Source organism: Thioalkalivibrio sulfidiphilus HL-EbGr7, from assembly GCF_000021985.1.
GTDB classification, from domain to species: domain Bacteria; phylum Pseudomonadota; class Gammaproteobacteria; order Ectothiorhodospirales; family Ectothiorhodospiraceae; genus Thioalkalivibrio_A; species Thioalkalivibrio_A sulfidiphilus.
This window is the reverse complement of the sequence record NC_011901.1, coordinates 397,314-621,171: the sequence shown is the minus strand read 5'-3', so window position 1 is coordinate 621,171 and position 223,858 is coordinate 397,314. Positions and strand designations below refer to the sequence as shown.

Here is a 223,858-nt window from a genome sequence, read left to right as displayed (position 1 = left end):
GGAGACGTGCCAGGATCAGGCCGAGCGCGGTGTAGCCGGCCAGGGTGTGCAGGTCCAGCCAGGCATCGCCGGAGAGGTAGGCGATGAAGAAGGCAGCCGCCAGGCCCCAGTGGAAGACGCGCACGAAGGGGTCCCAGACGCGGATTTCAGTGTGCTTGTTCATGACCGTGGCGCTCCCGTGATGTCGAACATGGACGCAGTGTGCACGGCCAAGCTGAAATGAAACTGAAAGGGGATCGGTGTAGAACTTCCCTCAGGTAGAGAGACTCTCAAGACCCATGAACCGCATCCTGCGACTGCTGGTGCTCGCCGTCCTGCTGCTGGGCCTGTCCGGCTGCACGGTGCGTTTCGTCTACAACCAGCTGGACTGGCTGGCCCCCTGGTATCTGCGCAACTACGTGACACTCGACGACGCCCAGCGGGCCATGCTGGACGAGCGCCTGGCTGTGCGCCTGGACTGGCATTGCAGCAGCGAACTGCCCCGCTATGCCCAGTGGCTGCGCAGCGTCGAGGCCGACCTGCGCGCCGGCGAGGTGAGCGCACAACGCCTGTCCGCGCACCTGGAGGTGGCCGAGATCTTCCTGAGAAGCCTGGGCAGCCGTCTGCCGCCGGACGCCGCCGCCCTGCTGGTCACCTTCTCGGACGTGCAGATCGAGGAGCTGTTCGAGAACCTGGAAGACCGCCTGGCGGACAACCGCAAGGAGTTCGTGGACAAGCCCGCCGAGGTGCTGCAGCAGGAGCGGGCCGAGCGCATCGAACGCCGCCTGCGCCGCTGGCTGGGGCGCCTGAACACCGCCCAGCAGGCGCGCCTGGAGGCCTGGAGTGTGGGCCTGGCACCCTTCGGGGAGCCCTGGCTTGAGAACCGCGCCCGCTGGCAGGCTGATCTGCGCGAGGCCATCGAGGGCCTGCGCCACGACCCGCTCGCCCTGGAGGCACGGCTGGAGACCCTCCTGGTCTACCCGGAACGGGGCTGGTCGGAGGAATACCGCACGCGCATGGACTTCAACCGGGAACAGACCCTGGCCCTGCTGGTGGATCTCTACCGGCTTTCATCGGAGCGCCAGCGGGAACGGCTCATCAGCCGCATCGGCAGCCTGGCCCGGGACTTCGAGCGCCTGAGCTGCGCGGTTGAGACAGCGGCTTGATTCAGAGTGGGAAAGATCATTTTCTCGCGGAGGCGCGGAGGCGCGGAGATTTCAGAAAGTTGATGATTCGTTTTCCCCGTGTCCCCGTGGCTCCGTGAGAGGACAGGTTTTCTTGCCAGCAGAAAACCATCCTCTCACGGAGCCACAGAGGCACGGAGGAAGTTCAACAATAAGTTCAGTTTTCCCCGCGCCTCCGCGCCTCCGCGAGAGAACATGGTTTTGACTCTCCCCAAGCCATGACAGCGCCACACCGCAAGCGGGTGTACAATCCGCAACCCGCCATTGCCTGATCACGAAGTGCCATGAAGACCCCGGAACTGCTCGCCCCCGCAGGTACCCTGCGCAACCTGCACTACGCCCTGGCCTACGGCGCCGATGCCGTCTATGCCGGCATGCCCCGCTACAGCCTGCGGGTGAGGAACAACGACTTCAGCCGCCTGGAACAGCTGGCGAAAGGCATCGAGGCGACCCACGCGGCGGGCAAGCGCTTCTTCCTGGCCACCAACGTGCTGCCCCACAACAGCAAGGTGAGGAGCTTCCTCGCGGACATCGAGGCGGTGGTTGAGCTGGGGCCCGACGCGCTGATCATGGCCGACCCGGGACTGATCATGCTGGTGCGTGAACGCTGGCCGGAGATGCCCGTGCATCTCTCGGTGCAGGCCAACACCATGAACTACGCCAGCGTCAGATTCTGGCAGCAGCTGGGACTGACCCGCATCATCCTGTCCCGGGAACTGTCCCTGGACCAGGTGGAGGAGATCCGCCAGGAATGCCCGGACATGGAGCTGGAGGTGTTCGTACACGGCGCCCTGTGCATTGCCTATTCCGGGCGCTGCCTGCTGTCGGGCTATTTCAATCACCGGGACGCCAACCAGGGCACCTGCACCAATTCCTGCCGCTGGGATTACACCGTGCATGAGGCCACGACCGATGCCAGCGGCGATGTGCAGCTCTGGCGCCCGGACGAGGACGAACCCGAACGCGACATCCGCGCGCAACAGCCTTACCTGATCGAGGAACGTGAGCGCCCCGGCGAGCTGATGCCCGTGGAGGAGGACGAGCACGGCACCTACATCATGAACTCCAAGGACCTGCGTGCCGTGGAGCACGTGGAGCGCCTGGTGCGCATGGGCATCGACAGCCTGAAGATCGAGGGCCGCACCAAGTCCCACTACTACGTGGCCCGCACCGCCCAGGTCTACCGGCGCGCAATCGACGATGCCGTGGCCGGGCGCCGCTTCGATCCCAGCCTGCTGGGGGTGCTGGAGAACCTGGCCAACCGGGGCTACACCGACGGCTTCTACCAGCGCCACCACGACAGCGAATACCAGAACTACCTCACCCAGCATTCCGACAGCCTCAAGCAGCGCTTCGTGGGCGAGGTGCTCAGCTACGAGCCGGCCAGTGGTCTGGCGGAGGTGGAGGTGAAGAACAAGTTCGCGGTGGGAGACACCCTGGAGCTGATCCTGCCCGAGGGCAACCGGCGCTTCACCCTGGAACGCATGGAAGGCCCGGAGGGCGAGGCCATGGCCGAGGCGCCCGGGGCCGGTTACCGGGTGCGCATCCCATTGGAAGCGCAGTCCTGCGAGATGGGTCTGCTGGCGCGGGATCTATGCTGAGCCTGATATCCGGTGGTGTGGCGGGAATGCGCCAAGGTCAGCAGATTTAATCACGCCAAGCGCGCGGAGGCGCAGAGGACGCAAAGTTTGTTGATCATCAATCCTTTGCGCCCTCTGCGTCTTTGCGATCTCTGCGTGATCAGCGTTGCTCACCCAAACCTACTCATCATCGGGAAAGCTTGAGGCCCACCCGGGTGATGCGTGCGCCTTCCATCTCGCGCACCACCAGCTCCACGCCGGCCAGGGACGCGCGGTCGCCGACCACCGGCGCGGTGTGCAGTTTCTTGCGGATGTACTCCTCCACCGTCTGCTCCGCCACGCCCTCCGGCAGCGTGAGCCCGTAGGCCAGGGACAGGTCGCCCAGCTGCGCATCGCCGTTGAGCACGAACTCGCCGAAGAAGGTCTGCTCCGAAAGACGCTTGGGCGCGGCCCGAGGCACGAACAGGCGGTCCAGGTCCGGCAGGTCATCCGGCGCCGCCATCAGGTAGAGATAGTCGCCGGCGCGCAGGTCCAGCAGTTCCAGGGACTCCAGCAACTGCTTGTCCCGCAGGTGGGCCACCACGCGCACGCTCTTCGGCAGCACGAAGCTGGTCCACTTCTCCTGCACCACCGGGGTGTTGTCCGCCAGGCGATAACCCACCAGCTCCATCTCCTGCTGACCGGGGATGTCCAGCTCCACGCGCTGCACCACGTGGGTGGTGGGCGGCACCTCCAGGCGCAGCAGCCGCGCGGCGGGCGCCACGGTCCAGCCCTGTACGACCAGGGAGATCAGCACCACGAAGAACACGATGTTGAACAGCATGGTTGCCTGTTCCAGACCGGCCAGCATGGGGAACAGGGCCAGGATGATGGGCACCGCGCCGCGCAGGCCCACCCAGGCGATGAAGCCCTGCTCGCGCCAGGGGAAGTGGAAGGGCAGCAGGGAGATCCACACCGCCAGGGGGCGGGCCAGCAGGATCAGCACGGCGGCGATCAGCAGGGCATCCACGGCCACGTCCACCAGCGCCGAGGGCGTCACCAGCAGGCCCAGCATGAGGAACATGCCGATCTGGGACAGGCGCGCAATGCCGTCGTGGAAGCGGTTGATGTTCTGGCTGGCCTGCAGCGGCCGGTTGCCCAGCACCAGGCCCGCCAGGTAGATGGCGAGAAAGCCGGAGCCGTTGACCTGGCTGGCGATGCCGAACACGGTGAGTCCACCGGCCAGGGCCGCCAGGGGATAGAGGCCGGGGGCGAGGTCCAGGCGGTTGATGATCCACACCAGGGCGAAGCCGCCGGCGATGCCGATCAGCGCGCCCAGGCCCATCTGCTGAATGAACTCCCAGAGCACCACCAGGCCCATGTTCTGCGGCCCGGTGATGAGCAGCTCGATGAACACGATGGTGAGGAAAATGGCCATGGGGTCGTTGCTGCCCGACTCGATCTCGAGCGTCGCGCCCACGCGCTGCTTGAGCTCAAGACCGCGCCCGTGCAGCAGGGAGAACACTGCGGCCGCGTCGGTGGAGCCGACGATGGCCCCCAGCAGCAGGCCCTCCATCCAGTGCAGACCCAGCCACCAGGCGGCGAAGATGCCGGTGATCCCGGCGGTGAGCACCACCCCCAGGGTGGCCAGCACCACTGCGGGCTTGAGCCCCACCCGGAAGTTTTTCACCGGCGTGCGCAGTCCGCCGTCGAACAGGATGATGGCCAGCGCCAGGCTCCCGAACAGGTGCGCCAGCTGCACGTCGTGGAACATGACGCCGCCGGGACCTTCCTCGCCCAGCAGCATGCCGATGACCAGGAACACCAGCAGGATGGGCGCGCCGACGCGGGCGCTGATCACGCTGGAGAGCACGCTCAGCAGCAGCACCGCGCTGCCCAGCAGGATGATCTGGTTGGTGAGTTCCACTGAAGGATCGGTTCCGATTGGCTGGATTCACGCCTTACGACGTGTCCGGCGTGAGCTGCTTCAGCGTTCCATTATGCCAGATGGGCCGGGGCATTCGGTGCGCGTTGTGCCGGCTGGCGCCCTGTTTGCCACTCGGAGAGACAGTCCGGCGAGGCGCAGCGCATGCGCCTGCCTTGCGCTCATGCCTGGCACATCCCCTCAGAACGCCGCCGCCTCCACTTCCGTGTACATGTGCGCCACCGAGCGGCCCACCTTGTCCTCGAAGCCCGGATACTCGGCCGCGATCTCCGCCATGCGTTCGCGCACCAGGGGCACGGTCTCGAAATCCGGCAGTCCCTGCAGCACGCCGTCCTCCACCGCTGCCCACAACGTGGTGAGATAGGTCTTGAGACGGGTCAGGGTCTCCGCAGCCTCGATGCGCCCGTGACCGGGGATGACCACGGCGGGTTCGAGGGCGATGAGTTCGTGCATGAAGGCGATCCACTGGCCCACGCGCCCGTCCCACACGGAGGGCGCGCGGTCGGTGTAGACCACGTCACCGGCGATCAGCACCCGGGTCTGCGGCAGCCAGATCACCAGGTCGCCGGGGGAGTGGCTGCCACCGGAGGGCAGCAAGGTCACTTCCGTGCCCCCCAGGACCAGGGTGGTGGGCGCGTCGACCAGGCGGTTCGGGAACAGGGTGCGCGACTGCCCGGTGGCGCCGCCGGTCATCTCGTCGAAGCTGCGGATCCAGCCATCCGCCTGGGCCTGCATGCGCGCGGCGGCCTCGCTGCCGGCCAGGATCTCCGGGGACTCCCCGGCAAAGGCATGGTTGCCCAGCCAGTGATCTCCGTGGGCATGGGTGTTGACGATCCAGCGCACCGGCTGCTCAGTGACCCCTCGGATGGCCTCGCGCAGGGCCACGCCCATGGTCTCCGAGGAACCCGTGTCCACCACCAGCACGCCGTCACCGGTGACTACAAAGGCCATGTTGGCATTCCAGCCCAGGTTCTCCGGGTTGGGGAAATCCCGCGCCGGGGTGATCACCGCGTACACGCCGGGGGCCACCTGTTGCGGCGCCATGGGGTAGTCGCCGGGGCGGGCCGTTCCCGTCGGCTGGCCGTCGGCCAACACGGTGAAGGGCGCACACAGGCACAGCAGGATGGTCAGGACGAGACGTTTCACGGGGCCTCCGGGCGGGCATGAACCTGCGGGTCCAGTACACTACACAGACCCTCCGGCTGTGCAAAGGTGCCCATGACCCGCTTCCTGATGACCCTCCCGACCCTGCTGCTCGCCCTGCTCCTGGTAGCGCCCGCCGCCGCCCGCGACCTGCCCGCCTGGCTGCCGGAGATCCCCGAGCCGCCCAAAGAGCCCGAGCGGGGCATTCTGGTGCTGGAATACGAGAACGACCTGTTCGCCGGCGAGGACCGCTATTACACCAGCGGCGTGCGCGCCAGCTGGATCACGCCCGGCTCCGGCGTACCGGGTCTGCTCAGGGACGTGGGAGAACTGATCCCCTTCTTCCCGGGCCAGGGCGAGCTCAAGGCGTCCTGGTCCATCGGCCAGAGCATGTACACCCCCAAGGACATCGAGGAAGCCAACCCCAGCCCGGACGACCGTCCCTACGCCGGCTGGCTGTACGTGAGCGGCGGCCTGGCGGAGGAGACCGGCGACCGGCTGGACCGCCTGCAACTGACCCTGGGGGTGGTGGGGCCCGCCTCCCTGGCGGAGCAGACCCAGAAGACCATTCACGAATTCATGGGCTCACCGATCCCCCAGGGCTGGGATCACCAGCTGGGCAATGAGCTGACCCTGATGGTCAGCTACGAGCGCCAGTGGCGCTCCCGGGTGCGCGCGGCGGATGAGGGCTGGCGCATCGATCTCACCCCCCACTGGGGCGGCACGCTGGGCACGCCCTTCACCCTGGTGAACACAGGCCTGACCCTGCGTGCCGGCCGCGACCTGCCCCACGACTACGGCCCGCCGCGCATCCAGCCCGCCCTGCCCGGCTCCGGACTGTTCGTGCCCCGCAGCCGTTGGGGCTGGTATCTGTTCGCCGGGGTGGACGCCCGGGCCGTGGCCTGGAACACGTTTCTGGACGGCAACCTCTGGCGCGACAGCCCCAGCGTGGACCGGGAGGTGTTCGTGGGCGACGCCCAGCTGGGCGCCGTCCTGGCCCTGGGCCGGGCACGGCTGGCCTACACCCACGTGTTCCGCACCCCTGAATTCAGGAACCAGGAAGAGCGCGAGGACTTCGGTGCCCTGAGCCTGTCCTGGATATTCTGAAAGCCCCCTCCTAAGCCGAATCATCCACAAAAATCCCAGGAAGCCGCCACTGTCGGCTCTCCAGCCGTTCGCCTTCTTTCCCGAATATCCGCCCCTCTGGCCTCAAGAATTCCCTCGAACGCCCGATAAAGGTGCATACGCACCAAAATAAACCTTATATTAAGTGTGCATATCACCCAATTGTTCGCCCGCTCGAGGACTCGTCCATGGAAACCCTGCTGAAACCCGCCACCTGGCTGATGGATCGCTTCCGCTACCCGGTGAAGTTCGCCCTGATCTTCGTGCTGGTGCTGTTGCCCCTGCTGCTCCTGAGCAGCCTCACCATCAGCAACATCAACAGCACCATTGGATTTCTGCACAGCGAGCGCCAGGGGCTGAGCTACATCCAGTCCGTCCGCCAGCCGATCGAATTCATGCAGCAGCATCGCGGCATCATGGCCACGGTGCTGGCTGGCAACACCGGCGCCCGCACCCAGGCGCAGGAGATTCGCGACCGGGTTGACCGCGCCCTGGCGGAACTCTCGGAGGTGGATGCCCGCCTGGGTGGACAGCTTGAGACAGGCAACCGTCTGGCCGAGATCCAGCGCGCCTGGGGCGAGATCAAGTCCGCCAGTGAGAACCTCGCGCCTGCGGAAAGCGTCCGGCGCCATACGGACCTGATTGCCATGACCATGGCCCTGATCAGCCACGTGGCCGACACTTCCAACATCACCCTGGACCCGGACCTGGACAGTTATTACCTGGGTGACGCCCTGGTCAATCGCCTGCTGGGCCTCACCGAGACCATGGGACAGGCCCGCGCCCTGGGTTCCGGCGCCGCCGCCGCAGGACAACTCAGCCCAGAACAGCGTGTGCGGCTAGCGGTGCTGAGCAGCAACATGCGCAGCCTCGACCGCGATCTGCGCTCGGGTCTGGAGGCGGCATTCAACGCCAATCCGACCCTGTCCAGCAGCCTCGGCCGACTGGTCGAGGCTAACAACCAGGCGGTGGCTGATTTTTCGCGCATGCTTCAGGAGCAACTCCTGGATGTGCAGAACATCACCGTGAGTGGTCCCCAGGTGTTCGATGCGGGCACCCGTTCCATCACCGAGACCTATCGCCTCTATGACGCCATGGTGCCGGTACTCGACAACCTGTTCACCACCCGCATCCGAAACCAGACCGCGACCCGCAACCTGGCACTCGTGGTGGTGGCCGGCGTCCTGTTGCTGGTCGCCTATCTGTTCATCGGCCTATACCTGTCCATCCACACCAGCGTACAGCGCATTGGTGATGCCACCCGGCGCATGGCGGGCGGCGATCTGACCACCCGGGTGAGCCTGAACGCCCGCGACGAGATGGGGCAGGTGGCACAACGCTTCAATGACATGGCCGAGCAGTTCGAGGCGTTGATCCAGCAGATCGTCAGCGCCACCAGCCAGCTGGCCTCCGCCTCGGAGGAAGTGGCCGCGGTGTCCAAGGACAGCGCCCGCAACGTGGACCGTCAGCGCCAGGAGACCGATCAGGTGGCCACGGCCATGAACGAGATGACCGCCACGGTGCAGGAGGTCGCCAGCAACGCCGCCGGTGCCGCCGGTGCCGCCAGCAACACCGACAACGAGGCCAAGGGCGGACTGCAGGTGGTCAAATCCACCTCCCAGGCCATCACCGGTCTCGCCAGCGAGGTGGAAAAGGCCGCCGAGGTCATCAGACGCGTGTCTGCTGACAGTGAGACGATCGGCGCGGTGCTGGACGTCATCAAGGGCATCGCCGAGCAGACCAATCTGCTGGCGCTGAATGCCGCCATCGAGGCGGCCCGCGCAGGGGAACAGGGCCGGGGTTTCGCCGTGGTCGCCGACGAGGTGCGTACACTCGCCTCGCGCACCCAGCAGTCCACCCAGGAGATCGAGGAGATGATCGAGCGTCTGCAAAGCGGCGCCCGGGAGGCGGTCAAGGCGATGGGCGCGAGCCGGGAACGCGCCCAGCAGGGTGTCGAGCAGGCCAACGAGGCGGCCGAGGCCCTGGAGGCCATCACCCGCGCCGTGGCCACCATCAACGAGATGAACACCCAGATCGCCTCGGCGGCGGAGCAGCAGAGTGCCACCACGGAGCAGATGAACCGCAGCATCATCAGCATCAGGGAGATCGCTGAGCAGACCGCCAGCGGCGCCGAGCAGACCACCTCAGCCAGCGATGAGCTGGCCCGGCTGGCCGCCGAGCTTCAGTCCCGGGCGGGCAACTTCACCATCTCTCACCGCCCATCCTGACGGCGGGCCACATCCATGCCGGCGCCCCTGGCAGGCGCCGGCATGCCATACTCAGGACACACCACGGAGGATTCACGCACCGAGCCCCCGTCCATGCCACGCACGACAACGCCACTGCTGTTGTTACTCCAGGCGAGCCTGGCCCTTACCTTGTACTGGCTGGCGTCACCGGCACAGGCCGCACACCCTCCCGAACGCCAGAACCTCTGGGTGCTCGACATCGAAAACGACTGGTTCGCCGGCACCGACCGCTACTACACGGGCGGACTGCGGGTGACCCGGATTCGTGCCCCGGGCAAGGCAACACCCTGGGCACGCACGCTGGCCGATGCCCTGCCTATGTTCACCGCAGAGACCCGTCTGGGCACCACCACCGCCCTGGGCCAGAACGCCTATACCCCAGCGGACAAGGACGCGCTGCCCCCGAACCCGGAAGACCGGCCCTATGCCGGCTGGCTGCACTTCACGGCTGGCCTGGACGGCATCACGGACCATCGGCTGGACCGGCTGCACCTGACCGTGGGCGTGGTGGGTCCCGCCTCTCTGGTGGACCGTACCCAGCGGCTGATTCACGAGGTCACAGGCCCGGCGTGGCCCCGGGGCTGGGAGTACCAGCTGCACAACGAACCCACCCTGATGCTGAGTTACGAGCGCCAGTGGCATGCGCTGGACCGGGGCATCGGCCAGGGTGGCTGGGAGGCGGACTTCACGCCCCACGCCGGCGGCAGTCTCGGCACGCCCTTCACCTTCCTCAACGCCGGCTTCACGATCCGCGCAGGCCGGGACCTGCCCTGGGACTACGGCCCGCCCCGCATCCAGCCTGGCCTGGCGGGCTCCGGCATCTTCCAGTCACGGCCGGGGCTGCATGGCTACGGATTCGCGGGGGTGGACGTGCGCCTGGTCGGCGTGGACCTGTTCCTGGACGGCAACACCTGGAGGGACAGTCCAAGCGTGGACAAGGATCCCTGGGTGGGGGATCTGTTCCTGGGTTTTGCCCTGGGCATGGAACACGTGCGTGTCTCCTACACCCACGTGGTGCGCACCCGGGAGTTCAGGAGCCAGGAGAGCCGGCAGAATTTCGGCGCCCTGTCGATTTCGTGGATTCATTGATGGGGCGTGAGATGGGAGCGTGATCGGTACTACTGAGCGCTGCTGGCCATCTCTTTTCACTAACACTCGACCAAAGACCTTTTTGCCACAGAGGGCACAGAGGTCACAGAGAAAAAGCGATTCGGGTGTTCTTTGCGTTGGTCGGGCTTAAGCCCGACAGCGGTGCCTCTCGAAGCATGGACAGGTCGGGCTTCAGCCCGACCTACGCATGCCATGCCATGATTTTCCTCTGTGACCTCTGTGTCCTCTGTGGCAAATCGCCTTCCCCTACCGTTTTCTCTCAAGCTGAGACACATCCCGCACCGCGCCCCGCGAGGCGGAGGTGGTCATGGCGGCGTAGGCCTTCAGGGCGTTCGACACCACCCGCTCGCGGCCGATCGGCTTCCAGGCATCGCTACCCTTGGCCTCCATGGCCCTGCGGCGCTCGGCCAGCACTTCGTCGGAGACCGCCACGTTGATGTTCCGGCCCGGGATGTCGATCTCGATCAGGTCGCCCTCCTCCACCAGACCGATGGGGCCGCCCTCGGCCGCCTCAGGCGAGACATGGCCGATGGACAGGCCGGAGGTGCCGCCGGAGAAGCGCCCGTCGGTGATCAGCGCGCACTCCTTGCCCAGGCCCTTGGACTTGAGATAGCTGGTGGGGTAGAGCATCTCCTGCATACCCGGTCCGCCGCGCGGCCCCTCGTAGCGGATGATGACCACATCGCCGGACTTGATCCGGTCGCCCAGGATCGCCTCCACGGCCGCGTCCTGGCTTTCGAAGATGCGCGCCGGACCCACGAAGCCGCGCAACGTGGAAGTGGGCACGCTGGTGGTGTAGCGCAGCTCGTGGGCCTCGAACATGCTCATGTCCACGCCCGCGGTCTTCACCACGCAGCCCTCGGGGGCGATGTTGCCGTAGAGCACGGCCAGGCCGCCGTCCCGGCTGTAGGCGTGCTCGATGTCGCGGATGCAGCCGTTCTCCCGGTCCAGGTCAAGACTCGGCCAGCGCTTGTCCTGGCTGAAGGCCTCGGTGGTGCGCACGTTGCCGGGGCCGGCGCGGAAGAAGGTCTTCACCGCCTCGTCGCCGGTACGCATCACGTCGTAGGTCTCCAGGGCCTCACCCAGGGTCCGGCTGTGCACGGTGGGCACGTCGCGGTGCAGCAGGCCGCCGCGGTCCAGCTCGCCCAGGATGCCCATCACGCCGCCGGCCCGGTGCACGTCCTCCATGTGGTATTTCTGGGTGGCCGGCGCGACCTTGCAGATATTCGGCACCTTGCGTGACAGGCGGTCGATGTCGGCCATGGTGAAATCCACCCCCGCCTCCTGGGCCGCGGCCAGCAGATGCAGCACGGTGTTGGTGGAACCGCCCATGGCGATGTCCAGGCACATGGCGTTCTCGAAGGCCTCGAAGCTGGCGATGGATCGGGGCAGGACCGATGCGTCGTCCTGCTCGTAATAGCGTTTGGCCAGCTCCACCACCAGCCGCCCGGCCCTCAGGAACAGTTCCCGGCGATCGGCGTGGGTGGCCAGGGTCGAGCCGTTGCCCGGCAGGGACAGGCCCAGGGCCTCGGTCAGGCAGTTCATGGAGTTGGCGGTGAACATGCCCGAGCAGGAGCCGCAGGTGGGGCAGGCCGAGCGTTCCATTTCCATCACGTCCGCATCGGACTCTTTCGGATTGGCGGCGGAGACCATGGCGTCCACCAGGTCCAGGTGCACCTCCTTGCCACCGATGATCGCCTTGCCGGATTCCATCGGGCCGCCGGAGACGAACACAACGGGGATGTTCAGGCGCAGCGCGGCATTGAGCATCCCGGGGGTGATCTTGTCGCAGTTGGAGATGCACACCAGGGCGTCGGCGCAGTGGGCGTTGACCATGTACTCCACGGCGTCGGCGATGATCTCCCGGGAAGGCAGGGAATAGAGCATGCCGCCGTGACCCATGGCGATACCATCGTCCACGGCGATGGTGTTGAACTCCTTGGCCACGCCGCCGGCCTTCTCGATCTCCCGGGCCACCATCTGGCCCAGGTCCTTCAGGTGCACGTGGCCGGGCACGAACTGGGTGAAGGAGTTGGCGATGGCGATGATGGGCTTGTCGAAGTCGCCGTCCTTCATGCCCGTGGCGCGCCACAGGGCCCGGGCGCCGGCCATGTTGCGGCCATGGGTGGTGGTGCGGGAACGATACTGGGGCATGGGAAACTCCGGGTCTTGAATTCGGCTGCTGAGCCATACATTTTACACCGGCAGGACACCGGGCCACACCATGCCCTCGCTCCCGGGAGGGAATCGCCCTAACATGGACGACATAGGGCGCCCCGTGGGCGCCGCCTTAGCCATCGAGATGGCGCCCACGGGGCGCCCTATGCGTACCCAGCCACTTACACGGGAGCAGAAACCATGCAACTGACCATCGACGTGGAAAACATCAAGTGCGGCGGCTGCGCCGGCAGCATCAAAAAAGGCCTGTCGGAGGATCCGCGGGTGCAGTCCGTCGAGGTGGACGTGGCCGAGGGCCGGGTGAGCGTGGAGGCCGGCGAGGACATCCGCGCCGAGCTGGTGGCCCGCCTGACCAAACTGGGCTACCCGGAGAAGGGCTCCGTGGAAGGGATGCAGGCGCTGAAGGCCAAGGCCAAGTCCTTCGTGAGCTGCGCCGTGGGGCGCATGGGCGACGACAAGTAGCCCGCCCCATGCGGACCGCCCTGCCCACCCGGCTCGCCTGGCTGACAGCTGCGCTGCTGGTCTTCGGCCTGCTCGCGACCCTGGCGGACGCGCGCCAGCCCCAGGGCCTGCCCCAGACCGGACTCCCGGTCATCGAGCTTCGCATCGGCGAGCAGGTGATCACGGCCGAGGTGGCGGACACGGAATCCGCCCGACGCCACGGGCTCATGTTCCGCGAATCCCTGGCGGAGAACCACGGCATGCTGTTCGTCTGGGAGGAACCGGCGCGCTATGCCATGTGGATGTTCAACACCCCCCTGCCCCTGTCGGTGGCCTTCATCGATGCCGAGGGACGCATCGCCAACATTGCCCACATGCAGCCCCACAGCACCCGTGTGCACGAGGCCGTGCGCGAGGTGCGCTACGCGCTGGAAATGGAACAGGGCTGGTTCGAACGCCGGGGCATCGGCGCCGGGGATCGCGTGCTGGGGTTGCCTTGAGGAAAACCCAACGCAAAGACGCGCGTCTTTCGTTGAACGCTTTTCAACCTGTCCAATTCACCGCTTGCGCTTACGATCCAAACGGCGCACGAAGTCTTCCAGGATGCGCTTGTAGAGTTCGTCCTTGAGCACCGCATCCTCCACGCCCGCGTCCAGGTTGGGGTTGTCGTTGACCTCGATCACCACCACGCCCTTCTGGGTCTGTTTCAGATCCACGCCGTAGAGACCGTCGCCGATCAGGTTGGCGGCGCGCAGGGCGGTCTTGACCACCTCGGGCGGGGCATCCTCCACGGCCAGGGTGCGGAATCCGCCATGGCGGGGATTGCCCTTGGCCTGGTGGTTGACGATCTGCCAGTGCTTGCGGGACATGAAGTACTGGCATACGTAGATGGGCTGCTTGTTCATGATCCCCACCCGCCAGTCGAATTCCGTGTAGGCAAATTCCTGGGCCAGGATCAGGTCGGAATCCTTGAACAGGTTCTTGCCGATGCTTTCCAGCTCCTGGCGGTTGTCCGCCTTGAACACGCCCCGGGAAAACGAGCCGTCGGGGATCTTCAGCACCACCGGAAAGCCGATGCTCTCTTCGGCGGCCAGCAGGTTGTCCTTGCTCAGGATCAGGGTGCGCGGCGTGGCCACCTTGTGGGCGGCCAGCAACTCGGCCAGGTACACCTTATTGGTGCACTTGAGGATGGAGTCCGGGTCATCGATCACCACCATGCCCTCGCTGTCGGCCTTGCGGGCGAAGCGGTAGGTGTAGTGGTCGATGCGGGTGGTCTCGCGGATGAACAGGGCGTCGTACTCCGCCAGGCGTGAAAAATCCTTGCGGTCGATGAGATCCACTTCCAGGCCCAGGGATCGCCCGACGCGCATGAAATTGTTCAGCGCCGAGCGATTGGAGGGGGGCAGGTCCTCGTCGGGGTTGTGCAGGATGGCCAGGTCGTATTTATAGGTACGCGACTCCCGGGGCTTGCGCCAGGGACGCTTGAGATAGGACTCCAGCGCGGCGAAGAAGTCCGTCTCCTGCTCCGGCGTCAGGGATTGCAGGGACAGGGGCTTCAAGGCGTCGATGCGCCACTGGCCCGAGAGCTTGAACTCCACCTTGAACAGCGGCGCGCGGAAGATGGAGAACAGCTGCTGGGCGATCTCCTGCATCTCCTTGGGCGCGCAATGCCCGAAGAACACGGTCATCTCGAAGGCGGTGGGCTGCAGACCTGCGCGCTTGCGCCCCAGCACCTTGGCCACCTTGCGGTCGATGTCCTCGGTGTCCAGGCTGTAGATGGCCTTGCGGGAGAGGTCCTGCAGGGTGCGTACCGTGGGTACCACCTTGTGGTTGCGCGCCTCGGCCAGCAGTGAGCAGTAGTAGCCCACGCTCAAATAACGGCTGCTGCGGCACAGGTTGATCACCCGCAGCTGCCGGCCGCCGGTCTCGGGGGCCTTGGTGAGGTAATCCCGGGCCAGCATCACCGGGTACTCGGGGAAGTGGGGTTTCCAGTCCCCGGGCTGCTCGATCAGAAGAACGTGGTCGGACATTGGCTGCTCTTTTCGGCCTCGCGTCAGGGCAGGGTATCGGTCTTGGGATAGATCACCAGCACGGCCTTGAGCCCGGCTTTGCCGTAGCGGGCCATGCGCTCGAAGTCGCGTTTGGGGATGGGCATGTTGATGGAGTCCATGGGCGTCTCGCCGGTCTCATAATCCACGAACGGGTCGTGCACGTATATGAAGTGTTCGTCAAAACCGGTCACCACAACCCAGTGGGGAAACTTCTCGCCGTAGATGCGGTAGGAGCTGATCAGCACCACCGGCACGCCGCCGGCGTCGAAGCGGGCGCGCAGGTCGTCCACGCTGAGCGAGCCGTAGTGCACCGGGATGCCCAGGGTCTGGATCTCGTCCAGCATGTCCTCCTGGACCAGGCGCATGACCTCCTTCTTCTCCTCGCTGCGCACCGAGTCCACCAGGGGCATGCGCTCGTCGTTGATCACCAGCTCCACGCCGAAGCCCCGGTGCGCCGCCGACAGCGCCAGGCCGTAGGGGCCGCAGCCGCCATGGCCGGCGGTCATGAAGATGGTGGTGGCCTCGCGCCAGATGCGCAGCTCCAGCTTGCGATCCAGGTCCAGGTTCGGGTCCAGGGCCTTCATGGCCATCATCACCGAGGACGGGCCGCAGGTGAAATCGAGGGTCTGCTCGTAGTAGGGCACCCGCACCAGGTCGGGGCTCAGATGGGGCGCCAGGGACTTCTCGTAGCGCCAGGCGTCCATGTGGTCTTCGTAGTAGTCACCGTACTCGCCGAAAGGTTCATAGCCAAGGCGGGTGAACAGGGCGATGGAGGCGGCGTTGTCCTTGCGGATCTCCAGGCGCAGGTAGGCGCAGTCCCGGTCCCGGGCCTCGGCCTCGGCCGCCTCCACCAGGGCCTGGCCGATGCCCTGCCCCCGGGTGCTCTCGTCCACGGCGATGGAATACAGCCGCGCCATGGAGGTGCCCCGGCTGAACAGCAGCAGCACGTAGCCGTTGATCACCCCATCCTGCTCGTTGACCAGCACGTGGGCATTGGCCTTGGTGAGCATATAGCGGAACTGGCGACGGGACAGGCGATCGGTCTGGAAACAGCGCTGTTCCAGGTCGACCAGGGCGGGGATGTCGGTGACTTCGGCGGGGCGGATCATTCAGCAAGTCTCTAGAGACAAGAGGCAAGATACAAGAGGCAAGATTCGCACGATTACACGGCTGGTTTTCTCTTGTATCTTGTATCTTGCCTCTTGTCTCTCGGCCACACCACCATGAAACAACTCCCCAGCCTCACCCACATGCTCACCCGGCTCATCGCGCAACCGTCGGTGAGCAGCGTCTCCCCGGAATTCGACATGGGCAACCGGGCGCTCATCGACGAGCTGGCCGGCTGGTGCGAGGCGGCGGGCTTCGCCGTGGAGATCACCCCCATCGAGGGCCACCCGGACAAGGCCAACCTGGTGGCCACCCTGGGCCGTGGACCCGGCGGGCTGGTGCTGGCCGGGCACACGGACACCGTGCCCTGCGACCCCGGCCTATGGCGCCAGGATCCCTTCAGGCTTACGGAGCGGGACGGGCGCCTCTACGGCCTGGGCACCTCGGACATGAAGAGTTTCCTGGCCCTGGCCCTGGAGGCGGCCCGGGGTCTTGAAGCCGATCAGTTCCACCAGCCCCTGGTGATCCTCGCCACCGCGGACGAGGAAAGCTCCATGGCCGGCGCCAAGGCCATCCGCGCCGCCGGCCGCCCCCTGGGACGCCACGCCATCATCGGCGAGCCCACGGGCATGCGCCCGGTGCGCATGCACAAGGGTATCATCATGGAGGCGGTGCGCATCACCGGGCGTTCCGGCCATTCCAGCGACCCGCGCCTCGGCAACAACGCCCTGGAAGGCATGCACAAGGCCATCGCCGAGATCCTCGCCTGGCGCCACGAACTGCAGCAGCGCTACAGCAACCCCCTGTTCAAGGTGGCCACGCCGACGCTCAACCTGGGCCACATCCACGGCGGCGACAACCCCAACCGCATCTGCGGCCACTGCGAACTGCACATCGACCTGCGCCCCCTGCCGGGCATGGACCTGGACGAACTGCGCGAGACCATGGAGACCCGCCTCGCACGCACCCTGGCCGACACCGGCCTGGGGCTCGAGGTGTTCCGCCTGTTCGACGGCACACCGGCCATGGAGACACCGGCGGATGCGCCCATCGTGCGCGCCGCGGAGATGCTCACCGGCCACCCCGCCGAGGCGGTGGCCTTCGGCACCGAAGGGCCCTACCTGCGCGACCTGGACATGGACGTGGTGGTGCTCGGCCCCGGCGACATCGAGCAGGCCCATCAGCCCGACGAATACCTGGCCCTGGACCGCATCCCGCCGACCCTGGACATGCTGCGCTCGCTGATCACCAGCTTCTGTCTCAAGCCCGCACGCTGACGTTACGTGCAGGCTTCCGGTATGCTCGACCACTGAGACAGGCACCCGGGTAATCCCTTGATGAAGAAGAACAACCGGCCCGAACTTTCCCAGATCAACTGGTTTCGCAACGCCGCCCCCTACATCAACGCCCACCGGGGGCGCACCTTCGTCATCGCCTTCGGCGGCGAGGCGGTGCAGGACGCGAGCTTTCCCCAGCTGATCCACGACATCGCCATGCTGCACAGCCTGGGCGTGCGCCTGGTCCTGGTGCACGGCGCGCGCCCGCAGATCGAGCAGCGCCTGCGCGCCCGAGGCCTGGAGTTTCGCTACGAGCATGGCCTGCGGGTCACCGACGGCGACGCCCTGGCCGTGGTCAAGGAAGCGGCCGGCTGCCTGCGGGTGGAGATCGAGGCCCTGCTTTCCATGGGGCTGTCCAACACCCCCATGAGCGGCGCGCGCATCCGCGTGGCCTCGGGCAACCACGTCATCGCCAAACCCCTGGGCGTGCGCGACGGGGTGGACTACCAGCACACCGGGGAGGTGCGTCGCATCGATGCCGAGGGCATCCGCCGGCACCTGGAGTCGGGGGAACTGGCCCTGCTCTCGCCGCTGGGTTACTCGCCCACCGGCGAGGTGTTCAACCTGAGCGCCGAGGACGTGGCCACCGCCACCGCCATCGCGCTCAAGGCGGACAAGCTCATCTTCCTCACCGAGACCCAGACCCTGCGCGACGGCCGCCGCCGGCCGGTGACCCAGCTCACCGCCGCCCAGGCCCAGGACTGGCTGGACAGGCGCCGCACCCTGGCGCCGGAGACCGCCCAGCACTTGAAGAGCGCCATCCACGCCTGCCGCCAGGCGGTGGAGCGGGTGCACCTGGTGGACCGTGCCCTGGACGGCGCCCTGCTGCTGGAGCTCTATACCCGGGACGGCGTGGGCACCCTGATCACCGGCGAGACCTACGAACGCCTGCGCCGGGCCACCATCGACGACGTGGGCGGCATCCTGGAACTGATCCAGCCCCTGGAGGCCGAGGGCATCCTGGTGCGCCGCTCGCGGGAACAGCTGGAACTGGAGATCGACCGTTTCTGCGTCATCGAGCGCGACGGCGTGGTGCTGGGCTGCGCGGCCCTGTACCCCTTCCCCGAGGAAGCGGTGGGGGAACTGGCCTGCGTGGCCATCCACCCGCAGTATCGAGCCGCGGGACGGGGAGATCGTCTGCTGGAGTTCGTGGAATCGGAGGCGAAAGCCCTGGGCATCGGTCGGCTGTTCGTGCTCACCACCCGCACTGCCCACTGGTTCCGGGAGCGCGGCTTCGAGCCGGGCGACATCAAGGCCCTGCCCCTGCGCAGACGGGAGCTTTACAACTATCAGCGCAATTCGAAGATCTTTATCAAGGCGATAGGGGTGAAGCGGAAGGCGTGAGGCGACATGATTGTTTCCACAATGTCCTCACACTTTGCTGACGCAATAAACCCAAGTCTATTGGCCACAGAGGTCAGAGAGGCCACAGAGACAAATCAAGGCATGAATATGTAGGTCGGGCTTCAGCCCGACAGCGGTGCAAGACGAAGCATTGGCTGTCGGGCTGAAGCCCGACCTACGCGAAGAAGACCCGAATCGCTTGTTCTCTGTGACCTCTGTGTCCTCTGTGGCTAACCGCTTTTCGCCGTCAGCCTCACACCTACCCCCCTCAACCCTCTCACCTGACCGCGCCTACCGCCGCTCGTCCCGCTCGTGGCGCTCCTGGGCCTCGACGGTGAGGGTGGCGATGGGGCGGGCCTCCAGGCGCGGCAGGCCGATGGGCTCGCCGGTCTCCTCGCAATAGCCGTAACTGCCATCATCGATGCGCCGCAGGGCGGCGTCGATCTTGCCGATCAGCTTGCGGTAGCGGTCGCGGGTGCGCAGTTCCAGGCTCGCGTCGCTCTCCCGGCTGGCCCGGTCGTTGGGATCGGGCTCGCGCCATTCCTCGTTGCGCAGGTTGCGGATGGTCTCCTCGGACTCGTCGAGCAGTTCATCCCGCCACTGCAACAGCTTGCGCCGGAAATAGGCCAGCTGCATCGGGCTCATGTAGGGCTCGGACTCGGAGGGTCGATAACCCTCGGGAAGATCTTCTTGCATGGGGGCCGGGCCTCCCTGGGAGGGGCCGGTTCAGCGGCCCAAAGGAGACAGTATAGGCAGGTTCCGCCGCGCATCACAGGCCCGTGAACAGGCAGCCGCCCGGGCCTGTCATTGCAGTGCAGGCCTGCATCCGTATACTGTCGCGCCATTTCATCCAGACCGGTCAGGACAGACCATGAGCCGATCCCGCCCCCTCACCGTGGTGCAGATCACCGACCCGCACCTGGGCGCGCCCTCCGAAGGCATGTACGGGGTGACCATCGACACCGGCGCCACCCTGGCCCGGGTGCTCGCGGACATCCGTGCCCGCTGCCCCCAGGCGGACCTCATGCTCGCCACCGGCGATCTGGCCGAACGTCCCGTGCCCGCCACCTATGCACAACTGCGCAAGGCGCTCTCCGGCCTGCCCATGCCCGTGCACTGCCTGCCGGGCAACCACGACGAACCCCAGGTCATGGAAGAGGCACTCGCGGATGCGCCGGGCATCGACTGTGCCCGGGTGATCACCCGGGAAGACTGGGTCGTGGTGATGCTGGACAGCACCATCCCGGGCCATGCCGGGGGCGCCCTGGATGCCGACGAACTGGAATTCCTGGAAGAGACCCTGTCCCGCCATCCGGCCCGCAATGCACTGATCTGCCTGCATCACCCGGTGGTGGCCGTAGGCAGCCGGTGGATGGATCGCATGAAGCTGGCCGATGCCGGGGCCCTGTTCCAGATCACCGACCGCCACACCCAGGTGCGCGGCCTGCTGTTCGGTCACATCCACCAGGACTTCGAGGCCGTGCGCAAGGGCGTGCGGCTGATCGGCACCCCCTCCACCTGCCTGCAGTTCCTGCCGGAGAGCGACGACTTCGCCCTGGACGCCCTGCCCCCCGCCTGGCGGCACCTCACCCTGCACCCGGACGGCCGTATCGACACCCAGGTGATCTACGTGGACGAACCGTCCAGGGCGATGCACTCCGTATCGCGATGAAAGATCCAAAAGCGAACCGCAAAGGTCGCGAAGGCTCGCGCTAAGGTCGCAAGGGTTCTTTAGTTAAAAAGTGTTCCTTCGCGCTCTTTGCCCAGCCCTTTGCGCCCTTTGCGTTCCGGCTTTTGATCTTCAGCGATCATTCGCCGGATCCCGGCCCCACCATGCGCACCGGGAAGGGATCGGTGACGCTGCCGGTGTACAGCGTCATGTGCGGGAACGGGATCTCGATGCCCTCGGCGTCGAAGGCCTTCTTGATCTCGATCTGCATACTGTTGCGCAGGTCCAGGAAGTTCTCCCGCCTGGCCCACACCGAGAACTGGATGTTCAGGGACGAATCGCCAAAGCCGTTGAAGATAAACAGCGGTTTGGGTTCGTCCAGGCACACGGGATTCCTGTCCGCCACGTCCATGAGCACCTTGCGCACCCGCTCGATGTCCTCCTTGTAGGCCACCCCCACCTGCAGGTCGAAGCGGCGGATGGGGAAGCGGGTGAGCGTGGTCACCTCGCTCTTGATGAGGGTCTCATTGGGGATACGCACGAACAGGTTGTCGAAGGTGCGCAGCTTCACCGACAGCAGGTCCACGGACAGCACCTCGCCGGTGGTGTTGCCCACCTTGATCACGTCCCCGGCGCCGAAAGACCGCTCGCCGATCAGGAACAGACCGCTGATGAGATTGGAGGCCGAGGTCTGGGAAGCAAAACCGATGGCCACCGAGAGCACGCCCGCCGCACCCAGCAAAACCGCCAGGTTGAAGCCCAGTTCGCGCAGGGCCGAGGCCGCGAACAGGCCCAGGATGAGATAAAAGGCCAGGCGCCGGAAGATCATGGCATGGTGGGCCGTGAAGCGACGCAGCATGAGCCGCTGCACCAGGCGCGAGACCACCCGCGCCAGCGTGAAGCCCACCAGCAGGAACAGGATGGCGCGCAGGGCACCCATCACCTGATCGCTGGCCAGATAGTTCAGAATCGTGTCGATCATCAGTCGCTCCAAGGGAGCGATTCAAGATTCAAAATTCAAGATTCAAAGGGGAGACCAGCTGTTCTTGGCGCCTGCCGCAGCTTCAAGCTTTGAATTTTGAATCTTGAATCTTGAATCGCCGTTAACCAAACAGATCCGTAAATGCCCGCACCAGCCCGCCGCGCCCGGGCTCGGTGCGCGGCCCGCTCAGCCGCTCTGCCCGGGGCGCATGCACGGGCACGCCGGGTACCACCCGCAGGGCCGCCATGTCGCTGTCCGCCGAACGGGTCAGATGCACCTCCTCGGTCCACAGGCCCTTGTCGGCGTCGCCGTAGACCGACAGCAAGGGCACCGGCAGGTTGAGCTTCTCGATGGGCAGGAGGGTGCTGGCCTCATTGCGCACCTTCACCGGCGTGACCGCCCGGTGCGGACGACGCGGGACCTGCTCCAGGTGATTGCGCGCATGGGTGCGCGCCGCGTAGCACAACTCTCCCTCCCGGGTGGAGGGGCCGAACCAGGTGTCGGAGAGCTGTGACACGGGTATCTCACGCAGACTGCGTGCCGGTTCGCCAAGATCCAGGGCGATCCACACGGGTGAGCTCAGGTAGAGAATGGCCTCCTCGCCCGGGGGCACAAACACCGACTGGCGCGCGCGGATCACCACGGACCGGTCGGCGAGCATGGGACGCAACCGCAGGTGCGCGGGACTGCTGCCGAACACGAAGCGCTCGGCGCCTTCCTCGCCAGGCATGTTGGTGAGCCTCTCCACCAGCGCCTCTGAGGGCTGTGTCTCGTCGGCCGGCACGCGTGTGGTCCAGAGACGCCAGGAGTTGCGGCTGCGGAACAGCTGCAGCGTCAGGGGTCCGATGACATAGCGCAGGCCCTCCCCCACCGGCACCTCGCGGCGATCCCACCAGACCTCGGATTGCGACTTGTCGTTCACACCCTCTCCTCTTCAATTCCCTGCATCCGGCACCTCACCACTAGTGTCCTGAGTCAGAGATTCGTTGCATTTCAGAGCCCCGCACAAGACCCAAGGCAAGGCGCGGGCCGCAGGCAATGGCAAGCCCTTGGCAAGGACCGCACCCATCTGTCGGGAGCAGATGGGGACGGCCGCAGGCCGGCCCGAAGGGCGGACTCCATGGATGGAGTCCGCAACGCCGCATTGGGTCTTGTGCGGGGCTCCCTGCGGGCGGGCCTGTACGGGCGCTCGGCCGCGTTGCTCTCGCTCGAATGGGCCTGCCCGTCCTTCGCTCGTGCGCCTTGCCGTGCATCCCGTACAGGCCCGCTGAAATGTAACGAATCTCTGACTCAGGACACTAGATCAGACCGTCGCAGTCCTGCGCCGGCCTGACCGGTCGGCTGGTGTTGATCAGCAGCACCACCGAACGCCCCTGCAGGGGATAGTACTCGTGACTGTGAAAATTGCGCCTGTCCGCGCGTTCCCCGTCCTCGAAATGGGTGTCCACCAGCACCGCCCAGCGGGTACGGGCTGGCTCGGCCGGGAGACGGAAGTCGATGGGCGCGTGATGGGCGTTGAACAGCAGGATCAGGTCCGAATCCTGGATCCTGCGCCCGTACTCGTCGTATTCCTCGAAGGCATCACCGGCCACGAACATGCCCAGCACCCGGCCGAAGGGCTGATGCCAGTCCACGTCGGTCATTTCCTCGCCATCGGGACGCAGCCAGGTGAGATCCTTCACGTGCCCGCCATTGACGTGGTGCCCCCGGAAGAACTGGCGACGGCGCAGGGCCGGGTGCTCGCGGCGCAGGCGGATGAGCCGGCGCACGAAGCCGAGCTGCGTCCTGCGATCGCTGTCCAGTTCCCAGTCCAGCCAGCTCAGCGGGTTGTCCTGGCAATAGGCGTTGTTGTTGCCCTGCTGGGTGCGCCCGCGTTCGTCGCCCGCCGTGAGCATGGGAATCCCCTGGGACAGGAACAGGGTGGCCAGCAGGTTGCGCTTCTGACGCGCGCGCAGGGCGCGGATGTGGCCGTTGGTCGTGGGGCCTTCCTCGCCGCAGTTCCAGGACAGGTTGTGAGCCTCGCCGTCGCGGTTGCCCTCGCCGTTGGCCTCGTTGTGCTTGTGGTTGTAGCTGACCAGGTCCTCGAGGGTGAAGCCGTCGTGACAGGTGATGAAATTGATACTGGCGTAGGGACGGCGTCCGCTGGATTCGTAGAGATCTGAGGACCCGGTCAACCGGTAGGCCATGTCCGCCATCATGGCCTCGTCGCCCTTCCAGTAGGCGCGCGCGGAATCCCGGTAGCGACCGTTCCACTCGGTCCAGCCCACCGGGAAATTGCCCACCTGGTAACCGCCCTCGCCCAGGTCCCAGGGTTCGGCGATGAGCTTCACCTGGGAGAGCACCGGGTCCTGGTGAATGATGTCGAAGAAGGCGCCCAGGCGGTCCACCGCGTGCAGTTCACGGGCGAGCGCCGAGGCGAGATCGAAGCGGAACCCGTCCACGTGCATCTCCTGCACCCAGTAGCGCAGGGAATCCATGATCAGCTGCAACACCCGCGGATGGCGCATGTTGAGCGTATTGCCGCAACCGGTGTAGTCCATGTAGAAACGCCGGTCCTCATTGACCAGGCGATAGTAGGCACTGTTGTCGATACCCCGGAAACAGAAGGTCGGCCCCAGCTGATTGCCCTCGGCGGTGTGGTTGTAGACCACGTCCAGGATCACCTCGATGCCGGCGCTGTGCAGGGTCTTGACCATGGTCTTGAATTCGTCGACCTCACCCGAGGCGCTGTAGCGCAGGTCCGGCGCGAAGTAGCCGATGGAGTTATAGCCCCAGTAGTTGCGCAGTCCCTGGGCCACCAGGTTGCGATCATCGACGAAGGCATGCACGGGCATCAGCTCCACCGCGGTCACGCCCAGACGCTTGAGATAGCTGATCACCGGCGCGGTGGCAAGACCCGCATAGGTGCCGCGCAGGGTCGGCGGCACCAGCTCGTTGAGCGCGGTGAACCCTTTGACATGCAGTTCATAGATCACGGTATCGTGCCAGGGCACCTTCGGATGGCGATCGTCGCCCCAGGTGAAGGCGGTGTCGATCACCTGGCAACGGGGCATGCCCGGCGCGGAATCGCGGCGGTCCATCTGCAGGTCTTCCCGGGGCGCGCCGATGCGATAACCGAACAGGGCATCGCTCCAGCGTACCTGGCCCACCAACTGCTTCGCGTAGGGATCCAGCAACAGCTTGTGATGGTTGAAGCGATGGCCCTGGGACGGATCGTAGGGGCCGTAGACGCGGTAACCGTAGAGCTGCCCCGGGCGGATCTCGGGCAGATAGGCATGAAACACCTGGTCGGTCTGCCAGCGCAGTTCGATGCGCTGCACCTCGCGCTTGCCCCGGGGATCGAACAGGCACAACTCCACCCGTTCCGCGTGTTCGGAAAACAGTGCAAAGTTCACGCCCTCGCCGTCCCAGGTGGCACCCAGGGGATAGGGACTGCCAGGCCAGACGGCCAACCCGGTCCGGCTCATGGGTGGGCCTCACGAAGACAGGTGATGGGTGGCGACACGGATGCTCCGGGATCGGTGCAGGATGGCCGACGCGTGTGATTCACTGTCCACGCGCAGGCCCGGGAATGATGAACTCAGAGTATAGAAGCCGGCTTCTCGACCTTGCAATCTTGGGCGGCTGCACAGGACACACAGGCGACAGCGGCACGGGAATGCTGCACAATTTCGGATCACCCGTCTCTTCCCAGGCCCTCACACACCCCATGACCGACACCACGGACACGGATCCGCGACGCGACGCCCTCAACGCCTGGCTCTCCGGCGTGCTCGGTCCCGGCGTGCGAGCAACCCGGCCCCTGTCCGCCGATGCGAGCTTCCGTCGCTACTTCCGCGTGGGCGACGGCAGGCACAGCTGGATCGTCATGGACGCGCCGCCGGAACGGGAGCACCCCGCCGCCTTCGTGCACATCGCCGGCTGTCTCGAGCAGCTGGGCCTGAGCGTGCCCCGAGTGCTCGGCGCCGACACCGGTGCCGGCTTCCTGCTGCTGGAGGACCTGGGGGATCGCACCTTCACCCGGGCACTGTCCGCCGGCGACGACGAAGCCGCCCTCTACTCCCTCGCCACGGATACCCTGGCGGCCCTGCACACCCGCTGGTGGGCCGATCACACCCTGGAACCGCCACCGGTGTACGGCGAAGAGGAACTGCTGCGCGAGACACGCCTCCTGATCGAGTGGTACTGGCCCGAGGTGTTCGGCACCGCCTGCCCCGAGGATGTCAGTCGCGCCTTCGAAGACGCCTGGCGCGTGGTGCTACCCGCAGCCACCCGGACCCTGTTGCCGGTGCTGGTGCTGCGCGACTTCCACGTGGACAACCTGATGGTCCTGAAGGGCCGCGAAGGCGTCGCCGCCTGCGGCCTGCTGGATTTCCAGGATGCCCTGCTGGGATCGCCGGCCTACGACCTGGTCTCCCTGCTGCGCGATGCGCGCCGCGATGTGCCCGCCGAGCTGGCCTGCCGGATGCTCGATCGCTATCTGTCGGCCCACCCTGAGCTGGATCGCGCAGAGTTTGAATCCGCGTACTGGGTGCTGGGCGCCCAGCGCACTACCAAGATCATCGGCATCTTCACCCGTCTCTGGCGCCGTGATGCCAAGCCCGTCTACCTCCGCCACCTGCCCCGCCTCTGGCGCCTGCTGGAAGAGGAGCTGGCGCAGCCGGCCCTGGCGCCGGTGCGCGCCTGGTTCGAGCAATACCTGCCTGCCGCACAACGGCGCGAACTGCGAGGCTGAGACATGCGCGCCATGATCCTGGCCGCAGGCCGCGGCGAACGCATGCGCCCGCTCACCGATCACACCCCCAAGCCCCTGCTCATGGCGGGTGGCCGGACGCTCATCGAGCACCACCTGCTGCGCCTGGCGCAGGCGGGCTACCAGGACATCGTCATCAACCTGGCGCACCTGGGCGAGCAGATCCAGACGCACCTGGGTGACGGCGCACGCTTCGGGCTGCGCATCCGCTACTCGCCGGAAGGCGAGGCCCTGGAGACCGGCGGCGGCATTCGCCGCGCACTGCCGCTGCTGGGCGATAAGACCTTCCTGGTGATCAACGGCGATGTCTGGTGCGATCATCCCCTGACACCTCCGCCCCTGGCCGAGCACGACCTCGCCCACCTGGTGCTGGTGGACAACCCGGGACATCACCCGAACGGCGACTTCGCACTGGCGCATGGACGGGTGCACAGCGAGGGGGCAGACAGACTCACCTTCAGCGGCATCGGCTGGTACCGGCCTGAACTGTTCGCAGACCATGCCGAGGGACGCTTTCCCCTGGCGCCCCTGCTGCGCGCCGCCATGGCAGAGGACCGCGTGAGCGGCGAACACCATCACGGCCGCTGGCTGGACGTGGGCACACCGGAAAGACTCGCGCAGCTCGATGCCTGGCTCGTTGCTGGAGAAGAGTAAGGCGTGAAGGCATAGACGCTACGCCTTACGCCTTACGCCTCTCGCCCGCCCCCTCTCGCACAAAAAAAGCCCGGGACATGCCCGGGCTCAATCCTGTTACAGGAGGAATCCGCGATTCGCCATCAGGGCTTGATGTAGGTGTAACCCTGGGCCTGCAGGTAGGACAGGTGGGCCACGCCGCTGGGGATCACGTCGGCGGGCTTGGCGTCGTACAGGTCATTGGCCAGGTCCAGCTTGCGGCCGACGATGGTGTTGTTGCAGATCTGGAACTCCACGTTCTGCATCTTCAGGTTGTCCACGCCGGCGCGCAGGTCGGCATTTTCCTTGGCGTTGATCAGCAGGTTCAGGCCGGCACCGTGCATAACCACCTTGATCTCCATGTTGTCGGCGCCCACGGCGTTGATGTGGTTCTGGATGTTGCGCATGGCCAGCTGGTTCTGCTGGGGATCACCGCCGTTGATGTGGTAGACCACCTTCTGCTTGCCGTAATCCACGGCCAGGGCGGTGCCGGGCAGGACCATCATCAGGGCGGCCAGGGCCATCAGGGATACAAGAATCTTTTTCATGACTGCTCCACTCCTTCACTCGATCTAATGGTTATGGTTGATGCTTACAGGGGCTACTGCCTTGCTGATTCCCGGGGTCAGACCTGGATATAGGCCCAGCCCTGGGACTGGCGACGGATCACCTCCGCCACGCCAGAATTGATTACCTGCGCCGCGGGCAGCAGGCGCACGTGGATGTTCTCTTCCCGCCTCAGACGCTCGATGGTGTTGAGGCAGGCGGTGAAACTCAATGCAGCGGGATAGCGCTGTGCGAGCATGCTCACCCGCTGCGGAAAGGGCGAGACGTCCTCGCGCAGCAGGGCCAGACCCTCGCCATGGGTCACCACCTGGATCTGCAGGGCCACACCCTGCTGCTCGGCGGCAGCCATGAGCAGTTCCACCTCGTCGAGCATGTTGGAGATGCGTTCCACGTCCGCCGTGTTCACGTGCAGCAGGATGCGGCTGGCCTCGCGTACTGTGCCGTGTAGGGGCTGGCTGAGGTCGGCCGCGCTGACACGCACGGTCTGCGGCGCGGGCTCCTGGAGGCTCAACCCCACGCCGGTGATGCCGGCCACCGAGAGCATCATCACCACCGCGGCGGCGGCAGGACCGAGCAATCCACCCCGTGCGCTGCGCCCCCGGGCGTGGCGCTGGGGCGGCGGGGGCACCCGCTCGTAGGCCAGGTTCACCATCTCCTTGAGCTGGCACAGATCGCAGATCTCCCGGCTCAGCTGCTCATCCGCGGAGATCTGCTTGAGGGTGGCCAGGCGCTCCTCGGGGCAGAATTCGCCGTCCACGAAGGCGTTGAGGATCTCTTCGCTGGGCTTATCCGTTTTCATGCTGGTTCCTTACGAGCTTGAGACTGGTTGCGGCGCCGGCCTTGCGTTCGTTGCGCAGCAGCTCGCGCTTGAGCTGCTGGCGGGCCCGGCTCAGGCGGCTCATGACCGTGCCGATGGGCAGTTCGAGGATCCCGGCCACCTCGCCATAGGAGAAGCCTTCCAGGTCCACCAGGGTGAGCACCTTGCGCTGGTCGTCGCTCAGGCCGCGCACCGCCTCGCGCACGCTCTTCACCGTGGCGGCACGTTCGGCGTTCATCTCCGGGCAGTCCTCGCAGGGCAGCTCCGCCTCGTACACGTCCACCGTGTCCTTCTGCCGGCGCAGCCAGTCCCGGTGGCAATTGGTCATGATGCGGAACAGCCAGGGTTTGAGCGCGTCCTCGTCCTGCAGGCTGCGCAGACGGGAGATGGCCTTGACCAGCGCCTCGTGCACCAGGTCATCGGCCCGCGCCGGGTCATGACACCAGGCATAGGCGGTCCGATATAATTGCGGCCTGAGATCCGCGATGCGGTTCTTCAGTCGCCTTTGCAGCAGCCAGTTGATGACGGCCATGGATGTTCCTGTGGATCGTTGCTGTAACTTAGGACGCCACAGCCTGAAGCCTTATTCCAGGTTTTTTTCGTACTGCCTCACAAAACGGAACCCGACCCTCCCATGGCCTTTGAACCCGAACAGATGCAACGCGCCTTCGCCTTCGACCCGGAGCAGGTCAGCGCCCTGCGCGCAGGCTGGGCCCGGCTCATGGAGGCCCTGGTGTGGAGCGACCTGCGCAGCAGCAAGCTGGGCGCCATGCCCCGGCTGCGCAAGCGCTTCCTGGAACTGGGCGAGAACCTGCGCTCCGTGGTCAGCGACCGGGCCTGGATCCCCCACCCCCGGGAGCGGGTCAAGGGCGCCATGGGTGCGTGTCTCAACCTGCGCGATGCCCTCAACCAGGTGGAACAGGGCACCCGGGGCCTGGAGGGCGGTGACGACTTTCAGGCCTTCGAGCAGGAACTGCTGGACTTCCGCCACCGTCTGCTGGTGTTCCTGGAACACCACGAGGCACTCTGGGGCGACATGCTGGAGGCCCAGTATGACGAGCCCCTGGACGATGACGACGAACAAGACGACGACTGAGACGATACAGACCACCGGGCCACGGGCCCATCGAGGCAGGCTTGGGCCAGGAAATCCAGAACACCCGTTTCAGCGATCAGGACTTCGCCCTTTTTCACCAGCGCCTGGCCGAGGAGACCCGCCTGGCCCGGGACCTGGAGGCCGCCGGACGCTTCGATGACGGCCACCCGGTGGCCGGCTTCGAGATCGAGGCCTGGCTGGTGGACGGGCACGACGAACCCGCCCCGGTGAACCAGGCCTTCCTGGAACGCTTCAAGCACCCCCTGGCGAGCCCGGAACTGGCCCGCTTCAACGTGGAGCTCAACACCAGCGCCCGGTCACTGACCGGCAGCGTGCTCTCGGACCTGCACCGGGAGATGGGCGAGACCTGGGCGAAGGCCAGGCTGACCGCCCGGGCCTGCGATGCCGAGCTGGTGCTCACCGGCATCCTGCCCACCCTGCGCCCGGAGCACCTGTGCCTGGCCAACATGTCGGACATGAACCGCTACCGGGCACTGAACGACCAGGTGGTGCGTTCCCGCCAGGGTCGTCCGCTGAAACTGGACATCGTGGGCCGTGAACACCTGCACCACGAACATCACGACGTGATGCTGGAGGCGGCCACCACCTCCTTTCAGATCCACCTGCAGACCCCCATCGCCGTGGCCCACAAGGTCTACAACGCCTCGATCCTGGCCAGCGCGCCCATGGTGGCCCTGTCCGCCAACGCCCCCTACCTGTTCGGCAAGGACCTCTGGGACGAGACCCGCATCCCGGTGTTCGAACAGGCGGTGGAGGTGGGCGGCTTCGAGGGCGCGTCCCGTGGCCCCCTGCGCCGGGTGAGCTTCGGTTCCGGCTTCGCCCGGGAGTCCATCCTGGAGTGCTTCGAGGAGAACCTGGCGCACTTCCCCGTGCTGCTGCCCATCCACTTCGACGAGCCCCCGTCCCGGTTCAGCCACCTGCGCCTGCACAACGGCACCATCTGGCGCTGGAACCGGCCCCTGATCGGCTTCGACGACCAGGGCCGCCCGCACATCCGTATCGAGCACCGGGTGGTGCCGGCGGGCCCGACCCTGGCCGACAGCGTGGCGAGCGCCGCCTTCTTCTACGGCCTGGTGGAGGAACTGGTGACCACCCCCGGCGGCGCGGAGGGTCTGATGGGCTTCTCCAAGGCCCGGGACAACTTCTACCAGGCGGCCCGCTTCGGGCTCGATGCCCACGTGGAATGGCCCGCCGGACGCAGCCGTCCGGTACGCACCCTGATCCTGGAGGAACTGCTGCCCATGGCCCAGCGGGGCCTCGAACGCCTGGGCCTGGACGCCGACGACAGCGACCGCTACCTGGACATCGTCCGCGCCCGGGTGGACAGCGGCCAGAATGGCGCCACCTGGGCGCGGCGCTTCGTGGCCACCCATGGCCCGGACTTCCACGCCCTGGTGCACGCCTACCTGGCCCTGCAGTGCACCGACACCCCGGTGCATCTCTGGCCGGTGCCACAGACAGCCACCGGGGAGACCCCATGCTGAAGGAACTGGACCACCTGCCCGAGGGATTCCTCGATGCCCGGCCCTCGGACCTGGAGGCCCTGCTGGGCGGCCCGACCCTGATCCACCTGCCAGGCCGGCGCCCCGAGCCCCTGTTCGTCTCCGTGCTGCTGCACGGCAACGAACCGGCCGGCCTGGAGGCGGTGCAGGCCCTGCTGCGGGACCCGCCTACCGGCGGCCTGCACCGGAGCCTGTCCCTGTTCGTGGGCAACGTGGCCGCCGCCCGCCACGGCCTGCGGCGCCTGGACGGCCAGCCGGACTACAATCGGGTCTGGCCCGGCGGCGAGGGCGACGACAGCCCGGAGCACCGGCTCATGGCGGCGGTCACCGAGCGCATGCGTGAACTGCGCCCCTTCGCCAGCGTGGACGTGCACAACAACACCGGCCTCAACCCCCACTACGCCTGCATCAATCGCCTGGACACCCCTTTCCTGCAACTGGCCACCCTGTTCGGACGCACCGTGGTCTACTTCGTGCGCCCCCGGGGCGTGCAGTCCATGGCCTTCGCCGAGCTGTGTCCCGCCGTGACCCTGGAATGCAGCAAGGCCGGCGATGCAAGAGGCGTGGAACACGCCCGGGAATACATCACCGCCTGCCTGCAGCTCTCGGAGATCCCCGCACACCCGGTGGCGCAGCACGACCTGGACCTGTTCCATACCGTGGCGGTGGTCAAGGTCCCCGAGACGGTGAGCTTCGCCTTCAGCCGCGGCGATGCGGACCTGTGCTTCGACCCGGACATCGACCACATGAACTTCCGGGAACTGCCCGCCGGCACCGCCCTGGGCAACGTGCGCCCCGGCGGCGGCATCGGGGTGGAGGCGCGTAGCGAGACCGGCGAGGAGGTCACCGCGACCTACTTCGGCATCCACCAGGACCGCCTGATCCTGCGCCGCCCGGTGATGCCCTCCATGCTCACCCTGGACGAGCGGGTGGTGAGGCAGGATTGTCTTTGTTACCTCATGGAGAGAATGAGCCTTGCGGCGGACTCAGCGACGTGAGGGACCGAGCGCCTGGTGAACAGTGGCAAGTCTCAAGTGGCTAGTGGCAAGGAAAACCACCCTCACCCCGGCCCTCCCCCATGAGGGGGAGGGAGAAAGGGGTCCTTGCCACTCGCCACTAGCCACTTCTACCTGCTCTCAACCCGCCATCCCGACCAGATCGGTCGGCGATTGACCCCCGCACCCAGTTCCACCAGCCAGTCGGCAATGATGGCGTTTGAGTTATGTCGCAACGTGTACTGGTGGGGATAGGGCACGAAGCTCAGCTCCACCTCCGGGGTTTCGCGTACTTCCGCCGACTCGAAATAGTCATCCAGCCGTCCGCGCAGGGCCGCCACCCGGGCCGCCTCCACGGACAGGCCGTGGATCGCCTGGATGGGCACCCGCACCTGGGCACGCACAGACGCCTCCGTGGCCGGGCCCGCCAGGTGGCGCCGGCCCAGGGCAGACCCGGTGGGCCAGAGCACGGCGGCGATGGCATGCCCCAGACCCGTCTCCCGCTCCGCGTAGTAGCGCCAATCCCCGTAGGCATAGCGGGTCATGGTGCCGTCGGGGGCAGGCAGCACCAGGCTGCTGGTGCGCCCATGGTCCAGCAGGAACACCGGCACCGGCTCTGCCGGCGACGACGGCGCGATCACCGTGGTGGTGCCGCAGCCGGCGAACCAGAGGACCAGGAAGATCACCAGGCTGTAGCGGGCGGGCGACGAACGACGGGCCGCCTGCCGGGAGGCCTCACGTATAATTCGTGTCATGCAAAACCCATTTGCAACGAAACATCATCACCCCAGGGACGGAATCTCGCACCATGCATGACCTGCAGGAATGGACCCGCCGTTTACGGGATCAGGACATGCCGGTCCTGGCCCTTACGGTACAACAAATCGCCCAGGCCTCGGAGCGGGATGACAGTTCCGCCGCCGAGATCTCGCGCATCATCCTGCAGGACTCCGCCCTCACCGCCCGGGTCCTGCGCCTGGCCAACAGCAACTTCTTCAACCCCGCCGGACACCCGGTGAGCACGGTCAGCCGCGCCGTGGTGGTACTGGGGCTGAACACCGTGCGTGCCCTGAGCGTCTCGGTGGCGATCATCAACACCCTCATGAACCCGCCCCGTGAGCGGGTCATGCAGGACATGGCCCGGGCCTTCCACGCCGCCGTGCAGGCGCGCAGCTTCGCCCAGGCCTGCCGGGTGCGGGACCCCGAGGAGGTCTACGTGGCGGCGCTGCTCTATCACCTGGGGCGCATGGCCTTCTGGTGCTTCGGCGGTGAAACGGCACAGCGCCTGGACGAGGCCCTGCAGGCCGACCACGGGCCACAGGCGCGCACGGAGATGAAGGTGCTGGGCTTTCGCCTGAGCCGGCTCACCGCCAACCTGAACCGGGAATGGCGCCTCTCGCCCCTGCTTGGCGATGCCCTGGAGGGCGCGGGGGATAACCGGGTGCACCACGTCAAGCGCGGCATCGCCCTGGCCGAGGCCACCGAACAGGGCTGGGACGACCCGGAGACCCTGCGCCTGCTCAAGCGCATGGCCGAGGAAGCGGGCGTGAGCCCGGAGGAGATGACCGAGCGGGCCCACGAGAACGCCCGCCTGGCCGCCGAGATCGCCGCCGATTACGGCGCCCCGGACCTGGCGAGGCTGATCCCCCGGCCCGGGGCTGCGGTCCGGGACCAGGGTCCGGAACAGACCGAGGCCGCCCCCGCCCCCTGGCCCGAACCCGACCCGGCCCTGGAACTGCGCATCCTGCGCGAGCTGGCCAGCACCCTGGAAGGCCAACCGGACGTGAACCTGATCTTCAACATGGTGCTGGAGGGCCTGCACCGGGGTGTGGGCCTGGACCGGGTGGTGCTGGCCCTGCTGGGGGCGGACCGCAAGCGACTGCAGACCCGGTATTGCCTGGGACCGGACACGGAACCCCTCAAGGCCGCCTTCGACCTGGACACGGGCGCCAGTCCCGGCGCCCTGCCGAGCAAGGTGCTCGGCTCCCCCCGGGCCCACTGGCTGCGGGACCTGGACGAGGCCCGCAGCCTGGGCATTCCGGGCGCGGTGCTGGGTCCGGTGATCGAGGCCGGCGGCTGCCTGGTGATGGCGCTCACCCTGCCGGGACGCCCCGTGGGCCTCATCTACGCCGACCGCCAGCCCAGCGGCCGGCCGCTCGACGCCGACACCTTCACCAGCTTCATGCACTTCTGCCAGCAGGCCAACCTGGGCCTCGCGCAGGTGTTCAGAACCGGTGCTTGAGCCACAGAGGCCACAGAGGTCACAGAGGTCACAGAGGTCACAGAGTAAAAAAGCGCGGAGCAGCCAAAGTATCCAAGCCGCGGCAGTCTCTGTGTCCTCTGTGGCAAACAGGTCTTTCGGACACTCAGAACAGATCCAGCTGCCCATCCTTCGTGGGCACACGGGGCGGCACGAACTGGGACAGATCCAGTTCCGGCATCCGGCCTGCAAGCCCCGCGCGGCGGCGCGCCAACCGGAAGCGCTGGCGCAGCAGTTCCGCGTAGGCGCCCTCGCCCACCATGCGCCGGCCGAAGCGGGCGTCGTAGAGCTGACCGCCACGGGTGTCCCTGATGCGTGACAGCACGTGCTTGGCCTTGAGCGGCACGTGGGTGCGCAGCCAGTCCTCGAACAGGTCCGCCACCTCCAGGGGCAGTCGCAGCAGCACGTAGCCCGCCGCCACCGCGCCGGCTTCGGCGGCCGCCGCCAGCAGGCCCTCCACCTCCCCGTCCGTGAGCACCGGAATGAGTGGCGCCATCAGCAGAGTGACGGGCACCCCCGCTTCGCTGAGATGACGCATGGTCTCCAGGCGCCGCTGGGGCGCCGCCGCCCGGGGCTCCAGGCGCCGGGCCAGTTCCCGGTCCAGGGTGGTGATGGACACCGCCACCTGGGCCAGCCCCGCCCGGGCCATGGGGGCGAGCAGGTCCAGGTCCCGTTCGATCAGCGCCGACTTGGTGACGATGGTCACCGGGTGACGGGCCTCGGCAAGCACTTCCAGCAGATCCCGGGTGATGCGCAGGCGCCGCTCCACCGGCTGGTAGGCATCGGTGTTGATGCCGAGCGCGATGGGGCTCGGCACGTGACCGGGCCGGGCCAGTTCCTCTCGCAACCGTTCGGCCGCGCCGGTCTTGGCGAACAGCTCGGTCTCGAAATCCAGGCCCGGGGAAAGGCCCATGTAGGCGTGACTGGGGCGAGCGAAGCAGTAGACGCAGCCATGCTCACAACCCCGGTAGGGATTGATGGACAGCTCGAAGGGCACGTCCGGGGAGTCGTTGCGGGAGATCACCCGCCGGGGGCGTTCCTCGGTCACCCGGGTGCGCAAGGGCGGGAGGGCCTCCTCCTGGTGCCAGCCGTCGTCCACCGGCTCGCTGCGAGTGGACTCGTACCGGGCGGCGGGACTGCGGGTCGCGCCCCGACCCCGATGGGCACCCTGACCCTTGGCGCTCACAGACCGCGACTCATCCGCCCCTCGCCCTCGATGCGGCAGAAGGCCATGTAGGGGGCGTTGTGGACCACGGCGCTGCGGCCCTGGTGGTCCAAAAGGATCAGGCCCGCCTCGGCGCCGGTGCGCTGGGCGAGCCACAGGAGTGCCTGGCGGGCCACGGCCTGGGGATCGGCATCGGCCCCGAGCCCGGACAGCACCCGCATGGCGAGCGCTGCGCGGATGATGGCCTCCCCCTGACCGGTGCAGGAGACCGCGCCGCGCTCGTCGGCGTAGGTGCCGCAGCCGATCAGGGCCGAATCCCCCACCCTGCCCGGCGGCTTGTCGAACAGACCGCCGGTGGAGGTGGCCGCCGCGAGACGCCCCTGGGCGTCCAGGGCCACGCAGCCCACGGTCTCGTGGGCCGCCTGCCAGCGGGCCTGCTGGCGGGGCGTGATCAGGGCGGCGGGCTCGACGGCTTCCAGGCCCTGTGCCCGGGCGAAGGCCTCGGCGGCGGGGCCCACCCGCAGCACCGTGCGACCCTCCTCCAGCACCCGCCGGGCGGCGGCCACGGGATTGCGCAGCGTGGTCACCGCCGCCACCGCCCCGGCACGCACCGTGGAGCCATCCATGATGGCCGCGTCCATCTCCACCCGTCCCTCGGCATTGAGCACCGAGCCGGAGCCGGCATTGAAACGGGGATCGTCCTCCAGGGCCATGACGGCAGCCTGGACCGCATCCAGGGCGCTGCCGCCGGCCCTGAGCACTGCCCAGCCCTCGCGGGCCGCCGCCTCGCAGCCCTCCAGGGCCCCGGCCCGGTCATCGGCTTCGGGATAGCGGCCCGCACCGCCGTGGACCAGCAGCACCGGGGACATCAGCGCCCCTCGGCGCGGGCACACAGGGCGTCGAACTCGCCCCGGGCCGCGGCCTCCGCCACCCGCGCCTCCACCAGTTGATCAATGAGCCTCATGCAAACCTCGGTACCTCAGGCCTCTGATTCCATGATCCATGATCCCGCCCGGCCCCACAACGACACACCCAGACGACAAAGGCCGGGAATCTTCCCGGCCTTCGTGCACTTCGTCCTTCTCAATTCAGCCTTCGACCTTCTCAAGCACCTGGCTGATCACATCACCCTTGCGGTAGTTGGGCAGCTGGCGCTGCATGTCCTCGTAGGCCCGGTCCCGGGCCTGGGCGGAGTCGTACCAGCGGAACTGCTCCCAGCCATCGCCCAGCAGGTGGGGCGCACGCATGGGATCGCCTTCGGGCAGGGTGACGCGGATACCGTAGCGTTTCATGGGGGCTTGTCTCCCGGATGGTTTCAACACAGCCGCCTATTATGCCCTGAACCACACCCGTCCCGGGGAGCTCTCTGCCCCCGCCGCCGATGAGTGTGTACAATCCACCGCTCGGACGGGATTCCGACAGGCGGTCCGTTTCGCCCTACCAGCGGCTGAACGGCAGCATTGGGCCGACACACGCCACCCAAGCCCGTGAACCGAATCACGGATGGCGGCCTGCTGTTCCGCCAAGATCCCTACAACAAATAACCATCAGGGCACACCCTGGCCACCGGCAAGCGGCGGTCAGGATCGGGCATGGCCAGGCGCAACGGCCACGCCAGGGACACCAAGGGCGCAATGGGACACCGGGGGATCTCACATCGACAGGCCTTCGCGGCCGGCCTTGCCGGGTCGCTTGCCTGTATTGCCCTGCTGGTCGCCCCCATCGCCCTCGCCGACTGGCACCGACAGGACGCCCAGATCATGGGCACCACGGTACTGGTGCAGGCCTGGCACAAGGATGCCGCCGTGGCCCGCGCCGGGATCGACGCGGTCATCCGGGACATGCATCGCATCGATGCCCTGATGAGCACCTACAAGGCTGACAGCGAACTCTCCCGCCTCAATGCCCAGGCCGCGCATCACCCCGTACGCGCCAGCGAGGAGCTGTTCTCGCTCATCTCCCGCGCCCTGGAGTTCTCGGAACTGAGCGGCGGCGCCTTCGACGTCACCTACGCCAGCGTCGGCTATCGCTACGACTACCGCCAGGGCATCCGCCCCGACGACCGGACCCGGGAAGCACTCCTGCCCGGCATCGACTTCCGCCACGTGATCCTCGACCGGGAGCAGGGCACCATCGCCTACCGGCGCGAGGGTGTGCGCATCGACCTGGGCGGCATCGCAAAGGGTTATGCGGTGGAACGCGGCGCCGCCATCCTGCGCAAACATGGCATCGAGCACGGACAGGTCGGCGCAGGCGGTGACACCCGTCTGCTGGGCGACCGGCGCGGCCGCCCCTGGGTCGTCGGCATACGCGACCCGCGCGACCGTGACCGCATGGTGGCGCAACTGCCCCTGGTGGACGAAGCCATCTCCACCTCCGGCGACTACGAGCGCTATTTCGAGGAAGACGGTCACCGCTACCACCACATCATCGACCCGGGCACCGGCACCTCAGCCCGCGGGGTACGCAGCGTGAGTGTCATCGGCCCTGACGCCACCCTCACGGACGCCCTGTCCACCGGGGTGTTCGTGCTGGGCGCGACGGACGGGCTCGAACTGATCAACCGGCTCCCGGACGTGGAGGCCGTGATCGTCGACGACGAGGGTCGGTTGTGGTTTTCATCCGGGCTGGACATGCAACAGCCCTGAGACATCGAAACGTGCCCGGGCCCCGATGGCCGGGACTGGCAGGGAATGAGGGGGTAGGGCAATGAAACGGATTCTGGCACTTGGTGTACCCATGGCACTGGTCGCGCTGTTGAGCGGCTGCATCGTCAACGACGATGGCGTCGTCATCGAGGGCGATTTCCCGGTGGCCTATGTGCAGCGCAACGTCTCCACGGCGGGCAACCCCACCGACGGCATCATGTTCAGCCCCGGCGGCGACCTCTTCATTATGGAGAAGGCCTCCGCCAGCGCACGACGCATCAACATCACCCAGCGCGAGACCCAGGGACAGGGCGACGTCTCCGACCCGGAGGTCTCCTACGACGGTACGCGTCTGCTGTTCGCCATGCGACGCCACACCGGCGAGAGCTGGAACATCTGGGAATACGACATCCAGACCGACGCCCTGCGCCGGATCATTCCCGACGACGAGACGGCGAATCTCGGCAACGACGTGGACCCCCACTACCTGCCGGACGGGCGCATCGTGTTCTCCTCCGACCGCCAGGAGAAGACCCGGGCCCTGATGCAGGCGGAGGAGATCGAACCCTACGCCTACCGGGACGAGTATGAACGGGAGGCCGTCATCGCCCTGCACGTCATGGATCAGAACGGGCAGAACCTCCGCCAGATCTCCTTCAACCAGAGCCACGACCGCAACCCCACGGTGCTCATGAGCGGCGAGATCATGTACTCCCGCTGGGACCACGTGGCCAACCGCAACCACTTCCCCATCTTCTTCACCAACCCGGACGGCACCAACATGTTCGTGCACTACGGGGCCTTCAGTCCGGGCAACAGCTTCCTGCATCCCCGGGAAATGCCGGACGGTCGGGTCATGTCCTCCCTGATGCCCCTGCAGGGCACCAGCGAGGGCGGCGCCCTGGTGATCATCGACATCGCCAACTATTCCGAGAACAATCATCCCGCCCCAGGTGTGCCCGCTGGAGGACAGGGCCAGTACCAGGCCACCCCCTTCCAGGTCCCCCTGGGCATGGACGTCTCGGAGCATGGCCGCTACACCACGCCCTACCCCCTGTGGGACGGCACCCACCGAGCCCTGGTGTCCTTCACCCCCTTCCAGCCGACCACCGAGGTCAATGCCCTGACCGGTGAGCTGGAGGAGGTTGAAGGACCGCCCCGCTACGGCATCTACATGCTGGACATGAATCGCCAGAGCCTGCGTCCTCTCGTCCCGCCACCAGCCGGCAAGATCCTCACCGATCCCATCGCCATCCTGCCCCGGACCTTGCCCAACGTCGTGCCGGACAAGAACCTGGACGGCGAACTTGCCAACCGCGCCAACGGTTTCGGCGGCACCGGCATGGGCGTTCTGAGCGTGAAGAGCGTCTATGACACCGACTTCCTGGACATCATGGGCAACAGCGTGCTGGTGGAGGGGGAGTCCATCCCCCGCGTTGATGGCCGCCCGGACTTGGCGACCCTGCGTGACCCTGCCCTGACCACGGCCGATGAGCGCCCGGCGCGCTTCATCCGGGTGACCCGGGCCGTGCCCACGCCGCCACGCATCTCCATGGACATGATCGGCGAGTCCGACTTCGAGATGCAGGAGATCCTGGGCTATGCCCAGGTGGAGCCGGACGGTTCCTTCCGCATCGAGGTGCCCGCCGACATGCCCCTGGGCATCGCCGTCACCGACGCCGAGGGCCGCGCCCTGCAGAGCCACACCAACTGGATCCAGGTGCGCCCCGGCGAGACCCGCACCTGCAACGGCTGCCATTCCCCGCGCCGCGCCGAGGGCCCGCTGAACGAGGGCCTCGCCGAAGCTGGCCCGTGGCCTAACAGTGTCCCCCTGTGGCAGGGTCATGCCCGGGAATCCATGGCCGAGACCCGCACCCGTATCGAAACGAGCGTCCTGAGCCTGATGCAGGACCTGGTCTACGAGGATGTGTGGAGCGACGAGACGATCCCAGAAGTTACGGCCGCGCCATCAAGGACAATCGATTACGCGGGGCTGGCTCCGGACATTCCCGCGCCCGTCAACGGCATCATCAACTACCCCGACCACATCCAGCCACTCTGGACACGGAATCGCGGCAGTGACACCTGCGTCACTTGTCACACGGGCACCGAGGGAGCCGCTGGTCTTGATCTCTCCAATACCCTGGGCGGCAGCGGCCGACTGGCCTCCTACGACGCCCTGATGATCGGCCCCCCGGTGGTGGATGAAGTCACCGGCCTGCCCCGGGTGGAGATCCGCAACGACCGGGTGGTGATCGTGCGCGAGCCGCCCCTGGTGCAGGTGGGCGGGGCCGCCAACAGCTCCCGCACCAGCCACTTGATCGAGCGCCTGTTCGAGCAGCCCCTGCGCTCCGCCTACCGGGACCGGGTGGGCTCCGAGGAGGCCACCCAGGACCACAGCGGCATGCTCAACGCCTCCGAGCTGCGCCTGCTGGCCGAGTGGATCGACATCGGCGCCCAGTACTACAACGACCCTTGGGGCGGTCAGGCACGCACCCTGGATAACATGCTGGGCCGGGTGAATGGTCTTTCCGAGGACGACTTCGACCCGGTCCACCAGGTGCTCATGAGCAGCTGCGCCAGCTGTCATCAGGCCTTCGGCAACACCGGCTACGTGCCCGACCTGAGCGTCACCAACGACGACTTCCGCACCAGCCGCTACGTGCTGACCGGCAACCCGACGGGTGACTTCAACATCACCGTGGGCATGGTCAACAACGTCTGCCAGCCCGAGCTCAGCAGCCTGCTGTACCGGCCCAGCTCCGATCCCGTCGAGGCACTGCATCCGGGCGTGGGCGTGAATCAGGATGAACCGGTTCTCTCCAGCCTTGATGCTGAATACCTGGTCATCTGGAACTGGATCAACGACGCCCGCGCGGCCAACGACTGTCCATGAGAGGTTCTGTGTGCGAAGTCTTTTTCGGGTAAGCATCACGGCGGCGCTGGTCCTCGGCGCCGCCGGCTGCCAGGAGGTGGAAGTCTCGGTACCGGAAAACACAGGCCAGGCCCTGTGTTTTGCCGATTATCAGACGTGTGTCGACCCCATCTTCCATGGCCAGATCAGCGGCGTGAGCTGTTCAGCCAGCAGTTGCCATGACGTGGGCGCGGGCTCCGGCGGGGGCTTCAAGATCTTCCCGAACCTGGCGCCCGGCGACGAGCGCATGCTGGCCAACTATTTCGCCGCGCGCAGCTTCGCCAACCTCACGGACCCGGATAACAGCAAGCTCCTGCTCGAACCCCTGCAGGGCAGTTTCGGCATTACCGGCACCCACGGCGGCGGCAACATCTTCCCGGATCGCAACGACGCCTGCTACATCGCCATCCGCAACTGGATCAGTCTGCGGGTGGACGACAGCAACAGCGAGGCCTGCGGCGTCTGCACTCCCGTAGACATCAGCAGCTGCGGATTCTGAACCATGCGGCTGCCACCCCACGTGTCGGCCTGGACCGTCAGCGCACTGCTCGGCCTGCTGCTCTGGCTGCCCGGCACGCTCCTGGCCGAGCCGGTGCGTGTCCAGGTGGTGGAACCGTTCCTGGAGCTTCACACCGGCCCGGGACGCGGCTATCCCGTGTTTCACGTGCTGGAGTCGGGGGATAAGGCCCTGATCCTCATGCGCCGCACCGAGTGGTTCAAGGTGCGCGGTGAAAGCGGCGTGGAGGGCTGGGTCGACCGGGCGCAGATGGAGCGCACCCTGACCGATGCCGGCGTGTCCATGGGCTTCGGCCAGGTGCTGCTGGAGGACTACCTGGCCCGGCGCTTCGAGATCGCCTTCGTCGCGGGACTCTTTGACAAGGAGGCCTCGGTGGGCCTGCGCGCCGGCTACCGGCTCGGCGAATACCTGACGGCCGAGGCGGGCATCACCCACGTGCCCGGCACCTTCTCCAGCTCCACCGTTTTCAATCTCAACCTGGTGTCGAACCCCTTCCCTGACTGGCGCATCTCGCCCACCTTCACCATCGGCGCCGGCTACTTCGACAACGTGCCCCAGCCGACCCTGGTGGCCGGAGAAGAATTCAGCGGCAACAGCGCCCTGGCCGGGATCGGGCTGCGCAGCTTCCTGAGCAGACACTTCGTGGCCCGCGTCGACTGGCGCCGGCACGTGGTGCTGGCCGGCGACGAGAGCAACCGGGAATACGATGAATTCAGCGCAGGCTTCGGGTTTTTCTTTTGACAGGTACGAGGAGACATGAATCCATGAAAGGGTCGATGGCAATGCTGGCGTCACTCATGCTGACGTCGCTCGTGGCAACCGTTCCGGCGTACGCCCAGGTCCCCGAGCCCCGCGAGCGCCAGGAGCCGGTGATCGAGCCCGCCCTGGAGCGCCCCGAAGTGGTGATCCCGCGCATCGACACGGAGAACTTCGAGATCAATGCCTTCGTCGGCCTGCTCAGCATCGAGGACTTCGGCACCCAGCCGGTCTACGGCCTGCGTGCGGCCTACCACCTGTCGGAGAACTTCTTCCTGGAGGCCAGCTTCGGCCTCTCCAACATCCAGGACAGCAGCTATCGGCGCCTGGGCATCCCCCTGTTCGAGAGCGAGACCGAGGACGTCGCCTATTACAACCTGTCCCTGGCCTACAACATCTTCCCCGGCGAGGTCTTCGTCGGCCGGGGCCGGGCCTACACCAGCGCCATCTTCCTGATGATCGGCGCCGGCAACATCCGCATCGTTGACGAGGATGAATTCACCTACAGCGTCGGCCTCGGCCTGCGCGTACTGCCCAGGGACTGGCTGAGCCTCAGGATGGATCTGCGCAATCACATGTTCGACAGCGACCTGCTGGGCCAGAGCAAACTCACCCACAACCCCGAGCTGAGCCTGGGCCTTGGCGTCTATTTCTAGGCCCCACCCATGGTGAAGGAGCAAGCCATGCAACACCCCCTCACCCGCCGTCTGCGTCTGCTGGCCCTGTGCCTGCTCGGCGCCCTGTTCATCATGTCGCCGGCCGCGGCCAGTTCACCGATGGCACCGGATTTCACCCTCAAGAGTGCCAGCGGCGAGAACCTGCGCCTGAGCGATTTCCGCGGGCAGGTGGTGCTGCTCAATTTCTGGGCCACCTGGTGCGCGCCCTGCCGGCAGGAAATGCCGCCGCTCAATGCCCTGCACGAACGCTACCAGCGCCTGGGTTTCGTCGTGCTGGGCGTGAGCATCGATGACGACCCCCGGGTGGCGGCGCGCATGGCCCAGCAGCTTTCAGTCAGCTACCCCATCCTGTTCGACACCGACAAGCGCATCAGCCGTCTTTACGAGGTGCGCGCCATGCCCAGCACCTACCTGATCGACCGGGACGGCCGGGTGCGGCACGTGCACCTGGGCTACCGCGACGGCTACATCGAGATGTACCAGCAACAGGTCCGCGAACTGCTGCAGGAGTGAACATGAAGACACGACAGACACGCTATCCGCGCTACATACGGGCCGGATTTTTGACGGGCCTGCTGGCCCTGGTGGGCGGCTGCGCCTCCATAGAGCCCTGGGTCCAGCCCTACGAGCGGGGCTTCCTGGCGGACCCGATCATGAACGCCGAGCGTGACCCACTGATGAGCGCCCATCGCCGGCATGTCTTCGACGTCCGCGAGGGCGCGAGCGGCGCCATCGGCACACCGGGGGGCGGCTGTGGCTGCAACTGATCGACCCGGCGTGCTGCTGCGCGTTATCGCGGCGCTGCTCTGCGTCCTGGGCGCGCCGGCGGCCGCCCAGGTGCTGCCCGACGACCGGTCCGACCTGCTCTACCACCACTACGACGGCGGCGGGGTGCAGGTCAGCGGCCCGGCGCTGCTGGTGCGCAAGGGCTTTGCCGACCGGGTGTCCCTCTCGGCCGGCTATTACCAGGACACCATCAGCGGCGCGTCACCCGATGTGCTGGCCACCGCAAGCCCCTATACCGAGCAGCGCGACGAGGTCACCCTGGGAATCGATTACCTCCATGCCGACTCCCTGATCAGCCTTGCCTGGACCCAGAGCGAGGAGAACGACTACGACGGGCAGACCCTGAGCCTGGGCGTGTCCCACGAGGTGTTCGGCGGCATGACCACCGTGTCCCTGGGCTATGCCCACGGCTCAGACACCGTGGGACATCGGGACACGGATTTCGAGGCGGGCCTCGAGCGGCGCACCTACTGGCTCGGCCTGTCCCAGGTGATCACGTCCACCCTGCTCATCAACCTCAACTACGAGGGCATCCTCGAGGAAGGCTTCCTGGGCAACCCCTACCGCGCCAAGCGGGTGCTGGGCGTGTTCGCCGACGAGGAGTTCTACCCCGGCACCCGCACCGCCAATGCCGTGGCCATCCAGGGCGTGAAGTATCTGCAGCCCGGCGCCTCGGCCCAGCTGAGCTACCGCTACTACCGGGACACCTGGGCGCTCACGGCCCACACGGTGGAGCTTCAGTACTCCCGCTACCTGGCCGACCGCCGCTGGCTGCTCGATGTGCGCTACCGCCACTACACCCAGTCTGCGGCGTCCTTCTACAGCGACAACTTCGAGCAAGAATTCACCTACATGGCCCGCGACAAGGAGCTCAGCACCTTCAAGAGCAACAGCCTCGGGGTGAGCGCCAGTTACGTGCTGTTCGAACGACCGGGGGCATTCTTCACCAGCGGCCGGGCCATCGCCTCCTACGACTACGTGCAGTTCGACTATGCCGATTACAGCGACGCCTTCCGCAATCCGGACGTGCCGTACTCGTTCGGCGCGCACATCCTCAACTTCAATCTGTCCCTCTGGTACTGAGCCCGGACAGGACAGGAGTGCCTCCATGACCACAGCCATCCGAACCCTGCTCATTCTGCTTGTCGCGTTCGTCGCTCTGTTCCAGGCCGGCGTCTCGGCCCAGGAACTGCGAAGCCTCGACGAGGACACCCAGGCCCTGAAGCGGGAGATCATCGAACTCAATCGCGAGCTGTTCATCCTGGAGGAAGAACTGCTGTTCCCCGCCAACACCCAGGTCGTGGTGTTCATCTCCACCGACGTGGGCGAGCTCTTCGCCCTGGATTCGGTGCGCCTGCAGATCAATGGCGAGGTGGTGGCCAACCACCTCTACACCCAGCGCGAACAGGACGCCCTGCGCCGCGGCGGCGTGCATCGCCTCTACCTCGGCAACATCCGGACCGGCGAGCACCTGCTGGAGGCGGTGTTCATCGGCAAGGGGCCTTCCGAGCGGGACTACCGGCGCGGCACCTTTCTGCGCTTCGACAAGGGGCTCGGCCCCAAGTACGTGGAGTTGCGCATCGAGGACTCCACCCGCAAGCAGCAGCCGGAGTTCGTGGTCCGGGAGTGGGAGTAAGGCACGGGATCCATGGGCATCCGCGCACACGCCAGACTCCGCCATCTCTGCACGGGACTCCTGTCCCTGTGCCTGGCCGCGCCCGTGGCCGCCGTCTGGGAGACCTCGCCCCGGGTCCGGGACCTGGACTACGGCAGTGTGCTCTATCCCTTCTACCAGCAGGAGCATTTCGCGGCCATCACCCGGCTGATGGTGGTCCAGTCCCGCGGGCCGATCCCGCATCACGAATACGAGGCCCGCTTGCTGCTCGGCGGCCTCAAGCTCACCTACGGCCTGCATGACAGGGCCGAGACCCTCTTCAGGCAGCTGCTCGGACCCGAGGTGCCCGCCGCGATACGCAACCGGGCCTGGTTTCACCTGGGGCGCATCCAGTACCAGAAAGGCCTGCACGAACAGGCCGAGGCCAGCCTGCAGCGCATGGAGGGCGAACTGGGCCCGGCCCTGGCGGGCGAACGCCAGCTGCTGCTTGCCCTGAACCGCATGGCCCGCGATGACTTCGCCGGCGCCGCCGCCGCCCTGCGTCCCTGGCGCGGCAGCCGCGAGCGGGCCGACTACGGGGACTTCAACCTGGCGGTCGCCCTGATCCAGGGCGGCGACAGGGAGGCTGGGCTCGCCCTGCTGGACCGCCTGGGACGCGCCCGGGCGACGGATGCCGAATCCCTGGCCCTGCGCGACCGCGCCAACGTGGCGGCCGCCGAGGCGCTGCTGCGGGCGGACGAGCACGCCCGTGCCCGCGCCCTGCTGGACCGGGTGCGCCTGGACGGGCCCTACTCCGGGCGCGCCCTGCTGTGGAGCGGCTGGGCGTCCACGGAACTGGGCGACCCCCGCCGCGCCCTGGTGCCCTGGACCCGTCTGCAGGGCCACGCCGATACCGACCCCGCGGCCCAGGAGGCCCTGCTGGCCGTGCCCTACGCCTACCTGGAACTGGGCGAGCAGACCCGCGCCGCCGCCTGGTTCGAGACCGCCGTGAACACCCTGGATGCCCGGCGCGCCGAACTGCGCAAGGCCATGGCGGAGATCGAACGCGGCGAGATGGTGGTGGGCCTGATCCTGCGGGAAAACCTGCGCAGCGCTGCCGGGCGGGCACCGCTGCCGGCCCAGGGCTACCTGGTGGACCTGCTCGCCGGACACCGATTCCAGGAGGTCTTCCAGAACTATCTGGACCTGCATGCCCTGCAGCGCAACCTGGCGCACTGGGCCGGCAGCATCGACAGCTTCGACGACATGCTCCAGGCCCAGGAGGCCCTGTACGCCCGGCGCCTGCCCGAGACCCGCGCGCGCCTGGAGACCCTGGACCTGCGCACCCCCAACGAACGGCGCGCCGAACTCGCGGCACGCTTTGCCCGCGCCGAGCAGGAGGGCGATGCCTGGGCACTGGCCAGCATCCAGGAACAGCGCCGCCGCCAGCGCCTGCAGGCCGTGGAGGAACGACTGTCGCGGCTGCCGGACGATGATCCGGAGGTGGTCGAACTGCGCCAGCGCCAGGCCCTGCTCCAGGGGCTGGTGCACTGGGAGGTGCAGACCGACTTCGCGCCCCGCTTGTGGGAGGCGCGCAAGGGCCTGCTGGCCGTGGATGCCCAACTGGCCGAACTGGCCAGCCGCAGGCGCAGCCTGCAGGAGGCCGAACAGCACGCCCTGACCCGTTTTCAGGGCTTTGCCGGGCGCATCGAGGCCCAGCGGGCACAGATCGCCCGGCTGCAGCCCCGGGTCGACGCCACGCTGGCCGCCCACGAGCAGCACCTGCAGGCCATGGCCCTGGAGGCCCTGCAGGCCCACCTGCACACCCTGGATGACCGGGTCCTGCGGGCCCGCTACACCCTGGCGCGGATCTACGAGGCCCAGGAAACGCTTGGCCAGCCGGAGCGCTCGCCATGAGGCGCTGGCCCCTCGCCCTCACCTGCCTGCTGTTCGGTGCCTGCGGCATCCGGCCCGCCGAACCGCCCACCCTGGGCAGCCTGCCGACGCGCATGGAATCCGCGGCCCCCGAGCGCCCCGTGCAGGGCGGCGCCGAGCGCGCCATGGACACCTACGAACGGGTGCTGGAAGAGGCGCCCCCGTCCGAAATGCGCGCCGAGGCCATGCGGCGCCTGGCAGACCTGCGCCAGGAACACAGCGAGGGGCGCGTCGCCGAGGGCGACCGACCGGCGCCCGGCACCCAGACCGCCATCATCGCCCTCTACGAGCAGCGTCTGCACGAGTACCCCGACCACCCCCACAACGACCGGGTGCTCTACCAGTTGGCGCGGGCCTACGAGCACGAACAGCAGCGCGAGGCGTCCCAGGATGCCTTGACGCGCCTGGCGCAGCAGTACCCCGAAAGCCCGCTGCTGGCGGAGGCCCACTTCCGCCGCGGCGAGACCCTGTTCGTGGACAGGGACTACCCCTCCGCCGGGGACGCCTACCAGGCGGTCCTGGCCCTGGGGGACGACACCGGCTTCTACGAGCATGCCCTCTACAAGCTGGGCTGGTCCCTGTTCCGGCAGCAGCGCCACGAGGACAGCGTGGACGTACTCCTTGTGCTGCTGGACCGCAAGGCCGTGGACGGGCGCACCGAGCCCGAGCGCCTGGCCGGCGGTGAGCGGGAGCGCATCGAGGACACCCTGCGCGCCGTGAGCCTGAACTTCAGCTACCTGGGCGGGCCCGAGGCGGTCACCGCCTACTTCCGGGAGCGGGGCCACCGGGACGACGAAGACGTGATCTACGCCAGGCTCGCCGAAGAGTACATGGAGAAGGAACGCTACTCGGACGCCGCCGCCAGCTTCGGCGCCTTCGTCCAGGCCCACCCCACGCGGGCGGAGGCCCCGGCCATGCAACTGCGGGTCATCGAGACCTACCGGCAGGGCGGCTTCTCCAGCGAGGTGCTGGCCGCCAAGCAGGAGTTCGCCGGACGCTTCGACCTGCACGGCCCGTTCTGGAGCGACCGCAGCCCGGCGGAGCACCCCGAGGTGGTGGCCGCCCTGGCCCAGAACATCACCCGCCTGGCCCAGCATCACCATGCCCGATTCCAGGAGGACAAATCAGATGCCGGGCACTTTGCCGGCGCCGAGCACTGGTACCGCCGCTACCTGGCCAACTTCCCCGACACCGACGCCACCCAGGAGATGCACTTCCTGTATGCGGAACTGCTGTTCGAGGCGGAGCGCTTCGCCGACGCGGCCCGAGAATACGAACAGGCCGCCTACCTCTACGCCCCTGACGAGCGGGCAGCAGAGGCCGGTTACGCGGCCCTGCTCGCCTACGACGCCCACGCCCGCACCCTGGATGAACGGGGTGATGCGCGGCTGCGCTGGGAGCGCGCCTCCCTGCAGAGCGCCGGACGCTTCACCGAGGCCTTCTCCGAACATCCGGAGGCGGTGGGCGTGCTGGCCCACGCCATGGACCGGCTGTTCACCCTGGGCGACACCCGGGAGGCGGCCCTGGCCGCCACGCGCCTGCTGGAACGCTACCCCGACGCCCAGCCGACTCAGCAACTCGGCGCCTGGGTGGTGATCGGCCACGTGGCCTTCGATGACGGCGATTACCTCCATGCCGAGCGGGCCTACCAGCAGGCACTGGCCTCACCGGTGCTGGAGGCCGAGCGGCGCCCGGACATGGCCGACCGGCTGGCCGCCTCCGTGTTCCGGCAGGCGGAGGTGGCCCGGGACGCGGGCGAGACGGACCAGGCCATCGTCCACTTCCTGCGGGTCCCCGAGGGCCGCTTCCACGCCAGCGCCCAGTACGACGCCGCCGACCTGCTGCTGGCCCGGGAGGACTGGACCCAGGCGGCCCAGGTGCTGGAAGGCTTCCGCACCCGCTATCCGGAGCACCCGTTGCGGCTGGACGCCACCCGCAAGCTGGCCATGGCCTACGGCTCGGCGGGTCAACCCGACCGGGCAGCCGGGGAATACCTGCGCATCGCCTCCGCCAGCGACGATCCGGCCGAGCAGCGCGAGGCCCTGCTGCTGGCGGCTGACCTGTACCGCGACGCCGGCGACCGGGGCCGGGAGGTGGCCGTGCTGGGTGATTACGTGGAACGCTTCCCCAGCCCCCTGGACCCGGCCATGGACGCCCGCCAGCGGCTGCTGGAGGCCCACCTGGCCAGCAATGACGCGAACCAGGTGCGGCGCTGGCGCGAGGCCATCATCCGCGCCGATGCCCAGGCAGGCAGCGCGCGCACCGAGCGCAGCCGCTTCCTGGCCGGCACCGCCAGCATGGCCCTGGCTGAGGAGACCCTGGAGGCCTACCGGGCGGTGCGCCTGGTGGAACCCCTGGACCGCAACCTGCAACGCAAGCGCCGGCTGATGGAGCAATCCCTGGAGGCCTTCGGCCGCGCCGGGGAATACCGCATCGCCGAGGTGACCACCGCCGCCACCTTCTACACCGCCGAGATCTACGCCGACTTCGGCCGTGCCCTGATGGCCTCCGAGCGTCCCCGCGGGCTCGACGAGCTGGCCCTGGAGGAATACGAGATCCTGCTGGAGGAACAGGCCTTCCCCTTCGAGGAGAAGGCCATCGAACTGTTCGAGGTGAACACCGCGCGCACAAGTCAGGGCCTCTACGACCAGTGGATCCGCAAGAGCTTCGAACAGCTGGCGCTGCTGCTGCCGGTGCGATACGCCAAACAGGAAAGGAGGGAGTCCCTTGTCGAGACGCTGCGTTGAGCTGATCGCCGGGCTGGCCCTGCTGAGCCTGGTCGGCTGCGCCGGCGCGCCCCGCGCACCCGAGTCCGTGGCGGACCCGGCGGCTGCGCCGTTCGCCCGGGCCGTGGAACTGATGCGCGCCGAACGCCATGCCGAGGCGGCGGCCCTGCTGGGGCCCCTGGCCGAGGCCCACCCGGAACTGCCCGGCGTGCACGTCAACCTGGGCATCGCCCGGGACCGGCTGGGCGATGAGGACGCGGCGGCGCAGGCCTGGCAGAACGCCCTGGCCGCGGAGCCGTCCCATGCCGCCGCCCTCAATCTGCTGGCGGTGCATCACCGGGAACAGGGCCGGTTCGCGGAGTCCCTCGCTCTCTACCAGCGCCTGATCGCCGCCCACCCGGAGCACGCGGACGGTCATCTGAACCTGGGCATCCTGTGCGACCTGTACCTGCACGATCCCGCCTGCGCCCTGAACCACTACCGCCGCTACCAGGCGCTCGCCGGGAGCGAGGATGAACAGGTGAGTTTCTGGATCGCCGACCTGGAACGCCGCGTGCCGGAGGGCAACCGATGAACCTGATGCGCACCCTTGCCGCCGCGCTGCTGCTCCTGCTCCTGCCCCTGACCGCCGTGGGCCAGGAGCAACGCGATCTGGAGGGCATGGCCGTGATCGGCACCCAGGAACTGCCCAAGGCGCTGCACATCGTGCCCTGGAAACGCGCCGAGCCGGGCGACCCCGCCCCGCCCCCGGGACAGGGTCTGCTGGGCGACAGCCTCGCGCCCCTGGACCGGGACGTGTTCCTGCGCGAACTGGATTACTACGAAACACTACGAACCCAACGTTAGTCAGTGCGCACCCCATAGGAGAGAAGCACCATGAACATCTACGCCAACATCGTCCAGTTCTTCCAGCAGGGCGGGGTCTTCATGTACCCCATCGTGGTGGTGCTGGCGCTGGGCCTGGCCATCGCCATCGAGCGCTACGTGTATCTGAGCGTGTTCAGCCTGCGCAACCAGCGCACCTGGCAGCAGCTCCTGCCGCTGCTGCAGACCGGCAAGCTGCGCGAGGCCCAGGCCTACACCGAGCAGTCCAAGGCCGCGATCAGCCGCATCCTGAACTACGGTCTCAGCCGTCTCGGCATCGCCCGGCGCACCAGTGACCTGGAGATGGCCATGGAGGAAGGGCTGATGGAGGTGGTGCCGCGCATCGAGAAACGCACCCACTACCTGGCCACCCTGGCCAACATCGCCACCCTGCTCGGCCTGCTCGGCACCATCATCGGACTGATCGAGGCCTTCACCGCCGTGGCCAGCGCCAATCCCGCCGAGAAGGCCGACATGCTCTCCGCCAGTATCTCGGTGGCCATGAACACCACCGCCTTCGGCCTGATGGTGGGCATCCCACTGCTGATGATCCACGCGGTGCTTCAGACCAAGAGCACCCAGATCATCGACAGCCTGGAGATGGCCTCGGTGAAGGTCATGAACATCATCGGCGACCGTGCCAACCGGCAGGCCGCCACGGCGACGGCGAGTGCGTCATGAGATTCCGCATGCGCAGGGCCCGGCAGAAGCAGGTGGCCGAGCTCAACGTCACCGCCTTCATGAACCTGATGGTGGTGCTGGTGCCCTTCCTGCTGATGATGGCGGTGTTCTCGCGCATCACCGTGCACGAACTGAGCCTGCCCAGCGCCTCCCAGGCGAGCGAGCAGGAACCGCCGTCCCTGCAGCTGGAAGTGATCATGCGCACCGATCACCTGGTCATCGCGGACCGCCGCCGCGGCCCCCTGCACCGCATCCCCAACACCGGGGAAGGCTATGACCTGGGCACCCTCGGCGAGCGGCTGCTGGAGATCAAGCGCGGCGCCCCGAGCATCGACCAGGCGACCATCCTGCTGGAGCCCCAGGTGGACTATCAGAGCCTGATCTGGGTGATGGACGTGCTGCGCGGTGGTCAGACCGACCCGGCAAGCGGCCTGCGCCAGCCGGAGCTGTTTCCGCAAATCTCCATCGGCGACGCACCGGTGCAGGGAGGGAGCGGTCGATGAAGATGTCCCGCCGTGCCCGCCGCATGGAGCGGCATCATCTGCGCGCCAAACGGGTGCCCGGATTCAATCTGGTGGCGCTCATGGACATCTTCACCATCCTGGTGTTCTTCCTGCTGGTGAACTCCACCGACGTGCAGGAGATCCCCAGCACCCGGGCCGTGGAACTGCCCGAGTCCGTGGCTGAAACCGTGCCACGCGAGGCCCTGATCGTCACCGTGTCCCAGGACGCCATCCTGGTGGCCGGTCGACAGGTGAGCACCGTCGTCGAGGCCGAGCAGAGCGAGGGACTGGTGATCGAGACCCTGCGCGTCGCGCTCGAGCAGCACGGCCGGCGCGGGCTGCTGCGCCGCGAGGACGACGAGGACCTGGGTGCCATCACCATCATGGGCGACAGGCAGATCCCGTTCAGCCTGCTCAAGAAGGTGATGGCCACCTGCACCGAGGCGGGCTTCAGCCAGGTCTCCCTGGCCGTGCACCAGACGACGCAAACCGCAGGTGGTGGCTCATGAGCGCCGTTCTCAACACACCCATGCTGCCCTGGACACCGGTCCCCGAAGAGGATCAGCGTTTCCGTCGTGTATTGCTGGTGGTGCTTGCGATCTTCCTGTTGCTGAGCCTGATCATGCCCTGGCTGCCGGTGCCGCAGCGGGCGCCCTTCGAGACCGTCGAGGTCCCGCGGCGGGTGGCGGAACTGGTGCTGGAACGTCAGCAGCCCCCCCCCCCGCCCGTGCCGGAACCCCGGGTGGAGGAACCCGCCGCACCGCTGCCTGAACCGGAGCCCGTGGTCGCCGTCCCCGAGCCGCCACCCCAGCCGGTGCCCGTACCGGAACCGCCGCCCCAGGTGGTCCAGCCGCCGACCCCCGAGCCGCCGCAACCCACGGCCCGGGAGCGCGCCCGCAGTTCGGGGCTGCTGGCCTTCAGCGAGGATCTGTCCCAGCTGCGTGACAACCCGAGCACCGAGACCCTGCGCAGCCAGCAGCTGAGCACCGGCGGCGCCAGCGAGAGCCCCCAGGAGCGCTCGGTGATCACCTCGCGCACCGGCGGCAGCAGCGGCGGCATCGACAGCGGCAGCCTGAGCCGGGATACCGCCGGCGGCGGTCAGCTGGCGGGGCGCCAGACCGCGCAGGTCACCAGCAGCGTCGACACCGGCGCCGGCGCCGCCACCCGCCGCGCCCAGGAACGCCGCGCCAGCCGCACCGACGAGGAGATCCAGCTGGTGTTCGACCGCAACAAGAGCGCCATCTACGCCATCTATAACCGAGCCCTGCGCACCAACCCCACCCTGCGCGGCAAACTGGTGCTGCGCCTGACCATCGAACCCCACCGGCCAGGTGAGCGCGGCGCAGATCGTCAGCAGCGAACTCAACGACGAGGATCTGGAACGACGCCTGATGCTGCGTGTACGGCAGCTGGATTTCGGGGCCAAGGACGTGAGCGCCATCACCATCACCTATCCCATCGACTTCTTCCCGTCATGAACCCACGCGCGCAGTCCTGGATGCTGGCCGCCGCCCTGTCGTGGGGCGGCACGGCTTGCGCCGGCAATGCAGTTCCTGAACTGACCGGTGTCATGCATGGTACGTCTGAACCCCGGGCGCTGTTCCGGGGACCCGGCGAGGATGAGCAGTGGCGGCGGCCCGGAGATGCGGTCGGCCCGTGCCTGCTGGCGCAGGTGTCGACAGATCACGTGATGCTTGATTGCCCTGGTGGCGCAGCACGTATGGACCTGAATGGGTCAGGCTCGGTACTCGCGCCTCTGGCAGATACTTCGCACGATACGGTCGAGCTGACCCTGGATGGCCCAGGCCTGAAGGCCCTGATCTTGGATCGGCAGCGGCTGGTGAACCAGGCCTCCCTGGAGCCGGTGGCCGTGGATGGCGTGATACAGGCCTGGCGACTGCAGCATCTTGCGCCTGACAGTGAACTGATAGATCTCGGTCTCACGCTCATGGAAGGCGACCTGATCACTGCCGTCAACAACATCCCGGTGAGTCAGAGTGCCGCCGTGATCGAAACGCTCAAGGCCTCGGCGGACCAGGAGGGTGTGCTGCTGAGCGTGGTGCGGGAAGGGCGCCCTCTGCATGTGACTGCACGCTGGGGTCAGACACACTGAACACAGCGGGGTTTCCCTCGTTGGTCAGATCCAGAATTGTGTGCGAAACACAGCCAACGCCGACCGCGACCACCCAGATCATGCACTGAAATGGTTTCGCGCTGCCTGCGCCCGGATCACGGGTGCTCCGCAGACGAATCAGCGGGGCGCCAGGATCACTGAGGATGCTCTGCAGCCTTGACAGCTTTACCGCGCTTCGCCGATGCCTTGGACTTCTTTGGCTTGTCCGACTTCACCTTGGCGGCCTTATCCTTCACTGGCTTATCTGCCTTTGACTTCGCACCCTTGGCAGGCTTTCCCTGCGCGGTTTTGGCCTTGACCTTCTGCGCATTAGCCACAACCGCTGGGGACTCGGGGTCTGTCAGCAGGGGCTTCTCGCCGGAAGTAGCTTCGCTAGACTCGGCCACCGCCTTCTTGCTTCCCAGAACCTTGGGGATACGGGCCTTCTTCACCGCCTCGCCCTGACGGGCGTGCCACTGCCTGACCAGATCGTAGGTCTCCTCGATCTCCCGTTCCGCAGCGCTGGCGACGGACTCCAGGGCACGACGCCCGCGACCGATCAGACCCAGTTCGGCTGCCAGGCGCGCGTCGACTTCCTTTTCCGCCTCATGCCAGTCCTCCTCGGGAGATCCGCCGGCGAAGCCGCGCTGTTGCGCGCGCAGATAGGCCGCCTCGCGGATCCAGCGCTCGCGCTCCTCCGGGGAAGGCTGCGCGCCGAAGATCCGGTCATGGGCCGACTGGGTGAGACCCTTGACCTTGACCTGCCCCGCGCGCACCTCGTTCATGAAGCGCTGCAGATGCGGCAGGGAGGCATCACCGAGTCGCTCCAGGGTGAACTCAGCCATCTCCCGGGCGCCCCGGCCGGCCGCCAGGATCTGCTCGAAGCTGGCCTCGAAGAAGGGACGCACGGCCTCGTAGCTTTCCGCCCGTTTGTCTTCGGGTTGTTTGATTTCGGGATCGGACATGTCCATGTGCCTCGCTGATGATGCAAACGGAAGGGATGTGCTCGGAGAAATCTAGCACCGGCCAGATGACCCTTCCATGAAACACACGACAGATTCGAGGAATTCGATACACAGGCAGCGGAAGTGACTGAACTGGCCCCGCCGAACGGCCGTGGTTGTGCATCCGTCACACTCACGTCACATGATCAGCTTAAAACCTGAGTGAAGTATGAGTGGCGCGATCCCGGGCATCGCCCGCTGATGCGCCTGGCCTCTGATTCTGCACACTCAACAACATGCCAATCACCCTCGAGCAATTCGTCCACACCCCCCGCATCGCCTACTTCTCAATGGAGATCGGCCTGCGCAGCGAGATCCCCACCTACAGCGGTGGCCTGGGTATGCTGGCCGGCGACACCCTGCGCAGCGCCGCCGACCTGTCCATCCCCCTCGTGGGCGTCACCCTGGCCAGCCGCAACGGATATTTCCGCCAGGTGCTGGACGAATTCGGCCGGCAGACGGAGCTGCCTGATCCTTGGGAACCGGGTGACTGGGCCATCCCGCTGCCGGCGAAGATCTCCGTGCCCGTGGCCGACCGCGACGTGTGGGTGCAGGCCTGGCTCTATGGGCTGAGCGGCGCCTCGGGCTATCAGGTCCCGGTGCTGCTGCTGGATACCCAACTGCCGGAAAACGGCCCCGAGGACCGACGCATCACCGATCAACTCTACGGCGACGGTATCGAATACCGGCTGACCCAGGAGATCGTGCTGGGCATCGGCGGCGCGCGCATGCTCCAGGCCCTGGGTTTCAAGGTTCACACCTACCACATGAACGAAGGCCATTCGGCCCTGCTCGCCCTGGAGTTGCTGCGTCGGGACGAGCGCCGGCCGGACCGGATGGAGCCCCACGGGGACGTCTACGACACGGCCCGGGTTCGGGAGCAATGCCTGTTCACCACCCACACCCCCGTGGAGGCCGGCCACGACCAGTTCGACTATCCCCTGGTGGACCGGCTGCTTGCCCGCTTCATGGACCTCAACGAGATCCGGCGCCTGGCCGGCAACCAGCGACTCAACATGACCCGCCTGGCCCTGCGCCTGTCCGGCTACGTGAACGGCGTGGCCAAGACCCATGCGGAGGTCTCGCGGCAGATGTTTCCCGAGGTCCACGTGCATGCGGTCACCAACGGTGTGCACCCGGGCACCTGGACCGCCCCGGCCGTACAGCGGCTGTTCGACCGGTACATCCCCGCCTGGCGCTTCGAGCCGGACATGCTGGTACGCGCCGACCAGATCCCGCCCCAGGAGACCTGGAGCGCCCATACCGAGGCGAAGGCGGCACTCCTCGATGCCGTGCGCAGGCTCACCGGCGTAAGCCTCGACCCGGAGGTGGCCACCCTGGGTTTCGCCCGGCGCATGACGGCCTACAAGCGACCGGATCTGTTGTTCAGTGATCTGGGTCGACTCAAGACCATCGCCCAACGCCACCCCATACAGATCGTCATGGCCGGCAAGGCCCATCCCAACGATTCCGGCGGCAAGGCCCTCATCGAGCGCCTGTTCCGCATGCGCGACGAACTCTCCGGTGCTATCCGCATGGTGTTCCTGCCCAACTACAACATGCACCTGGGGCACCTGCTCACCTCCGGTGTCGACCTGTGGCTCAACAACCCGCTGCGTCCCCTGGAGGCCTCGGGCACCAGCGGCATGAAGGCCGCCTTTAACGGCGTGCCCAACCTGAGCGTGCTGGACGGCTGGTGGATGGAGGGCTGTATCGAGGGGGTCACCGGCTGGGCCGTGGGCAACGGCGGCGGAGCGGAATCCAACGGCGGCGACGCCCAGGCCCTGTACGCCACCCTGGAAAACAAGGTGCTGCCCCTATTCTACGACGACCGGGCAGGCTGGATCCGGGTCATGCAGGGCGCCATCGCCAAGAACGCCTATTACTTCAACAGCCATCGCATGATGCGCCGCTACGCCACGGCCGCCTATATCCGCTGATCCAGACCCAGGGGGCAAGGCTGAGCTATAAGCTCCAGATTCCTGCTGGAGCAAACATGGCTGTGGTCGCGGACCTGGAGATGGACATCGGGGCCTACCCGCACCGCTTCCTTACCTTCGAGGTGACCCGGGTGCACCTGAAGGGCCTGCGCTTGAACATGTGCGCCCCCCAGCATTCCATCCGCCGTTTCGAATTCGATCACTGGCTGCTGGAGCGCTCCGGCGCGCAGGTCCTGAACCACGAGGCGCGGCGCATCGAGCGCCGGGATGGACGCTTCGTGATCGATGACCGCTTCGAGTGGGAGTACCTGGTGGGCGCCGGCGGCACCGCCTGCCCCGTGTACCGCGGCCTGTTCCGGGAGGTCAATCCCCGCGCCCGCACGCTCCAGGCCGTGGCCCTGGAACAGGAGCTGCCCTGTGAGTGGCGTGATGGCGACTGTCACTTGTGGTTCTTCCACAAGGGACTGCCCGGCTACAGCTGGTATGTGCCAAAGGCGGACGGCTATCTGAACCTGGGTGTCGGGGCCATGGCCGCGCGGCTCAAGGATCGGGGGGACGACATCCGCCCCCACTGGGACCGTTTCGAGGCCCGCCTGCGCGGGCGCGGCCTGATCGATGGGGGCCTGAAACTCGCACCCCAGGGCTATGCCTACTACCTGCGCGACGGCGTGCAGCGCCTGCGTCTGGACAAGGCCTTCGTGATCGGTGATGCCGCCGGACTGGCCACCCGGGACATGGCGGAGGGCATCGGCCCCGCCGTGCGCAGCGGCCTGCTGGCCGCCGAGGCCATCGCCGGCGAGGCCGACTACACCCTGGAGACGATCGCCGCCCACAGCCTGCCTGCCGGCCTGCCGCGCCACATTCTGGAATACAAGCTGCTGGGGCGAAGTTGATGTGTTTCGTGAGTGACGTTTTTTCCTTTCTCTCGCAGTGACACAGAGGCGCTCAGGGAAAACGGTGCTTATCGTATTTAGATCTTCCCCCGCCTCAGCGACCCTGGGAGAACAGGATGTTTTCCATCGACTGGAGAGAATCATTCGCCCTTGAGCGCAGACCTCATAAGGACTAAATTAAGTCCATTCCAATGGAGATCCCCATGCGCTATTCAGACCACGTCAAACCCATCAGCTACCTCAAGGCCAACGCCGCCGAGGTGCTCAGCAGGCTGGCCGAGGAGCGCGAGCCCCTGGTCATTACCCAGAACGGCGAGGCCAAGGCCGTGCTTCAGGACGTGGCCAGCTACCAGGAGACCCAGGAGACCCTGGCCCTGCTGAAGATCCTGGCCCTGGGCAGCCGGGAAGTGGAGGAAGGGCGGGTCAAGCCTGCGGCTGAGGTCATCGCCCGGCTGCGCAGCAAGAAAGCCGCCGACTGATGCCCTGCGAGGTGCTGCTTACCGAGGGCGCCGAGCGGGACCTGGAGGCGCTCTACGACTATCTGCTGGAATTCGACTCCCGCAAGAGCGCGGATCACGTTTTAGACCGGCTGCTGACCGTGGTCGAATCTCTGGCCGAACAGCCCGAACGCGGCGTCCATCCACGGGAGCTGCTGAACCTGGGTATCAGGGAATACCGCCAGGTGTTCTTCAAGCCCTATCGGGTCATCTACCGGGTCATGGACGAACGGGTGATCATCTATCTGATTGCGGATGGACGTCGGGACATGCAGACGCTGCTGGCGACCCGGCTCCTGGCAGACCCTGGCCGCAGCTGAGACCAGCGTTCCGAGGACGCACGCGGACGTCCCGACAGAGCCGGTTCAGAATCGCTGGAAGGGATGGGGAAGAAGGTGGTGGCTACGGGTGGACTTGAACCACCGACCTCAGCATTATGAGTGCCGCGCTCTAACCAGCTGAGCTACGTAGCCGTACTGCGGAAAGGGCGGAATTTTGGCCCGCCCCCCCGTTCCTGTCAAGGCAACAGGCCGTTACCTGGCCTTTTCTTGCCTCTTATTTCTGCGCCTTTATACGTTAAAGCGGAAGTGGACCACGTCCCCTTCCTTCATCACGTACTCCTTGCCCTCCAGGCGCCACTTGCCTGCGTCCTTGGCGCCCTGCTCGCCCTTGCCGGCGATGAAGTCCTCGTAGCCCACCACCTCGGCGCGGATGAAGCCCTTCTCGAAGTCGGTGTGGATCACGGCGGCGGCCTTGGGGGCGGTGGCGCCGCGCTTGACGGTCCAGGCGCGCACCTCCTTGGGTCCGGCGGTGAAGAAGGTCTGCAGGCCCAGCAGCTCGTAGGCGGCCCGGATCACCCGGTTGAGACCCGGCTCGTCGAGACCCATCTCGGCCAGGAACTCGGTCTTCTCGTCGTCCTCGAGCTGGGCGATCTCGGCTTCGATGGCGGCGCACACGGGCACCACCTGGGCGTGCTCGGCGGCAGCGTACTCTCGCACCCGGTCCAGCAGCGGGTTGTTCTCGAAGCCGTCCTCGTTGACGTTGGCGATGTACATGGCGGGCTTGGCGGTGATCAGGTGAAACTCCCGCAACAGTTTGCGCTCCTCGTCGTCCAGGTCCGCGGCCCGGGCGGCCTTGCCCTCGGCCAGCACCGCCTGCACCTTCTCGGCCACGTTCTTGCGCGCCACCGCCTCCTTGTCCCCGGACTTGGCGGAGCGGGTCAGTCGGTTGAGCGCCTTCTCCACGGTCTCCAGGTCGGCCAGGGCCAGCTCGGTGTTGATCACCTCGATGTCGGAGAGGGGATCCACCCGGCCGGCCACGTGGATCACGTCGTCGTTCTCGAAGCAGCGCACCACGTGGGCGATGGCATCGGTCTCGCGGATGTGGGCCAGGAACTGGTTGCCCAGGCCCTCGCCCTGGGAGGCGCCGGCGACGAGCCCCGCGATGTCCACGAACTCCATGGCGGTGGGAATCAGCTTCTCCGGCTTGACGATGGCCGCGAGCGCGTCCAGGCGCGGATCCGGCACCGGCACCACGCCCACGTTGGGGTCGATGGTGCAGAAGGGATAGTTCTCCGCCTGGATGCCCGCGCGGGTCAGGGCGTTGAACAGGGTGGATTTACCGACATTGGGTAATCCGACAATTCCGCATTTCAGGGACATAAGAAAGGCGCCAGAGACAAGTTGAAAGATGCTAGAGACAAGAGGGAGCCAAGATACACCACGAAGGCAAACGACACCCCCTCTTGTATCTTGCCTCTTGGATCTTGTCTCTTACTTTGAATGCAGTTTATGCATGGCCCGCTCCAGTTCCCCCGCGATCACCTCGGACATCACGTCCAGCCCGTGATCGATGGCGCGCAGGATGTCGGCCTCTTCGTCCCGCGAGGGGCGCTGCAACACGTAGTCCACCACCTGGTCCTTGTGCCCGGGATGACCCACGCCCAGGCGCAGGCGCAGGAACTCCTTGCCCAGGTGCGCCATGATGTCGCGCAGGCCGTTGTGGCCGCCGTGACCACCGCCACGCTTGAGGCGAACCTCGCCGGGGGGCAGGTCCAGCTCGTCGTGGACCACCAGGATCGACTCCACCGGGATCTTGTAGAAGGTGGCGAGCAGCTTCACCGACTGGCCGCTGCGGTTCATGAAGGTCTGGGGCTTGAGCAGCCAGACCTCCTGGCCGCCCAGGCTGATGCGTGCCGACTCGCCGGCGAACTTGTTCTCCTGGCGGAAGGTGCCGCCGTGGCGGCGTGCCAGGGCGTCCACAAACCAAAACCCGGCATTGTGCCGGGTCTCGGTGTATTTGGGGCCGGGATTTCCCAGCCCCGCCACAAGTTGCACGGGTTGATTGCCCGGCACGGCTCAGGCCGCCATCAGGAGGCTTCGCCGCCCTCGGCCGCCTCGCCGCCCGCCTCTTCCTCTGCAGCAGCGCCACGGGGCTTGAGGATGCTCACCACCGGCAGGTCGTGATCCGGGCCATGGGACAGGGCCACGATGCTCACGCCCTCGGGCAGGGAGATCTGGGACAAGTGCAGGGAGTCGCCCACGTTCAGGCTGGCCACGTCCACCTCGATGAACTCGGGCAGGTGCTTGGGCAGGCACTCCACTTCCACTTCCACCATCTGGTGGCTGACCATGCCGCCGCCAGTCTTCACGCCCACGCAGCTCTCTTCATTGGTGAAATGCAGGGGCACGTGCACGCGGATTGCGTGGTCTTCGCTCACGCGCAACAGGTCCAGGTGCAGGATGATGGGCTTGCAGGGATGACGCTGCACGTCGCGCAGGATCGCCTTCTCGGCCTTGCCGCCCAGCTTCACGCTCAGGATGTGGGAATAGAAGGCCTCGTGCTCCAGGTTCAGCATCACCGCGTTGTGGTCCAGGGTGATGGGCTGGGGATCCTTGCCCTCTCCGTACAGGATGGCAGGCACCTTGCCGGCGCGGCGCAGGCGGCGGCTCGCACCCTTGCCCTGGTCCGCACGCGGTTCTGCCTGCAGTTCGAAATTCACACTCATGATGGTTCTCCAGTCAAACAACAAAAAACCTGTCCCGCGACCAGGACAGGGGCTTCGTAGGTCGGCCTTCAGGCCGACGAACACGATGTCTCGATGGGCACCGCCATCGGCCTGAAGGCCGACCTACAATTCAATCCACGAACAGCGAACTCACCGACTCTTCCCGGTTGATGCGGCGGATGGTCTCGGCCAGCATCCCGGCCACCGACAGCTGGCGGATCTTCGAACAGGCCTGGGCCTCGGGTCGCAGCGGGATGGTGTCGGTCACCACCAGTTCGTCCAGTTCCGACTTCTCGATGTTGGAGATGGCCGGGCCGGAGAGCACCGGGTGGGTGGCGTAGGCCATCACCTTGGCGGCGCCGTGTTCCTTCAGGGCCCGGGCCGCCTCGCACAGGGTGCCGGCGGTATCCACCAGGTCGTCGATGATCACGCAGCTCTTGCCTTCCACGTCACCGATGATGTGCATCACCCGGGACTCGTTGGGCTTGGGACGGCGCTTGTCGATGATCGCCAGTTCGGCGTCGTCCAGGCGCTTGGCCACGGCACGGGCGCGCACCACGCCGCCCACGTCCGGTGACACCACGATCAGGTTCGGGTGCTTCTGGCGCCAGATGTCGCCCAGCAGGATCGGCGAGGCGTAGACGTTGTCCACCGGCAGGTTGAAGAAACCCTGCACCTGGTCGGCGTGCACGTCCACGGTCAGCACCCGGTCGGTGCCCACCGCCTCCAGCATGTTGGCCACCACCTTGGCGGAGATGGGCACGCGGGCGGAACGCACCCGGCGGTCCTGGCGGGCGTAGCCGAAGTACGGGATCACCGTGGTGATGCGCCCCGCCGAGGCCCGGCGCAGGGCATCCACCATGATGAGCAGTTCCATCAGGTTGTCGTTGGTGGGCGCGCAGGTGGACTGCAGGATGAATACGTCGCGACCGCGCACGTTCTCCAGGATCTCAATCTGGATCTCGCCGTCGCTGAACCGGCCCACCACCGCCTTGCCCAGGGGGATGTTGAGGTGATTCACCACATCCTGGGCCAGCTGCGGGGTCCCATTGCCCGCGAAGATCATCATCTTGCTTCTGTCAGCCACGGCAGACCTTTGGCGCATAGCGGCGATGACCGGCGTTAAGCCATCGACAGTTGTCAAAAATGTAAATCAGGGCCGGCGTTTCGGTCGAACCTCTACGGTTCTCATCCTGCCGACCTGCTCCCCATGCACCGTATCAAATGGCACCTGGGGTGTTTCCAGTTGGCTGGGCCGACAGGATTACGCCGGGCCTCCTGCCCGGCGCCCCTTCGGGGCCAGCGCCCTGCGGCACTGTTCCGAAACGCTCCCGGCGTTTCGGTCGAACCTCTACGGTTCTCATCCTGCCGACCTGCTCCCCATGCACCGTATCAAATGGCACCTGGGGTGTTTCCAGTTGGCTGGGCCGGCAGGATTCGAACCTGCGAATGCCGGGATCAAAACCCGGTGCCTTACCGCTTGGCGACGGCCCAAGAAAATTCCGCCGCGGCGGTCAGCCTCAGCCCTGGGCGAGGCGATCCAGCAGCGGCGATCGGTTGAGTCCCCGGGCGACGAAGCCCTTCCAGCCTTCCGGCAGGCGGTCCAGCAGGGCCTCGGCCCCGGCCTGATCCTTCAGGGCGGCGAACACGCAGGCACCGGTACCGGTCAGACGGGCCTCGCCCGCGGCCTGTGCGAGCCAGTCCAGCGCCCGCGCCACCTGGGGGTACCGCGCCCGGACCAGCGGCTCGAAAACGTTGCCACCCTTGCCGGAAATAAAGTCGGGTATTGTGATTGGCGGGCAGTTTCGTGTCAATTGCGGGTCGCCGAACAGGGCTGCCGTGCTGATGGAAACACCGGGGTGGATCACCAGGAACCAGGGTTCCGGCAGGCTGACCGGTTCCAGGCGCTCCCCCACGCCCTCGGCCCAGGCCGCGCGGCCGCGCACGAACACCGGCACGTCGGCCCCCAGTTCCAGGCCCAGGGCCGCCAGGCGATCGCAGGACAGGGCCAGGCCCCAGAGGTGGTTCAGGGCCACCAGGGTGGTGGCCGCATCGGAACTGCCGCCGCCCAGTCCCCCGCCGAGGGGCAGGCGCTTGTGCACCCGGACCGCGACGCCCCCCGGGTAGCCCGCCTCGGCCTTGAGCCGCCGCGCGGCGCGCACCACCAGGTCCTGCTCCGGCGCGACACCCGGCAGCGGGGTCTCCAGGCGCACCGCGTCCTCGTCCAGGCACAGGAAATCCAGGCTGTCGCCCACGGACAGGGGCTGGAAGACGGTCTGCAGCAGGTGATAGCCGTCGCCCCGTCGGCCGGTGATGTGCAGGAACAGGTTGAGCTTGGCCGGGGCCGGCCAGTTGGTGCTCCAGCGGGTCACTGGGCGGCGCTCACGGGCTCCAGGGCCCAGGTGTCCACCAGCAGGCGCAGGCGGATCTCCTGACCGTAATGCAGTTCCAGGCGATCCGGCAGGGTCGGGGAGACCGACTCCCGGTAGCGTTGGTACTGCACCTGCCAGCCGGACTGCTCCAGCAGGCTGAGCCGGCCACGGGCATCGAAACTGCGCTCGCTGCCCGACCCGGGCGCGGGCAGGCCCAGCACCCAGTGGCGCAGTCCGCTCACCGGAAGCCGGTAGCCCAGCACGTCGCGCACCAGCCGGTCCGGGTCCGGGGCGTTGTAGTACTCGCCGTCAGGGGTACGCAGGTTCACGCCCGTCTCGTCGCCGCGCAGACGGCCGGCATCCCTTCCGAAGGGGCCGAAAAACTGGATGTCATAGTCCCCGTTGCGTTCCTTCCAGCGCACGTTGGCGTGCCACTGCTGACCGTCGGCATCCAGGGCGATGCGCCCGCTCAGGGACCACTGCTCCAGGGCCTGCACGGCGGCCTGGTGCGCGTCCCAGGCCTCGGGCGCGGCTTCCTCCAGCACCGGGGGACGCACGGCACAGCCGGCGAGCAGCAGAAAGGTGAGCAGCAGCGCGGCCCGTAACCATGTACCTCGGGGCCATGCGCGCCGGGACCCCGCGCTGCACAAAGCCCCGGTCCGGCTCCGGCCGAGGGGAATCAGGGCATTCACTGTTCGAAGCGATCCTTCACGCGCAGCAGACGGTCATGGTCCGGGTCCTGGGCCAGGGCGTCCTCGAGCACGCGGCGGGCCTCGTCCCGCTGGCCCCGGTCCCAGAGCAGCATGGCCAGGTTGCTGGCGATCTCCGGGTCGTACATGGTGTCGTAGGCCTGGCGCAGGTAGGTCTCCGCCTCGTCCAGGCGTCCCATGCGGTAGAGCACCCAGCCCAGGCTGTCCAGGATGGCGGCGTCCTCCGGATGCTGGGCGTGGGCACGGCGGATGTAGTCGTAGGCCTCGTCCAGGCGGTCGGTGCGGTCCGCCAGGGTGTAACCCAGGGCGTTGAGGGCGGCGGCATTGTCCGGATCCCTGGCCAGGATGGCACGCAGGTCGGTCTCCAGGATGTCCAGGCGATCGAGCTTCTCGGCCACCAGGGCCCGAGCGTAGAGCAGTTCGCCGGAATCCGGCTGCTCCAGCAGACCCTGGTCCAGGACCTCCATGGCCGCCTGGTATTCCCGCGCGTCGCGCAGCACCTGGGACTCGGTCAAATACAGGCGCACCCGCCAGTCGGGCTCGTCGGCATCCCGGCGCATCTCGCGCAGCATGTCCAGGGCCGCATCCACCTGCCCGGCCCGGCCCATGAGCAGGGCCAGACGCACCCGGGCGTCGCGGAAATGGTCACCGTCACCCACGCCGCGGTAGTGGCGCAGGGCGTCGTCGCTGCGGCGTTCGGTCTCGGCGATGCGTCCCAGGTAGTAGTTGGCATCGTTGGACCGGTGTCCCATGCCCAGCAGGCGCGTGAAGTAGGACTGGGCATCCTCGTAGCGCTCCATCTCGAGACTGAGCAGGCCCAGGGTGTAGAGCAGGTCACCGTCTCCGGGGCGGCGCGCGATGAGCTGCTCGAATTCGGCGCGGGCCTCGTCGTAGTCCCCGGCCTGGATCAGCAGACGGCCATAGGCCAGGCGCAGATCCGTGTTCTGCGGATCGGACGCGACCGCCTCGCGCATGATCTGCACACCCCGGCCCAGGTCCCCCATCTGGGTGTAGGCGCGGGCGCGCAGCACCTTGGCATCGGAGAGGCCCGGATCCAGGGTCAGAGCCCGGTCGGCGGCCTCCAGGGCCTGTTCCGGCTGGCGCATCTGCAGCGCCAGCCGCGCCTGGGCCAGCTGCATGCTGGCATCACCGGGATAGCGTTCGGCCAGCTGCCCCATCGCCGCCAGGGCCGCCGCCTGGTTCTGGGAACGGGACAGCAGGTTGGACACGGTGGTATGGCCCGCAGCCTGGCCCTGGGGACTGTTCTGGATCACCCAGTCCAGCTGCTCCACGGCCTCGGGCACCCGGCCCGCGTTGACCAGCAGGGCCCCCAGCACCTGACGGCCCTCGACGCTCGCCGGCGCCAGCTCCACCCAGCGCATGGAGGCCCGCAGCGCGGCCTCGCGCTGATCGGCGAACAGGGCGATGCGGGTGGCCCGTTCCGAGACCGCGGGATCCTGGCTGTTGAGCGCAGCCATCAGGTAATGGCTGACGGAGAGATCCAGCGCCCCCATCTGGCCCGCCAGTTCACCCACCAGCAGCAGATACAGCAGTTCGCCGCGGGCGTTGTCATCCTCGGGCTGCTCCTGAACCCGCAATTCCGCACCCTGCAGGGGCTGCAGGGTGCCGTTGGGCCGGGGTGCCTGCTGGGCGCAGGCACCCAGCAGTGCGGTCAGGAGAAGCAGAACAAGCAGATTGCGCATCAGGACATCCCGTGCTGGCAGGCTTTCGTGTTTAAAGAGATTATGAGACGGGTCGGGAAACCGGCTTCCGTGCACCGCAGGTGATCACTATAAACCCTTTGCCGACCCGCGATCATCCGCGGCCGGCACCCGGCGTGCGCGTTCAGGGCGGCTGACGTCATCGCGCCGCAACCACGCGCCACCCTGCTTTAGTCGCCACGAGATCCCAGACGTTCCCCTGCCGGCACGCAGACGGGCATTGAAACCCGTGATTTCCTGCGGGCGCTCAACGGTTTGACTGGCCTGCGCGCTTGTCAGCACCGGCGCCATGGCGCAGAATTTGCCGTTGCTCAGCCATCTGCACGCCATGCTGTTTACTGTCGGCATCAATCACAAAACCGCCCCGGTCGGTATCCGGGAGCGGGTGGTCTTCCCCCCGGATCGGGTCGGGGAGGCCCTGTTGCGCCTGCGCGAGGCGGGCGTGGACGAGGCGGCGATCCTGTCCACCTGCAACCGCACCGAGATCTATTTCCACCAGGCCCCGGCCCTGGACGACCAGCGGGTGGTGCACTGGCTGGGGGACTACCACCACTTCGACCCCCGGGACCTGCAGCCCTACCTCTATCACCACCAGGAAGCGGACGCGGTGCGCCATACCCTGCGGGTGGCCTGCGGCCTGGATTCCCTGGTGCTGGGCGAACCCCAGATCCTGGGCCAGATGAAGCTGGCCTACCAGAGCGCCAGCGATGCCGGCACCCTGGGCCGGCACCTGGGGCGGCTGTTCCAGCACGCCTTCTCGGTGGCCAAGAACGTGCGCACCTCCACGGCCATCGGCGCCAGCGCCGTGTCCGTGGCCTTCGCCGCCGTGAGCCTAGCCAAGCAGATCTTCGGCGACCTGCGCCCGCTGACCGCCCTGGTGATCGGTGCCGGCGAGACCATCGAACTGGCCGCCCGGCACCTGTCCAGCAACCAGATCGGCAAGGTGATCGTGGCCAACCGCACCCTGGAGCGGGCCCGCAGCCTGGCCGTGCAGTTCGGCGGCGAGGCCATCACCCTCACGGACATCCCCCTGCGCCTGGCGGAGGCGGACATCGTGATCTCCTCCACCGCCGCGCCCCTGCCCATCCTGGGCAAGGGCGCCGTGGAGCGGGCGCTCAAGGCCCGCAAGCACAAGCCCATGTTCATGGTGGACATCGCCGTGCCCCGGGACATCGAACCGGAAGTGGGCAGGCTCGACGACGTGTACCTGTACACCGTGGATGACCTGGAAGAGGTGATCCAGGAGAACCTGGAATCCCGCCGCGAGGCGGCCCACCAGGCCGAGGAGATCATCGAGACCCAGGTGCTGGACTTCATGGGCTGGCTGCGCGCCCAGGACGCCGTGGGCACCATCCGCGCCTTCCGGGAAAAGGCCGAACACATCCAGCAGGAAGTGCTGGACAAGGCCCTGCACATGGCCGCCCAGGGCAAGTCCCCGGAGGAGGCCCTGCAGTACCTGGCCCACACCCTCACCAACAAGCTGCTGCACGACCCCTGCACCGGCATCAACCAGGCCGCCCGGGACGGGCGCCAGGAACTGCTGGACGCCGCCCACAGCCTGTTCAATCTCCCCGAGGCCCCGTCCAGGACCCCGGACGACAAGGCGTGAAGCCCTCCCTCCTTCACCGTCTGGAGGGCGTCTCCGAACGCTTCCAGGAACTCGCGGGCCTGCTCTCCGAGCCGGAGGTCATCTCCGACAACGCCCGCTTCCGGCGCCTGTCCATGGAATACAGCCAGCTGGAACCGGTGGTGGAGGCCTTCCGCCGCTACGAGGGTGCACAGGCGGACCTCACCGCCGCCCGGGAGATGCAGAAGGATCCGGACCCGGACCTGCGCGCCATGGCCGAGGACGAGGCAGCCACCGCCGCGGAGCGCCTGGAGACCCTGGAGCTGGAACTGCAGAAACTGCTGATCCCCAAGGACCCCCACGACCACAGCAACCTGTTCCTGGAGATCCGCGCCGGCACCGGCGGCGACGAGGCGGCGATCTTCGCCGGCGACCTGTTCCGCATGTACAGCCGCTACGCCGAGAACCAGGGTTGGCAGGTGGAGATCCTGTCCCAGAGCGAGGGCGAGCACGGCGGCTACAAGGAGGTCATCGCCCGACTGATCGGCGCGGGGGCCTACTCGCGGCTCAAGTTCGAGTCCGGCGCCCACCGGGTGCAGCGGGTGCCCGCGACCGAGTCCCAGGGCCGTATCCATACCTCGGCGGCCACGGTGGCGGTGATGCCCGAACCGGACGAGGTGGAGGCCCCGGAGATCAACCCGGCGGACCTGCGCGTGGACACCTACCGGGCCAGCGGCGCCGGCGGCCAGCACGTGAACAAGACCGACTCCGCCATCCGCCTCACCCACCTGCCCACGGGCATCGTGGTGGAGTGCCAGGACGAACGTTCCCAGCACAAGAACCGCGCCCGCGCCATGAGCCTGCTGGCGGCCAAGCTGTTCGAGGCGGAACAGGCCCGCCAGCAGGCGGAGCAGAGCGCCACCCGCAAGAGCCTGGTGGGCAGCGGCGACCGCTCCGAGCGCATCCGCACCTACAACTTCCCCCAGGGACGGATCACCGACCACCGCATCAACCTGACCCTGTACAAGCTGGACGCGGTCATGGCCGGCGACCTGGACCCGGTGATCGAGCCGCTCATCAACGAACACCAGGCCGAGAAACTGGCGGCGCTGGCGGATGAGTGAGGACAATTCAAAATTCAATATTCAAAATTCAAAATTCAAAGGGAAAACCTGCCATCCCTTTGAATTTTGAATCTTGAATTTTGAACTGGAATTTCCATGCCCACGGTTCGCGCCCTGCTTTCCGAAGCCCCTGCCGGGGAGTCGCGCCGGGAGGCGGAGATCCTCCTCGGCCATGTCCTGGGCCGGGACCGCGCCTGGCTGATGAGTCACGACACCGACCCCCTCCCCCCGGAACCGGTGGCCCGCTATCGCGCCCTGTGGGCCCGGCGCCAGGCCGGCGAACCGGTGGCCTACCTCACCCGCCGGCGCGGCTTCTGGACCCTGGATCTCGCTGTCGGTCCCGAGGTCCTGATACCCCGGCCCGAAACGGAACTGCTGGTGGAAACGGCGCTTGGCCTGATCCCGACGGACGCCGCCTGGGACCTGGCGGATCTGGGCACCGGCAGCGGCGCCATCGCCCTGGCCCTGGCCAGTGAGCGCCCCGCCTGCCGGGTGGTCGCCACGGACAAGAGCCCCGGCGCCCTGGCGGTGGCCGAGGCCAATGCCCGGGACCACGGCCTTGCCAACCTGCGCTTCGTCCAGGGCGAATGGTGGGCACCGCTCGCCGGCGAGCGCTTCCACCTGGTGGTCTCCAACCCACCCTACGTGGCCGAGGCCGACCCGCACCTGGCCCGGGGTGACCTGCGTTTCGAGCCCCCCACGGCCCTGGCCTCGGGCCCCGACGGCCTGGACGACCTGCGCCGGATCATCAAAGCCGCCCCCACCCACCTGCACCCCGGCGGCCACCTGCTGCTGGAGCACGGCTACGACCAGGGCGAGGCGGTACGCGCCCTGTTGCGCACTGCGGGTTTCTCGGAGGTACAGACCTGGCGGGACCTGGGCGGGAATGAGCGGGTCACCCAAGGGAAGTGGGAAGGGTGAATTGGGAAGTAGGAATAAAGGCCTTTCACTTCGCACTTCCCAATTCACCCTTCCCAATTCCCCTACCTTCAACCTTGATTAATCCCTGTTCCCAGCTACTATCGAGGTCATGGACTCGGACGAAGAATTCATCCGCCACCGGGAACTGGCGTTTCGCGGACCCCACCGGGACAACGACCAGGCGCGCGCCGCGTGCCTGCTGCTGTCCGACACCGACGCGGTCCAGGAGGTGCGCGTGCTGGGCCCCAACCGCCTGGTGGTCACCTATGACCTGCGCCAGGTCACCTACTCGGAACTGGAATCCGCCCTCACGGAGATGGGCTTTCACCTGGACAACAGCCTGGTGATCAAGATCAAACGCGCCCTGTACAACTACTCCGAGGACACCATCCGCGCCAACCTGGGCATCCCCAGCCAGTGCTTCGGCAACTGCGCCCGCAAGATCTTCATCAATCACTACCGCCAGCACGAGCACGGCTGCCGCGACCACCGGCCGCGGCACTGGCGGGAGTACCTGTAAGTCAATTCAAAATTCAAGGTTCAAAATTCAAAGGGGAACCCACTGAATCTGGGGTGCCTCGCCTTTGAATTTTGAATTTTGAATCTCGCCTTTCTGGTATCTTTTGTTCATGAACGACGACCAGCTTTTGCGCTACAGCCGGCAGATCATGCTGCCCCAGGTGGAGGTGGCCGGGCAGCAGCGGATCATGGACGCCCACGCGCTGATCATCGGCGCGGGCGGTCTGGGGGCACCGGTGGCTTTGTACCTGGCCGCCGCCGGCGTCGGCACCCTGACCATCGCCGACGCGGACATCGTGGAACTGTCCAACCTGCAGCGCCAGATCATCCACCGCACCGCCGACATCGGCCGCCCCAAGGTGGTCTCCGCCGCCGAGAAGCTGGCCGCTGTGAACCCGGAGGTGAAGGTGAACACCGTGCAGGCGGCCATGGAGGGCGAAGCCCTGGACGTGGCGGTGCGCGATGCCAGCATCGTGCTGGACTGCACCGACAACTTCACCACCCGCTTCGCCGTCAACGCCGCCTGCGTGCGGCACCGCAAACCGCTGATCTCCGCGGCGGTGATCCGCTTCGAGGGCCAGCTGACGGTGTTCGACCCCGCCGAGCCGGACAGCCCCTGCTATCGTTGCCTGTACAAGGACGGTGAGGAACTGGCCGAACGCTGCAGCCAGACCGGCGTGCTCGCCAGCCTGCCCGGCGTCATGGGCTCGCTGCAGGCCACCGAGGCCCTCAAACACATCATCGGCCTGCCCACCCTGCGCGGCCGCCTGCTGGTCATGGACGCCATGACCATGGAATGGCGCAGCATGAAACTGCGCAAGGATCCGTCGTGTCCGGTGTGCGGCTAGCCCGGCAATTAACGCAGAGGACGCAAAGACGCGGAGATCGCAAAGAAGCACTTCAAACAAAAAACGGGCGAACGCCCGTTTTTTTCCATGACCTCTGCGTTCTCTGCGCCTCTGCGCTCTCTGCGTTCAATCACCACCATTTAGTGTCGCGTACGACTCCCCGGCGGCGGCTCGCCCTCGGTGAACAGTTGTTCCACGTCCACCGCGTCGAAGCGGTAGCCGGCGTTGCAGAACTCGCAGTTCACTTCCACACGGCCTTCGTCTTCCAGGATGCTGTCCACCTCGGGCCGGCCCAGGTTGCGCAGCATCTCACCCACCCGTTCCCGTGAGCACCCGCAACGGAAACTTACCGGACTGCCGTCCAGCAGGCGCACGTCCTCCTCGTGGTAGAGACGATGCAGCAGGGTCTGCACCGGCAGTTCCAGCAGCTCCTGGTCCTTGAGGGTGTCGGCCAGGGTGACGGCACGATGGAAGGCGTCGGGGTCCCGGTCTTCGCCCGGCAGGGCCTGCAGCAGCAGGCCCGCCGCGCGCTGGCCATCGGCGGCCAGCCACAGGCGGGTGGGCAACTGTTCCGAACGGGTGAAGTAGCCCTCCAGCGCGGCGGAAAGGCTGGCCCCCTCCAGGGGCACGATGCCCTGGTAACGCTCCCGGCCCTGACCCGGATCGATGGTCATGACCATGCGCCCGTCGCCGAACTGCGCGGCCAGGTCTCCCGCCGGGACCTCCGACTGCCAGCGCGCCAGACCGCGCACCGTGCCATGTCCGCTGGCCTGCACCACCAGGAGATTCACCGGCCCGCTGCCGGTCACCTGCAGGATCAGAGAGCCGTCGAACTTGATGGTGGCGGACAGCAGGGCCACCGCCGCCAGGGCCTGGCCCAGCAGATCGCGCACCACCGGCGGATACGCGTAGCGCTCCAGCAGCGCCTGCCAGGTGGCGTCCAGGTGCACCCACTCGCCACGCACGTTGGTGGTCTCAAGGATGAAGCGGTTGAGGGTATCTGTCATGGCAGTGGCTAGTGGCAAGTCTCAAGTGACAAGGAAAACCGGGGCAGTGCCTTTGACGTTCCTTGCCACTTGAGACTTGCGACTTGAGACTGTTCTACTGAAGCTTCTTCTTCAACAGATCGTTCACTTGCCCCGGGTTCGCCTTGCCGCCCGTTGCCTTCATCACCTGACCGACGAAGAAGCCGAACAGCTTGTCCTTGCCGGAGCGGTACTGTTCCAGCTGGCCGGGGTTGTCGGCCATGACCTTGTCGATGATGGCCTCGATGGCGCCGGTGTCGGTGATCTGCTTGAGACCCTTCTTCTCGATCACCGCGTCGGCGCTGCCCTCGCCGTTCCACATGGCCTCGAAGACATCTTTCGCGATCTTGCCGGAGATGGTGTTGTCCTCGATGCGCTCGAGCATCTGACCCAGGGCCGCTGCGGACACCGGACTCTCGGTGATCTCCCTGTTGTCCTTGTTGAGCGCGGCGGAGAGTTCACCCATCACCCAGTTGGCGGCCAGCTTCGCGTGGCCACCGCAGGCCTTGACCACGGCTTCGTAGTAGTCGCCCATCTCGCGACTCGCGGTGAGCACGCCGGCGTCGTAGGCGGACAGGCCGTAGTGGGTCATGAAGCGGTGCTTCTTCTCGTCGGGCAGTTCCGGCAGGGTACCGCGCACACCCTCGATGAAGCTGGCGTCGATCTCCAGGGGCAGCAGGTCCGGGTCAGGGAAGTAGCGGTAGTCGTTGGCCTCTTCCTTGGAGCGCATGGAGCGGGTCTCGCCCTTGTCGGGATCATAGAGACGCGTCTCCTGCACCACGGCGCCACCACCCTCCAGGATGTCGATCTGGCGCTCCACCTCGTAGTTGATGGCGCGCTCCACGAAGCGGAAGGAGTTGATGTTCTTGATCTCGGCGCGGGTGCCGAATTTCTCGGTGCCCTTGCGGCGCACGGAGACGTTGGCATCACAGCGGAAGGAGCCTTCCTGCATGTTGCCGTCGCAGATCTCCAGGTAGCGCACCAGGGCGTGCAGCTTCTTCAGATAGGCCACCGCCTCCTTGGCGGAGCGCATGTCCGGCTCGGAGACGATCTCCAGCAGCGGCGTGCCGGCGCGGTTGAGATCAATGCCGCTCATGCCGTGGAAGTCCTCGTGCAGGCTCTTGCCCGCGTCCTCTTCCAGGTGCGCCCGGGTGATGCCGATCACCTTGGTCTCGCCGTCCTCCAGCTCGATCTCGAGCTTGCCGAGACCCACCACGGGGAGTTCGTACTGGGAGATCTGGTAACCCTTGGGGAGATCGGGATAGAAGTAGTTCTTGCGCGCGAACACCGAGCGCGGCGAGATCTCCGCGCCGATGGCCAGACCGAACTTCACCGCCATGCGCACCGCCTCGCGGTTGAGCACCGGCAGCACGCCGGGCAGGCCCAGGTCGATGGCGCAGGCCTGGCTGTTGGGCGCCGCGCCGTAGGCGGTGGACGCGCCGGAGAAGATCTTGCTCTTGGTGGCGAGCTGGGCGTGAACCTCGAGCCCGATGACTGTTTCCCATTCCATATGAAAGCCCTAGATACAAGTGGCTAGAGACAAGATACAAGTGAAAGACAGGCCGTTTCTTGCCTCTTGCATCTTGTATCTTGTCTCTTTGGTTGTCATTACTCGAATCCCTTCGGGATTCTTCGATGCCAGTCCGTGACTGATTGATACTGATGGGCCACCCCCAGCAGGCGCGCCTCGTCGAAATAGTTGCCGATCAATTGCAGGCCCACGGGCAGGCCATCGCTGAAGCCTGCGGGGATGGACATGCCGGGCAGTCCGGCCAGGTTCACGGCGATGGTGTAGATGTCCGAGAGGTACATGGTGACCGGGTCGTCGGTCTTCTCGCCAAGCCGGAACGCGGTGCTCGGCGAGGTGGGTCCGAGGATCACGTCCACTTCCTCGAAGGCCCTGGCGAAGTCGTCGGCGATCAGGCGTCGGATCTTCTGAGCTTTGAGGTAGTAGGCGTCGAAGTAGCCGGCAGAGAGCGCGTAGGTGCCCACCATGATGCGGCGCTTGACCTCGGCACCGAAGCCCTCACCCCGGGAGCGGGTGTAGAGGTCCATCAGGTCTTTCGGGTTCTCGCAGCGGTAGCCGTAACGCACGCCGTCGAAACGGGCCAGATTGGAGGAGCACTCCGCCGGGGCCACCACGTAGTAGGCGGGTACGGAGAGACCCGAGTTGGGCAGGCCAACTTCCTTTACCTCGGCGCCGAGCTGCTTGTACTGCTCGATGGCTTCATCCACAGCCTTGGCCACACCGGCATCCAGGCCCTCGCCGAAGAACTCACGGGGCAAACCGATGCGCAGGCCCTTGAGCGGCTCGTTCAGGCGCGCGGTGAAGTCCTCGGCGGGACGCTCGATGCTGGTGGAATCCCTGGGATCGAAACCGCTCATGACGTTGGCGAGCAGCGCGCAATCCTCGGCGGTGGCGGCCATGGGGCCGCCCTGGTCGAGGCTCGAGGCAAACGCGATCATGCCCCAGCGGGAGACGCGGCCGTAGGTGGGCTTGAGCCCGGTGATGCCACACAGGGCCGCGGGCTGACGGATGGAGCCGCCGGTGTCGGTGCCGGTGGCGGACGGCGTGAGCCGCGCGGCCACGGCGGCGGCGGAACCGCCGGAGGAACCCCCGGGCACCCGCGCCGTGTCCCAGGGATTCTTCACCGGGCCGTGGAAACTGGTCTCGTTGGAGGAGCCCATGGCGAACTCGTCCATGTTGGTCTTGCCCAGCATGGGGCAGCCCTCGGCCTTGAAGCGCTCCACCACCGTGGCGTCGTAGGGGGCGATGAAGTTGTCCAGCATCTTCGAGCCGCAGGTGGTGCGCACGCCGTCGGTGCAGAAGATGTCCTTCTGGGCCATGGGCACGCCGGTGAGCGGACCCGCCTCTCCCCTGGCGCGGCGGTCGTCGGCCGCCTTCGCCTGGGCCAGCGCCTGCTCGGCGGTGACGGTGACAAAGCTGTTCAGACCACCGTCCAGCGCCTCGATGCGCTTGAGGAAGTGTTCGGTGAGTTCGACGCTCGAGCACTCGCCCTTGGTCAGGGCGGCGGAGAGTTCTGCGATGGTTTTCTCGTGCATGATGGGAACCAGGGCAAGGGAATGGGGTGCGCGGGGGCGCTCATCGCCCCCGCCGCCTGTCCGCCCTCAGGTCATTCGATGACCTTGGGCACCAGGTACAGACCGGCCTCCACGGCGGGCGCGATGGACTGGAAGCGCTCCCGCTGATCGGCCTCGCTGACCGCGTCGTCGCGCAGCCGCTGAGCGGTGTCCTGGGGATGGGCCATGGGGGCCACGTGGTCGGTCTTGACCGCCTCCATCTGCTCCACGAAATCCAGGATGCTGGAAAGACTCCTGGCGTAGGCCTCCACGTCCGCGTCGCTTACGGCGAGGCGGGCCAGGTGGGCGATCTTGCGCACATCGTCATGGGACAGGGACATGCAGGGCTCCGGACAGATAGCGGGCGGGTTCTGTGAAGCCGGTAAAAGTAGCACAAAGCTCGCCTTGCCCAAAGCCCACCCCGTTGCTAGAGTAGCGGCTTCCATTGCCCCGGGCTACATAAGAAATCTCATGTTCAACCGCGCTTTAGGCTTCCTGTCCAACGACCTCTCCATCGATCTTGGCACCGCCAACACCCTGATCTACATGCGGGGCAAGGGCATCGTGCTCAACGAGCCGTCGGTGGTGGCCATCCGGCAGGACCGCGGCCCGGGCGGCCCGCGCAGCATCGAGGCGGTGGGCACGGCGGCCAAGAAGATGCTCGGGCGCACGCCGGAGAACATCACCGCCATCCGTCCCATGAAGGACGGCGTGATCGCCGACTTCACCACCACCGAGAAGATGCTGCAGCACTTCATCAAGACCGTGCACCAGCACCGATTCTTCCGCCCCAGCCCCCGGGTGCTGGTGTGCGTGCCCTGCGGCGCCACCCAGGTGGAACGCCGCGCCATCCGTGAATCCGCGGCCGGCGCCGGCGCACGCAAGGTCTATCTCATCGAGGAACCCATGGCGGCCGCCATCGGCGCCGGCATCCCGGTGGACGAGGCGCGCGGTTCCATGGTGCTGGACATCGGCGGCGGCACCTCCGAGGTGGCCGTCATGTCCCTGAACGGCATCGTCTACTCTTCCTCCGTACGCATCGGTGGCGACAAGTTCGACGAGGCCATCACCGCCTACGTGCGCCGCAACTACGGCATCCTGATTGGTGAGGCCACCGCCGAGCGCATCAAGCACGAGATCGGATCCGCCTATCCCGGCAAGGAGCTGCTGGAGATCGAGGTCAAGGGCCGCAACCTGGCCGAGGGCGTGCCGCGCAGCTTCACCCTGAACAGCAACGAGATCCTGGAATCCCTGCAGGAGCCCCTGCACGGCATCGTCAGCGCGGTGCGCACGGCCCTGGAACAGACCCCGCCGGAACTGGGCGCGGACGTGGCCGAGCGCGGCATCGTGCTCACCGGCGGCGGCGCCCTGCTGCGCGACCTGGACCGCCTGCTCATGGAAGAGACCGGCATCCCGGTGGTCATCGCCGACGACCCGCTCACCTGCGTGGCCCGGGGCGGCGGCCGGGTGCTGGAGATGATGGATGAGCACGGGGCGGACTTCCTGGCCGTCGAATAACGCCGCTCGTCAACCCCACACCTCCTGACCGGGGAGATCAGCCATCAAGAAACCGCTGTTCAACCTGGGCCCCTCCCCGGCGGTGCGTCTCGCGCTGCTCGCCCTGTTTTCCATCGGCCTGATGTGGGCCGACCACCGTCATCAGCACCTCCAGGAGTTCCGCTCCGCCGTCGCCATGCTGGTCTATCCGGTGCAGGCCGGCGTGAACCTGCCGGTGCAGGCGGGGGCCTGGGTGCTGGAACAGCTGCGCAGTCACCAGACCCTGGTGGAGGACAACCGCCGCCTGCGGGAGGAACAGCTGCACCTCAACGCACTGATGCTGCGCTTCGAGGCCCTGGAGGAGGAAAACGCCCGGCTGCGCGAGCTGCTGGACACCTCCGTACGGCTGCGCGACCCGCTGATGGCGGCCGAGATCATGGCCGTGGACCTGGACCCCTTCCGCCAGCAGCTGGTGATCAACCGCGGGCGGGTGCACGGCGCCTACCCGGGCCAGCCCCTGATCAACGCCCAGGGAGTGGTGGGGCAGGTGCTGGAGAGCCACCCCCTGCACAGCATCGTGCTGCTGATCTCGGACCCGAGCCACGCCCTGCCGGTGCTGGTCAACCGCACCGGGCTGCGCACCCTGGCCGTGGGCACCGGCAACCCCCAGCTGCTGGAACTGCGCTACATCCCGCCCGCCGAGGATCTCGAGCCCGGCGACATCATCAGCACCTCGGGCCTGGGCGGGCGCTTCCCGGCGGACTACCCGGTGGCCCAGGTCACCCGGGTCGAACGCATCCCCGGCGAGTCCTTCGCACGGGTGGAGGCCCGCCCGCTGGCCCGCCTGGACCGCTCACGGGAGGTACTGCTGCTGCGCCCGGTCAACGGCAACGCCACGGAGCGCCCCGCTGAGATCGGGGCAGAGGCGCCCGCCGCGGAATCAGCCCCGGAGGATCGCCCATGAGCAATCCCCGCGGCTGGGTCTGGGCCATCCCGCTGACCTTCATCGTGGCGCTGGCGCTCACCGTCGTGCCCCTGCCCGACTGGGCCGCCCCCTGGCGTCCCCAGTGGCTGGCCATGACCCTGATCTACTGGAGCATGGCCCTGCCCCGGCGCATCGGCGTCGGCCTGGGCTGGTTCCTGGGCCTGCTGCTGGATGCCGCCACCGGTGCCCTGCTGGGCCAGCATGCCCTGGGCTTCGCCCTGATCGCCTACCTGAGCATCCGCATGCATCAGCGGGTGCGGGTGTTCCCCCTCTGGCAGCAGGCACTGACCGTGGGCGGCCTGCTGGCCCTGCACCTGCTGCTGGTGCTCTGGATCCTGGGCATGACCGGCCGCGCACCGGGCACCTGGCTGTACTGGGCGCCCCTGGTAAGCAGCATGATCCTGTGGCCCTGGCTGTTCGTGCTGCTGCGCGACGTGCGGCGGCGTTGGTGTCTGGCTTTGAGCTGATTTGAGGGCAATTCAAAATTCAAGATTCAAAATTCAAAGGAACTCGGGTACCGCCCCTTTGAATTTTGAATCTTGAATTTTGAATTTGAATCACCCCCTCATCCCCTCCAGCTGCTTGCGGAAGGCCTCGCAGGGGTCGTCGGGCGAGCTGCGCCGGGTGAACCAGAGCAGGTGATAGGGCGAGCCACCGGCGTTGAGATAGTCAACGGCGGCATGCCGCTCGGGGTCCACCTCCACGAATATCAGGCTCAGCACCTGGCGCTCCGGCGCCTGCTGTGCCAGGTACCAGGGTACGCCGTAATCGAGCCGGGCATGGGCCGCGCCGGTGATCAGCACCACGGGCCCCTCCTGGGCCGCGATCCGGTCGGCCATGTAGGCGTCCCGGGCGCGCTGGGCATTGATCATGCCGCCGGCCCGCGCCGCCGGCAGGTGTCCGCAATGGGCATCGACGATGCGCTGCTCAAGCCGCTGCATCGCGTCCTCGGGCAGCGGCCTGTCCAGGCCCAGCCTGGCGCGATCCTCACCGGGCAGGGATTGCAATCCTTCCATGGCCACGGCCATGGCGCCGCGCCGGGACAGGTTGGTGGCCACGATGGGCAGCGCCTGGTCCAGGGCGAACTGCACCAGGGGCCGGTACTCCGCCCAGGTCCAGCCGCGTCCCGACATGTTCACCGCCTCGGCCAGGTCATCGGCATCCGCGACACCGGCCAGGCGCTGCCGGTCGATGATCTCCTGATCCTCCAGATCGAAGATCTCGAAGGCCAGCGCGGGACGCCGCCCCAGCGCCAGCAGTGCCTCCAGGACTTCCAGCTGCCGGGCATGGTGATCCGCGTTGCCGTGGGATTCGCCCAGCAGCACCACGTCGGCCCGGGCCATGCGTGCCAGGGCCTCCTGGCGCTCGGACTGCACCACGCCGGACCAGATCTGCCCCACCAGGGGATGGTCGCCATGGCGCAGGGCCTGCGGCTCGGCCTGAGCCAGGGCAATAGCCTGGGAAACCGGGATGAACAAGACGATCAGGAGCATCGCGAACCAGGTCCACGGGCGTCGGCGGGGCATGGGGCATCCTCGGTAGCAGCCGGACAATGGCCGTTGAGTATAATGGCTGCGACCATGGCCCGGCCTTCCGGGTTCCAGACACCGCATTCCCGAGGAGATTTGGATGGACGACAAGACCCGCACCGAGATCGAGGCGGCCGCCTTCAGGCGCCTGCTGGAACACCTGGACAGCCGTAAGGACGTGCAGAACATCGATCTCATGAACCTGGCCGGCTTCTGCCGCAACTGCCTGTCCAAGTGGTACAGCGCCGCGGCCCAGGAGCGGGGCGAGAATGTGGACTACGAGGCCGCCCGGGAGATCGTCTACGGCATGCCCTACTCGGAATGGAAGGTGCGCTACCAGCAGGAGGCCAGCGCCGAGCAGCAGGCAGCCTTCGAGCAGGCCCGGCCCCGTGACCATTGAATCGGGATCACTGAGGGTGACCGACGAGATCCGCTTCATCGACACCGCCGAGGGCCTGGCGGCCTTCTGCGGCGAGATCGCCGGCGCCCAGTGGATCGCCCTGGACACGGAGTTCGTGCGCGAGAAGACCTACTACCCGCGCCTGTGCCTGGTGCAGGTGGCCACCCCCGACGCCCTGGCCTGCATCGACCCCATCGCCCTGCCGGACCTGGGTCCGCTCGCGGCCCTGCTGCACGACCCGGCCGTGACCAAGGTGGTACATGCCGCCCACCAGGACATGGAGATCCTGCTCCAGTCCACCGGACGGGTGCCCACGCCGGTGTTCGACACCCAGGTGGCCGTGAGCCTGCTGGGCCACGGCGACCAGATCGGCTACGCCCGCATGGTGCAGATCTACCTGGACCTGGAACTGGACAAGGGCCACACCCGCACCGACTGGAGCCAGCGTCCGCTGGAGACCGCCCAGCTGCGCTACGCCGCCGACGACGTGCGCCACCTGGCCCGGGTCTATCCCATGATCCTGAAGGATCTCGAGGAGAAGGGCCGCCTGGACTGGCTCAGCGAGGACTTCGCGGCCATCTCCGAGGAAAGCCGCTACCTGCCGGACCCGGACAACGCCTGGCGCCGGATCAAGGGACAGAAATACCTCAAGGGGGCGCAGCTGGCCGTCCTGCAGGCCCTGGCCGCCTGGCGGGAACGCCAGGCCATGGAGAAGGACCTGCCCAAGCGCTGGATCCTGTCGGATGACGTGCTCACGGAACTGTCCCAGCGCTCGCCCACGGACCTCGCCAGCCTGGCGAAGGTGCGCGGCCTGGAGGACAAGACCCTGCAGCGCCACGGCGAGACCCTCCTGGCCCTGGTCCGGGAGGCCCGCAGCCTGCCCGCCTCCGCCTGGCCCGCCCGGCCGGGTCCATCCCGGGGCATCGGCCCCGAGCACGAGGAACTCGTCGACGTGGCCATGGGCCTGCTTCGCCATCAGGCCCGGATCAACGACATCAGCCCCGCCGCCATCGCCACCCGCAAGGACCTGGAGGCCCTGTTCCGGGAGGAGCCGGACTGCGCCCTGCTGCAGGGCTGGCGTGCGCGCATCGCCGGTCGGGTGATCCTTGACTGGTACCTGGGCCGACTGCGGCTTCAGGTGCGGGACGAGCGCATGGCCCTGGACCGGGACGGTTCGTGATCAGCGCCCCTTCGTGACCTGCAAGGGGCCTGCGGGTTAAACTGTCCTGCTAACTCATTGCTCTCCGGGGTTTCTCCCAATGCAGATTTCCAAAGACAAGGTGGTCGTGCTTGACTACGTGCTCACCGACGAACAGGGCCAGGTCATCGACCGCTCCGACGACGCCAGCCAGTTCGCCTATCTCCACGGCGCCAACAACATCATCCCCGGCCTGGAAAAAGCGCTGGAAGGCCGTTCCACCGGCGACAGCCTGAAGGTCAGCATCCCGCCCGCCGAGGCCTACGGCGAGCGTGACGACAGCCTGACTCACACCCTGGACCGCAGCCAGTTCCAGGGCGTCGACGAGTTGCAGACCGGCATGCAGTTCCACGCCGGCAACCCCGACGGCACCGGCATGCACGTGGTCACCATCACCGCCATCGACGGCGACGCGGTCACCATCGACGCCAACCACCCCCTGGCCGGCATGACGCTCAACTTCGACGTCACCGTGCGCGAGGTGCGCGACGCCTCTGCCGAGGAGATCGAGCACGGCCACGTGCACGGACCCGGTGGCCATCACCACTGAGCCGCCCGGCGTAATGCCCCGCGCGGGTCAATTGATCGCGCAAATAAAGAACCCCGCCACTGGCGGGGTTCTTTATTTCGGGTCCGGTTCTGATTCAGTCCCTTATGCCGGCGTGACATTCACGGCCTGCAGGCCCTTCGGACCCTGCTGCACCTGGAAGCTCACGCGCTGGCCTTCGGCCAGGGTCTTGAAGCCCTCGGCCTGGATGGCGGAGTAATGCACGAAGACATCGGCGCCGCCCTCTTCCGGGGCGATGAAACCGAATCCCTTGGATTCGTTGAACCACTTAACAATACCGGTAGACATAAAAAATAACCTCGGTCGATAGAGATAAACGTCATCGCACGGCCGGGTTCGCGAATCTCTGACTCAGGACACTAGGCTCACCCGACGCGCGCGGGGCTCAGTCTAGCGAGGAAGCGCCGAGGGCGCCAGAAGGACAAAATGTGTCACTCACGGAACTGTGAGTCGCCATAGGGCGGCCACGGGCCGCCCTATGAGTTAGCGTGACGGCGCCAGCGCTGGAAAGTAGTTCAGATGATTCATGCACTCGCCTGCAGACTGCGTTTTTTCGCCGCTGTCTGTCTTGCTTTGCATCTGCCGGAGGATGGTTCAAGCGCCAGCTAGCAATCCACCCGCCAGCGCAACACCGGCAGGGGACGGCTGCGCCCCTTGAGGAACAGCGGATTGGGCAGGCTTTCACAGGCGCGCGCACACTCCTTGTCCAGGGTCTCGTGCAGGCTGCCGGAGAGCAGCACCTCGCCCGCCCTGGCCTGGGCCTGCAGGCGCGCGGCCACGTTCACCGCATCGCCCACCACCGTGTAACTCAGGTAGGACTCGGAACCCACGTTGCCACACACCACCTCGCCACGGTTGATGCCGATGCCGAGCCCGGCGTCCACGCCCCAGTCTTCGCGCCAGCTGCGGCTCAGCCCCCGGAAGGCCCTCTGCATCTCCCGGGCACAGTCGAAGGCGCGCACACCGGCATCCTCCTGGGGCAACGGCACACCGAAACCCACCAGCAGGCTGTCGCCCCCCATGCCGAACACGGTACCCCGGTGGGCGTGAGTCACCTGGGTCATCACGGAGAAGAAACTGTTGAGCAGGGTCACCACCTGCTCGGCGGAGAGGCGCTCGGAGAGCCCGGTGAAACCGCGCAGGTCGGCGAACATCACCGCCGCGTCGCGCCGCTCACTGCGCTTGAGCAGGCTGCGGGCCTCGTCTTCCGGCGCGGCCAGCAGGTCATCCACCAGTTCGGGACACAGGAAACGGCTGAACAGCCCGCGCATCTGTTCGCGGCGAGCCTGCTCCAGGGCCTTGCGCGCATCGCGCCAGCGCATCAGGGAACGGATGCGGGCACTGAGTTCTTCCGGGTAGACCGGCTTGGACAGGAATTCGTCGGCGCCCGCCTCCATGGCGCGCACCCGGTCCGCCTGGTTGTTGAGCACCGTGACCATGACCACCGGGATGAACCAGGTCTCCGGATCGGCCTTGATACGCCGGCAGACCTCGTAGCCGTCCATGCCGCGCATCACCACGTCCAGCACCACACCGTCCACCGACTGCTCCCGCAGGATCTGCAGGGCCTGCGGGCCACTGTCCGCCTGCAGCACCCGGTGGCCGAGCAACTCCAGGTGACGGGCCAGGATGAGGCGATTGACCTCCTGATCGTCCACCACCAGCAGGGTACGGCGTCCACCCGCCTGCTCCACCAGAGAGGCGTCGTCGGTGGTGGTATTTCCCTGTGGAAGCTGTCGTGCGTGCATCGGGGCGGCCCGGAAAGATCACTGTCCTGAGCCTGAGCTTATGCACAAATGTGACGGACTTCTGCCTTTTTCCCGTGACAGACGACGGGAGCGACCGGACGGCCGATGGACGGGGAATCAGCGAACCGGCAGGTTCACTCGGCGGGCAACCACTCCACCTGGATGCTCAGACGGCGGTCCGGGCTGCGGCGTCGGTCCTCCAGGACCAGGCGGCCCTCGAAGTCCACGCAGGGGAAACTGGGTTCCAGATCCAGACAGCGCCGGTCACGCCTGCGGCGCTCCCCCACCCCACTGGATTCGCCCCCATCCCCCAACATATATCTATTTTTATTCATTTAGTTATAAGAAAAAACTCACACGCCAGAGAGGAGTTTTTCGTAACGACATGAGAATAGGATAAAAATTCCGGATCCACAAGCAGGAAAATCGACCCGGGATCGACCAGCGGCCCCGCGACCCCGGACACGGATTACACTTGTCATGGCATCCCCACCGGAGCCCGCCCATGGCCGCCTATCAGCGCATCCTGGTCTGCCTGGACCTCGATCCCCACTGTGGACAGACCCTCTCCCGCGCCGCGAGGCTGGCCCAGGCCTGCGGCGCCCGCCTGGAGGCGATACACGTGGTGGAGCACCACGCGCCCATGGACCTGGACTACGGCCTGGGCGGATTGCCCGGGATCGAACTGGACCTGCCCGCCCTGCTCAAGGTGGCCCGGGAACGGCTGGACGGCCTCATGCGCGAGGCCGGCCTGGAAGAGACCCCCAGGGAGGTGCTCGCCGGGATGGCGCATTTGGAGATCCCGCGCCTGGCGGAGGAACGCGACGTCGACCTGATCGTCATGGGTGCCCACGCCCGGCGCGGCCTGGAGCGGCTGCTGGGCTCGACCACCCGGGCCGTGCTCAACCACGCGCCCTGCGACGTGCTCGCCGTGCGTCTCGAGAAACAGCCGCAGCCATGAGCGGCAGCGATCGCGACTGGATCACCTTCAGGGAACTGGATCAGGCCTGTGCCCGGGACAAGGGCAGCGCCTTTCGCGCCTTCAAGCGCCTGAGCGCCGGCTGGCAGGAGGAGAGGGATTTCAGGGTGCTGAAGGCCGGGGAGGATCAGGAACAGATCCTGACGCTGAAGTCTGCGGGAAGACTCTACGCCGGGACGGTCAATGCGGTGCTGCTGTCGCCAGCGGCGGCCCGGGAGATCCGGGCCGCCCTGGATCAGTCCTGAACCTGGAACTCAGGCGACGGCGTAGACGCCGCGACCCTTGGTCTTGAGACGGCCGGTGCGCTTGAGATAGGCCAGGGTCTGGCTGAGGTTCTTCACATTGGCGCCGGCGGCCTCCAGCTGGGCACGCAGATCGGAGGTGCTGATCTGCCCGGCCTCGGCCACGGCGTTCAGGACCACCTGGCTCAGGTTGCCACCGCTGCGCCCGCCCCGGCCGCCAGCGGCACGTCCACCCAGGGCACGGATCTGACGATCCAGGGCCGCGAGCTCGGAGCGATGACGGGCCACCAGGGCACGCCGCTCCTCGCGCAGGGCCTGCACCTGTTCGCGCCGGGACTCCTCCTCCTGCATCCGCTCCTGTTCCTCGCGTTCACGGGCAATCTGATAGAGTTCTTCGGAGGAGAGCTCCTCCAGGGGCTTGCGCTTCGCCATGTATAAAAACCTCAATGAAAAGTAGAATATAAAGTAGAACGACGCCGGAAGTTTATAACAACATCGCGTGATACATCAATCTAGAATCCAAATTCTCAATAATGGATTACCACTACACGACCAAGATCACGCTTTATGAATAAACATAGAATCCTCATGATCAACAGCATGGCGGCAAACAATAAACAGATCTCCGCAGATGCAAATGCGCCTCTGCGCCTCTCGCCCGGCGATCGCGATGAGATCGTGCAACGGGTGACTGAGTTCTATGAAATTGCCGCGCGTCGATTCGGCTGCAGCGCGCACGCCGTTCCTGTGAGTTTCAGGTTGCGCGGCAGGGCGGCCGGGCAATGGCGTCTGCGCCAGGGACAGGAGAGCCTGCACTTCAACGAGCGCCTGTTCGCCGCAGACCCCGGGCAGCACATGCCCGATACCGTCGCCCATGAAGTGGCTCACTCGGTGGTCTATCGCTGCCATGGCCGCGGCAAGAGACCCCACGGTCCGGAATGGCGTGCCGTGATGAAATACCTGGGTTTCGAGCCCCGCGTGACCCACGAGACCTCCCCGGAACTGCTCGCGCGGATCCTCAATCACCACCTCTACCGGTGCGCCTGCCGAAGCCATGCGCTGGGTCCGAGGCAACACCAGCAGGTGCACCGGGGCAAACGGGACTATCGCTGCAGACTGTGCGGAGAGAGACTCATCCGGGCGGATCAGACGGCCGGACTCGGGGGGCGGGAAAAGTAAACATCGTGCCGGGTGAAAAATAAAAACGGCATCCAGAAAACCGTCTCCTGCGGATAACCTGCTCGCAGGGCCTGAACGCGCGGATAGATGACCATGCCCGGACAAGACGCGCGGAACCGGATCGGTGAACTCTGTCCAATAAACAGATGATGGACTGGATACTCGCCAACCTCTCCACGCTGACCCTGGCAGCGGGACTCATCTTCGCCGGCATCGTGCTGCCCCTGGCGGTGGCAGGCATCATGGTGCTGCGCCTGCCGCCGGACTATTTCACCCACACCCGCCGCGACCCCCTCTACCGCCACGGCACCCACCCGCTGATCGGCTGGACCCTGGTGCTGTTCAAGAACCTTTCGGGTCTGGTGCTGGTGGCCCTGGGCGTGGTCATGCTGTTCACGCCGGGCCAGGGTCTGCTCACCCTGCTGGTGGGACTGATGCTGCTCAACTTCCCCGGCAAGTACCGGCTGGAGCGCCGCCTGGTGCGCCTGGGTCCGGTGATCCCGGCGCTCAACTGGCTGCGCATGCGCTGGGGCCGGCCAGCGCTCATCGATCCCGCCGATCCGGCCCACGAACTGGCGGGCCGCTCTGAAAAACCCGGGGTCCGCAAATGAACGCGAATGAACGCGAATGAAGAGCGAAAAATCGAACCGCGAAGGGATGCGTGAAGGTCACAAGGCCTTTTCAGGAAGAATTTCCATTGCGTCCTTTGCGAGACCTTTGCGTCCTTTGCGTTCCAGCTTTTGATTGGCATTCGCGTTGATTGGCGTTCATTCGCGGACCCCTTCAGCCCTCCAGGGCCTCCCAGCGCGCGTAGCACTGGGCCAGCTCCGTCTCGATCGCCGCGAGCCGCGCCTGCACTTGGGCGATCTTCTCCGGCCCCTGCTGGTAGAAGGACGGATCACCCAGGGTCCCGGTCAGCGTCGCCTGCTCCGTCTCCAGGGCCTCGATGCGCCCGGGCAGGGACTCCAGCTCGCGCTGGTCCTTGTAGCTCAATTTTTTCTGTTTCGCCGCCGGCGCGGACTCCGGCTGGGGTTTCTGCCTCGCTGGCGCGGCCGGGGCGGCCAGCGCCGCGTCCCGGGACGCGGCACGCTGACGCAGCCAGTCCTCGTAACCACCCACGTATTCGTTCACCCGGCCGTCGCCCTCGAAGGCGATGATGCTGGTGGCCACGTTGTCCAGGAAGGCGCGGTCGTGGCTGACCACCAGCACCGTGCCGGCGAAATTCACCAGGCGGTCTTCCAGCAGTTCCAGGGTCTCGGCGTCCAGGTCGTTGGTGGGTTCGTCCATCACCAGCAGGTTGGCCGGGCGGGTGAAGAGTTTTGCCAGCAGCAGGCGGTTGCGCTCGCCGCCGGACAGGGCCTTGACCGGCTGGCGTGAGCGGGCCGGCTCGAACAGGAAGTCCTGCAGGTAGGAGAGTACGTGGCGCGACTCGCCGTCGATGTCCAGGCGGTCCCGGCCCTCGCCCACGTTGTCGGCCACGCTGGCCTCCTCGTCCAGGGCCGCCCGGTGCTGGTCGAAGTAGGCGATCTCCAGGTTCGTGCCCAGGCGCACATGGCCGGACTGGGGCTCGAGCTTGCCCAGCAGCAGGCGCAACAGGGTGGTCTTGCCGGCGCCGTTGGGACCGACGATGCCCACCTTGTCGCCGCGCAGGATCAGGGTGGAGAAATCCCGGATCACGGGCCTGCCGTCGTAATCAAAAGAAATATTCTCCGCCTCGATGACCAGGCGCCCGGAGCGCTCGGCGGACTGGATCTCCAGCCGCGCCGCCCCCTGGCGAACGCGGCGCTCGGCCCGTTCCGCGCGCAGCGCCTTGAGGGCACGCACCCGGCCCTCGTTGCGGGTGCGACGGGCCTTGATGCCCTGGCGGATCCAGGCCTCCTCCTGGGCGAGCTTCTTGTCGAACAGGGCGCTGGCGCGCTCTTCCGCCTCCAGGGCCTCGGCCTTGCGGCGCAGGTAGGTGTCGTAGTCGCCGGGCCAGTCGGTGAGCTTGCCCCGGTCCAGTTCGATGATGCGGGTGGCGAGCCGGCGCAGGAAGGCCCGGTCGTGGGTGATGAACAGCAGGCTGCCACCGAAGCCCAGCAGGAATTCCTCCAGCCAGGCGATGGATTCGATGTCCAGGTGGTTGGTGGGCTCGTCCAGCAACAGCAGGTCCGGATCGGTGACCAGGGCACGGCCCAGCAGCACCCGGCGCTTGAGGCCGCCGGACAGGGCCTTGAAATCCGCATCGGCGGGCAGGCCCAGGCGCGAGACCACCGTCTCCACCCGCTGCTCCAGGATCCAGCCGTCGCCGGCCTCGAGCCTCTGCTGGGCCCGCTCCAGCTCTGCCATGGCGGCAGGGTCTTCGGGGCGCTCGGTGAGTGCGTGCACGGCGCGGTGGTAGCGGCGCACCTGCTCGCCCATCTCCCCAAGGCCATCGGCCACCACGTCAAACACGCTGCCGTTGGTTGCGGCGGGCACCGCCTGCTCCAGCATGGCCACGCGCAGTTCACCGCTGCGCACCACCTCGCCGCCATCGGGCAGCACCTGCCCCAGCACCACCTTCATGAGCGTGGACTTGCCGGCCCCGTTGCGGCCCACCAGGCACAGTCGTTCGCCGGGTTCGATACTCAGATTCACATGGTCCAGCAGGGGGGCGGCGCCGTAACTCAGGGTGACGTCGCGCAGGGTCAGCAGGGGCATAAGGGAAGCAAGGCCGGTAGGAATGGGCCCCGTATTCTACGCCACGGGGAGCTGCGCAGTCTGCGCCCCCCGGGGGTGGATCACCTCGCCCGGCCCCGTGGCCCGGTGGAAACAGTAGCCGTTGCGCCCGGAGCGCTTGACCTCGTACATGGCCCGGTCGGCGTGGTCGATCACCTCCGGCGGCGAGGCGGTCATGTCCGGGAACTCGCAGATGCCGATGCTGGCCCCCACGGTGACGAGCGGACTCTGGGGGTCCTGCTCGTCGATGGGAAACGGTTGGGACAGGGCCTCGATGATGCGCAGCGCCACCTCGTGGATGCGCTCGCTGGTCTCCAGGTCCTCCAGCAGCACGAAGAACTCGTCCCCGCCCATGCGCGCCACGGAATCGCTCTCGCGCACGCAGGCCTGCAGGCGCTGCGCCACCTGGCGCAACACCCGGTCGCCGGCCTCGTGGCCGTAGCTGTCGTTGACCGGCTTGAAGCGGTCCAGATCGATGAACAACCCGGCCCCCAGGCGGCCATGGCGGCGCGCCCGGGCCATGGCCTGCTCCAGGCGCTGTTCCATCTGGTAGCGGTTGGGCAGGTTGGTCAGGTGGTCGTGCAAAGCGCGGTCACGGTGGCGGTTGCGCTCCGATTCCAGTTCCTGGCGGCGCAGGTAGAGCTGGCGCCGCTGGCGCTCCAGGGCGTAGGCGGAAAATCCGCAGATCAGCAGGGTCGAGACCAGGTAGAAGTTGTAGCGCACCAGGATCTCGCCCAGGGGCTGGATGCCCGCCAGGAACAGCCCGTTGAACAGGACCAGCACCAGCAGGTTGATCAGCAGGGCGCGCACGAAGGACAGGCCGATGAACAGGAAGATCCAGATCATCACCAGCATCAGGCCCGCCAGGTACTCCATGAAGGTGGTCCCGGACAGGAAGGCCAGCATGAACAGGATGCCCAGGCTCGGCGCCAGGGACACCAGGGTCAGGACCCGCTGCGACAGGCGGGTGAAGGACGGCAGAAAGGTGTAGACCAGGGCGGTGAGGCCCGCCGCCGTGACCAGGGCGCGGACCACCCAGAAAAACGGCTGGTGGTCACCGTGGAACCACACGTCCACCAAGCCGTGCAGGAGATACAGCAGCACGCCCGTCACCAGGGCCAGGCGCGCCTGGACGCGCTGCAGCCCCACGGTCTCCAGGCGATAGTCGCGCTCCACGGCCACGGGGCGAAACCACAGACCGAACCAGTGCATGCGCACCGGCAGGTTCCGTGACAGCTCGTCTGGCGACATGGGGCCTCTTGTCGGCTGGTGGGGGATGAGGGAACGATTTTCCGACAATCTTACTCAATATTCTGGGGGCGAAGCATAGCTGCGCATCCTTCAGGCCATCGGGCAGGGAGTCCCGAGCAGGTCAGGCTGACCAACAAGAACAACAAGATCCGGGGAAGACCCTTGACCAGACACAGCACAACCCTGCCGAGCGCATGCCTGGCCCTGGTCCTCGCCGTGGCGGGGCTCAGCGGCTGCGAACGGGCGCCCCACACCTCCCCGGAACTGGCCGCCATCGAACAGCGGGGCGAACTGGTGGTGCTCACCCGCAACGCCCCCACCACCTACTACTTCGACCGGGACGGCGAGCCAGCCGGTTTCGAGTACGACCTGATCAGCGGCTTCGCCGCCCAGCTGGGCGTCACGCCCCGCTTCGTGATCAAGGACAGCATCGACGAGATCGTGCGCGCCCTGGCCGCCGGCGAGGGCGATCTGGCCGCAGCCGGGCTGACCCGCACCAGCCGCCGCCAGGAACAGTTCCTGTTCGGCCCCGCCTACATGCAGGTCCAGCAGCAGTTGGTCTGCCGTCGCGGCGGCCCGGCGCCCGCGGACCTGGAAGGCCTGAGCGGCGTCAGCCTGATGGTCACCGCCAGCAGCAGCTACGTGGAACGCCTGGAGGAACTGCGCGAGCAGTTCCCCGAACTCACCTGGGAGGAACGCGCCGACCTGGCCACCGAACAGATCCTGGAGAAGGTCTGGAACCGGGAAGTGGACTGCGCGGTGGCCGACTCCAACATCGTGGCCATCAACCGTCGCTACTACCCGGAACTGCTGGTGATCATGCCCCTGACCGAGGAGGAACCGCTGGCCTGGATGCTGCCGCCCGAGTCACGGGGGCTCGCCCGTGCCATCGAGCGCTGGTTCGTGGGCATGGAGGACGAAGGCCTGCTGACGGTGCTCAATGGCCGCTACTACGGTCACGTGGAGATCTTCGACTACGTGGACCTGGCCCGCTACCAGCGGCGCATCCGCAGCCTGCTGCCCCGCTACCGCCCCCATTTCGAGGCCGCCGCCGAGGCCCACGAGCTGAGCTGGACCCTGCTGGCCGCCCAGGCCTACCAGGAATCCCACTGGAACCCCTCGGCGCGCAGCCCCACCGGCGTGCGCGGCATGATGATGCTCACCCTGCGTACCGCCTCGGACCTGGGCGTCGACAACCGCCTGGACCCGGTGCAGAGCATCCACGGCGGTGCCCGCTACCTGGCCGACCTGCGCCGCCGCCTGCCGGAGTCCATCCAGGAACCGGACCGCACCTGGATCGCCCTGGCCGCCTACAACATCGGCATGGGCCACGTCTTCGATGCCCGGGGCCTGGCCCGGGACCTGGGCCGCGACCCGGACCGCTGGGTGGAATTCCGCGAGGTGCTGCCCCTGCTCGCCCAGCCCCAGTACCACCGCAACCTGCGCTTCGGCTACGCCCGGGGCAACGAGCCGGTGGAATACGTGCGACGCATCCGCAACTACGAGGACATCCTGGTCAGAAGCCTGGGGGAATGACGATTCAAAATTCAAAATTCAAAATTCAAAGGAGATCGTTCATGCCGCAGGGCCCGACCACCTTTGAATATTGAATTTTGAATTTTGAATCCCGCTACAATACCCCTCCTCGCCAACAGATTATTCCCCGGAGCCTTCCGTGAGACTCACCCGCCAGGAATTCCGCGACTGGCCGCACAAGAGCATCACCCTGCTGGGCATGTCCGGCGTGGGCAAGACCCGCCTGGCGCACATCCTGCGCCAGCGCCACTGGTTCCATTACTCCGGTGACTACCGCATCGGCACCCGCTACCTGGACGAGCCGATCCTGGACAACATCAAGCACCAGGCCATGCAGGTGCCCTTCCTGCGCGAGCTGCTGCGCTCGGACTCCATCTACATCCTGAACAACATCACTGTGGACAACCTGCAGCCGGTGTCGAGCTTCCTGGGCAAGCTGGGCGACCCGGAGCGGGGCGGCCTGCCGCTCACCGAGTTCAAGCGCCGCCAGGCGCTGCACCACACCGCCGAGATCGCCGCCATGCGCGACGTGCCCGAGTTCATCGGGAAGGCGCGCAGCATCTACGGCTACGAGCATTTCGTGAACGACGCCGGCGGCAGCGTGTGCGAGCTGGACGATCCCGAGACCCTGGAACTGCTGGCCGAGCACACCCTGCTGATCTACATCCAGGCCACCCGCCAGGACGAGGAAGAGCTCATCCGCCGCGCCGAATCCGCGCCCAAGCCCCTCTACTACCGGGAGGCCTTCCTGGACGAACAGCTGCGCGAGTACAAGCAGGCCCACGACATCGAGTACGTGGCCCAGATCGACCCGGACGACTTCGTACGCTGGATGTTCCCGCGCCTGTTCCGCTCCCGCATCCCCCGCTACGAGGCCATCGCCCGGGACTACGGCTACACCATCACCACGGAAGAACTCGGGCGGGTGAAATCGGAGCAGGACTTCCTGGCGCTGATCGAAACGGCCCTGGAGAGATAAGTACGAATTGGGAATTGGGAAGTCGGAACGAAACGATTAGAATCGACCCCACTTCCAACTTCCCCATTCATACTTCCCACTTAAACAGTGCCCCTCGTCGCCCACACCGACCTGCCCACCTTCACCCGCCTCGCCGAGGAAGGGGAGACGGTACTGTCCGGCAACACCGCCCTGCAGCAGGAGATCCGCGAACTGCACATCGGGCTGCTCAACATGATGCCCGACGCGGCCATCGCCGCCACCGAGCGCCAGTTCTTCCGCCTGGTGGGACAGAGCAACCAGATCGCCCAGTTCTACATGCACCCCTTCACCCTGGACGCCCTGCCCCGGGGCGCGGAGGGGCGTGCCCATGTGGAGCGTTATTACGAGAGCTTCGAGCAGATCAAGCGCGAGGGCCTGGACGCCCTGATCATCACCGGCGCCAACGTCACCCAGCCGGACCTGTCCATGGAGCCCTTCTGGGAGCCGCTCATCGAGGTGATCGACTGGGCCGCCGAGAATGTCACCTCCACCCTGTGCTCCTGCCTGGCCACCCACGCGGTGATGCAGTTCCGCCACGGCCAGCGCCGCCAGCCCCTGGGCTTCAAGCGATGGGGGGTCTACGACCATCGCGTGCTGGATCGCAGTCACCCGCTGGTGGCCGGCGTGAACACCCGTTTCGATGTGCCCCACTCCCGCTTCAACGAGATCAACCGCGCCCAGTTCGAGGCCGAGGGCCTCAAGGTGCTGGTGGAAAGCGACCAGGCCGGTCCGCACCTGGCGGTGAGCGAGGACGGCTTTCGCATCGTGTTCTTCCAGGGTCACCCGGAGTACGACATCATCTCTCTGCTCAAGGAGTACAAGCGCGAGGTGAAGCGCTTCGCCGCCGGCGCCCTGGACACCTACCCGCCGGTGCCGGAGAACTACTTCTCGCCCCGCTCCCAGGCCATCCTGGAGGAACATCGGGAGCGCGTGGAGGCGGCGCTGGCCCGGCGCGCGCCGGTGCCGGATCTGCCCGAGGCCCTGATCACCTCACACCTGGACAACACCTGGCACGACAGCGCCGAGGCAGTGATCAACAACTGGGTGGGCATGGTCTACCAGCTCACCCACATCGACCGCCGCCGTCCCTTCAAGGACAACGTGGATCCCTCCGACCCGCTGCGCTCCCTGCGTGGCGGACACTGAGGTGGCGGAACCCGCCTCCAGGCTGCCGCGCCCGGCAGCCGCCCTCTTCGACCTGATCGCCAGCGATGAGGACGCCCGGGTCTGCAAGGACATCCCCGAGGCCGCCTGCCGGGAGATGCCGCGCAACTTCTTCCTCACCATCCTCTCCAACACCGCCAGCAAGATCGGCGACGAACTGGCCAGTGCCAGGCTGGTGCTGGCCTGGCTCATGGCCGCCCTGGGTGCGCCCGGTTTCCTGGCCGGTTTCCTGGTGCCGGTGCGCGAATCCGGTTCCCTGCTGCCCCAGCTGTTCGTGGCCAGTCACATCCGGCGCGCGGCCATCCGCAAGTGGTTCTGGGTGGGCGGCTGCATCGGCCAGGGGCTCGCGGCACTGGGCATGGCGCTGGTGGCCCTGACCCTGACCGGCGCGGCCGCGGGCTGGGCGCTGCTCGGCCTGCTGGCCCTGTTCGCCCTGTCCCGGGGGGTGAGTTCCGTGGCCTCCAAGGACGTGCTCGGCAAGACCATCGCCAAGACCCGGCGCGGTACCGTGATGGGCTACGCGGCGGCCCTGGCCGGTTTCGTCACCCTGGGCGTGGGCGGCTGGGTCAGCCTGCGCGCGGAGAGCGCCGACAGCGTCGGCTTCTTCACCCTGCTCCTGATCGCGGCGGGCCTGATGTGGTTTGCCGCCGGCGGCATCTTCGCCGCAGTCAAGGAGGAACCCGGCGCCACCGAGGGCGGCGGCAATGCGGTCAGCGAGGCGCTGCGCTCCCTCGGGCTGATGAAGACCGACCCCCTGTTCCGCCACTTCGTGATCACCCGTGCCCTGCTCATGAGTACCGCGCTGGCCATGCCCTTCTACGTGATCCTGGCCCAGCAGCAGACCGGCGGCAGCCTGGGGAGCCTCGGGCTCATGATCATCGCCACGGGGCTGGCCGGCGGCCTGAGCGCGCCCGTGTGGGGACGGCTCTCGGACCGTTCCAGCCGCCTGGTCCTGGTAGCCTCCGGCGTGGTGGCCGGAGCCCTGGGGCTGCTGACCTTCGGCCTGTCCGGCATCGAAGGCGCCTGGGCGAAGAGCGAATTCCTGTTCGCCGCCCTGTTCCTGGTCATCGGCATCGCCCACTCGGGGGTGCGCCTGGGACGCAAGACCTACCTGGTGGACATGGCCACCCAGGACAACCGCGCCGCCTATGTGGCGGTGAGCAACACCCTGGTGGGGGCCCTGCTGCTGGTGGGTGGGCTGTTCGGCGTGGTGGCGGACCTGGCGGGGGTGGCCGCCACCCTGGCCCTGCTGGGCCTGATGTCGCTGCTGGGTGCGGCCAGCGCCTGGCGCCTGGAGGAGGTGCAGCGGTGAGAATTTTGCTGGCGGGAGTGCTTCTGGCGCAGCTGTGCATCCAGCAGGCCGCTGCGGCCGACGTCGTGGAAGGCGTACTCGTCTCGACCCATCCCATCGACTGGGAGTTCGCCGATGGCCGCGCCACCGAGGCCTTCCTGGTCATGGACGACGGACGGGAGGTCCGCTTCGCCCATGAACGGGTGACCGAGTTACAACCGGGCGAACGCCTGCGCATGCACCTCTCCGGGCGCGGCATGCAGGAACGGCGCATCCCGGTGATCTGTACCCTGGAAAGACTGGACGCCGGCGGCACGGTTTGGCAGTCCACCCGCGGCAATCTGTGTACAGCCGGGAAGCGTCAGAGGTGAAGCAAGGGTGAGGCGTCACAGCCCCCTCACGCCTTTCCCCTTACCCCTGACAAAATATCGCTGGTGATTCCCCGAACGGCCGCGTATAGTGAGTCTCGCAGTCTGTTCTTGCAGTCAGAGTCGGAAGTCCCCTGTCGTTTCGTTACCGCAGTCACTCCCGCCGGTTGTTCTCCAGGAATCCACTGCATCACCGTTTGTTTCCTGTTATTTGAGGTTTATAGAGTTATGTCTAAAGGCACTGTGAAGTGGTTTAACGAAAGCAAGGGCTTCGGCTTCATTACCCCCGAAGATGGCGGCAAGGATGTGTTCGTGCACTTCTCCGCGATCGAAGCCAGCGGTTTCCGCACCCTGGCCGAGGGCCAGATGGTCTCCTTCGAGGTGACCAACGGTCCCAAGGGTCTGGCCGCTGCGAACGTCAAGCCGGTCTAAGATCAGTCTGCCGAAAGCAGATACCTGGAACCCCGCCTTGTGCGGGGTTCTTTTGTTTTGTCCGTGAAAAAGACCAGCATACCCAGCAGATCAAGACCTGGGACCGGGTAAATCGACAGGATTAACATGATTTACAGGATTTGAGACAAGGACTCGTCTTTCATGACCCAATCCTGTAAATCATGTTAATCTTGTCCAATGCTGTTTTGACTCATGCCCGATGCCAGTAACGCAGGGCGTAGTCCCGGGACTCATCGCGCACCGGCAGGCGCTCCAGGCCCCGCCGCTGGAAGAACGGCTCGGCGTCCGCCTGGGCCTTGATCAGCACACCATCCAAGCCCAGTTCGCGGGCACGCGCCTGGCTGGCGCTCAACAATTGGCTGCCGATGCCCCGGTGCTGCCGGTCCGGGTCCACATACAGGCCATGGAGCAGCAGACCCGACTTGCCCTCGGGCAGATCCGCCGCCTCCGCAGGCTCCCAGGACGCCAGTCCCGCGATGCCCGAATCCGCCTCCACCACCCACACTTCCAGGTGCCCCAGGTCCGTTTCGCTGTAGCGGTACAGGGGCAGGGACAGGCGCTTGACCCGCTCAGGCAGCCGCCAGGTCATGACGGCGCGTTCAATGACGCCATTGATGGCGGGCAGGTCGGCCTTGCAGGCCGTACGGTACGTGATGCTCATCGGGATGGCTCCTGTCACTTCTGTCATGGGCAACCCAGAGCCGGACGGCGCGAAGACTTTTCACCGAGGATTGCTTCACGGCCTTCGCGGTCCGGCTTTTTCAGGCAGCGATCGCAGGTCCCCGGGGGGCGGCAGACGCCCTGGCCGCGCGGCGGGCGCGGATGCGCTCCCAGACCTTCTCGTGGAAGTGGTAGGCCACGGTGTTCACCAGGGGTTCCACCAGGGCCACCAGGCCGCCGATCACCACGCTGCCCGTGAGTGCGAAGGCGACGGCGAAGGCGACGCTGAAGTGCACGATGGCAAAGCTTGCGGTCTTGATCATGGCGGCATCTCCTCATCAAACATGTTGCCTTGATGATGAGATTAGCCAAATGAGAATTATTACTGAAGTTGAATCTTTGGATTTTGTTGATAGCCTTTGACTATCACCGCTTCGGCCATTTCGGTGATGAGAGACAAGATCCAAGAGGCAAGAGACAAGTAGGAAAACCGGCTTTTGTCTTGCCTCTTGTATCTTGTCTCTGACCGCCCCACAGGGGCGGTCTTTCACTTCAAACCCGTCAGCTCGCGCATGTCCCGCTTCCAGGCGGTGAGGTCGTCCCGGCTGAACTGCCCGAGATGATCGTGGCCGCAGGCACGGGCCATGACCTGCATCAGTGCCACCGAGCTCTCCAGGAAACGCGCCAGGCGTGCCGCCCCTGCGTCCACGTCGAGCCGCTTGCGCAGGTCCGGGTCCTGGGTGGCGATGCCCGACGGGCACTGGTTGGTGTGGCACATGCGCGCCGCCACGCAGCCCACCGCCTGGATGGCACTGTTGGCGATGGCGATGCCGTCGGCCCCCAGGGCCAGGGCCTTGATGAAATCCTCGGGCAGGCGCAGGCCGCCGGTGATGATGAGCGTGACGTCACCGGCGCCGCGTTCATCCAGGTGCCGCCGGGCGCGCACCAGGGCGGGGATGGTGGGCACGGAGATGTGATCCCGGAACAGCCGCGGGGCCGCGCCGGTGGCCCCGCCACGGCCGTCGAGGATGAGGTAGTCGGCGCTCGCCTTCAGGGCAAAGTCGATGTCCGCCTCGATGTGGTTGGCGGAGAGCTTGAAGCCCACGGGGATGCCGCCGCAGACCTCCCGCACCCGGTCGGCGAAACGCCGGAAGTCATCCGGCATGACCAGGTCGGTGAAGGTAGGCGGAGAAATGGCGGACTTGCCGGGCTTCAGGCCGCGCACCTTCGCGATCTCCTCGGTGACCTTGCGGCCCGGCAGGTGGCCGCCGGTGCCGGTCTTGGCCGCCTGACCGCCCTTGAAGTGCAGGGCGCCGATCTTCGCGAGCAGGGATTCGTCGTACCCGAACCTGGCCGAGGCCAGTTCGTAGAGGTAACGGGGATTGGCCTCCCGTTCCTCGGGCATCATGCCGCCCTCCCCGGAGCAGATCCCCGTGCCCGCGCGCTGCGCGCCTTTCGCCAGGGCCAGCTTGGCCTCCCGGGACAGGGAACCGAAGCTCATGTCGGAGACGAACAACGGAATGTCGAGCTTCAGGGGGCGTTCCGCCCGCGGCCCGATGATGAGTTCGGTGCCCACCTCGGCCTCCTCCGGCAGGGGCCGGGTGGCCAGCTGCGCGGTGAGGATCTGGATATCGTCCCAGTGGGGCAGGTCTGCCCGGGGCACGCCCATGGCCACGGTCTCGCCGTGGGGGCCGGTCTTCTCCAGACCATGCCGGGCGAGATCATGGATGCGTTCGAGGGTGGGTTCCTCGCGGGTCGCCTTGACCGAGGCACCATTGTTCGGCTCCCCGTCGTCGCCCGTCGATGCCTGTTCCTCATCGAGTCCCGCGTGGCTGCCGTCGCAGTAAGGCGGGTTTCCGGTCTGCTTGCAGCGGCACAGATGGGCCTCGCCATCCTCGTCGGGTGTGAAGGCCATGGGCTTGAAGTCGGTACCCTCGTGGGAACCATCGCAAAACGGCTGGTTCTTCGATCGCCCGCAGCTGCACCAGAAGTACTTCTTGCCGGCCTTGAGTTCGACGGCGATGGGCGTGCGGGCGGCGATCCTGGGCTGGGTCATCATGACTCCCGAGTGTGCATGTGCCGCCCAGCTTAACCTAGTGTCCTGAGTCAGAGATTCGTTGCATTTCAGAGCCCCGCACAAGACCCAAGGCAAGGCGCGGGCCGCAGGCAATGGCAAGCCCTTGGCAAGGACCGCAACGCCGCATTGGGTCTTGTGCGGGGCTCCCTGCGGGCGGGCCTGTACGGGCGCTCGGCCGCGTTGCTCTCGCTCGAATGGGCCTGCCCGTCCTTCGCTCGTGCGCCTTGCCGTGCATCCCGTACAGACCCGCTGAAATGTAACGAATCTCTGACTCAGGACACTAGCGACACACTCAGGTTAACCGATCGAGAACATCCGCCCCGTGTCGTTGAGCAGATCCTCGAAGTCTTCCGCCGGCAAGGCCCTGGCAAACAGATAACCCTGGGCGAAGTCGCAGCCGGCATCAGACAGCAGCCTGCGCTGCCCTTCGGTTTCCACGCCCTCCGCGATCACCTTCAGGCCCAGTTCGTGCGCCATGACGATGATGGCCTTGGACAGGGCCACGTCGTTCGGATCGTTTTCCAGGTTGCGCACGAAACTGCGATCGATCTTCAGGTAGTCGATGGGGAACTGCTTGAGGTAGGAGAGCGTGCAATAGCCCGTGCCGAAGTCATCGATGGCGATCTGGATGCCCGCGTCGCGAAACCGGAACAGCTGCCTGGTGACTTCGTCATGGGCATGGAGCAGGAGGTTTTCGGTGATCTCGATGACGATTTGCTCACCCCTGACACCCATTTCCTCAAGGTGGTACAGCCAGGACTCGACCCGCTCCGCGCCCTCGCTCCGGAACTGCAACGGGGACATGTTCACGCTGACTTGGATATCCGTGCCGAAGCGATCGCGCCACACCCTGGCACGCCGCACCGCCTCCCTGAACACCCAGTCACCCACCCCTTCGATGAGCCCGGTATCCTCCGCCAGGGGAATGAATTCCGCCGGACCAACCAGACCCCGCTCGGGATGGTGCCAGCGGAGCAATGCCTCTGCCTTCTGGATCCGCCCCGAGGCAAGTTCCACGATGGGCTGGAAATGGGCCTCGAACTGCCCCTGGTTCACCGCCTGCCTGAGTTCCCTGGACAGCCTGAGCCGCTTCTGCGCCGCCTCCTGCAAGGCATGGGTGAAATAGCAGAAGCGGTTTCTGCCCAGCCTCTTGGCCGAGTACATGGCCTGGTCGGCATGCTTCATCAGCTCGCCCATGTCCTCGGCGTCGCCCGGGTACAGGGTGATGCCGATGCTGGCGGAGATGTGAGCCACCCCTTCGCGGAGGTAGTACGGCTCGGCCACCCGGGAGATGAGCTTCTGCGCGATCTCCTCCACGTGGGCCTTGCCGGTCAGATCGGACAGGATCACCGTGAACTCGTCTCCGCCCAGGCGGGCGACCGTATCCGTATCACGGATGCAGCCGCTGATGCGCCGGGCTGCTTCCTGCAGGAGCACATCACCGACGTCGTGGCCCAGGGTATCGTTGACCTCCTTGAATTCATCGAGATCGATGAGCAGCAGCGCAAGGGCAGCGCCCGTTCGCTGGCATTTTGCGATCTGCTGATCGAGCCGATCCAGGAACAGACGGCGATTGGGGAGTTTCGTCAAGGGATCAAAGTTGGCCTGCTGCTGGATGATCTCCTCGGCGCGCTTGCGCTCGCTGATGTCGATATACGTGCCGATCAGGCGCGTAGGCGCGCCGTTCTCATCCCGGGCGGCCACCATGCCCCGGGCCTGCACCCACTTCCAGCTGCCATCCTTGCAGCGCTTGCGGTGTTCATGGGTGAAACTCTGCACCTCGCCATCGACCAGCCGCTGGCAGGCGGCTATGAGGGCCGGCGCATCGTCCCGGTGCACCAGCGCCTGCCATTCCTCCGCACTCGCGCCGATCTCATGCTCCTCGTAGCCCAGCATGTGCTTGCAGCGCACGGACAGGAGGATCTTGCCTGCGGAAAGATCCAGGTCCCAGACACCCGCACCGGCACTGTCCAGTGCAAACCGCCAGCGCTCCTCGAGATCTCTCAGTCGTGCGTTCGCCTCAGCGGTCTGCTGCTGGGATTTGACGAGCCTGCGCACCAGCCGCTGCAGGCTGTGCGCGGCCGACGCATCTTCCGGCGCCTCGCGCAGGCGGGCGAGGTTCTGGATCACAAAGGGTCGGGTGGAGACCGTTAACGCATTGACCACGCTCCCGCGGATCTCCGTTTCGAACAGGCGGCGGTCGCTGTGCAGGGAGGATTGCAGGCTGTTGACCAGAACAGCTTCAAGCTGCCTCTGCATCACAGCATAGACGGCGAAACCAGAAACCAGGGTCAATGCAGCCAGTAGCACGCCGCCGATCAGTGTGATTCGCTGGCTTTCGCGCTTCCTGGCCAAATGAACTCCTCATTTCCAGTCATGCAATGGCCACAGGGGCGGAGACATGCCCCATCCCGGGGTATGCCTCTTCCTTATGTGGGGTAGGTCGTCATGGCTCCCTTGTCAAGCAGATGAGGCATGCTTCCGCCACCATATTGCAGCCAGCGAACAAAAACATCCATCCAAAAAACATCATTTTCCTTGATGAACAGCACATCCCTGACCCCGTCGCCCAGGCACGCACCGATACATCGACCGGGGTGCAGCAGTGATGATACTCGAGGAGAATCGGCGGCTGGCTCACGGGGCGGGCTGTCGGACAGCAAGAGCCGCTGTGCTACTGAGAGTGCTCCCCGCCAAGGCCCGACAAAGGTCGGGACTCAAACCTCCCGGTAGATCTGCGCGCCCTTGTTCACGAACTCCACCGCCTTCTCCTGCATGCCCTTCTCCAGGGCCTCCTGCTCGGAGATGCCCTGCTTGACGGCATAATCACGCACGTCCTGGGTGATCTTCATGGAGCAGAAGTTGGGCCCGCACATGGAGCAGAAGTGCGCCACCTTGTGGGCCTCCTTGGGCAGGGTCTCGTCGTGGAATTCCCGGGCCCGCTCCGGGTCCAGGGCCAGGTTGAACTGGTCCTCCCAGCGGAACTCGAAGCGGGCCTTGGAAAGCGCATTGTCCTGCACCTGAGCGCCGGGGAAGCCCTTGGCGAGATCGGCGGCATGGGCGGCGATCTTGTAGGTGATGATGCCGTCGCGCACGTCCTGCTTGTTGGGCAAGCCCAGGTGCTCCTTGGGGGTCACGTAGCAGAGCATGGCGGTGCCGTACCAGCCGATGTTGGCGGCACCGATGCCGGAGGTGATGTGGTCGTAGGCCGGCGCGATGTCCGTGACCAGGGGGCCCAGGGTGTAGAAGGGCGCCTCGAAGCAGTCGCTGAGCTCCTTGTCCACGTTCTCTTTGACCATGTGCAGGGGCACGTGGCCCGGGCCCTCGATCATCACCTGCACGTCATGCTCCCAGGCGATCTTGGTCAGCTCACCCAGGGTCTCCAGTTCGCCGAACTGGGCGGCGTCGTTGGCATCCGCGAGACAGCCTGGGCGCAGGCCGTCGCCCAGGCTGAAGGCCACGTCGTAGGCCTTCATGATCTCGCAGATCTCCTCGAAGTGGGTGTAGAGGAAGTTCTCGCGGTGATGGGCCAGGCACCACTTGGCCATGATGGAGCCGCCCCGGGAGACGATGCCCGTGACCCGGTCGGCGGTGAGCGGCACGTAGCGCAGCAGCACGCCGGCGTGGATGGTGAAGTAGTCCACCCCCTGCTCCGCCTGCTCGATCAGGGTGTCCCGGAACAGCTCCCAGGTCAGCTCCTCGGGCTTGCCGTTGACCTTCTCCAGGGCCTGGTAGATGGGCACGGTGCCGATGGGCACGGGGCTGTTGCGCAGGATCCATTCACGGGTCTCGTGGATGTTCTTGCCCGTGGACAGGTCCATGAGGGTGTCGCCGCCCCAGCGGCAGGACCACACCAGCTTCTCCACCTCCTCCTCGATGCTGGAGGTGACCGCGGAGTTGCCGATGTTGGTATTGATCTTCACCCGGAAATTGCGCCCGATGATCATGGGCTCCAGTTCCGGGTGGTTGATGTTGCTGGGGATGATGGCCCGGCCCGCGGCCACCTCGTCACGCACGAACTCGGGCGTGATCAGCTCCGGGATCTTCGCGCCGAGGGGCTGGCCGGCGTGCTGGCGCAGCAGCTTGGCGTAGCGGGGATCGGCGCGCATCTCCTCCAGGCGGGCGTTCTCGCGAATGGCGACGAACTCCATCTCGGGAGTGATGATGCCCCGGCGGGCGTAGTGCATCTGGGTGACGTTCAGGCCAGGGCGCGCCCGGCGCGGCGCACGGATGTGCTCGAAGCGCAGCGCGGCCAGCTGCGGGTCGGCGGCCCGGGCGCGGCCGTACTCGGAGCTGGGCCCGTCCAGGCGCTCGGTGTCCTGGCGCGACTCGATCCAGGCCTCGCGCAGCGCCGGCAGACCCTGCATCAGGTCGATGGACGCGGCCGGGTCCGTGTAGGGGCCGGAGGTGTCGTAGACGGTGATGGGCGGGTTCTCCTCCGCCCCCATGGAGGCCTGGGTGGGCGCCTGGCTCACCTCCCGCATGGGCACGCGAATGTCCGGGCTCGAACCCTGCACGAAGATCTTGCGGGAATTGGGGAACGGCCGGGTGATCTCCTCGGAGAGCCGGGCGGTCTTGGCGATGAAGTCCTGGGGGATGGCGCTCATGGTGTACCTCGCGTGGGGAGCGGCGGAAGGTACGGAGCGGCCGATGAGGCAATGGCTCCGAAGCTTCCCTCCGCCGGTATGATCCGGTTCAGGTTCCAAGGGTATTTCTCAGCCCAATCGGTGACTCCGGTGGGCACCCCTAGCCTCGTCTTGATCTGAAACTATAGCAGCCCGGTCGGGTTTGCTGGAATAGTGGCAAGTAGCAAGTGGCTAGTGGCAAGAAAAATCAAAGGCTTGCCGCAGAGGCGCGGAGAAGAACTGACTCGACAGGATTTACATGATTAACAAGATTTAAAACATGGATTTTGTGGTTTCTGATTCAATCCTGTTAATCATGTAAATCCTGTCCGATCCTTTGACTTTTCTGCGCCTCCGCGCCTCTGCGGCAGCCTTACTAATCCAGCACAGCTTCCAGGCGCTCGCAGACCGTTTCGATGACGGCCACCCGGGCGAAGCGCTTGTCCTCGGACGGGACCAGGGTCCAGGGGGCGTGCTCGGTGCTGGTGCGGAATACCATCTCGTTGATGGCCGCCTCGTACTCCGGGCGCTTCTCCCGGTTGCGCCAGTCCTCGTCGGTGAGCTTGTGCTGCTTGTAGGCGGTCTCCTCCCGGGCGCGGAAGCGGGCCAGTTGCTCTGCCTCGCTGATGTGCAGCCAGAACTTGTGCACCAGGATGCCGTGCTCGCAGAGCTGCTGCTCGAAGTCGTTGATCTCGTGGAAGGCCCGGCGCCACTGCTCCGCCCGGGCCAGGCCCTCCACCCGCTCCACCAGCACCCGCCCGTACCAGGAACGATCAAACACGGTGATGCGCCCGCTCCCCGGCACCTGGCGCCAGAAGCGCCACAGATAATGATGGGCCAGCTCCTCATCCGTGGGCGCCCCCACGGGGATGACCCGGTGCAGCCGGGCATCGATGCCCGCTGTCAGCCGCCGGATGGTGCCGCCCTTGCCCGCCGCGTCCCAGCCCTCGAACACCAGCACGCTGGCCCGGCCGGCGTCACGGGCCTTCCAGGTCAGGGCGCGCAGGCGCCGCTGGGCCTCCTCCAGACGCTTCTTGTACCGGGACTTGTCCAGGGACTGGCCCAGGTCCACCTGGTCCAGCACCGTGAGTCGCGCTTCCTCCGCCTCGGGGAGGCTCGGGGCGTGGGACAGCATCTCCTCCCGGTGCACGGGGCCCTCGGCATCCAGCCGTTCCGTGATGGCCTTGAGCAGGGTGCGGGCCACGGTCAGGTCCCGGTAGCGGGGGTCGGTGGCCTCGATCAGGTACCAGGGGGCGAGCGCCGTGTCCGTGGCCTGGATGACCGTCTCGCCGATACCGACAAAGGCCTTGTAATCCAGCAGCTTGTCGCCGTTGCGCCGGCGGGACCAGCGGCTGTCCGGGTCCTGCTTGCGTGCCTTGAGGCGCTGTTTCTGGGTGTCCTTGTCCAGATGGAACCAGAACTTGAGGATCAGGGTGTCCTCCAGGGCCAGCATGCGTTCCAGGTCCCGGATGCGGGTGGCGGCCGCCTCCACCCGGGCCCCGTCCCACTCACCGGTGGTGCCGCGCATCAGCGGCTCGGAATACCAGGCGCCGAAGAACAGGCCGATCTTTCCCCGGGCGGGCAGGCTGCGCCAGTAGCGCCAGTAGCGCGGGTGGGATTGCTCCTCACTGGAGACGTCCCAGAAGGCGTGGGTCTCGGTGCCGCGGGTGTCCAGCCAGCCGTTGAGCCGGTTGACCACCTCGCCCCGGCCCACGCCCTCGACCCCTTCCACGATCACCAGCACCGAGACCCCGCTGTCGCGCAGGCGCTGCTGGGCCTCCGTGAGCCCGGCGCGCAGCGCCGGCAGGGCGTCCTTGTACTCGGATTTGGAGACCTTGCGGCCCAGTTCGGCGGCTTCAAACATGCGGATGGGTCCCGGCTGTGTGCGCTGCCCCTATAGCACACCGATTCCCCCATCAGGGCAAGCGGGACTTGCCCGGCCGGGGCCTTGTACGTACCCTTTGGCCGCTTACCGTCCTTTCAACCCCAAGCAGGATGTCATGGTCATGAACTTCGAACAGGCCCGCTTCAACATGGTCGAGCAGCAGATCCGCCCCTGGGATGTGCTGGATCAGAGGGTGCTCGACGTGATCGAGCAGACCCCCCGGGAACTGTTCGTGACCGAGCAGCACCAGGGTCTGGCCTACGCGGACATCGAGATCCCCCTGGGCCACGGCGAGTCCATGATGGCCCCCAAGGTGGAGGCCCGCATGCTGCAGGCCCTGAACGTGCGGCCCACGGACGTGTGCCTGGAGATCGGCACCGGCTCCGGCTATGTAACCTGCTGCCTGGCCAAACTGGGCGCCCAGGTGGACAGCGTGGACATCCACGATGACTTCAAGTACGCCGCCATGAAGCGCCTGGAACAGCAGGGCATCACCAATGCCGCCCTGCGCCAGGGAGACGCCGCCCATGGCTGGACCGTGCAGCGGGAGCGCTACGACGTGATCGCCGTGACCGCTTCCCTGCCCGAGTACCGGGACTGCTTCGAGCGCCAGCTCAACGTGGGCGGGCGGCTGTTCGTGGTGGTGGGTCAGGCCCCGGTGATGGAGGCCATGCTCATCACCCGCCTGGGCGAGAATGAGTTCACCCGGGAGATGCTGTTCGAGACCTGTCTCAAGCCCCTGGCGGGCACCGAGCCCAAGCCCCGCTTCGTGTTCTGAGGACGGCCTGCGGCGACCATGCAGCAGCTCACGCCCCGGGGTCTGCAGGCCTGGCTCGAGGACCGCGGACGGCCCGCGCCCCTGCTGCTGGACGTGCGCGAGCCTTGGGAATACGACATCGCCCACCTCCAGGGCTCCACCCTGGTGCCCCTGTCCCGCATCCCCGCCTGGCTGGCCGAGGCAGACCCGCAGCAGGAGATCGTGGTGATCTGCCACCACGGGGTGCGCAGCCACCACGCGGGGCTGTTCCTGGAACACCACGGCTTTTCCCGGGTCACTAACCTGGTGGGCGGGATCGACGCCTGGTCCCGGGAAGTGGATCCGCATCTTCCCCTATACTGATCCATCGACACCGCGTCCTTCTCATGGAAGACCATCGCGGCTAGAATATTAGAAATATCTAATAATCAAATCCCATGCGGGGCATGCATCCGCACCATGGAGAGACCCATGACCACCCGACTGCATCGCATCCTCCTGTCCCTGACCCTGGGCGCCGTGCTCCTGCTGCCCACCAGCCAGGCGGCGGACCTCTGGACCATCTACCAGACGGCCCTGCAGCACGATGCCGAACTGCGCGCCGCAGAGGCCGACTACCGGGCCGCTCTGGAGGCCCGCCCCCAGGCCCGCTCCGTGCTGCTGCCCCAGATCGATGCCGGTGCCACCCAGGCGCACACCCGCAGTGAACCGTCCCCCGGCTCCAGTTTCAGCTACGACACCACCCGCTTCGACATCACCCTGAACCAGAGCGTCTACGACCACCGCAACTACGTGGCCCTGCGCCAGGCGGACCTGGGCATCGCCCAGGCCACAGCGTTCCGCGACGCCGCCCGCCAGGCCCTGATCCTGCGCGTGGCCGAGTCCTACTTCGGCGTGCTCACTGCCCAGGACACCCTGTCCTTCGCCGAGGCCGAGAAGGAGGCCATCGGCCGGCAGCTGGAACAGGCGGAGCGGCGTTTCGAGGTGGGGCTGATCGCGATCACCGACGTGAAGGAATCCCAGGCCCAGTTCGACATCGCCGTGGCCCAGGAGATCGCCGCCCGCAACCAGCTGGACATCGCCCGGGAACAGCTGGCAGTGGTCACCGGCCAGTACTACGAGGCCCTGGCCAGTCTGAGCGACCGCCTGCCCCTGACCACGCCGGAACCCGCCGACATGAGCCGCTGGGTGGAGAGCGCCATCGACCGCAACCTGGGCCTGACCGCCCGGCGCTTCGCCACCGAGGCCGCCGCCGAGGAGATCAAGCGCCAACGCGCCGGCCACTACCCCACCGTGGGCCTGCAGGCCAGCTACGCGGACATCGACAACAGCGGCGCCCCGACGGCCAACTCCCAGCTCCTGGACCGCACCGACGCCCAGATCGCCCTGCAGCTGCGCGTGCCCATCTACAGTGGCGGGCGCACCTCCTCGCTCACCCGCGAGTCCCGGGAACGCTTCGACAGCGCCCGTGAACAGCTGGAACTGACCCAGCGCCTGACCGTGCAGCAGACCCGCAGTGCCTACCTGTCCGTAGTCGCCGGGATCTCCCGGGTGCAGGCCCTGAACCAGGCCCTGGCCTCCACCCAGGCCGCCGCCGAGGCCGCTGAGGCGGGCTTCGAGGTGGGCACCCGCACCGCCGTGGACGTGCTGCTGGCCCTGCGCGAGGTGTTTCGCGCCCAGCGGGACTACGCCCAGGCCCGCTATGAATTCGTGGTCAACACCCTGCGCCTGAAGCAGGCCGCCGGCACCCTGGACGAGCAGGACATTCAGGCCATCAACGCCTGGCTGGAGTGATCCCGTGCAGGCCCTAGGACTCTGTCACGCCGCCCACGGGCAGTTGCTGATCGTCGACGTCCAGGAGCGCCTGGCCGGCGCCATGGATGCCACGGCCCGGGAGGGCGTGGTGCGCGCCGCCGGGCGCCTGGCCCAGGCCGCCGGCCAGCTGGAGATCCCGGTGCTGGTCTCCGAGCAGTACCCCAAGGGACTCGGTCCTACCGTGGCGCCCCTGGCCGCGCAGTTGCCGGCCAGCGCTCGGGTGCTGGACAAGACCTCCTTCTCCTGCTGCGGGGATTCCGGCCTGCTGGACGCGTTGAAATCGGCCCGCCGCCCCCAGGTGGTGGTCTGCGGCATGGAGACCCACGTGTGCGTGTTGCAGACCGCCCTGGACCTGCTCGGCGCCGGCTTCACCCCCTTCGTGGTGGAAGACGCCGTCTGCTCCCGTGACCCGGCCCACAAGGCCAACGCCCTGCACCGCCTGCGCCAGGCCGGCGCCGTGGTGACCAACCACGAGTCGGTGATCTTCGAATGGCTGCGGGATGCAAGGCATTCCCAGTTCAAGGCCCTGTCGGCCTTGATCAAGTAGCAAGTGGCCCAGGCTGTGAAAGGCTTGCCGCAGAGACGCGAAGGTACAGAGGAAAATCCATCTGACAGGATTCACATGATTGACAGGATTAAATCAGAGCGCACGTAAACCGGTATTTGAAATCATGTTCATCATGTAAATCCTGTCAATTCCCTTGATTTCTCTGCGCCTCCGCGTCTCTGCGGCAAGCCTTGGCTCTTCCTTGCCACTTGAGACTAGCCACTCGCCACTTGCCCCACCCAGTCCACCACACGCGCCACCGCGCCCCGGTTTTCCTGCACCACCCGCGCCGCCGCCTCGCCCCGGCGCGAACGCTCGGCCTCATCGTTGAGCAGCGCGATGAGGCGCTCGGCCAGGGAGGCCTCGTCACCCACCACCTCTGCCCCACCCGCCTGCACCAGGGCGTCGAACACCTCGCGGAAGTTGAACACGTGGGGGCCGGTCAGCACCGGAAGTCCATGGGCCGCCGCCTCCAGGGGGTTGTGCCCGCCGGTCGGCACCAGGCTGCCGCCCATGAAGGCCACCCGGGCGAGGGGAAACAGTTCGGGCAATTCACCCATGGTGTCGCCCAGCCACACCCGGGTGGCGGGACCCGGCCGCTCACCCCGTGAACGCCGGGCAGCCGGCATGCCCACCGCCCGACACAGCTCGGCCACCGCCTCGAAACGCTCCGGATGCCGGGGCACCAGGATCAGCAAGGCGTCCGGCACACGTTCGAGTATCCGCCCGTGGACCGCGAGCAGACGCGCATCCTCGCCCTCGTGGGTACTGGCCGCGATCCACGCGGGTCGCGTCAGGGGCTTGATCCCCTCCCCGCCTGCCGGCAGTTCCAGGTCGTATTTCAGATTGCCGGTCACCCGCACCCGCTCGGGCCTGGCGCCCAGCCCGATGAACCGCTCGGCATCCTCCTCCGACCGGGCCGCCAGCGCGGTCACCGCCCCCAAGGCCTCGGCCACCAGGGGCCGGATGCGCCGGTAGCCCTGGAAAGAACGCGCCGAGAGCCGCCCGTTGACCAGCATCACCGGCACCCCCTGCCGGCGGCAGGCGGCGAACAGGTTGGGCCAGAGTTCCGTCTCCATGACCACGAGCAGGCGCGGCCGGACGGCACGCACCAGGCCGCGCATCAGATGGGGCAGATCCAGGGGCAGGTAACGGTGCTCCACCGTCTCACCCAGGCGGCGGCGCAACTCGGCAGAGCCGGTGGGCGTGGTGGTGGTGACCAGGATGCGGTGATCCGGGAAACGGGCCATTAGCGCGCGCACCAGCGGCACCGCAGCCACCACCTCCCCCACGGAGACCGCATGAACCCAGAGGCGGGGCGCAGCATCCAGGCGCGGCCCCACGGCAAAGCGCTCCCCCCAACGCCGCCGGTATTCCGGATTGCGCCGGGCGCGCCACAGCAACCGCATGGCCACCAGGGGCCACAGCAGGTACAGCAGCAGGGAATAGAGGGCACGCCACATGGCTATCGCGCTATCCGGACAGACTCGATCGACACGGCCCGGATGTTAGCACGGCGCCCGGGCTGTTAAGATTCAACGCTTTGCCCCACCGAATTCCCATGGCCCGCAACCGACGACATGAATCCCCGCTTCGCCCCCGCTACTGGCCTTACTGGCTGGCGGTCGGACTCCTGTGGGTCCTGTCGAAACTCCCCATGGGACTGCAACGCTGGATGGGCTATCGCATTGGCGACCTGTTCCACGCCTTCGGCAGGCGTCGGCGTCACATCGCCCGGGTCAACGTGGACCTGTGCTTCCCGGACTGGAGCGAGTCCGAAAGGGCGCGTCTGGTACGCGAACACTTCCGCGCCGTGGGGTTCGCCCTGTTCGAGACCACCCTCTCCTGGTGGGCCAGCGATGCGCGTCTGCGCAAGCTGGTACGCCTCGAGGGTCTGGAGCACCTCGAACAGGCCCTCGCCAGGGGCAAGGGCGTGCTGCTGCTCAGTGCCCACTTCACCACCCTGGAGCTGGCCGGCCGCCTTTTGACCCAGCATCACCGGTTTGCCGCGATGTACCGCCCCCACGAGAACCCGGTCATCGAGAAACTGTTCGCAAGCAATCGCAACCGGCACTGCCTGCAGGCCATTCAGCGCAACGACGTGAAAGGACTGTTGCGCGCACTCAAGCAAAACCAGGCGGTCTGGTACGCCCCGGACCAGGGCAAGGGCGGCAGAAACAGCGTGATCGCCCCATTCTTCGGTGAGCCCGCCTCAACGCACACCGGTACGCATCGCATTGCCCGGGTGAGCGGAGCCCCCGTGGTCCCATTTTTTGGTTTTCGTGAGCCGGACGGGACTTACCGCCTCGTGATCGAGCCGCCGCTGGAGAACTTCCCCACCGATGACGTCCTGGCCGATACGACGCAAATCAACCGGGTCATCGAGGCCGCCGTGCGCAAGGCCCCGGACCAGTACTTCTGGGCCCATCGGCGCTTCAAGAAGCGCAAAGGCATGCCAGATCCCTACTTGGCCCCGCCCTCCCACCGGCGAAAAACCGAGACATCAGAAAAATGAAGACCGTGCTATGCATCAAATGGGGCACCCGCTACGGACCCGAGTACGTCAACCGCATTCATGCCATGGTGGCACGCAACATCACGCCGCCCTTCCAGGTCGTCTGCTTCACCGATGATCCACGCGGCATTCGTGAAGAGGTCCGCTGCCACCCCTTACCCGACCTCGGCTGCCCGGTACCCACCAATGCACCCGGCAAGTGGTCCAAGGTACGCCTCTGGAACAAGGATCTTTACGGCCTCGAAGGAATGGGGCTGTTTGTTGACCTCGACGTGGTCATCACAGGGAACCTGGACGGCTTCTTTTCCTTCGGCGATCCCGACGACGTGATACTCGCGCGAAACTGGATCAAGCCTTTGGAAAAACTGGGACAGACATCCGTGTTCCGGTTTCCAATTGGCAAACACCATGAACTGCTGGAAAATTTCAGGAAAGATCCCGAAGGCATCGCAGCGCGCTACCAGTTCGAGCAGCGCTACGTCACGCGCTGCGTGCAGGGCGGCATCAAGTTCTGGCCCTATGGCTGGGTCCGGCATTTCCGCCTGGACTGCCTGGGTCCGTGGCCCCTGCGCTACCTGCGCCCGCCGAGACTCCCGAAAGACGCGCGCATTGTCATCTTCCCGGGCAAGCCTGATCCCGCGGATGCCCTCCTGGGTCGATGGGCCGGCGAAGAACCACACCTGGCCCCGTTGGCCCATCTCAAGGAAGCGCTGAAGAAACGGCGCGCGGGGGAAAAAGGCTGGTTCAACTATCTCAAACGCTACGTCAGGCCCGCCCCCTGGATCTCGGAGCACTGGCGTGAGTGACCATCAAGCTTGATCGATCCCTGCAAGACCGCGCGCAGCGAGCATCTGGCGGATACGCCCAGCCACACGCGCCGTATCATTGACCGGCTCGTACACCCAGCGTTCCAGCGGCCCAGGAAACGGTCGAGTGATCCCTTCCCTGCGCAACTCCTGGTGGAACACCTTCAGCCGGTTGCTGTAACCCTCCAGGTCAACAACATACACGGGCTTTCCGGTGCTGGCGGCCTCGGAGACCATGGACACCGAGTCCCCGGTCACCACGATGTAGTCGGCAAGGCCAAGCATAGCCAGATAGGGGTTCTCCCCCTCCCCATCCCAGAGAAAATGCGGCACATCACCCAATGCGGCGCGAAATGCCCCAAGATTCTCCGGCCCCGTTCTGCGGGAGGCGGTGATGGCAAGCCCGACATCTTGTTCTCTGACCAGTCTGGCCAACTCCCTTCCCAACGCGGCACTGATTTCGGGGGTCAACCGACTGCTGCGGCTTGAGCCACCCAGCAACACCGTCACCAGCGGACGTGACAAGTGCGCAAACCGACCAGTCTGACGCGCAGCGGCCTCGGCCAGTTTTTCATGGGTAATCCGGTGCAGGGCACCCCGGGTGGGCATGACATTCGGCCCCTCGAGCCCATCGTGACGCGGAGGAACGACCAGATCGAAGTAACGCGCAGGGATCTTGGGGTCCTGAACATAGACCGTCAGGGTCTTGCCGCCACTCAGACGGCGAATGGCAATCGCCACTGCCTGACTGCGTCGCCCGCAGACGATGAGCAAGTCCGGCCATGGCGGCACAAGTGGAGAACTTTGACGGGTCAGACCGAATCGCAGGGCGCCGGGGCACAGGTGTCCGGGCAGCCAACGCCATGGCAGCTTCAATCCAATGGTCTTCTGATCGAATGGCAGGCCCACCGCCTCGGCCAAACCCACCGCCTGGCTGGTCATCCCCGCCTCACCGGTTGTCAGAGTCCAGCAATGCGCATCCGGGGTCACTGCCTGTTCACGCTTGATCACTGAACACCGTCTCAAAAAGAACTAACTTGCCGGGGAAGTTGATGCCGAGCTTCCCAATGAATCTGAGGTGCCTCTGGTATCCGGCACTTTCCTGGCCGGCGTCAGCGGACACACCGGGTTGGAGCCCGCCTATGGGATCGATGCTTGTAACATGCGACCCCATGACCGTCAACGCAGCCCTCAGCCACGCTGCCCGGCCCATGTCGCCGGCGGTGACTCGCTCCGCCAAAGATGGCCAGTTCCCTATCCCCGACAATCCCAAACACAGCACAGCAGAAAATCCCGACAAGCAATGGCACAATGCCCTTCGGAAATCAGGAGGCAGCAGATCCTTGCCATGCCCTCAGGGAGATTGCCACGTTCCCGAGGCAACCATTCCTGGAAAACACAGCGGCCACCCACCCAAGTCATTGATAAAAATGCATAAGACCAGCAAGAATCAGGGACAATGAAACAAATCGTCTGCATGAAATGGGGCAGCCTGTATGGCGCCGACTACGCCAATAAGCTGTATGGCATGGTGCGCAGAAATCTGTCCGGGGATTTTCGCTTCGTCTGTCTCACGGACGACCCGACCGGCCTGCGGCAAGAGATCGAAACCAGGCCATGCCCTGAAATCCCGATACCCGCCCCCTACAACAACCGGGGGTGGCGCAAACTGACCCTGTGGAAATCGACGATCTTTGATCTGCCCGGTGACTGGCTTTACCTGGATCTCGACGTGGTCGTCACTGATTCCCTGGAGCCGTTCTTCGAGTACGACAAAGACGCCTCGTTCATCGTCATGCAAAACTGGACCCAACCGGGCCAGGGCATCGGCAACACATCGGTCTACCGCTTCCGGGTCGGCGCCCATGACTATCTGTACGACGAACTCGTCGGCAACACAGAGGGCGTACTTTCAAGCTACCGGAACTCACAGACCTACATCTCCCGGACAGCCAAATCCATCGGATTCTGGCCGGACCCCTGGTGCACCCTGTTCAAGGTTCAGTGCGTGCCCGGTTTTCCCGCACGCTGGTGGAAGACACCCGTCGTCCCGCCCGGCTGCCGGGTGATCGCCTTCCCCGGGGTACCCAACCCCCACGAAGCACTCGCGGGCCACTGGCCGGCGAAATGGTACAAGCGGATTTACAAGCACATCCGGCCTGCAACCTGGATTCGAGACTACTGGCGTGAGTGAACGCCCCCCACTCCACCTCTGGATCCTGAGCGACGGCAACCCCGGTCATTACAACCAGTCGGCCGCCATTGCCGATCGTCTGTCTCTTACTCATGAGGTTACCTTCGACTGGATTGACGCAAAGCTGAATCTGAGGGGTGTTCTGCGCCCCCTCCTCGCCACAGCGCTCAACGTCTTCAAAGGCAAGCTCACGCCTGCATTCATTGAAAAGATCTACACAATCCCGGAAGGCATTCCGGAAAAGCGTCCCGACCTGATTGTTTCCAGTGGCGGCAAGACGGCGTTCCTGAACATCATGCTGGGACGGCTGACCCATGCGAAGACACTCTTCATCGGGACCCCTCCGGGCATAAACTGCCGGCAATTCACACGTTTGTTTGTGCTGGAACACCTGCCCCGCTGCCCGGACAGCCTGCTCCTGGACATCATCCCGACACGAATCACACCGCAGAAAATAGAAGAAGCCGGCCTACAATACCTGAGCGAACGAGGCATACGCGGACAAAGGCTTTGGTGCATGCTCATCGGCGGGAGCAGCCGCAGTCATCACTACAGTGACAAGGACTGGCTCGAACTGGCGCAAGGGATGAATTCCCTCGCAGAGAAATACGGGATCAAGTGGCTGGTGACGACCTCTCGCAGAACCGATCCCGCAGCTGAGCGGATCCTCTCCGGGAACTTGCAGCCTCGACACGTTCAAGACGCAGCGTATTGGGGGATCGAGCCACGGAAAGTGGTTTCGGCCTTTCTTGGCGCATCAGAGGTGGTTTTCAGCACGCAGGACAGTCTGACCATGCTCACCGAGGCCATGATGTCCGGTAAACCAGCCTGGGCAATCTACCCACGGGATGTACGACTCGAACACAAAAGCGCATCGTTTTACCGGGAATATCTAAGACGCAACATCAATTTAGGCAGGTTGCTTGCGATAGAAATACATCAGCTCCCGACAATCAACCCTGAAGGACGCATTAAGAAATTTCGCGAAGGAGCGGACAAGGGCCTGATGGAAGACATAGATACCGAGCTTTCGAAACTGATTTGAAAGCACCCACCCCTCTCGAATCATCGATGCGCTTGAGCGGCGAAGAGCCTCGGACCCAATCACGAGCAAGCAGATGCTGAATTTCATCACACTCAAATGGGGCGATAAGTATTCCGCGGACTATGTCAACAAGATCTACAACATGGTCAGCAGAAACACGACGCTGCCGTTCAGGTTTTACTGCTTGACTGACAACCCGTCGGGACTGAGCGAACATATCACGCCCCTACCCCACGTTGACGTTGGCCTGAAGGGATTCTGGAACAAACTCTTGTTATTCAGACGTGATTTTCACGGACTACGCGGCACGGCGCTTTATCTTGATCTCGATCTCGTAATCGTTGATAACATCGACTTTCTGGCAACACACCCGGGAGACTTCTGCATTTGCAGAAACTGGTCAAGAAGAAAGATGTGGAATAGCTCCGTGATGCGCTTCGAGTTCGGTGCCCACCCCCAGATCTGGGAAGAGTTTGAGCGTAACAGAGAATCCATCATGGGACGGCTCAACGGCGATCAGGAATGGATATACGAATGCAAGCCGGACGCAACAGAGTGGCCATCAGACAAGATCATCTCGTATAAGAAATCGCTAAACTCCAAGGCACTTCCATGGCTTGAAAAGGTTGGCCTGGGAAAACTCGGAGAAATCGGTGCAAGATACATGACTGTGCGCCCTACGCCAGACGCATCCATTGTCGTCTTTCACGGGAAGCCTGATCCCGAAGACGTCATGGAAAAGTCATACGGTTATTGGAAGCGCGCACCATTCGTAAAGGCTCACTGGCAATAAATATGGCTGCGACTACGCGCACACGAGCAGCGTTACGAACCGGTAATAGACATGGCATTCAAATATCACAAACGAATCCAAAGCAGGGGTTGGCAAAGCCACGCGAAATTACGCGCCTTCTCCAACAGAGAGAGGAGACTATTCGGCTTGCTCAAAAGCCATAATGACGTCCATATCGAAACAGCAGAGACACGCTCAGGTTCCATTTCACACATCTTCAGAGCCGATCCCACGAACTGTGGCGACTGGTGGTCATTGCCCGCACATTACTTCACATTCCCTAACCACGATAGCGTCATTGACATTAATGATTATGAACCAGGGATGGATTTCAACAGGATCGCGATCATAGGTGGCGGCGGCCTGATAGGACCAGCCTTTCGACAACTGGAGGACCTCATAGAGAGAAACGACGTCATCTGCATAGGCTGGGGTCTTGGCAATAACATGACTGATGACAAACGGACCGGTTACGTTGCACATGGAGCGCCTCTCCCTGAGTATGCCACGCGATTCAATTTACTCGGCATTCGCGATGTCGTCGAAGGCCTGCGCTGGGTGCCGTGCGCAAGTTGTATGCATCCGTCATTCAGACATGACTATCCAGTCATTCATGACATTGTTGTGTTCGAGCATAAAAGAATACCGCTGAATATCGGCCCATTCCCTAGAATGAGCAATGCCGGTTCAGACATTGAGAGAGTCATAAGATTCCTGGCGTCCGGCGATACAATCATCACAAACAGTTACCACGGTGCGTACTGGGCCGCCTTGCTCAATAGAAAATGCGTTGCGATACCATTTTCATCAAAATTTTACGGCTTCAAACACCCGCCCGCACTTACCACCATTGACGGCTGGAAAGGTGCAATCAGGCGAGCCACCGCATATAGTGAGGCCCTGCAATCTTGCCGAGCAGCCAACATTTCATTTTATTCCGATGTATCTGAACTTGTTTTTCATAACACATAAGCCAGACGCATTATAATTATCTAAGGAACGTCTGATTAAGCATTACACTCACTGCAAAACATGCGGAGCGGGATAGTGCACAAAAGGCCGGAGAGCAGACGTGAAAATAGGAAGTCCGAGAATCTTCAATCAGATTGATCAGGCAGTTTTCGAGGCTGACATCGAATCATCCCGGGGAAAACACATCCTTCGTTACACTCTGGACAGGGCTTACAGTGCATTCCTGACCGACTCTCTGGACGCCTGTCTCATTGCTCTGCTGATGCCGGCCATGGAACTCGGCGAGGATATCCATCTTGATGGACACGTTTCTGAACGCCTGCTGTTGAACGCATCAGGCCCACTCCAGGCACTTTTAAAAGGGTATACGGATTTAATGGTTGATGGGGCACCTTTACCCCATCAATCTGATACCACCCTCAGATGGTTGATAGATCGACTCCGTAGTTGAGTTCCTCTGCGAAGTCCGGCAGTCCGTAACCGATGGTTTTCTTGTAGAAAGGAGAGACCTTCGCAGTCGGTGCCTTCTTCTTGTGCTTCGTGGTGTAGAGCATTCGTGCCCGCATCACCTCGAAGGAGTAACCGCGCCCTTCACGGTTCTTGTCCTTGGCCAGTCGGTTGATGGACTCCGTGTAAGCGTTGGTGACGGGCATGTCCGTCTCGAAGTAGGTCATGGTCTCTTCGCGCCAGTTTCCCACTGCCCTGACCAGATCGCTCCAGACTTCCTTTTGGCCCTTCGGGATGGTGGCTATCCACTCGTCCAGGGCGGCTTCTGCCTGGAGCCGTGTGGTGGCGTCCCAGATGCCGTAGAAGCGCTCCTTGTGCTCGTAGGCGGCCAGCAGTTGCGGGAACGCGCCTGTCCAGGTCTCCATGATGAGGCGCTCCCGGTCTGAGACTTCGTGAGCGCGTTTCAGCAGGATTTTCCGGTCTCCCTTGAGAGTCCGGCTCTGGGACGGTTTCAGCTCCTTTCTGAGGCCCTTGCGCACTCTCTCTAGGGCATCGTTGGCCATGCGCACCACATGGAACTTATCGACCACGATACGGGCCTGGGGCAGCACAGCCTTGACCGCTGCCCGGTAGGGGTTCCACATGTCCATGCTGACGATCTCGACCTTCTGCCGGTCTTTCAGCTTCATCAGGTAGTTGGTCACCACGTCCTGGCGGCGGGTGGCCAGAAGGTCGAGCAGGGTTCGCTCCTCAATGTTGGTCAGAATGCAGCGGTAGCGCTTGTTCAGGTATAGCTCGTCAATGCCCAGGATGCGGGGCGTCTCGAAGCGGTGCCAGCGCCCCAGGAACTCGGCGCGGGCGTTGAAGATGTCGCGCACCGTCTTCTCGTCCAGGCCGGTCTGTGCCGCCACAAAGGTGTAGGGGTGGTTGAAGGATTCCTTCTCCACGTACTCATGCAGCCGCAGTGTCATACGGAATCCGTCCCCCATCTCCGGTAGCTGGGGCCTGAATGTTGTCTTGCAGGCCCGGCAGGTGTATCGGCGGCGGACCACCCAGAGAGTGACCCGCTTGCCGTGGATGGGCAGATCACGATAGGGAACGTCACGCTTGCCGAACCGTACGAACTCACCCTGCACGCCGCATTCCTCGCAGGCGATGGGATCGGGCACGTCCACCTGGAAGTGCATTTCGTCGTCGGTTGATTTGCAGCCCAGTACTTGGTATTGCGGCAGGTGAAGGATGTTGTCGGGAAGTTCGGTCATGGTGTTGTATAGGCGTAGGTGTCAGTCAGATCCATCCGGCTCGGCATTGGTGTTTGCTTTTTTACCCAACAAGCTGCTGGAAACGAAAAGTAAGGCACCGAGGACAATTGCAATATCAGCCAGGTTGAAGGCCGGCCAATGCCAGTCTCGCCAATAGAAATCAAAGGAATCCACAACATAGCCGCGAAAGACCCGGTCAATCAGGTTGCCCATGGCGCCACCGAGGATAAGACTGTAAGCGATGGCTTCTCCTTTATGACGATTTTCAAGGATCAGCTTGATCAGAAAAATCGAGACCACTACCGCGATTCCGATAAAAAAGTAGCGCTGCCAGCCTCCACCATTCGCAAAAAGACTGAATGCGGCACCGGTGTTCCATAGGTGCACCCAGTTAAAGAACGGGGTCACCGAAACATACTCGCCATAGGCCATTGATTGCTGCACCAGCCACTTTACAGCCTGATCAGACGCTGCCAGCAGGCCCGATATGGACAATAGGGCATACGGCGAGAGCTTTTTGCCAATAATGAGCATTATTTAACCCTTCAACGCCAGAATGCGTCTGGCACCGTTAAGTACAATGACCCCCGCGATGGTGCCGATAATCAGATCCGGATAATTGGACCCGGTCCACGCGACCAGGGCGCCGGCGGTGATGACCCCCAGGTTGATCACCACGTCGTTGGCCGAAAATATCCAGCTAGCCTTCATATGAGCTCCGCCCCCTCGATGTTTGGATACCATCAGCAGACAGGCGGTATTGGCAATCAATGCGACGAATGCGATGGCTATCATCACCAGCGATTCAGGCTCACTACCGAATACAAAGCGCCTCACGACCTCTACGAGTACGCCAACAGCCAAAACCAGTTGGACCACACCAGCAACGTGCGCAACACGGACCTGCCTTTTCACGCTATGCCCAACCGCATAAAGAGCGAGTCCGTACACTGCCGCATCAGCAAAATTGTCCAGGGACTCTGCAATGAGGCCAGTTGACTGAGCCATCAGACCGGCAGTCATTTCCACCACGAACAGAAGTGCATTGATGCCGAGCAACCAGCGCAGGGTCCCGGATTCTTGCTTAGCAGAAGCTGCCGAAAACTCGGCGGCCTTGATGGTCTCCGGATTTACAGCGACGGTTTCCTGAAGCGAGGCGCCTAGCCCCAAGGTCTTCAGTTTCGAGGTGACGGGCTCGACCTCGCCGTCATGCACGACCTTCAGCCGGCGGTTCGACAAGTCGAAGGACAGCGCCCGAATCTCCTCAAAGCCGTTCAGGGCTAGGCGAATCATTCGTTCTTCTGATGGACAGTCCATCTTCGGCACGGCATAAACACTGACCCATCTCCCTGGCGCCTCGGAGGAGGCCTGTATATCGGTATCCGCTGCGGACGTTGCATCACCGCCACAGGCGCCACCACAGGATTTGCTCATGATACGACTCCACTTGAACAATGTTGTGGTACCATTTAGAACTATAAAGCTACTATAAGGTCAATAGAGTAAAGAATCCGTTGGGGAGGAGGCTGATGCGCATTGGTCAGTTGGCGCAGTTGGTAGGGGTCGAAACACAGACGATCCGCTTCTATGAACAGCAGGGCTTGTTGCCGCCGCCTGATCGGCAGGACAACGGTTACCGTGTCTATACCGAGAAGCATGGTGAGGGGCTGGCCTTCATCCGTCGCTGCAGAATCCTGGGCCTGTCACTGGCTGAGATTCACGAACTACAGAGCTATCAGGACGACCCTCATCAGCCTTGTACCGCCGTCAACGCCTTGCTCGATGATCACATCTCTCATGTGCGGTCGCAGATAACCGCTCTGCAAGCGCTTGAGAAACAACTCGTTTCACTGAGAGCGAGTTGCAACGATGACCGGGAAGTTGAGGCGTGTGGGGTTCTTGCTGGAATTAGCGAAGGAAACATGCACTAGCAGTAGGTGAAGCATCAACCAGATAATCCGATGAGATGCCGGTCTGTCTCACTCTCATGCAAAGGTAAGATCAACCATTTAATCCGCTTACCCTTTTAAAACTCGTCAGACCAACACTTCACAAGATTTCCATCTCCGCCAGCAATACCACTCCTGACACATTATCCAAAGCGACGGGAGTTGCGACAGGCTTCTCCGCCGGCGTCGATTCTTACTGTGTTCTCGCAGACTATTACTTCAGAAAAGTACCTATCAGCCACAAGATCACACACCTTTTTTTCAACAACGTAGGGTCACACGGAAAGGGCGGTGATCTTCTGTTTAATGAGCGCTACGCACGCTTGCTTTCTGTTGCAGAAAGAATTGGATTACCCCTCATCAGGGTCTCCAGCAATCTGGATGATTTTTACTCAAAACCCTACCTCAACAAGCGCATTGGCTTCCAGCACTCACACACCTTAAGAAACACATCGGCTGCATTGCTTTTCCAGAAAGGCATCGGGCGTTATATGTATGCGTCGGCCCTTTCTTACGAGGACATACATATCAGGCCTAACGATGACATTGCTTATTGCGACCCAATGACACTTCCCCTTCTATCAACAGAATCTCAAGAAATCATCTCGGTCGGCAGCGAACACACCAGGGTACAAAAGACCCTGATCGTTACAGAACTTCAGGAACCCCAAACAAGCCTTGATGTATGCATCAGGCCTCGCGGCATAACGGGCCCCATAAACTGCTCTCAATGCCGCAAATGCCTGAGAACACTAGCTACACTCGAGATTAGCGGGAAAATCGATCGTTACCGTTCGATCTTTGATATGGACATGTGGAAAAGAAAACGTGCTAAGTTTTTTTCAGAGGTAATGCTTCGAGACTTTCCGCTTCTCAAAGAAATTGATAACTATGCTAAAGAAACAGGATTCAAATATCCAATCCAGTCAATTGCATATTTCTACACCGGATTACCTTACGTTTATTCACGGTACAATAACGCTATAAAGCGCCTTAAAGATCTGACTAAAGGACTACTCAAAAAGTCATCATATAAAAACAATTAGTCAAAAATATTTCTCATTTGTTGCCGTCTCCCATAGCCCTCTAAAATGGGTGATACTATGAACTATTCTGAAGTTTTTAATCATCGCGGTCAGCCTTATGACATGGCGATGCAGCTGCAACCCATGGCGCGCTCTCAGGAATTTATCCAGGTGATTGAAAGAGCGGCCCTGTTGCCCGGGAAACGCGTCGCTGACATCCCCGCGGGCGGCGGATACCTATCAGACTTTCTCCCGAGTGATTGCAGCTGGCATGGCCACGAGCCCAGCATTGGCTTCACCGGCAACATGATCAACCATGGGGCAGAGATACAAGGCGCTGATCTTCTGCCATTGCCTTGGGCTGATGACTCCATGGATGTCGCCATCAGCCTTGCAGGTCTACATCACCTTCAGGACAAGTCTGCACTGTTCGCGGATGTGCGCAGAGTCGTTCGACCTGGGGGGCGCTTCGTGATATCTGACGTGGAAGCCCATTCACCTCAGGCCATTTTTCTCGATGGATATGTCAACGCGAATAACAGCACCGGGCATCACGGCATATTTCTGGACAAGTCAACCGAAGAAGACCTCGCTTCGAACGGCTGGGCCTGTCTATCAAGCGAATACGTACCCTTTCACTGGATATTTGATGACCTCGAGTGTATGGGAACCTTCTGCCGACTTCTTTTCGATCTGCGCAGCGATAATCTTTGGGGCACGGTCAAGGCAATTGAGACCCAGCTAGGCGTTGATGACCTGGAAAATTGGAAAGTAGGCATGCGCTGGGGCTTGCGAACCATCGTGGTGGAATGAGCACTACAGTCTTTTACGTTCCGACCACGTTTAAGCTGCATGATCATACGTCAATCAATTGCATCGCCATCAAACACTCAGGAGAGTTCTACCTTGATCTGGTCACCAGCACAGGCCAACTCGTAATACGTGTCAATGGTCTTCTGACACATCCGCTGCAGCGTGTAGTCATGATCTACCTTGGGGCAAAGACGCACACACCGCGCAGGAACTGATCATTGAGATGACATTATCCTTGTCACCGACTTGCACGAGCCCCTGAGGATAAATCTCTCTCAGTTGCTCTCCCACACCCCCATGCCCATAGCCAATCACCGGCCGCCCAAGGCTCAGCGCTTCCAGCGTCGTCCTGCCAAAAGACTCCGGCACCAAAGTAAGTGAAAGGACCACGTGAGAGATCGCCATGATCTCCTTCAGATCAGTGCGGTGTCCCGTGAAGGTGATGTCTGCCTCAAGCCCCATGGCGCGAACCATATCGCGTAACTCGGCCTCATAAGACTTCTTTGCCTCGCTGGCCTCCCCCACGAGCAAGCCATGAACCGGCATCCCTCGCGACTTGAGCTCCGCGATGATTTCAATGAAGTGCTCCTGGCCCTTGATGCGCGTCAGTCGGCCGGGCAGGGTGAGCAGCAGTCGGTCACGGGTTTGCGGGTATTGCTTGTACCAGGCCTCGAGCCATGCCTGATCCGGCCGATATCCATAGGGGTATTTTTCCCGGCTCACGCCGCGGTGAATGACACGGATCTTTTGAGGATCGACATCCGGATAGTGCTCCAGGATGTAGTCCCGGATCATTCCGGAGGGTGCGATCACCCGTTCACCACGCATCATGATCGCGCTGTAGCGGCCGGGCGTGTACGCGCCATGCACTGTTGTGACCAGGTGCGGCCGGGTGGCCGGATCCATCCGCCGCCAGGCCAGCCAGGCAATCCAGGCCGGCAGGCGCGAACGAAGATGCAGGATGTCCGGGCGGATCTCTTCCAGCAGACGCCGCAGACGGGGGACGTATTTCAGGGTGCTGAACCGTTTTCGGCCGATGGGCCAGTCGATGTGCTCACTGCCCTCGCGGCGCAATTGCTCGGCCATGCGGCCACCGGCGGCAATGACGATGGAACGGTGGCCATGGGCCACCAGGTAGCGGGCAAGTTCCACGGTGCCCTGCTCCACCCCCCCGGCATCCAGGGCCGGGAGCACCTGCACCACGGTCAAGGGTCGAGTGACAGAATCACCGCTGATGATGAGATCCTCAGGCCTTGAGCACGTATTCCGTGCCGCAGTACGGACAGATCATGCGCCCGTCCTTGGCATCCTCGATGGGGATGAATACGCGGGGGTGCGAGGCCCACAGGGCCGTGCCGGGCTGGGGGCAGTGCAGGGGCAGATCGGCCCGGGTCACCTCAACGCGGGTCTGGGCATTGGCGGGCTGGTACTGGTTCTGGTGTTCGGCGGTGTGGGGGTTGGGCATTATTATTTAACTCCAGAAAAACATCTGACAGGATTTACATGATTAACAGGATTATTGCTTTGGCAGCCTGTACTTTCTACGCACCTCAACACTTCGCCCGAAATTGATCAGCAGTCCCAAATCCATGCGTGTAGCCGCAAGATAGTTCACCAGCTGAACTTGATGCTGGCGGCTCAGGCTTTCGACAGCCTTGAGTTCACAAACGACTTTCTCTTCCACGAGCAAGTCTATGCAATACGTCCCGACCACGTGATCCCTATACCAAACATCGGTGATCACCTGCGTTTCGGCCGATATCCCACGAGCACTCAGCTCGACAAGCAACGCCCTCTCATAGACCTTTTCCAGAAAGCCGGATCCCAGTTCATTGTGAACCTGGTAGGCCGACGCGATGATCAACCTCGTCAGTGGATCGTCTATGGCTTCCATGCCTATTCATCCCGTTAATCATGTAAATCCTGTCAAATTTCTCTTTACATTAGACAAACGTCAGCCACTGGTCGTGGCGGCCGGTTCGGCCGTGGACCACGTCGAAGTAGAGGGTCTGCAGCTTCTCGGTGATGGGGCCGCGGCCGCCGTTGCCGATGGGACGGCGGTCCAGTTCGCGGATGGGGGTCACCTCGGCGGCGGTGCCGGTGAAGAAGGCCTCGTCGGCAACATAAACCTCGTCACGGGTGATCCGCTTCTCGCGAATCTCCAGGCCCTCTTCGGCGGCCAGGGCGAAGATGGTCTTGCGGGTGATGCCGTCCAGGGCGGAGGTCAGTTCGGGGGTGTAGATCACGCCGTCCTGGATCATGAAGAAGTTCTCGCCGCTGCCTTCGGAGACGTAACCCTCGGTGTCCAGCAGCAGAGCCTCATCGTAGCCGCAGGAGAGCGCCTCCTGCAGGGCCAGCATGGAGTTCATGTAGTTGCCGTTGGCCTTGGCCTTGCACATGGTGATGTTCACGTGGTGCCGGTTGAACGAAGAGGTCTTCACCCGGATGCCCCGCTCCATGTTCTCGGCGCCCAGGTAGGCGCCCCATTCCCAGGCGGCAACGATGGCGTGCACTTCCAGGTTGTCGGCGCGCAGGCCCATGCCCTCGGAGCCATAGAAGCACATGGGCCGCATGTAGGCGCTCTTGAGGTGGTTCTCGCGCACGGCGGCCTTCTGGGCCTCGTTGAGCTGGTCCTGGCTGTAGGGGATCTTCATGCCCAGGATGCGCGCGGAGCGGAACAGGCGCCGGGTGTGGTCCTCCAGGCGGAAAATGGCGGTGCCACGGTCGGTCTGGTAGGCGCGTACGCCCTCGAACACGCCCATGCCATAGTGCAGGGTGTGGGTCAGCACGTGGGTGGTGGCATCGCGCCAGGGCACCATCTTGCCGTCGTACCAGATCAGACCGTCGCGGTCGGCCATGGACATGGGGGTTACCTCGGTTGTCTCGTGTCTTTAAAGTCGAATGGACAGGATGAACAGGATTTTTCAGGACTGTAAGAAAACAAAGGAATCGACAGGATTTACATGATTAACATGATTTTTTGAAATGCCTTAATCGTGTTAATCATGTAAATCCTGTCAAAAATTGTTCTTTCTTTTTCCTGTCGATCCAGAACAATCCTGTAAATCCTGTCCATTGCGTTCAAGCCTTGCCTTCCTCCATCACCCGGCGCCACAGAGCGCGCACGGTCTCGCGCTGCTCGGCGAACTCGGCCGCGTCCACCACCGCGTCCGACTCCTGCAGGGTCAGCCGGTGGATGCGGTTGCGGAATTCACGGTAGGTGTCGGTCAGGAAGCGGGCATCCTCTTCCGGCAGCACGCCGGTGACCACGAGGCGCTCCAGGATGCGGATGTTGTCCGGGTAATCCAGCAGCGGCGGGTGATCGCAGGCGTACGCCAAAACCCAGTATTGGACCATAAATTCGATGTCGGCGATACCACCCGGATCCCGCTTGAGGTTGAACCGGGACGGGTCCCGGGAGGCGTGTTCGGACCACATCTTCTCGCGCATTTCGCGCACTTCCTGGCGCAACTTCTCCCTGTCGCGGCAGATGCCGAGCACACGCCGGCGGATCTCGGCGAAGCCCTCGGCGATGTGCGCATCGCCAGCCACCGGCCGGGCGCGCACCAGGGCCTGGTGCTCCCAGGTCCAGGCCTTGGTCTCCTGGTAGAGCTCGAAGGCCTTGAGGCTGCTCACCAGCAGGCCCGAGGCGCCGCTCGGGCGCAGGCGCGTGTCCACCTCGTAGAGCCGGCCGGCGCCGGTATAGGTGCCGAGCACGTGCACGATGCGCTGGCCCAGGCGGGCGAAGAACTCGCTGTTGTCCAGGGCCTTGTCGCCGTCGGTCATCTGCTGCTCGCCGGCGCTGTCGTGCAGGAACACGATGTCCAGGTCCGAGCCGTAACCCAGTTCCAGGCCGCCCAGCTTGCCGTAGCCGATGATGGCAAAACCCGGCTCGTAGGGCCGCCCGTCGATGAGGCAGCGGGGGCGGCCATAGCGGGCATGCAGCTGGGCCATGACCAGGGACAGCACCCGTTCCAGGACCACCTCGGCGATCCAGGTGAGGTGGTCGCTCACCTTCATGAGCGGCAGCACGCCCATGATGTCGGCGGCGGCCACCTTGAGCATCTGCACCTGCTGGAACTGGCGCAGGCGATCCATCATCTGCTCCATGTCGTCTTCCGGTACCTGGGACAGCTCCTCGTCCAGTTCCGCCGAGAGACCCTCCCGGTCCATGGGCGCGTAGAGGCTGCGCGGGTCCAGCAGCTCATCCAGCAGCAGGGGGTGGCGGGTGAGCAGCTGGGCGATCCAGGGGCTCGCGTCGCAGAGTTTCACCAGCTGGGAGAGGGCCATGGGGCTTTCCACCAGCAGGGACAGGTACACCGAACGACGCGCGATGCTGCGCACCAGGGTCACCAGCCGGGACAGGACGGTATCCGGGTCCTCGGCACCGGCGGCGGCACCCAGCAGCAGGGGCATGAGCTGGTCCAGACGTTCGCGGCCCGTGGCGGTCAGGGAGCGGCAGGCGGCACCCTCGCGCAGGTCCTCGATCCACTCCAGGGCCTTGGGTGCGTCCCGGAATCCCGCCTCCGCCAGTACCGCCTGGGCCCGCTCGCCGGAGCGGTCGCCCGCCCAGATGGAGGCCAGCACGGCCTGCCCCGGACCTTCGGCCCCGGCCGCCTCCTCCGCCTCGCCCTGGGGTGCGGCGAACACCTGCTGGAAATGCTCCTGGACCCGGCGCCGGTGACGGGCCAGCTCCCGGGAGAAACCCTCCCAGTCGTCATGGCCCATGGAGAAGGCCAGACGCAGGCGCGCCTCGTCGCTTTCGGGCAGGCGATGGGTCTGCTGGTCCTGGGCCATCTGCAGATGGTTTTCCGTGCGGCGCAGGAACTCGTAGGCGGTGATGAGCTGGTCCACCACGTAGCCGGGCATCAGCTCCATCTCCGCCAGGCGGCGCAGCACCGGGCGGATGCCGCGCAGCTGCAGGCGGGGGTCACGGCCGGCGCGGATCAGTTGGAAGGCCTGGCCGATGAACTCCACCTCCCGGATGCCCCCCTCGCCCAGCTTCACGTCATCGCCGCGGCTGCGGCGCGCCGCCTCCCGGTTGATCATGGCCTTCATGTCGCGCAGGGCGGCAAAGGCGCCGTAGTCCAGGTAGCGGCGGAACACGAAGGGCCGCAGGGCGCGCATCAGCTCCCGGCCCGCCTCCCTGTCGCCGGCCACCACCCGGGCCTTGATCAGGGCGTAGCGCTCCCATTCCCGGCCATGGCTCTCGTAGTAGCCCTCCAGGGTGTCGAAATCCATGACCAGGGGACCGGCGTCGCCGAAGGGCCGCAGCCGCATGTCCACCCGGAACACGAAGCCCTCTGCGGTGTTCTCGTCCAGCAGGCGGATCAGGCGCTGGCCCAGGCGGATGAAGAACTGCTGGTTGTCCAGGGGCTTCTCGCCGTCGGTCTCGCCCCGGGCCGCATAGGTGAAGATGAGATCCACGTCGGAGGAGAAGTTGAGTTCCCGGCCGCCCAGCTTGCCCATGCCCAGCACCACCAGGCGCTGGGGCCGGCCCTCGGCGTCCCGGGGCTCCCCGTGGCGCTGCACCAGCTGGCCATGGACCCAGGCGGCGGCTTGGTCGATGCAGTGTTCGGCGAGATCCGTGAGATCACCCAGGGTCTCGTCCAGGCCCGCCTCGCCGCTCAGGTCGCGCCAGGCGATGCGCATCATCTCCCGCTGACGCAACAGGCGCAGGTCGCGCATGAGGGCGGCCTCGTCCTGCGCCGCCTGGACCACCGCGCTCACCCGGGCCGCCATCTCCCCGGCCTCCAGGGGGCGGGCCAGGGTCCCGTCCTGGATCAGCTCCAGGAGCAGGTTCGGCCGGCGGATGGCGATGCGCGCCGCGAACCCGCTGCCCGCCCAGACCCGTACCAGCGCCTCGGGCCAGTGGTCCAGGGCGATCCCGTCGCGGGCACAGGCAGACTCGAAATCATCCAGCAGACGGATCAGGTCCGGGCGCAGGGCTTCGGGGAGGACGTCCAGGGAGGGGCGGGGCGGAAGGCTGTTCATGGGGGCAGATTACGGACCACCCCGCAACCCCGCAAGTGAGCAAAAAAAACCCCGGCCCGAAGGCCGGGGCAATCTCAGAGGGGATACACCCGCAAAACACCATTCGGACAGGTACGGATCTACTGTGGAACCGCACCTGGCCTGGAGCGTCGGCGCATTGCGCCGTGCCCCGCTTGCAGCGACCGGTGATTCCCTGACCGGCCGCGTGCCCGGGATACGGCCACCACGATTTGCCGCATCCCGACACCGGCGTGTCACCGCCGATGTGCTTGCCGGATTGGGCGATGGCCCGAAGGCGCCTGCCATGAAATCCGGCGTAAACTGTGTTCTTGTCTGGGGTTACAACACCCCGGGAAGAGAGGTTCGGGCTTCCCTGCCTCGCTTGTTAGCGACCTGTAAGATGGGTCCCGGAGAGGATTTATTCCGGGTTCATGGAAAATTGATGCAAAAAACCTCATTCAGGGCGAAACCGGGTGACTCACCCGTGACGATGGAATAAATTTTTGACTCGAACCATCTTTACGAACATGCAGCCGTGCGCCCGCCATTCGGGGTTTCACCCGGGCAGGTGTCCAATTATTCCAACCACAACACGGCTGCCCATCAGGAGGGATACATGAGCTGGACCCATTTGTTCGGGGGAGGATCCCGTGCCTGGCAGCAGCGGCTCAAGGAGAGTCGCATCCGGTTGTACCGGCTGGCGCTGTCCTGGTGCGGTGATGAGATGCTGGCCGACGACCTTGCCCAGGAGACCCTGGCCAGGGCGTTGCGCAAACACCAACAACTGCGGGACCCGGAGCGGGTCGACGCCTGGCTGTTCGCCATCCTGCACAACTGCTGGCGCGAACACCTGCGACGCCTCAAGCCCCAGGTCCCCCTGGACGATATTCAGTTCGTCTGTGATCGCTGCCCGGAGTACGAGCACACACAGGACGAAATCGTGTTCCAGGTGCGTCAGGCGGTGGCCGCCCTGCCCATGGGGCAGCGGGAAGTGGTCACCCTGGTGGACCTGGAGGGACTGAGCTACGCGGAAGTGGCCCAGGTCCTGGAAATACCCCTGGGCACGGTGATGAGCCGTCTGAGCCGCGCAAGGCGGGCCCTGAGAGAGACCCTGGAGTCCGTGCAATCGCCCGCCGGGAACCAGGAAGCGCCGAAACTCTGGAGAGTCAAGTGATGGACAAATCACACATCGGTGGCGACGAACACACCCTGAACGCTCTGGTGGACGGGGAACTGGACAGCGCCGCACGCCGGGAGATCCTGCGCCGTCTGCGCGAGGACGAGGAACTGCGCGGCGTCGCCTGCAGCCTGCGCCACGTGAAGACCCTGGTGCATCACGGTTACACCAGCGCGGAGCCGCCGCGCCGACGGCGTGAACACCCCATGCGCCGGGCGATGCGCTTCCCCTCCATGGCCGCCGCGGCCGTGCTGCTGGGTATCGGTTTCGCCGCCGGCCTGCTGATCCCCGACAGCATCGATCGCCACAAGCCCGAGGCCTACGTGGCGCACATCCAGGGCCCCGAACCCGCTGCCGTAGTCAACGGCGTGCGCATCGAGCCGCGCCAGGCCCAACACAACAAGTTCGTGCTGCACGTGAGCCAGGGCGGCGAGCATCGCTTCGCCGAGGTGCTCGACCGTGCCGAGAAACTGCTGGCCGTCTATCCGGGGCCGGGTCTGGAGATCGAGGTGGTGGCCAACTCCGAGGGCTTGGGCCTGTTCCGCGAGGAGGTCTCCACCCAGGTGGAGCGCATCCGCCTGCTCACGGAGCGCCACGAGAACGTCCACTTCATCGCCTGCCAGAACACCATGGAGGTGTTGCAGCGCCAGGGCGTACGCACCCGCCTGATCACCGGCACCAAGACCACCCAGTCCGCCGTGGATCACATCATCGACCGGCTCCAGGACGGCTGGGTCTACGTGCGCACGTAGTCGTTCAAGCTCTCGAAAGGCGATACACACGAAAAGACCGGCCTTGGCCGGTCTTTTCGTTTACTGACTCCACAGGCATGGCCCGCTCGCTCAGCGCTTTACACCCTCGTGGCGCACGGTCTCGAACTCCGCCTTGCTGATGGCCTTCTCGTAGGCCTCCCGCCCGGTGATGGTGCCCGCATCCAGCAGCCGGCGCAGGGCCGAGTCCATGGTCTGCATGCCCACCAGGGCACCGCTCTGCATGGTGCTCTCCAGCTGCTCGGTACGCCCCTCGCGAATGAGATTCGAGACCGCCGGGGTGTTCACCAGGATCTCGATGGCCGCCACGCGGCCCTTGCCGTCGGCGCGCCGCGCCAGCTGCTGTGAGATGACGCCACGCAGGGAGGTGGAGAGCATGGTGCGGATCTGCGCCTGTTTCTGTGCCGGGAAGGTGTTGATGATGCGGTCCACCGTGGAGGCCGCTCCGCTGGTATGCAGGGTTCCGAGCACGAGGATACCGGTCTCGGCGGCAGTCACCGCCAGGCTGATGGTCTCGAGATCGCGCATCTCACCCACCAGAATGACATCCGGATCCTCGCGCAGCGCCGAGCGCAAGGCACTGGAGAAGCTTGGCGTGTGCAGCCCCACCTGGCGCTGGCTGATCAGCGAGCGTTTGCGTTCATGGATGAACTCGATGGGGTCTTCAATGGTGATGATGTGGCCCTTGCGACGGGCATTGACGTCATCGACGATGGCCGCAAGCGTGGTGGTCTTACCCGAGCCCGTCTTGCCGGTGACCAGGACCATGCCGTGTCGCTGCATGCTCAGGCTGGAGACTACCGGTGGAAGCCCCAGATCATCCAGGCTCAGGGAGCGGGAAGGGATGCCGCGAAACACCGCGCCGATGCCGTTGATCTGACGCAGCATGTTGACCCGGAATCGTGACAGCCCCGGGATCTCGTAGGCGAAATCGGCGCCATCTTCCCGCTCGAAGACAAGCCGTGAATGATCCGGCAGTATCTCCGCCAGGGCATCGGAGACTGACTCGGCGCTCATGGGTGCCTCTTCAATGGGCTTGAGCTCCCCGTAGACACGTACCCGGGGCGGATCGCCCGCCATCATGTGCAGGTCGGAGCCATCCATTTCCACCATGCGGGTCAGCAGCGCATCGACGCGTTTCATATCGGTTTATCCGCCCGCCAGGTTGATCTTGGGGAGCAACGAGGCATCGGTGACAAAACGCTGGAAGGCCTTCTTGTCGTTGGCATGCAGGTAAGCGTCATCGGGATCGATGAGCTTTTTCTCCAGGGCCTCCATGAGCGCCTGATCCAACAACTGCATACCCCGGTCTCGCCCGGTCTGCATCTGGGAGGGGATCTGGTGCACCTTGTCGGTCATGATCATCTTGGCGATGGCCCGGGTGACCACCAGAGACTCCACCACGGCCTGGCGACCTCGCCCATCCGCCTTCTTGACCAGGTTCTGGGTGAGCACACCATGGAGGTTCTGGGACAGGAAGGTCTTGCCCTGCTCGCGCAATTCGATGGGGATGGCGTCGAGAATGCGGTCGATGGTCTTCACTGCAGACGTGGTGTGCAGGGTTCCGAGCACCAGGTGACCGGTCTCGGCGGCAATCATGGCCATGGTAATGGATTCCGAATCGCGCAGCTCGCCCACCAGTATCACATCAGGGTCCTCACGCAGCGCCGCGCGCAGGCCATCGGCGTAGCTCTGCACGTGGGTTCCCACTTCCCGCTGGATGACCTGGGCCTTCTTGCTGTGATGCACGAACTCGATGGGATCCTCCAGGCTCAGGATGTTCACAGCCCGGCGGTTGTTGATGTGGTCAATGATGGCGGCCAACGTGGTGGACTTGCCGGTGCCGGTGGAGCCGGTGACCAGCACCATGCCCTGATGATGCTCGATGAGTTCATGCACCACCGACGGCAGACCCAGCTCATCCAGCTGGGGCACGGTGGCAGGCACGTGACGAAAGGTGGCACCCACCCCGGTGGCCTTGCGGAACAGATTGACCCGGAAACGACCCACCTCTTCGGCCACGTAGGAGAAGTCCAGGTCTTCGCCATCACGGAAACGCTTGCGCTGAGTCGGCGTGAGGATTTCCAGCACGTAGGCCTCCAACTCCCGCTCGCCCAGATCTCGGAACTTGATGGGCATCAGGTCCCCATTCATGCGCAGCATGGGTGGCACACCCACCGCCAGGTGAAGGTCCGAACAACCCTGCTCGCGGCCCAGCTTCAGGAATGCGTTGATGCGTGCCATCAGTCGATGAACCCCGCCAGCGCGCGGCGGACCTCCTCCATGTTCTGGTAACGGTCCTCGGGAGACAGGGCCATCATCTTTGCCACCACCGCGCTCAGTGTTCTGGGTACATTCGGGTTGACCTCGCTCACCGGTCGGGCCTTGCCCTGTACATGCTGATACATCACGGCCATCTGGTCCTCGCCGGAGTAGGGCAAGGTACCCGCGAGCATCTCGTACATCATGATGCCCAGAGCATAGATATCGGATCGGGCATCCACAGGTTTGCCCAGCACCTGCTCCGGTGACATGTACTTGGGCGTGCCGATGAGGATGCCTGTGCGGGTCAACTGCTGGTCGCCGGCGGCGCGGGCAGCCGCAACGCCGAAGTCTACAATCTTCAGCACACCGCGGTTGTTGATCAACACGTTGCCCGGCTTGAGATCGCGATGCACCACGCCCGTTTCATGTGCCGCGGCCATGCCCTTGGCGATGTCGTGGGCATAGCGCAGGGCGGCCTCGACAGGCAGCGGCTCACGCGGCTCCAGGGACACGGCCAGGGTACTGGAGGGGAAGTATTCCATCGAGATGGCCAGCAGCCCCTGGATGTTGAGGAAGTCATAGATACGGATGACGTTCTCATGGGTGATCTTGCGCGACAGGCGCATCTCCTGGACGAAACGCTTGATCATGTCCTCGTCAGAGGCCATCTGCGGATGCAGCACCTTGAGGATCAGGGATTCGGAGATCACCTCATCCTCCACCAGCAGCACGGTGCCGAAGGCGCCGCGTCCGACACGGCGCACATAGCGGTAGCGGTCTCCGATCATTTCACCCGGCTGGAGCCGATTGATGTCCAGGTTGGCCAGGGACTGCGGTGCCGGAGCCGGTATGCGGGCAGCCTCGTCCGGGTTCTGGAGCATGGACATGGCCAGGGTTTCATCCGCATGGGCGGACGCAGGCTTGGACACCATGCGCGTCAGGGAGGCTGCGGCAGAGAATTTGTCCTGCAGACGGTCGCGCACTTCCAGCGCCGCCTCGCGTACTTCGGAGGCGGCCTTATCGGTGTACTTGACGATGACCTCGCAGATCCCGGCGGCGTTCTCGGAACCGGCCAGCTCACCCAGGGTGTGCAATGCCTCCAGCTGGATCTCGGGCACTGGGCGCTTGAGCTGCTCCAGTACCGCGTGGATGACCCGCTCGTCGCCCAGCTTGGCAAGTGCCCGCAGCACCACCGGCACCGCCTTCTCGTCGCGCTTGAGCATGCGCACCAGGGCCGGGGTAGCGGCCTTGTTGCCGATGTTGGCCAGTGCATCCACGGCACGCTCTCGCACCCACCAGTCGGAATCGTCCAGGGCATCAATGAGGTGACTGATGGCCTGTTCGTCCCGGGTGGAATTGAGGATCTCGATGGCGGAGCGGCGAATGAACTCGTCATCGTCCTTGATCAGTTCCACCACCGCCTTGACCACCCGGGGTCCACCGATCTTGGCCAGTGCATCCGCGGAACGTGCACGCACCCACCAGTCGGCGTCCTTGACCGATTCCAGTAACTCCTTGATGGCAGCGGCACTGCCGATCTTGTTGAGTACTTCCACGGCTGCCCGGCGGGCGTGCTCCGCCTCGTCATGGAGAACCGCAGACAGGTACTTCATGGTTTCCGGGTCATTGCGCTGGATGATGGTCTCGATGGCCTGTTCCTGGACCTTGATGTCCCGGTCACGCAGCAGCTTGCAGAGTTTTTCCAGGTCGAGCCGGGCGTCATGGGCCGAGAGGGCCCTCCAGTGCAGATTGGCGCACACCCTTGTCGGGATCCTCAAGCAGGTGCTGCAGGGCCTCCACCACCTCCGGGGTCTGGAATCGTCCCAGAATGCGCACGATCTGCATGCGAACCACCGGATCCTTGCCCGAGACCCGGTTGAGCAGCTCGGGTACCAGCGACTCATCGGCCACCTCGGTGACCAGCTTCATCAGGGCGTTGCGGTCGGTGGGCTCCAAGGTATAGGCGTAACGTAACAGCGCACCGGCATCCAGACGCTTGCGATGGACAGAGAGCACCTGGATCAACGCACTCTTGGGGATACGGGGATCGCCGAAGGCCGACATGAGACGGTTGGGATCGAAGCCGGTACCGCGACACAGGACATCCGTGACCCGCGATACGGACTGGGAGTTGCCGTCCGCCAGGGCCTCGGAGAACACCGGCAGGCTGGCGTTATCCAGCAGCCTGACCAGAAGCTCGGAGATGCGCGGCACGTCATCGCGAGCCGCGTGGCCAAGCGCATGGATGAGCTTATTCACACCCGTGTCGCCCAGGCCCCGCAGCTTGGAAACCAGTTGCTTGCGATCCTCGGCAGTACCCACCCGCTCGCGGGGGTCCAGCAGGCGCGCGATGATGCGCTCGGCCTTGAAGTCCCGCAGCAGGCTCATGCCGCCCCCTGCACGCGCGGGGCGCGGGGTTCGCAAGCACAGGTTGTGAAGGGGTTGCCGGCTGGGCGCATCAGACTCAACTGTCCAGTGGGGTGACCCTGACGATATAGGCCTTGTTCACCAGTGTAATAGTGGCGTCATCGTCCATGAACAGGCGTACGAAGCGATCCTCGAAGATGTTCACATAATCGAACAGGCGCGCGTGCTCCGGCACCAGCATCTCCCGGATCACCCCTTCCAGGGTGGAGCCGTCCATCAGGTGCAGGCGGGTGCGCAGGGCCACGGCGCCCTCGGGGGCCTGCTCCGGCTCGTGGGTGTACTCCAGGCGTACCACCGCGTGTTTGTTGTAGAAGCGCAGGTCATCGTCACTGCCGCCCCGGAACACGAAAAACGGCTCGGGTCCGTTCATGGCCTCCTCGGGCCGCTCCTCCCCCTCGTGATGATCACTCTGACAATGCAGGAAGATCGCGCCCACCACCGGTCCCTCCGGGTGAACCCAAAGCCTTACGTGCTTGAGTTTCTTGGGGATCTTCAAGGCTTCACTGTCCATAGGGGCTCCCAGTCGGGCCGGCATGCCGGGCCGGCGGCATATGTCTTTATACATTCATAGTATGCAGTATCGCCCATTTGACCACCCATGTGGCAAACACCGGACACGGGAGATGCTTGACAGGCACTGTTTTATTTAATGATAATCGTTCGCGTTATCATTCGCTCTATCAAACTGCATCACCGACCCTGTTCCAACTTCGCCCGGAGACCGAACGCCATGTGCACCCGCTCTGCCCGATTGCTGATCCTGCTCCTGCTGGCCATCCTGGGGCTGGCACCCGCCGCCGCCCTGGCCCAGGGCGAGGTCAACGTCTATTCCGCGCGCCAGGAGGCGCTGATCAAACCATTGCTGGATGAGTTCACCGAACAGACCGGCATCCGCGTCAATCTGGTCACGGCGCGTGCAGGAGAACTCTTACAGCGCCTGCGCGCCGAGGGCCGCAACTCCCCTGCCGACCTGTTGATCACCGTGGACGCAGGCAACCTGCACAATGCCCGGGAGGCTGGCGTACTGGCCGCAGTGGACTCCCCTGTCATGGCGGACGCCATCCCGCCGCAGTACCGGGACCCTGAAGGCTACTGGTTCGGCCTGTCCATGCGCGCCCGTCCGATCATGGTTCGCGAAGGCTCCGTGCCCGAGGGCGAGATCCGCCGCTACGAGGATCTGACCGATGCCCGCTACCGGGGCCGGATATGCGTGCGTTCCTCGGAAAACATCTACAACCAGTCCATGATCGCCGCGATGATCGCCACCCTGGGCGAGGCAAGCACCGAAGCCTGGGCCGGCGGCCTGGTGAACAACCTGGCCCGCCCCCCACGTGGCGGCGACCGCGACCAGATCATGGCCGCCGCGGCCGGACAGTGCGACATCGCCCTTGCCAACACCTACTATCTGGGCCGCATGCTGGTCGGCGATGACGCCGCCCAGCGCGAGGCGGCGCAATCCATCCGGGTGGTCTGGCCCAACCAGGGCGAAGGCGACCGGGGAGTGCACGTCAATGTCAGCGGCGCCGGCCTGGTGGCCACCGCGCCCAACCGGGACAACGCCATCCGGCTGCTGGAGTTCCTGGCCAGTGACAGCGCCCAACAGTGGTATGCCGAGGTCAACCAGGAATACCCGGTCAAGGCCGGCGTCGCCTGGAGTGATACCCTGAAGAATCTCGGTGAATTCCGTGCCGACGAGATCAACATGTCCCTGCTGGGCGTGCACAATGCCGAGGCCGTGCGCCTGATGGATCGCGCCCGCTGGCGATAACGCAGTGGCAAGTGGCTAGTTATGAAGTGGCAAGGGAAATCACTCCCTTGCCACTTTTCTTGTCCGCGCCCTCGAATCATCCGGCGCATCCAGGCACCCGTGACCGTCCCGCGTTGGCCAAAGAACGGCTTCCATCCCGGTCACTTCGGAATTGGCACTCAGAACCACTTCTGCTGGTATCATCGAAGCCTTTTTGACCGGAAGACCCCGATTTGAACCAAGCCGTCATCCATGTCGAGCACGATCCTGCCCTGCCCAGGCGTCCCCTGGATGCGTGGAAGGCGGGGCTGGTTCTGGTCGCGCTGATCCTGGCCCTGCCGGTGCTGGTGGTTTTCGCCCACCTGTTCCTGCCCGCCACGGATGTCTGGCAGCACATGCGCGAGACGGTACTCCGAGACTATGTGGTCAATTCCCTGCTGCTCATGCTCGGCGTGGGCGTCGGCGTGTTGCTCATCGGCATCCCCGCCGCCTGGCTGGTGAGCCTGTGCGAATTCCCCGGCCGGCGCCTGTTCCAGTGGGCACTGCTGTTACCCTTGGCCATGCCGGCCTACATTATCGCCTACACCTATACCGGCATGCTGGATTTCCCGGGCCCCGTGCAGACCCAGCTGCGCGAGTGGTTCGGCTGGGGCTACGGGGATTACTGGTTCCCGGAGATCCGCTCCCTGGGGGGCGCGATGGTGATGCTGTCCCTGGTGCTCTACCCCTACGTCTACCTGCTGGCCCGGGCCGCTTTTCTGGAGCAATCCGTCTGCGTGCTGGAGGTCTCCAGGACCCTGGGCAACGGCCCCTGGGCGGGCTTCATGCGAGTGGCCCTGCCCCTGGCGCGTCCGGCCATCATCACCGGCCTGTCCCTGGCCCTGATGGAGACACTGGCAGACTACGGCACCGTGGCCTACTTCGGCATCCCCACCTTCACTACCGGCATCTTTCGCACCTGGTTCGGCATGGGTGATCCCGGTGCCGCAGCTCAGCTGGCCGGCGTGCTGATGACCTTCGTGTTCGTGCTCATCGTGCTGGAGCGCTGGTCCCGACGCCGGGCCCGGTTCCACCACACCAGCAGCCGCTACACGCAGCTGCCCCGCTATCACCTCAAGGGCTGGCGCCGCGCCGCCGCCCTGTTCGTCTGCATCCTGCCCGTGGCCCTGGGCTTCCTGTTGCCCGCGACCCAGCTAACGGTCTGGGCCGTGGGTACAACCGACGAATGGATGAACACCGAGTTCCTGCGCCTGACCTGGAACAGCCTCAGCCTGGCGGCCATCGCCGCCCTGCTGGCGGTGGCCCTGGCCCTGTTCATGGCCTACGGACAGCGGCTGCGCCCCTCCTGGACCAATGCCGTGGCGGTACGCGTGGCCGGCATGGGCTACGCAATCCCCGGCACCGTGATCGCCGTGGGCGTGATGCTGCCGTTCGCCTGGCTCGACAACACCGTGGACGGCTGGATGCGCGCGAGCTTCGGCATCTCCACCGGCCTGCTGCTCTCCGGCACCCTGGTGGCGCTGATCTTCGCCTACTGCGTGCGCTTCCTGGCGGTGTCCCTGCAGACCGTCGAGGCGGCGCTCGGCAAGATCAAGCCCTCCATGGACGACGCTGCCCGCTCCCTGGGGATGCCACCCAACCGGGTGCTTCGCCATGTGCACATGCCCATCATGCGCGGCTCCCTGCTCACCGCCCTGCTGCTGGTCTTCGTGGACGTGCTCAAGGAACTGCCCGCCACCCTCATCCTGCGACCCTTCAACTTCAACACGCTCGCGGTGCGCACCTTCGAGCTGGCCTCCGACGAGCGTCTCGCGGACGCCGCCAGCGCCGCGCTCGCCATCGTGATCGCCGGCATCATTCCGGTTATCCTGCTCAGCCGCACCATCAGCCGATCCCGACCCGGACATGACACCGCTGCTTGAAGTCGACAACGTGGACGTGGCCTATGGCAGCACCGCCGTGGTGCACCAGGTCAACCTGGAACTGCGCAAGGGCCTGATCGGCTGCCTGCTGGGCCCGAGCGGTTGCGGCAAGACCACCCTGCTGCGCGCCATCGCAGGCTTCGAGCCCGTGGCCGCCGGCGAGATCCGCCTCAATGGCGAGCCGGTCAGCCGCCCCGGCTGGACCACGCCCCCGGAACGCCGCCAGGTGGGCATGGTGTTCCAGGACTTTGCCCTGTTTCCACACCTGAACGTGGCCGAGAACATCGCCTTCGGCATCCGTCACCTGCCCGCCCGCGACCGGGACACCCGGGTGCGGGAACTGCTGGAACTGGTGGGCCTGCCCAGCTATGGCAGGAGCTACCCCCATGCCCTCTCCGGCGGCCAGCAGCAGCGCATCGCGCTGGCCCGGGCCATGGCGCCGCGCCCGCGCCTGCTGCTGCTGGACGAACCCTTCTCGAGCATGGACGTGGAACTGCGCGAAGATCTGGCCCGGGAGGTGCGCCGCATCCTCAAACAGGAGCAGATCACCGCCATCCTGGTGACCCACGACCAGATGGAGGCCTTCGCCATGGCCGACCGCATCGGCGTGGTCAACGCCGGGCGCATCCTGCAGTGGGACACCGCCTACAACCTCTACCACCGCCCCGCCGAGCGCTTCGTGGCCGACTTCATCGGCCAGGGCAAGCTGCTGCCCGGCACGGTGCTCAACGATCACCAGGTGGAGACCGAACTGGGCATCATCACCGGCCTGGTGCCCGAGGGCTGCGGCGTGGGCGCCCCGGTGGACGTGCTGGTGCGCCCCGACGACATCCGCCCCGACGACCAGAGCCACATCAGCGGCGAGGTGCTGGACAAGGCCTTCCGCGGCGCCAGCTTCCTGTACACCCTGCGGCTCGCGAGCGGCGGCAAGGTGCTGTGCTTCGCCCCCAGCCACGACAACTTCGCCGTAGGCGAGCGCATCGGCCTGAAACTGGCCTTCAACCACCTGGTGATATTTCCCCGCTGAGACAGCGGGGATTCAAAATTCAAGATTCAAAGGAAAATCGGTGGCATCATTCGACGACCCCTTTGAATTTTGAATTTTGAATTTTGAATAGAGACTCACAACCCCGCCTCGGCTGGCGCGAATGGATCGCGCTGCCGGAACTGGGCATCCCGCGCCTGGAATGCAAGGTGGACACCGGCGCGCGCACCTCGGCCCTGCACGCCTTCTACGTGGAACCCTTCCAGCGGCAGGGACAGAAATGGGTGCGCTTCGGGCTGCACCCGGTGGCCGGCAGCGAGACCCCCGAGATCCACTGCGAGGCCCCGGTCACGGACCGGCGCACGGTCACCGATTCCGGCGGCCACCGCACCCGTCGCTACGTGATCACCACCGAGGTGATCATCGGCAGCCGCCGCCATCAGATCGAGATCACCCTGACCAACCGGGACACCATGCGCTTTCGCATGCTGCTCGGCCGTACCGCACTGGCCCACGGGTACCTGGTGGAGCCCAGCGCGGCGCACCTGGCGGGGGAGCCAGTGGCAAGTGGCTAGTCTCAAGTGGCAAGGAAAACCCGGGGGGTCCTGACGACTCGTCACTCGATGCGTGCACTGGTGACTTGCCACTGGTGTAGCAACTGCTAGAATCCACCCCTCATTTGGTAACAAAGGCCCTGCCCTTTATGGACGTTTGCAGTACAACACCGCGCGCGAAGGCCGATGCCGGCCTGAAGCGGGTCGTCCGCAGCCTGCCCGGAAACGTCTAGCCCCTCGGATCATCGATCCCCCGGGTGTCGTTCCGATAGCCGCGACACCCCACCCCGTCATCCCCCTTCGCAACCATCGCCGGCCCCCGCCGGCACGCTCGCCATTGCCATGGCGTTGACAGGCGTAAGGAGTGACTCGATGACCATACTCATGAACAAGGCCCTCACCGGCCCCGACCCCGCAATTCCCGACACCGGCATGGACGGTGTGGCGCTGGCCCTGCACAACGGCGCCCTGGGCACCGCCCGCCTGCGCTTCCTGCGACTCGCGGAGGCCAGCCAGCTCCGCCTGCTGGAAGACATCCCGGTCGGGGACGCGGTCAGCCTGGCCGGCGGCCTGCCCGCCTACACCCTGGCGCGACTCTATGAACGCCTGCCCCGCAAGCGCGGCCGCGCCATCGTCCAGGCCCTCCCGGAAGGCAAGCGCCACGGGATCCTGGTCATTCTCAATCACCGACGCCGGGCCTGAGCCCATGCCCATGGCCTTGCTGCGACCAGCCCCATGGCTGGCCGCGGTCTCGGCTGTGCTCGCAGCAGGCTACGCGTTCGCCAGCGGCCACTACGTGGTCGACGACGCCGACCTGATCGACGCCCGCAGCTGCGAGGCGGAGATCTGGCACACCGACGTCTACGGCGGCGGCCACGGCAGCTTCCTCTCGCCCACCTGCCGCCTGGACGGCAACTGGCAGGTGACGGCCACCGCCGGGTTCCTGCGCGAAGCCGGCGAGAACGCCGAGGTGTACGGGCTCGAAGCCAAGATCCTGTTCCTGGATCTCACCTGGACCCGGGAGCTCGGTGGCGACCGAGAGGAGGCCTGGACCGTTGGCGTGAACTTCGTGGCCCTGAACTTCTGACCGAAACCCCATGGGACGGACCCCGGTCCGTCCCATGTTCTGCTAGTCTCAATAAAGCCTCCGCCCCCTTTTGCCCTTCGCACTTCCAAATTCCCACTTCACACTTCCCAATTCACACTTCTCCCGTATCATCTCCCGCCTGATCCCAAGGCCACCGCCCCCTCTTCCCTATGAAAATCGCCATCCTCTCCCGGGACGCCAAGCTCTATTCCACCCGCCGGCTCATGGAGGCCGCACGCGCCAACGGCCACGAAGTGCAGGTGCTCGACCCGCTGCGCTGCTACATGAACATCACCTCCGCCAAGCCCACCATCCACTACAAGGGCAAGGAGCTGACCGGCTTCGACGCGGTGATCCCGCGCATCGGCGCGTCCATCACCTTCTACGGCACGGCGGTGCTGCGCCAGTTCGAGATGATGGGCGTGTTCCCGGTCAACGAGTCGGTGGCCATCTCCCGCGCCCGGGACAAGCTGCGTAGCCTGCAGCTGCTCTCGCGCAAGGGTGTGGGTCTGCCGGTGACCGGCTTCGCCCACTCCCCGGACGACATCGACGACCTGCTGGCCGAGGTGCAGGGCGCGCCCCTGGTGGTGAAGCTGCTCGAAGGCACCCAGGGGGTGGGCGTGGTGCTGGCGGAGACCCGCAAGGCGGCGGAGAGCGTCATCCAGGCCTTCATGGGGCTGCGCCAGAATATCCTGGTACAGGAGTTCGTCAAGGAGGCGGGCGGCACCGACCTGCGCTGCTTCGTGATCGGCGGCAAGGTGGTGGCGGCCATGCAGCGGCGCGCCAAGGAAGGGGAATTCCGCTCCAACCTGCACCGGGGCGGCAGCGCGGAACCGGTCAAGCTCACCCCCCAGGAGCGGGCCACGGCGGTGAAGGCCGCCAAGGTGATCGGGTTGAACGTCTGCGGCGTGGACATCCTGCGCTCCAGCCACGGCCCGGTGGTCATCGAGGTCAACGCCTCACCGGGACTGGAAGGCATCGAGACCGCCTCCGGCGTGGACGTGGCCGGGCGCATCGTGAGCTTCATCGAACAGAACGCCCGGCCCCATCGCACCCAGACCCGGGGCAAAGGCTAAGTGGCAAGTGGCAAGTGGCAAGTGGCAAGTGGCAAGTGGCAAGGATGATCTGAACCCCTGATGCCCCGGGGGGACAAATCATGACGAACTGTTACTCTTGTGACAGAACCCCTGATCATTCCTGGATAGTCGCCGAGTGCCGCCTGCCCATTTCCCTGACCGCCGGATGCACGCCATGCGCCGCCTTGCGGCGGCGTTGCTGCTGGCGTGCCTGCCGCTCGGCACGGCCCAGGCACAGTCGCCACGCCTCAACATCACCGGCGTCGGGGCTGAGCTCGAGGACAATATCCGCGTTCACCTGAGCATCGCCCGCGAGGATTGCGAGCTGCCCGCGTGGCGGGAGCGCCCGCTGCTGCGCCGGGCGAACGAGGAGACCCGCGAGGCCCTGCGTGCCCTGGGCTACTATCGCCCGGAGCTTGAGATGGACTTCCGCCGCACCGAGGACTGCTGGACCCTGGAGGTCCGCGTCCAGCCGGGGGAGCCGGTACGCGTGCGCACGGTGGAGGTCACCCTGGATGGCGAGGCCGGCGAGGACCCCGCCTTCCGGGCACTGCTGGCCGACGCGCCCATGAAACCCGGCGACGTGCTGCGCCACGACCGCTACGAACAGCTGCGCAACAGCCTGACCCGCCTGGCCGCCGACCGGGGCTACCTGGACAACCGCATCATCACCCGTGAACTGCGCGTGCACGCCGGGGAAGGCGTGGCCGACGCGGTGATCCACATGGACAGCGGCGTCCGCTACCGCTTCGGCACCATCACCATCGAGCAGGACATCCTCAAGCCCGAGTTCGTGGACAAGTTCCTGCCCTTCGAGGAAGGCGAGCCCTACGACAGTGTGCGCCTCATCGACCTGCAGCAGGCCCTGGTGGACGGGAACTACTTCAGCGACGTGCGCGTGCGCACCGAGACCGAGGCCCGGGCCGACGGTGCCGTGCCCATCCGGGTGGAGCTCACGCCCCGCCCGCGCCACGCGTATCTCGCCGGTATCGGCGCCTCCACGGACATCGGCCCGCGCCTGCGTCTCGGCTACGAACACCGCTATGCCAACCGATCCGGGCACCGCTACAACACGGAACTGGAGCTCTCCCCGGTGCGCTCCGGGGTGGGCTTCAACTACGAGATCCCCCTGGACGAACCGGCCCGGGAACGCATCAATCTCATGGCCCGCTACCAGACCGAGGACACCGACACGGTGCGCTCCGATCTCTACGGCCTGGGCGTGAGCCATACCCGCCAGCACGACTCCGGCTGGCTGGAGACCCGCTCCCTGGTGTATGAGCGCGAGGACTACACCGTGGCCGGCATCACCGACCGCAGCGACCTGCTGATGCCGGGTCTGTCCTTCTCCCGGGTGCGCGCCGATCATCCCGTCTTCCCGCGACGGGGCTGGCGCCTGTACGGCGGCGTGCGCGGCGCCCACGACAGCGTGATCTCCTCGGTGAGCTTCGTGCAGTTCAACGGCCGCGCCAAGCTCATCACCCCCTTCGGCCCCGGCCGGCTCATCACCCGCGCCGAGGGAGGCGCCACCCAGGCGGACCTGGTCACGGAACTGCCCTCCTCGGTGCGTTTCTTCGCCGGCGGCGACAACAGCGTGCGCGGCTACGGCTACCAGCGCCTGGGCCCCACCAACGCCGACGGCGAGGTGATCGGCGGCCGGCACCTGCTCACCGGCAGCGTGGAATACGAGATCCCCCTGTTCGGCAAATGGAGCGCGGCGGCGTTCGTGGACAGCGGCAACGCCTACGACGCCATCGATGACTTCGATCCCAAGACCGGCGTGGGCTTAGGGATTCGCTGGCGCTCGCCCATCGGTCCCATCCGGGTCGACATCGCCCACCCCGTGGACGGCGACGAGAACTTCCGCCTGCACCTGACCATGGGGGCGGACCTGTAATGCTCCGCCGCGTCCTGTTCGGCGCCCTGATCGCCTTCATCATGCTGGCCACCCTGCTCACGGTGCTGCTGGGCACCGAGCCCGGCACCCGCTGGGTCATCCACCAGGGGTCGGCGCTGGCTCCCGGCGAGCTGCGCATCGAGCAGGTGGAGGGCACCCTGCTGCGCGGCGTGACGCTGCAGGGCATCCGTTTCGAGGATGAGTCCGCAAGCGCGAGCCTCGAGCGCCTGGAGATCAGGATCAACGCCAACGCCCTGTTCCTCGCCCGGCTCGCCATCACCCGCCTGGAACTGCATGGCCTGGACCTGCACACCCGCCCCGACCCGGACCCCGCGCCCGCCGAACCTTTCCAGATCCCCGAGGCCATCCGCCTGCCCCTGGCCATCGACCTGTCACCGGCCCACTTCACGGACCTGCGCCTGAGCTTCGGCGACGCCGACCCCCTGGTGATCCACGAGATCCACCTGGCCGCCAGCGCGGACCGGGACGCGGCGCGCATCCGCACCCTGACCGTGGACGCCGTCGACTTCGATCTCGACCTGAGCGCCCGCGCCGGTCTCGCCCTGCCCTACCCGATGCAGGCCGAGCTGGCCTGGCGGGTGCGCCTGCCCGAAGCCGCAGCGCTTGGACTCGATGCCGAGGAGGCCAGCGGCCGGGTCCGCATCGAGGGTGACCTGGAGCGCCTGACCCTGAGTCACGGCATCGAGGCCCCCCTGCGCCTGAGCGGCGAGGGCGAGTTCCACACCCTGCTGAACACGCCCGCCTGGGACCTGGCACACCACTGGGAGGCCTTCACCTGGCAGGTCCCGGAGCAGGGGCCCATCGCCGTGGAGGCGGGCCGTCTGTTGAGCACCGGCAACCTGGACGACCATCGCCTGGAGCTGCACACCACCGTCACCCCCCTGGACTATCCCGCCCAGCGCATCGAACTCACCGGCCGGGGCGATGCCGAGCACCTGGCCGAGCTGTCCCTGGCGATCAGCGGCGAGGTGGGGCGCCTGGGCCTCGCCGGCAGCGCCCGCTGGCTACCCCTGCCCGCCTGGGACCTGGCGGTCACCGGCCGGGACCTGGACCCGGGCCAGGCCAGCCCCGAGTTGCCTGGGCGGCTGGATCTCGACACCCGCGTATCCGGCGCACTGGATGCGGATGGCCTGCTGAGCCTCGATCTGCAGGACCTGGACCTGTCCGGCATGCTGCGCGGCGAGACCCTGCGCCTGAGCGGCGAGGCCCGCTTGAGGGACACCGAACTCAGCATCCCCGGCCTCACCCTGAGCGTGGACGGCGGGCGCCTCACCCTGGAGGGCATCGGCGGCTGGGCGCCACAGCCCCACTGGGACCTGCGCCTCGCCGCCCGCGACCTGGACCCGGGTCCCTGGCTCGAGGACTGGCCCGGCCGCTTGGACCTGGACCTGAGCGCCGCCGGTCGCCTGGAGGCGGATCTCGCCGTGCACGGCGAGGTGCGCCTGACCCGCCTGCAGGGCCAGCTGGCCGGCCACCGCGTCAGCGGCCGGGGTGAGGCAGCCCTTCAGGGCCACGGGCTCAGCACCCCCGGCCTGCACCTGGAAGTCGATGCCGCGCGGCTGTCGGTCACGGGCGAGGCCCACTGGTCCCCGGAGCTGCGCTGGAACCTGCGCCTCTCGGGAGACGACCTGGACCCCGGCCTCATCGACCCCCGGCTGGCCGGCCGACTCAACCTGCGCGCCGCCACCGAGGGCCGACTGGACGCGGAGACCGGCGCGGCCGCCAGTCTTGAACTGGAGCGGCTGGACGGCCGCCTGCGCGACTACCCGGTGTCCGCCCGGGGCAGCGCCCGGGTAAGCGAGGGCCGGCGGCTCACCACCCCGGGCCTGGAGGCGCGCCTGGGCGCCAACCGCCTGGAGCTGCGCGGCGAGGCGGCCCTGGACGCCGCCGACCTGCACTACCGCCTGGACGCGCCGGAGCTCTCCGCCCTGTGGCCCGGGCTGCGGGGTCGGCTCACGGGGCAGGGCCGGCTGGCAGGCCACTGGCAGCGGCCGGATCTGGACCTAAGCCTGGAAGGGGCGGAACTGGGCTTCGAGACCTGGTCACTGCAGCGCCTGGCCCTGGAGGCGCGGGGCGGACTCGAGCCGCAACGCCCCCTGGTCCTCAACCTGGTGGTCAACGACATCTCGCTTGACGACGACACCCTGGTGGAGAACCTGCTGCTGAGCGGCCGGGGCCACGCCGAGAACCACGAGCTGAATCTGAGCGCGCGTACCCGCGAGGGGGACCTGGGCCTGGGCCTGCGCGGACGTCTCACCGAGGCCCCCGGCTGGGCGGGAAGGATCACCCGGCTCAACCTGAGCGAGACCCGTCTGGGCACCTGGACCCTGGACGGCCGTCCCGCGCTCGAGGCCGATGCCGAGCACGCCCGGCTCGCGCCCCTGTGTCTGACCCAGGAGGCCGCCCGCCTGTGTCTCGAGGCGGATCGCACCCCGGCAACCGGCCTCCAGGCCCGGCTCGACCTGGACGATCTGTCCCTGGCCTGGCTCGCCGACGTGCTGCCCGAGAACCTGGAACTGGAGGGCCGGATCGAAGCCAGCGCCCGGCTGGCGCTCCTGGACACCCTCTCGGTGGAACTGCAGGCCGGCGCCCCACAGACGCAGATGCACGTGCTGCTCCCGGACGGCGATCGCGAGACCATCCCGTTCCGGGACCTGAACCTGGCGGCCAGCCTGAGCGACGGTCGGCTGGATGCCAGCACCAGCCTCGCTTTCCTGGAGGCGGGCCAGGCCAGCGCCCGGCTGACCGCCATCCCCGAGCGGGGCACCCACCGGCTCGACGGGCAGGCTCGGGCGGATCTCACCGAACTGCGCTGGCTGGAGATCTTCGCCCCCCAGGTGCGTGATCCCCGGGGCCGGCTGCAGGCAGACCTGGCCCTGACCGGCACCCTGGCCGACCCCGAGTTCCGCGGCCGCGTCAACCTGGCCGAAGGCCGGATGCTGATCCCCGACGCCGGGCTGGAGCTCACGGACCTGAACCTTCAGGCCGCCGCCGACGGGCTGGACCGGCTGAGCCTCGACGGACGGGTGCGCTCCGGCCCCGGTGAACTGCGGCTGGGTGGTGAGCTGGGCCTGGCCGACACCGGCGAACCCTGGGCCAACCTGACCCTGGCCGGGGAACGCTTCCAGGCCCTGCGCCTGCCGGAAGCGCAGGTGTTCATCTCTCCCGATCTGGCCATGGCCCTGGCCGGCCGGGAGATCCGTCTCACCGGGAGCCTGGCGGTCCCCGAGGCCAGCATCGAGCTGCGCGAACTGCCCGAGCAGGCGGTCTCCGTGAGCCGGGACGAGGTGATCGTGGATGCGGACGCGCCCGCCGAGCCGCCCCTGGAGATCCACAGCCGGGTCAGCGTCACCCTGGGCGAGCGGGTGAGCCTGAGCGGCTTCGGCCTGAGCGCCCGCCTGGAAGGTCAGCTGGACGTGGAGGACAGCCCTGCCCGGCCCACCCGGGTGGAGGGCGAGATCCGCATCCTGGACGGGCGCTACCGGGCCTATGGCCAGAACCTGATCGTGGAGCGGGGCGTGCTGGTGTTCCAGGGGCCGGCGGACAATCCGGGCCTGGACATCCGCGCCGTGCGCCGGGTGCCCGCCCACGACGTCACCGCGGGGCTCGCCATCGGCGGCACCCTGCAGGACCCCCGCTCCCGGGTCTTCTCCACCCCGGCCATGGAGGACAGCGAGGCCATGTCCTTCCTGCTCACCGGGCGTCCCCTGTCCGGGGCCTCCGAGTCCGATGCCAACGTGCTCGCCGCCGCCATCACCAGCTTCGGCCTGGAACAGGGCGGCATGATGACCCAGCAGATCGGCCAGGCCGTGGGCCTGGATGAATTCACCGTGGACGCCGAGGGCGACCTGGACCAGAGCGCCCTGATGATGGGCAAGTACCTCTCCGCACGGCTGTACGTGCGCTACAGCGTGGGCCTGTTCGAACGGGCCTCCAGCCTCATGCTGCGCTACACCCTCACCCGCAGCCTGAGCCTGGAGACCCAGACCAGCGGCGAGGCCCAGAGTATGGACCTGATCTACCGGCGGGAACGCTGAGACAATCAACCCCGTCCTCTCACGGAGACACGGGGCCACGGGGAAGCTTTATTAACGTAAAACGATATCCCTGTGGCTCCGTGTCTCCGTGAGAACAAACGTTCTTTCAGATCTTGCACCCCACGCCCCACCTCGAAGCCATCAACAACAAAAAACGCTAGACTGCACCCATGGCAAAACTCACCTTTCTCGGCGCCGTCGGCGAAGTCACCGGTTCGCGCTATCTCATCGAGACCGACAAATCCACCCTGCTGCTGGAGTGCGGACTGCACCAGGGCGGCGCCCAGGCGGACCGGGCCAACCAGGCCTCCCTGGTGAAGCTGGCCCGCCGGGTCGACGCGGTCATCCTCTCCCACGGCCACCTGGACCACTCGGGCCTCGTGCCCAAGCTGGTGCGCGACGGCTACCGGGGTCCCATCTACTGCACCCCCGGCACCCTGGACCTGCTCAAGATCATGTGGCGGGACGCCGCCGTGGTCATGGGCAAGGACGTCGAGTGGGAGAACAAGTGGCGCCGGCGCGCCGACAAGCGCCTGCTGGATCCCATCTACGAAGACGAGGACGTGGAACGGGCCCTGAACCTCTGCGAGCCGATCCCCTACAGGCGCCTGGAGCAGATCAAGGGCAGCGTCGGGCTCATGTACCACGACGCCGGCCACATCCTGGGTTCCGCGATCGTGGAGCTGACCGTGCCCTCCGGCGGGCGCGAACGGCGCCTGGTGTTCTCCGGCGACCTGGGCAACCCGGACTCGGTGCTCATGCACAGCCCCACGCGGCTGGAACACGCCGACCGGGTGCTCATGGAAAGCACCTACGGCAACCGCAACCACCGGCCCATGGAAGACACCATCGAGGAACTGGCCGGGATCCTGGAGCAGGCCCATGCGGACGGCGGCAACGTGCTCATCCCCGCCTTCGCGGTGGGACGCACCCAGGAGGTGCTCTACCACCTGAGCATGCTCTACCAGGCCGGGCGCCTGAAGCACCAGAGGGTGTTCCTGGACAGCCCCATGGCCATCGAGGTCACCGAACTCTACGCCCGCCGGCGCAAGGCCCTGGACCCCAAGGACCTCGAGAGACTGGAGCAGAACGGCAACGGCGAACTGGCCGAGGCCCTGCCGCCGCTGCAGTTCTCCCGCAGCGTGGAGGACTCCATGGCCATCAACCGAATCCAGGGCGGCGCCATCATCATCGCCGGCTCCGGCATGTGCAACGGCGGACGCATCCGCCACCACCTGAAGTACAACCTCTGGCGCCAGGACGCCCACGTGATCTTCGTCGGCTTCCAGGCCGCCGGCACCCTGGGCCGGCGGCTGGTGGACGGCGTGGAGAAGGTGAAGCTGCTGGGCTCCGAGGTGGCGGTGAAGGCCAGGATCCACACCCTGGGCGGCTTCTCCGCCCATGCCGGCCAGTCGCAACTGCTGGACTGGGCCGCCGCCTTCCGGGACCGGCCCGCCTTCCACCTGGTGCACGGTGAGCCCGAGGCACAACAGGCCCTGGCCGAGGCCCTGAAGCGGCAGCACGGTATCGAGGCCAACATCCCCGGACTCGGGGACAGCGTGGAGATTTAGGGCAATTCAAAATTCAAGATTCAAAATTCAAAGGGAAACCCGTCATCTTTGACTTTTGAATCTTGAATTTTGAATCATCCCCACCTTAAGAATCGGCCACAGAAGCCGATAACCAAAGTAAAGAACGCAAAACACCAATAATCAGCACCTTTCGGAGGGGCGTCTGCCCATGTTTCGCAAACCCAGCATCCTGCGCAACCTGCTCCTGGCCTTTCTCGGCTTCGGCCTGGTCCTGGGGCTGCTGTTCCCGTTCTTCGCCGACCTGTTCGTGGAATGGAAGCCTGGCATGTACGGCCTGTTCTTCGCCGCCTCCATCGCGGCCGGCCTGGTCATGGGCGGGGTCAACTACCTGCTGGTGCGGGTGATCCTGCTGGCGCGCCTGCGGCGCATCGCCGAGGTGACCCATGCCATCAGCGAGAACGACATCTCCCTGAACTGCACCATGCAGAGCCACGACCTGATCGGCGAGCTGATCGACAGCTTCAACCGCATGGCCGGGAACCTGCGTGGCATGATCCGCCTGATCAGCGCCAACAGCGAGCAGCTGGCCGGCTCCGCCAATCGGCTGGTGAGCATCATCGGCGAGACCGGCCGCGACCAGGGTCATCAGCGTGACGCCACCACCCTGGTGGCCACCGCCATGAACCAGATGGCCGCCACGGTGCGCGAGGTGGCCGCCAACACCCAGGGCGCCGCCGAGGCGGCCTCCACCGCCGCCGGCGAGGCACAGAACGGCGCGCTGACCGCCACCGAGGCCCTGGGGGCCATCGGCAACCTCAACGCCGGCATCCAGCGGGCCGTGGGCGTGATCGACAAGGTGCGCGCGGAAAACGACCGCATCCGCTCGGTGCTGGACGTGATCCAGGGCATCAGCGAACAGACCAACCTGCTGGCACTGAACGCTGCCATCGAGGCGGCCCGCGCCGGCGAACAGGGCCGCGGCTTTGCCGTGGTGGCCGACGAGGTGCGCAACCTGGCCCGGCGGACCCAGGACTCCGCCCGTGAGATTCAGAACATGCTCAGCCGACTCAATGACCAGGTGCAGGCCGCCGTGGACGTGATGGGCGAGGCCAACGCAAAGGCCGCCGAGAGCGAGGAAAAGGTGGAGGAATCCGCCATGGCCCTGGGCGAGATCGCCGGTGCCATCAAGTCCATCGAGCAGATGAACATCCAGATCGCCACTGCCGCCGAACAACAGACCGCCGTGGCCGAGGACATCAACCGCAACATCATCGAGATCAACGACGCCGCCGAGCGCGGCGTGCAGTCCATGCACCAGGCCCAGGAATCCACCGGCGAACTCAACGAGGTGGCCGGCCAGCTGCGTGAGATCGTGGGGCGGTTCAAACTCAACTGAAGTGGGAAGGGTGGACTGGGAAGTGCGAAGTAAAGGCCTTTAGGAACTTCTGATTAAGAAACCGTAGGATGGGTGAAGCGCAGCGCACCCATCAGACGTTGCCGGCATGGGCACGCGATGCTTAGCCCATCCTACAGAACTTCCAACCTTCAAATTCCCACTTCCGACTTCATTCCCACTTCCCAATTCACACTTCGCACTTCCCAGCGCGTTACACTGAAGATGACTGCGTGATGTCTCACGCGCGCCATCTTCGTGCCCATGACCGAGCCCCCCGACATCGCCGTCTACACCCTGGTCGCCGGATTCCTCGGCGGCCTGGGCCTGTTTCTGCTCGGCATGACGCTCATGACCGACGGCCTGAAGCTGGCCGGCGGCAAGGCCCTGCAGCACATCCTCGGCACCTGGACCCGCACCCGCACCCGGGCGCTGGCCTCGGGCATGGGGGTCACCGCCCTGGTGCAGTCCTCCAGCGCCGTGACCGTGGCCACCATCGGTTTCGCCAACGCCGGCCTGCTCACCCTGGGCCAGGCGGTGTGGGTCATCTTCGGCTCCAACGTGGGCACTACCATGACGGGCTGGCTGGTGGCCCTGCTCGGCTTCAACATCCGCATCGATGCCTTCTCCCTGCCCGCCATCGGCATCGGTGCGCTGATCTACCTGTTCGCCCGCAGCACGCGCATCAAACACCTGGGCATGGCACTGGCCGGCTTCGGTCTGCTGTTCCTGGGCATCGACGTGCTCAAGAACGCCTTCATGGGCCTGAGTGCCGCCGTGGACCTGGGTGCACTGGCCCGCCCGGGTTTCCTCGGTCTCATCATCATGGTGGGTATCGGCGCCCTGCTCACGGTGCTGATGCAGAGTTCCTCCGCTTCCATGGCCATGGCGCTCACCGCCGCCATGAGCGGCGCCGTGCCCCTTGAGGCCTCCGCCGCCGCGGTGATCGGCGCGAACCTGGGCACCACGGTCAAGGCCATGCTGGTGGTGATCGGCGCCACCGCCAATGCCAAGCGCGTGGCCGCCGCCCACGTGATCTTCAACGGCCTGACCGCCCTCGTCGCACTGCTCATCCTGCCCTGGTTCCTGGCCTTCATCGCCTGGGTGTGGGGCAGCACCGGCGAGGCGCCGGCGCCGGCCATGCTGCTGGCCCTGTTCCACACCGGCTTCAACCTGCTGGGTGTGGCCCTGATGATCCCCGTCGCGCCGCCCATGATCCGCTGGCTGCAGGGACGTTTCGGTTCCGCAGAGGAAGACGCCGCGCGCCCCCGCTATCTGGACAACAGCAGTGCCGGCGTGCCGGACCTGGGTCTGCAGGCGCTCATCCTCGAGATCGATCGCCTGGGCGACATGAGCCATCGCATGGCCCGTGATGCCCTGTCCGACCAACCCTCCAGCGCGGACGCCCTGGAGGCCCAGCGATCGGTGGTGGAACGCCTGCTGGCGGCCATCGGCGATTTCGCGGCCAAGGTGTCACGGGGGCACCTGCCGGAGAAGATCTCTGACGGCGTTACCGAGGCTCTGAGGGTGGCGCGCTATCATCGTGACGTGGCCACACTCGCTCACGACATCGCGGCATTGCGCAGGCTGCGCGAACGCCATGACCTGCCCGCCATGACCGAACTGCGGCGGCAGTGGCAGAACCTCGCCGTGCGCGCCCTGGACCTGGCGCGCCTTGAACCGGACGACCCGCAGCGGGGCGATGCCGCCGAGGCCGTGGCCCAGGTGGAAAGCGAGTACGCCCGGCTCAAGCAGGCCCTGCTGCGGGAAGGCACCTCAGGCAACATCCCCATCCCCGAGATGGAACGCCAGTTGCGCATCATCAGCATGGCCCGCCGGCTGGTGACCCAGGCGGACAAGGCACGGCGCTACGGGGATCACCTGGATTCACAGGTGGGGCAGACGAAGCCGGATCAGGATGCCCCGCCGGCCCCGACCCAGTAAATGGGGAACTGAAGTACGAAGTGTGAATTTGGAAGTGGGAATTAAAGGCCTTCACTTCGCACTTCATAATTCACACTTCGTACTTCATCCCCACTTCCCAATTCACACTTCCTACTTCAAAAGAGCTTGAACTCCAAGGCGATCTCGAAATCCCGAAACGGCCCCGCCCCCGCCGGCAACGGCTGCGCGCGACCCACCTGGCGCACCGCCGCGAGCGCTGCCTCGTCCAGCAGGTTGTGCCCCGAGGATTCCATCAGGCGAATCGCTTCGATCCGGCCATCACCCAGGACCCGGAAGCCCACCAGGGCGATGCCCTGCAGTTGCTGTCGAACCGCCAGCCTCGGGTAGCGCTTCTCACGTTCGATGGCCGCGCGCAGGCGGTCCTGGTAATCGGCCATGAGGTCGGCGTCCAGCGTCTCTGACGGCGCGTCCTGCGGTGTCACAGGTTCCGCCGGCGGCATCACTGCTTCCGGGCGCTGGCGCTCAGCATCCGGCTCACTGCGTTCAACAGGAACCGATTCCCGGGGCGTGGCTGGCGCCGGGTCCTCCCGCGGCTCGGGAACCTGTTCCACGGCAGGCTCCGGTTCGGGCTCCGGTTCGGGCTCCGGTTCGGGCTCCGGTTCGGGCTCCGGTTCGGGTTCGGGTTCGGGTTCGGGCTCCGGTTCGGGCTCCGGTTCGGGTTCGGGTTCGGGTTCGGGTTCGGGTTCGGGTTCGGGTTCGGGTTCGGGTTCGGGTTCGGGTTCGGGTTCGGGTTCGGGTTCGGGTTCGGGTTCGGGTTCGGGTTCGGGTTCGGCGGAGGATAGCGGCTCCGGTTCCGGCTGCGTGGGCCTGGCTGGCATCAGCGCCACATCCAGTGGACGGCTGCCGGGCAAGGACACATCCCGCTGCAACACCGGCATGGCCCAGTCGCCCCACAGGAGCACCAGGTGCACCAGGACGGAGATCAGCAGGGCAAACAGGAAGGGACGCATGCGGGTCCGGCAGGCAGCAGATGGCCCCGTAATTCTAACAGGCGAAGTTGCAGGTTCCGTGGGTGCCTGGCACGACCCTCTCAACACAGAGCCAAGCCAGGCAACTCAACCTCGAATGATCAAGTCCCGTCCTCTCACGGAGACACGGGGCCACTGATGGAAGACAAGATACGTGAAGTGCATTCCCCGTGGCCCCGTATCTCCGTGAGAGAATGGCCGTTGACCTACCTGCCGGATGCCCCCGCCAGGTCATCCAGGATCGGGCAGGCCGCCCGCTGGTCGCCTTGGCATTCTTGGATCAGGTGCTGCAGGGTGCGGCGCATGGATTCCAGGTCGGCGATCTTCTCTTCCAGTTCGCGCAGGTGTTCCTGCGCAATCGCCCTCACCTCCGCACTGGCCCGATGCTGGTCCCGCCACAGTGCCACCAGGTGTTCCACCTGTTCCAGCGAAAACCCCAGGTCCCGGGCACGGCGGATGAAGCGCAGCATGTGCACATCCGTGTCGGCGTAATACCGGTAACCGTTGGCACCGCGCTTGGCCTCGGGCAACAGCCCGATCTGCTCGTAGTAGCGGATCATCTTCGCCGACACCCCGGATGCGCTGGCCGCTTCACCGATGTTCATATTTGTACTCTCAAGGCATGTAGTCCGCGAATGAACGCCAATGCACGCAAATAGGACATTCAATCAACTGAAAAGCCACTGGCGCAAAACATGCGCAAATTACTCACTGAAGATCTATTGAGAATCTCTTTTCGCGAAACGCCGTACCTGCGATGTTTGACTGTCGATATCTATCCAGAATTTGCGTGCATTGGCGTTCATTCGCGGATTCCCTGGCTCTGAATCACGTTACTCGAGGCACTCGAAACCGCTTCAGTCTGAGCGCATTGGTGAGCACGCTGACGCTGGAAAACGCCATGGCGAAGGCAGCGAACACCGGTGACAGCAGCAGGCCGACGAAGGGGTACAGCACCCCCGCCGCCACCGGCAGCAGGGTGGCGTTGTAGACGAAGGCCCAGAACAGGTTCTGCTTGATGTTGCGGATGGTCGCCCGGGACAGGGCGATGGCGTTGGGCACGTTGTTGAGATTGTCGGACATGAGCACCACATCGGCGCTCTCCATGGCCACGTCGGTGCCGGAGCCGATGGCGATGCCCACCTCCGCCTGGGCGAGGGCGGGCGCGTCGTTGATGCCGTCGCCTACGAAGGCCACCTTCCTGCCGCCCTGCTGCAGCGACTTTACCGCCTCCACCTTGCCCTCGGGCAGCACCTCGGCCACCACCTGTTCGATGCCCAGTTCCCGGGCGATGGCCTCGGCGGTGCGACGGTTGTCGCCGGTGATCATTGCCACCTGCAGGCCCAGTGCCCGCAGTCGCGCCACGGTGTCTTTGGCACCCTCCTTCACCGGGTCCGACACCCCGAGCAGCGCCATGGCCTGCCCGTCCACCGCCAGGTAAAGCGGTGTGCGCCCGGCATCGGCCAGGCCGCTGGCCTTGTGGGCAAATGCCTCGATGTGGATGCCTTGCGCCTTCATGTAACGATCGGCACCGACGAGCACCGCCCGGCCGTCCACTATGCCCGTCGCGCCCATGCCGGCCACGGCGCGAAAACCACTGGCCTCGCCGAGTCCCAGACCACGCGCCTGCGCAGCTCGAACGATGGCCTGAGCAACGGGATGTTCCGAATGGCGTTCGAGCACGGCGGCCATCGCCAGCAACGCATCCTCCGAGGCCCCCTCGGCCACGACGAGATCGGTCAACTCCGGACGCCCCCGGGTCAGGGTGCCGGTCTTGTCCAGGGCCACCACGTCCGTGTCCCGCAGGGCCTGCAGCGCATCGCCGCCCCGGAACAGCACGCCCATCTCGGCCCCCTTGCCGGTGCCCACCATGATGGAGGTGGGCGTGGCCAGACCCATGGCGCAGGGACAGGCGATGATCAGCACCGCCACCGCATTGACCAGGGCAAGCGTCAGGGCCGGCGCGGGGCCGAACAGGATCCAGACCACGAAGGTCAGCAGCGCGATGCCAATCACCACCGGCACGAAGTAGCGGGTCACCTGATCCACCAGGGCCTGGATGGGCAGCTTGGAGCCCTGGGCCGCCTCCACCATGCGGATGATCTGGGCCAGCACCGTGTCGGCGCCCACCTGGGTGGCGCGCACCGTGAGACTGCCCTGACCGTTGACCGTACCACCCACCACGCGCGCACCGGCTGCCTTGTGCACCGGCACCGGTTCGCCGGTGATCATGGACTCGTCCACCCAGGAGTCGCCATCGACCACCTCGCCGTCCACGGGCAGGCGCTCGCCGGGGCGCACCAGCACCCGGTCGCCCACGGCCACCTGGTCCACGTCGATCTCCACGCTCTGCCCGTCCCGCAGCACCCGGGCGGTGCGCGGCCGCAGCCCCATGAGGGTGCGGATGGCCTCGGAGGTGGCGCCCTTGGCGCGGGCCTCCAGGAACCGGCCCAGCAGGATCAGGGTGATGATCACCGTGGAGGCCTCGAAGTAGACATGCACCGTCTCGGCCGGCAACAGTCCAGGCAGGAAGGTGGCGACCACCGAATAGCCGTAGGCGGCGGAGGTGCCGAGCATCACCAGGGAGTTCATGTCCGGCGCGCCGCGCATGAGCGCCGGCCAGCCCTTCTGGTAGAAGCGCAGGCCCGGCCCGAACTGCACCAGGCTCGCCAGCACGAAGAACAGCACGTAGAGGTTCTGGGTGCCGATGGCGCCGTGCACCGCGTGGTGGAAGGGCGGGATCAGGTGCCCGCCCATGTCCAGAATGAAGATGGGCAGGGTGAAGGCGGCGGCCCAGGTCAGGCTGCGCCTGAGACTGCGCATCTCCGCGGCCCGTGCCTCGCGCTCCCGGTCGGCCCGGTCCACACCGGGCTCGGGCAGGGAGGCGCCGTAGCCGGCCTGCGCCACGGCGCGCACCAGTGCCTGTGCATCCGCCAGGTCCGGCAGGTGACGCACCCGGGCGGTCTCGGTGGCCAGGTTCACCGAGGCCTCCAGCACCCCCGGAAGGTCCTTCAGCGCCTGCTCCACCCGCCCGACGCAGGAGGCGCAGCTCATACCCTCCACCCGCAGGGTGGTCTCCTCGGCCACGGTCTCGTAACCGGCCGCCTCCACGGCGCCCACCACCGCCATGGGATCGCCGTCCTTGAGATCCACGCTGGCCCGGCCGGTGGCGAGATTCACGTTCACCCCGGTGACCCCGGGCACCTTGAGGATGGCATCCTCCACCCTGCCCACGCAGGAGGCGCAGCTCATCCCGCCCACGGCGAGATCCAGGTGTTCGGTCGATGTCTTGCCGGAAACGGATGTGTCCATGGTGCTTCTCCACGATCCCGAATGGATCATGGGAAAAGCATAGACCTTACCATCATTGGAAGGTCAAGCCCGAAACAGGCTCCGCGCTCAACGCGGAGAGCGCAAAGACGCAAAGGCCGCAAAGGTTTTTCTATTCAGGATCTCCTTTGCGTTCTCCGCGTCTCTGCGCCCTTTGCGTGAGTCGCCTTTGTTGAGTCTGGGCGGCATTACCGCCGATGATGCCGCTCGTCCTGGCGGCGGGCGTCGATCTCGCGCCAGGCCTCGTAGACCTCGTGGGGCCAGAGGGACTGGAACCAGGCGATGGCGGCGTCGATCTCCGCATCGGAGAGGATGTGTCCCCAGGCGGGCATGTTGCCAAGGGCCGGGTCGGAGCCGTATTTGATGATCTCGCGCAATTCGAACAGGGGATGGTGCCAGGCATGGGCGGTGCCGTTGAGCGGCGGGGGCGGAAACTTGCCGTCGGGCAGGCGCTGGCGCCAGGTGTCCTCCGCCTGGGCCCGGTCGCCGTGGCACACGGCACAGTTGGCCGCGAACACCCGCGCGCCGGCCTGCACCTGGGCCTCCGTGTACCAGCGCCCGGTATCCGGCTGGCGCACCTGGGCCTCGTTCTGCGGCACCCCCTGCCCGCAGCCCGCCAGCGCCAAGGCTATCGCCATGACTGACATCAACATCCGCAGTTTCATGGACACACTTTATCACTCCGATCGTGACGGCCAAATGGACCGCCTCTGTTAACGCAGAGAGCGCAAAGACGCGGAGAACGCCAAGAGGTTTTTGATAAAAAATCTTTGCGACCTTTGCGTCTTTGCGCTCTCCGCGCCGAATGCCAATACAAAAAAAGCCCCGTGCTTGCGCACGGGGCCAGGGTTACTGCTCAAGGCTTGGAGGGAAGCCCGGGCTTACATCATGCCCATGCCGCCCATGTCGCCCATGCCGCCGCCGGCGGGGGCGGAGTCGCCCTTCTTCGGCAGCTCGGCGACCATCGCCTCGGTGGTGATGATCAAACCGGACACGGAAGCGGCGTTCTGCAGGGCGCTGCGGGTGACCTTGGTGGGATCCAGGATACCCATTTCGATCATGTCGCCGTACTCGCCGGTGGCGGCGTTGTAACCGTAGTTACCCTTGCCTTCCACCACGTTGTTCAGCACCACGGAGGGCTCTTCGCCGCAGTTGGACACGATCTGACGCAGGGGCTCTTCCATTGCGCGACGGGCGATGGCGATGCCGATGTCCTGGTCGTGGTTGGCACCCTTGAGGCTCTTGAGGGCCTGCAGGGCACGCACCAGGGCGACACCGCCGCCGGGCACCACGCCTTCTTCCACCGCAGCGCGGGTGGCGTGCAGGGCGTCTTCCACGCGGGCCTTCTTCTCCTTCATTTCCACCTCAGTGGCGGCACCGACCTTGATCACGGCCACGCCGCCGGCCAGCTTGGCCACGCGCTCCTGGAGCTTCTCCTTGTCGTAATCAGAGGTGGCGTCCTCGATCTGGGCACGGATCTGCTCCACACGACCCTTGATCTCGTCGGGCTTGCCGGCGCCGTCGATGATGGTGCTGTTTTCCTTGGTCACCACGATGCGCTTGGCCTGGCCCAGGTCGTCGAGGCTGGCCTTCTCCAGGGACAGGCCGACCTCTTCGGAGATCACCTGGCCGCCGGTCAGGATGGCGATATCCTGCAGCATGGCCTTGCGACGGTCACCGAAGCCCGGGGCCTTCACGGCGGCCACCTTCACGATGCCGCGGATGGTGTTCACCACCAGGGTGGCCAGGGCCTCGCCCTCGATGTCCTCGGCGATGATCAGCAGGGGCTTGCCGGCCTTGGCGACGCCTTCCAGCACGGGCAGCAGGTCGCGGATGTTGGAGATCTTCTTGTCGTAGAGCAGCACGAAGCAGTCATCCAGCTCGGCGCTCATGTTCTGCTGGTTGTTGACGAAGTAGGGGGACAGGTAGCCGCGGTCGAACTGCATGCCTTCCACCACGTCCAGCTCGTTCTCCAGGGAGGAACCTTCCTCCACGGTGATCACGCCTTCCTTGCCCACCTTCGCCATGGCATCGGCGATGATCTGGCCGATGGACTCGTCGGAGTTGGCGGAGATGGTGCCCACCTGGGCAATGGCCTTGCTGTCGGTGCAGGGCTTGGACAGCTTCTTCAGCTCTTCCACGGCGGCGATCACGGCCTTGTCGATGCCGCGCTTGAGGTCCATGGGGTTCATGCCGGCGGTCACGGACTTCATGCCCTCGCGCACGATGGCCTGGGCCAGCACGGTGGCGGTGGTGGTGCCGTCACCGGCGATGTCGGAGGTCTGGGAGGAGACTTCCTTCACCATCTGGGCACCCATGTTCTCGAACTTGTCTTCCAGTTCGATCTCCTTGGCCACGGACACGCCGTCCTTGGTCACGGTGGGGGCGCCGAAGGACTTCTCCAGCACCACATTGCGGCCCTTGGGACCCAGGGTGACCTTCACGGCATTGGCCAGGACGTTCACGCCACGGACCATGCGGGAACGGGCGTCATCACTGAAGCGGACTTCTTTCGCGCTCATTGTGTACTTCCTCTTCTAGAGTTCGATGCTGTCATGGACCGGGCCATCGAGCCGGTCCGTCAGGAAATTGCGGGGTTCGGGGATCAGCCCTCGAGGACGCCCATGATGTCTTCTTCGCGCATCACGAGCACTTCCTGGCCATCCACCTTGATCTCGGTGCCGGAGTACTTGCCGAACAGCACCTTGTCGCCCACCTTCACGTCCAGGGCACGGACCTCACCGTTCTCCAGGATCTTGCCCTTGCCGACGGCGATGACTTCGCCGCGGACCGGCTTCTCGGTGGCAGAATCGGGGATCACGATACCACCGGCGGTGGTGCGCTCTTCCTCCATGCGCTTGATGATCACGCGATCATGCAACGGACGGATGTTCATAGATGTCAGCTCCTTTTCAAGGCTTTGTGGTTTGTCGTGACGGTCAGGGGGCGAGGCCTGTTAGCACTCACCCCTGGTGAGTGCCAATAATAGTGGCCAAGGGAGGGAAGTCAAGGCCCGCGGGTAGGGCGAAGGGTGAGTTGGGAAGTGAGAAGTGAGAAGTGAGAAGTGAAAGTCCTTAATTCACACTTCCCAATTCACCCTTCGTACTTCGCTAGGGGTCGTCCTTCCTGTATTCGCCCTCCAGGGTCCGCCCACCCCTCGGGCGGGGGCCGGACTCGCCAGGCCCCGCGGGTCCCTGGGGGCCGCCGGGACGGGGACCCCGGGCCACGAACACCCCCTTGATGAACAGCCAGCGGGCCATGAGGTGGCGGGTGAGCGGCAGCAGGCAGGCAAAACCGATGGCGTCGGTGAAGAAACCCGGGGTGAGCAGCAGGGCGCCACCGAACACCAGCAGCACCCCCTCCAGCATTTCGAGCGCCGGGATCTGCCCCTGGTCCAGGGCCCGTCGCACCCGGCTCAGGGTGGCCAGCCCCTGCCAGCGCAGCAGGAAGGCGCCGGCGATGGCGGTCAGGATCACCAGCCCGATGGTGGGCCAGACCCCGATCCAGCCGCCCACCTGGATGAACAGGAAGATCTCCAGCAGGGGCACGGCCAGGAACAGGAACGCCAGGATGGGGAAGATGGGCATGGGGGCAAGGATGAAGGCTGAAGGAGGAAGGAGGAATGAAAACCCTGGGCGCCTTCAGGCGCCCAGGGGATAGACAGGCCATAAGGCCCTAGGGAAACTCTGAAAAAGACTTTCTGATTTGGCAAAATACCGCGACCCCACCCACCGAGTTTCCCGATGAAGCAGATGACCTTCGCCGACGCCGAGTACGCTGGCAAGCGCAAGCAAACCCGCAAGGAGTTGTTCCTGATCGAGATGGATCGGGTGGTGCCGTGGAAGGGCTTGATTGCTTTGATCGAGCCACATTATCCGAAGGGTGAAGGTGGCCGTCCGGCCTACCCGTTGATGGCGATGCTGCGTGTGCATCTGCTGCAGAACTGGTTCGGCTACAGCGATCCAGCGATGGAGGAAGCGCTGTACGAAACCACGATCCTGCGCCAGTTTGCCGGGCTGAACCTGGAGCGCATCCCCGACGAAACCACCATTCTCAACTTCCGCCGCTTGCTGGAGAAACACGAGCTGGCGGCCGGCATCCTCGCTGTCATCAATGGCTATCTGGGCGACCGCGGCCTGTCGCTGCGCCAGGGCACCATCGTCGATGCAACGCTGATCAATGCGCCCAGTTCGACCAAGAACAAGGACGGCAAGCGCGACCCGGAAATGCACCAGACCAAGAAGGGAAACCAGTATTATTTTGGCATGAAGGCCCACATCGGCGCCGATGACGAATCGGGTCTGGTGCACAGCGTAGTGGGCACGGCGGCCAATGTGGCGGATGTCACCCAGGTGGACAAATTGCTGCATGGCGACGAAAACGTGGTCTGCGCCGATGCAGGCTACACCGGTGTCGAAAAGCGGCCCGAGCATGAAGGACGTGAAGTTATCTGGCAGGTGGCGGCACGCCGCAGCACCTACAAAAAACTCGATAAGCGCAGCGTGCTGTACAAAGCCAAGCGCAAGATTGAAAAGGCCAAGGCTCAGGTGCGCGCCAAGGTCGAGCATCCGTTCCGGGTAATCAAGCGCCAGTTCGGTTACACCAAGGTGCGCTTTCGCGGCTTGGCCAAAAACACGGCGCAACTGGTGACACTGTTCGCTCTGTCGAACCTGTGGATGGCGCGCCGACATTTACTGGCGAATGCAGGAGAGGTGCGCCTGTAATGTGGAAAATGGCTGCCGCGAGGTGCTCGCGGCGGCTAAAAACACAGAAATAAGCGGGTGATCTGAGCGTTTTTGATCGATTTGCCGCTTTTAAAATCGGCAGGGGCTGAAGTCAGCCAGAAATACACAACTACTTCAGACCATCCCTAGAGGACAAGCTTGGGCCGCCGCGCCCGGAATGCAACCCTCTTGTCTCTTGTCTCTTGTCTCTTGTCTCTTGTCTCTTGAATCTGTGGGGTGATGATTGATTTGCGACACGGGGGTGATCAAGGATCGACAGAGAACACCCCATTGAAACAATAGGTTAAACACGGCCCGGCAAAAACGCGCTAACGTTTGATTTGCGACAGTTTCTCACAGATCGCGTCCTTTTACCGGCAAAAAATGGTCGCAATGCTGGTAACGAAGGCGCTTCGAATTGCCAGCGATTAGGGTTTGAAGCGGCTTCAACCCGCGTCCAGGTACCGTGTCAGGATCTCCAGGATCTCCCCCCTGTCTTCAGGGCCGATGCCCAGGAATCGGCGAGCAGGGGACGTCGCCCCAAGGAATGGGGATGACTGCGCGGGTGGCGATAAGACTGAACACCCCATATTCCCCTTGACTTGCCCCAAACTGGTGAGTGCGCCCTGGGGGATGGTTGGTACCAGCCGCCGCGTAATCCGGCCCATAGTCCTGCTGGATACTGGCTGCTAGCTGCCCGTGGACCTGCAGAATCGGGGTTGACCCGCGGCCCGCCTTTTCGCGCTGCTCCACCGTGGACGGTTTCAGCGGCTGCCAGGGGACACCGGTCTCAGGATCCCTCTGCTCCTGGAACGCCCGTTCCGTGGACCGAGCTAGCAAACCAGAGATCTCCTGCATGGCGGGGCTGAGATCCTCGCTCCTGCTGATGAGCTGGTTGAGGGCATCGAGGACCTGGCGGTCGTCGATCTCGATCTCCATGAAGGGCCGCGTCATGGTTCCGGCCTCTCCAGCTCATCGAGTGACTCGGTCCAGGCCTCGCCCGGGTTGTAATTCCAGCCTGGATCGGTACGGAACACAGCGTCTCGGCCGAACCGGTCCTTGCCGCTCCAGACCGTCACCGGCCGCTGGATAACCTCGCCAGTGCGCTTGTCCGTGCCGACGTCGACAACCTCTGTACTCAACTGCCCCGCGCTGGATTCCACCTCCAGACCGTCGCGCTCCAGATCTCGGTCGCTTAGTGCGCTGACCCTGCATCTACAGTTGAATCCGTTGGGCGGGTAAATGCTGGACCATATCGGGTCATCGTACCGGAACACCTTCAGGTGTAGAGCGGCGTGCGAGGGCCTGGTGCGCGCGTCCATCACGGCGATGTATTGCCAGTATGGCCGGGCCCTGGCCATATCGGCCTGCGCCCGGTAGCGACCGACGTTGTAGGCGGTCTGGGTGTTGGTGCGATAGATGGTCTTGAGCCTGTGGACGCTGCCTTCCTGCACGACCTCGGCGGCACCGTCGGCGTCGACCACGACTTTCTTGCCCCACCATCCTGCAGCTTGCAACCGCTGCTCCATGACCCGGATAAATTCCCGCTCGGTCATGCCCCGCTCGAACGTCCGGGACATGATCCCGCGGATATCTTCCAGGACGTCCTGCCTAGCAAGTTTAGCTACCGTGAAGGCCTTGGAATGCGCCTCTTCCCAGAGCTCCCACCAGTTCCATGTGATTTCGTACCCCTTGCCTTCGAAGTACTCGATCGCTTCGGCCGGCCGCAGCCGCAGGGCGTAGCCGAGATCAGGTGTCTCGGCCATTGATCCTCCCCCACACCATCGAGACAAAGAGAACCCGGCTGACCAGGTCCTCCAGCCGACTGGTATCCATATGATCGTAGACCTCGGCCATGCGTGTCATTGCGGCCTCGGGCCCCACCTCCCGCACGAACTCCAGGATGGGATTGATGACCGGCTCGATCTGCTCCTGAAGCTCGCCCTCATCGATCCCGTCCAGAGCCGCCTCCAGGGTGACAAGATCCGGCAACGGTGACGGCGCGGCATGGTCGTGCGCGCCGCCGCACTGAGGGCAGACGGCCTTGCTGAACATGGGCCCAGGTGACTGTTCGCCAAAGCCGGGCAACAGGTCACCCTTGGCGATCTCCTCCTGGGTGGGCTGCGGAATCTGGAGCCGTTCGTGAGCGAACCATTTCGGCACGGCGACGAAGCGCCGCGCCTTCTCGAGGACGGTCACCCACTCCTCACGGGCCTCGGCCTCCTCATAGAACTCGAACGTGGGCGGCTGTGCCCCGGGGATGTTCAGCTCCGTGACCCAGCTCAGCAGTTCGTTCATGGTGTCGGCGATCAGACTGCGATCCGACTCATTGACCGCGACCTCGCGGGATCGATGGGTCTCGCTGGCTGCACGGGAGCCTTCGCCCTGGATCTCGGTCGCCAGCGTCTGCGAGGTGAGTGCCTTGGACATCTCCCGATTGCACAGATTGATCAGACGCTCCTGGACCGGCTCGCCGGCGTGGCGCGCCTCAATGAGCTCGACCGCTCCGCTGTCGGGGAACGCGGCCACCGCATCCTCGATCATCTGCGCCAGGGCGTCGGCGATTGCGTTCTGCTCTGACTGCGGGGTGCCCGGCGGGTATTTGCCCACTGCCCACGGTAGGCCGTACTTCTCGCAGAATTTCACGAAGAATCGGTAGCCGGAGTGCTTGAAGGTGTAAGGCCAGAAGCAGGATGAGAAGAGCGCTACGCCGTAGGGATTGTCATGGCTGGCCATGTGACGTGTGAGCAACCACTTGTATGGCCCCAGCTCTTCGCCGTCGACCGGATGCTGCCGGGTCAGCAGGCGAAGCTTGTTCTCTGTGGAAAAGACGAAGCGCCGCTGCGGGCGGTCAATGATTGCAGCGGGCACCAGGAATCGGTCCTGGCGCTGCCACACCACTTCGTGCACGGCGTGACCCCGGAACACAGCATCGGTCATTGACCAGATGGTGTCCGGCCACCGCAGACCCGGTGCGGGCCTGCGCTCCATGACCTGCTCGCACAGCTCCAGGGCTCGGGCGTCGGCAGGCGAATCGCCACCGGATTCCAGCCGCCACTCAAAGCCGAGCAGTGCGGAGCGCACCGAACGCAGTTCGCCCAACACGTGCGCGTCAGCGGCAATGCCGTCATAGACCTCTTGCGTGCGGCCGAGCTTGCGCAGGATCGGGTCAGGATTGGGCAGATACGCCAGCCCCGAGAAGAAGTTCGGATCCGTGGTGCGGGTAGCGATCTCCCTGGCCAGAGTCGGCCTGCTTACCTTCTTGAGATCCGTAGTGTCCATATCAGTAACCCGCCATGCTGGTGGCGCCTGTCCGGCGCCGGGTGACAATGGTCGGCCTGCCGCCGGCGCGGCTCATGACCGCGGTCCAGAGCATATGCAACGCATCCGGCCCGTCGTCGTGGTCCGCCTTGGGGAAGTGACGCAGCTGGTCGATCAGCGTGGATTGCGATGCGTGGAGTCGGATCAACCCATTGGCCATATGTGGCTGCAGGCTCTCGATCCGAAGCACTTTGTCCGCGAGCGGCGTGACGCCGCGGGCGGGCACAGGGATCCCCCGAGCCGCTGATCGCTTGACCAGCTCCTGGCGCATGAACTCCTGAAACTGCACATTCTCGACGACCCACAGCACAGCCCGATAGTCGGCCTGGTAACCGATGATGTCCTCGATGATCCGGTCCGGGACGCGTTTTCGAATGCTGGCCTCCAGTACATCCAGAACTCCGGTTTCCATGTTGAAGCCGCCCACCAGAATCGCCGACGGATCGCGGGATGCGCCGGCCTTTCCCAAGGACGGATCGCAGGACCCGTAGAACACCCACTCGGCCAGTCGGTTAACCCAGAAGACGATGACCTTCGCGAACGGTGCCTCGTCATCGGAGAGCGGATCGTTCTGCAGCTCGCTGTCGAAGGCGGCATGCCCATCGCGTGCGCGGATCACCATCAGGTCGTACAGCGGCCGCCCGTCCGGCCAGCTCACCTCTGCCCCGGTTTCCATATGCGCCTGGTTCTTGCGGTAGAATGCTTCCGCGGCCTCCTTGCCCTGGTTCAGCAGAAGTTCTTCCCAGCGATCCCACAGATCCATTCGATCCGGCCAGCGGATCACCGCCTTGAACTTGTTCCCTCGCCAGAGTGGGTTCTTCAGCACGCGCGCCAGCACCGAGTCGTAGTGGAGGATGGTGCCGATCACGATCACATCGAACTTGGCACCGGCCGCGCCGAGCTTCAGCACAGCCTTGTTCAGCCATCCATGCAGCTTGTCCCGCTGCTCTGGCGTGCGCACGTTTTCATCGTTCTCCAGGTCGTCGCCCACGAACAGATCCGGGCGGTGCGGCCCGTGGCGCCGGCCCCGAATCCGTTTGCCCGATCCCACCGCCTCGATCTTTCGATTGTTGCGGGTGACAATGACACCGGCCCGCCAGACGCGGCCCTGACCTGTCGCTTCCTGGAAATCCATGTTCAAGCGGGGGTTGGCCTCCAGCTCGGCCTTGATCGCCTCCAGCATGATGGCCGCCTGGTCAAAGGCGTCCATGCCGATGATCGGGTACCACTTGCGCCCGGTGACCACACACCAGATCACGTAGATCTGGGAGGTGATCGTGGACTTCGCCTCGCCGCGCGGGGCAGCAATGGCATCTGTCTCGCTGCGCGGGGAGTCGGCGATCTCCGGGAGCCGGCGATAGAGGTAGTCGTGCAGCCGGCTGTTCGGATGGACGATGTAATGCGGGAAGTAGGTGCGGGCAAAGAACTCGAAATCGCGGTGCGCCCGCTCGCGACGCGTGCGTGAGGCAGCAGGATCAGGATCGAAGCCGGTAACCCGCGCCTCGATGACGCGCCGGAACTCGGCGGCCAGCTCGCCCAGGGAATCCAAGAACTGACGCGTGGACAGCTTAGCCATAGGCTGCGGCCAGCTCCTGCCCGAACGGCTCCAGCACGGCCATCAGCGCGCCCGCATGCTCCGGAAACTGGGCCTGCACGAATCCCGCCAGGCGCTCCAGCACCTCCAGGGCCACCGACAACCTGGCGATGCGCGGATCCCCGCCGCCGGCCGCCTTCACGGTCTTGGTGTAGGCGTCGGACAAACGGGAGATGGCCTCGGCCTTCTGCAGCGCGGAGTACTGCCCTGACTGAACCTCCTCGACCGTGTGCTGGAAGAGAATCGCGAAGTCCTCGAGCAGCTGTGCCGTCAGGTCTCCGAGGCCGCCTTGCGCCATGCGTGTGGCAGCCCGCGCACGATCCCAGTCGTCACCGTCCTCCCGCGCTTTCTTCTTCCATGCGCGCGCGGTGTGATAGCTGACGCCGTTTCGCTTTGCCGCCCGCTCCAGCGCGAGGCGCTCGACGACATAAGCCCGGCGAACCGCCTGCCTGGTCTCCTGGCTGTGCGCCACATCAGCTCCCTTGGGATCGTCCGAAGTTCTTGATCCCCTCGATGATCAGCATGACGCCGACAGCCGCCGTGGACCCGTAGAGCGCGCCGTGCTTCGCGGTCTTCACCTCCATGTCTCCCAACCGGTGGTCGACACGGGCGAGCGTCTCGTGCTGCTGGGACTGCACCTGCTTGATCCCCTGGAGCTCGCCTTCGATTCGGCCAAGGGCGCGCATGATCTGTTCGGACATCAGGTTCCCTCCGGTGTGGCTGTGGAGTGAGTGACACGGCGAAGTGACCGACAGGCTGCCATGAACGCTCCCGGCGTGGGTGTCGTACGCCACTCGTAGCCGGCCTCCTCCCAGAGGCGCGCCACGAATGTGGAGCACACCAGGCCGATCGTGCGCCGCCGTATGCGCAGGAACTGGTGCAGCCACACGCGGAGCAGGCTCAGGTAACCGTAGCGCCGATGCCGGTAGTGAAGCGCGGCGTGCTCGATCGCGGTCTCGTCGCCGATGCACCAGGGCATCTGACCCCACCACAGATTGGCGCCCCCTTCCAATCGGTCGGGGATCCACAGGCTTGCGGGCGTCAGGACGTATCCGCGCGACTCCCGGATCTCGGCCACCCACAGGGCCCCGTCGAGCCAGATCAAAGCGGCCACGTGGCTCACGCTTTCGCCCGTCAGTACCCGGATCAGCAGACTGCCCAGCCCCCGGCCGCGCACGAGCAGCACGTCGCCGCTGCGTGCATGCTCTCTCAGGAACGGGTAATCGACAGCCATCAGGCCCTCAACGTGCCGTTGCGGGATAGGTAGCCGGTATCGTGCCCGACCCTACCAGCAACGCGCGCTGCTCCAGGAAACGCTGCGCGTCCTGCGCCGCGGCGTCGATCCAGTCCAGCACCGCGGCGACCGTCATCTGCTGATCGGGATCCAGGAGCCCGGCCCCGATCCTGCGTTCGAGTTCTTGCTTGAGTTCATCGAGCAGGGTCTCCAGCAGCCTTTGATCAGCCAGGCTCAGGCTGTCCCACCGGATCGCGCTGCGGGCGGCCTGGTCGAGCGTGGCGACGGTGGCGCTCCCCTCGATATGCGGCCGGACCTCTGCGATGACTTCCCGCGTGCGTTCGGCACGGTGCAGGTCATCCCCGATCCAGCGCAGCGTGGTCTGCTCCACCGCCAGTCGCGCGGCCAGCGGATGATCCTGCACAGCCCGCAGGGCGGCGCACCCCGCGGTCAGGGAAATCGACAAGGCGACGAAGACGGTCAGACACAGTCGGGCAAGGTGGCGCATCACGGCGACTCCTCCAATAGGTGTTCTGGCAGGGGTTGCATGCTGTTGGCGAGCCAGTCGGCAACCGAGAATCCGGGGCAGGTGCGTGGCGGCACGCCGGGCAGATCCCGGTGGCCGGTGACTTCCAGATGGGGGAATTGCTTGCGCAGCCCGGTGACGAGATGGCGCAGAGTATCCCACTGCGCCCGGGTGAACTTGTCGCGGCCGACCAGGCAAACAGCCAGGCTGTCTGCATTGTGGCGAGGCCCTGCATGAGCGCCTGTCTCCTCGATCCCCCGGCCCACCTCGCTCGCACCGCTCAGGCGGATCACCCAGTGGTAGCCGATGTGCCCGAACACCGTGCTGCCGCCGCTCGGCGCACGTCGTACGAATGGGGGATTGTTCTCGCCGTGCCATCGATCGATGTCGGCGGCGGTATGGGGGCGGCCGTTGGGCGTATCCGCGCAGTGGATCACCAGCTTGCGGATCTCGGACTTGGGGCGAAAGCGACTCATGCGCCCCAGTATGGCGGGGCGGGCGGAAAGTAATCAGTGGGAAAGGTTTCCCGCCCGTGCGGCGGGGGAAGAGCGTCAATCAGACTGCGCGCGCAGCGTGCGGCTGTCAAGATCGAACAGATCGCGAACGCGTCCATCATCGTCCTTGCCGGAGGAGATCTGCACCACACGCCGGCGCGTCAGCCCGTAACGGCGCGCAACCTGTGCGCCACTTCGTCCTGCAGCACGCTCGGCGCGGATCGCGATATCGCGAAGCTGGTTGCGCACCTTGGTGGGCATGGGTACGTCGAGCAGATGATCTCCGAACGCGTCGCACAGGCGTTCGATCGCCTTCGACGACAGACCCATATCGCGTAACACGCGGGCGCGCTCCGGGTGCTTCGGGATCCGGTATGGCGTGCCCCCACGTGCTTCGAGCAGCCTGAGCGTCTCTGCCATGCCGATCTCACGCACCAGCATCCGGATCTGTGGCGGCAGCAGTTGTTCGTCCACGAGGTGGATGTCGAGATCCGACTCAGTCACGTGCCTTAAGCCCTTCCCTGGCGGCCCACTGCTTGAGCGTCTCGATCACCTGGTTGGCCTCGTGGGCGTCCAGCCAGTCAGGCGAATGCTTGCGGGTGATGCGGTATACGAAATGCGACAGGGCGCGCTCCGATCTATCCCTCACCATACCGGCACGGTGCATGTCGATCCACAGCGCGCGGATCTTATCCGCCTGAGTTTTCTGGTGGGGATCCTTGTGCCGCGAAACCGGCGAGACCTTGCGGCCTGTTGGCCTCCAGCCCAAATGCTTGAAGTGAGCTAGCACGCGGGCACGGCCGGTGGCCGACAGATCCGCCGCGCTGGACGCGCCGCCGAAGGTGAAGAGCATCTGGCGATAGGTGTCCTCGTCCAGCCCCAGCCCCTTGCGAGCCAGATGGATCTTGGCGAGGTCGCGGCGTCGTGCGTCCACCGCAGCTAGTCCTCGTAATGCTCATCAAGCAGGGCCAGGGCTTTGCGCAGCACATGGCGCATGTCTCGCTTTCCCCAGAATGTCACAGCGCTCGAATCGTCATCGCCAGGGCGATGAATGAAGGGCCCCTGATACTGACAGCCGTTCACCGTTGCAGGGAGTTCAAGATAGAACCGCACGCCTGTGAAGCTCTGCCCTTCGATTTCTTTGTTGATGATCTCGATCCGATCGGTCATCTCTTCTGCGTACACGTTCACTCTCATGATCGCTCTCCTGCCAGATTCTCTGGATGCTTCATGGTCTCGATCGCCTCCCGAATGACTTCGCCGCGTTCGGGGCCGTCATCCGGCAGCTGAGTGATCTCCACCCAGTCACCCGAGAGCGGGTCAATCCCGTCATGTGCAACCCGATATGCCGCATACATCCTCGGCCTGGAAGTGGGCCGCACCGACCACCTTGCCGAGCCGGATCTTGCGCGCGCGGAAGTTCTTCGGCTTGTTCACGTGAGCGCCCCTTGCCGGCGCCACGAGTCCAGCCGGTCCCTTAACCGGAACCGGTAGAGTGTGCGGCCGCGCGGGGTGAGACCGGCCAGGTACTCGTCCTGGGCGGCGTCCCATCCGTCTCGAAATGCCTGGGCAAGCAGTGCGTCACCGGGATCGCCCCGCGAAGCCTGCGCGAGCGCCTGCTCCATCGGCCGCTCGGGGTCCTCGGCGAACGCTGCCTTGCCGGCCACCCTGGCGAGTTCGACGGCGTTCATGCGTCACCTCCCGTGAGCGGCACATAGCCCGCCTTCAGCGAACGGACCAGGTCAATGAGCTCCCGATCCACGCCTTCCGCGCTCATGGCGTTGATGAGCTGCTTGCGGGCCTCTTGGAACGATGTGAATGACTGCTCCCAGCCAAGCTCGCCGGCGAGCATGTCGGTGCCGTAGTCCAACTCAGCGGCGTCCACGATTGCGGCCAGCAGCTCGCCCCGCTGCACGCCTGTGTCGTCCCATCCGTAGACCTTCACGGCCGCCCCCTACGGGCAGCCAATGCGGGCTTGTACCAGCCGGCGCCGGACTCCCAGTACCAGAGCACATGCCCCCACTCATCGAGGACGCGGATCTTGGCGTGCGGGTTGCCGAACAACACCATCTTGACCGCGTACGCCCGAACCTCGATGTCACGCTCCTCGGGGTAGCTGAGCACCATCCGCCAGGCGCCCGCTTCATTGATCTGCAGCTTTCTCATGCTTCGCTCCCGGCCAGGTGCACCGAGTGTTCCGGCAGGTGCCATCCCTTCTGCCTGGGTGCCCGCGCGTCGCTTCGCTCGAGCCGCCTCCTGACAAGCTGAGCCGCCTGCTTCGCTCGGGCCCTGCTCCCCGCGCTCCAGCCCGAGATCACGACAGAACCATCACGCTCGACACGCCAGGCGTAGCCGACTTCGTCGCCCTGCATGCTGGTCGCCCGACCCACGTACACCAGGTATTTCATGCCGCATCCTCCAGCTCGGCCGGCAGCGCCGGCACATGCATCCAGTGGCTTGGCTGGATCTACTGATCCGGATCGGAGCCCGTCAGCACCCACTGCCCATCGCGCTTGCGATAGGCGAAGTCCGTGGTGTGCTGGCCCTCGAAGAGTTCATGCACGACCAGGACGTCGACGAGCGGAGGCGGCACGTCCGATTCCACAGGCACCCAGCTCACGCCACTTCCTCCAGTTCCGTCTCGAAGGGCACGATCACGAAGTCCTCGGACTGCTTGATGCTGATGCCCTTGATGTGCTTCACGGCGTCGGGCTCTGCGAGCACGGCTTCCTTGTCCAGCTCCTCCTTGGTGCGGATGAAGCGGGTCAGGCGCAAGTCCTTGAGGGTCTGGATGATCTTGTCCAGGCCCCGGGCGCTGACCGACGGCGGGCGCATACGCCAGCGCACCTCGCCGCTCGCCAGGTTCGCGGTCTTGCGCTTGCCCTCCTGGGTAAGCTCCGGGCGGTTCGCCTCGCACCACAGGTGCACGCCGTCGGCCAGGCGCTGGATATCCTCCGCCAGCGGCCTGGCTTGCTCCTCGTAGCGCTGCTTCACCGCGGCGATCTCGTCGTTCATCGCTGCCTGGATCCGGCTGCGCTCGCGCTGCAGGCGGCCGATCTCGGCGATGGCCTCGGTGACCTCCTCGCGCCGCCCGGGCACGAAGGTGGCGGCCTTCTGCTTGATGCGTTCAGTCTTGGGCATGGGTGGAATGCTCCTCTTTCAGCTCCAGTTGGTACTGCTCGATGAGTGCGCCGAGCGAGATGCGGCGCAGGGCCGCCTCCTGGCGCAGGCTGCTCATGGCCCGTTTGCGGAACCAGGCGGCCGTGTCCTTGAGTTCGTCTTCGTTGCGGGCCATGTAGTACCCGCCGCCGGCGCCGGGCTTGTGGGCGATGGCGTGCCCCTCCTGGCGCAGCTCGGTGATCAATGAGCGCGTGATGCGGCTCTGGTCGTAGCGGCGCCAGGGGATCACCGTCTCGCCGGTGATCGCGGCGTTCAGCGCCGTCATGCTGATGGGATCGTCCGGGCCCTGATGCTGCGAGAGCAGCTCCAGCGCGCGGGCCTTCAATCGCTTGCGGTGCTCGATGTCGAGATACACGCCTCACCTCTCATGGCCTGCTTGGCTTCCTGGATGCGAACTTTTGCCGCCTCGCGGTCGATGGGTTTGCGCAGTCCCCCGCCGCGCCGCCCGTCGGGCCGCTGCCGGAGCTGCTCGCGCTTTGCCTCCGCGCGCCCCTCGGCGGTATTGGCCAGGCCGGCGACCACTTCGAACAGGTAGCCGTGGCCCTTGAGCGGCAGGCGCAGGGTCTCGCGGTTGGCGAGCATCTGATCGAACGCCTGCTCCCAGAGCGGGAGCGGCGCCGCCCAGGCGCGCCCATTGCGCTCCACCTGGGCGGCCTTGATGGGGCCAAGCAACTCGTGCAACAGCTTCCCCGCCCGGTCCCAGGACAGCGCCCGGGACGCGGGCCGGAATAACGCCAGGTAGCGCAGGACGCGATCCCCCAGCGGCGCCGGAAGCGCCAGTGCGGCGGCCACCGTCTCGCGGGCGGCGCCGTCGGTGAGCAGCGCCTCGATGGAGAGCGTCGCGCCGCAGCAGGGGCAGACCAGCTTCACGCGTCCACGCTCCGCGCGCGGCAGGCGGGGCAGATGCCGTGCACCAGGTGGTGATCCACCAGGCCGCACCACTCGCACTCGCCGATGGACTCACGCGCCTGCCTGCGGGCCCTCTCGAGCTGGCTCTGCCAGGCTTCGGCCAGGGCGCGCTCCATACGTTGCGGATCGCCTCCTGAGCTCTCGTCCAGATCATCGGCGTAGCGCAGCAGCTGGTCTGCCATGAGGCTGCCCACCAGGAGCAACTTGCGGAGGTCGTGCCGCCGGCGGCGCTCGCCCATCGTGATGCGCTCGACCGGCAGCTCGGTCACTTCGATGTTCGCGGGGATCCGGCTCATCGCATGGCCCTCCTGGTGCTCACCGCGTAGCTGTGGTGGTGCATGGGCTCCACGTATCTCTAGCCGCGCAGGTGCGCACCAGGCGGCACGAGTTCCGCCTCGATCTGCGCGTGCATCACCGCCGCTTGTTCGGGCAGCAACGGCGCCGCGTCCGGATCGCAGCCCGCTACCGATGCGAGGATCTCGTCGGGGCAGATCAGGAAGGTGTCAAAGCGCACGCCGAAGCGGGCGCGCAGGTCGTGCTCGTCGTAGCTGTCGCGCAGCCTGTTGAGCGCGTCCTGGGCGAGCCACTCGGGCGCGTTGACCAGGTCGCCACCGGACGGATGGTCCGTATCGATCCGCAGTCCCGAGCGCTCGCCCCAGCAGCAACCCTCGAAGCAGCCCGCGCCCAGGTGGATCGCCCCCATCAGCAGGCCATCACGCCGGCGCCAGATAGTGACGGGCCTGCCGTCCCTGGTCAGCGCCGGGCGGTTTGCGTCGAATGTCTTCATGCCCCCCTCCTCGCCGGGCGAAAGCCCAGCACGTCTTGGCCCACCTTGAAGATCAGTTCCGGCGACAGGGCATGACCCTGCTTCAGCCCGTAGTCGCGAACGCCGGGGATTAAGCCCTCGCACAGCACGCGGGCGGACCCGTCGCACACCTGCCAGAGGGCGTTGAGGACCGGCTCATCCAGCGTGTCCACGTCACTGGCGAGCGCCGCGCGCGCGAGCGCGTGGGCGTCGGCTTCGGTGATGCCGCGGATCACCGGCGGCCAGAAGCCGACACGCGATGAGATCTGCCCGAAGCGGCCCCGCGGATCACGGATCATCGGCAGCAGGCGCTCCGTGCCGGCGAGCACCACACCGATGCCCGCCAGATCCCGGATGCGGCGCACGATCTCCAGCGTGCCGGCCGTGACGGTCTCCGCCTCGTCCAGGATCAGCATGCTGTCGGTGCCCTTGAGCGCGCGCAGCACGGCGGCCATGCGTTCGGCCTTGGTGCCGCGGGAGTACTTGTGCGCAGCGCGCACCGGCGCGCCCGTGGCCTCGATGAGCTGATCGAGCAGCACGGAGCCGGTCATCTCCGGCGAGGCCTCGATGAGCACGGCGCCGTGGTGTGTGTCCGCGTAGCGTTTCACCGCCCGGGTCTTGCCAGTGCCGACGAAGGCCGAGACGACACCGAAGTTGCGATACAGGTGCGCCCGCTTGCAGGCCGCATAGACGGCCCGGTGCACGCTCGTCTCCACGTAGGGCATGTCCCGGACGCCTTCGCGCATGCGCGCGGCATCACGCTCCAGGACTGACAGCGCCGCGCGCAGTTTCTGTGTCGGGCTCGCGGCATACGTGCCTGCCAGCAGCATGTGCAGCGTGCTCTGGGCAATGCCGGCCCGGCGCGCGAGATTCGCCCGGGACCAGCCGCGCTCGCGGGCCGTGTCGGAGTTCAGGATCTGGATCACCTGGTGCGTGAGCGCCCGATCCTCCTCGGTGTAGCGCTCGCCCCATTCAGACGGCTGCGCGATGACTTCGCTGATGTGACTCATGTGGTACACTCCTGCCTGATGTGAACCGACTCAGTAGTCGGTGTTAAGGATGTCCAGCTCGATCTCCGAGCGGGACTCGACGGGGGGCACGTTGGCCGACGTGCTTCCCGTTTTCTTTTCCAGAGCAGCTCCGTCCGGTTGCTCCAGCTCGGCCATGCGTTCCAGCACCTGGTCGTGGGTGACGGCCAGGCCGGCCCGGGCCTCCATCTCTTCGCGATTGCGCTCGATCGTCTTGAGCCGCTGGCGCAGGTTGAACTGCTTGCGGTCCTCCATGATCGAGCTGAAGCGGTATGGGGATTCCTTGGTGCGGGGCGCATCGCATATCCATCGGCCCGACAGATCGAGCACGCGCACCATCGCATCCGAGCGCAGATTGAACTCGACGAAGACCTTCTTGGTATTCCACTGGATCAGCTCGGGCGCGCTGTATTCGCGGTTGGCGAAGCGGATCCGGCAATCAGAAACCGTACGTTCCTCCCGGTCCCAGAACATCGCGGCATCCAGGTCAATCGGGGGGTTGCGCTCCAGCCTCGCCCAGAGGGCGGCCGGCGCGCAGTCGATCTCGCCGTGCGCCCTCTCGTGGTTGTACCAGCGACGGAACTCTTCCACGATTTCGTAGAACTGAGCGAGAGTGAGCAGCTGCTGTTCCTTGTTGCGCACGTCGCGCAAGAAGGCCTTCACCATGTCCGGATTCGCGTCCTTGCCGCAGTAACCCGGCAGCCGCTTCAGGCACTCGTTTTTCAGGATGCCGTGAAACCGCTCCACATAGCCGTTGTCCTTGGGGTTGCGTGGGCGCGGGTGGTGGGGCGTGATCCCGAGGTTTTCCAGGAAGCGCTGCACGAGTCCGGCCTTGAAGCCGGGGCCGTTGTCGGCCTGAAAATCCAGAGGGACGTGATTCTCACGCCGGATCGAATCCCCGAGGGCGTGCATCGTTCCGATCGCCGACTCCGACTCGGCGATGTAATACCCGACCCAGTACCGGCTCACGACATCCAAGCAGGGGGTCATCTCCGGCCGCCAGGGTTTGCCCGTCACCGGATGCGCCAGGTGTATGGGCATCAGGTTGCCGTCGGACTGATAGCACGCACCCACTGGAAGGTGGGCTGTGGCGCGTCGCACGTAACCGCGCATCCGGCTGTTGTATTCGAGCTGCCCGACGCGGCTCTGGTGATGCGTCTCGGTTGCGGGGAGCGTCTTGATGTACCTCCGGACCTGTCCATAGGTGACATCGAATCCTTCCTGTTGCAGGAACTTTGTGATGTTGCCCGCGTCGTTCTTCGCGCCGTGCCGGAGGTAATAAAGGATGCGAGCCTCGCACCCGAGGGCACGCCTTTGCCGGCCCTTGTATCGATCCACGAGGCCTAACATGCCAGCATCACGGTAGCCGTTGAGCCATCGCTCGATGCTCTGCCAGCTGGGCGGTTCGCCCGCCCGCCCCACCTTCTTGGCGATAGCCAGGGTGTGCTCCGGCACCCGGCGGGCGTCGATCATCGCCCGGAGGTGTTGGGCCGCGGACTTTGCGGACACGACGCCCGCGACCACCTTGTCGAGCTCCACCTTGATCAACGCCAGCCGCATCTCGGCACGCTCACGCTTGTACTCCGGGAGCCGCGCCCACTCGTCGTCCGATCGAGCGGGTTGTGGTAATGGGCGCGGGGTATAGGGGGTGGCGATTACGTTGCCCATTTCACGCCCCCTTGCGCCGGCTCTTGTTCTTGCTGCCCTTCGGCCGTCCGGGCTTCCGAACCCCTTGCTGCATACGCACCGCCTCGCGGGCATGCGCCTCGGCCTCGTGTTCGTTGAGGATCAGGCGGCGCAGGTGCAGGAACTGATGTGCCTCTTCTTCAGGCATCATCGGCAAGTTGCCCGCCTCCTCGCCGATGGTCTCCGCGAAGGTCTCGCCCGCGATGGCCGCCAGGCGCGCCGCCCGCGCATGCACCGCGCTCAGGTTTTGCCAGAACGCCATCACCGCCGCGCCGTAGTGCGCAAACCGCTCAGGGTCATCGAGCGGCAGGTCCGGGTCCTCCAGCTTGGCCGTCAGCCGCTCAAGATCGTCCAGGCACAGCAGCGCCTTCTCCGCCAGGGCGGAGGAATCCATGCGCACCTGGGTCGTAAACTCGGGCCACGTGCGGGCCTCGGCCTTGCGCAGGCGTTCGCGCAGCTGCTCGGCCTCCACCTCGGCCAACTCACGGGCGTGCTGCTCCCGCATCAGCCCGTGCTGAGCGTCCTTGAGCTGGCGGCGGGTATCGAGAGACCGCTCCACCACGGCCTCCAGGATCTCCAACACCTCGTCCTTGTCCTGCGCGGCCTCGGCCCGGCGGATCACCTCGCCGCGCTCGTCCTCGGGCAACTGACGGAGCTGGCGCAGTTCGCGATAGCCAAGCCCGGCGCCACGCATCGCTTGCAGCGCCTCCTCGCCGAGGGCGGACAGATTGGCCAGGTCCTCATCAACCTTCTGCCTGGACAGGCCCAGCCCGTAGCGGCAGTAATCCTCAAAACTGCTAACCTGTCGGCAGTTTCCTTCCGGCGTGTTTATCGACAACCCTTTGAAAAGCTTGCGTTTCTTTATTTCCGCGAGCACCTTCAAGGTGCTGACGGTAAATAAATTGCGGCTGGCATTGGCCATTTGAGCCAAGCCCAGCATCCGGTACGCCTCGCCAGCGGCCTCGTCTGTCGTCGGCTCTTGCGTCTCGGTTGCGGGGAGCTTCTTGGTCATGCTGCACCCCCGGAATTCAGGACGTCTTCGGTGCGACCGGCCAGATCTACGGCGGCCGCACGAAACAGAAGGCGCATGGTGTAGCTGTGCTGAGTCTCGATGGAGTCCAGGAAGCCCAGCAGTTGTTTCATGTCGGTGCCGTGACGGCCGCCGTCCGTCATGATGCGCACGGCGTAGTCGGCCACTGCCTCCGCGGCTTCCACCGTGCCGGGCGCGTTAACGCAATCAGCGAGCAGATTGGCCATTTCACGCAGGTTGTCCATGTGCATGAGACTCCCGAACAGTTCGCGATTGATGCGGTTTGCATCGTCCATCTAACCCTCCAAGGTCTTCTTCAGATTTCGGATATCCCGCCCCAGCCGCGCGTGGGCCACCAGGCGCTCACCCAGGGCCAGCGCGGCCTGCTCGCGGCCGTCCACCAGGTCGTGGCCGATGGCCTGGGCCAGCACCAGCAGCGGGGCGATGGAGCCCGTGGCCCAGCACAACGCGGGCAGGTAGCGGGCGGGGAATTCGTGGTATTCCTTGCTGTGGGCCGTCCAGGCGTTGAGCTGGCGCGGCGTGATCGGGCGCTCCTGGTCCGGCAGGACCAGATTCATGCGCTGGACGATCCGCTCCCGGGACAGCCCCCGGCGCTTGGCCTCCCGGATCGCCTGGTTGACGGCGCCCAGCAGCTCGGGGCCGATGTCCAGGTCCTGCGCGGCCTGTGCCTCCAGGGCCTCCTGCTCCGCCAGTCGCTGGAACAGATCGGCCTGAACACTGGAAAAATCCGCCCGCGTCTTAGCCACTGACGGCGTCCTCCCCGGGCTGTACGGTAGAGCCCATGAGAGACAGCAGCTCGCCAACAGTCAGGTCCTCCAGCGCCTTGCCGCTGGCTGCGATGCGGGCGGCCAGTGCGTGCGTGGCCTGGCCGTTCATCTCCGCGATGCAGCCGATGTTCTGGGACGCGTCGATCAGGGCGCGTTGGATGGGGGTGGTGATCATGCCGCCCTCCGGGTCTTGGCCTGGCGGGGCGGTTCGCTGTAGCACCCGTCCGGCCAGAGCCTGGAGAGCGGGGTCTTTGTGATTGCGGCGATGAAACTCGCGATGTTGTACGATCTGGCTTGGTCGCGGAGGACCTGGCTGACGGCATTTGGGTTGCAGCCCAGCTCCCGAGCGATACGGGTCGGTGTATAACCGGCCTTGTGAATCAGGCAATAGCGGTCGGCCCAGTGCACGGCGGACTCCTTCTGTCTGGCAAACCGACAGCGCGCTGTCGATTTGGGCTTACGGTGGCGGTCTGGTGGGACCGCCGTTTTTTGGGGTTCGGTGCTGCTGTTTGGCAGCCTTGGATGGGAGCATAAGAGACTAAAAAGTCTCTTGTCAAGAATGTCAGATACTATTTCGTCTCGATTCCGGGAAGAGCGAGTGCGCCTCGGCCTGTCCCAAGCGGAGGTTGCAGGCATCTGTGGTGTGCGCCGTGAAATCGTTGGTCGCTGGGAACGAGGGATCAACGCTCCTGGAGGGGAGGCGCTGGCCGCATTTGGGATGCATGGAGCTGATCTCCACTACATCCTGACCGGCCGCGACAAAGACGCTCCCCAGCCGGTCATGCTCCGCCCCGATGAGTTGGAGCTGGTGCTGCTGTGGCGGGATCTGACAGAGGAACAGAGGAAGGGCATACGCGCCCAGGTGCGCGCGCTAGCGGCGCTGAGGAAAGGACGTAAGAAGACTTAGCCAGGCCGATCTCTTAACTGGTACACGCCGAGCAATCCGGCGTCATGGACGAAGGGAGAAAAATCGATGAACCTGAGAACGATGATCGTGGCTGTGCCGCTGTGCCTGCTCCTGGCCGCCTCTGTGGCATGGGCCAGCGACTTCCGGATCAAGGGCTACTTCAAGGACCGAGCCACCAATCGAATATTCACCATCGAATACCGTGGCGATCCCGGTGCTGACCAGGCGCGACGATACGCCGAGCAACGACCTTACGCTGCCGGTCAAATGACCGCGGTGTACTTCTATCCGGCGGGTTCTCGCATGCCTGTCGACGGGATCACCCGAGCCAAGAACCTCTTTGATGCCAATCGCATCCTCTACGATGTGCCTGGGCTGGCGGCCTGGCGCTATGCCTACATGCGCGGCTTCGACGGGCGCTCGCAGTTCGTGGATTGCCTGGAATCTGCCGGACATGATCTGTGCCGGTAGAGGAAAAGGTTGCTGGGCCGCGCGGTGCAGGTGGCGCACCTGGTGATGGGGCTCTCCGATGCAAATGCGCGGCGAGCCGCACATTTGCCCCGAAATGACGAGGCAGCCTCAGAAGCTCTGAGAGCCCTCCGGGGCGCTCGGCCGCCCCCATGGGTATCCGGCGGGGCGATCGGGGCGGATGCGGGGATTTGAAACGGTTTTGAATCGGGTGGCGCCAGAGCCATGCGCCCGGATCTGGCGATAATCTTCTCTTTACAGGGACAGGGAGGCGATATGGGTATCCTGAGATTGGTGTTGATCGCGCTGGTGGCGTTCGGATTGCTGGCGGCCGTCAACTATGCCCTGGACCAACGCAAGGCCTCGCGGACCCAGGCGGCCGACGAGGCCCGTTGGCAGGCGCTCATCGACAGCTGTCATTCACACGTCATTCGCATGGCCAGATACCCATCGAAGGTCGAGTTCACCAAAACCAGGCACGGCACCACCGGCGGCGGCCGATCGGTGCTGGGCATCGTCGACCTCTACAACGCGCTCGGTGTCCATATCCCGCATCAATACCACTGCCAGTTCGATGAGCATGGAGAGCTGATTGGGGAACCCTATCTGGTTGAGGAAGGCGCTTGAGTCTTAGCTGTCAGATTTCTCTCAGCCGCGCGGTAATCTTGTCGTATTGCTCGTTAAGCACCGATCCGATTGCCTCCATTACCTCAGCCTTTAGTCCTGGCAGTTCTATTTCGATATGTGTGTCTTTTTCCACAAGCGCGAACGTTTCGTAGCTTCCCCCGTCCTCCCCTGTGGCGGCATTGATACTTTCCTTTGCAGCCTGCACTGTCCGCAGCTTTTCAATCAGTTGCTCGGCTTCGTCGATGTTTTCAATATCCATCGAATCTCCAGTAAAAATCTAACATCAGCGTCAACTCGGACGCTCGTACCTCGCGCCGGTTACGCTGGCCGTTAGGGCTTCGGTAGTGGTGGTGGGGTGAGTGGTCCGCACCAATGCGTGATTCCCCACCATTCGGTTGCGCCTGCGCATCCAATTTGCTGACCGCCATTGACGGGTCTGCCAGTCTGTCGCACGCTATGACTGTATCCGCATTCCCATCACTGGGAAACATTTCCCGCTGATCCCCCCGGCCTGATTCCCCCAAAGTGCGTGTCATGCCGACACGCACTCAAGCCTTCCGTGGGTTCAACGACTGGATCGAGGTGTTTCGCGCCGGCGAGCACACCGATGCGGCGGGGAACACGCGCACCTGGACAGAGGATGATCTCGACCAGATCGTCCGCAACCATTCCGAAGCTGATGCCGCGCCGATCGTCATCGGCCACCCCAAGACGAATGATCCCGCCTACGGCTGGACCGCCGCCCTGAAGCGCGAGGGCGGGCGTCTGCTTGCCCGCTTCAAGGACGTCGCCAACGAGTTCGCCGCCGCCGTGGAGGCCGGGCGCTACCGCAAGCGTTCGATCCGAGTCGCCCCCTCTCCCGAGGGTTGGCGTCTGCTGCACGTGGGCTTTCTGGGCGCAGCCCCGCCGGCCGTCTCCGGTTTGGCAGCGCTCAACTACCAGGAGCCCGAGGGTGAGTACCACGATTACGCGGCCGACTGGTACACACCGTCCGTGATGGCGCGCCTGATGCGGCGCATGCGCGACTTTCTCATTGAGCACTTCGGCGCCGAGGCGGCGGATCGTGTCATGCCCGAGGGGGAGCTCGACGCCCTGAAGGAGCACGCGGATTCGGCGCTGGAACAGAGCATCGGCCCGGAGGACGAACCCACCCCTGCATTCGCACAGTCACAGACAGGAGACCTGGACATGCCTACCCAGGAAGATATCGAGCGCGCCCGACGGGAGGCGCGGGAGGAAGCCGCGGCGGAGTTCGCCCGGCGTGAGACCGAGCTCAACGACCAGCTCAGCCAGGAGCGAACGGGGCGGCTGCGCGCAGCCTACGAGACCGAGCTGCGCGCCCACGTGGATGCCGGCCGGCTGACGCCGGCCCAGGCCGAGGGGGCGGCGGAGTTCATGCTGGCGCTGCCGGATGAGACGTTCGAGTTCTCCAGTGGTGAGGGCGACCAGGCGCGCACCGAGAAGAAGGCGCCGCTCGACTGGTTCCGGGAGTTCGTCGGCCGGCTGCCGAAGCAGGTGAGTCTCGGCGAGGACGGCCGGGAGGGCCCCGGGGGCGCGCCGGATCAGGCCGCCAGCTTCAACGCGCCCCAGGGCTACGCGGTGGACGGCGACCAGCTCGAACTGCACCGCAAGGCGCTGGATTACCAGAAGGCCCACCCGGGCGCGGACTACATCACGGCCGTGCGCGCCGTGAACGAGAGCTGAGGAGCACACCATGCCGAGCCAGAACATCGCCATCCTGACGCTTTCCATCGCCGCCGCGGCGGCCCTGTCGCCGCACCGCTTCGTGACCGCCGCCGGTGCGGTCGCAAGCGCTGGTGGCAACGCCCTGGGCGTGACCCGCTCCGAGGCAGATACCGGCGACATGACGCCGGTCGACGTGCTGGGCACCACCCGCGTGACCGCGGGCGCCGCCATCACGGCCGGCGCGGCCGTGCAGGTGGGCTCCGACGGCAAGGCCATCACGCTGGCCGCCGGCGAGAAGGTCGGGCGGGCCCTGGAGGCCGCCGGCGCCGACGGTGATCTCATCGAGATCGTCCTGATCCCCAACTGACGCGCGCGTCGCGAGACCCAAGGAGACTTAGACCATGCCTCAGATGACCCCCCGTCAGGCCCGGGTGATCGATCCCATCCTGACCCAGGTGGCCCAGGGCCACAAGAACGCGGACTTCGTTGGCGAGGCGCTCTTTCCGGTGGTGCCGGTGGAGCAGCGCGGCGGCAAGATCATCCAGTTCGGCAAGGAGGACTTCAAACTCTACGCCACCGGCCGCGCCCCGGGCGCCAACACCAAGCGTGTGAACTACGGCTACCAGGGCGACCCCTACAGCCTGGAGCAGCACGCGCTGGAAGGCCAGGTGCCGTTCGAGATCATGGAAGACGCCAACGCGGTGCCAAACATCGACATGGCCACCGTGGCGATCCGCAAGACGCAGAACATCATCGATCTGCGCCTGGAGAAGGCACGGGCGGATATCGCGCGCGACGAGGCCAGCTACGACAACGACCACAAGGTCACGCTATCCGGCACCGATCAGTGGAGCGACCACGACAACAGCGATCCGACCGGCGATATCGACGCGGCGCGCTCCGCGGTGCGCTCGACCATCGGCCGCCGCCCGAATACCGCGCTGCTCTCCGGCAAGGCCTTCGACGCCGTGCGCAACCACCCGAAGATCATCGACCGCATCAAGTACACCGGGCGCGATTCCATCACCCCGGAGATGCTGGCCAGCCTGTGGAACCTGCAGCGCGTGGTGGTCGGCGATGCGGTATATGCCGAGGACGATGGCGACCTGGTGGACGTGTGGGGCGGCGACGTGATCGTGGCCTACACCGAGGTAGGCTCTCTCGCCGACATGGGTCTGCCCAGCTACGGCTACACCTATCGGCTGCGCAACTTCCCCATCGTCGAGCAGCCCTACCAGGACCGCAACGCCAAGAGCTGGATCTATCCGGTGACCGACGAGGTGGACCCCGTGATGGCCGCCGGGCTGGCCGGATTCCTGATCCGCAACGCGGCCTGATCCGGCGCGCCCCCAGCCGAGATGAGAGCGGGGCCGAGAGGCCCCGCTTTATTGGAGAGCGAAACGATGCGTGAGTACCTGGTCAAGACCCCGCTAAGACACAACGGTGTGCTATACCGCCCGGATCCCGCGAACGAGGTCCTCGTGGCCCTGGACGAAAAGCATGCCGCCCCCCTCCTGGCGCTGAGTGCCATCGCGCCCCTGCATAACACCGCGACGATGACCAGGCCGGCGGGAGGTCAGGATGACAGCACGAACACAGGCGAGGGATCGCCCCCGCAGGGCGCCGTGAACATCAACACCGCCACCCCCGAAGAGTTGGCCTCCGCGATCTCCGGTGTGGGCGATGGCGTGGCTGCCCGGATCGTGGCCTATCGCGAGGAGCACGGGCCCTTCGAAAGCGTGGATCATCTCACCCGCGTGCAGGGCATCGGCAAGGCCACCCTGGCGGCCCACAAGGACGGGCTGACCGTCTGAGCTCATGTACACGGACCGCGATGACCTGATCCAGCGATATGGCGAGGCCGAGCTGATCCAGCTCACCGATCGCCATCGCCAGGGCATCGTGGACGAGGAAGTGCTCGCCAGAGCCATCGCCGACGCCGAGGCCCTGGTGGATTCCTATCTGGCGCCGCGCTACGTGCTTCCCCTGGCCGTCGACCTGGTGCAGGGCTCCAACCTCCCCCAGGCCGCCGCAGACATTGCCCGATACAACCTCTACGGCGCGCATGCACCGGAGGAAGTGGAGAAGCGATACGAGCGCCAGGTGAAGTGGCTGCGCGATCTCTCGCAGGGCGCAGCGAGCCTCGGCGTGCAGGACACCGCCACCGCCACACCCGCTGGACGCGCAGTAGTGCGCGGTGGAGCCAGTCAATTCAATTGGGAGAAATTCTGATGCGACACATACTGACTGCCCTGCTGTGCCTGTTTGCCCTCGGGTCCGCCGTTGCCCAGGAGCTCGATCCGCTCGAGGTCACGGTCACCTGGGATCCACCCACGCAGCGCCTGGACGGCATGCCGATGGATCCGGCGACCGAGATCAGCCACTACACGCTGCGCTGCGCGGCAGACGAGGCTGGGCCCTTTGAGGGCGGCTACCAGATCCCTGGGATGACTGGCGACGGCACTCACGTGGCGGACATGACCGACGTGTTCGGCCACGGCTACGGGGACTACTGGTGCGTGATGACTGCGACGGACACGCAGGGGCGCGAGAGCGGTCCGAGCAATGTGGCTGCGTTCAGTTGGGAGCCGGCATCGCCGGGATCGCCGACGCAGTTGCTGATTATTCGGGTGCAGTGATCGTAGTGAGGTCCGTCACCTGCATCGTGTGCCACGATCCGCTGCCGCCGGATTGCGCTCCGCAACGGATCTATTGCTCGGTGCGGTGCAAGCGGGTGGGGTGTGAGCTGGCAGGGGCGCAGCGGCCTGCCACAGAGGCTGAGCGCCGGGCCTTCCGCCCCCTGCTGGCGGACGCATTCGATATCAGGGACCGCTGCTTGTGATCACGCTCTGGACCAACATGCAGGGCGTAATGGACAGCGGTGTGTATACCCACGGCGAGACCGAGCATCCGCCCGATCTCACCTATCTGCAGGACCCGTCGTGGTGCTCACCGTTTGCTATCACCGCGCCGGGTGGCGACTGGGGGGCCAGACTCGCGATGGATATTGGCGTCACGTGGTGCACGCGGGCAGCCAGTACCCCGCCTCACGGTACGCTCGCGCCGGCAGGTCGTGTGCTGCTGCTCTACGAGCCCGTCCAGGACGCGGCAACCGAGATATTCGGGATCCGGGCTGCCACCCAGTCCAACGGTCGAGTTCGCGCATTCCGCATCGGTAGCGATCTGCGCATACAGATCCAGTGGGCGGAGTTCGGCGTCATTTTGGAGCGCAACTACCCCATCCCCACGGGTCTGACCTGGATAGAGATCGTCTGGGACATCACCGTCGATACCCCGGATCTCGCGGACGGTTTGCGCTGCCGGGTCTGGCCATTCGGGGCATCTGTGCCTGCGCTCGATGCGCCCACTGTCGTGGTCGGTACGGCGGGCACATACGATCCGCTGGTGCAGCTGTCGCTGGGCAATGGTGACGCCGAGACGCCGTGGCTCGTCGGGCAGATTATCGTGAGCGACGATCCCGGCGAGGACCTCAGTGCGTACGTAGACACCATCGTGTATCCCGGCGAGGGGCCTGGCGACGCTCTCGACGTCGGCGGTGCTTACCATTCCCTCCGCTCCCCTGAGATCCAACTGATCCAGGGGCACGTGCTCTCCGTGGGTGGTGTGCGTCATGGCCATACGGCCGAAGCCGCTGATCTGGTGCAGGCGGCGGTACTGGCGGTGGCGGGGGCGCTGCATGGGCATACCTCCGGTTCGCCTGCTCTTTCCCAGGCGGCCACGCTGACCGTGGCCGGTGCCCTGCATGGCCACACGGCCGCGGCTGTCGTGTTGACGCAGGCGGGGCTGCTGGATGTGCTCGCTGCCTGGCATGGGCACACCTCGACGGCGCCGGCGGTGACGACGGAGGCGATGCTCGACGTCGGCGCGGCGCATCACGGGCACTTCGCCCAGGATGCGCAACTGACCCAGGCGCACCTCCTGGTGGTGGGCGATGCGGTGCACGGGCATCGCGTGGAGAGCGTGACGCTCTCGGAGGCGCTGCTGCTGGAGATCGGCAGCGCGCTGCATGGGCACACGGTGCAAGGGGTGGCGCTGACGCAGGGGCACGTGCTGGCGGTGGCGGGCGCGGTGCATGCGCTGACCTCGGATGCCATCGACGGGATGCCGACGGACGCGGTGCTGGTGGTGGATAACGCGGTGCATGCGCACATCGCGCAGCAGGTTGCGCTGTTTGATCCGCTGGCGACGGTGGATCTCGGCAATCGGATTTTCGTGGTGCAGGCGGAGGACCGCCTGTTCGTGGTGCAGGCGGAGGACCGGATCGGGAGGGTGCATTGATGGACAAGAGTGGGATGGTTTGGATCGACGTGCTGCGTGACTTTCGCGCGCGGGACGGCTCGGCGTATTACGCCGAGGAAAAACGGCTGGTGAGCACGGAACAGCGCGCACGCTTCTGCGCCGCTGGCTGGGCCAGCGACCCGAGCGGCGCCGTGCCGACCGGCACGCCCAACACGGCAGGCACACGGCTGGAGGGTGTGCAGGACATCGTGCACCAGGTGAGCATGACCGAGGGGGATCACTGAGATGGCACGTTTCGCGAACGATTATGTACTGGACGGCACGCTCGACCGCGCTGCCGAGGCCACACAGCTCCTGGTGTGCGTGGGCCAGCCCATCGACCGGGCCGCGGCGCTCGCCAGCGCCCTGGCCTCCGAGTCGCTGACCGGTGCCGATTTCACCAAAGCGACGGGCGACGTCTCGGGGCGCAAGGTGACGGTGGCACAGCAGGCGGATCTCTCGATCACTGATTCCGGCGAGGCGGACCACGTGGTGCTGATCGATGCCACGCGCCTGCTCTACGCCACGGTGTGCACACCGCAGGTCCTGACCGAGGGCGGGACGGTGACGGTGCCGGCCTGGGCGATCGAGGTGGCCGACCCGGTGGCGCCGGCGTAAGGGGTGATGGTTGAGCGATGAGCCGCATCACTCCACGTGACTTCGTCAAGGACCCCGATGCAGTGCTGCCATTCGGGATTGACTGGACCGACTGGCTGGTCCGCGAGGGCATCACGTCCCCGTCATTCAGCTGGCAACTTCCCGAGGGCATCACGTCTGCGGAGCAGTCCGTGCAGAACATAGATGGGCGCACCGTGGCGGTGGCCTGGATCTCGGGTGGCGAGCACGGTCGCAGGTATCGAGTGACATGCCGAGTAGATGACGCTGCAACGGATAAGCGCGATGAACGATCGATTCTGATTCAGGTGAGGGAGCGATGACCGGCCACTTCCTCGCACTGGAACCGCTCATCGAGGCCCGATTGAAGGCGCATTTGCCCGCCGGCGTACATGTGCTGACCGCTGCGGATCTCGCGGGCGTCGAGGAACGTGCGCAGGTGACGCCGGCGGTGCACCTGATCTATCGCGGCTATCGCCCCACGCAGGACCAGGGCCAGGGGAAGATCCAGGAGATCGAACAGATCTGGTGGACGGTGGTGGCCGTGCGTTCCGCGCGCGACATCAAGGGCGGCTCGGGCACGCGCGAGCAGGCCGGGCCGATCATCGATGCGGTGCTGGAGGCCCTGATGGGCTGGCGCCCCATCGAGGGCTATCTGCCCCTGAAACTCGCGCCCTCCGCAGCGCCCGCCTACCGGGCCGGATTTGCCTACCACCCGCTGGGGTGGACCACACGCACAACCAAGAGAGGTGCACAACAGTGAGCACGAAAAGCGAAACGAAGAAGCCCGAGGCAAAGACGGTGAGCGTCACGCTCATCGCGCCGCACACCCACCACGGCACGCACTACACGCCGGGCCAGACCATCCAGGTGCGCGAGCACCTGGTGCCCTGGCTCGCCCGCCACCGGGTGATCGAAGCCCCCGCCCAGACCAAGGAGTAAATCATGCCGACGACCGACTACAGCTACCTGGGCTCCGGCCAGGTTTACATGCGCGACCGCTCCGAGGGCGGCGGCGGGCTGGTGCCCGTGGGCAACATCTCCGCCCTGGGCCTGGCCGTGAACGAGAACGTCATCGAGCTGCGCGACCACACCCGCCCCGGCGGCGGCACCCGCAACGAGGTGCGCCGCATCGAGAGCGTGGAGCTCTCGGCGACGCTGCACGACCTCTCGCCGGCGAACTTCGCCCGTGGCACCTACGGCCTGACCGAGGCCGTTACGGCAGGCTCCGTGAGCAGCGAGATCGTCACCGCCCACAAGGGCGCGCTGGTTCGCCTGGCCCACGCCAACCCCACGGACGTGGTGGTGGTTGACGAGGACACCGGCACCACTACCTACGTAGCCGGCACCGACTACGAGGTACGCCCTGGCGGCATCTTCATCCTGAAGGGCGGCGCGATCACCGACGGTGAAGAGCTGGATGTGGCCTACGAGCACGGCGCCGAGGATCTGGTGCAGGCCCTGGTGCGCGCCGGGGCGGAGTTCGAGATCCACTTCGAGGGCCTGAACGAGGCCCGCTCTGGGAAGGCCGTGCTGGTGGATATCTGGCGCTGCCGCCTGGGCGCGGCCCAGAACATCAGCCTGATCGGCGATGAGTTCGCCGCGCTGGAGTTGACCGGACGCTTGCTGGCCGACGGCTCCAGGGGCGCCGGCGAGAGCGCCTACTTCCGCACCACGATCCAGAGGTAAGCCATGCGCCAGGAAAAACAGATCGATGTAGCCGGGCGCACCGTCACCGTGAAGGAACTCACGGTGGCGGAAATCCGCGCCTGGCTGCGCGGGCTCGATCAGGCCGAGGCGGGCGGGGGCATGCAGGACCTGGTGGATCTGGCCCTGATGGACGACGTGTCGCTCTCCGACATCGCCCGGATGACCAGCCTGCGGACCGCCGAGATCGAGGAGCTCACGCCCAGCGAGATCGGGGCGGTGGTGGCTGTGTGCCGGGAGGTGAACCCGCGTTTTTTCGGCCTGCAGGACCGGCTGCGGATGGTGGCCCGCCGGGTGGCGGGCCGGGCGGTCAGCACACCCGCCGCCGAGGCCGAGCCACTCAGCTCGAGCTGAGCGTGGCGGCGCTCATTCGCGCCGGCCATCCGATGGCGTGGAGCTACCCGTGGGACGTGTACCTGAGCGCGTGGGAGCAGGCGACTCATCGGCGCCAGTGATGGAGTAGCCGGTGTCCGCCGGAGAGGAGGCAGGATGCCCCTTCTTCCCTGCGGCCTGGGTCTCCCGGTATCTGGCCGTGGCCTCGGCCAGCTTGGCCCGCTCAGCGGCGCCCTTGGCGAACACTTTGGCGTCGGGATCGGAGCCTGCGGAGTCCTGGTGTTGCCCGTAGCGCGCCGATAGCTCTTGGCCCGCAGGGCTGGTGAGGGGCACCAGGTCAGCCGATCCGCAAACACCGCACACCTTGCCCCGGGTGGTCAGACGCCAGATGGAGTAGATCAAGCCCGGAATGATGAACATCAGCCACAACAGGATTTCGATGAAGATGCTGCCGCGGGTGTGGGTACGTGCCTTGTTGGCCGTGCCACACCGCGAGCAGATGAGGGCCTTTTTTGAGTCGAGCCTGATGCTTCTGAACAACACAACAACGACCCCAACGTACACAAAGATCATCAGCAACTGCCAAAGCGAAATTCCTCCAATACCCATTATCTCGTCCTCACCGTCAACCGTTCTGCCACCAGGAACCAAGCTTGGCCCAGGTCACAAGACCCAATCCAGCAATCAAGAGGACAGCGGCCCAAGCCCCGTTATTAGCGCCAGCAATCCAGAGCACGAGCGATCCGAACAGGATCAGTGTGACGCCAATGGCTTGCAACGCCTTGAAACTCTTCGCGGTGCTTTGTGTGGTTGTATAGGCGCCATCTTGAGTCTGCATGGGCCTACCGCACTTAGGGCAAGTTGGAGCGCGGTCGGAAACTTGGTTCCCACAGTCAGGGCAGTTAACCAATGCCATCGCAACTTCTCCTTGTTTGGGCTGAGGTCTGAGTATGGCTGATATGGAACTCGCGCTCCAGATTCGCGCCGAGGCTCGCCAGGCAGTCCGTGAGCTGCAGGGCACGCGCCAGGAGATGGGACGCATGGGCCAGAGCGGGCGCACGGCCGGCGAGGACCTGCGCGGCCTGAATCAGCGCGTGGATGAGCTGCAGCGAGGCCTCGATGGCGTGCAGCGCACCGGACGCATGGTCCGCAACGTGCTCGGCGCCCTGGGCGTGGGCTTCTCCATCCGCGCCGTCTTCCAGGCCACCATCGAGCAGGAGCGGGTGCTTGCCCAGCTCGATGCGCGAATCCGGTCCACGGGTGGCGCCGCAGGATACACCCGCGACGAACTTGCCAAGATGGCGGCCGAGTTGCAGCAGGTGACCACCTACGGCGATGAAGCTGTCATGGCCATGCAGGGTGTGCTGCTCACCTTCACGCAGGTGCGCGGTGCTGAGTTCAGGGATGCGACCGGCCTGATTCTGGACATGGCGACCGCCCTGGGGCAGGACCTGCAGTCGGCCGCCATGCAGGTGGGTCGGTCCTTGAACGACCCGATCCAGGGCATCACGGCGCTGAATCGGGCGGGTGTTCAATTCACTCAGGATCAACGCGAGTTGGTTCGCCAGCTCGTTGAGACTGGCGATGTGGCTGGTGCCCAACGCGTCATTCTGAAAGAGCTGGAAACCCAGTTCGGTGGATCAGCAAAGGCCGCACGAAACACATTTGGGGGGGCTTTACAGGCGCTGCGTAACGCCGTCGGTGATCTCTTTGAGGCCGAGGGCGGCGGGCTCGTGTCCGCCAAGGAGAACATCGAAGCCCTGACGACGATGCTCTCAGATCCTGATGTCGTAGCCGGGGTGGACAGCCTCACCACGGGATTCATACAGCTCTTCAGCTGGATTGCGAAAGCCGGTGCCGAGGGGGGCAAATTCGCCAAGTGGCTGGGAGAGGAACTGGCTGCCAGAAGCTCCGGGGCGGCTGCTGGCGACCTGGTGAGGATCGGGCAGGAACTTGATCGGATCACTAAAAGCATCGAGGGGCTCAATACCCAGGAGCAGCGTTTCGGGCGCCTGGCTCCTGCAATGCAGGAAGAGTTGGAACGCCTGCTCCAGCGCCGATCTGATCTATTACGCATGGAAAAGGAGGCGCTCGAAGCCGGCGTCACCAATGAACGCAAGGCCGCCGACGACAAGTCCAAGATCCGTCAGCAGGACACTCGGGACCTCGGCCGAAATCTCGGTGCACAACTCAAGCTTCACGAGGAGCACAAAAAGGCCCTTGAGCAGGCGCGCCGCGAGCGCAAAAGCCTGGAGCGCATGGCCGATGACCTGGAGACGGAGTTCGCGCCCCAGGCGCCCAGCATCAACGCCGAGCTGGAGAACGTGCTCGACATTTACCGCGAGCTGCCCCGCCGCTCAGCGGGCGCTGGAGCGCGGCGAGTTCGACCAGGCCGCCGAGGGGGCGCAGAAGCTCGTGGAACGGCTGCGCCAGGCACGTGAGGAGGGGCGGCTCTCGGGCCCTGAACTGGCGCGCATGAGCCGGGAGCTGGCCAAGATCCTGCGTGAGTCGGGGGCAGGCAAGGAGGCACAGGCCGAAGGGGTACCGCTGAAACTGGATGCCAACAGTCTGCAGGATGCTATCGATGACGGGCGCGCCTGGATCCGCTGGGCCTTCGAGGAGGACCCGCCGAAGATCCCGGTGGCGCTTGAACTCGACCGCCATAGCCTGCTCGATGACCTGGAGATCCCGGGGGCCGAGGGCGAGGACATGCAGATCCCGGCGACGCTGGATACCGCCCCGGCGGCGGAGGAGTTCCGGGCGCTCGCCGAGCGCCTGCGCGCCGTGGCGATCCGCATCCCGGTGCAGCTGGAGGTCAGCGGCGGCGCAGGCGGCGATGCCGTGCAGGAGACCATCGCCCGTGAGGCGGCCAAGCGCGGGAGGCGGGGATGAGCGACGCGGCATTGTTCGTGCTCGGTGGCGTGGAAGTCGAGCTCCACGCCCGACTGCGCTGGACGCAGAGCTATACGCCCATCGGCGGTTCGACGGTGCAGCGTTTGTCCGATGGCGCTGGTCACAAGCAGAGCCGCTGGCGCAGGACAGCCACGGTGCTCACCTGCGAGGGCTGGATTCCTCCAGGGCTGGGGAGCCTGGATTATGCCGGGGCGCTGGAGATGCGCTGCGTCTCGCCCCGGGCCATTGCTGGCCCGGGCACGAGCTTCACGCTGCCCGCCGCGCGCCGCTCGGATAGCGGCTACGAGCCGTTCGGCTTCGCGCGCCTGGGCGATGAGTGGTTGCCCACGGCTGTGATGATGACGGGCGACCAGGCGAACCTGGACCCGGTCACCGGGGCCGACAGCTACCGGGTGCTGTGGTATCCGCAGCTGATGGTCCTCACCGACGGCCCCGAGGAGGACACCGACGGGGGCGCGGCCACCTACCGCTGGCGCCTGGCGGCGGAGGAGGCATAAGTGGCGGTCGAGCTGCCTGAATCGGGGATTTGGGACGTGGTTGTATCGGTGGACGGCGCCGACGTCTCCGACAGGCTCACGGGGCGCCTGCGTATCGAGGCCGAGGAGGGGGCGGCACGCATCGCTGAGTTTACGCTCTTGCCCACCGGCGGGCAGCTCGCCCTCACGGACTGGGTGGGCGCGCCCGCGGTGATCGATGTCATCCAGGATGGTTCGGCCCACCGGTTGTTTACGGGCCTGGTGGACCACCCCCGCTATGACCCCGCGACCCGACAGGTGACGCTGATTTGCACCGATGCCCGCCAGGAGAAACTCGACGCCCTGGACGCGGCGTCCATCGAGGCGCTGACGCCTGGGGCGCTGTGGAGCCCGGATGTGTTCGATGGCGATGCAGATGGCTTGCGCCGCGCCGAGGACCGGCTGTCTACCCTGCCCGCTGTCCTGGACCTTGGCCTGGATGGCGCCACCTGGCTGCTCACGCCCTGGGCCGCGAAGCCGGTGCCGGATCATGTGTTCGAGTCCGTGTTGGATGAGAGTCTGAGCATCGAGGTGGCCGAGCGGCGCAGCCTGGTGAATGAGGTGGCGGTGGAGCTCGATTACCGATTTACCCGCCAGCGCCACCGGGAACGGGATTTTCATTGGGCCTGGGCATGGCCCCCGGGAGGCCCGGGCGGCTTCTGCTCGTGGTTTTTCGACACCACGGAACTGCCCGACAAGGACATGATCCAGCGGGCCGCCGAAGGCGGCGGCTGGAGCCCGTATCCGCAGAGCTTTTCGTGGGCGGAGCTGCCGCCCAGCTCGAATCCTCCGGTCTGCGGGCAGTTCGAGGTCGGTTGGATCAACCCCACCCGCGTGACTCCGACCGTGCTGGGCGCGAGTTGGACGGCGGCGCGCCGCATGACTCAGGCGGTGACGGAGCAGTATCGCCTGACGGTGCGCGCGCCGCAGTCCATCGCTCGCCACGGGGTGGTGACCGGGCGCGAGCGATCGGTGGCGTTTACGGATTTCGATTCCGGGGATTGGGAGCGCGAGGCCGACCAGGGCCGCCCCGAGGGCGCGGTGCAGGACGCTCTGGGGGATTGGATCGTGGATCACGACGACCGGGATCAGTGCGATCTGGCCATCGAGACGCTGCTGGCAATGGCCCGCACGCGGATCCTCGCCGCCCATCGGCGTAATTTCGTCGCTTGGCAGTGGCCAGGCGTGGTGCCGGGGCTGGATCGGGCGGATACGGTGCGTGTCTCGACCGATGGCGTTTCGGCCACCGGCAAAGTCGCGCAGCTGCTCACGGAGATTGATTTCTCAACCGCGAGCCTGCTGACCACGGTGCGCATCGCGGTCTCGCGCAGCGGTACCGCTGACCCTGTCAGCGAGACGCCGCTGCTGGCGCCGGGGCCGCCGGATACGACGCCGCAAGCGAGTGAGGAGGAAGACTGATGGCGTTTCCAGCGGGGGGGTATGCGGATCTGGCGGCAGCCATTGCCGATGGAGTCGTCCATTACTGGCCGATGAGCGAGACCAGCGGCGCGCATGTCGGCGACGTGGTCGGTGGCGTGTCTGGGCAGATGCTGCATGACACGGTCGGAATGGGGGAGTCCATTATCGACGGGCCGTTTACCAAGGCTAGGCGCTTTCATTACAACAGCACCGACGACGTGTTAATCATCAACCCAGCCGGGGATGTGGACCCGCAGTACGAATACGAGGCCTGGACCGTTTCGATGGTCATCCGGGCGTGGCAGGTCAACCAATGGAACAGTGTGCTGAGCCTGCAGCCGCTGGCGGGTCTGTGTAGCCAGTCACTGGGTATAGATCTGATCGATTGGGGTGATGGGATAGGCGAGAGCCTGTTCCGGTCCACATTCAGTTGCTCCAGCAATAGTCTGGTGCCGTTTGAAGATCCTATCCTCCCAGCTACCCTGGATCAGTGGGGCCGACTGACGTTGCTGTGGGACGGCGTCTCTCTCCGATCGTTCTACAATGGGATCCCCGGCACCGTCGTGCACGAGCCCGTAAATCATCAGCCCTTGCGTGTCGTAGCCGTGCCGTGGTCCATCGGTGGTTTTTTGCACGACGGGCAGGCCATCGACGTGCTCTATGGCGCTATCGCAGACCTCGGCATCTGGGATCGCGCCCTGTCCACTGAGGAGCTCCAGAATCTCTGGGCTGGCGACGCGCCGAACCCCATCGTCGTTCTCGGAGGTGGAGGTCCAGACCCAGATCCAGACCCCGGTGACACTTGGGAACCGCTGCCGGTCATCCCAGGGGCGATCACCCTGGGCACCCAGATCGGCGGCGGCGATGAAGCAGAGACGACGGGGCGCTACAACTCGCCAGAGTACGACCCGGAGCTGGATGGGTTTGCTGGGAATTACTCTGCCAGAAACCCCAGCGCGCCGGTCTATCCGCGCCGCTTCCTGGTTCGGACACCAGAGGTCGAGGCAGAGGCTCGCGATCCTGTGGCTGCAGAGGGCAACGCCCTCTACGAGATAGCCATCCGGAATGATGAGCTTTCGACGGAGGTGTAAGTGGCCACCGACAAGCGTTTGATCGAGGATCTCAACAGTCTGGTGGACATCCGACCAGACAGAAAGCTGCCGGAGACCCCGATGCGCGGCCCTCTGGCGCCAGGTCGGGGCTACGCGGCAGGCGACGAGCCGCCCACCACCCAGGGCGGCGGTATCGCCAGCCCGCTGATAGAGCCGGACATCTCGGCCCGGGAGTATTACGAGAGCCGCTTGTTCACAAGCTCGGACGGCATATTCACCCTAGAGGTGGCGCCGATCAGGCAGCTGCTCATGGCGGACGCCAATGGTGCCGAGGTGGTGTTCCAGTTCGCAGAGCCCGAGCCGTAGACATGGAAAACCGCAACGGACATCTGCTGGCGGAAATCGGGGCATTGGGTACTCCCTATCACGGCCTGGTCGTGGGCGGCAAGCTGTCGTTACCTAATGGCGCAGAGATCGATTATCCGCAACCCACGACAGGTGACACCGTGCTCGTGCAGGTGCCCGGCACGCCCGCTGTGGAACGCACCGAGCAGCAGCAGGTGCTGGATGCTGAGCGTGGGTTCCAGTGGTGGGATAAGGCCATCCTGGCTGGCGATGGGCGAATGCTATACGGCAGGTCGCTGGGGAGCGGCCGCTGGATCTACATCGACCCAGACGGCACCCGATGGTTGGCTCGGGTCACCAACATTGGGGCGGTGGATCTCACGACTAGCCGGGCGTTTACTGTCTTGCTGACCGAGTTCGGGCGTATCGGTGGGCCACCAGCGCAACAGATCACGGTCGAGGCTGAGATCACCGACTGGCAGCAGCATACGCCGAACCCACTCAACACGGTGAGCGTGACCACGGCGTCTATGGTCATGGAGGACGCCTCACCCTCAGGCAACAAATCAGTCTGGGCGCTCAAGAGCACGCAGGGCCTGCAGTGGGCTCACCCGCAGCCGATGGCCTTGGGGTTTTTCGAGCTGGAGCTGTCAGGAGCCGGAGATGAGATCACCCTGGCGGCCCGGGTGATCTTGTCGAGGGCCCAAACCCTAGGCGCGTGGGAGCGCACAGGAGAACCGCTCAGGGGCTACGTCAAGGCATGGAAGCATATCGGGCAGGGCACCTCGATGGTGCTGCAGTGGAGCACAATGGACACGCAGACCTGCACCGGGTGCGCTTACTATGAGCGCGATATGGAAGAGTCTGACTGGTGGCTGCAGGATCAACCACAGGACGCGCCGACATGGTACGTGAATGACCCGCCCGCTGTGGCAGCCTGGATCGGCACGGGGGCACTTGTCGATGCGCTCACAGGCCGCGTGGTGCAGATGTGGTACTCAGCCACAGGGGATCTCGTGCCAGTGATCCTGGAGATCACCCATGCCAGATCCTACGACTATCCACAGCCCACAGTCTCATGGGACACGGAGACCCGCCTGGATTGCCTGAGCCCAGGCAGCCCAGGGTGTGTTACCACGGTCGAGGAGCATGACCCTGGGCAAATATCTGTCTCGCAGAGCGGCAGTTCCACCGAGACATTCAGTTGGCGTATCGTCGCCGGTGGCCAGACGCTGCTGGAACACACCGGCACCATCACGGTGACATCGGGTGGTACCTACAGGGATCTGGATGTGGCCCGCCAGGTGCAAATTGACGCGAGTCATGCCTATGATTCCAGCTTCGGTATCACCGGCAGTCGGAGCGTCAATGAGACGCGGTATCCGACTCAGCAGTCCCCCCTGCTAGGGCTGCCGGGCCCTAGCGTCACCACAGTATTCGGATACCCGTCACCCGGGCTGCTAGCGAGTGAAGGGCCTCACGGTTGGGGTCGTGACGGGATCGTCGCGTTCGGTGATTTCGACAACCCAACGTTGCTGGATGGGAGGCTGTACCGGCACTCGAATCACGTCCTCGGATTCTATGGGGTGGCTGCCACGTTCTACCATCCCTACACGGAAGACTGGTTTTTCCAAGGCTATGCTACCCCCAGTGGGGGGGACAACCAGGCCCGCGGGAGCATGTCATCGAGCACACTCCCACAGGTGCACGCCTCCTGGTGCCCGGTGACCCACCAGGTGTCGCTGGCGTGGGAGATAGGGGCCATAACGGACCCGGTCTGCTTCGTCTGATCACCGGCTCACGCTCGTCACCAGCCCATTCCTGAAGTGCACGTAGTCTCGCCGGTAGTTCTCGCGCTCGTAGACCCATTGTTCGTTGTAGCTGTAGCGGGAGTCGGTGACGTTGACCCGGCTCGGGCTGCCCCAGGCGCGGCGCACCTGTTCGGGGGTCATGCCGGGCACGACCTGGCGCGCGCGGGTAGCTTCTTCCAGCCGTGCTCGGTCGCGTTCGGAGGCGTTGTGTTCGGCCGCCCTCGCCCGCTCCCGGTCGGTACGGCTGGATTGCTGGCGCAGGTTCTGGATCTCTCCGGGGCGCAGGCCTCGGGGCGCCGCGCTCGGCGCGGTGGGTTCGGTGCGGATGGCTTCGGCCTCGGGGGCGCAGGGTGTCTGGGAAAAGACGGTCTGGCCGTTGACCTCGCATCTATACACCTGGGAATGGGCACCTGAGCTGATGCCCAGTAGGCAGATAAAAGAGATGGTAATGAGGGGGTTTTTGGTCTGCAGCATCACCGCACTCCTTTGCAAGGGGGCTAGGACAGAGGTTACCGCCTGTCCCCCTTTCAACCAACCCCGTACCCCAGATTAAAGCGTTTTAGACGTGTCGCAAACCAACCGTCATTGCGTCGCAAACTAATCGTCGCGCTACAGAATCTTGAATCTTGAATCTTGCTTCTAGTGCCTTTCTGCCGAAGTGTAGCGCAGGTGGCTCCAACCCTCCGCCGTGCGGCTGGTCCAGAGCAGGTGCAGGCGCCCGTCGGCACCGAAGGCGGCTGCAGGGCTGGTGTGGGCACCGGTTCCATAGCCGGGCGCCACGGCCTGGTCGTCACTCCACTCCCCGTCCTCCCGCCAGGACATCCACAGGTCCGGGGTGTCGTCCCGGGTATCGTCCCAGACCGCCAGCGGCAGACCCTCGGGGTCCAGGGCCACGGCAGCCCGCCACTGGGGGGTGTTGGCGCCGAACATGTCCTGGACCATCTCGTTGGGTCCGAAGCTCGCGCCCCCGTCCTCGCTGAGCGCCGCGAACACGTCGTAGCCGGAACGAAAGTCCCGCTTGTCCAGCCACACCGCCGCCACCCGGTCACCCCGGGCCGCCAGGGCCAGCCGGGTCACGCCGGAGCCGGCGCCGAATTCCACCGTGCGCGGCCCCTGGGGCAGGTCATTGAGCAGGCGGGGGTCACTGAAGGCGCCTTCATGGCCGCGAAATGCGGTGTAGAGCCGGGTATGGCCGTGGCGCCGGTCCTCCCAGCCCACCAGCACGCCCGCATCGGTCACCGCCACGGTGGGGTAGAGCTGGTCCCGCGCCGCCGGCTCGGCATCCACCGGCCGCACCTCGCCCAGACGCACGCCACCGTCCCCATCCAGGGAAACCGGCGCGCTGACAATGCGCATCACCCCGGACTCCCGGCGCGCCCAGGCCGCCACGACGCCGTGCGCCGGGTGGGCCGCCAGGGCGGGCTCCGCGGATTCCATGGCCTCGATGCGGGTCGCCGGCCCCATCCCGGCGGGTCCCGCGCTGCGCAGCCACACATGACCGTCCTGCTCCCAGGCGAACAGGAAGACCCCGCCCACGGCCACCACCACCGGCTGGTAGGCCTCGCGGCCCGTGCTCAACTGTTGGGCCGCGCCAAATTCCGGCTCATCATGGGCACGGAAGGCTGCCCGAACCTGGTAGCTGCCGTCGGCATTGTCCGCCCAGGCGGCCGCCACCGTACCCTCGTCGTTCACCGCCAGGTGCTGGCGGGCGGTGCCTTCCAGCTGGTGGAACAGCCCGCCCCGGGGCGCCTCGCCGACTGTCAGATCAGGGCCGAACTGCCATTCGGCCAGCGCCGGGGATGCCAGCAACAGGGCCCCGGCCAGCCATCCGCCCCTCATCGGGCCTGTTCCGCGAGAAACTCGAACAGGCGCTGCTCCCGGTAATGACCGCCGGAGACGAAGCGATGGAAGTCCCGGAACTCGTCAGCGGTCTTGTAGCCGGGCACCGTGAAGATGGTGTTGCCGTCGGATTCCAGGAAGCCGAACACCGGTGTGGCGAACACGTTCATGCGCGCCCCCAGCTCCAACTCGGTGATGCGCTCACCACTCGGCAGGGTCATGCGCCGACCGCTCTCGGCGTCCACGTAGACCAGCACGTAGTTCTCCTCGTACAGGGCCTTGAGGTCCGGGTCGGAGAAACTCTCCCTGTTGGTCTTGTCGCACCAGCCGCAGCCGTAGCGGCCGAAATACAGGAACACCGGCCGGTCCTGCTCGGCGGCCAGGCGCAGGCCCTCGTCATAGCTGACGAAGTTGTAGCCCTTGGGGGCCTCCGCCGTGGCGGGGGCGGCCAGCAGCCAGAGGGCGCCCAGGGCGAGCAACAGTTGTGTCAGGGTGGATCGCGGGTTCATCGCATGGACTCCTCTGTGGGGCGGGATTCTCTGATCCCGTTGTTTTCAATGTTTGAGGGTGTGGACTTTAGATTTATGTGACCGGGTGGATGGGGGGAAGGTTGCATGAATTCCGGGGTGGTCGCCATGATGGGGGTCAAGCGGCTGGGAGGTCATGGGGGGTACTCCGGGTCGCGGGGGGCTGGGGCAGAGGCAAAATCAAAGTCAAAGTCAAAGTCAAAGGCTTCCGATCCCCGTTGCACGGGGCTCGGGTTACTTTTCTTGCTTGTCCAAGAAAAGTAACCAAAAGAAGGACACCCCGATGCCGCACCCGCTGATCGCGGGTGCCCTGCGTTGCTCGGCTTCGAGGGGGTCGCCTGACAGGCCGTCCGTGGCCTGGCAGGCGACGCGCCGCGTCCCTGCGGCGCCCCTTCGGGCTTTTTCCCTCGAAGCCTGCGCTACTCGGTGCGGCATAAGGGGCGGGCAGATCAACACCGCTTCGACCTGCTTTGGGTTTTCATCGTAGAAGCCCCGACCCCGGGGCGAATGGTGGGAAATTCGCCCCGGGTCGGGGCTCCTACAAAGAACAACAAACTTCCCAGGCTAAGGGGGTTGCTGCCTTTGACGTTCTCCCCCCGTTTTTCTCGCCGAGCACGGGGGTGTTCCGGGGTCAAAGCCCGATAGGGGCGCCGCAGGGATGCGGCGCGTCGGCTGTCAGGCCAGGGAAGGCCTGTCAGCCGACCTCCCCGGAACGCCCCCGCGCGCAGGGCACCCCGCAGGGGCGAGAAACCCGGGTGTCTTTTCTTTGGTTACTTTCTTTGGACAAGCAAAGAAAGTAACCCGAGCCGGCTGCAAGCCGGATCGGAAGCCTTTGACTTTATTAACCAACCCCAAGCCACACCCCCAAACTCACCCCCAATAACCCGACTGTATAGTGGAACTCTCCCTCTCCCCCACAGTCACACTGCCAAAGAAGCCGTGAACCCACCCCCAAAGTGGACATTCACAGCACACAGAAGTCGGGCTTAGAATCCCGCCATCCGCCAAAGGCGGAACACAAGAACACCGGAGGAGAGAGATGAACCGCCCCCATCTGATGCCTGTCGCGCGTCGGCCAGCCGCATGGCTGTGGTCCGGCCTGATCCTGGCGACCCTGCTGGTCTGGGGCACCCTGGCCCGGGCCGCCGGCGGTCTTGACCCCTACGAACACTTCTTCCAGACCACCTTCGGCGACTTCCAGGAAGAACTGGAGCTGACCCGCGAGGAGGACAAGAAGGCCCTGCTGATCTTCTTCGAGATGGACGAGTGCCCCTTCTGCCACCGCATGAAGCAGAACGTGCTCAACCAGCCCGAGGTGCAGGCCTTCTACCGCGAGCATTTCCGTATTCTGAGCGTGGACGTGAACGGCGACGTGGAGGTCACCAATTTCCAGGGTGAGACCGTGCGCCAGGCCGACTTCGCCTTCCGCGAGAACCGCGTGCGCGCCACCCCGGTGTTCCAGTTCTACGACCCCGAGGGCAATCCCATCGCCCGCTTCACCGGCGCCACCTCGGGCGTGGAGGAATTCCTGTGGCTGGGCGAGTTCGTCGCCGAGGGCCACTACAAGGACAGCAACTTCAACCGCTTCAAGCGCGAGCGACAGGCCCAGTCACGGCAATGATGCGATCAGGGAGGAACGCCGGGCGTGCGTGGGGGCGCGCGCTCGTGGGCACAGTGCTGTGCCTGGCCACTGGCGCCATGGCCGAGACCCGTCTGCCATCGCCACTCACCTTGAGCGACGCGCTCGTCTTCGCCGATGACGAACACCCCGCCGTGGCCCAGGGCCGTGCCGGCGTGCTGCGCGGCGAGGCCGAGCGCCTGGCCGCCGAGAGCGCCAATGATCTCGCCGTGGGCATCCGTCTCAATGCCCGCTGGGTGGACCCCAATGAACGGGCCCCGGACCAGGGCAACAACGACTCCCAGGCCATCCTGCGCCTCTCCAAGCCCCTCTATGATTTCGGTCGCAGCAGCAACGCCCGGGCGGCCGCCGAGACCGCCCTGCGCGGCCAGCAGGAACAGCACCTGAGCCTGGTGGCCCGCCAGCGCATGGAGATCATGCGCCGCTACTTCGACGTGCTGATGGCGGACCTGGCCTACGCCCGGGACAACGAGGACATGGCCATCGCCTTCATCGCCTTCGACCGGGCCCAGAACCGCAATGAACTGGGCCAGGTCTCCGACATCGACCTCTACGCCCTGCAGGAGCGCTTCCAGGAGAGCCGCCTGCGCCGCCTGGCCACCCTGCAGGAGACCCGCAGCGCCCGCAACCGCCTGGCCCTGGCCCTGAACCGCCCGGATCAGGTGCCGTCGGACCTGATCAACCCCGCCCTGCCCGGCAACGACCGGGCGCTGCCCGAGATCGAGGAGCTCTATGCCCTGGCCGAGGCCGGCAACCGCCGCCTGGCCAGCCTGCGCCTGGAGGCCGAGGCCGCCAGCCAGCGCATCGCCGCGCGACGCGCCGACCGTCGCCCCGTGCTCAGCCTGGAGGCCGAGGCCGCTCATTACGAGCGGGTGCTGGGCAGCCGCGACCCGCTGGCCGCCGGCCTGGTGCTGGACATCCCGCTCTACAGCGGCGGACGCGTGGATGCGGGCGTGGCCCGGGAGCAGGCCAACCTCTACGATGTCCAGGCGCGCCTGCGCCAGCACGAACTGGACCTGCGCCAGGCGGTGCTGGAGACCTGGCTGGAGATCCAGCGCCTGCGCACCCAGCGCGACCATGCCCGCGCCACCGCCGACTACCGCGACCTGTACCTGGACCGCAGCCGCGCCCTCTACGAACTGGAGGTGGCCACGGACCTGGGGGATGCCATGACCCAGCAGTCCGCCGCCATGCTGTTCACGGCCCAGACGGAATTCGAACTGGCGCTGGCCTGGGAGCGGCTCGCCCTGCTCACCGGCCAACCGGACTTCAGCGCCGTGCACGCCAGCCACGCCCAGGGCACGCCCTGATGAACCAGAACCGGGAGTTGCCACCCATGCCCAGCCCTTCCAAAGCCCGGCGCCTCGCCGCCCTGCTGTCCGCCCTGGCCCTGTCGCTGTCCCTGACCGCGCCGTCGGCCCTGGCCCAGGACATCCCCGCGCAGCTCGACTGGGCGGAACGCCTGGAACTCGGCACCCCGGTCTCCGGCATGGTCACCCGGGTCAATGCCGAGCCGGGGCAGCGGGTCAAGCGCGGCGACGTGCTGGTGCAGCTGGACGATCGCGGCCTGCGCGCCTACGTGGAGGAGGCCGAGGCCCAGGTCAAGCGCCTGGAGCTGGCCCGCGACGAGGCGAAGCTCGAATACGAGCGCCAGCAGGAGATGTTCGACCGCACCCTCATCTCCCAGCGCGACCTGAGCCTGGCGCAGATCGGTTTCGCCATGGCGGATGCGGAGTTCGTGGCCGCCAAGGCGCGGCTCACCCGCGCGCGCCTGGACCTGGAATACAGCCGCGTGCGCGCCCCCTTCGACGGCCTGGTGCTCGCCCGCCACGTGCGCGTCGGGCAGGCGGTGAACAACGAACTGCAGGTCACGCCGCTGGTTACCCTGGTGAGCAGCGAGCCCATGCTGGCCCGGGGCAATGTCGCCGAGGATCGGCTGGCGCGCCTGCGTGAAGGCCAGAACATGGTGGTGCGCGTGGGCGAGGCCCGCTACGAGGGCACCCTGCGTGCCATCGGTCTGGAAGCGATGGACAATGGCTTCCCGGTGACGGTGCAGTTCAGCGCCCCGGCCGAACACCGCCTGCGCGCCGGCCTCGCGGCCACCCTGCAGACCGGCAATGACTGACGCCACCGGCACCCTGCTGGCCTTCACCACCCTGCCCGATGAAGCCAGCGCCACCCGGCTCGCCTCGTCGCTGGTAGAGCGCCGTCTGGCGGCCTGTGTGAATATTCTGCCCGCCGGGACGTCCATCTATGAATGGGATGGCGAGATTCACCAGGACCCGGAGCACGTGCTGATCATCAAGTGCACCGAGGCCCGCTTCGAACGGCTGCAGAACGCCATCCTGGAACTGCATCCCTATGAACTTCCGGAGATCGTGGCGGTTCCAATCAGTCACGGGCTCCCCCCTTACCTCCAATGGATCAAAGAAAGCACCACGCCATGAAACGACTGCTCGCCCTCATCCTCCTGCTGTTCACCCTCCCCGCCCACGCCTTCCTGGGCGATGAACTGCTGGAGCCCGAAAAGGCCTTCGCCTTCGAGGCCAGCCTGCAGAACGGCGACACCCTGGTGGCCGAATGGCGCATCGCCGACGGCTACTACATGTACCGGGAGCAGTTCGCGTTTGAATCCCAGACCGACGGCATCCGCCTGGGCACCCCGCGCATCCCGGCGGGCACGGTCAAGGAGGACGAGTTCTTCGGCCGGGTGGAGACCTACCGCAACCACATCCGCATCGAGGTGCCCATCGAGCGCGCCAGCGGCGCCCCCAACCGGCTCGAGGTGAAGGCCCGTTCCCAGGGCTGCGCCGACATCGGCGTGTGCTACCCGCCCCTGTTCCAGACCGCCTCCCTGGACCTGCCCGCAGCACCCCGCGCCACCAGCCGGGGCAACGGCGCCGTCAACGCCCTGAGCCAGCTGGCCGGCAGCATCGGCGGCGGCAGCGCCGACGAACTGCTGGAGCCCGAAAAGGCCTTCATGCTGTCCGTGGAACCCATCAGCCAGAACGCGGTGCTGGCCACCTGGACCATCGCCGAGGGCTACTACCTGTACCGGGACAAGCTCGCCTTCCGGGTGACCGAAGGTGCGGGCAACCGGGTCGGCCCGGTCAATCCCCCCGAGGGCATCAAGGTGGAGGACGAGTTCTTCGGCCTCACCGAGACCTACCGCCACGAGGTGCAGATCCTGGTGCCCATCCTGCGCGAGGAGGGTGCCAGCAACCGCGTGACCCTGGAGGCGGACTACCAGGGCTGCGCCGACCTGGGGGTCTGCTACCCGCCGCTGACCCAGACCGTGAGTTTCGAATTCACCGGCGACCTGGCCGCCAGCGTGGACATCCCCGCCGCGCCCGAACGGGCCGCGCCGCCGGTCTCCGAGCAGGACCGCATCGCCGCCCAGCTGGCCGACGGCCGCCTGTGGCTGGTGGTGCTGGCCTTCTTCGGTTTCGGCCTGCTGCTCACCTTCACGCCCTGCGTGTTCCCGATGATCCCGATCCTGTCCAACATCATCATCGGGCAGAAGAACCTCACCACTCGCAAGGCCTTCTTCATCTCCCTGGTGTTCGTGCTGGCCATGGCGCTCACCTACACCGTGGCGGGCGTATTCGCGGGCCTGGCCGGCGCCAACCTGCAGGCCGCCTTCCAGAACCCCTGGATCATCGGCGCCTTCGTGGCGGTGTTCATCGCGCTGGCCATGTCCATGTTCGGCTTCTATGACCTGCAGATGCCCTCCGCCATCCAGACGCGGCTGTCCAACCTCAGCAACAAGCAGGAAGGCGGCACCTTCATCGGCGCCGGCATCATGGGCTTCCTCTCGGCCCTGATCGTCGGCCCCTGCGTGACCGCACCCCTGGTGGGCGCCCTGCTGTACATCAGCCAGACCGGTGACGCCTTCCTGGGCGGCCTGGCGCTGTTCTCCCTGTCCATGGGCATGGGCGCGCCGCTGCTGGTCATCGGCACCGCCGGCGGCAAGATCCTGCCCCGGGCCGGCGCCTGGATGGATCCGGTCAAGGCCGTGTTCGGCGTCGCCCTGCTGGGCATGGGCATCTGGCTGCTGGAGCGGGTCATCCCCATGCCGGTGGCCCTGTTCCTGTGGGGTGCGCTGCTGATCGTCTCCGGCATCTACATGGGCGCCCTGCAGTCCCTGGCCCCCGGGGCCAGCGGCTGGCGCAACCTGTGGAAGGGCCTCGGCCTGGTGCTGCTGGTCTGGGGCGTGCTGCTCATGATCGGCGCCGCCTCCGGTGGCCGCGATGTGTTCAAGCCCCTGAGCGGCCTGACCGCCACCACCGTGGTCAGCGGCGCCCCCGGCGCCGCGACACAGGCCCAGGGCCTGCAGTTCAGGAAGATCGACAGCCTGGCCGACCTGGAACGGGAAGTGGCCAGCGCCAGCGCGGCGGGTCAGCCGGTGATGCTCGACTTCTACGCCGACTGGTGCGTGGACTGCGTGCGCATGGAGCGCACCACCTTCCAGGATGCCGGCGTGATCCAGGCCCTGTCCGGCGCCGTGCTGCTCAAGGCCGACGTGACCGCCAACAACTCGGACCACCGGGAGCTGATGCGACACTTCAACCTGTTCGGACCGCCGGCCATCGTGTTCTATGATGCCAGCGGCAACGAACTGCGCGATTATCGCATCGTGGGCTACACGCCCGCCGCACGCTTCACGCAACACGTCAACAACGCCTTCGGTGGATAACAAGCCATGGTCGCCTCACGCCTCCCCCCTCACACCTCACGCCCCAGGCAAAGCCGGGGCATGAGCCAGCCCGCCTTCCTGGGCCTGCTGGTGGCGATCGCCCTGCTGGCGGGTTTCGGCGGTTACGGCTTCTACCACCTGGGCCAGCCCAGTGAGCCCGCCCCTGCCCAGGCCACCGTCACGCCCGCCTCCAGCAACGGCGTGGTCGGCATGGCCCGCCCCGAGTTCAGCCTGCCGGACCTGGAAGGCACCGCGCGCCACATCTCCGAGTGGGACGGCGACGTGGTGCTGGTGAATTTCTGGGCCACCTGGTGCCCGCCCTGCCTCAAGGAGATGCCCGCCTTCGTGGAGGTGCAGGAGGAATACGGCGCGCGCGGCCTGACCATCGTGGCCGTGGCCATCGACGAGAAGGACGCGGTGCGCGACTTCGTCGACACCTACGGCATCAACTTCCCGGTGCTGATCGGCGAGACCGAGGCCATGACCGTGACCCGGGACTACGGCAACCGTTTCGGCGCCCTGCCCTACAGCGTGCTCTACGACCGGGAAGGCAAGATCCGCTTCGTCCAGGCCGGGGAACTGCACAAGGACACCTTCGTGCGGGAACTCACCCCGCTGCTTTAAACGTCGATTCAAAATTCAAGATTCAACATTCAAAATTCCTTCGCTGGGTCCCGTCTTGAATTTTGAACCTTGAATATTGAATTGCCTTTGCGACCCAGGTCTCAAATTTTCAGCTAAAATCCCCGAACTGGCGCCGATCTTCGGCCAGACGCGTCCACGGCCCCGTGCCTCGCTGGACACCCCTACATTCATCAGGCACAATGCCTTCGCCTGCCGGATAAACACCAGAACAAGCCAAGATTCCGGCCCATTTCCAGCCGTTTCAAGAAAGATCATGGCAAAGTTCCTGCTCCTCAACGGCCCCAACCTGAACCTGCTCGGCACCCGCGAGCCGCAGATCTATGGCAGCCAGACCCTGGCCCAGATCTGCGACACGCTGCGCGAACAGGCCAAGGCCCACGGCCATGTGCTGGAGGACTTCCAGTCCAATGCCGAGCATGAACTGGTGGAGCGCGTGCACCGCGCCAGCCGGGAAGGCATCGACTTCATCCTCATCAATCCAGGCGCCTTCACCCACACCAGCATCGCCCTGCGCGACGCCCTGCTGGGGGTGGCCATTCCCTTCATCGAGGTCCACCTGTCCAACGTGCATGCCCGCGAGCCATTCCGCCACAAATCCTACCTGTCGGACGTGGCCCGGGGTGTGATCATGGGACTGGGACCCAAGGGCTATGCGCTGGCGCTGGACGCCGCCATTCACCTGACACAGAAGAACTGACACCCCCATGGATATCCGCAAGATCAAGAAGCTGATCGAACTGCTGGAGGAATCCGGCATCAACGAGATCGAGATCAAGGAAGGCGAGGAATCGGTGCGCATCACCCGCAGCGCGCCCGGCAGCCAGCATGCCTTCGTCATGCCCCAGCATTTCTCCGCCCCGACTGCATCTGCACCCGCCCCGGCCGCCGAGGTCAGCACCGAGAGCGCAGGCGCGCCCGCGCTGCCCGAAGGCCACGCGGTCACCGCCCCCATGGTGGGCACCTTCTACCGCGCCCCCTCCCCGGGCGCCAAGCCCTTCGTGGACGTGGGTCAGTCGGTGTCCGCAGGCGACACCCTGTGCATCATCGAGGCCATGAAGATGCTCAACCAGATCGAGGCCGACAAGGCCGGCGTGGTCAAGGCCATCCTGATCGAGAACGGCCAGCCGGTGGAATACGGCCAGCCGATGTTCATCATCGAATGATCTGAGAGTCAGAATCTGCCGCAGAGACGCGGAGGCGCAGAGAACACCTTTGACAGGATTGACATGATTAACAGGATTTTTCAGTGGCCTTGTAGATCATGTAAATCTTGTAAATCCTGTCGATTCCTTCCTCTCTGCGCCTCCGCGTCTCTGCGGCAATGATTAGGTTTTTTACAGGAACCCCATGTTCGACAAGATACTGATCGCCAACCGGGGCGAGATCGCCCTTCGCATCCTCCGGGCCTGCCGCGAGATGGGCATACAGACGGTGGCCGTGCACTCCGAAGCGGACCGGGATCTCAAACACGTGCGCCTGGCCGATGAATCCGTGTGCATCGGCCCGGCCAGCTCCACTGACAGCTACCTCAATGTCCCCGCCATCATCAGCGCCGCCGAGGTCACCGACGCCGGCGCCATTCACCCCGGCTACGGTTTTCTCGCGGAGAACGCCGACTTTGCAGAGCGGGTCGAATCCAGCGGCTTCGTGTTCATCGGCCCGCGCGCGGCCACCATCCGCCTGATGGGCGACAAGGTCTGCGCCAAGGACGCCATGCTCAAGGCGGGCGTGCCCTGCGTGCCCGGCTCCGGCGGCGCCCTGGGCGATGATCCGGACGAGAACCTGCGCACCGCCCGGGAGATCGGCTACCCGGTGATCATCAAGGCCGCCGGCGGCGGCGGTGGTCGCGGTATGCGCGTGGTGCACAGCGAGGGCGCGCTGCTCAGCTCCATCAGCCTCACCCGGAACGAGGCCCGCAACGCCTTCAACAACGACACGGTGTACATGGAGAAATTCCTGGAGCACCCGAGACACATCGAGTTCCAGATCCTGGCCGACGAGCACGGCAATGCCGTGCACCTGGGCGAGCGCGACTGCTCCATGCAGCGCCGCCACCAGAAGGTGCTGGAAGAGGCGCCGGCCCCGGGCATCACCGAGGAACAGCGCCGGCGCATCGGCGAGCGTTGCGCCCAGGCCTGCCGTGACATCGGCTACCGGGGCGCGGGCACCTTCGAGTTCCTCTACGAGAAGGGTGAGTTCTACTTCATCGAGATGAACACCCGCATCCAGGTGGAGCATCCGGTCACCGAGATGGTCACCGGCATCGATCTAATCCGGGAACAGATCCGCGTGGCTGCCGGCGAGAAGCTGAGTTTCACCCAGGACGAGGTGGTCATCCGCGGCCACGCCATCGAGTGCCGCATCAATGCCGAGGACCCGCGCAGCTTCGTGCCTTCCCCCGGCACCATCACCCAGTACCACAGCCCCGGCGGCCCCGGCATCCGCGTGGACACTCACATCTACAACGGCTACAAGGTGCCGCCCTACTACGATTCCATGATCGGCAAGCTGATCGGCTACGGCTCCACCCGGGAGATCGCCATCGCCCGCACCCGGGGCGCCCTGTCGGAGATCGTCGTGGAAGGCATCAAGACCAACATCCCCCTGCAGCGCGACCTGCTCAACGATGCCGCCTTCCAGGCCGGTGGCACCGACATCCACTACCTCGAAAAGAAACTGAAGGCTGAATCGTGAGTTCTTCCCGGTTTCGCTGATCGGCGCGGAGGGCGCAGAGACGCAGAGAACGCAAAGGGTATTGAGTTTGTTTACTTCAATGAATCCTCTGCGCTCTCTGCGTCTTTGCGCCCTCTGCGTTGACCCCAAAACAATCACGAAGCCTCGCATCCACCACCATCAGGACACCGGACGCATGTTCAAACTGAAGCTCACGGTAACCGGTGATCGCGTGGAGTCTGTCGAAGACCTGTTGCTCCAACTGGGCGCCTTATCCACCTCCCTGGAAGACGCCGGCGATCATCCCCTGCTGGAACCCAGGCCCGGCGAGACGCCGGTCTGGCCCGAGGCCGTGGTGGCCGGCCTGTTCGACGACGACGCCGATGCCGCCGGCCTCACCCTGGCCCTGAGCGCCCGGACAGGGCTCGCGGCCGAGGCCATCGTGCGCGAGGACGTGGTCGAGCGGGACTGGGTACGGGCCTGGATGGATGATTTCAGACCCATGCGCTTCGGCGAGCGCCTGTGGATCGTGCCCACCGGCTATGAGCCGCCTGACCCGCAGGGCGTGAACCTGCTGCTGGACCCGGGGCTGGCCTTCGGCACCGGCACCCATCCCACCACCGCCCTGTGCCTGGAATGGCTGGATAAGCACCCGCCCGCGGATGCCACCGCCATCGACTATGGCTGCGGCTCCGGAGTGCTCGCCATCGCGGCCTTGAGGCTCGGCGCCCGCCACTGCATCGGCGTGGACCTGGACCCCCAGGCCCTGGTCGCGACCCGGGACAATGCACGGCGCAACGGCATCGCCGATGATCGCCTGCCGGTGTATCTCCCAGAAGGGTTTGCAGCCGAACCCGCGGACCTGGTCATGGCCAATATCCTGAGCGGCCCGCTGGTGGAGCTCGCACCGATGCTGAGCGGCCTGGTCCACCCGGGCGGCCGGCTGATCCTCTCCGGCCTCCTGGCCGAGCAGGCTGGGTCAGTCAGCGAGGCCTACCGAAGCACCTTCCGGATGGAGGCACCCGTGCTGAAGGAGGGCTGGGTCCTGCTCGCCGGAACCCGACGCTGATCAACGGCCCCACACTGCACCTGCGCTCGCCTCATCCATCATTGACCCTATGTAATCGATCGGCTACATTTTATCCATGTACACGATCAAACGGACTAATGAACAAAAAGATACGCACAACTGATCTGCCTGATTTCGACCTTGCCGAGCACCTAAAGACCGAACAGGACATCGCTGCCTATCTTTCCCTGGTCCTGGAAGATGGCGATAGCAGCGAACTCGCCCATGCCCTGGGGATTGCCGCCCGCGCGCGCGGCATGACCGAAATCGCCAGGATCAGTGGAATGTCCCGCGAAGCCCTCTATAAGGCTCTCAGACCTGATGCGAAGCCCCGTTTCGAAACAGTTGCCCGGGTCTGCAAGGCGCTAGGAGTACGCCTGCGGGTGGAACCCGAGCAGGACAGCGCGGCATAACAAGCCACTTTCGCAGGCATTTTCCAGTCCAGACCTGCGTCGGCCATCATGCATGGCGGCCCAGCCAATGGACTGACCGCATGAAGAAATGCCAGCGGCAGACCCCTCGTCGCACAAGCAGGACCGCCATCCATCGACCGTTCATCGTCTGCAGCGCTCATTCCTGATAAGATCACTCAGAAATACAACATCTCATCATCATAAGGAGCGTCGTAATGGAAGCAGTGGTGGACGGCAAGACGATTCAGCTGAGCGAGGCCGGCTGGCTGGAGAACCTGGACGAATGGAGCGAGGCCCTGGCGGTGGAGATCGCCAAAAACGAGAACATCCCCGAGTTGACCCAGGAGCACTGGGACATCATCCACACCGCCCGGGCGTACTTCCAGGACACCGGCGTGGTGGCCGAGCCGCGCGCCTTCTCCAAGCTCATGAAGGAAAAGTTCGGTCCCGAGCGCAGCGACCAGAAGTACATCTACTCCCTGTTCCCCACCGGCCTGATCAAGTGCGCCAACAAGGTGGCCGGCCTACCCAGACCCAAGGGCTGCAGCTGAGCTTCAGCAAGGACTGGAGTATACCGAAGGCCTGCATTGCAGGCCTTTTTACTTGCCGCGCACAGAGCCCCCCCACCGGCCGCGTGAAACCCCCCGCCCAAACCGCTACCATCCTAGCCACTAGCCACTAGCCACTAGCCACTAGCCACTTGCATGTACACCCAGTGCCCCCACTGCCAGGCCGTGTTCCGGGTCACCACCGCGGACCTGACCCTCTCCGACGGACAGGTGCGCTGCGGGGAGTGCCTGGCGGTGTTCAACGGCATGGACAGCCTGAGCGTGCTGCCCCCGGAATCCGCCGAGGAAACCAGCACGGCGCCTGCCCTGAAAAAATCCCTCACGCCCGCAGCAGCGGCGGCAGAACCGGAAGCGATTCCGAGCGAGCCGGCGCCTCCGGCAACCGAGCAGGTCGAGCCGGCCACTGAGCAGCCCGCAAGCCCTTCAGCACCGGCTGTCAGCAAACCCGCCATGCCGCTGGCCCTGCGTGATGAACTCGAGACCGCGGCCGAAGGCCCGGGTGGGCGCGCCATTGCCGGCACCCTGGCCCTCGGTCTGTTGTGCGCCCTCCTCATCGCCCTGCTGGGCGCCCAGGTGCTCTACCACGAACGGGAACGGCTGGCGGTGTATCCGGAGCTGTCACCGGCCATCGGGCGCATGTGCGCCTACCTGGGCTGTACCACGACCGAGCGCCGCGAACCCCAGGCCTTCCAGGTCACCCAGCGCAACATCTACAGCCATCCCAACGCCGAGAACGCCCTGATGGTGCAGGCGAGCTTCGTCAACGGTGCCGGCTTCACCCAGCCCCTGCCCCAGGTGGAATTGAGCTTCCGTGACCTGCAGGGATCACTGGTGGCCGTGCGCCGCTTCAGCCCGCAGGAATACCTGCCCCAGGGCCGGGCGCCGGAACCCGTCGCGCCACGGGACGTCGTGGACCTGAACCTCGAGATCGAGGACCCGGGCGCCCGGGCCGTGGCCTACGAATTCCGCTTCCTGTGAATCCCGCTCCGTAGATCGGTCTGGCCTCGTATCACGCTTGCGCGAACTTGCCGCGCTTGCGCATTGAATCGACAGGGAGTTTTCCCTCCCCACCTCTGTCGATCAGACGTGCATCCCGTTGCCTGACGCGCCGCACGGGTTTAACCCGGCGGGCTGTACCGCTATCATGCCTGTTCGCCTGAACCACCCTCCCGATACTCCATGCGCATTGGTGACCACACATTGCCGAGCGGCCTGATCCTCGCCCCCATGGCGGGAGTCACCGACCGCCCCTTCCGGCTCTTGTGCCGGCGCCTGGGCGCGGACATGGCGGTCTCGGAGATGGTGATCGCCGACACCCGCCTCTGGCACACGCCGAAATCCCGACAGCGCCTGGACCACGCCGGCGAACCGGACCCGATCAGCGTGCAGATCGCCGGCGCCGAACCCGCCATGCTGGCGGAGGCGGCGCGGCGCAACGCGGACAACGGCGCGCAGATCATCGACATCAACATGGGCTGCCCCGCCAAGAAGGTGTGTAACCGGGCCGCCGGTTCCGCGCTGCTGGGTGACGAGCGCCTGGTGAGCGAGATCCTGGAGACGGTGGTCAAGGCCGTGGACGTGCCCGTGACCCTGAAGATCCGCCTGGGCCTGGACCGGGACCATTTGAACGCCCTGACCATCGCCCGCATCGCCGAGCACAGCGGCATCCAGGCGCTCGCCGTGCACGGCCGAACCCGGGCCTGCGCCTACAAGGGCACGGTCGACTACGACGCCATCGCCGCCGTGAAGCAGTCGGTGCGAATCCCGGTGATCGCCAACGGCGACATCAACACCCCGGAGCAGGCCAGGGCGGTGCTGGCGCGCACCGGCGCCGACGCCCTGATGATCGGACGCGCCGCCCAGGGCCGGCCCTGGATCTTCCGCGAAATGGCCCATTTCCTCGCCACCGGCCAGCACCTGCCCGCCCCCACCGCAGACGAGATCGCCGCCCTGCTGCGGGAGCACCTGGAGGCCCTGTACGGCTTCTACGGCGAGCAGTCCGGTGTGCGCATCGCCCGCAAGCACATCGGCTGGTACCTGCGTGCCCACCCGGCCGCCGCCCGCTTCCACAGCGCCATCATGGCCGCCGAGGATCCCGCCACCCAGATGGCCCGGGTGCAGGCCTGCCTGGACGCGAGCGCCGGGGAGGCCCTCGCTGCATGAGCGGCAAGCCCATCAACGGCGAGGCCAAGACGCTGTCGCTCGCGGTGCACCAGTCCCTGGAGGACTACTTCGCCCGCCTGGAAGGCCACGAGCCTGATGGCCTGTTCCGCATGGTCATGGAAGAGGTGGAGCGCCCCCTGCTGGAATGCGTCCTGCGCCACTGCGAGGGCAACCAGAGCAAGGCCGCCCAGTACCTGGGCCTCAACCGCGGCACCCTGCGCAAGAAGCTCAAACAACACGGCATCAGTGAGAAGTGAGAAGTGTGAATTGGGAAGTGCGAATTAGCCGTACTTCCAACTTCCCAATTCACACTTCCCACTTCCCTTATAATTCCCGCCTTCCCCAACAAACACAGCAGATATCCCCATGTCCCAGACCCCCGCCCTCACCCCCGTCCGTCGTGCCCTGATCAGCGTCTCCGACAAGGAGGGGGTGCTGGAATTCGCCCAGGCCCTGCAGAGTCTCGGGGTGGAGATCCTGTCCACCGGCGGCACCGCGAAGCTGCTGGCGGACAACGGCGTGAAGGTCAAGGAGGTCTCCGAGCACACCGGCTTTCCGGAGATGATGGCCGGGCGGGTGAAGACCCTGCACCCGCGCATCCACGGCGGCATCCTGGGGCGCCGCGGCATCGATGACGCGGCCATGGCCGAACAGGGCATCGTGCCCATCGACCTGGTGGTGGTGAATCTGTATCCCTTCGAGGCCACCGTGGCGCGCCCCGGGTGTTCCCTTGAGGACGCCATCGAGAACATCGACATCGGCGGCCCGGCCATGGTGCGCGCCGCCGCCAAGAACCACGCCCACGTGGGCATCGTGGTGGAGCCGGCCGACTACGAACGGGTGCTGCAGGCCCTGAACGCCCACGACGGCCACCTGCCCGCGCGCCTGCGCTTCGAGCTGGCCGCCCGGGCCTTCGCCCACACCGCCCGCTACGACGGTGCCATCGCCAACTACCTGACCCGCTTCAACGAGGACGACAGCCAGGCGGACTTCCCGGAGACCCTGAGCCTGCAGTTCCGCCGCGTGCTGGACATGCGCTACGGGGAGAACCCGCACCAGCAGGCCGCCTTCTACCGGGACACCGTGCCTACCGAGGCGGGCGTGGCCACCGCCCAGCAGATCCAGGGCAAGGCCCTGTCCTTCAACAACATCGCCGACACCGACGCGGCCCTGGAATGCGTCAAGCAGTTCGAGGCGCCCGCCTGCGTGATCGTCAAGCACGCCAACCCCTGCGGCGTGGCCGTGGCCCAGAACACCCTGATGGCCTACGAGCGGGCCTTCCAGACCGACCCGACCTCCGCCTTCGGCGGCATCATCGCCTTCAACCGCCCCCTGGACGGTGATACCGCCCACGCCATCGTCAGCCGCCAGTTCGTGGAGGTGATCATCGCGCCGGAGGTCACCTCCGAGGCGGTGCGCGCCGTGGCCACCAAGCCCAACGTGCGCCTGCTGGCCTGCGGCCAGTGGGGCGCACCCCAGCCCGCCTGGGACTTCAAGCGGGTCAACGGCGGCCTGCTGGTGCAGGACCGGGATCTGGGTGAGGTGGGCGAGGCGGACCTGAAGGTGGTCAGCCGGCGTCAGCCCAGCGCCCAGGAGCTCAAAGACCTGCTGTTCGCCTGGCGGGTGGCCAAGTTCGTGAAATCCAACGCCATCGTCTACGTGCGCGATGAGCAGACCATCGGCGTGGGCGCCGGCCAGATGAGCCGCGTGTACTCGGCGAAGATCGCCGGCATCAAGGCCGCCGACGAGGGCCTGCGGGTGGAGGGCTCGGTGATGGCCTCCGACGCCTTCTTCCCCTTCCGCGACGGCATCGACGCCGCCGCCGAAGCGGGCATCCGCGCCGTGATCCAACCCGGCGGCTCCATGCGCGACGACGAGGTCATCGCCGCCGCTGACGAACACGGCCTGGCCATGGTGTTCACGGGGATGCGTCATTTCCGGCATTGATTGGTAATTTCCGCCGCAGAGACGCGAGGGCGCAGAGAAAAAATAAGGAGCTGACAGGATTTACATGATTGACAAGATTCATGAAACAATCCTGTTAATCATGTAAATCCTGTCAAAGCCCTTCTCTGCGCCTCCGCGTCTCTGCGGCAATCTTTTGGATTTCTCACGGAGGTTCACGTGAAGGTATTGGTGATCGGCGGCGGTGGCCGCGAGCATGCGCTGGCGTGGAAGCTGGCCCAGTCACCCCGGGTGCAGACCGTGTTTGTGGCACCGGGTAATGCGGGCACGGCGCTCGAGCCCCGCTGCCTGAACGTGGAGGTCAATCTCAGCGACATCCCCGCCCTGGTGCACTTCGCCCAGAGCCAGGGCGTCGATCTCACCGTGGTGGGCCCCGAGGCGCCCCTGGTGGCCGGGGTGGTGGACGCCTTCCGCGCGGCGGGGCTGCGCATCTTCGGTCCCAGCTCCAAGGCCGCCCAGCTGGAGGGCTCCAAGGCCTTCAGCAAGGACTTCCTGGCCCGGCACGCCATCCCCACCGCCGCCTACGCCAACTTCACCGACCTGGACGCCGCGCTGGCCTACATCCGCGAGCGGGGCGCCCCCATCGTGGTCAAGGCCGACGGCCTGGCCGCGGGCAAGGGCGTGATCCTGGCCCAGACCGTGGCGGAGGCAGAGGCCGCGGTGCGCGACATGCTGGCGGGCAACGCCTTCGGCGAGGCGGGTCACCGGGTAGTGGTCGAGGAATTCCTGACCGGCGAGGAGGCGAGCTTCATCTGCATGGTGGACGGTGAGCACATCCTGCCCATGGCCAGCTCCCAGGACCACAAGGCCCGTGACGACGGAGACAAGGGCCCGAACACCGGCGGCATGGGCGCCTACTCCCCCGCCCCGGTGGTCACCCCGGAGATCCACGCGCGCATCATGCGCGAGGTGATGGAACCCACGGTGCGCGGCATGGCCGCCGAGGGCAACCCTTACACCGGCTTCCTCTACGCCGGCGTGATGATCGCCCCGGACGGCACGCCGAAGGTGCTGGAGTTCAATTGCCGCTTCGGCGACCCGGAGACCCAGCCCATCATGATGCGCCTGCGCTCGGACCTGGTGGACCTGCTGGAGGCGGCCCTGGACGCACGCCTGGACCAGGTGGAGGCCGACTGGGACCCGCGGGCCTCCCTGGGCGTGGTGCTGGCCGCCGGCGGCTACCCCAACGACTACCGCAAGGGCGACGTGATCATCGGTCTGCCCGAACAGGATGCCCCCGACGCCAAGGTCTTCCACGCCGGCACCCTGCAACAGGATGGTGCGGTGGTCACCAACGGTGGTCGAGTCCTGTGCGTGGTGGGCCTGGGCGAGACCGTCGCCGAGGCCCAGAAACGGGCCTACGCCCTGTCAGACCGCATTCACTGGGACGGCGTATACTGTCGCAGAGACATCGGTTATCGGGCCGTGGCCCGGGAACAGGGTCGCGCCTGAACCAGCCCACTCCCGGTCTGGCACTTCCCTTGCTAGATTTCTTTGTGGGGCCCTGTGCCCCACACCCTTCCGTATTACGGTGAATAGACCATGGCAGCTGCCGACATCCTGACCGAACTGGAACACCACCCCCGCCCCTGCGACAAGGAGGGGCTCAAGCGCTCCATCCGCGACGCCCTGATCCACCAGGCCGGCAAGGACCCCCTGCACGCCACTCCCCGGGACTGGCTGGAGGCGGTCTCCTACGCCGTGCGCGAGCGTCTCATCGAGCGGCGCATGTTCACCCAGCGCCTGTTCAACCAGGAGCACGCCAAGCGGGTCTACTACCTGTCCATGGAGTACCTGATCGGACGCATGCTCATCAACAGCCTGATGAACCTGGGCTTCTTTGATGCCTGCCGCGAGGCCCTGTCCGAGATGGGCGTGGACCTGCTGGAGATCTCCGAACTGGAACCGGATGCCGCGCTCGGCAACGGCGGCCTGGGGCGTCTCGCTGCCTGCATCCTGGACTCCATGGCCAGCCAGTGCATTCCCGGCTACGGCTACGGCATCCGCTACGAGTACGGCATGTTCCAGCAGCAGATCCAGAACGGGCAGCAGATCGAGCACCCGGACAACTGGCTGCGCTACGGCAATAACTGGGAATTCCCGCGCCCCGAGAAGATCTTCCCGGTGCGCTTCTACGGCCGGGTGGTCACCCACCGGGACAACGGCGATGTGCGACACCACTGGCAGGACTGTGAAGAAGTCATCGCCATGGCCTACGACTACCCGACCCCGGGCTACGGCAACAAGAACGTCAACAACCTGCGCCTCTGGGCGGCCAAGGCCACCCGGGACTTCGACCTCAACTACTTCAACGAAGGCGACTACATCGGCGCCATACAGCAGAAGGCGGAGTCGGAGACCATCTCCATGGTGCTCTACCCCAACGATGCCACCGCCATCGGCCGGGAATTGCGCCTGAAGCAGGAGTACTTCTTCGTCTCCGCGTCCATCCAGGACATCCTCTCCCACCACGAGGAGATGGGCTACCGGATCACCGAGCTGGCGGACAAGGTGGCCATGCAGCTCAACGACACCCATCCGGCCATCGCCGTGGCGGAGCTCATGCGCCTGCTGCTGGACAAGTACCAGCTGCCCTGGGTCTCCGCCTGGGAGATCACCAGGGCGGTGTTCGGCTACACCAATCACACCCTGATGCCCGAAGCCCTGGAGACCTGGCCCGTGGCGCTCATGGAGCGGGTGCTGCCGCGCCACATGCAGATCATCTACGAAATCAACTTCCACTTCCTAAACGAGGTGCGCCACACCTTCCCCGGGGACACGGAGATCGTCAAGCGCCTGTCCATCATCGACGAGGACCACGGCCGGCGTGTGCGCATGGCCCACCTGGCCGTGGTGGGCAGCCACCACATCAACGGCGTGGCCGCCCTGCACACCCAGCTGCTCAAGGACACCCTGTTCCACGATTTCTACCGCCTGTGGCCGGAGCGCTTCATCAGCATCACCAACGGCATCACCCCGCGCCTGTGGCTCAACCAGGCCAATCCGGCCCTGACCTCCATGATCAGTGAGCACATCGGCAAGGAATGGGTCATGGACCTGACCCAGCTCAGGCAGCTGGAAGCCTTCGCCGAGGATCCCACCTGCCGGCAGGAATTCAGAACCGTCAAGGAGGCCAACAAGCGCCACCTGGCGGAACTGGTGCTTGAGCGCACCGGCATCGAGATCGATCCCGCGGCCATGTTCGACGTGCAGATCAAGCGCATCCACGAGTACAAGCGTCAGCTGCTCAACATCCTGCACGTGATCGCCTTCTACAACCGCATCCGTCACGGCGAGGCCCCGGAACAGGCCCAAAGGGTGGTGCTGTTCGCCGGCAAGTCGGCGCCTGCCTACGTGCGCGCCAAGCAGATCATCCGCCTGATCAATGATGTGGCCGACGTGATCAACCACGACCCGGTGGTGGAGGGCCGACTCAAGGTGGTCTTCTATCCCAACTACGATGTCAGTTCCGCGGCCGTGATCATCCCCGCCGCCGATCTCTCGGAGCAGATCTCCACCGCCGGCATGGAGGCCTCGGGCACCGGCAACATGAAGCTGGCCCTGAACGGCGCCCTGACCATCGGCACCCTGGACGGCGCCAACGTGGAGATCCGCGAGGCGGTGGGCGAGGAGAACATCTTCATCTTCGGTCTGACCACCAACGAGGTGGCCGAGACCAAGGCGCGGGGCTACCGTCCCCGGGAGCACTACGAGCAGAATGCGGAGCTCAAGGAAGTGATCGACATGATCGCCTCCGGCTTCTTCTCGCCCTCGGAGCCCGGGCGCTATCGCGACCTGGTCCACGACCTGCTGAACAACGACGCCTTTCTGGTGCTGGCCGATTTCGAGAGCTACCTGCACGCCCAGGAGCGGGTCGACGCACTGTACCGCAAACCCGAGGAATGGACCCGTCGCGCCATGCTCAACACCGCCCGCATGGGCTTCTTCTCCATCGACCGCACGGTGAAACAGTACGCCGACGAGATCTGGGGCGTGACGCCCGAGTGTTGGATTTGAAGCGCTAGAGGCAAGTTGCTAGAGACAAGAGGCAAGTAAACACCTCTCAGAAACAGGAAAGGCCGGTGAAAACCGGCCTTTCCTGTTTCTGCTTCCTGACGTAGGTCGGGCTTCAGCCCGACAACGATGCTTCCAGGGACACTCCGCTGTCGGGCTGAAGCCCGACCTACGGGAGGCGACGAGCAGGGGTTTGCTTGTCTCTTGTATCTTGGATCTTGCCTCTCATCCCTTCTTCATCATATCGAAGAACTCGCTGTTCACCTTGGTGGACTGCAGGCGGCTGAGCAGGAACTCGATGGCCTCCAGCTCGTCCATGGAGTGCAGGAACTTGCGCAGGATCCAGAGCTTCTGCAGCTCGTCGGGGTCGGTGAGGAGTTCTTCGCGGCGGGTGCCGGAGCGGTTGATGTTGATGGCGGGGTAGGTGCGCTTTTCGGCGATGCGGCGATCCAGGTGGATCTCCATGTTGCCGGTGCCCTTGAACTCCTCGTAGATCACCTCGTCCATCTTGGAGCCGGTGTCCACCAAGGCGGTGGCGAGGATGGTCAGGCTGCCGCCCTCCTCGATGTTGCGCGCCGCGCCGAAGAAGCGCTTGGGCCGGTGCAGGGCGTTGGCGTCCACGCCGCCGGTGAGCACCTTGCCGGAGGACGGCACCACGGTGTTGTAGGCCCGCGCCAGGCGGGTGATGGAGTCCAGCAGGATCACCACGTCACGCTTGTGCTCCACCAGGCGCTTGGCCTTCTCGATGACCATCTCGGCCACCTGCACGTGCCGGCTGGCGGGCTCGTCGAAGGTGGAGGAGATCACCTCGCCCTGCACCATGCGCGCCATCTCGGTCACTTCCTCGGGCCGCTCGTCGATGAGCAGCACGATCAGGTAGCAGTCCGGGTAGTTGGTGGCGATGCTCTGGGCGATGTTCTGCAGCATCAGGGTCTTGCCCGCCTTGGGCGGGGAGACGATCAGGCCGCGCTGGCCCTTGCCGAAGGGGGCGACGATGTCGATGACCCGCGCAGTGATGTCCTCGGTGCTGCCGTTGCCCCGCTCCATGCGCATGCGCTCGCTGGCATGCAGGGGGGTGAGGTTCTCGAACAAGACCTTGTTCTTGGCGTTTTCCGGCGCCTCGAAATTGATCTGGTCCACCTTGAGCAGCGCGAAATAGCGCTCGCCTTCCTTTGGGGGCCGGATCTTGCCGGAGATGGTGTCACCGGTGCGCAGGCTGAAGCGGCGGATCTGGGAGGGCGAGACGTAGATGTCGTCGGGGCCTGCCAGGTAGGAGCTGTCCCCCGAGCGCAGGAAGCCGAAACCATCCTGAAGTATTTCCAGCACACCATCGCCGAAGATGTCCTCTCCGTTCTTCGCATGCGCCTTGAGCATGGCGAAGATGATGTCCTGCTTGCGGGCCCGCGCCATGCCTTCGATCTTCATGGACTGGGCGAGTTCAACGAGTTCTGCTGCGGGCTTGCGCTTGAGTTCGGTCAGATTCATGCGAGTCGATATCGGATGGAGGGCAGGGAGAGGGTTACAGGCGTACAGACACACCCTTGGCGGGTGGCCGGAACTGCTGATCTGATTGGGAATTCGGTTCGGGGAGGCTTCGCGCGCCAGAACGACGGGCGAGGTCTGCTTATATAATTTTGGTTAAGCTAGCATGATCATCCGGTCGAGTCCAGCCCGGCGCGCAGGGCGCCGGGCCGGGCCGTGAACGGGATCAGATATTCTGGTCCAGGAAGGCAGTCAGCTGGGACTTGGACAGCGCGCCCACCTTGGTGGCCTCGACACTGCCACCCTTGAACAGCATCAGGGTGGGAATGCCGCGGATGCCGTACTTGGGCGGGGTGCCGGGGTTTTCGTCGATGTTCAGCTTGGCGATCTTGACCCGGTCACCGTATTCGGAGGCGATCTCGTCCAGGATCGGGGCGATCATCTTGCAGGGACCGCACCACTCGGCCCAGTAGTCCACCAGCACCGGCTGCTCGGACTTGAGCACCTCGTCCTCGAAACTGGCATCGGTCACGTGAAGGATCTTTTCACTCACAACGGTTAACCTCCGGTTAGAATAGGGGTTTCGCGGCCTGGGCTCGGGGGGATTTGCCTGCCCCGTGCCAGGGCAGAGCGGCGAATACCCGGCCAATTGGAGCCCATTCCGCCCACCATTTCAAGCCCATATGAAAAGCCAGGACCCCATGACGGATACCCACCTCTCGGATACCTCCTTCAGCCAGTTCGACCTCCCCGACAGTGTCAGACAAGGCATCGAAGACGCCGGATTCAGCCGCTGCACCCCCATCCAGGCCCTGGCCCTGCCCATCGCCCTCAAGGGTCACGACGTGGCCGGCCAGGCCCAGACCGGCACCGGCAAGACCGCCGCCTTCCTGATCGCCGCCTTCAACCGCCTGCTGCGTGATCCCGCCCCCGCCGAGCGCAAGCAGAACCAGATCCGCGCCCTGATCCTTGCCCCCACCCGCGAGCTGGCCATCCAGATCCACAAGGACGCCGTGACCCTGGGTGCCCACACCGGCCTCAAGCTGGGTCTCGCCTACGGCGGCACCGATTACGACAAGCAGCGCCAGCAGCTGGTGGACGGGGTGGACATCCTGATCGGCACCCCCGGGCGCATCATCGACTACTTCAAGCAGAAGGTGTTCGACATGCGCGTGGTCCAGGTGATGGTGCTGGACGAGGCGGACCGCATGTTCGACCTGGGCTTCATCAAGGACATCCGCTTCCTGCTGCGGCGCATGACCCCACCCACGGAGCGCCAGTCCATGCTGTTCTCCGCCACCCTCTCCCACCGGGTGATGGAGCTGGCCTACGAGCACATGAACAACCCCGAGAAGGTGCAGACCCGGGACGAGCAGGTCACCGCCCAGCGTGTCCGCCAGGTGGTCTACTACCCCGCGAACCCGGAGAAGATCCCCCTGCTGCTGGGACTCATGAAGCGCATCGGCCCGAGCCGCTCCATGGTGTTCGTCAATACCAAGCACATGGCCGACAAGCTGGAGGCCTGGCTCAAGGGCAACGACATCAAGGTCGCGGTGCTCTCCGGCGACGTGCCCCAGCAGAAGCGCCAGCGCCTGCTCAAGCAGTTCGAAAACGACGAATTTCAGGTGCTGGTGGCCACTGACGTGGCGGCCCGCGGCCTGCACATCCCCGACGTCTCTCACGTGTTCAATTTCGATCTGCCCCAGTCCGGCGAGGACTACGTGCACCGCATCGGCCGCACCGGCCGCGCCGGCGCCGAGGGCGACGCGGTGAGCTTCGCCTGCGAGGATTCCGCCTTCTACCTGCCGGAGATCGAGCAATACATAGGCTTCAAGATCGAGGCCGGGGCCATCGACCCGGAACTGCTGGTCAAACCGGCGCCGCCCGCCAAGCGCGAGATCCGCGAGCGCCTGGGCGCTCAGAATCGCGGTGACCGCGGTGGAAAGCGCGCCTCGCCCCGTCGGCGCCGGGAACACACCTGATCCGGGCGGCGTACCCACGCCGCCAGGCATTGCAAATCCACGCCACACCCCCGCCTCCGGGCCCTGACGGGCCCGGGAATCTGCCTTTTCCGGGCTGTCTTGCCCAAATTCCGTGAATAGACCCAAAAGTTTTCACCACTTACCCCCCAGGATAGGGATGTCGTATAGTCAGGCGGTTTGCAAAATTCTCACTATAAAAATCCGGGGCTCTGCAAGGCCCCGACAAATCACCAAAGCGATTAGGAGACAGACATGGCGAACAAGGTACTCGTCGCCCAGGGGGGCGGCCCCACGGCCGTAATCAATCAGTCCATGGTGGGCGCCGTACTGGAGTCCCGCAAATTCAGGAACGTTGAGCTGGTGTACGGCGCATTCCACGGCGTGCGCGGCATCGTGGACGAGGAGTTCCTGGACCTGACCCAGGAGACCAGCCACAACCTGGAACTGGTGGCCCAGACCCCGTCTTCCGCGCTCGGCTCCACCCGTGACAAGCCCGACCTCAAGTACTGCCAGGAGATCTTCAAGGTCCTCAAGGCCCATGAGATCGGCTACTTCTTCTACATCGGCGGCAACGACTCCTCGGACACCGTGCGCATCGTCAGCGAGGAGGCCCAGAAGGCCAATTACGACCTGCGCTGCATCCACATCCCCAAGACCATCGACAACGACCTGGTGGAAAACGACCACACGCCCGGCTTCCCGTCCGCCGCGCGCTTCGTGGCCCAGTCCTTCATGGGCGCAAACCTGGACAACTGGGCCCTTCCCGGTGTGTACATCGGCGTGGTCATGGGTCGTCATGCGGGCTTTCTCACCGCCGCCGCCGCGCTCGGCAAGAAGTTCCCGGACGACGGTCCGCACCTGATCTACCTGCCGGAGCGGGTGTTCGACATCGACAGGTTCCTGGCGGACGTGAAGGCCACCATGGAGCGCTACGGGCGCTGCGTGGTCGCCGTGAGCGAGGGCATCCACGACGCCGAGGGCACCCCCATCGTGGTGAAGCTGGCCAAGGAAGTGGAAAAGGATGCCCACGGCAACGTGCAGCTCTCCGGCACCGGCCAGCTGGCGGACATGCTCTGCGACGAGATCAAGAACAAACTCGGCATCAAGCGCGTGCGCGGCGACACCTTCGGCTACCTGCAGCGCTCCTTCGTGGGCTGCGTCTCCGACGTGGACCAGCGCGAGGCCCGGGAGGTGGGCGAGAAGGCGGTGCAGTACGCCATGTGGGGCAAGCAGGATGGCTCCGTGGTGATCGAGCGCACCGGCTTCTACTCGGTGGACTACCGGCTCGCGCCCCTCGAGGCGGTGGCCGGCAAGACCAAGGTCATGCCCGATGAGTTCATCACCGCCTCCGGCACGGACGTCACCGACGCCTTCCGTCTGTACCTGCGCCCGCTGCTGGGTTCCGGCATGCCGGACGCCTACCGCCTGCGCCAGAACCTGGTGGAGAAGGTGCTCAAGAAGTAGGAAGTGGGAATTGGGAAGTGTGAAATCAAAAAGGGCCGGCTTACGCCGGCCCTTTTTTTTGCTGCCAGGGGGAAGGCGTGAGGCGTAGA

The 223,858-nt window shown here is 65.6% G+C and carries 233 protein-coding genes, 2 tRNA genes, 1 pseudogene and 1 riboswitch (1 of these 237 running past the window's edge); of the genes and pseudogenes, 131 read left to right on the top strand and 105 right to left on the bottom strand.

Annotated features, from left to right (window positions below):
- A protein-coding gene (locus TGR7_RS02910) for a cytochrome b/b6 domain-containing protein (protein WP_012637171.1) crosses the window boundary here: on the bottom strand, positions 1–163 show its start. 449 nt of this gene lie to the left of the window's left edge; only the first 163 of its 612 coding nucleotides appear in the window; it begins with the start codon at positions 161–163; the stop codon falls past the left edge of the window.
- 115 nt (positions 164–278) lie between these two features.
- Here TGR7_RS02910 and TGR7_RS02905 point away from each other — a divergent pair, with 115 nt between their 5' ends.
- Together TGR7_RS02905 and trhP are read left to right on the top strand one after the other, a co-directional pair.
- Positions 279–1,145, top strand: coding sequence for a DUF6279 family lipoprotein (locus TGR7_RS02905; RefSeq protein WP_012637170.1), 867 nt, complete (start codon positions 279–281; stop codon positions 1,143–1,145).
- Positions 1,146–1,447: 302 nt separating this feature from the next.
- Positions 1,448–2,764 carry a prephenate-dependent tRNA uridine(34) hydroxylase TrhP gene (gene trhP, locus TGR7_RS02900; RefSeq protein ID WP_012637169.1) on the top strand — a complete coding sequence of 439 codons (1,317 nt, stop codon included), beginning with the start codon at positions 1,448–1,450 and terminating at the stop codon, positions 2,762–2,764.
- A gap of 166 nt (positions 2,765–2,930) precedes the next feature.
- On the opposite strand, the gene TGR7_RS02895 is transcribed toward trhP, so the two are convergent.
- Both TGR7_RS02895 and TGR7_RS02890 read right to left on the bottom strand, forming a co-directional pair.
- On the bottom strand, positions 2,931–4,649 hold the full coding sequence (locus tag TGR7_RS02895; RefSeq protein WP_012637168.1) for a potassium/proton antiporter: 1,719 nt from the start codon (positions 4,647–4,649) through the stop codon (positions 2,931–2,933).
- Positions 4,650–4,847: 198 nt separating this feature from the next.
- Positions 4,848–5,813, bottom strand: coding sequence for an MBL fold metallo-hydrolase (locus tag TGR7_RS02890; RefSeq protein ID WP_012637167.1), 966 nt, complete (start codon positions 5,811–5,813; stop codon positions 4,848–4,850).
- A gap of 72 nt (positions 5,814–5,885) precedes the next feature.
- Here TGR7_RS02890 and TGR7_RS02885 point away from each other — a divergent pair, with 72 nt between their 5' ends.
- The 3 genes from TGR7_RS02885 to TGR7_RS02875 all read left to right on the top strand — a co-directional run bounded on the left by TGR7_RS02885 (position 5,886) and on the right by TGR7_RS02875 (position 10,273).
- Positions 5,886–6,917 carry a lipid A deacylase LpxR family protein gene (locus TGR7_RS02885; RefSeq protein WP_012637166.1) on the top strand — a complete coding sequence of 344 codons (1,032 nt, stop codon included), beginning with the start codon at positions 5,886–5,888 and terminating at the stop codon, positions 6,915–6,917.
- 206 nt (positions 6,918–7,123) lie between these two features.
- Entirely contained in the window at positions 7,124–9,163 is a 2,040-nt protein-coding gene (locus tag TGR7_RS02880; protein ID WP_012637165.1) for a methyl-accepting chemotaxis protein, read from the top strand.
- A gap of 93 nt (positions 9,164–9,256) precedes the next feature.
- The gene (locus TGR7_RS02875; protein WP_012637164.1) at positions 9,257–10,273 is read left to right on the top strand and encodes a lipid A deacylase LpxR family protein; all 1,017 of its coding nucleotides are present in this window, start codon (positions 9,257–9,259) and stop codon (positions 10,271–10,273) included.
- A gap of 267 nt (positions 10,274–10,540) precedes the next feature.
- On the opposite strand, the gene ilvD is transcribed toward TGR7_RS02875, so the two are convergent.
- Positions 10,541–12,448, bottom strand: a complete 1,908-nt coding sequence (ilvD, locus tag TGR7_RS02870) for a dihydroxy-acid dehydratase (RefSeq protein WP_012637163.1) — start codon at positions 12,446–12,448, stop codon at positions 10,541–10,543.
- A gap of 210 nt (positions 12,449–12,658) precedes the next feature.
- Between ilvD and TGR7_RS02865 the strand changes: the two genes are divergently transcribed.
- Together TGR7_RS02865 and TGR7_RS02860 are read left to right on the top strand one after the other, a co-directional pair.
- Positions 12,659–12,934, top strand: a complete 276-nt coding sequence (locus TGR7_RS02865) for a heavy-metal-associated domain-containing protein (RefSeq protein ID WP_041442416.1) — start codon at positions 12,659–12,661, stop codon at positions 12,932–12,934.
- A gap of 8 nt (positions 12,935–12,942) precedes the next feature.
- On the top strand, positions 12,943–13,413 hold the full coding sequence (locus TGR7_RS02860; RefSeq protein ID WP_012637161.1) for a DUF192 domain-containing protein: 471 nt from the start codon (positions 12,943–12,945) through the stop codon (positions 13,411–13,413).
- A 57-nt stretch (positions 13,414–13,470) separates the two neighbouring features.
- On the opposite strand, the gene TGR7_RS02855 is transcribed toward TGR7_RS02860, so the two are convergent.
- Positions 13,471–14,943, bottom strand: a complete 1,473-nt coding sequence (locus TGR7_RS02855) for a RimK family protein (protein WP_012637160.1) — start codon at positions 14,941–14,943, stop codon at positions 13,471–13,473.
- Positions 14,944–14,966: 23 nt separating this feature from the next.
- Complete coding sequence (locus tag TGR7_RS02850) at positions 14,967–16,073, bottom strand: GNAT family N-acetyltransferase/peptidase C39 family protein (protein WP_012637159.1); 1,107 nt, start codon at positions 16,071–16,073, stop codon at positions 14,967–14,969.
- A 114-nt stretch (positions 16,074–16,187) separates the two neighbouring features.
- Here TGR7_RS02850 and argE point away from each other — a divergent pair, with 114 nt between their 5' ends.
- Positions 16,188–17,348, top strand: coding sequence for an acetylornithine deacetylase (gene argE, locus TGR7_RS02845; RefSeq protein WP_012637158.1), 1,161 nt, complete (start codon positions 16,188–16,190; stop codon positions 17,346–17,348).
- A gap of 60 nt (positions 17,349–17,408) precedes the next feature.
- Positions 17,409–18,752 carry an amino-acid N-acetyltransferase gene (argA, locus tag TGR7_RS02840; protein ID WP_012637157.1) on the top strand — a complete coding sequence of 448 codons (1,344 nt, stop codon included), beginning with the start codon at positions 17,409–17,411 and terminating at the stop codon, positions 18,750–18,752.
- A gap of 291 nt (positions 18,753–19,043) precedes the next feature.
- On the opposite strand, the gene dksA is transcribed toward argA, so the two are convergent.
- Positions 19,044–19,448, bottom strand: coding sequence for an RNA polymerase-binding protein DksA (gene dksA / locus TGR7_RS02835; RefSeq protein WP_012637156.1), 405 nt, complete (start codon positions 19,446–19,448; stop codon positions 19,044–19,046).
- Positions 19,449–19,623: 175 nt separating this feature from the next.
- On the opposite strand from dksA, the gene cpdA reads away from it, so the two are divergent.
- A complete protein-coding gene (cpdA, locus tag TGR7_RS02830; RefSeq protein ID WP_012637155.1) occupies positions 19,624–20,424 on the top strand; it encodes a 3',5'-cyclic-AMP phosphodiesterase in 801 nt (266 codons plus the stop codon).
- Positions 20,425–20,560: 136 nt separating this feature from the next.
- On the opposite strand, the gene TGR7_RS02825 is transcribed toward cpdA, so the two are convergent.
- The 3 genes from TGR7_RS02825 to glgX form a co-directional block, all read right to left on the bottom strand.
- Positions 20,561–21,403, bottom strand: coding sequence for a mechanosensitive ion channel family protein (locus TGR7_RS02825; RefSeq protein ID WP_012637154.1), 843 nt, complete (start codon positions 21,401–21,403; stop codon positions 20,561–20,563).
- Positions 21,404–21,524: 121 nt separating this feature from the next.
- Entirely contained in the window at positions 21,525–22,325 is an 801-nt protein-coding gene (locus tag TGR7_RS02820) for a hypothetical protein (RefSeq protein ID WP_012637153.1), read from the bottom strand.
- Positions 22,326–22,701: 376 nt separating this feature from the next.
- Positions 22,702–24,870 carry a glycogen debranching protein GlgX gene (glgX, locus tag TGR7_RS02815; RefSeq protein WP_012637152.1) on the bottom strand — a complete coding sequence of 723 codons (2,169 nt, stop codon included), beginning with the start codon at positions 24,868–24,870 and terminating at the stop codon, positions 22,702–22,704.
- 242 nt (positions 24,871–25,112) lie between these two features.
- On the opposite strand from glgX, the gene TGR7_RS02810 reads away from it, so the two are divergent.
- Positions 25,113–26,138, top strand: a complete 1,026-nt coding sequence (locus tag TGR7_RS02810) for an aminoglycoside phosphotransferase family protein (protein WP_245523020.1) — start codon at positions 25,113–25,115, stop codon at positions 26,136–26,138.
- Positions 26,139–26,141: 3 nt separating this feature from the next.
- A complete protein-coding gene (gene murU, locus TGR7_RS02805) occupies positions 26,142–26,810 on the top strand; it encodes an N-acetylmuramate alpha-1-phosphate uridylyltransferase MurU (protein ID WP_012637150.1) in 669 nt (222 codons plus the stop codon).
- A gap of 122 nt (positions 26,811–26,932) precedes the next feature.
- Here the strand turns inward: murU and TGR7_RS02800 are convergent, their stop codons facing one another.
- The 3 genes from TGR7_RS02800 to TGR7_RS02790 all read right to left on the bottom strand — a co-directional run bounded on the left by TGR7_RS02800 (position 26,933) and on the right by TGR7_RS02790 (position 28,744).
- Positions 26,933–27,376, bottom strand: a complete 444-nt coding sequence (locus TGR7_RS02800; RefSeq protein WP_012637149.1) for a DsrE family protein — start codon at positions 27,374–27,376, stop codon at positions 26,933–26,935.
- Between the two features lie 77 nt (positions 27,377–27,453).
- Entirely contained in the window at positions 27,454–28,194 is a 741-nt protein-coding gene (locus TGR7_RS02795; RefSeq protein ID WP_012637148.1) for a hypothetical protein, read from the bottom strand.
- On the bottom strand, positions 28,181–28,744 hold the full coding sequence (locus TGR7_RS02790) for an RNA polymerase sigma factor (protein WP_012637147.1): 564 nt from the start codon (positions 28,742–28,744) through the stop codon (positions 28,181–28,183). The genes TGR7_RS02795 and TGR7_RS02790 overlap by 14 nt, the downstream gene beginning before the upstream one ends.
- Before the next feature lie 102 nt (positions 28,745–28,846).
- Here TGR7_RS02790 and TGR7_RS02785 point away from each other — a divergent pair, with 102 nt between their 5' ends.
- Genes TGR7_RS02785 through TGR7_RS02775 form a run of 3 tightly spaced genes read left to right on the top strand, consistent with a single transcriptional unit; the run spans position 28,847 to position 31,829 of the window.
- On the top strand, positions 28,847–29,308 hold the full coding sequence (locus TGR7_RS02785; RefSeq protein ID WP_012637146.1) for a hypothetical protein: 462 nt from the start codon (positions 28,847–28,849) through the stop codon (positions 29,306–29,308).
- 41 nt (positions 29,309–29,349) lie between these two features.
- Complete coding sequence (locus TGR7_RS02780; protein ID WP_012637145.1) at positions 29,350–30,813, top strand: glutamate-cysteine ligase family protein; 1,464 nt, start codon at positions 29,350–29,352, stop codon at positions 30,811–30,813.
- On the top strand, positions 30,807–31,829 hold the full coding sequence (locus tag TGR7_RS02775) for a M14 family metallopeptidase (RefSeq protein WP_012637144.1): 1,023 nt from the start codon (positions 30,807–30,809) through the stop codon (positions 31,827–31,829). The genes TGR7_RS02780 and TGR7_RS02775 overlap by 7 nt, the downstream gene beginning before the upstream one ends.
- Before the next feature lie 128 nt (positions 31,830–31,957).
- Here TGR7_RS02775 and TGR7_RS02770 read toward each other — a convergent pair whose 3' ends face one another.
- Positions 31,958–32,581: a hypothetical protein gene (locus tag TGR7_RS02770; protein WP_012637143.1), complete on the bottom strand. Its 624-nt coding sequence runs from the start codon at positions 32,579–32,581 to the stop codon at positions 31,958–31,960.
- 53 nt (positions 32,582–32,634) lie between these two features.
- On the opposite strand from TGR7_RS02770, the gene TGR7_RS02765 reads away from it, so the two are divergent.
- Positions 32,635–34,068: an HDOD domain-containing protein gene (locus TGR7_RS02765; RefSeq protein WP_012637142.1), complete on the top strand. Its 1,434-nt coding sequence runs from the start codon at positions 32,635–32,637 to the stop codon at positions 34,066–34,068.
- Positions 34,069–34,192: 124 nt separating this feature from the next.
- On the opposite strand, the gene TGR7_RS02760 is transcribed toward TGR7_RS02765, so the two are convergent.
- The 3 genes from TGR7_RS02760 to TGR7_RS02750 all read right to left on the bottom strand — a co-directional run bounded on the left by TGR7_RS02760 (position 34,193) and on the right by TGR7_RS02750 (position 36,543).
- Complete coding sequence (locus TGR7_RS02760; RefSeq protein WP_012637141.1) at positions 34,193–35,272, bottom strand: PA0069 family radical SAM protein; 1,080 nt, start codon at positions 35,270–35,272, stop codon at positions 34,193–34,195.
- On the bottom strand, positions 35,269–36,120 hold the full coding sequence (locus TGR7_RS02755) for an isoaspartyl peptidase/L-asparaginase family protein (RefSeq protein ID WP_012637140.1): 852 nt from the start codon (positions 36,118–36,120) through the stop codon (positions 35,269–35,271). The genes TGR7_RS02760 and TGR7_RS02755 overlap by 4 nt, the downstream gene beginning before the upstream one ends.
- Before the next feature lie 219 nt (positions 36,121–36,339).
- Positions 36,340–36,543, bottom strand: a complete 204-nt coding sequence (locus tag TGR7_RS02750; protein WP_012637138.1) for a hypothetical protein — start codon at positions 36,541–36,543, stop codon at positions 36,340–36,342.
- A gap of 300 nt (positions 36,544–36,843) precedes the next feature.
- On the opposite strand from TGR7_RS02750, the gene TGR7_RS02745 reads away from it, so the two are divergent.
- The 17 genes from TGR7_RS02745 (at position 36,844) to TGR7_RS16720 (ending at position 53,965) form a co-directional block, all read left to right on the top strand.
- Positions 36,844–37,899, top strand: coding sequence for an FAD:protein FMN transferase (locus TGR7_RS02745; RefSeq protein ID WP_012637137.1), 1,056 nt, complete (start codon positions 36,844–36,846; stop codon positions 37,897–37,899).
- A 91-nt stretch (positions 37,900–37,990) separates the two neighbouring features.
- Positions 37,991–40,795 (top strand): HzsA-related protein, encoded by a 2,805-nt coding sequence (locus tag TGR7_RS02740; RefSeq protein WP_049764605.1) that lies wholly within the window; start codon positions 37,991–37,993, stop codon positions 40,793–40,795.
- A 10-nt stretch (positions 40,796–40,805) separates the two neighbouring features.
- Positions 40,806–41,312, top strand: a complete 507-nt coding sequence (locus TGR7_RS02735) for a hypothetical protein (RefSeq protein ID WP_012637135.1) — start codon at positions 40,806–40,808, stop codon at positions 41,310–41,312.
- A gap of 3 nt (positions 41,313–41,315) precedes the next feature.
- Positions 41,316–42,071: an SH3 domain-containing protein gene (locus tag TGR7_RS02730; RefSeq protein WP_012637134.1), complete on the top strand. Its 756-nt coding sequence runs from the start codon at positions 41,316–41,318 to the stop codon at positions 42,069–42,071.
- A 56-nt stretch (positions 42,072–42,127) separates the two neighbouring features.
- Positions 42,128–42,742, top strand: a complete 615-nt coding sequence (locus TGR7_RS02725) for an outer membrane beta-barrel domain-containing protein (protein WP_187148413.1) — start codon at positions 42,128–42,130, stop codon at positions 42,740–42,742.
- Between the two features lie 27 nt (positions 42,743–42,769).
- Positions 42,770–43,276 carry a peroxiredoxin family protein gene (locus TGR7_RS02720; protein WP_012637132.1) on the top strand — a complete coding sequence of 169 codons (507 nt, stop codon included), beginning with the start codon at positions 42,770–42,772 and terminating at the stop codon, positions 43,274–43,276.
- 2 nt (positions 43,277–43,278) lie between these two features.
- On the top strand, positions 43,279–43,530 hold the full coding sequence (locus TGR7_RS02715; RefSeq protein ID WP_012637131.1) for a DUF4266 domain-containing protein: 252 nt from the start codon (positions 43,279–43,281) through the stop codon (positions 43,528–43,530).
- Positions 43,517–44,632 carry a DUF3570 domain-containing protein gene (locus tag TGR7_RS02710; protein WP_187148412.1) on the top strand — a complete coding sequence of 372 codons (1,116 nt, stop codon included), beginning with the start codon at positions 43,517–43,519 and terminating at the stop codon, positions 44,630–44,632. Before TGR7_RS02715 ends, TGR7_RS02710 begins: the two co-directional genes overlap by 14 nt.
- Positions 44,633–44,657: 25 nt before the next feature.
- Positions 44,658–45,185, top strand: a complete 528-nt coding sequence (locus tag TGR7_RS02705; protein WP_012637129.1) for a hypothetical protein — start codon at positions 44,658–44,660, stop codon at positions 45,183–45,185.
- 12 nt (positions 45,186–45,197) lie between these two features.
- Positions 45,198–47,060: a tetratricopeptide repeat protein gene (locus tag TGR7_RS02700; RefSeq protein WP_012637128.1), complete on the top strand. Its 1,863-nt coding sequence runs from the start codon at positions 45,198–45,200 to the stop codon at positions 47,058–47,060.
- A complete protein-coding gene (locus tag TGR7_RS02695) occupies positions 47,057–49,825 on the top strand; it encodes a tetratricopeptide repeat protein (protein WP_012637127.1) in 2,769 nt (922 codons plus the stop codon). Before TGR7_RS02700 ends, TGR7_RS02695 begins: the two co-directional genes overlap by 4 nt.
- Complete coding sequence (locus TGR7_RS02690; protein WP_012637126.1) at positions 49,806–50,378, top strand: tetratricopeptide repeat protein; 573 nt, start codon at positions 49,806–49,808, stop codon at positions 50,376–50,378. The genes TGR7_RS02695 and TGR7_RS02690 overlap by 20 nt, the downstream gene beginning before the upstream one ends.
- Positions 50,375–50,650 (top strand): hypothetical protein, encoded by a 276-nt coding sequence (locus TGR7_RS02685; RefSeq protein ID WP_012637125.1) that lies wholly within the window; start codon positions 50,375–50,377, stop codon positions 50,648–50,650. The genes TGR7_RS02690 and TGR7_RS02685 overlap by 4 nt, the downstream gene beginning before the upstream one ends.
- 30 nt (positions 50,651–50,680) lie before the next feature.
- On the top strand, positions 50,681–51,349 hold the full coding sequence (locus TGR7_RS02680) for a MotA/TolQ/ExbB proton channel family protein (RefSeq protein WP_012637124.1): 669 nt from the start codon (positions 50,681–50,683) through the stop codon (positions 51,347–51,349).
- A gap of 8 nt (positions 51,350–51,357) precedes the next feature.
- Positions 51,358–51,852 carry an ExbD/TolR family protein gene (locus tag TGR7_RS02675; RefSeq protein ID WP_049764604.1) on the top strand — a complete coding sequence of 165 codons (495 nt, stop codon included), beginning with the start codon at positions 51,358–51,360 and terminating at the stop codon, positions 51,850–51,852.
- Positions 51,849–52,361 (top strand): ExbD/TolR family protein, encoded by a 513-nt coding sequence (locus TGR7_RS02670; RefSeq protein WP_012637122.1) that lies wholly within the window; start codon positions 51,849–51,851, stop codon positions 52,359–52,361. Before TGR7_RS02675 ends, TGR7_RS02670 begins: the two co-directional genes overlap by 4 nt.
- Positions 52,358–53,965 (top strand): hypothetical protein, encoded by a 1,608-nt coding sequence (locus TGR7_RS16720; protein WP_012637121.1) that lies wholly within the window; start codon positions 52,358–52,360, stop codon positions 53,963–53,965. The genes TGR7_RS02670 and TGR7_RS16720 overlap by 4 nt, the downstream gene beginning before the upstream one ends.
- A 155-nt stretch (positions 53,966–54,120) precedes the next feature.
- Here TGR7_RS16720 and TGR7_RS02655 read toward each other — a convergent pair whose 3' ends face one another.
- The gene (locus TGR7_RS02655) at positions 54,121–54,936 is read right to left on the bottom strand and encodes a DUF2934 domain-containing protein (protein WP_245523019.1); all 816 of its coding nucleotides are present in this window, start codon (positions 54,934–54,936) and stop codon (positions 54,121–54,123) included.
- A gap of 269 nt (positions 54,937–55,205) precedes the next feature.
- Here TGR7_RS02655 and glgP point away from each other — a divergent pair, with 269 nt between their 5' ends.
- The 4 genes from glgP to TGR7_RS02635 all read left to right on the top strand — a co-directional run bounded on the left by glgP (position 55,206) and on the right by TGR7_RS02635 (position 58,619).
- Positions 55,206–56,909 (top strand): alpha-glucan family phosphorylase, encoded by a 1,704-nt coding sequence (gene glgP / locus TGR7_RS02650; RefSeq protein ID WP_012637119.1) that lies wholly within the window; start codon positions 55,206–55,208, stop codon positions 56,907–56,909.
- Between the two features lie 56 nt (positions 56,910–56,965).
- Entirely contained in the window at positions 56,966–57,802 is an 837-nt protein-coding gene (locus tag TGR7_RS02645) for an NAD(P)/FAD-dependent oxidoreductase (RefSeq protein ID WP_012637118.1), read from the top strand.
- Between the two features lie 203 nt (positions 57,803–58,005).
- Complete coding sequence (locus tag TGR7_RS02640; RefSeq protein ID WP_012637117.1) at positions 58,006–58,281, top strand: type II toxin-antitoxin system Phd/YefM family antitoxin; 276 nt, start codon at positions 58,006–58,008, stop codon at positions 58,279–58,281.
- Positions 58,281–58,619, top strand: coding sequence for a type II toxin-antitoxin system RelE/ParE family toxin (locus tag TGR7_RS02635; protein WP_012637116.1), 339 nt, complete (start codon positions 58,281–58,283; stop codon positions 58,617–58,619). The genes TGR7_RS02640 and TGR7_RS02635 overlap by 1 nt, the downstream gene beginning before the upstream one ends.
- 76 nt (positions 58,620–58,695) lie before the next feature.
- Here the strand turns inward: TGR7_RS02635 and TGR7_RS02630 are convergent.
- The 9 genes from TGR7_RS02630 to TGR7_RS02590 form a co-directional block, all read right to left on the bottom strand.
- Positions 58,696–58,772, bottom strand: a tRNA-Met gene (locus TGR7_RS02630).
- A gap of 96 nt (positions 58,773–58,868) precedes the next feature.
- A complete protein-coding gene (gene ychF / locus TGR7_RS02625) occupies positions 58,869–59,960 on the bottom strand; it encodes a redox-regulated ATPase YchF (RefSeq protein ID WP_012637115.1) in 1,092 nt (363 codons plus the stop codon).
- Between the two features lie 111 nt (positions 59,961–60,071).
- Positions 60,072–60,653, bottom strand: coding sequence for an aminoacyl-tRNA hydrolase (pth, locus tag TGR7_RS02620; RefSeq protein WP_012637114.1), 582 nt, complete (start codon positions 60,651–60,653; stop codon positions 60,072–60,074).
- Between the two features lie 14 nt (positions 60,654–60,667).
- A complete protein-coding gene (locus TGR7_RS02615; protein WP_012637113.1) occupies positions 60,668–61,306 on the bottom strand; it encodes a 50S ribosomal protein L25/general stress protein Ctc in 639 nt (212 codons plus the stop codon).
- A 130-nt stretch (positions 61,307–61,436) separates the two neighbouring features.
- Positions 61,437–62,411 carry a ribose-phosphate diphosphokinase gene (locus tag TGR7_RS02610; protein ID WP_419581639.1) on the bottom strand — a complete coding sequence of 325 codons (975 nt, stop codon included), beginning with the start codon at positions 62,409–62,411 and terminating at the stop codon, positions 61,437–61,439.
- Between the two features lie 314 nt (positions 62,412–62,725).
- A tRNA-Gln gene (locus tag TGR7_RS02605) sits at positions 62,726–62,800 on the bottom strand.
- A gap of 26 nt (positions 62,801–62,826) precedes the next feature.
- Entirely contained in the window at positions 62,827–63,678 is an 852-nt protein-coding gene (ispE, locus tag TGR7_RS02600; RefSeq protein WP_012637111.1) for a 4-(cytidine 5'-diphospho)-2-C-methyl-D-erythritol kinase, read from the bottom strand.
- Positions 63,675–64,370: a lipoprotein insertase outer membrane protein LolB gene (lolB, locus tag TGR7_RS02595; protein ID WP_012637110.1), complete on the bottom strand. Its 696-nt coding sequence runs from the start codon at positions 64,368–64,370 to the stop codon at positions 63,675–63,677. Before lolB ends, ispE begins: the two co-directional genes overlap by 4 nt.
- Positions 64,367–66,091 carry a tetratricopeptide repeat protein gene (locus TGR7_RS02590; RefSeq protein ID WP_012637109.1) on the bottom strand — a complete coding sequence of 575 codons (1,725 nt, stop codon included), beginning with the start codon at positions 66,089–66,091 and terminating at the stop codon, positions 64,367–64,369. Before TGR7_RS02590 ends, lolB begins: the two co-directional genes overlap by 4 nt.
- A 346-nt stretch (positions 66,092–66,437) precedes the next feature.
- Between TGR7_RS02590 and hemA the strand changes: the two genes are divergently transcribed.
- The 5 genes from hemA (at position 66,438) to TGR7_RS02565 (ending at position 71,088) form a co-directional block, all read left to right on the top strand.
- Positions 66,438–67,718, top strand: coding sequence for a glutamyl-tRNA reductase (hemA, locus tag TGR7_RS02585; RefSeq protein ID WP_041442371.1), 1,281 nt, complete (start codon positions 66,438–66,440; stop codon positions 67,716–67,718).
- Positions 67,715–68,800, top strand: coding sequence for a peptide chain release factor 1 (gene prfA, locus TGR7_RS02580; RefSeq protein WP_012637107.1), 1,086 nt, complete (start codon positions 67,715–67,717; stop codon positions 68,798–68,800). The genes hemA and prfA overlap by 4 nt, the downstream gene beginning before the upstream one ends.
- A gap of 96 nt (positions 68,801–68,896) precedes the next feature.
- Positions 68,897–69,721 (top strand): peptide chain release factor N(5)-glutamine methyltransferase, encoded by an 825-nt coding sequence (prmC, locus tag TGR7_RS02575; protein ID WP_012637106.1) that lies wholly within the window; start codon positions 68,897–68,899, stop codon positions 69,719–69,721.
- Between the two features lie 109 nt (positions 69,722–69,830).
- On the top strand, positions 69,831–70,241 hold the full coding sequence (locus tag TGR7_RS02570) for a hypothetical protein (protein WP_012637105.1): 411 nt from the start codon (positions 69,831–69,833) through the stop codon (positions 70,239–70,241).
- A gap of 109 nt (positions 70,242–70,350) precedes the next feature.
- The gene (locus tag TGR7_RS02565) at positions 70,351–71,088 is read left to right on the top strand and encodes a HesA/MoeB/ThiF family protein (protein ID WP_012637104.1); all 738 of its coding nucleotides are present in this window, start codon (positions 70,351–70,353) and stop codon (positions 71,086–71,088) included.
- 140 nt (positions 71,089–71,228) lie between these two features.
- Here the strand turns inward: TGR7_RS02565 and hslO are convergent, their stop codons facing one another.
- From hslO to gatC, 4 genes are all read right to left on the bottom strand, one after another.
- Positions 71,229–72,095 carry an Hsp33 family molecular chaperone HslO gene (gene hslO / locus TGR7_RS02560; RefSeq protein ID WP_012637103.1) on the bottom strand — a complete coding sequence of 289 codons (867 nt, stop codon included), beginning with the start codon at positions 72,093–72,095 and terminating at the stop codon, positions 71,229–71,231.
- A gap of 94 nt (positions 72,096–72,189) precedes the next feature.
- Positions 72,190–73,623, bottom strand: coding sequence for an Asp-tRNA(Asn)/Glu-tRNA(Gln) amidotransferase subunit GatB (gatB, locus tag TGR7_RS02555; protein WP_012637102.1), 1,434 nt, complete (start codon positions 73,621–73,623; stop codon positions 72,190–72,192).
- 98 nt (positions 73,624–73,721) lie between these two features.
- A complete protein-coding gene (gene gatA, locus TGR7_RS02550) occupies positions 73,722–75,176 on the bottom strand; it encodes an Asp-tRNA(Asn)/Glu-tRNA(Gln) amidotransferase subunit GatA (protein WP_012637101.1) in 1,455 nt (484 codons plus the stop codon).
- 71 nt (positions 75,177–75,247) lie between these two features.
- A complete protein-coding gene (gene gatC, locus TGR7_RS02545; RefSeq protein ID WP_012637100.1) occupies positions 75,248–75,535 on the bottom strand; it encodes an Asp-tRNA(Asn)/Glu-tRNA(Gln) amidotransferase subunit GatC in 288 nt (95 codons plus the stop codon).
- A gap of 130 nt (positions 75,536–75,665) precedes the next feature.
- Between gatC and TGR7_RS02540 the strand changes: the two genes are divergently transcribed.
- The 3 genes from TGR7_RS02540 (at position 75,666) to mreD (ending at position 78,143) form a co-directional block, all read left to right on the top strand.
- Complete coding sequence (locus TGR7_RS02540) at positions 75,666–76,712, top strand: rod shape-determining protein (RefSeq protein ID WP_012637099.1); 1,047 nt, start codon at positions 75,666–75,668, stop codon at positions 76,710–76,712.
- A gap of 82 nt (positions 76,713–76,794) precedes the next feature.
- On the top strand, positions 76,795–77,655 hold the full coding sequence (mreC, locus tag TGR7_RS02535; protein ID WP_012637098.1) for a rod shape-determining protein MreC: 861 nt from the start codon (positions 76,795–76,797) through the stop codon (positions 77,653–77,655).
- The gene (gene mreD, locus TGR7_RS02530) at positions 77,652–78,143 is read left to right on the top strand and encodes a rod shape-determining protein MreD (protein ID WP_012637097.1); all 492 of its coding nucleotides are present in this window, start codon (positions 77,652–77,654) and stop codon (positions 78,141–78,143) included. The genes mreC and mreD overlap by 4 nt, the downstream gene beginning before the upstream one ends.
- A gap of 90 nt (positions 78,144–78,233) precedes the next feature.
- Here mreD and TGR7_RS02525 read toward each other — a convergent pair whose 3' ends face one another.
- Positions 78,234–79,202, bottom strand: coding sequence for a ChaN family lipoprotein (locus tag TGR7_RS02525; protein ID WP_012637096.1), 969 nt, complete (start codon positions 79,200–79,202; stop codon positions 78,234–78,236).
- A gap of 103 nt (positions 79,203–79,305) precedes the next feature.
- Between TGR7_RS02525 and TGR7_RS02520 the strand changes: the two genes are divergently transcribed.
- The 3 genes from TGR7_RS02520 (at position 79,306) to TGR7_RS02510 (ending at position 81,353) form a co-directional block, all read left to right on the top strand.
- A complete protein-coding gene (locus tag TGR7_RS02520; protein WP_012637095.1) occupies positions 79,306–79,605 on the top strand; it encodes a DUF1244 domain-containing protein in 300 nt (99 codons plus the stop codon).
- Entirely contained in the window at positions 79,595–80,785 is a 1,191-nt protein-coding gene (gene rnd, locus TGR7_RS02515) for a ribonuclease D (protein ID WP_012637094.1), read from the top strand. The genes TGR7_RS02520 and rnd overlap by 11 nt, the downstream gene beginning before the upstream one ends.
- Before the next feature lie 79 nt (positions 80,786–80,864).
- Positions 80,865–81,353 carry an FKBP-type peptidyl-prolyl cis-trans isomerase gene (locus tag TGR7_RS02510; RefSeq protein WP_012637093.1) on the top strand — a complete coding sequence of 163 codons (489 nt, stop codon included), beginning with the start codon at positions 80,865–80,867 and terminating at the stop codon, positions 81,351–81,353.
- A gap of 102 nt (positions 81,354–81,455) precedes the next feature.
- Here the strand turns inward: TGR7_RS02510 and TGR7_RS02505 are convergent, their stop codons facing one another.
- The 3 genes from TGR7_RS02505 to TGR7_RS02495 form a co-directional block, all read right to left on the bottom strand.
- Positions 81,456–81,659, bottom strand: a complete 204-nt coding sequence (locus TGR7_RS02505; RefSeq protein ID WP_012637092.1) for a cold-shock protein — start codon at positions 81,657–81,659, stop codon at positions 81,456–81,458.
- A 317-nt stretch (positions 81,660–81,976) separates the two neighbouring features.
- A complete protein-coding gene (locus TGR7_RS02500) occupies positions 81,977–83,119 on the bottom strand; it encodes an adenylate/guanylate cyclase domain-containing protein (protein WP_012637091.1) in 1,143 nt (380 codons plus the stop codon).
- Positions 83,120–83,253: 134 nt separating this feature from the next.
- Positions 83,254–83,454, bottom strand: coding sequence for a hypothetical protein (locus TGR7_RS02495; RefSeq protein WP_245523018.1), 201 nt, complete (start codon positions 83,452–83,454; stop codon positions 83,254–83,256).
- 170 nt (positions 83,455–83,624) lie between these two features.
- On the opposite strand from TGR7_RS02495, the gene TGR7_RS02490 reads away from it, so the two are divergent.
- Both TGR7_RS02490 and TGR7_RS02485 read left to right on the top strand, forming a co-directional pair.
- The gene (locus TGR7_RS02490) at positions 83,625–84,080 is read left to right on the top strand and encodes a universal stress protein (protein ID WP_012637089.1); all 456 of its coding nucleotides are present in this window, start codon (positions 83,625–83,627) and stop codon (positions 84,078–84,080) included.
- Positions 84,077–84,343, top strand: a complete 267-nt coding sequence (locus TGR7_RS02485) for a hypothetical protein (protein ID WP_012637088.1) — start codon at positions 84,077–84,079, stop codon at positions 84,341–84,343. The genes TGR7_RS02490 and TGR7_RS02485 overlap by 4 nt, the downstream gene beginning before the upstream one ends.
- Before the next feature lie 9 nt (positions 84,344–84,352).
- Here TGR7_RS02485 and TGR7_RS02480 read toward each other — a convergent pair whose 3' ends face one another.
- Together TGR7_RS02480 and TGR7_RS17715 are read right to left on the bottom strand one after the other, a co-directional pair.
- Complete coding sequence (locus TGR7_RS02480) at positions 84,353–84,772, bottom strand: hypothetical protein (RefSeq protein WP_012637087.1); 420 nt, start codon at positions 84,770–84,772, stop codon at positions 84,353–84,355.
- A gap of 126 nt (positions 84,773–84,898) precedes the next feature.
- Positions 84,899–85,216 (bottom strand): hypothetical protein, encoded by a 318-nt coding sequence (locus tag TGR7_RS17715; protein WP_245523068.1) that lies wholly within the window; start codon positions 85,214–85,216, stop codon positions 84,899–84,901.
- Between TGR7_RS17715 and TGR7_RS02475 the strand changes: the two genes are divergently transcribed.
- Together TGR7_RS02475 and TGR7_RS02470 are read left to right on the top strand one after the other, a co-directional pair.
- Complete coding sequence (locus TGR7_RS02475) at positions 85,100–85,519, top strand: SprT family zinc-dependent metalloprotease (protein ID WP_245523017.1); 420 nt, start codon at positions 85,100–85,102, stop codon at positions 85,517–85,519. The two genes, TGR7_RS17715 and TGR7_RS02475, sit on opposite strands and share 117 nt — an antisense overlap.
- Positions 85,520–85,665: 146 nt before the next feature.
- Positions 85,666–86,130 carry a PGPGW domain-containing protein gene (locus tag TGR7_RS02470; protein ID WP_012637085.1) on the top strand — a complete coding sequence of 155 codons (465 nt, stop codon included), beginning with the start codon at positions 85,666–85,668 and terminating at the stop codon, positions 86,128–86,130.
- Between the two features lie 172 nt (positions 86,131–86,302).
- On the opposite strand, the gene TGR7_RS02465 is transcribed toward TGR7_RS02470, so the two are convergent.
- Both TGR7_RS02465 and TGR7_RS02460 read right to left on the bottom strand, forming a co-directional pair.
- On the bottom strand, positions 86,303–88,198 hold the full coding sequence (locus tag TGR7_RS02465) for an ATP-binding cassette domain-containing protein (protein ID WP_012637084.1): 1,896 nt from the start codon (positions 88,196–88,198) through the stop codon (positions 86,303–86,305).
- Positions 88,199–88,234: 36 nt separating this feature from the next.
- A complete protein-coding gene (locus tag TGR7_RS02460) occupies positions 88,235–89,467 on the bottom strand; it encodes a diguanylate cyclase domain-containing protein (protein ID WP_012637083.1) in 1,233 nt (410 codons plus the stop codon).
- Between the two features lie 162 nt (positions 89,468–89,629).
- On the opposite strand from TGR7_RS02460, the gene mltF reads away from it, so the two are divergent.
- From mltF to TGR7_RS02430, 6 genes are all read left to right on the top strand, one after another.
- Positions 89,630–91,003, top strand: coding sequence for a membrane-bound lytic murein transglycosylase MltF (gene mltF, locus TGR7_RS02455; protein ID WP_012637082.1), 1,374 nt, complete (start codon positions 89,630–89,632; stop codon positions 91,001–91,003).
- 139 nt (positions 91,004–91,142) lie between these two features.
- Positions 91,143–91,982, top strand: a complete 840-nt coding sequence (locus tag TGR7_RS02450) for a hypothetical protein (RefSeq protein ID WP_012637081.1) — start codon at positions 91,143–91,145, stop codon at positions 91,980–91,982.
- Positions 91,983–92,069: 87 nt separating this feature from the next.
- Positions 92,070–93,149, top strand: coding sequence for a homoserine O-succinyltransferase MetA (gene metA / locus TGR7_RS02445; protein ID WP_012637080.1), 1,080 nt, complete (start codon positions 92,070–92,072; stop codon positions 93,147–93,149).
- A 1-nt stretch (position 93,150) separates the two neighbouring features.
- Complete coding sequence (locus TGR7_RS02440) at positions 93,151–94,479, top strand: MFS transporter (RefSeq protein ID WP_012637079.1); 1,329 nt, start codon at positions 93,151–93,153, stop codon at positions 94,477–94,479.
- Positions 94,476–94,829, top strand: coding sequence for a hypothetical protein (locus TGR7_RS02435; protein ID WP_012637078.1), 354 nt, complete (start codon positions 94,476–94,478; stop codon positions 94,827–94,829). Before TGR7_RS02440 ends, TGR7_RS02435 begins: the two co-directional genes overlap by 4 nt.
- A 225-nt stretch (positions 94,830–95,054) precedes the next feature.
- Positions 95,055–95,258 (top strand): cold-shock protein, encoded by a 204-nt coding sequence (locus TGR7_RS02430; RefSeq protein WP_012637077.1) that lies wholly within the window; start codon positions 95,055–95,057, stop codon positions 95,256–95,258.
- Positions 95,259–95,469: 211 nt separating this feature from the next.
- Here TGR7_RS02430 and TGR7_RS02425 read toward each other — a convergent pair whose 3' ends face one another.
- The 6 genes from TGR7_RS02425 to pap all read right to left on the bottom strand — a co-directional run bounded on the left by TGR7_RS02425 (position 95,470) and on the right by pap (position 104,505).
- Positions 95,470–95,940 (bottom strand): GNAT family N-acetyltransferase, encoded by a 471-nt coding sequence (locus TGR7_RS02425; RefSeq protein WP_012637076.1) that lies wholly within the window; start codon positions 95,938–95,940, stop codon positions 95,470–95,472.
- Positions 95,941–96,040: 100 nt separating this feature from the next.
- Entirely contained in the window at positions 96,041–96,262 is a 222-nt protein-coding gene (locus tag TGR7_RS02420; protein ID WP_012637075.1) for a DUF2061 domain-containing protein, read from the bottom strand.
- Positions 96,263–96,486: 224 nt separating this feature from the next.
- Positions 96,487–97,995 (bottom strand): glutamate synthase-related protein, encoded by a 1,509-nt coding sequence (locus TGR7_RS02415; protein ID WP_012637074.1) that lies wholly within the window; start codon positions 97,993–97,995, stop codon positions 96,487–96,489.
- A gap of 318 nt (positions 97,996–98,313) precedes the next feature.
- Entirely contained in the window at positions 98,314–100,371 is a 2,058-nt protein-coding gene (locus TGR7_RS02410; RefSeq protein WP_012637073.1) for a putative bifunctional diguanylate cyclase/phosphodiesterase, read from the bottom strand.
- 362 nt (positions 100,372–100,733) lie between these two features.
- Positions 100,734–102,623, bottom strand: a complete 1,890-nt coding sequence (gene thiC, locus TGR7_RS02405; protein ID WP_012637072.1) for a phosphomethylpyrimidine synthase ThiC — start codon at positions 102,621–102,623, stop codon at positions 100,734–100,736.
- A gap of 48 nt (positions 102,624–102,671) precedes the next feature.
- A riboswitch (TPP riboswitch) is annotated at positions 102,672–102,774 on the bottom strand.
- A 243-nt stretch (positions 102,775–103,017) separates the two neighbouring features.
- Entirely contained in the window at positions 103,018–104,505 is a 1,488-nt protein-coding gene (pap, locus tag TGR7_RS02400; RefSeq protein WP_012637071.1) for a polyphosphate:AMP phosphotransferase, read from the bottom strand.
- Positions 104,506–104,647: 142 nt separating this feature from the next.
- Here pap and TGR7_RS02395 point away from each other — a divergent pair, with 142 nt between their 5' ends.
- The 4 genes from TGR7_RS02395 to TGR7_RS02380 all read left to right on the top strand — a co-directional run bounded on the left by TGR7_RS02395 (position 104,648) and on the right by TGR7_RS02380 (position 107,645).
- The gene (locus TGR7_RS02395) at positions 104,648–105,304 is read left to right on the top strand and encodes a protein-L-isoaspartate O-methyltransferase family protein (RefSeq protein ID WP_012637070.1); all 657 of its coding nucleotides are present in this window, start codon (positions 104,648–104,650) and stop codon (positions 105,302–105,304) included.
- 18 nt (positions 105,305–105,322) lie between these two features.
- On the top strand, positions 105,323–105,646 hold the full coding sequence (locus tag TGR7_RS02390; RefSeq protein ID WP_012637069.1) for a rhodanese-like domain-containing protein: 324 nt from the start codon (positions 105,323–105,325) through the stop codon (positions 105,644–105,646).
- Between the two features lie 108 nt (positions 105,647–105,754).
- Complete coding sequence (locus tag TGR7_RS02385) at positions 105,755–107,077, top strand: TolC family outer membrane protein (protein ID WP_012637068.1); 1,323 nt, start codon at positions 105,755–105,757, stop codon at positions 107,075–107,077.
- Positions 107,078–107,081: 4 nt separating this feature from the next.
- Positions 107,082–107,645: a hydrolase gene (locus TGR7_RS02380; protein WP_012637067.1), complete on the top strand. Its 564-nt coding sequence runs from the start codon at positions 107,082–107,084 to the stop codon at positions 107,643–107,645.
- A gap of 215 nt (positions 107,646–107,860) precedes the next feature.
- Here the strand turns inward: TGR7_RS02380 and waaA are convergent, their stop codons facing one another.
- On the bottom strand, positions 107,861–109,108 hold the full coding sequence (gene waaA, locus TGR7_RS02375; RefSeq protein WP_012637066.1) for a lipid IV(A) 3-deoxy-D-manno-octulosonic acid transferase: 1,248 nt from the start codon (positions 109,106–109,108) through the stop codon (positions 107,861–107,863).
- 98 nt (positions 109,109–109,206) lie between these two features.
- On the opposite strand from waaA, the gene lpxL reads away from it, so the two are divergent.
- Together lpxL and TGR7_RS02365 are read left to right on the top strand one after the other, a co-directional pair.
- Positions 109,207–110,160: an LpxL/LpxP family Kdo(2)-lipid IV(A) lauroyl/palmitoleoyl acyltransferase gene (gene lpxL, locus TGR7_RS02370; RefSeq protein WP_012637065.1), complete on the top strand. Its 954-nt coding sequence runs from the start codon at positions 109,207–109,209 to the stop codon at positions 110,158–110,160.
- A complete protein-coding gene (locus TGR7_RS02365; RefSeq protein ID WP_012637064.1) occupies positions 110,157–110,966 on the top strand; it encodes a hypothetical protein in 810 nt (269 codons plus the stop codon). Before lpxL ends, TGR7_RS02365 begins: the two co-directional genes overlap by 4 nt.
- 3 nt (positions 110,967–110,969) lie before the next feature.
- Here the strand turns inward: TGR7_RS02365 and TGR7_RS02360 are convergent, their stop codons facing one another.
- The gene (locus tag TGR7_RS02360) at positions 110,970–111,908 is read right to left on the bottom strand and encodes a mitochondrial fission ELM1 family protein (protein ID WP_049764600.1); all 939 of its coding nucleotides are present in this window, start codon (positions 111,906–111,908) and stop codon (positions 110,970–110,972) included.
- A 517-nt stretch (positions 111,909–112,425) separates the two neighbouring features.
- Between TGR7_RS02360 and TGR7_RS02350 the strand changes: the two genes are divergently transcribed.
- The 5 genes from TGR7_RS02350 (at position 112,426) to TGR7_RS17570 (ending at position 116,421) form a co-directional block, all read left to right on the top strand.
- Positions 112,426–113,160 (top strand): hypothetical protein, encoded by a 735-nt coding sequence (locus TGR7_RS02350; protein WP_012637062.1) that lies wholly within the window; start codon positions 112,426–112,428, stop codon positions 113,158–113,160.
- Positions 113,153–114,205 (top strand): ELM1/GtrOC1 family putative glycosyltransferase, encoded by a 1,053-nt coding sequence (locus tag TGR7_RS02345; RefSeq protein WP_012637061.1) that lies wholly within the window; start codon positions 113,153–113,155, stop codon positions 114,203–114,205. The genes TGR7_RS02350 and TGR7_RS02345 overlap by 8 nt, the downstream gene beginning before the upstream one ends.
- A gap of 73 nt (positions 114,206–114,278) precedes the next feature.
- Positions 114,279–114,998 (top strand): hypothetical protein, encoded by a 720-nt coding sequence (locus tag TGR7_RS16715; protein ID WP_012637060.1) that lies wholly within the window; start codon positions 114,279–114,281, stop codon positions 114,996–114,998.
- A 51-nt stretch (positions 114,999–115,049) separates the two neighbouring features.
- Entirely contained in the window at positions 115,050–115,970 is a 921-nt protein-coding gene (locus TGR7_RS17410; protein WP_148211454.1) for a hypothetical protein, read from the top strand.
- Between the two features lie 100 nt (positions 115,971–116,070).
- Positions 116,071–116,421, top strand: a complete 351-nt coding sequence (locus tag TGR7_RS17570) for a hypothetical protein (protein ID WP_187148410.1) — start codon at positions 116,071–116,073, stop codon at positions 116,419–116,421.
- On the opposite strand, the gene TGR7_RS02330 is transcribed toward TGR7_RS17570, so the two are convergent.
- The 3 genes from TGR7_RS02330 to TGR7_RS02320 are packed head-to-tail and all read right to left on the bottom strand — an operon-like array spanning position 116,390 to position 119,113.
- A complete protein-coding gene (locus TGR7_RS02330) occupies positions 116,390–117,679 on the bottom strand; it encodes an ISL3-like element ISPpu12 family transposase (RefSeq protein ID WP_012637058.1) in 1,290 nt (429 codons plus the stop codon). The genes TGR7_RS17570 and TGR7_RS02330 overlap by 32 nt on opposite strands.
- Positions 117,680–117,700: 21 nt before the next feature.
- Complete coding sequence (lspA, locus tag TGR7_RS02325; RefSeq protein WP_004863699.1) at positions 117,701–118,213, bottom strand: signal peptidase II; 513 nt, start codon at positions 118,211–118,213, stop codon at positions 117,701–117,703.
- 3 nt (positions 118,214–118,216) lie between these two features.
- Positions 118,217–119,113 carry a cation efflux transmembrane domain-containing protein gene (locus tag TGR7_RS02320; protein ID WP_012637057.1) on the bottom strand — a complete coding sequence of 299 codons (897 nt, stop codon included), beginning with the start codon at positions 119,111–119,113 and terminating at the stop codon, positions 118,217–118,219.
- Positions 119,114–119,208: 95 nt separating this feature from the next.
- Between TGR7_RS02320 and cadR the strand changes: the two genes are divergently transcribed.
- From cadR to TGR7_RS02310, 3 genes are all read left to right on the top strand, one after another.
- Positions 119,209–119,610: a Cd(II)/Pb(II)-responsive transcriptional regulator gene (cadR, locus tag TGR7_RS02315; RefSeq protein ID WP_012637056.1), complete on the top strand. Its 402-nt coding sequence runs from the start codon at positions 119,209–119,211 to the stop codon at positions 119,608–119,610.
- 341 nt (positions 119,611–119,951) lie between these two features.
- Positions 119,952–120,674, top strand: a complete 723-nt coding sequence (locus TGR7_RS17405; protein ID WP_148211453.1) for a hypothetical protein — start codon at positions 119,952–119,954, stop codon at positions 120,672–120,674.
- A 57-nt stretch (positions 120,675–120,731) separates the two neighbouring features.
- Positions 120,732–121,466, top strand: coding sequence for a class I SAM-dependent methyltransferase (locus TGR7_RS02310; protein ID WP_187148409.1), 735 nt, complete (start codon positions 120,732–120,734; stop codon positions 121,464–121,466).
- Between the two features lie 168 nt (positions 121,467–121,634).
- Here the strand turns inward: TGR7_RS02310 and TGR7_RS02305 are convergent, their stop codons facing one another.
- The 5 genes from TGR7_RS02305 to glnE all read right to left on the bottom strand — a co-directional run bounded on the left by TGR7_RS02305 (position 121,635) and on the right by glnE (position 127,460).
- Positions 121,635–122,669 carry a glycosyltransferase family 4 protein gene (locus TGR7_RS02305; protein ID WP_012637054.1) on the bottom strand — a complete coding sequence of 345 codons (1,035 nt, stop codon included), beginning with the start codon at positions 122,667–122,669 and terminating at the stop codon, positions 121,635–121,637.
- A gap of 43 nt (positions 122,670–122,712) precedes the next feature.
- Complete coding sequence (locus TGR7_RS02300) at positions 122,713–122,931, bottom strand: zinc-finger domain-containing protein (protein WP_012637053.1); 219 nt, start codon at positions 122,929–122,931, stop codon at positions 122,713–122,715.
- Between the two features lie 51 nt (positions 122,932–122,982).
- The gene (locus TGR7_RS02295) at positions 122,983–123,360 is read right to left on the bottom strand and encodes a GxxExxY protein (RefSeq protein ID WP_012637052.1); all 378 of its coding nucleotides are present in this window, start codon (positions 123,358–123,360) and stop codon (positions 122,983–122,985) included.
- A gap of 49 nt (positions 123,361–123,409) precedes the next feature.
- Complete coding sequence (locus tag TGR7_RS02290) at positions 123,410–124,330, bottom strand: branched-chain amino acid transaminase (protein ID WP_012637051.1); 921 nt, start codon at positions 124,328–124,330, stop codon at positions 123,410–123,412.
- Positions 124,331–124,547: 217 nt separating this feature from the next.
- Positions 124,548–127,460: a bifunctional [glutamate--ammonia ligase]-adenylyl-L-tyrosine phosphorylase/[glutamate--ammonia-ligase] adenylyltransferase gene (gene glnE, locus TGR7_RS02285; protein WP_012637050.1), complete on the bottom strand. Its 2,913-nt coding sequence runs from the start codon at positions 127,458–127,460 to the stop codon at positions 124,548–124,550.
- A gap of 616 nt (positions 127,461–128,076) precedes the next feature.
- On the opposite strand from glnE, the gene TGR7_RS02280 reads away from it, so the two are divergent.
- The gene (locus tag TGR7_RS02280) at positions 128,077–128,634 is read left to right on the top strand and encodes an RNA polymerase sigma factor (protein ID WP_012637049.1); all 558 of its coding nucleotides are present in this window, start codon (positions 128,077–128,079) and stop codon (positions 128,632–128,634) included.
- Entirely contained in the window at positions 128,634–129,389 is a 756-nt protein-coding gene (locus TGR7_RS02275; protein ID WP_012637048.1) for a DsrE family protein, read from the top strand. Before TGR7_RS02280 ends, TGR7_RS02275 begins: the two co-directional genes overlap by 1 nt.
- A 90-nt stretch (positions 129,390–129,479) precedes the next feature.
- Here the strand turns inward: TGR7_RS02275 and TGR7_RS02270 are convergent, their stop codons facing one another.
- From TGR7_RS02270 to TGR7_RS02255, 5 genes are all read right to left on the bottom strand, one after another.
- Positions 129,480–130,550 carry a type IV pilus twitching motility protein PilT gene (locus tag TGR7_RS02270; protein WP_012637047.1) on the bottom strand — a complete coding sequence of 357 codons (1,071 nt, stop codon included), beginning with the start codon at positions 130,548–130,550 and terminating at the stop codon, positions 129,480–129,482.
- A gap of 6 nt (positions 130,551–130,556) precedes the next feature.
- Positions 130,557–131,651: a type IV pilus twitching motility protein PilT gene (locus TGR7_RS02265; protein ID WP_012637046.1), complete on the bottom strand. Its 1,095-nt coding sequence runs from the start codon at positions 131,649–131,651 to the stop codon at positions 130,557–130,559.
- The gene (locus TGR7_RS02260) at positions 131,651–133,432 is read right to left on the bottom strand and encodes a protein kinase domain-containing protein (protein ID WP_012637045.1); all 1,782 of its coding nucleotides are present in this window, start codon (positions 133,430–133,432) and stop codon (positions 131,651–131,653) included. The genes TGR7_RS02265 and TGR7_RS02260 overlap by 1 nt, the downstream gene beginning before the upstream one ends.
- The gene (locus tag TGR7_RS17710; RefSeq protein WP_012637044.1) at positions 133,392–134,060 is read right to left on the bottom strand and encodes a HEAT repeat domain-containing protein; all 669 of its coding nucleotides are present in this window, start codon (positions 134,058–134,060) and stop codon (positions 133,392–133,394) included. Before TGR7_RS17710 ends, TGR7_RS02260 begins: the two co-directional genes overlap by 41 nt.
- Before the next feature lie 76 nt (positions 134,061–134,136).
- On the bottom strand, positions 134,137–134,610 hold the full coding sequence (locus tag TGR7_RS02255) for a hypothetical protein (RefSeq protein ID WP_012637043.1): 474 nt from the start codon (positions 134,608–134,610) through the stop codon (positions 134,137–134,139).
- 219 nt (positions 134,611–134,829) lie between these two features.
- Here TGR7_RS02255 and TGR7_RS02250 point away from each other — a divergent pair, with 219 nt between their 5' ends.
- From TGR7_RS02250 to TGR7_RS02195, 12 genes are all read left to right on the top strand, one after another.
- A complete protein-coding gene (locus TGR7_RS02250) occupies positions 134,830–135,867 on the top strand; it encodes a Fe(3+) ABC transporter substrate-binding protein (protein WP_012637042.1) in 1,038 nt (345 codons plus the stop codon).
- A 251-nt stretch (positions 135,868–136,118) separates the two neighbouring features.
- Positions 136,119–137,768, top strand: a complete 1,650-nt coding sequence (locus tag TGR7_RS02245) for an ABC transporter permease (protein WP_245523066.1) — start codon at positions 136,119–136,121, stop codon at positions 137,766–137,768.
- On the top strand, positions 137,752–138,795 hold the full coding sequence (locus TGR7_RS02240) for an ABC transporter ATP-binding protein (protein WP_012637040.1): 1,044 nt from the start codon (positions 137,752–137,754) through the stop codon (positions 138,793–138,795). Before TGR7_RS02245 ends, TGR7_RS02240 begins: the two co-directional genes overlap by 17 nt.
- 83 nt (positions 138,796–138,878) lie before the next feature.
- Complete coding sequence (locus TGR7_RS02235; RefSeq protein WP_012637039.1) at positions 138,879–139,328, top strand: ATP-dependent zinc protease family protein; 450 nt, start codon at positions 138,879–138,881, stop codon at positions 139,326–139,328.
- A gap of 351 nt (positions 139,329–139,679) precedes the next feature.
- Complete coding sequence (locus tag TGR7_RS02230) at positions 139,680–140,009, top strand: hypothetical protein (RefSeq protein ID WP_012637038.1); 330 nt, start codon at positions 139,680–139,682, stop codon at positions 140,007–140,009.
- Positions 140,010–140,019: 10 nt separating this feature from the next.
- Complete coding sequence (locus TGR7_RS02225) at positions 140,020–140,394, top strand: hypothetical protein (protein ID WP_012637037.1); 375 nt, start codon at positions 140,020–140,022, stop codon at positions 140,392–140,394.
- 170 nt (positions 140,395–140,564) lie between these two features.
- Entirely contained in the window at positions 140,565–141,470 is a 906-nt protein-coding gene (gene rimK / locus TGR7_RS02220; RefSeq protein ID WP_012637036.1) for a 30S ribosomal protein S6--L-glutamate ligase, read from the top strand.
- A 175-nt stretch (positions 141,471–141,645) separates the two neighbouring features.
- A complete protein-coding gene (locus TGR7_RS02215; protein ID WP_012637035.1) occupies positions 141,646–143,367 on the top strand; it encodes an autotransporter assembly complex protein TamA in 1,722 nt (573 codons plus the stop codon).
- Complete coding sequence (locus TGR7_RS02210; protein ID WP_012637034.1) at positions 143,367–147,425, top strand: translocation/assembly module TamB domain-containing protein; 4,059 nt, start codon at positions 143,367–143,369, stop codon at positions 147,423–147,425. The genes TGR7_RS02215 and TGR7_RS02210 overlap by 1 nt, the downstream gene beginning before the upstream one ends.
- A gap of 170 nt (positions 147,426–147,595) precedes the next feature.
- Positions 147,596–148,996, top strand: a complete 1,401-nt coding sequence (locus tag TGR7_RS02205; protein ID WP_012637033.1) for an MBL fold metallo-hydrolase RNA specificity domain-containing protein — start codon at positions 147,596–147,598, stop codon at positions 148,994–148,996.
- 169 nt (positions 148,997–149,165) lie between these two features.
- Positions 149,166–150,353, top strand: a complete 1,188-nt coding sequence (locus TGR7_RS02200) for a methyl-accepting chemotaxis protein (RefSeq protein ID WP_012637032.1) — start codon at positions 149,166–149,168, stop codon at positions 150,351–150,353.
- Positions 150,354–150,614: 261 nt separating this feature from the next.
- On the top strand, positions 150,615–152,294 hold the full coding sequence (locus tag TGR7_RS02195; protein WP_012637031.1) for a Na/Pi cotransporter family protein: 1,680 nt from the start codon (positions 150,615–150,617) through the stop codon (positions 152,292–152,294).
- Positions 152,295–152,410: 116 nt separating this feature from the next.
- On the opposite strand, the gene TGR7_RS02190 is transcribed toward TGR7_RS02195, so the two are convergent.
- From TGR7_RS02190 to TGR7_RS02160, 7 genes are all read right to left on the bottom strand, one after another.
- Positions 152,411–153,265: an energy transducer TonB gene (locus TGR7_RS02190; protein ID WP_012637030.1), complete on the bottom strand. Its 855-nt coding sequence runs from the start codon at positions 153,263–153,265 to the stop codon at positions 152,411–152,413.
- 224 nt (positions 153,266–153,489) lie between these two features.
- Positions 153,490–153,888 carry a Cu(I)-responsive transcriptional regulator gene (cueR, locus tag TGR7_RS02185; protein ID WP_012637029.1) on the bottom strand — a complete coding sequence of 133 codons (399 nt, stop codon included), beginning with the start codon at positions 153,886–153,888 and terminating at the stop codon, positions 153,490–153,492.
- Between the two features lie 223 nt (positions 153,889–154,111).
- The gene (locus TGR7_RS02180) at positions 154,112–156,595 is read right to left on the bottom strand and encodes a heavy metal translocating P-type ATPase (protein WP_012637028.1); all 2,484 of its coding nucleotides are present in this window, start codon (positions 156,593–156,595) and stop codon (positions 154,112–154,114) included.
- Positions 156,596–156,801: 206 nt separating this feature from the next.
- Positions 156,802–157,251 (bottom strand): c-type cytochrome, encoded by a 450-nt coding sequence (locus tag TGR7_RS02175; RefSeq protein WP_245523016.1) that lies wholly within the window; start codon positions 157,249–157,251, stop codon positions 156,802–156,804.
- Positions 157,252–157,494: 243 nt separating this feature from the next.
- The gene (gene groL, locus TGR7_RS02170; RefSeq protein ID WP_012637026.1) at positions 157,495–159,135 is read right to left on the bottom strand and encodes a chaperonin GroEL; all 1,641 of its coding nucleotides are present in this window, start codon (positions 159,133–159,135) and stop codon (positions 157,495–157,497) included.
- Between the two features lie 83 nt (positions 159,136–159,218).
- Positions 159,219–159,509, bottom strand: a complete 291-nt coding sequence (gene groES / locus TGR7_RS02165; protein ID WP_012637025.1) for a co-chaperone GroES — start codon at positions 159,507–159,509, stop codon at positions 159,219–159,221.
- A 214-nt stretch (positions 159,510–159,723) separates the two neighbouring features.
- Positions 159,724–160,200, bottom strand: coding sequence for an FxsA family protein (locus tag TGR7_RS02160; RefSeq protein ID WP_012637024.1), 477 nt, complete (start codon positions 160,198–160,200; stop codon positions 159,724–159,726).
- A 156-nt stretch (positions 160,201–160,356) separates the two neighbouring features.
- Between TGR7_RS02160 and TGR7_RS02155 the strand changes: the two genes are divergently transcribed.
- Entirely contained in the window at positions 160,357–161,337 is a 981-nt protein-coding gene (locus tag TGR7_RS02155) for an IS5-like element IS1384 family transposase (protein WP_012637023.1), read from the top strand.
- A gap of 498 nt (positions 161,338–161,835) precedes the next feature.
- Here TGR7_RS02155 and TGR7_RS02150 read toward each other — a convergent pair whose 3' ends face one another.
- The 28 genes from TGR7_RS02150 to TGR7_RS02020 all read right to left on the bottom strand — a co-directional run bounded on the left by TGR7_RS02150 (position 161,836) and on the right by TGR7_RS02020 (position 178,152).
- On the bottom strand, positions 161,836–162,276 hold the full coding sequence (locus tag TGR7_RS02150; protein WP_187148408.1) for a phage virion morphogenesis protein: 441 nt from the start codon (positions 162,274–162,276) through the stop codon (positions 161,836–161,838).
- A gap of 11 nt (positions 162,277–162,287) precedes the next feature.
- Entirely contained in the window at positions 162,288–163,103 is an 816-nt protein-coding gene (locus TGR7_RS02145; protein WP_012637021.1) for a phage head morphogenesis protein, read from the bottom strand.
- On the bottom strand, positions 163,087–164,619 hold the full coding sequence (locus TGR7_RS02140) for a DUF935 domain-containing protein (protein WP_012637020.1): 1,533 nt from the start codon (positions 164,617–164,619) through the stop codon (positions 163,087–163,089). The genes TGR7_RS02145 and TGR7_RS02140 overlap by 17 nt, the downstream gene beginning before the upstream one ends.
- A gap of 1 nt (position 164,620) precedes the next feature.
- Positions 164,621–166,234: a phage terminase large subunit gene (terL, locus tag TGR7_RS02135; protein WP_012637019.1), complete on the bottom strand. Its 1,614-nt coding sequence runs from the start codon at positions 166,232–166,234 to the stop codon at positions 164,621–164,623.
- On the bottom strand, positions 166,227–166,724 hold the full coding sequence (locus TGR7_RS02130; protein WP_012637018.1) for a DUF1804 family protein: 498 nt from the start codon (positions 166,722–166,724) through the stop codon (positions 166,227–166,229). The genes terL and TGR7_RS02130 overlap by 8 nt, the downstream gene beginning before the upstream one ends.
- 1 nt (position 166,725) lies before the next feature.
- The gene (locus tag TGR7_RS02125; RefSeq protein WP_012637017.1) at positions 166,726–166,953 is read right to left on the bottom strand and encodes a hypothetical protein; all 228 of its coding nucleotides are present in this window, start codon (positions 166,951–166,953) and stop codon (positions 166,726–166,728) included.
- Entirely contained in the window at positions 166,953–167,486 is a 534-nt protein-coding gene (locus TGR7_RS02120) for a hypothetical protein (protein WP_012637016.1), read from the bottom strand. The genes TGR7_RS02125 and TGR7_RS02120 overlap by 1 nt, the downstream gene beginning before the upstream one ends.
- Positions 167,487–167,493: 7 nt before the next feature.
- The gene (locus TGR7_RS02115; protein ID WP_012637015.1) at positions 167,494–167,994 is read right to left on the bottom strand and encodes a hypothetical protein; all 501 of its coding nucleotides are present in this window, start codon (positions 167,992–167,994) and stop codon (positions 167,494–167,496) included.
- Positions 167,994–168,488 carry an N-acetylmuramoyl-L-alanine amidase gene (locus TGR7_RS02110; protein WP_012637014.1) on the bottom strand — a complete coding sequence of 165 codons (495 nt, stop codon included), beginning with the start codon at positions 168,486–168,488 and terminating at the stop codon, positions 167,994–167,996. Before TGR7_RS02110 ends, TGR7_RS02115 begins: the two co-directional genes overlap by 1 nt.
- A gap of 75 nt (positions 168,489–168,563) precedes the next feature.
- Complete coding sequence (locus TGR7_RS02105) at positions 168,564–169,010, bottom strand: Mor transcription activator family protein (protein ID WP_012637013.1); 447 nt, start codon at positions 169,008–169,010, stop codon at positions 168,564–168,566.
- On the bottom strand, positions 169,003–169,440 hold the full coding sequence (locus tag TGR7_RS02100; protein WP_012637012.1) for a gp16 family protein: 438 nt from the start codon (positions 169,438–169,440) through the stop codon (positions 169,003–169,005). Before TGR7_RS02100 ends, TGR7_RS02105 begins: the two co-directional genes overlap by 8 nt.
- Before the next feature lie 5 nt (positions 169,441–169,445).
- Complete coding sequence (locus tag TGR7_RS02095; RefSeq protein WP_012637011.1) at positions 169,446–169,703, bottom strand: hypothetical protein; 258 nt, start codon at positions 169,701–169,703, stop codon at positions 169,446–169,448.
- Positions 169,704–169,939: 236 nt separating this feature from the next.
- On the bottom strand, positions 169,940–170,197 hold the full coding sequence (locus tag TGR7_RS02090; protein ID WP_012637009.1) for a hypothetical protein: 258 nt from the start codon (positions 170,195–170,197) through the stop codon (positions 169,940–169,942).
- Positions 170,194–170,451 (bottom strand): hypothetical protein, encoded by a 258-nt coding sequence (locus TGR7_RS02085; protein WP_012637008.1) that lies wholly within the window; start codon positions 170,449–170,451, stop codon positions 170,194–170,196. Before TGR7_RS02085 ends, TGR7_RS02090 begins: the two co-directional genes overlap by 4 nt.
- Positions 170,448–170,672, bottom strand: a complete 225-nt coding sequence (locus TGR7_RS02080) for a hypothetical protein (RefSeq protein ID WP_012637007.1) — start codon at positions 170,670–170,672, stop codon at positions 170,448–170,450. Before TGR7_RS02080 ends, TGR7_RS02085 begins: the two co-directional genes overlap by 4 nt.
- The gene (locus TGR7_RS02075) at positions 170,669–170,914 is read right to left on the bottom strand and encodes a hypothetical protein (RefSeq protein WP_012637006.1); all 246 of its coding nucleotides are present in this window, start codon (positions 170,912–170,914) and stop codon (positions 170,669–170,671) included. Before TGR7_RS02075 ends, TGR7_RS02080 begins: the two co-directional genes overlap by 4 nt.
- Before the next feature lie 59 nt (positions 170,915–170,973).
- A complete protein-coding gene (locus TGR7_RS17565; protein ID WP_012637005.1) occupies positions 170,974–171,126 on the bottom strand; it encodes a hypothetical protein in 153 nt (50 codons plus the stop codon).
- On the bottom strand, positions 171,123–171,647 hold the full coding sequence (locus tag TGR7_RS02070; RefSeq protein ID WP_012637004.1) for a host-nuclease inhibitor Gam family protein: 525 nt from the start codon (positions 171,645–171,647) through the stop codon (positions 171,123–171,125). The genes TGR7_RS17565 and TGR7_RS02070 overlap by 4 nt, the downstream gene beginning before the upstream one ends.
- A complete protein-coding gene (locus TGR7_RS16710; RefSeq protein ID WP_049764595.1) occupies positions 171,634–172,041 on the bottom strand; it encodes a hypothetical protein in 408 nt (135 codons plus the stop codon). The genes TGR7_RS02070 and TGR7_RS16710 overlap by 14 nt, the downstream gene beginning before the upstream one ends.
- On the bottom strand, positions 172,008–172,556 hold the full coding sequence (locus TGR7_RS02060; protein ID WP_012637002.1) for a hypothetical protein: 549 nt from the start codon (positions 172,554–172,556) through the stop codon (positions 172,008–172,010). The genes TGR7_RS16710 and TGR7_RS02060 overlap by 34 nt, the downstream gene beginning before the upstream one ends.
- Positions 172,553–172,891 (bottom strand): hypothetical protein, encoded by a 339-nt coding sequence (locus TGR7_RS02055; protein WP_012637001.1) that lies wholly within the window; start codon positions 172,889–172,891, stop codon positions 172,553–172,555. The genes TGR7_RS02060 and TGR7_RS02055 overlap by 4 nt, the downstream gene beginning before the upstream one ends.
- Positions 172,892–172,950: 59 nt before the next feature.
- Positions 172,951–173,382, bottom strand: a complete 432-nt coding sequence (locus TGR7_RS02050) for a hypothetical protein (RefSeq protein WP_012637000.1) — start codon at positions 173,380–173,382, stop codon at positions 172,951–172,953.
- Entirely contained in the window at positions 173,379–174,410 is a 1,032-nt protein-coding gene (locus TGR7_RS02045; protein ID WP_012636999.1) for an AAA family ATPase, read from the bottom strand. The genes TGR7_RS02050 and TGR7_RS02045 overlap by 4 nt, the downstream gene beginning before the upstream one ends.
- A gap of 30 nt (positions 174,411–174,440) precedes the next feature.
- Positions 174,441–176,096 carry a Mu transposase C-terminal domain-containing protein gene (locus TGR7_RS02040; protein WP_012636998.1) on the bottom strand — a complete coding sequence of 552 codons (1,656 nt, stop codon included), beginning with the start codon at positions 176,094–176,096 and terminating at the stop codon, positions 174,441–174,443.
- Between the two features lies 1 nt (position 176,097).
- The gene (locus TGR7_RS16705) at positions 176,098–177,126 is read right to left on the bottom strand and encodes a hypothetical protein (protein WP_012636997.1); all 1,029 of its coding nucleotides are present in this window, start codon (positions 177,124–177,126) and stop codon (positions 176,098–176,100) included.
- On the bottom strand, positions 177,123–177,440 hold the full coding sequence (locus TGR7_RS02030; RefSeq protein WP_012636996.1) for a hypothetical protein: 318 nt from the start codon (positions 177,438–177,440) through the stop codon (positions 177,123–177,125). Before TGR7_RS02030 ends, TGR7_RS16705 begins: the two co-directional genes overlap by 4 nt.
- Positions 177,441–177,911, bottom strand: a complete 471-nt coding sequence (locus tag TGR7_RS17350; RefSeq protein WP_012636995.1) for a hypothetical protein — start codon at positions 177,909–177,911, stop codon at positions 177,441–177,443.
- Entirely contained in the window at positions 177,904–178,152 is a 249-nt protein-coding gene (locus tag TGR7_RS02020; protein ID WP_222702411.1) for a hypothetical protein, read from the bottom strand. Before TGR7_RS02020 ends, TGR7_RS17350 begins: the two co-directional genes overlap by 8 nt.
- 378 nt (positions 178,153–178,530) lie before the next feature.
- Between TGR7_RS02020 and TGR7_RS16965 the strand changes: the two genes are divergently transcribed.
- From TGR7_RS16965 to TGR7_RS02000, 3 genes are all read left to right on the top strand, one after another.
- Positions 178,531–178,839, top strand: coding sequence for a helix-turn-helix domain-containing protein (locus tag TGR7_RS16965; protein WP_222702410.1), 309 nt, complete (start codon positions 178,531–178,533; stop codon positions 178,837–178,839).
- A gap of 66 nt (positions 178,840–178,905) precedes the next feature.
- Entirely contained in the window at positions 178,906–179,310 is a 405-nt protein-coding gene (locus TGR7_RS02005) for a hypothetical protein (protein WP_012636991.1), read from the top strand.
- A gap of 222 nt (positions 179,311–179,532) precedes the next feature.
- On the top strand, positions 179,533–179,934 hold the full coding sequence (locus TGR7_RS02000; RefSeq protein WP_041440791.1) for a hypothetical protein: 402 nt from the start codon (positions 179,533–179,535) through the stop codon (positions 179,932–179,934).
- Between the two features lie 10 nt (positions 179,935–179,944).
- Here TGR7_RS02000 and TGR7_RS01995 read toward each other — a convergent pair whose 3' ends face one another.
- Positions 179,945–180,193, bottom strand: a complete 249-nt coding sequence (locus TGR7_RS01995) for a hypothetical protein (RefSeq protein WP_012636989.1) — start codon at positions 180,191–180,193, stop codon at positions 179,945–179,947.
- A 275-nt stretch (positions 180,194–180,468) separates the two neighbouring features.
- Between TGR7_RS01995 and TGR7_RS01990 the strand changes: the two genes are divergently transcribed.
- The 14 genes from TGR7_RS01990 (at position 180,469) to TGR7_RS01920 (ending at position 188,595) form a co-directional block, all read left to right on the top strand.
- Complete coding sequence (locus TGR7_RS01990; RefSeq protein ID WP_012636988.1) at positions 180,469–181,638, top strand: hypothetical protein; 1,170 nt, start codon at positions 180,469–180,471, stop codon at positions 181,636–181,638.
- 10 nt (positions 181,639–181,648) lie between these two features.
- On the top strand, positions 181,649–181,987 hold the full coding sequence (locus TGR7_RS01980; protein ID WP_012636987.1) for a capsid cement protein: 339 nt from the start codon (positions 181,649–181,651) through the stop codon (positions 181,985–181,987).
- Positions 181,988–182,021: 34 nt separating this feature from the next.
- Entirely contained in the window at positions 182,022–182,957 is a 936-nt protein-coding gene (locus TGR7_RS01975; RefSeq protein WP_012636986.1) for a major capsid protein, read from the top strand.
- A gap of 66 nt (positions 182,958–183,023) precedes the next feature.
- Positions 183,024–183,434 (top strand): ComEA family DNA-binding protein, encoded by a 411-nt coding sequence (locus TGR7_RS17660; protein WP_012636985.1) that lies wholly within the window; start codon positions 183,024–183,026, stop codon positions 183,432–183,434.
- A 4-nt stretch (positions 183,435–183,438) separates the two neighbouring features.
- A complete protein-coding gene (locus tag TGR7_RS01965; RefSeq protein ID WP_012636984.1) occupies positions 183,439–183,852 on the top strand; it encodes a gp436 family protein in 414 nt (137 codons plus the stop codon).
- Complete coding sequence (locus TGR7_RS01960; RefSeq protein ID WP_012636983.1) at positions 183,852–184,259, top strand: hypothetical protein; 408 nt, start codon at positions 183,852–183,854, stop codon at positions 184,257–184,259. The genes TGR7_RS01965 and TGR7_RS01960 overlap by 1 nt, the downstream gene beginning before the upstream one ends.
- A 199-nt stretch (positions 184,260–184,458) precedes the next feature.
- Positions 184,459–185,919 (top strand): hypothetical protein, encoded by a 1,461-nt coding sequence (locus tag TGR7_RS01955; RefSeq protein ID WP_041440786.1) that lies wholly within the window; start codon positions 184,459–184,461, stop codon positions 185,917–185,919.
- 14 nt (positions 185,920–185,933) lie between these two features.
- Positions 185,934–186,164: a hypothetical protein gene (locus TGR7_RS01950; RefSeq protein ID WP_148211452.1), complete on the top strand. Its 231-nt coding sequence runs from the start codon at positions 185,934–185,936 to the stop codon at positions 186,162–186,164.
- 1 nt (position 186,165) lies between these two features.
- Complete coding sequence (locus TGR7_RS01945) at positions 186,166–186,537, top strand: hypothetical protein (RefSeq protein ID WP_012636980.1); 372 nt, start codon at positions 186,166–186,168, stop codon at positions 186,535–186,537.
- 17 nt (positions 186,538–186,554) lie between these two features.
- Positions 186,555–186,857, top strand: coding sequence for a phage fiber-tail adaptor protein (locus tag TGR7_RS01940; protein ID WP_012636979.1), 303 nt, complete (start codon positions 186,555–186,557; stop codon positions 186,855–186,857).
- Positions 186,854–187,297: a phage tail terminator protein gene (locus TGR7_RS01935; RefSeq protein ID WP_012636978.1), complete on the top strand. Its 444-nt coding sequence runs from the start codon at positions 186,854–186,856 to the stop codon at positions 187,295–187,297. The genes TGR7_RS01940 and TGR7_RS01935 overlap by 4 nt, the downstream gene beginning before the upstream one ends.
- A complete protein-coding gene (locus TGR7_RS01930; protein WP_012636977.1) occupies positions 187,294–187,476 on the top strand; it encodes a DUF7210 family protein in 183 nt (60 codons plus the stop codon). Before TGR7_RS01935 ends, TGR7_RS01930 begins: the two co-directional genes overlap by 4 nt.
- A gap of 3 nt (positions 187,477–187,479) precedes the next feature.
- Positions 187,480–188,223, top strand: coding sequence for a phage tail tube protein (locus TGR7_RS01925; RefSeq protein WP_012636976.1), 744 nt, complete (start codon positions 187,480–187,482; stop codon positions 188,221–188,223).
- A 3-nt stretch (positions 188,224–188,226) separates the two neighbouring features.
- Complete coding sequence (locus TGR7_RS01920; protein WP_012636975.1) at positions 188,227–188,595, top strand: hypothetical protein; 369 nt, start codon at positions 188,227–188,229, stop codon at positions 188,593–188,595.
- A gap of 12 nt (positions 188,596–188,607) precedes the next feature.
- On the opposite strand, the gene TGR7_RS16685 is transcribed toward TGR7_RS01920, so the two are convergent.
- The 3 genes and pseudogenes from TGR7_RS16685 to TGR7_RS18005 all read right to left on the bottom strand — a co-directional run.
- Entirely contained in the window at positions 188,608–189,183 is a 576-nt protein-coding gene (locus tag TGR7_RS16685; RefSeq protein ID WP_012636974.1) for a YqaE/Pmp3 family membrane protein, read from the bottom strand.
- 16 nt (positions 189,184–189,199) lie between these two features.
- Positions 189,200–189,412: a hypothetical protein gene (locus TGR7_RS01910; protein WP_041440781.1), complete on the bottom strand. Its 213-nt coding sequence runs from the start codon at positions 189,410–189,412 to the stop codon at positions 189,200–189,202.
- Positions 189,413–189,415: 3 nt separating this feature from the next.
- Positions 189,416–189,490, bottom strand: a pseudogene (locus TGR7_RS18005) (zinc ribbon domain-containing protein); the annotation flags it as partial.
- 34 nt (positions 189,491–189,524) lie between these two features.
- Between TGR7_RS18005 and TGR7_RS01905 the strand changes: the two are divergent.
- From TGR7_RS01905 to TGR7_RS01875, 7 genes are all read left to right on the top strand, one after another.
- Positions 189,525–191,015 (top strand): phage tail length tape measure family protein, encoded by a 1,491-nt coding sequence (locus tag TGR7_RS01905; protein ID WP_012636973.1) that lies wholly within the window; start codon positions 189,525–189,527, stop codon positions 191,013–191,015.
- Complete coding sequence (locus TGR7_RS01900; protein WP_012636972.1) at positions 190,990–191,466, top strand: hypothetical protein; 477 nt, start codon at positions 190,990–190,992, stop codon at positions 191,464–191,466. Before TGR7_RS01905 ends, TGR7_RS01900 begins: the two co-directional genes overlap by 26 nt.
- 29 nt (positions 191,467–191,495) lie before the next feature.
- Positions 191,496–191,984, top strand: coding sequence for a hypothetical protein (locus TGR7_RS16680; protein ID WP_148211451.1), 489 nt, complete (start codon positions 191,496–191,498; stop codon positions 191,982–191,984).
- Positions 191,985–193,421, top strand: coding sequence for a hypothetical protein (locus TGR7_RS01890; RefSeq protein WP_012636970.1), 1,437 nt, complete (start codon positions 191,985–191,987; stop codon positions 193,419–193,421).
- Positions 193,421–194,512 carry a LamG domain-containing protein gene (locus tag TGR7_RS01885; protein ID WP_012636969.1) on the top strand — a complete coding sequence of 364 codons (1,092 nt, stop codon included), beginning with the start codon at positions 193,421–193,423 and terminating at the stop codon, positions 194,510–194,512. Before TGR7_RS01890 ends, TGR7_RS01885 begins: the two co-directional genes overlap by 1 nt.
- 81 nt (positions 194,513–194,593) lie before the next feature.
- Entirely contained in the window at positions 194,594–194,839 is a 246-nt protein-coding gene (locus tag TGR7_RS01880) for a hypothetical protein (RefSeq protein ID WP_148211450.1), read from the top strand.
- Between the two features lie 2 nt (positions 194,840–194,841).
- Positions 194,842–196,608 carry a hypothetical protein gene (locus tag TGR7_RS01875; RefSeq protein ID WP_012636967.1) on the top strand — a complete coding sequence of 589 codons (1,767 nt, stop codon included), beginning with the start codon at positions 194,842–194,844 and terminating at the stop codon, positions 196,606–196,608.
- Here the strand turns inward: TGR7_RS01875 and TGR7_RS01870 are convergent, their stop codons facing one another.
- The 3 genes from TGR7_RS01870 to TGR7_RS01860 form a co-directional block, all read right to left on the bottom strand.
- A complete protein-coding gene (locus TGR7_RS01870) occupies positions 196,609–197,103 on the bottom strand; it encodes a DUF4124 domain-containing protein (protein WP_012636966.1) in 495 nt (164 codons plus the stop codon).
- A gap of 165 nt (positions 197,104–197,268) precedes the next feature.
- Positions 197,269–198,468, bottom strand: a complete 1,200-nt coding sequence (locus TGR7_RS01865) for a hypothetical protein (RefSeq protein ID WP_012636965.1) — start codon at positions 198,466–198,468, stop codon at positions 197,269–197,271.
- Positions 198,465–198,977 carry a thioredoxin family protein gene (locus tag TGR7_RS01860; RefSeq protein WP_012636964.1) on the bottom strand — a complete coding sequence of 171 codons (513 nt, stop codon included), beginning with the start codon at positions 198,975–198,977 and terminating at the stop codon, positions 198,465–198,467. Before TGR7_RS01860 ends, TGR7_RS01865 begins: the two co-directional genes overlap by 4 nt.
- 1,057 nt (positions 198,978–200,034) lie before the next feature.
- Between TGR7_RS01860 and TGR7_RS01850 the strand changes: the two genes are divergently transcribed.
- From TGR7_RS01850 to TGR7_RS01825, 6 genes are read left to right on the top strand one after another with little or no spacing between them, the layout of a single operon-like run.
- Complete coding sequence (locus TGR7_RS01850) at positions 200,035–200,616, top strand: thioredoxin family protein (protein ID WP_012636963.1); 582 nt, start codon at positions 200,035–200,037, stop codon at positions 200,614–200,616.
- Positions 200,613–201,944, top strand: coding sequence for a TolC family protein (locus TGR7_RS01845; protein WP_012636962.1), 1,332 nt, complete (start codon positions 200,613–200,615; stop codon positions 201,942–201,944). Before TGR7_RS01850 ends, TGR7_RS01845 begins: the two co-directional genes overlap by 4 nt.
- 26 nt (positions 201,945–201,970) lie before the next feature.
- Positions 201,971–202,759: an efflux RND transporter periplasmic adaptor subunit gene (locus tag TGR7_RS01840; RefSeq protein ID WP_041442286.1), complete on the top strand. Its 789-nt coding sequence runs from the start codon at positions 201,971–201,973 to the stop codon at positions 202,757–202,759.
- Positions 202,752–203,081 (top strand): divalent-cation tolerance protein CutA, encoded by a 330-nt coding sequence (cutA, locus tag TGR7_RS01835; RefSeq protein ID WP_012636960.1) that lies wholly within the window; start codon positions 202,752–202,754, stop codon positions 203,079–203,081. The genes TGR7_RS01840 and cutA overlap by 8 nt, the downstream gene beginning before the upstream one ends.
- Complete coding sequence (locus TGR7_RS01830) at positions 203,078–205,330, top strand: protein-disulfide reductase DsbD (RefSeq protein ID WP_012636959.1); 2,253 nt, start codon at positions 203,078–203,080, stop codon at positions 205,328–205,330. Before cutA ends, TGR7_RS01830 begins: the two co-directional genes overlap by 4 nt.
- Positions 205,331–205,390: 60 nt before the next feature.
- Positions 205,391–205,954, top strand: a complete 564-nt coding sequence (locus tag TGR7_RS01825) for a TlpA family protein disulfide reductase (protein WP_012636958.1) — start codon at positions 205,391–205,393, stop codon at positions 205,952–205,954.
- A 15-nt stretch (positions 205,955–205,969) separates the two neighbouring features.
- On the opposite strand, the gene TGR7_RS17400 is transcribed toward TGR7_RS01825, so the two are convergent.
- Positions 205,970–206,230, bottom strand: a complete 261-nt coding sequence (locus TGR7_RS17400; protein WP_148211449.1) for a hypothetical protein — start codon at positions 206,228–206,230, stop codon at positions 205,970–205,972.
- On the opposite strand from TGR7_RS17400, the gene aroQ reads away from it, so the two are divergent.
- From aroQ to TGR7_RS01765, 12 genes are all read left to right on the top strand, one after another.
- Entirely contained in the window at positions 206,229–206,672 is a 444-nt protein-coding gene (gene aroQ / locus TGR7_RS01820) for a type II 3-dehydroquinate dehydratase (RefSeq protein WP_012636957.1), read from the top strand. The genes TGR7_RS17400 and aroQ overlap by 2 nt on opposite strands.
- Positions 206,673–206,679: 7 nt before the next feature.
- Positions 206,680–207,138: an acetyl-CoA carboxylase biotin carboxyl carrier protein gene (gene accB, locus TGR7_RS01815; protein ID WP_012636956.1), complete on the top strand. Its 459-nt coding sequence runs from the start codon at positions 206,680–206,682 to the stop codon at positions 207,136–207,138.
- A gap of 184 nt (positions 207,139–207,322) precedes the next feature.
- Positions 207,323–208,669 (top strand): acetyl-CoA carboxylase biotin carboxylase subunit, encoded by a 1,347-nt coding sequence (accC, locus tag TGR7_RS01810; RefSeq protein WP_012636955.1) that lies wholly within the window; start codon positions 207,323–207,325, stop codon positions 208,667–208,669.
- 175 nt (positions 208,670–208,844) lie between these two features.
- The gene (prmA, locus tag TGR7_RS01805) at positions 208,845–209,717 is read left to right on the top strand and encodes a 50S ribosomal protein L11 methyltransferase (RefSeq protein WP_012636954.1); all 873 of its coding nucleotides are present in this window, start codon (positions 208,845–208,847) and stop codon (positions 209,715–209,717) included.
- A 98-nt stretch (positions 209,718–209,815) separates the two neighbouring features.
- Entirely contained in the window at positions 209,816–210,130 is a 315-nt protein-coding gene (locus tag TGR7_RS01800; RefSeq protein ID WP_012636953.1) for an addiction module antidote protein, read from the top strand.
- A 215-nt stretch (positions 210,131–210,345) separates the two neighbouring features.
- Complete coding sequence (locus TGR7_RS01795) at positions 210,346–210,681, top strand: TusE/DsrC/DsvC family sulfur relay protein (RefSeq protein ID WP_012636952.1); 336 nt, start codon at positions 210,346–210,348, stop codon at positions 210,679–210,681.
- 153 nt (positions 210,682–210,834) lie between these two features.
- On the top strand, positions 210,835–211,677 hold the full coding sequence (locus TGR7_RS01790) for a DUF3426 domain-containing protein (protein WP_012636951.1): 843 nt from the start codon (positions 210,835–210,837) through the stop codon (positions 211,675–211,677).
- A gap of 201 nt (positions 211,678–211,878) precedes the next feature.
- Positions 211,879–212,862 carry a tRNA dihydrouridine synthase DusB gene (gene dusB, locus TGR7_RS01785; RefSeq protein ID WP_012636950.1) on the top strand — a complete coding sequence of 328 codons (984 nt, stop codon included), beginning with the start codon at positions 211,879–211,881 and terminating at the stop codon, positions 212,860–212,862.
- Entirely contained in the window at positions 212,859–213,119 is a 261-nt protein-coding gene (locus TGR7_RS01780; protein ID WP_012636949.1) for a helix-turn-helix domain-containing protein, read from the top strand. Before dusB ends, TGR7_RS01780 begins: the two co-directional genes overlap by 4 nt.
- 109 nt (positions 213,120–213,228) lie before the next feature.
- The gene (purH, locus tag TGR7_RS01775) at positions 213,229–214,809 is read left to right on the top strand and encodes a bifunctional phosphoribosylaminoimidazolecarboxamide formyltransferase/IMP cyclohydrolase (RefSeq protein WP_012636948.1); all 1,581 of its coding nucleotides are present in this window, start codon (positions 213,229–213,231) and stop codon (positions 214,807–214,809) included.
- Between the two features lie 177 nt (positions 214,810–214,986).
- Entirely contained in the window at positions 214,987–216,279 is a 1,293-nt protein-coding gene (gene purD / locus TGR7_RS01770; RefSeq protein ID WP_012636947.1) for a phosphoribosylamine--glycine ligase, read from the top strand.
- 90 nt (positions 216,280–216,369) lie between these two features.
- Positions 216,370–218,844: a glycogen/starch/alpha-glucan phosphorylase gene (locus TGR7_RS01765; protein WP_012636946.1), complete on the top strand. Its 2,475-nt coding sequence runs from the start codon at positions 216,370–216,372 to the stop codon at positions 218,842–218,844.
- A 222-nt stretch (positions 218,845–219,066) separates the two neighbouring features.
- On the opposite strand, the gene rho is transcribed toward TGR7_RS01765, so the two are convergent.
- Positions 219,067–220,326 carry a transcription termination factor Rho gene (gene rho / locus TGR7_RS01760; RefSeq protein ID WP_012636945.1) on the bottom strand — a complete coding sequence of 420 codons (1,260 nt, stop codon included), beginning with the start codon at positions 220,324–220,326 and terminating at the stop codon, positions 219,067–219,069.
- 223 nt (positions 220,327–220,549) lie between these two features.
- The gene (trxA, locus tag TGR7_RS01755; RefSeq protein ID WP_012636944.1) at positions 220,550–220,876 is read right to left on the bottom strand and encodes a thioredoxin TrxA; all 327 of its coding nucleotides are present in this window, start codon (positions 220,874–220,876) and stop codon (positions 220,550–220,552) included.
- A gap of 148 nt (positions 220,877–221,024) precedes the next feature.
- Here trxA and rhlB point away from each other — a divergent pair, with 148 nt between their 5' ends.
- Positions 221,025–222,305 carry an ATP-dependent RNA helicase RhlB gene (gene rhlB / locus TGR7_RS01750; RefSeq protein ID WP_041440763.1) on the top strand — a complete coding sequence of 427 codons (1,281 nt, stop codon included), beginning with the start codon at positions 221,025–221,027 and terminating at the stop codon, positions 222,303–222,305.
- 252 nt (positions 222,306–222,557) lie between these two features.
- Positions 222,558–223,769: a 6-phosphofructokinase gene (locus TGR7_RS01745; RefSeq protein WP_012636942.1), complete on the top strand. Its 1,212-nt coding sequence runs from the start codon at positions 222,558–222,560 to the stop codon at positions 223,767–223,769.
- The last annotated feature ends 89 nt before the right edge of the window (positions 223,770–223,858 follow it).

Coding starts and splice junctions, on each gene's coding strand:
- TGR7_RS17410 (WP_148211454.1), top strand. CDS start 115,050: ATGGCATTCAAATATCACAAACGAATCCAAAGCAGGGGTTGGCAAAGC.
- purH (WP_012636948.1), top strand. CDS start 213,229: ATGTCCCAGACCCCCGCCCTCACCCCCGTCCGTCGTGCCCTGATCAGC.
- TGR7_RS02565 (WP_012637104.1), top strand. CDS start 70,351: ATGAACGACGACCAGCTTTTGCGCTACAGCCGGCAGATCATGCTGCCC.
- TGR7_RS02720 (WP_012637132.1), top strand. CDS start 42,770: ATGCAACACCCCCTCACCCGCCGTCTGCGTCTGCTGGCCCTGTGCCTG.
- TGR7_RS02860 (WP_012637161.1), top strand. CDS start 12,943: ATGCGGACCGCCCTGCCCACCCGGCTCGCCTGGCTGACAGCTGCGCTG.
- TGR7_RS02875 (WP_012637164.1), top strand. CDS start 9,257: ATGCCACGCACGACAACGCCACTGCTGTTGTTACTCCAGGCGAGCCTG.
- gatC (WP_012637100.1), bottom strand. CDS start 75,535: ATGTCCCTGTCCCATGACGATGTGCGCAAGATCGCCCACCTGGCCCGC.
- TGR7_RS02850 (WP_012637159.1), bottom strand. CDS start 16,073: ATGATCCGCCCCGCCGAAGTCACCGACATCCCCGCCCTGGTCGACCTG.
- TGR7_RS02485 (WP_012637088.1), top strand. CDS start 84,077: ATGAGCGGCAGCGATCGCGACTGGATCACCTTCAGGGAACTGGATCAG.
- dksA (WP_012637156.1), bottom strand. CDS start 19,448: ATGCAAGAAGATCTTCCCGAGGGTTATCGACCCTCCGAGTCCGAGCCC.
- TGR7_RS02680 (WP_012637124.1), top strand. CDS start 50,681: ATGAACATCTACGCCAACATCGTCCAGTTCTTCCAGCAGGGCGGGGTC.
- TGR7_RS02905 (WP_012637170.1), top strand. CDS start 279: ATGAACCGCATCCTGCGACTGCTGGTGCTCGCCGTCCTGCTGCTGGGC.
- TGR7_RS01950 (WP_148211452.1), top strand. CDS start 185,934: ATGGTTTGGATCGACGTGCTGCGTGACTTTCGCGCGCGGGACGGCTCG.
- TGR7_RS02885 (WP_012637166.1), top strand. CDS start 5,886: ATGACCCGCTTCCTGATGACCCTCCCGACCCTGCTGCTCGCCCTGCTC.
- lspA (WP_004863699.1), bottom strand. CDS start 118,213: ATGCTCATTATTGGCAAAAAGCTCTCGCCGTATGCCCTATTGTCCATA.
- TGR7_RS01880 (WP_148211450.1), top strand. CDS start 194,594: ATGCGCGGCCCTCTGGCGCCAGGTCGGGGCTACGCGGCAGGCGACGAG.
- TGR7_RS16705 (WP_012636997.1), bottom strand. CDS start 177,126: ATGACCAAGAAGCTCCCCGCAACCGAGACGCAAGAGCCGACGACAGAC.
- TGR7_RS02120 (WP_012637016.1), bottom strand. CDS start 167,486: ATGGCTGTCGATTACCCGTTCCTGAGAGAGCATGCACGCAGCGGCGAC.
- TGR7_RS02250 (WP_012637042.1), top strand. CDS start 134,830: ATGTGCACCCGCTCTGCCCGATTGCTGATCCTGCTCCTGCTGGCCATC.
- TGR7_RS16720 (WP_012637121.1), top strand. CDS start 52,358: ATGAGCGCCGTTCTCAACACACCCATGCTGCCCTGGACACCGGTCCCC.
- TGR7_RS02675 (WP_049764604.1), top strand. CDS start 51,358: ATGCGCAGGGCCCGGCAGAAGCAGGTGGCCGAGCTCAACGTCACCGCC.
- TGR7_RS02465 (WP_012637084.1), bottom strand. CDS start 88,198: ATGCCCCTGCTGACCCTGCGCGACGTCACCCTGAGTTACGGCGCCGCC.
- TGR7_RS02640 (WP_012637117.1), top strand. CDS start 58,006: ATGCGCTATTCAGACCACGTCAAACCCATCAGCTACCTCAAGGCCAAC.
- TGR7_RS02055 (WP_012637001.1), bottom strand. CDS start 172,891: ATGAGCCGGATCCCCGCGAACATCGAAGTGACCGAGCTGCCGGTCGAG.
- TGR7_RS02280 (WP_012637049.1), top strand. CDS start 128,077: ATGAGCTGGACCCATTTGTTCGGGGGAGGATCCCGTGCCTGGCAGCAG.
- TGR7_RS02880 (WP_012637165.1), top strand. CDS start 7,124: ATGGAAACCCTGCTGAAACCCGCCACCTGGCTGATGGATCGCTTCCGC.
- TGR7_RS02295 (WP_012637052.1), bottom strand. CDS start 123,360: ATGGAAGCCATAGACGATCCACTGACGAGGTTGATCATCGCGTCGGCC.
- thiC (WP_012637072.1), bottom strand. CDS start 102,623: ATGAGCGCCATCCCCCAGGACTTCATCGCCAAGACCGCCCGGCTCTCC.
- glgP (WP_012637119.1), top strand. CDS start 55,206: ATGCCAATCACCCTCGAGCAATTCGTCCACACCCCCCGCATCGCCTAC.
- TGR7_RS02800 (WP_012637149.1), bottom strand. CDS start 27,376: ATGAAAAAGATTCTTGTATCCCTGATGGCCCTGGCCGCCCTGATGATG.
- TGR7_RS01850 (WP_012636963.1), top strand. CDS start 200,035: ATGAACCGCCCCCATCTGATGCCTGTCGCGCGTCGGCCAGCCGCATGG.
- TGR7_RS02645 (WP_012637118.1), top strand. CDS start 56,966: ATGGCTGTGGTCGCGGACCTGGAGATGGACATCGGGGCCTACCCGCAC.
- TGR7_RS01845 (WP_012636962.1), top strand. CDS start 200,613: ATGATGCGATCAGGGAGGAACGCCGGGCGTGCGTGGGGGCGCGCGCTC.
- TGR7_RS01905 (WP_012636973.1), top strand. CDS start 189,525: ATGGCTGATATGGAACTCGCGCTCCAGATTCGCGCCGAGGCTCGCCAG.
- TGR7_RS02240 (WP_012637040.1), top strand. CDS start 137,752: ATGACACCGCTGCTTGAAGTCGACAACGTGGACGTGGCCTATGGCAGC.
- TGR7_RS01980 (WP_012636987.1), top strand. CDS start 181,649: ATGCCGAGCCAGAACATCGCCATCCTGACGCTTTCCATCGCCGCCGCG.
- TGR7_RS02430 (WP_012637077.1), top strand. CDS start 95,055: ATGTCTAAAGGCACTGTGAAGTGGTTTAACGAAAGCAAGGGCTTCGGC.
- TGR7_RS02705 (WP_012637129.1), top strand. CDS start 44,658: ATGACCACAGCCATCCGAACCCTGCTCATTCTGCTTGTCGCGTTCGTC.
- TGR7_RS02005 (WP_012636991.1), top strand. CDS start 178,906: ATGAACCTGAGAACGATGATCGTGGCTGTGCCGCTGTGCCTGCTCCTG.
- argA (WP_012637157.1), top strand. CDS start 17,409: ATGAAGAAGAACAACCGGCCCGAACTTTCCCAGATCAACTGGTTTCGC.
- TGR7_RS01945 (WP_012636980.1), top strand. CDS start 186,166: ATGGCACGTTTCGCGAACGATTATGTACTGGACGGCACGCTCGACCGC.
- TGR7_RS01885 (WP_012636969.1), top strand. CDS start 193,421: ATGGCGTTTCCAGCGGGGGGGTATGCGGATCTGGCGGCAGCCATTGCC.
- TGR7_RS02070 (WP_012637004.1), bottom strand. CDS start 171,647: ATGCCCAAGACTGAACGCATCAAGCAGAAGGCCGCCACCTTCGTGCCC.
- glnE (WP_012637050.1), bottom strand. CDS start 127,460: ATGAACAGCCTTCCGCCCCGCCCCTCCCTGGACGTCCTCCCCGAAGCC.
- TGR7_RS02490 (WP_012637089.1), top strand. CDS start 83,625: ATGGCCGCCTATCAGCGCATCCTGGTCTGCCTGGACCTCGATCCCCAC.
- TGR7_RS17710 (WP_012637044.1), bottom strand. CDS start 134,060: ATGAGCCTGCTGCGGGACTTCAAGGCCGAGCGCATCATCGCGCGCCTG.
- cpdA (WP_012637155.1), top strand. CDS start 19,624: ATGAGCCGATCCCGCCCCCTCACCGTGGTGCAGATCACCGACCCGCAC.
- TGR7_RS02155 (WP_012637023.1), top strand. CDS start 160,357: ATGAAGCAGATGACCTTCGCCGACGCCGAGTACGCTGGCAAGCGCAAG.
- cutA (WP_012636960.1), top strand. CDS start 202,752: ATGACTGACGCCACCGGCACCCTGCTGGCCTTCACCACCCTGCCCGAT.
- TGR7_RS02570 (WP_012637105.1), top strand. CDS start 69,831: ATGGACTCGGACGAAGAATTCATCCGCCACCGGGAACTGGCGTTTCGC.
- TGR7_RS01935 (WP_012636978.1), top strand. CDS start 186,854: ATGACCGGCCACTTCCTCGCACTGGAACCGCTCATCGAGGCCCGATTG.
- gatB (WP_012637102.1), bottom strand. CDS start 73,623: ATGGAATGGGAAACAGTCATCGGGCTCGAGGTTCACGCCCAGCTCGCC.
- TGR7_RS02290 (WP_012637051.1), bottom strand. CDS start 124,330: ATGTCCATGGCCGACCGCGACGGTCTGATCTGGTACGACGGCAAGATG.
- gatA (WP_012637101.1), bottom strand. CDS start 75,176: ATGCACGAGAAAACCATCGCAGAACTCTCCGCCGCCCTGACCAAGGGC.
- TGR7_RS02310 (WP_187148409.1), top strand. CDS start 120,732: ATGAACTATTCTGAAGTTTTTAATCATCGCGGTCAGCCTTATGACATG.
- TGR7_RS02855 (WP_012637160.1), bottom strand. CDS start 14,943: ATGTCCGACCACGTTCTTCTGATCGAGCAGCCCGGGGACTGGAAACCC.
- groL (WP_012637026.1), bottom strand. CDS start 159,135: ATGAGCGCGAAAGAAGTCCGCTTCAGTGATGACGCCCGTTCCCGCATG.
- glgX (WP_012637152.1), bottom strand. CDS start 24,870: ATGAGCCGGACCGGGTTGGCCGTCTGGCCTGGCAGTCCCTATCCCCTG.
- prmC (WP_012637106.1), top strand. CDS start 68,897: ATGCCCACGGTTCGCGCCCTGCTTTCCGAAGCCCCTGCCGGGGAGTCG.
- TGR7_RS02145 (WP_012637021.1), bottom strand. CDS start 163,103: ATGGCCGAGACACCTGATCTCGGCTACGCCCTGCGGCTGCGGCCGGCC.
- TGR7_RS02125 (WP_012637017.1), bottom strand. CDS start 166,953: ATGTCCGAACAGATCATGCGCGCCCTTGGCCGAATCGAAGGCGAGCTC.
- rimK (WP_012637036.1), top strand. CDS start 140,565: ATGAAAATCGCCATCCTCTCCCGGGACGCCAAGCTCTATTCCACCCGC.
- TGR7_RS02785 (WP_012637146.1), top strand. CDS start 28,847: ATGGCCTTTGAACCCGAACAGATGCAACGCGCCTTCGCCTTCGACCCG.
- TGR7_RS01790 (WP_012636951.1), top strand. CDS start 210,835: ATGTACACCCAGTGCCCCCACTGCCAGGCCGTGTTCCGGGTCACCACC.
- TGR7_RS01840 (WP_041442286.1), top strand. CDS start 201,971: ATGCCCAGCCCTTCCAAAGCCCGGCGCCTCGCCGCCCTGCTGTCCGCC.
- TGR7_RS02080 (WP_012637007.1), bottom strand. CDS start 170,672: ATGAGAAAGCTGCAGATCAATGAAGCGGGCGCCTGGCGGATGGTGCTC.
- cadR (WP_012637056.1), top strand. CDS start 119,209: ATGCGCATTGGTCAGTTGGCGCAGTTGGTAGGGGTCGAAACACAGACG.
- TGR7_RS16685 (WP_012636974.1), bottom strand. CDS start 189,183: ATGGGTATTGGAGGAATTTCGCTTTGGCAGTTGCTGATGATCTTTGTG.
- TGR7_RS01795 (WP_012636952.1), top strand. CDS start 210,346: ATGGAAGCAGTGGTGGACGGCAAGACGATTCAGCTGAGCGAGGCCGGC.
- TGR7_RS01865 (WP_012636965.1), bottom strand. CDS start 198,468: ATGAGGGGCGGATGGCTGGCCGGGGCCCTGTTGCTGGCATCCCCGGCG.
- TGR7_RS02695 (WP_012637127.1), top strand. CDS start 47,057: ATGAGGCGCTGGCCCCTCGCCCTCACCTGCCTGCTGTTCGGTGCCTGC.
- TGR7_RS02655 (WP_245523019.1), bottom strand. CDS start 54,936: ATGGACATGTCCGATCCCGAAATCAAACAACCCGAAGACAAACGGGCG.
- argE (WP_012637158.1), top strand. CDS start 16,188: ATGAAACAACTCCCCAGCCTCACCCACATGCTCACCCGGCTCATCGCG.
- TGR7_RS02350 (WP_012637062.1), top strand. CDS start 112,426: ATGAAACAAATCGTCTGCATGAAATGGGGCAGCCTGTATGGCGCCGAC.
- rhlB (WP_041440763.1), top strand. CDS start 221,025: ATGACGGATACCCACCTCTCGGATACCTCCTTCAGCCAGTTCGACCTC.
- TGR7_RS02150 (WP_187148408.1), bottom strand. CDS start 162,276: ATGGAGATCGAGATCGACGACCGCCAGGTCCTCGATGCCCTCAACCAG.
- ychF (WP_012637115.1), bottom strand. CDS start 59,960: ATGTCCCTGAAATGCGGAATTGTCGGATTACCCAATGTCGGTAAATCC.
- TGR7_RS02540 (WP_012637099.1), top strand. CDS start 75,666: ATGTTCAACCGCGCTTTAGGCTTCCTGTCCAACGACCTCTCCATCGAT.
- TGR7_RS02750 (WP_012637138.1), bottom strand. CDS start 36,543: ATGAAACGCTACGGTATCCGCGTCACCCTGCCCGAAGGCGATCCCATG.
- TGR7_RS02700 (WP_012637128.1), top strand. CDS start 45,198: ATGGGCATCCGCGCACACGCCAGACTCCGCCATCTCTGCACGGGACTC.
- TGR7_RS02495 (WP_245523018.1), bottom strand. CDS start 83,454: ATGAATAAAAATAGATATATGTTGGGGGATGGGGGCGAATCCAGTGGG.
- TGR7_RS02395 (WP_012637070.1), top strand. CDS start 104,648: ATGAACTTCGAACAGGCCCGCTTCAACATGGTCGAGCAGCAGATCCGC.
- TGR7_RS02385 (WP_012637068.1), top strand. CDS start 105,755: ATGACCACCCGACTGCATCGCATCCTCCTGTCCCTGACCCTGGGCGCC.
- TGR7_RS01975 (WP_012636986.1), top strand. CDS start 182,022: ATGCCTCAGATGACCCCCCGTCAGGCCCGGGTGATCGATCCCATCCTG.
- TGR7_RS01965 (WP_012636984.1), top strand. CDS start 183,439: ATGTACACGGACCGCGATGACCTGATCCAGCGATATGGCGAGGCCGAG.
- TGR7_RS02390 (WP_012637069.1), top strand. CDS start 105,323: ATGCAGCAGCTCACGCCCCGGGGTCTGCAGGCCTGGCTCGAGGACCGC.
- TGR7_RS02470 (WP_012637085.1), top strand. CDS start 85,666: ATGATGGACTGGATACTCGCCAACCTCTCCACGCTGACCCTGGCAGCG.
- TGR7_RS02420 (WP_012637075.1), bottom strand. CDS start 96,262: ATGATCAAGACCGCAAGCTTTGCCATCGTGCACTTCAGCGTCGCCTTC.
- accB (WP_012636956.1), top strand. CDS start 206,680: ATGGATATCCGCAAGATCAAGAAGCTGATCGAACTGCTGGAGGAATCC.
- TGR7_RS01920 (WP_012636975.1), top strand. CDS start 188,227: ATGCGCCAGGAAAAACAGATCGATGTAGCCGGGCGCACCGTCACCGTG.
- TGR7_RS02525 (WP_012637096.1), bottom strand. CDS start 79,202: ATGCCCCGCCGACGCCCGTGGACCTGGTTCGCGATGCTCCTGATCGTC.
- TGR7_RS01960 (WP_012636983.1), top strand. CDS start 183,852: ATGCGACACATACTGACTGCCCTGCTGTGCCTGTTTGCCCTCGGGTCC.
- prmA (WP_012636954.1), top strand. CDS start 208,845: ATGTTCAAACTGAAGCTCACGGTAACCGGTGATCGCGTGGAGTCTGTC.
- TGR7_RS02115 (WP_012637015.1), bottom strand. CDS start 167,994: ATGCGCCACCTTGCCCGACTGTGTCTGACCGTCTTCGTCGCCTTGTCG.
- TGR7_RS02685 (WP_012637125.1), top strand. CDS start 50,375: ATGAACCTGATGCGCACCCTTGCCGCCGCGCTGCTGCTCCTGCTCCTG.
- TGR7_RS02265 (WP_012637046.1), bottom strand. CDS start 131,651: ATGGCACGCATCAACGCATTCCTGAAGCTGGGCCGCGAGCAGGGTTGT.
- TGR7_RS01765 (WP_012636946.1), top strand. CDS start 216,370: ATGGCAGCTGCCGACATCCTGACCGAACTGGAACACCACCCCCGCCCC.
- TGR7_RS02300 (WP_012637053.1), bottom strand. CDS start 122,931: ATGCCCAACCCCCACACCGCCGAACACCAGAACCAGTACCAGCCCGCC.
- TGR7_RS01780 (WP_012636949.1), top strand. CDS start 212,859: ATGAGCGGCAAGCCCATCAACGGCGAGGCCAAGACGCTGTCGCTCGCG.
- TGR7_RS02810 (WP_245523020.1), top strand. CDS start 25,113: ATGACCGACACCACGGACACGGATCCGCGACGCGACGCCCTCAACGCC.
- TGR7_RS17715 (WP_245523068.1), bottom strand. CDS start 85,216: ATGGGCGACGGTATCGGGCATGTGCTGCCCGGGGTCTGCGGCGAACAG.
- TGR7_RS02230 (WP_012637038.1), top strand. CDS start 139,680: ATGACCATACTCATGAACAAGGCCCTCACCGGCCCCGACCCCGCAATT.
- TGR7_RS02320 (WP_012637057.1), bottom strand. CDS start 119,113: ATGAGCAAATCCTGTGGTGGCGCCTGTGGCGGTGATGCAACGTCCGCA.
- dusB (WP_012636950.1), top strand. CDS start 211,879: ATGCGCATTGGTGACCACACATTGCCGAGCGGCCTGATCCTCGCCCCC.
- TGR7_RS02520 (WP_012637095.1), top strand. CDS start 79,306: ATGGACGACAAGACCCGCACCGAGATCGAGGCGGCCGCCTTCAGGCGC.
- TGR7_RS02715 (WP_012637131.1), top strand. CDS start 43,279: ATGAAGACACGACAGACACGCTATCCGCGCTACATACGGGCCGGATTT.
- TGR7_RS02795 (WP_012637148.1), bottom strand. CDS start 28,194: ATGAAAACGGATAAGCCCAGCGAAGAGATCCTCAACGCCTTCGTGGAC.
- TGR7_RS01800 (WP_012636953.1), top strand. CDS start 209,816: ATGAACAAAAAGATACGCACAACTGATCTGCCTGATTTCGACCTTGCC.
- TGR7_RS02460 (WP_012637083.1), bottom strand. CDS start 89,467: ATGTCGCCAGACGAGCTGTCACGGAACCTGCCGGTGCGCATGCACTGG.
- TGR7_RS02610 (WP_419581639.1), bottom strand. CDS start 62,411: ATGCGCCAAAGGTCTGCCGTGGCTGACAGAAGCAAGATGATGATCTTC.
- TGR7_RS02505 (WP_012637092.1), bottom strand. CDS start 81,659: ATGTCTACCGGTATTGTTAAGTGGTTCAACGAATCCAAGGGATTCGGT.
- TGR7_RS17400 (WP_148211449.1), bottom strand. CDS start 206,230: ATGATCTTTCTTGAAACGGCTGGAAATGGGCCGGAATCTTGGCTTGTT.
- TGR7_RS02425 (WP_012637076.1), bottom strand. CDS start 95,940: ATGAGCATCACGTACCGTACGGCCTGCAAGGCCGACCTGCCCGCCATC.
- terL (WP_012637019.1), bottom strand. CDS start 166,234: ATGGCTAAGCTGTCCACGCGTCAGTTCTTGGATTCCCTGGGCGAGCTG.
- TGR7_RS01910 (WP_041440781.1), bottom strand. CDS start 189,412: ATGCAGACTCAAGATGGCGCCTATACAACCACACAAAGCACCGCGAAG.
- TGR7_RS02790 (WP_012637147.1), bottom strand. CDS start 28,744: ATGGCCGTCATCAACTGGCTGCTGCAAAGGCGACTGAAGAACCGCATC.
- TGR7_RS01830 (WP_012636959.1), top strand. CDS start 203,078: ATGAAACGACTGCTCGCCCTCATCCTCCTGCTGTTCACCCTCCCCGCC.
- TGR7_RS02330 (WP_012637058.1), bottom strand. CDS start 117,679: ATGACCGAACTTCCCGACAACATCCTTCACCTGCCGCAATACCAAGTA.
- TGR7_RS02225 (WP_012637037.1), top strand. CDS start 140,020: ATGGCCTTGCTGCGACCAGCCCCATGGCTGGCCGCGGTCTCGGCTGTG.
- TGR7_RS02175 (WP_245523016.1), bottom strand. CDS start 157,251: ATGGCGATAGCCTTGGCGCTGGCGGGCTGCGGGCAGGGGGTGCCGCAG.
- TGR7_RS02200 (WP_012637032.1), top strand. CDS start 149,166: ATGTTTCGCAAACCCAGCATCCTGCGCAACCTGCTCCTGGCCTTTCTC.
- TGR7_RS02775 (WP_012637144.1), top strand. CDS start 30,807: ATGCTGAAGGAACTGGACCACCTGCCCGAGGGATTCCTCGATGCCCGG.
- TGR7_RS02190 (WP_012637030.1), bottom strand. CDS start 153,265: ATGCGTCCCTTCCTGTTTGCCCTGCTGATCTCCGTCCTGGTGCACCTG.
- TGR7_RS02095 (WP_012637011.1), bottom strand. CDS start 169,703: ATGAGAGTGAACGTGTACGCAGAAGAGATGACCGATCGGATCGAGATC.
- TGR7_RS02160 (WP_012637024.1), bottom strand. CDS start 160,200: ATGCCCATCTTCCCCATCCTGGCGTTCCTGTTCCTGGCCGTGCCCCTG.
- TGR7_RS02195 (WP_012637031.1), top strand. CDS start 150,615: ATGACCGAGCCCCCCGACATCGCCGTCTACACCCTGGTCGCCGGATTC.
- TGR7_RS02205 (WP_012637033.1), top strand. CDS start 147,596: ATGGCAAAACTCACCTTTCTCGGCGCCGTCGGCGAAGTCACCGGTTCG.
- TGR7_RS02670 (WP_012637122.1), top strand. CDS start 51,849: ATGAAGATGTCCCGCCGTGCCCGCCGCATGGAGCGGCATCATCTGCGC.
- trhP (WP_012637169.1), top strand. CDS start 1,448: ATGAAGACCCCGGAACTGCTCGCCCCCGCAGGTACCCTGCGCAACCTG.
- TGR7_RS01990 (WP_012636988.1), top strand. CDS start 180,469: ATGCCGACACGCACTCAAGCCTTCCGTGGGTTCAACGACTGGATCGAG.
- TGR7_RS02730 (WP_012637134.1), top strand. CDS start 41,316: ATGCGGCTGCCACCCCACGTGTCGGCCTGGACCGTCAGCGCACTGCTC.
- TGR7_RS01825 (WP_012636958.1), top strand. CDS start 205,391: ATGAGCCAGCCCGCCTTCCTGGGCCTGCTGGTGGCGATCGCCCTGCTG.
- TGR7_RS02480 (WP_012637087.1), bottom strand. CDS start 84,772: ATGGCGAAGCGCAAGCCCCTGGAGGAGCTCTCCTCCGAAGAACTCTAT.
- TGR7_RS02365 (WP_012637064.1), top strand. CDS start 110,157: ATGAAGACCGTGCTATGCATCAAATGGGGCACCCGCTACGGACCCGAG.
- TGR7_RS16715 (WP_012637060.1), top strand. CDS start 114,279: ATGCTGAATTTCATCACACTCAAATGGGGCGATAAGTATTCCGCGGAC.
- murU (WP_012637150.1), top strand. CDS start 26,142: ATGCGCGCCATGATCCTGGCCGCAGGCCGCGGCGAACGCATGCGCCCG.
- aroQ (WP_012636957.1), top strand. CDS start 206,229: ATGGCAAAGTTCCTGCTCCTCAACGGCCCCAACCTGAACCTGCTCGGC.
- TGR7_RS02635 (WP_012637116.1), top strand. CDS start 58,281: ATGCCCTGCGAGGTGCTGCTTACCGAGGGCGCCGAGCGGGACCTGGAG.
- TGR7_RS02765 (WP_012637142.1), top strand. CDS start 32,635: ATGCATGACCTGCAGGAATGGACCCGCCGTTTACGGGATCAGGACATG.
- TGR7_RS01745 (WP_012636942.1), top strand. CDS start 222,558: ATGGCGAACAAGGTACTCGTCGCCCAGGGGGGCGGCCCCACGGCCGTA.
- TGR7_RS02770 (WP_012637143.1), bottom strand. CDS start 32,581: ATGACACGAATTATACGTGAGGCCTCCCGGCAGGCGGCCCGTCGTTCG.
- TGR7_RS02210 (WP_012637034.1), top strand. CDS start 143,367: ATGCTCCGCCGCGTCCTGTTCGGCGCCCTGATCGCCTTCATCATGCTG.
- TGR7_RS01940 (WP_012636979.1), top strand. CDS start 186,555: ATGAGCCGCATCACTCCACGTGACTTCGTCAAGGACCCCGATGCAGTG.
- TGR7_RS02725 (WP_187148413.1), top strand. CDS start 42,128: ATGCTGACGTCGCTCGTGGCAACCGTTCCGGCGTACGCCCAGGTCCCC.
- TGR7_RS02745 (WP_012637137.1), top strand. CDS start 36,844: ATGGCCAGGCGCAACGGCCACGCCAGGGACACCAAGGGCGCAATGGGA.
- TGR7_RS02740 (WP_049764605.1), top strand. CDS start 37,991: ATGGCACTGGTCGCGCTGTTGAGCGGCTGCATCGTCAACGACGATGGC.
- hslO (WP_012637103.1), bottom strand. CDS start 72,095: ATGACAGATACCCTCAACCGCTTCATCCTTGAGACCACCAACGTGCGT.
- TGR7_RS01925 (WP_012636976.1), top strand. CDS start 187,480: ATGCCGACGACCGACTACAGCTACCTGGGCTCCGGCCAGGTTTACATG.
- TGR7_RS02050 (WP_012637000.1), bottom strand. CDS start 173,382: ATGAAGACATTCGACGCAAACCGCCCGGCGCTGACCAGGGACGGCAGG.
- TGR7_RS02270 (WP_012637047.1), bottom strand. CDS start 130,550: ATGAAACGCGTCGATGCGCTGCTGACCCGCATGGTGGAAATGGATGGC.
- TGR7_RS02415 (WP_012637074.1), bottom strand. CDS start 97,995: ATGACCCAGCCCAGGATCGCCGCCCGCACGCCCATCGCCGTCGAACTC.
- TGR7_RS02040 (WP_012636998.1), bottom strand. CDS start 176,096: ATGGGCAACGTAATCGCCACCCCCTATACCCCGCGCCCATTACCACAA.
- lpxL (WP_012637065.1), top strand. CDS start 109,207: ATGGCCCGCAACCGACGACATGAATCCCCGCTTCGCCCCCGCTACTGG.
- TGR7_RS02510 (WP_012637093.1), top strand. CDS start 80,865: ATGCAGATTTCCAAAGACAAGGTGGTCGTGCTTGACTACGTGCTCACC.
- TGR7_RS02500 (WP_012637091.1), bottom strand. CDS start 83,119: ATGCACGCACGACAGCTTCCACAGGGAAATACCACCACCGACGACGCC.
- TGR7_RS02075 (WP_012637006.1), bottom strand. CDS start 170,914: ATGAAATACCTGGTGTACGTGGGTCGGGCGACCAGCATGCAGGGCGAC.
- TGR7_RS02215 (WP_012637035.1), top strand. CDS start 141,646: ATGCGCCGCCTTGCGGCGGCGTTGCTGCTGGCGTGCCTGCCGCTCGGC.
- TGR7_RS02090 (WP_012637009.1), bottom strand. CDS start 170,197: ATGAACGCCGTCGAACTCGCCAGGGTGGCCGGCAAGGCAGCGTTCGCC.
- waaA (WP_012637066.1), bottom strand. CDS start 109,108: ATGTGGCGTGCCCTCTATTCCCTGCTGCTGTACCTGCTGTGGCCCCTG.
- TGR7_RS17660 (WP_012636985.1), top strand. CDS start 183,024: ATGCGTGAGTACCTGGTCAAGACCCCGCTAAGACACAACGGTGTGCTA.
- mreD (WP_012637097.1), top strand. CDS start 77,652: ATGAGCAATCCCCGCGGCTGGGTCTGGGCCATCCCGCTGACCTTCATC.
- TGR7_RS01995 (WP_012636989.1), bottom strand. CDS start 180,193: ATGGATATTGAAAACATCGACGAAGCCGAGCAACTGATTGAAAAGCTG.
- TGR7_RS02275 (WP_012637048.1), top strand. CDS start 128,634: ATGGACAAATCACACATCGGTGGCGACGAACACACCCTGAACGCTCTG.
- TGR7_RS01875 (WP_012636967.1), top strand. CDS start 194,842: ATGGAAAACCGCAACGGACATCTGCTGGCGGAAATCGGGGCATTGGGT.
- hemA (WP_041442371.1), top strand. CDS start 66,438: ATGCTGTTTACTGTCGGCATCAATCACAAAACCGCCCCGGTCGGTATC.
- groES (WP_012637025.1), bottom strand. CDS start 159,509: ATGAACATCCGTCCGTTGCATGATCGCGTGATCATCAAGCGCATGGAG.
- TGR7_RS02615 (WP_012637113.1), bottom strand. CDS start 61,306: ATGAGTGTGAATTTCGAACTGCAGGCAGAACCGCGTGCGGACCAGGGC.
- TGR7_RS02140 (WP_012637020.1), bottom strand. CDS start 164,619: ATGGACACTACGGATCTCAAGAAGGTAAGCAGGCCGACTCTGGCCAGG.
- TGR7_RS02360 (WP_049764600.1), bottom strand. CDS start 111,908: ATGACCAGCCAGGCGGTGGGTTTGGCCGAGGCGGTGGGCCTGCCATTC.
- TGR7_RS02045 (WP_012636999.1), bottom strand. CDS start 174,410: ATGAGTCACATCAGCGAAGTCATCGCGCAGCCGTCTGAATGGGGCGAG.
- pap (WP_012637071.1), bottom strand. CDS start 104,505: ATGTTTGAAGCCGCCGAACTGGGCCGCAAGGTCTCCAAATCCGAGTAC.
- cueR (WP_012637029.1), bottom strand. CDS start 153,888: ATGAACATCGGTGAAGCGGCCAGCGCATCCGGGGTGTCGGCGAAGATG.
- ilvD (WP_012637163.1), bottom strand. CDS start 12,448: ATGCCCCAGTATCGTTCCCGCACCACCACCCATGGCCGCAACATGGCC.
- TGR7_RS02000 (WP_041440791.1), top strand. CDS start 179,533: ATGCGCCCGGATCTGGCGATAATCTTCTCTTTACAGGGACAGGGAGGC.
- accC (WP_012636955.1), top strand. CDS start 207,323: ATGTTCGACAAGATACTGATCGCCAACCGGGGCGAGATCGCCCTTCGC.
- TGR7_RS01860 (WP_012636964.1), bottom strand. CDS start 198,977: ATGAACCCGCGATCCACCCTGACACAACTGTTGCTCGCCCTGGGCGCC.
- TGR7_RS02110 (WP_012637014.1), bottom strand. CDS start 168,488: ATGAGTCGCTTTCGCCCCAAGTCCGAGATCCGCAAGCTGGTGATCCAC.
- TGR7_RS02825 (WP_012637154.1), bottom strand. CDS start 21,403: ATGATCGACACGATTCTGAACTATCTGGCCAGCGATCAGGTGATGGGT.
- TGR7_RS02590 (WP_012637109.1), bottom strand. CDS start 66,091: ATGCGCAATCTGCTTGTTCTGCTTCTCCTGACCGCACTGCTGGGTGCC.
- TGR7_RS02180 (WP_012637028.1), bottom strand. CDS start 156,595: ATGGACACATCCGTTTCCGGCAAGACATCGACCGAACACCTGGATCTC.
- TGR7_RS02255 (WP_012637043.1), bottom strand. CDS start 134,610: ATGGACAGTGAAGCCTTGAAGATCCCCAAGAAACTCAAGCACGTAAGG.
- TGR7_RS01870 (WP_012636966.1), bottom strand. CDS start 197,103: ATGCTGCAGACCAAAAACCCCCTCATTACCATCTCTTTTATCTGCCTA.
- rho (WP_012636945.1), bottom strand. CDS start 220,326: ATGAATCTGACCGAACTCAAGCGCAAGCCCGCAGCAGAACTCGTTGAA.
- TGR7_RS02030 (WP_012636996.1), bottom strand. CDS start 177,440: ATGGACGATGCAAACCGCATCAATCGCGAACTGTTCGGGAGTCTCATG.
- TGR7_RS02755 (WP_012637140.1), bottom strand. CDS start 36,120: ATGTCCCCGGTGCTGCTGGTCCACGGCGGTGCGGGCCGCTATCCCGAA.